This window comes from Bacteroidales bacterium, from assembly GCA_035299085.1.
Classification (GTDB): domain Bacteria; phylum Bacteroidota; class Bacteroidia; order Bacteroidales; family UBA10428; genus UBA5072.
Window position 1 is genome coordinate 1 of the sequence record DATGXG010000013.1, and the last position, 230,686, is coordinate 230,686.

Below are 230,686 nucleotides of genomic sequence, written 5' to 3' on the forward strand. Positions count from 1 at the left end.
AACACATTAGCACATTAGTACATTAACCAATGGGTCCCGCGATAACCCGTTTGGATTCATCCATAATTTCACGCATCGTTTCTTCGGAATAACTTCCGGCATTGATGGGTTTATGGATAATCATAGTAGCCCTTCCCGGCCGGAGGTCAACAGTTCCGGTGGGAAGAATGTTTTTCGTGCCCAAAATAGTGATAGGTAGCAGGGGTAAATCAAGATCGAGAGCCAGCTTAAAAGCGCCTTTTTTAAAGGTACCGGGAACGCCGGTCTTACTGCGGGTCCCTTCGGGAAAGATCACCACCGAAGTGCCGTTTACAAGCTTTTTCTTGGCATTGTTAAGGGATTCCAGGGCAACCCTGCTGTTGGACCGGTCAAGAAAGATATGACCTACCTTTTTGCTACCGAAACCAATTCCCGGGATTTTGGCCAGTTCTTTTTTCATGACCCATTTTATATCAAGTCCAAGCCAACCATATACCACAAAAATATCATACAAGCTCTGGTGATTGGAAATAATGACATAAGACTGGTTCTTGACAATATTTTCCCTTCCCTTTACCCTAACGAACATTGGAGTGAAGAATCCATTCACCCTCGACCATACTACTCCGCCAAAATAGCTTCCGACTCTCTGGTTAATCAGGGTGGATACTATAACTGCGATTATTCCGAAAATAACAGTATTAATCAACAGGAACGGGATGAAAAATAGCCACTTGTACGGCTGATAAAGAATGTATAATAACTTATTATTCACCTTTTTGCTTTTCGGGCAAAATTAAACTTTCCGATCTTTTTTTTAAACTCCGATATAATTAATTTATTAATTAGTTATACCTTTGGCAATAATATTTTTAATTTAATGCTATGAAAGAAGGTAAAGTAAAATTTTTTAATGAAAACAAAGGTTTTGGATTTATTAAAGATGCAGAATCAGGAAATGAATATTTCGTTCATGTTTCTGGCCTGATTGACAAAATCAAAGAAGATGACGCTGTTTCATTTGAATTGCAGCAAGGCAAAAAAGGATTGAATGCAGTCAATGTTAAACGAATATAATTTTCGAGTACTAAGAAGAAAATTTCTAATCCTTAACCCTTCCTCCCGGAAGGGTTTTTTTGTTCGAATACTTTGCTATATTTAAGCAACAGAAATTGTTCTTACAAAAAATTTCACAGATGGCAGATATAAGACCGGAATGGCTTGTAATCGTAAATCCCAATGCAGGTCATGAGAAAGGGAAAAAAGACTGGCAGATCATTTCCGACCTTTTGGAAAAATATAAAATCAAATTTACCTGTTATTTTACTGCTGCCCGGCATCATGCCATCGAACTCACAAAAAACGGAATAGCTGACAGCTACAGGAAAATTATCGCTGTAGGCGGCGATGGAACCATGAATGAAGTTGTGAATGGAATCTTTAGCCAGAGTATCTGTGATCCAGCCGGAATTTTGCTTGGCATGATAACGGTAGGCACGGGAAACGACTGGGGAAAAATGTTCGGCATTCCTCTCGATTATGAAGGTGCAGTCAGAATAATAAGTGAAGGCAAAGAAAGAAGACAGGACACGGGAATTGTTTATTATTACCACGGCACAAGGAGAGAAGCCAGGTATTTTATAAATATTGCCGGATTGGGATTTGATGCAGTCGTGGTGAAACGAACAAATCTACAAAAAGATAAAGGCCACAAAGGGAAAGCACTTTATTTCTACAACCTCATAAGAAACCTGCTCTTTTATCGCCATACAACCACTTCAATAGAAATCGACGGTAAAATTTTCCGCGATGATATTTTTACTATTAGTATAGGAATAGGCCGCTTCTCAGGCGGTGGTATGATGCAAACTCCGAATGCCATTCCGGATGACGGTCTGTTTGACATAACTGTAATTAAAAAAATCAGGAAAGGGGATGTCATCATAAGTCTTAAAATGCTTTATGACGGAACCATTCTCGATCATCCCAGGATTGAAGGTTTTACCGGAAAAGACATCCTTATTGATTCTGATCCTCTGATTCATCTTGAAGTTGATGGTGAATCACTCGGACACTCGCCAATTGAATTTAAAATTCTTCCCAAAAGCATTAACATCATTTACGGTCATTTCCCCGAATAATACCGTATTCAGTTGTTTTGTATATTAATAATCAAGGCCAATCACAATACTTAAATGATTGGTAACCTATATTTTATTTTAATTTCATAAAGTAAAGAATTAAGAATTGATCCGGTTTTAAAAGCATTTGCTCTTATTATTAACATTTGCATATTATATAATATTATAAACCAGTTATTTATCGCAAATTAAAAAACATTTACTTCAATATTTTATGTAGTCAGGAATTCACTATTTGTAACCTCATAAAAGGAATTATACAAACAATTTCCTTAATATTACAAATGTAAACATGTAAATTTACATATGTCAACTGAAATTAAATTACATTTGTAATATGAAAGACAGGATTCAACAATTTCTAAATCAAACGGGTTATACGGCAACAAAGCTTGCAGATGAGCTCAAGATACAGCGATCCGGAATATCGCATATATTGAGCGGGAGAAATCAGCCTTCATATGACTTCATGGTACGTTTACTTAATCGCTTTCCCGATGTCAGTGCTGACTGGCTTCTGACAGGAAAGGGTAATATGTACAAAAACAAAACAGAAAACAAGGATATTGATTTATTTCAACCTTCCTTAACTTCAATAAAGACTGAAGAAAAGAAACAGGAACCTAAACTCGCTACTGAAAGCAGTATAGTTACAAATGTAAACATTCAAAAAGTCATCGTCTTGAAATCGGATGGCACATTTGAAATCTATAAATCTTCTGACAACGATTAATTTTTATTATCTTTGTCGAAAATCCCATGTATAAAGGATTCATAAGACCTCTTCTGTTCCTTATTGACCCTGAAAAGGTTCACCATCTTGTGGTTTTTTTCGTCAGACTTTTATCAGGAGTTCCCGGGCTTAATAATCTTATTAAAAAGGCGCTGTTTATTAAGCATAAATCGCTTAAAACCACTGTTGCCGGCCTTCATTTTAATAATAAGGTAGGATTAGCCGCTGGTTTTGATAAAAATGCTGAATTTTTCGATGAATTTGCTGCTTTTGGTTTCTCTTTCATAGAGATCGGAACAGTTACTCCGTTACCTCAACCAGGTAACCCGAAGCCAAGGCTTTTCAGGTTACCTGAAGATAAAGCCCTGATCAATCGCATGGGCTTTAATAACAAAGGAGCCGATTATGCAGCAGCCAAATTAAGGAAACGAAGGACCAATATCATAATTGGGGGAAACATAGGCAAAAACACCGCTACGCCTAATGAAAAGGCGCCTCAGGACTATCTTACAGTTTTCAAAACCTTATATGATCAGGTTGATTATTTTACTGTAAATGTCAGCTGTCCCAATATCAAAGACCTTGATAAATTACAGGACTCAGATTCCCTTGCTGATATACTTGGCCCCCTGGTTAAATTTCGGTCCGAACAGGCCATCCGCAGGCCGGTGTTTCTTAAAATATCGCCGGATATCTCCTTCAGACAACTGGATGAAACTCTTGAAGTATATTCCCGGATGGGTCTGGATGGCATAATAGCCACGAATACTACAACCGACAGGAAATGCCTCAGTTATGATGCCGATTTCATTGTTAAAACCGGAGCCGGAGGATTAAGCGGTCTGCCCCTTAAACAAAGAGCCCTGGATATTGTACGTTACATATGTAAACAATCAGAAGGCCGTATTCCGGTGATTGGTGTCGGAGGTATTATGACCGCGGAAGATGCTGTAGACATGATTAAAGCGGGAGCTGTGCTTGTCCAGGTTTACACCGGATTTATCTATGAAGGACCGCTCATCGTTAAACGGTGCAATCAAGCTATTGCTGAATATCTTTCTTCGAGAATCGAACAACCTGAGGTGCACTATGTATCGTAAAATTATTCTCATTTTTTCCTGTTTATTTCTCATTGGGCTTATCATGGCGCAGGAAAAGAACCTTGTCCTGAATCCCGGGTTTGAGAAATATGAAATATGTCCCCAGGATTACACTCCTGAAAACCATTCGCATAAACTTATACCCGGGTGGTCTTATCCGACGGTTGCTACTCCTGACTACTTTAATCGTTGCAGTCCCCGCAATGTAAGCGTTCCTAAAAATTTCGCAGGTGAAAGCCAGCCTCATGGAGGTGATGGTTACGTAGGTGCAATTTTAAGCGGGACCGAAGAAAGCTACAGGGAATACATACAGGGCACTCTGTCAGTTCCGATGATAAAAGGCAACCAATACTGCGTGCGATTCTTTTACAAACTTGCGTCATATTCCCGATTTGCAGTTGATCAGATGAGCCTGTATTTCAGTGACATCGAAATCAAGAACGAAATCAACGTCAATCTTTCCTATGCACCCCAAATTACCAATAAAGTAGGGCTGTTCCTTGATAATATCGGTGAATGGGAACAATTCTGCACCGTATACACTGCGACCGGCAATGAAAGATTTTTTATTATCGGGAATTTTAAGAATTACGATAATACAAATTATGTTGTAACTGATAAAAACGTTGTGAATCTGAGGAATAAAGCTTATGCCTATTATTATTTCGATGACGTAAGTATTTCACCATTAGAAAATTGTCTGGATTGCCCTTGTGTTATGCATGACTTTGAAAGCCGGGTTATTGAAACCCGTTATACAGGAGGTCTCGATCCGATGACAGGCAAGGTAAATAAAATAGTCAACGATGGTCGTATCCGAATCGGGTTGTTAGGTGGAGTTCAGCCTTATTCTGTTAGCTGGAATAACAGGATGACAGGAACCGAGATAAAGAATCTCCCGGCAGGTAAATACATCTATGTGGCAAGAGACCGCAATAACTGCCTTTCATCCGACACGGTTGTTTTTACCGAGCCGGTAATTGTAAAGGATGATTTTGTTGAAGGATTGAAGGCTATTGAAGAGGGATCTTCAATTGTGCTTGAAAATATATTTTTCGATTTCAATAAAACCGAATTGCTTCCTGCTTCTTATCCTGAACTTGATAAGGTAGTTCAGTTTATGCTTGAACAGGATATCAAGCAAATTGAGATTTCCGGTAACACCGATAGTGACGGGAGCGACGCGTATAACAAAAAACTCTCTGAAGGAAGGGCAGCGGCTGTTGTTGCCTACCTGGCATCCCGGGGAATTAAGCCTGAAAGAATGGTAGCAGTCGGTTATGGTGAATCAAAACCCATTGACACGAACTCCACTGAAGCCGGAAAGGCACAAAACAGGAGAGTGGAATTTACACTGATCAGAAAATAATCAGGAAATGCGAAGCATTAACTCATTTCTAAGGTTTTCGTTTATTGCAGGGGTATTCATCCTGTTTGTAGGATCTTCAGGCTTATATGGCCAGAATACAAAAAGGGGATTTAAACTCCTCGAAAAAACCGATTATCTTAAAGCCGGGGAAGTATTTCAGGAATCACTTAAGGAGAATACGGATAACCCTGCTGCTTTACTTGGACTTATGCTGGTTTTGGCGGATGATTCCTCAGCTGGTTTTAACCTTGTAAAAGCGTGGGAGAATGCCAGCAAACTCACAGCCAACATCGAAAAACTCACTCCTGATGAACTTGAATACATCGGTGAGTATTTCTATAATACGGAAACCAGGCATATCAGCAGGCCTGTGAAAAAGAAAATCGAATATGCAATTGAAACCGTTGAAGCCAAATTAATCAAATATGTAAGGGAGGAGAATAACCTGGAACTGGTTTATAAAGTGCTTGATCAATTCCCTGATTTCCGGTATTACGATAATGTCATCCATATAAGAAATCAGCTCGAATTCAGAAAATATGAAAAACAGAATACTCTTGAAGGTTACCTTGAATTCATAAAAAAGTTTCCTGAGGCAGCCCAGGTTGAAAAAGCCGTTCGTTACCGTAACCAGATTGCTTTTGACAATGCATGCAAGATCAATACACCCGAAGCATTTGAGAAATATATAACTGACTACCCTGAATCGGAACAAATTAATCCTGCCATTAAGAAACTGCATGCAGTATCATTTGAACAGGCAAAGAAGGAAAACACCATTGCGGCTATGGAAAAGTTTATTAAAGCGTTTCCTGATGCCCTTGAGGTTTCTGATGCCGGGGTGATTTTAAAGCAACTGCTTTACGATTATGCGAAGAAAATAAAGACTCTTGATGCCTATAATGAGTTTATACGCAAGTACCCTGATGGACAGCAGTATATCGATATATTCAACCTCAAATCACTGGATAACGGTACCCGGTTTATAACAGCACATCCGTTGCCGGGAAACCAGATTCTGTGGGCACGCAGTTATGAAGAAGAAGTAAATGATGAACTGAATGCCTGCATTGCCATTGATTCAATGAATAACTATATAGTAGGAGGCACAGTTTTCAGAAGCGATACAGGGTACACCGACGCCTGGATCATAAAGGTCAATCCAGAGGGAAAAATGATATGGAATAAGTACGTCGGAGAAAGCTACAACGATGAAATCAATTACCTTGCCGTAAATAAAGAAAGTGAGATTTATGGTGCGGGCTATACATGGCTTGGACTTGATTCGGCATCCCGGGAATCATGGGTTTTTAAATTGGGGCCGGACGGGAAAAAACTGTGGAGCCGGAAGTTAGGTCATATGCACATCAAACAGTTTACAGTTGCTTCCGACGGAAATCTTTTTCTTGGCGGTTATGTAGTAAATGATTCACTTCAGAAGCTTTATTCAGTGCTTGTTTTGAATCCGATGGGAAAAAGACTATGGGGAAGAACATACACCGGAAGGGGTGAAGTTGTTAGGATTGAACAAATGCCTGATCAGAAGATATTCATATCCGGAACTCACTGGAGCGCAAAGACCGATACACGAGGATACCTGGTATGGGAAAAACAGTTCAATTCAAGGGACAGTGTGGTGGCTTCATGCGTTTTAAATAAGAACGAGATTTGTTATCTGGCGGTCAGAGATTCAAACAAACTTGTGCTTTTCAGAACCGGTACGGATAATAAACCTCTAACTGAAAAAGAACTCGGTTTACCTGAGTTGCAGAATAACATTAACGCGTTCATTCGTTCCGGATCCAATCAGATCGCTATACTCATGACTTACCCCGATCATCAGTCGATTAACTGGATCAGTGTTATAACCGGTGAGATAAAGTATTCCTCAAGATTACCCGAAGGAATTTACTATAATTCAATTATTTCAGATCGAAATAATAATCTTATCATTGAGGCCTGTAATCATGAAATTATTGTGATTAAAAATAAGGGCCTGAATTTCTGATATCAGAATTACATACTTCTTTCTGGCATGGATAATATCGTGTTTGGTATTTACGTTTTCAGAAATACCGGATTTATCCTAACAAAAGCCCTGCTTTTTAAGTATAATTGACTAAACAAACCGTTAATGAAACAACCTGAAGTGCAGGCAAAAGATATCAACCAGGAAAAGGAATTATCTGAAAGTATACGTTACGCCAGTTACATTCAGCAGGCCATTTTTCCGTCATCCGTTCAGCTTGACCGGGTAATCCCCGAACATTTCATTTTATATAAACCAAAGGATATAGTCAGCGGTGATTTTTATTATGTAAACCGGAAAAATGACAGGATTATCGTTGGTGTGGGCGATTGCACCGGCCATGGCGTGCCGGGCGCTCTCATGAGTATTTTAGGTATTACCTTTCTGAATGAAATAGTGATCAGGGGAACGTTTTCAGGGCCCGGTTCCATACTCAACCAGATGCGGGAGCATGTTATGGAAGCATTATGCCAGACAGGCCATGATAATGAAAGAAAGGACGGAATTGACCTTGCCATTTGCATACTTGATCCTGCCAAAAAGACACTCAGTTTTGCAGGCGCATTTAATCCGGTTTATATTGTAAGAGGCACCCAGCTTACTGAAATAGCCGGCGATATGATGCCGGTCGGTGTTGGTGCGGAAGAAGAATTATGTTTTACATCTCATCTTTTTGAACTTCAGCCCGGTGATGCTATTTATCTTTTCACTGACGGTTTTGCTGATCAATTCGGAGGACCTTCAAACAGTAAATTTAAATATAAGCCCTTCCGGGAATTGCTAACCGAAATAAGCCATTTGCCCATGCCTGAACAAAAAGTCAGGTTGGAAACTGCATTTAATGAGTGGAAAGGCAACCTGCAACAACTTGATGACGTATTAGTACTTGGTTTTCGTTACTCTGCACCGCTCTGAACCTGGTTTTGTTTATTCACTAATATATAAAGATGAAAATCAGTTCCTTTCAGATCAAGAATTACCGCTCAATTGTTGATTCTAAAAAATGCTATCTGTCTCCTGATTCCATTACAGCACTAATAGGACAGAATGAATCGGGTAAAACGTCAGTTCTTGAAGCTCTCAGGAGCTTTTATGAAGGTTTTATCACTGATGACGTACTCCGGAGTGATCTTACTTTTCCGGAAATATTTTGTACGTTTCTGCTCGATGATCAAAAAACTCTTGCCGATTATATCGACCTGAAAAGGCTTCCACCTGAATTACACCCGGTTGTTAAGGAAATGAAGGAAGTTAACCTTGTAAGAAGATGGCTGAATGCCCAAAAGAATATAGTATCAATTGATGAGCAAAGAATAGTTGATTATTTTAGAAAACAGGCTATTAATAAGTTAGCCATATCTGAAAAAATAAAAGCTTCAACTAGCGAACTGGAAACTGAAACGAGAGGCCTGGGGCCAGGGAACAACTCTGTCAAAAGGAATGAACCTGACAGTAATGCAGAAATAACTGAAAAGCTGAGAATCAGCAGAAAATATTTGGAAGTGGTGTCGTCCGTTCAAAATTTGAACGATGAGATAAAGATTAATACAGCCCGGTTACAAGAGGCAGAGTACCAGTACAAACTTGCCAGGAACGACAGAGAAGCACGGAATGCCGGCAAAAAGCTTGAGCAGGTTCGCGATAAACAGGACATGCTCAGGAACCAATTGGGTCTTGCTGTCAGAAATGAGTGCATTAATCTTAAAATAGCCGATAAGATTTTGTCCGGCATTCAGCCACAGTTGGCAGAAAAAGAGGCTATTGAGGAATATGAGGTCGAGAAAAGCTATTGGACCCCTGAAGAAATCGGAATGAGCATTTTCAAAAAGCTTCCTGTATTCGAATTCTTTGAAGACTTCAGCAGTCTATTACCTAACAAAATTGACCTGGACGATCTGCTGAACGAAAACATCCATGCTGAAGGTTATAAAGCTGCCAGGAATTTTCTATGCGTGGCCGGTTTAAATGCCGATTTTTTCAGGGAAGAAAACCACAGGATACTAAAACAAAAGATTGAAAACCTGAACACTGAAATTACCGTTGATTTCCAGGATTATTGGAGGCAAAGCGTTGGCAAAAGCGATAAAATAAGAATAAACTTCGAACTGGAACATTACGATAATTCAATGGCCGAAAAGAGCGGGAAACCCTATCTTGAATTCTGGGTTAAGGATAAACAGGAAAGGCTTTATCCAAAACAAAGAAGCAGGGGAGTCAGATGGTTTCTTTCTTTTTATCTTGAATTAAAGGCCATGGCAAAAGAAAACATGGTCGATCGGGTTATGCTGATTGATGAACCCGGTTTAAGTCTTCATGCCAGGGCACAGGAAGATGTACTTAAGGTTTTTGAGGACTTGCGGGAAAACCTGCAGATTATTTATTGCACACATTCACCCAATCTGATCGATTTAAAAAAACTATACCGCATAATTGCTGTTCAGCGGGCAAAGGAAAGCGATGAAAAGAGTGAAACGATTATCCTTGATTCCAGAAGCCTGAATGAAGCTTCATCCGATACGCTTTCACCAATTTATGCTTTAATGGGTACAAGGTTGAATGACAGGCAGTTCATTTTTCCTGAGAACAACTTTGTGGTCGAAGATTCTGTTACCTTTCACTATCTTGAAGCCATGACCAGGTTATATTCCAATTGTGAACCTGTTCATTATATTCCGGCCTCGGCACATGACCAGATCCTTGTTCTGACGAACCTTCTGTTCGGCTGGAAAGTCAACTTCGGAATCATCCTTTCGGATAACCCGGCTAATATAAAGCTTCTGCAGTATATGAAAGAAACTATATTCTGCAATCGTGAAGATGATATTCAGAGAAAATTACTGATCATGCCGGGAGTGAATTCGGTTGAAGATCTCTTTTCAACAATCGATTTTAAAAGATTCATCCTTAAACAGCGGGTGGGGATCACAGTCAGGAATTCCGAATTCATTGAGGTGAATAATATTTCGAGGCTGATTCTTGTAAGTGATTTCCTAACAAAGCTCAAAGAAGAAAAGGTTACATTTAAGGATTTCGATGAAGAAACCCGTGCAAACTTTGAAAAGTTGTTTTTATTGCTTCCTGTTAAACTGAAATCAATTTAAATGTATTATTAACTTTTAATTTCTCTTTGATTTAAAGTATTTTCAAAGGGTTATGAACAATTTTTTTGGCCTGATATGCAAAAAATATTGACGAACGTACCAACTTCTTTGACGAAATTACGTATATTTGATATGAACAACAGCAAATTTTTTGGATTATGGCTACTATACTTCTCGTTTTGATTCCGGCAATTTCATTGTTTGTTTTAGGCTATCTCGTTCTTACTGCTCCTGAATATCATGAGTTTTAAGGTTTAATTTGCTATTCTTTCTGCTGAACGAAAAATAGACTACAAGTCCAATTGTCAGCCAGATAAAGAATCTGAGCCAATTTGTATGTCCTAATTTGGTCATTAAAAACATACAACTCAGAAAACCCAATACCGGTATTAACGAATAGTTCCTCGTATAACTTTTCCAGGCCATAAACAGGCATGACAGGATAAATACTGCCATAGGAATTTTTTCTGCGATGGTATATAGAACGTTTGCTTCCCTGTTGCTGGCAAAATCAACCCAATAATTCCCGTTAAAAATTACATTTACAGCTGTAATACCAATGACCATTAAGGGAACAATATATTTACCATTAATATAAGGGACAGTATACAGGCCTTTTGATTCGGTCTTTTTTCCCTGAAGAACCAGTAATCCTCCACACACAACTATAAAGGCAAATAAAGTTCCGATACTTGTCAGGTCTGTTACCTCAGTCAGATTCATAAAAAGAGCAGGTACCGCAACCACAATACCGGTAACGATTGTTGCAAAGGAAGGAGTTTTATACTTCGGATGAATTTTTGAAAAAGCTTTCGGGAGAAGTCCGTCCCTGCTCATACTCATCCAGATGCGGGGTTGGCCGAGACCAAAAACAAGAATTACGCCAGCCATTGCTATCAGTGCGCTGAATGCGATTATTCCGCCGACCCAGTCCAAACCGATTTTTTTAAATACGAATGCCAACGGGTCGCCCACACCCAGTTCACTGTAATGAACCATGCCTGTAAGAACCAGGGAGATCAGCACATATAAAACAGTGCAGATGGCCAGGGCATAAAAAATCGACCGGGGAAGATCACGGCTTGGATTCCTACATTCCTCGGCTGTTGTTGAAATGGCATCAAAACCTATAAATGCAAAGAAGACAGCGCTTACACCTTTTAAAACTCCTGCAACGCCCTGTGGTGCAAAAGGGCTCCAATTTTCAGGATGAACGTAGAATGAACCCGTTACAATCACTCCGAATATTACAAGCAGTTTAAGGCCCACCATAATATTGTTGACAGTTCTAGATTCCTTGATTCCGATAAATGTAATATAGGTGATCAGGGCTACGATGAATAATGCAGGAATGTCGGCAATAATTTTTATCGGACCTATTGAAGGAGCTGCCAGCCAAGCCTTGTTGGCGTTAAGAACCTGGTCGGAAAAATGTGAAATGTCGGTTGAATGCATGATGAGCCGGTGTGCTCTTGATGCACTGAAATAATCCATAGATAAATAGTCGGGAAAATGCCAACCGAAACCTTTTATAAACTCAGTGAAGTAGTCGGACCATGAAATAGCACAGGCAATGTTTCCGATTGCATATTCGAGTAAGAGATCCCAACCGATGATCCATGCAATAATTTCTCCAAGAGAAAAATAGGCATAGGTATAAGCGCTTCCTGATACAGGAATCTTTGAAGCAAATTCAGCATAACAAAGGGCAGAAAATCCACAGGCGACGGCTGTGAAAATAAACAGGACACTTATTGCAGGGCCGCCGTTGGCTGCAGCATTACCAATTGTGGAGAAAATTCCGGCGCCTACTATGGCTGCAATTCCGAATGCTGTGAGATCCCTGACGCTTAAAGATCTTCTCAGATGTGTTCCGGTAACCTGAATATCTTTTTCCCGAAGTATGTTTTCAAGGGATTTTTTGCGCCATAGGGGTGAATCCATCCTTATCCTTTTATTAAGAATAAAGATAGTATAATGTTTTATTTATAGCCGGAATCTTATCCGTTTTCCGTTTGAAGCAACGTACATACCGGTTGCAGCATACACACCTGCTGTGCCGTCACATTGATTTCTGAATTCCAGAACGGTAGTACCCAGTTCAGGGAAGCCCTGGTCCTCAAGACCTGTAACACGTATCAGTGCCATACCGTCAATAGGATTGGATTGACAATCGGAAGAAATTAAAAGATTTACCATGGCCTCCTGGATGATTTCTACATCATTGCCTTCTATGTTAACAAGCTGTCCTCCGCCGGTAAGGATATAATCATCATCTTCCAGGTCATCAAAGGATCCTTTTGTATTGATATCAATAAAATATGCATTCTGCACAACGGCAACATAAACATCATCAGGAGGGCGAACATCGAGCCTGATTAATTCCGACTGAATTTGAAGAGTGTTCAGGTTTATGCTTAATAGCGCATCAACATCCGGGTTAAGACTGATATCCTGTTTTGCCAATGCAACATGTACCGAGTTGCCTTCACATAGTAATGGTATTGTTTCGATACCTAATATATCCAGAGTGGTGTTTTCTGAATGATAATCTGTATAGATAACCGATAAAACTGCTGTATTTTCATCAGCCCACAAACCCGCAACTGTAACGGCATTCACGTCTGCGGCGAACCTGTAATCATCGGGCGATATCTGAATCAGTGTAGTGCATGGAAAACCCGGATTGCTGCGGGTATAAGTGACATTGTCATTCGCATGTCCCTTGATTACCGAAACGGCAACATCGGCAGCATAAGCGGTCAAAGCAGCTGAATGTATGGTTTCAGTCAGTGCAGCGGTATCCGGATCCCTGAAGTATTCAGTGACCTTGTTGCATGAAAGGGCGGGCAGGAAAAGGAGAAATAGTAAACAGAGACCCTTCATTGGTTAACTTTTATAATGCATTATACTTGAAATGCATTATAAAAGTTACTGTATTTCAGTTAGTCACTCAGCATGACCTGCGTTACAGGTTCCCGAAGACTTTTTTAAGTAAATCGGTAGTCCTTGCTACCGGATCCTTCCTGATCTTAAGTTCTTCTTTTGCAATCATAACAAACAAACCTTCAACAGCCCTGTCGGTTACATAGGAAGCGAGGTCAGGATTCATTTTCTGAACAAACGGGATTTTATTATAGGTATTTATCAGGTCAGTCCAATACTTGGTTGCATTCACCTCATCCAGTGATTTCTGAATGGCAGGTTTGAACTGGGTCTTTAATGCAGGCGATGTTGAATTTTTCAGGTATTCGGTTGCAGCGTTGTCTTTTCCGCGGACAATATTAATGGCATCTTTAATGCTCATTCCCTTAACTGCAGATACAAAAATCGGCTGGGCATCCTTTGCTGCATTTTCTGCGGCCCTGTTGATGGAAAGGACAGCTTTATCCACCTGGTTTCCCAGTCCGGCAGAACGAAGTTTAGATTCCATTGCTGTTGCCTCAGGAGGAAACGGTATTTTTATTTCAGGGTTTTTAAAATAGCCATCAACAACCGAAACAATAGTAACGCTTTCACCCGTGCCTTTAACAAGGGCTTCCTTGATTGCCGAAGCGGCTTCATCTTCGCTGAACCCTGTTGATGTTGTTGTATTCAGGGCTTTTGATACTTTTTTAAGAAACTGCGCATTGCTGCAGGATGGAGCGAGAAAGAAAAGAATGATAACCAGTGCAAAAGATAATTTCGATTTCATAGTACGGTTTTTTGATTGTAAAAGTCAAATTGCATGCCAGATCATCGGTAAAGATTCAAAGCTTTCAATTGTTCAAAAACTGAATCCGATTCTTTCCTGATTTTTTCTGATATATCTTTCTGCATACCTGATAAAACCGATTCGACAGCAAGGGCATAATTATTTTTGAATGACTTATTCAAACTGTTCCAGGGGATTGATTTGAAATAAGGAATAATTTCCGGGTCAACCTTCAGCAAGTTCTTTATCATAAGAATAGCGATGATCGGATAGCCCGTATATCCCTGCCATCTGGAACCATTATCATCTGAAGTAATTTTTACTGAATCGCCATCTATTGTCCATTTCACCGTATAGTGCCTGGTATCGTCAGAAGAATGGACGTGTGCCGAGTTTTCACCTGTAAAAGAATAACGGTTATCAGCCAGTACGCTGAATGCTTCATAAATTTTCTCCTTAGGAGGATGTTTCCAGGGTGTCATAATAACTTCTTTTTTCCAAAGATAGGAATATCATGAAGGAGTTTCATCATTGGGCATATCAACCGGTTTTGATTCCGGTGACCCCTTTTCCCTGAACCACACGGTAAATAATACAATTGCGGCTATCGAAAGAAATTCACTTTGCCAGTTCTGGAATGACTCGAACCAGAATCGGGCCTGCCCAATATAGGACGTCCATGTATCGGGTTGCAGACCCTTTAGTACCTGGTCATGGTTATGGTCCTTCAGGCTCCCGTAAAGATGAAGAGTGAAGCTGATAATGAAAAGCATGAAAAGAGAAATGGAAAGAGAATGGCTGTAAAGTTTTAGCAATATGCCGCCCTTTCTCACCGGCCAGGGAGAGTTAGGTTCTGGTTCCGGCTCCTTATCAACGTCTGTTTTTTCGCCGATTGGTTTTGATTGAGAGGAACCTTTTTGTCGAAGGTAAACTGTAAGAAACACATAAAGGGCCATTTGAAGGAATTCGCTTTCCCAATTCTCAAATGTTGCCTGTATGAAATGGCCATTGGTGAAATATTGGGTAATCGGAATAGGGGAGAGTCCCTTTTCTTCAAGTTCGTCATTCTTTTCGTTCCAGCCTGTTAAAAACTGTCCTCCAAGTGTAAGGATCATCATAAGGAGGAACACAATGGAAAGGCTGTTCCGGTAAAGGAATGAACTTTTATAATTGCTCATAATCTGATTTTTAGGTGTATTAAGTAACCGGAATATTTTTTGAAAGTTCAATTGAGCGAATACTGGATACTGGATACTTGATAACGCTGACAGGTTTGCAACGATGTCAGGTTTTACTCGGTAAATAAATGTCCTATAATTAATATTATGTTAAATAGATTCTTTATAGAAAAAGGGAAGGTTGTCCTTCCCTTTTATATTTTGGCTATTACATGGCATTGATCTTATTGATCACTTCCTGGCGTTTGTCTTCCTGTTTCAGACGATAGTAAATACTACGAAGACTTTCCAATGCCATTCTCTTTGTATTAAACTGGTCCTGATTTTTTGGTTCCATTGAAGCAACTTTTTCCATATAAGGAACGGCTACTTTCAAAGCTTCATCACCTTCAGCCTGTTTCTTTTCGAATGCAGCATTATCAGAAATATTTGAAGCTTCTTCATAAATCTTCACGGCTACGTTATAGTATAAAACTCCAAGGTTATAATTGGCATCAATGTAGTCAGGATTCATCTGGATACACTGTTTATAAGCTCTTTCAGCCTCAGCAGTTTTGCCCATTTTATCATAAAGTGTGCCTTCGGTAAATACAAGAGAAATATTTGTAGGATCACCCTCTTTTGCCTTGTTGATCAGTTCAAGTGCTTTGTCACCCTGCTCAGTATCAAGATAATAGTTGATCATCTCATACATAACTGTCTGTTCTTCAGGATATTTATTGAAGGCCTGTGTGATAACTTCTACACCTTTTGCGGTATCACCCAGTGCAAATAAAGCCTGTTTGCGGAGAACCCAGAGCAGTGGATCATTATATCCGTAATTTCCGGCTTCTTCGAAAAGTCTGTTTGCTTCGGCATAATTTTTATCTTCAAATGCTGCTCTTCCGGCGAAATAAATCAGAACGGTGTCGATCTGATTGTTCATGAAAGGAAGCTTATTGAGATTCAGTAAGCTGATAAAATCATTGTAGGATTCCTTGTAATTGGTCTGTTCATAATCATTCACAGCTTCAGTCTGATAAGCTGATTTCAGGTTTATTGTTACTTTCTTTATATCAGCAGTGGCCTTTCCGTCCGTATCCAGCTGGATAGCCTTATCCAATGCTTTCTGTGCTTCGGGCAAAGGATCCGGATGAATTTTGTTCTTATCGGTCCAGCCTTCGAGTTTTCCGTTCACAAATTTAAGGTCTACCCTGTCATATACATAAGTTTCAACCTGGTTAGGACCTTCCTGTGAAGTCTGGATTTCTTTGGGCTCTTTCAAAAACAATTTTGCTCTTGTTGGTTCCATACCCCTGCTCAGAATATCATTATGGACATTGAATATGTCGATAAGTACCTGTGCCCTGCTGCTCCATGTTTTTGCTTTTGTATTCTTTTTTTCGTTCAGAATATCAGAATCACTTTTCTTTAATTTGGCTTCGAGACCTGCATAGTTAAGAACAGAAGTTCCCGTAGCAGCCGGTGCCTGAGCTTTCAAACCGGTGCCAGCCAATATCATCAATGAGATAAGAAACAGACTGATTCGCTTCATTTTAATCGATTTTAGAGTTTTATATTTAATTTGAAATACTATATTCAAAAATTTTGCCAAATATAATTTCTATTTATTGATTGTGCAAAAAAAGCCAGAATATTAAGCAGTTAAATTATCCTCTCCGTCATTGCCAATCTCCTTTTCGTCTGATTCTTCAGCAGAACCCACTACATCAGTGACAGCTGCAATCGAGTCTCCAGCCTTGATGTTGATCAGCCTTACACCCTGTGTCGCCCGTCCCATAAGCCTGAGATTCGAAACTGCAAGCCTGATTGTGATACCAGATTTATTGATGATCATGATATCATCTTTATCAGTAACTGATTTTATAGCAATAAGTTGACCGGTTTTATCGGTAATATTAATTGTTTTCACTCCCCTGCCACCCCTGTTGGTGATCCTGTAATCATCAAGCTCAGTGCGTTTGCCATAGCCTTTTTCGGATACCACAAGCACAGATTTTGAAGGATCATCAATGCAGATCATACCGATCACGATGTCATTCTTTTCAGCAAACCGTATGCCTGTTACACCCGATGCAGTTCGGCCCATAGGACGAACGGTCTTTTCATTAAACCGGATGGCTTTACCGGACCGCACGGCAATTAATATCTCATTATTTCCATTGGTAAGCTGTGCCTCTAGAAGACTGTCTCCTTCCCTTATATTAATAGCGTTTATTCCGTTCTGTCGTGGCCTGGAATAAGCTTCAAGGGAGGTTTTCTTGATGACACCGTGTTTTGTGCAAAGCACGATGTAATTATTCGAGATATACTCCTTATCTACTAGACTTTTTAAATTTATAAATGCCTTTACCTTATCATTCGGGTCAACATTCAGCAGATTCTGAATGGCGCGGCCTTTGGATGTCTTGGTACCTTCGGGAATCTCGTATACTTTTTGCCAGAAACACCTGCCATTCTCGGTAAAGAATAACATAGTGTTATGCATGGTGGCATGATACATATGCTCAAGGTAGTCCTCATCCCTTGTCTCAGAACCTTTGGACCCCTTTCCTCCCCTCGCCTGGGTTTTGAATTCGCTGAGAGGAGTCCTTTTAATATACCCAAGATGAGATACCGTAATGATCATGTCATCATCCGAATAGAAATCTTCAGGATTGAACTCTCCTTCATCAGGAATTATGGTTGTGAGACGCTCATCGCCATACTGTTCGATCATTGAATTAAGTTCATCCTTGATAACCTGCATTCTGAGGCTTTCATCTGCAAGCAGATTCCTGAGCCAGGCTATTAATTTCTGAAGTTCTTCATAATCAAGCTTTATCTTTTCACGCTCCAATCCGGTCAACCTCTGAAGCCTCATTTCAAGAATAGCTTTGGCCTGTACCTCGCTTAAACCAAAGGAATTCATAAGTCCTTCCCTGGCATCATCGGGAGTTTTGGATCCCCTGATCAATGTAATTACAGCATCGAGGTTATCGAGTGCAATGAGCAGTCCTTCAAGGATATGTGCTTTCTTTTCCGATTCTTCAAGATCAAATTTGGTGCGGCGAATTACCACTTCATGCCGGTGCTCAACAAAATATTTTATGATGTTTTTGAGTGACAGAAGTTTTGGCCGGCCATGTACAAGGGCAATATTGTTTACATTGAAAGTTGTCTGCAGCTGCGTGTGTTTATAAAGGTTATTCAGGACAACACTTGCCTGTGCTTCCTTTTTACAGATGATTACAACGCGGACACCTTTCCTGTCGGTTTCATCGTTGATATAAGAAATGCCTTCGATTTTCTTTTCGTTAATCAGTTCGGCAATTTTCTTAATCATTTCAGCCTTGTTAACCTGGTAAGGTACTTCCTTAACCACAATCACTTCACGGCCGCTGGCAGTATTCTCGATTTCTGTGCGGGCTCTAAGCACAATCCTTCCCCTGCCCGTTTCAAAGGCATCCTTAATTCCCTGGTATCCATATATGATTCCACCGGTCGGAAAATCGGGACCTTTAACAAAGGCCATCAATTGTTCGGTAGTGATTTCAGGATTTTCAATATAAGCAATTGTTGCTTTACAAACCTCGGTGAGATTATGAGGCGGCATATTGGTAGCCATTCCAACGGCAATACCAGAAGCCCCGTTAATCAGCAGATTAGGTATTTTTGAAGGAAGCACTGTAGGCTCCTGTAATGTGTCATCGAAGTTAAGCTGGAAGTCAACAGTATTTTTGTCGATATCCGCCAGCATTTCTTCAGCGATTTTACGTAACCGGGCCTCGGTATACCTCATAGCCGCCGGGTTATCTCCGTCCATCGATCCGAAATTACCCTGACCTTCAACAAGTGGATAACGCAATGACCAATCCTGCGCCATCCTCACCATAGCATCATATACCGACGTATCTCCGTGCGGATGGTATTTTCCAAGTACCTCTCCGACAATACGTGCGGATTTCTTATATGGACGGTTCGACAAAACACCGAGATCCTGCATTCCGAAAAGTACCCTGCGATGAACAGGCTTTAATCCGTCTCTTACATCAGGCAATGCACGTGAAACAATAACCGACATCGAATAATCGATGTAGGCTGCTTTCATTTCCTCTTCAATATTTATCTGAATGATCTTTTCTCCTTCAGCCATTATTATCTTCTAATTTTTAACTATTTATAACTATACAAGCCGTATGAGTTTAATTTGCTAAAGTATGCATTTAATGCGGTTTTACCGCGATTTTTTTCATTGTTATATTAACAAAGGCTGTTAAAAACGTTAAACAATAAATCGTATATTTGCGTTATAATTAAGTAAAAACGATTGGAGTATTATAAAATGGATGCAAAGTTTTCGCAACGAATAAAAGATGTACTTTCTTTCAGCAAGGAAGAAGCCATACGGTTAGGGAACAGTGAGATTGCTCCTGAACATATGCTTCTTGGCATTTTGCGTGAAGGCGAAGGCGTTGCTATTGATATTCTGGTCTCTCTTGGTGCCAACCTGTACCAGTTGAAGAAAGATATTGAAGCAATAGTTTCTCCCACCGGTCCGATAAAAGTTACGGACTCTGATAATGTACCGCTTTTAAAAACTTCCGAACGTATTTTAAAGCTGGTATACCTTGAAGCAAAATCACTGAAAAAAAGTACCATAGACACAGGACACCTGTTGCTGGCTATCATAAAAGATGAGAATACAACAGTATCCAGGGTCATGTTTGATCATAACATTGATTATGATAAAGTTCGCAAGGAATTGCTGAACGAGCATATGTCGGATTCAGAAGATAATGAGCCCAGGGCTGATTATCCTCATGAGGAAGATGAAACCATGGGGTCCTTCGGTTCTCAAAGCGGCAAAGGACAGAACCCTGAAGGTGCAAAATCGAATTCAGAGACACCTGTCCTTGATAATTTTGGCACGGACCTCACCAAAGCCGCCGAAGAAGACAGGCTGGATCCCATTGTGGGACGTGAGAAAGAAATTGAGCGTTTGGCCCAGATCCTGAGTCGCCGTAAAAAGAATAATCCCATCCTTATTGGGGAACCGGGCGTCGGAAAGTCGGCTATTGTTGAAGGACTGGCGCTGCGAATCATTCAGAAGAAAGTTTCAAGGGTATTATTCGGAAAGCGGGTTGTAACCCTTGATCTGGCTGCCATAGTGGCCGGAACAAAGTACAGGGGACAATTTGAGGAGCGAATGAAAGCCATCCTGAATGAGCTGTCGAAAACCTCAAACATCGTGCTTTTCATTGATGAAATCCATACGATTGTCGGCGCAGGCGGTGCCACCGGTTCTCTTGATGCGGCCAATATGCTGAAACCTGCACTTGCCAGGGGTGATATCCAGTGTATCGGTGCAACCACGCTTGATGAATACCGTCAGCACATTGAAAAGGACGGTGCATTGGAGCGCAGGTTCCAGAAAGTTATGGTTGAGCCCACATCACCTGAAGAAACGGCCGAAATCCTGAATAATATCAAGGAAAGATACGAGGATCATCACAATGTGATTTACACGCCCGAAGCTATTGATGCTTGTGTGAAACTCACCAACCGGTATATTTCCGACAGGCATCTGCCTGATAAAGCCATTGATGCGCTTGATGAATCCGGATCGCGTGTTCATATTTCAAATATTCATGTTCCGGAGCGGATTATTGAGCTTGAAAAGAAAATCGAGGAAACCAAAAAGGAAAAGATAAAGGCAGTCAAAAATCAGAATTTTGAAAAGGCTGCCAGTTTCAGGGATAAAGAGAAAGAGCTCCTTGAAATGCTCGATGATGAAAAGCTGAAATGGGAAAAAGAACTTACCCGTAACAGGCAGATTGTAGATGCTGAAAAAGTGGCTGAAGTAGTAGCCATGATGACCGGTGTTCCGGTTCAGCGTATTGCCCTTGAGGAAAGCCATCGCCTTCTGAAAATGGGTGAAGAACTCAAAGGCAGTGTTATCGGACAGGATGAAGCCATTGATAAGGTCGTCAAATCAATTCAACGTAACAGGGCCGGTTTGAAAGATCCCAACAAGCCTATCGGAACATTCATCTTTCTCGGTCCCACCGGTGTTGGTAAAACACAGCTTGCCAAAGTGCTTGCGCAATACCTGTTTGATTCCTTCAATAACCTCATCAGAATTGACATGAGCGAGTATATGGAGAAGTTCTCTGTATCGCGGCTTGTTGGTGCACCTCCGGGTTACATAGGGTATGAAGAAGGCGGACAGCTTACCGAGAAAGTAAGAAGACGTCCCTACAGCGTTGTTTTGCTTGATGAAATTGAGAAAGCTCATCCGGATGTATATAATATACTTCTACAGGTACTGGATGAAGGACAACTTACTGATAGTCTCGGCCGCAGGGTCGATTTCAGGAACACGATTGTCATCATGACATCGAATATCGGGACAAGGCAATTAAAGGATTTTGGCCAGGGTGTGGGATTCACTACCCGCTCAAAACAGGAAGCATCAAATGAATATGCCAAAAGCGTCATTCAGAATGCACTTAAAAAAGCTTTCTCGCCTGAGTTTCTGAATCGTATTGACGATGTAATCATCTTCAATACGCTATCACGTGAAGATATTCATAAGATCATTGATATTGAATTGCAGGGTCTTTATGCAAGGATACTCTCAATGGGCTACCAGATCAAAATGTCAGATGCAGCCAAAGATTTTATTGCTGAAAAGGGCTATGATATTCAGTTCGGTGCACGTCCATTAAAACGGGCAATACAGAAGTATCTTGAAGATCCCATGGCTGAAGTGATCATTAAATCAAATATGCGTGAAGGCGATACGATCGCTATATCTTTGAATAAAAAGAAGGAAGAAGTCAATATGAAAGTGTTGCATGCTGAAGAAGCTGCAAATGCTGCCGTTGATGATATAGAAGAAGCCGCTGAATAATTAGAGGGCTATTGACATTCAAGAAAACCAGGTGCGGGTTAATACAGCTCCTGGTTTTTTTTATTCCGGTCTGCCTAAAAGGTCAAATTCTTCGGCGCCTGTTACAATAACCGGGTAAAACCTTCCGGTGGCTAATTTCTTGTTTCCTGATGAAATCAATACTTCGTTGTCGATTTCGGGTGAATCACTTTCCGTTCTTCCGATGAAGTACTCTCCTTCCCATCTATCTACCATTACTTTAAATGACTTACCTATTTTATTATGATTCAAAGTGGTTGATATTTCCTGTTGTATTGACATGATTTCATCCGCACGATCCTTTTTTATTCTTTCAGGGATCGAGTCTTTATATTTTAGCGCAGCATAGGTATCTTCTTCTTCAGAGTAAGTAAAAACACCAAGACGGTCGAAACGGACATCCTCCACAAATTTTTTCAGTTTTTCGTATTCTTTTGCCGTCTCACCGGGATGACCAGTTATAAGTGTAGTTCGCAGCGTTATATCAGGGATCATTTTCCTGATGTAATCAATGAGTTCATAATTCTGCAGGCTTGTATGTCCCCTTCGCATTTTGGCCAGTACCTTGTCACTGCCGTGCTGGAAAGGAATATCAAGATAATTGCAAACATTCTGCCTTTCCTTCATAATACGGATAACCTTTTTGGGAAAACCCGCAGGATAAGCGTAATGCAGTCTGATCCATTCGATTCCCTTCACATCAGAAAGTTTTTCAAGCAAATCAGGCAATGCCTGGCGGTGATACAAATCAACGCCATACCGTGTAAGGTCCTGTGCTATCAGGATCAGCTCTTTAACTCCCTTAGCTGCCAGAAGGTTTGCCTCGTGCACAAGATGTTCCGGTGTTTTTGACAGATGCTTGCCCCTGATATTCGGAATGGCACAAAAAGAGCAGCGCCTGTCGCATCCTTCAGAGATTTTAAGATAGGCATAATGAGGAGGCGTAGTCAGGATGCGCTCTCCTATAAGATCATTCTTATAATTTAAACCAAAATGTTTAATGATTGCCTCCAGGTCATTGACACCAAAATATTTATCGACATCCGGTATTTCTTTTTCAAGATCCTTTTTGTACCGTTCTGAAAGACAACCCATGACCACAAGCTGATCGATCATCCCTTCCTGTTTGGCACGGATGAACTGAAGTATGGTGTCAATGGATTCCTGTTTGGCATCTTTTATAAAGCCGCATGTATTGATGACAACAATTCTTGCCGGATCGGTTTCTGAATCGGTTACGGCCAGATTTTCGGCATATAATTGTCCCATCAGTGTTTCCGAATCAACAAGATTTTTGGAACACCCAAGGGTAACCACACGGATCTTCTTGCTCTTAACGTTTTTTGTATGCATTGCTAACTTTACCTGGCCAGCCGGCTTTTTCTTTTGCTATAGGCGAAATAAATGATCAATCCGAGAGCCATCCAAATAATCAGTCGTTCCCACGTTTCCCAGGGTAAGCTAACCATCTGCAGCAGGCATATGGCAGCGCCCAGAATGGGTACAAGCGGAACAAGGGGGGTCTTAAACGGGCGTGGAACATCAGGCCTTTTCTTTCTGAGTATAATAATGCTTATACAAACAATTGTAAATGCGAGCAAAGTACCGATTGAAACCAGTTCGCTAAGAATATGGATAGGAAGTACACCGGCAAAGAAACATGAAACAATACCGGTGAGAATGGTTGTAACATAGGGCGTTCTGAACTTTGGATGAACTTTCGCAAAGCTTTTCGGGAGAAGACCGTCATTTGCCATTGTATAGAATATTCGCGGCTGGCCCATGAGCATCACAAGGATTACTGAGCTCAAGCCGGCAATCGCGCCTATTTTAATCAAAGGCCTCAGCCATATCAGGGCGGTGCCTGTGCGGTCGATTGCGAGAGCCAGGGGAGCCGGAACATTGAGTTCGCCAAAAGGTACGATACCTGTAAGGACCCCTGAGACTAACACGTAAAGAATGGTACAAACCGCCAAAGATCCCAGGATTCCCATCGGCATGTCCCTTTGAGGATTTCGTGCCTCCTGTGCAGCTGTGGAAACCGCGTCAAAGCCTATATAGGCAAAGAAAATTACAGCAGCTCCGCGCAGTACACCGGAAATTCCGAAATGTCCGTAATCGCCTGTGTTTGGTGGAATAAACGGTTTCCAGTTTGCCGTATTGATATAAGAAAGTCCGAATCCGATGAAAAGAAGGATAACAATAACCTTAATGGCGACAATTATGTTGTTCAGTCCTGCCGACTCCCTGATTCCGATAACAAGCAAAGTGGACAACAAAGCCACTATGAATACAGCCGGAAAATTCATCAGGCTGCCGGTAAAGTACCAGCCGAGCTCCTTTGAATAATCAAAAGGTGCATTGCTAAGAAATGCCGGGATGTTGATATTATAATCGTGCAGAAAGCTGACCATATAACCTGACCAGCCCACAGCAACTGTTGAAGAAGCAAACAAATATTCAAGGATAAGATCCCAGCCTATAATCCATGCTATGAACTCTCCCAAAGTGGCATATGCATAGGTATAGGCGCTGCCTGAGATAGGGATCATGGAAGCAAATTCAGCATAGCATAAACCTGCGAATACGCAACCCAGGGCTGAAATGATAAATGAAAGTACAAGGGCAGGTCCTGCGAAATTGGCGGCTACAGTTCCCGTGAGAACGAAAATGCCGGTTCCGATGATGGCGCCGATTCCCAGGGTAACCAGACTGACGCCTCCCAGTGCTCTTTTTAAACCGTGTTCCTTGTCACCTGCTTCCATGAGAAGCTGGTCAATTGGCTTTGTCCTGAATAGATTCATATTGAAATGTGTATTGTGTGAATTCGATATATCAAATATATCTTTTCTTACTAAAACAACGCTTCAATAAATGCATTTTTATCGAATACCTGCAGATCCTGAAGTTTTTCACCGATACCGATATAGCGGACCGGAATTTTAAACTGGTCGGAAATACCGATGACTACACCGCCTTTTGCAGTACCGTCAAGCTTTGTAATGGCGAGGGCATTAACCTGGGTGGCTTCAGTGAATTGTTTGGCCTGTTCGAAGGCATTCTGCCCCGTTGACCCGTCGAGCACAAGCAGCACTTCATGGGGAGCATCGGGAATAACTTTCTGAACCACCCGTTTTATCTTGGATAATTCGCTCATCAGGTTTGCTTTATTATGAAGTCTACCGGCCGTATCAATGATTACAATATCACTCTGGGATGATTTTGCTGAATTCACAGTATCAAAAGCAACAGATGCGGGATCACTGCCCATCTGCTGCTTAACAATGGGAACCCCTACTCTTTCAGCCCAAATGGTAAGCTGATCCACAGCTGCCGCACGGAAAGTATCTGAGGCACCTAACAGGACTTTCTTGCCTGCATTTTTATAATGCCATGCCAGTTTACCTATCGTAGTTGTTTTACCCACCCCGTTTACACCCACAACCATAATTACGTATGGTTTCACGGGTACGGGGTCATCAAAACCCATTGTTTGTCCTGCTTTATTTTCTTCAAGCAGATTGCTGATTTCTTCACGGAGAATAACATTGAGCTCACGGGTGTTCATGTATTTGTCGCGTTCCGCCCTGCTCTGCAGTCTTTCAATTATACGTAACGTTGTAGTCACTCCTACATCCGACGAAATCAGGGCTTCTTCAAGGTTATCCAGAACCTCGTCATCCACAGTAGATTTTCCCATGATGGCACGTGAGATGCGCTTAACTACACCTTCCTTGGTTTTTTCAAGGCCTTTATTAAGATCCTCTTTGTTTTGCTTGCCAAATAAACCAAATAATGCCATAGGGTTTCCCTTTATTTTGTATTGAAAAAAAAAGGCTTTCTTCATGCAAAGAAAGCCAAATTTTTATGTTTTGTTCGGTCAATTTATTTCTCGGTGAAGAAATCCTTTACATGGTCAACATGTACAATTTCTTCCTTAAACATATATGCATTTGTCTTAGGCGATTTGACCATCTTGATGCATTTTGCAAAAGTCTTGCCTGATCCGGTCTTTAATGTTGCGATTACTTTCTTTGCCATGGCTCGTTATTTTATTTCGCGATGTACTGTTACTTTTTTAAGAACAGGGTTGAATTTTTTCAGCTCCAGTCTTTCGGGAGTGTTTTTCCTGTTTTTTGTTGTGATATATCTCGACATGCCGGGAAGACCACTGTTCTTGTGTTCTGTGCACTCAAGAATTACCTGAATTCTGTTACCTTTTTTTGCCATATCCTGATGTGCTTATACGTTAGAAACTCTTTATAAATCCTTTGGTTTTTGCGTCCTCGAGGGCCTTCTTCAAACCTACTTTATTGATAACCCTCATTCCGGCGGCGGAGACGCGAATGCTAACCCAACGGTTTTCTTCAGGAAGAAAAATCTTCTTATCGAAAAGGTTAACATCAAAAGTTCTTTTGGTCCTGCGTTTGGAGTGCGAAACGTTATTTCCTACCATCGCAGTTTTTCCTGTAATCTGACAAATTCTTGACATTTCTAAATCAGTTTATTCGCTTTCTAAAAACAGGTTGCAAAGAACGATAAATTTTTTTAAAAATCCAACTGTGGGTACTAAAAATATTTATAAACAATTCATTATCTCTTCCCGAAGCATGAAAAGCGCAGCAATAGCGGCCTTTTGAATATTCCGTCCCCTGTCTTCCCCAAAGTTATGCACATTTGAGATAATTCTTTTTTTAGAAGCCACGGCAATCCAGGTTGTTCCGACCGGCTTTTCTTCGGTACCACCGTCTGGACCTGCTATACCGCTTACCGCAACCGCAAAATCAGTATTAAGCTTTGTTCTGGCCCCGTCGGCCATTTGTTCGACTACCTGTTGGCTGACAGCGCCGTTCATGATAAGGGAATACGGACTTACGCTCAACTCACTTGTCTTTACATCGTTTGAGTATGAAACAATACCTCCTTTGAAATAGGCTGATGATCCGGATATTGATGTTAGCATGGCGCTAATGGTTCCACCCGTACAACTTTCAGCCGTAGAAACCGTTAAATTGTTAGATTTTAAGATATTGCCAACTATTATCTCAAGTTTATCTTCACCCCTCCCAAATACAGGTTTGCCGATAATCTGTTCAAGCTTTAGCGCCTGTTCTTCCATTTTGTCTTTTAGTTCAACAGCGCTTCCTTCCGTTTTACCTGTTATCCTTAACCTGAGAATACCGGGTGAAGGAAGGTAGGCAAGTTTCATATTCTCCGGAAGGCTGTTTTCCCAATCGTTTATAATACCAGCCATAACTGACTCAGGCACACCATGCGTCAGAACAGTTATATGCTCTATGGCAGGCAAAGGAAACGTCGATTTTAATTTCGGAGCCAGTTCTTCCTGCCAGATGGCCTTCATTTCGTAAGGAACACCGGGAAGAGAAATAAAAACTTTATTGTTCCTGTTGAACCACATTCCCTGGGCTGTCCCGGCGCTGTTATGAAGAACTTCACAATTGTGAGGTAGTTCGGCCTGCTTCAGATTGCGTTCATTTAATTCTACTCCCCTCGATTCAAGAAGCAGCCTGATGCTGTCAACCGCATGCGGATTAATTACAAGTTTTGAACCGAAGTATTCTGCCAGGGCGGGTTTTGTAATATCATCGCTTGTAGGACCAAGACCACCGGTGCAAACGATCAGGTCAGCTCTTTCAGATGCAGAATCAAGTGCTTTAAGGATGTTTTCTTTTATATCAGGGACAGAAGTAATCTGAATAACAGGGATCCCAAGGAGGTTCAGTTGCGAAGCCAGATAAGCCGAATTGGTATCAATTACCTGTCCGATAAGAATTTCATCGCCAATGGTGATTATTTCTGCATTCATAAATCATTCCTGCCTATCTAACCTTAAAACCTAAAACCTTAAACCTTTAAACCTTTAAACCTTAAAACCTTAAAACCTTCAAACCTTGAACTTCTATCTGAGCGGCAAACGGGTCTCGAACCCGCGACCTTGAGCTTGGGAAGCTCACGCTCTACCAACTGAGCTACTGCCGCAATCTGAGCCTCTCAGGGGACTTGAACCCCCGACCTGCGGTTTACGAAACCGCTGCTCTACCAGCTGAGCTAAAGAGGCTTGTCTTTTCAATTCAAGGGTCACAAAATTATAAATATTAGCGATTTGAACAAGCACGATTTTCCACATTTATTCAGTCCGCTTTACTTTTAAGGGCCTTTACCCTTTGCAACAATGTGGGATGTGAATAGTGAAAAAACACATAAGCCGGATGGGGTGTCAGGTTGCTGAGATTTTTCGACGATAGTTTTTTCAGTGCGTTAACAAGTGCCTCAGGATTACTGTTCATTTTAACAAAATTATCGGCGGCATATTCGTTCCTGCGTGAAATGTGGTTCATAAGGAGCCCGGTAACAAGTGAAATGGGACTGTATAAAATTCCGAATGCGATCAATCCAAGATGAAAGGCAGGTTGTGAACCTCCGAGTGCTTCGGATAAAGCAGGATTAGCTATTAGGAGTGACAGGATATACAGTGTAAAACCGGTCTGAATTATTCCGGCAAGCAATCCGGCATAAACGTGATGCTTCTTATAATGCCCGATTTCATGGGCAAGAACAGCCACAATTTCTTCCGTAGTAAGGTCTTTTATAAGCGTATCGTAAAGTACAATCCTTTTTTTTGGTCCCAGTCCGGTAAAATAGGCATTGGCTTTTGAAGACCTTTTTGATCCGTCGATTACAAAGATATTGTTCAGTTTGAACCCTGCCTTAACACTGAAAGCCTGGATGGCATCCCGGAGTTCTCCGTCAGGCAATGGTTTTTGCTTATTGAACAACGGCACTATCAGCGATGAATAGAACATCGCCATAAATACAGTAAATACAACAGCAAGTATCCAGGCGTAGATCCAGAAGTCAGTGCCTGTTTTGCTGTAAAACCATACAATCAGTGCCAGCAGCCCGCCACCAATAACTGCACCGAGCAACCAGCCTTTTATTTTATCCAGCACATAAGTTTTCGGAGTGGTACGATTAAAACCGAATCTTTCTTCGATTACAAATATATCATACAAAGAAAAAGGAGTGGTTATCAGGTCTGAAGCGATGGCTAAAATGCCGAAGAAAACCAGGACAATAAATACAGGATTTTCGGTTACTCCCCTGGCCCAGGAATCAACCAGTTTAAATCCGCCAAGGAATAGCATGAGCAGAAGGATTATGAAACTAAATGAACTAGTCAGGGTTCCGAAACGATCGTTTGTTTTTTTGTAGGCCTGTTGTTTTTTATATTGTTCCGCATCGAATACATCTTTCAGTTCTTGTGGAAGATCACTTGTCATCCGTTTACGGTTGAGATATTCAAGAAAACGTTCAAGTGCAAAATCAATCACCAGTATGGCAATGATTACATAAAAAATGAGATTATAAGTCATCCGGAAAATTTTTGCAAAAATACAACAATCCTTATTGCATTTGCTGGTCAAGCAAGGTCCTCTTTTTAATTCTTTCCCCGAGAACAGACTGGTACGACTTTATTTTTTTGGAAGTCCGTAAACTGTCAGCCCGCTTAATCCAGAAAAGCGACCTGTCCAGATCATCCTCCCGTTCTGATTTAATAGCAAGATTATAGGAAGCCTTTGATTCCACCCTGCGCTTATGATTATAGGCAAGCTTTTGCCAAAAGTCCGCAGCATCATCCCAGTTATCATTCATTGCCATATAATTCGCTTCAGACAGGTATGGATTCAGATCTCTGAATAGGTACCGTTTCTGATTATCCTTCCAAAGAGGTGTAAGGCGATTGCCAACAAGGTTACCGGTAAAAAAACAAGAATTATACAATAATTCCTGTTGGGCTTTACTATTATGAAATTTATCGCACTCCCCTGGACGATACATATCGAATAATTCAGTTAGAACAATCAAATCAGGATACTCAAAATCCCATGGATTAAAAACACCAATTTTAAAGCTTGAAACAAGATGATAAACAAATACGCAGTTTTTCGGTGAATTACCAGAATTCACATAGAGAACCCATTCACCGTATCCGTTTTTTATATATTCTACGCCATCAATATTGCGCGTCACGTCGCTTTCAAGTTTCCCATTGTTCAGGCGATCCATAAAATCACGGGCTAAAACTTTTACTATAAGCAATACCGCATCTGTTGAATCATGCAGGCAAATCTGCCGGATGAGTTCTTTATCAATTCTCCCGATGCTTACCTGTTTAATGAAAGAGGTATCTGTTATTTTGACTTTTGTAAATCGCGGAGAATTAGAAAGAACATCGTGTATTCCATAGATGTATGCTGATTTGATTTTATTGTAATCGCAGGAAGTATCCGGTTTAAATGCTGAAAGGCTGTCGAACTGGCCTAATTTTGCCTGGTAACCGACAGCCGGGAAAAGGGATAATTTCTTAACACCGGGGGATATTGTAAATTCAGCCGGCTCAAGGACACTGAGATGAATAACTTGTGAGGCACATCCGGTAAGCAGGAAAAGGAATAAAACCAAATTCTTCATGCGAAAAGTCAAGATTTCAGATAGGAATTACGATTTTGATTAGAAATCGTAAATCGTAATCGTAAATCGTAAATCGTAAATCGTAAATTAACACTAAGGTAATTGTTTATCCAGTAACTTTTTCGTCTCCAACCGCTTTTCTAAAATATCCCTGTAAATTTTTATCCTCTTATTGTTTCCCAGGCTATCAGCGTAATCAATCCACTGCAGCGCCTGGTCAAGATCATCTCCGTGTTCCCAGGCAAGTGCCATATTAAAGGCTGCTTTTGAAGCAAGTGAGTGATTAGGACCATCTGACAGATCATTCCAGATTAATGATGCTGCCCGCCAGTTGTTTCTTTTGATTAACCTGGAGGCATGTTTCATATCAGATCCCGGCCCGTCGAAATACGTACGAAGGGTATCTTTCCAATACGGACAAATCTTCATGCCGGTTAAATAGCCGCTTGTATAACAGTTTCTGTACAAATGGTACTCTGTATCGCCGAATCCTCCAAACACACCATCTAATCTTAGACTGTCGGTTTCGGTAAACCTAAGTGCTATTGATTCAATGAATGGCTGAAGAAAAGCCCATTTGGTTAAATTAATCATTTTGTAAACACCATAATAGGTTGTATTTGATTCCCTTTCCAATTCAGTATCATAAACTGTAGAACCCTGTAAAAGAAGAATATATTCTGTTGTATCCTGCGTACAGATTTTTCGAAGGTCATCCCAGAACAACACGCTGTCTTTCATATAGAGCCCATATGATGTACAATTTAAAACAACTTTTGTGAATTTCGGTGATTCGGACATTACATTGTAAATACCGTCAAGGTAGCCAGTTTTTATCTGTGCCACATCAGTTTTGGCAGAGATCTGTATTTCATTGAGGCTGTCTAACCTGTTTTTAACAGGAGTATAGCCAGGCTTTGGATAAATCGTTATTTTTTTGATTTCTTTGGGAAGTACAACAGAAGACGGTTGCAGAACACTGATAGTTATCCTGTTAGTATAGCATGCAAGACAAAGAAGAGTTAAAACAAATGACAACAGCCTCATATGAAAAAAGGTTGGGTTGGAAAGGCAGTCCTTGTACTAGGTTCTCATACCGCCACAAACTCCGATAACCTGACCGTTAACATATGAAGAAAGATCACATGCAAGGAACAGGGCTACCTTAGCGACTTCTTCAGGAGTTCCGCCGCGTTTCAGGGGTATTTTTTCGGCCCATTGTTTTTTAACATCCTCAGGCAGCTTATTGGTCATTTCAGTGATTATAAATCCCGGGGCAATAGCGTTGCATCGAACATTGCGTGAGCCGAGTTCCATGGCGATTGACTTAGTAAAACCGATCATTCCGGCTTTTGATGCCGAATAGTTGGCCTGTCCTGCATTGCCACCCACACCCACAACCGAGCTCATATTTATTATGGAACCGCCCATATTCTTGATCATGATCCGTTGAACAGCCTTTGTAAAATTGAAAACCGATTTCAGGTTGACACTGATTACGGTGTCCCATTGTTGCTCGGTCATGCGCAGCAAGAGGGTGTCCATAGTGATTCCGGCATTGTTGACAAGCACGTCCACCGTTCCGAAATCACTTACGATTTGGTTAACAACCTTTTCGGTATCGGCAAAATTACTGGCATCAGAAGCGTAAACTTTGCATTTTACGCCCATGGCACTGATCTGTTTTTCAACTTCCTGTGCATTCTCATCGATCCTCAGGTCGGTTACAGCAACATTGGCTCCTTCAGATGCGAATGCAAGAGCTATTGCTTTCCCAATGCCGCGTGCAGCACCGGTAACAATAGCAGTTTTTCCTTCGAGTAACTTCATGATTTAAATTTTATGGATTTAAAGACAAAAATAAATGAAAAAATATAAGTAGCTAAATTAAATGTACTTCTCCACCCTGCTTACCTGGTAAACGCCTTTAATAGCGGAGAGTCGGCCAATTAAAGAATCAAGGTGAGCCGTGTCCCTTACAGTGATTTTGAGCCTGCCCTTAAACATCCCGCTGTCGGTCTCAAAGTTGACTGCTTTGAGTGAAACTTTAAGGTCTTTTGAGATGATGTCAGATATATTGTTCAGCATCCCCGGATCATTTTCACCGGTCACATTGATTTCAACAGAGAACAGGGGTTCCTTGCCGCCGGTGCTCCAATGCGCCTTGACAATGCGGTAACCGTATTTTGAGATAAGCTGTGCCGCATTGGGGCAATTCAACCGGTGTATTTTAATTCCCTCTCCCACGGTTACAAACCCGAAAACATCATCTCCGAAAATCGGGTTACAGCATTTTGCCAGCTTAAAATCTACATTATTCAATTTATCGTCAATGATCAGGTAATCCTCTTTCCTGATAAGGTTTTCCGGTTGTACCACAGGGACCGGTTCGGGTTCGGCATTCAATACTTTTTCAACAGGCAGGGGTTCCTGGAGCAGTTCCTTTATTTCAGCGAGGTCAATCTGTTCATTGGCTATCTGATAATACAGGTCCTGCGCCATTTTCAGCTTATAGGTCTTAAGCAGTTTGCGAATGGTTTCATCCGAAAATGGAATTTTCCAATTCTTAAGCCTCCTGACTAAAATTTCTTTACCGGTTTCAGCCAGGCGGACCTTTTCCTCATTCAGCTTAAACCTGATCTTGGTCTTGGCTTTGGAGGTTACTACAAAATTCAGCCAGTCGAGTTTAGGTGTCTGATTTTTTGAAGTCAGCACTTCCACCCGGTCGCCGTTTTGCATCACATGGCGAATGGGAACTATTTTTGCATTTACTTTCGCGCCTGTACATGTTGAACCTACTTCGGAATGGATGTCATAGGCAAAATCGAGAACTGTTGCCCCGGCAGGAAACTTTTTCAAATCCCCTTTCGGAGTAAAAACAAAAATTTCCTTCGAGTACAGGCTCAGCTTAAAATCATCCAGGAATTCCTTAGCATCGGGTTCAGGTGTTTCGAGCACTTCCCTGATCCGTTTCAGCCATTCTTCCAGTCCCTGCTCGGCTTCAAGACCTTTATATTTCCAGTGTGCGGCAAAACCCTTCTCAGCAATCTCATTCATACGGCGGGTCCTTATCTGCACTTCAACCCAACGTCCGTCAGGACCTATAACCGTTGTATGCAGCGACTCATACCCGTTTGTTTTGGGAATAGAAATCCAGTCGCGTAACCGTAAGGGATTCGGCTGGTAAAGGTCGGTAACCGTGCTGTAAACCTGCCAGCAATCAGCCTTCTCATTTTTTAATTCACTGTTGAGAATGATACGGATTGCAAAAAGGTCATATATATCCTCAAAAGCAGCCCCTTTATTGACCATTTTATTCCAAATGGAATGGATTGATTTAGGCCTCCCCTTTACTTCAAAATCAAATCCCTGGCTTCGCAATGACTTTTCAATAGGACCTATAAAATCCTCAATGAATTGTTTCCTGTCGCGCATCGTTTGCGCCAGTTTGCGGGCTATCGAATCGTATGTTTTCCTGTCGGTAAATTTCAGGGAAAGATCCTCCATCTCCGACTTGATGATGTAAAAACCGAGACGGTGGGCAAGCGGGGCATAAAGGTAGGAAGCCTCAGATGCAATGCGGATCTGGTCTTCCTGAGGCAGCAACTTCATGGAACGCATCTTATGCAAATGTTCTGCAATTTTTATCAGGATAACTCTTACATCTCCTGCCAGGTTAAGAAGAAAGTTGCGCAGATTTTCAGCCTGCGGTGCCAGCGGCTTATTTCCGAGCTCATGAATAGAATGAAGGCCTGTAGTGATAGTTGCCACAGCTTGTCCGAAATGAGCATGTATGTGAGAAATATCCGTCTTCCTATTTTTAAGGGCCTGCAGGAGAAAAATACTCTGGACTGAAGTCATTCCGAGACCAATTTCAGCAATGGCTATTTCAGCCACTTCCATGGAGGTCAGTACAGTCTTCTGCGCGTCAGTGTCATTCTCATCTTCAACTAAGGCAACCAGTATATCATATGCCTCCCTGATTTTGGAATAATCATGAATTTCCTTATTCTTCCTGATTAACCGGATAAGCTCATCATACTTATTCCTAAGTTTTTGTATGTATTCAGGATGCCTGGAAACCATGTCAGCGTAGTATTGGTTTTGCAAAAATAGTTAATTTTAGGCATCCGCTTTCTCATTTCAATTGCGCCATGATTGATCTTTCGAAAATAAAAGAGCATTTATCCGATTCAAGCCGAAAACTTGCCGATCTCACCGCTAATATGGTTTTTGATGAGCCTTCACTGGTTATTCCGCTTCTCGAGGTGGCCTGGATGGATGAATATCCATGGTGTCAGCGGGCTTCACGTGTTCTCTGGATTTGCAGTGAGCAGTACCCGCAATTGTTACAGCCGCATCTTTCAAAAATCATCCGCAACCTGGCAGATCAGAAATCGGAAAGTGTAAGGAGAAATTTCTTAAAACTCTTTGTTGATCATGATTTCAGGCTAAAAGAAAAAGACAGCACGATGCTGATGGATCTGTGCTTTGATTATCTCAACGGCTCCTATTCGGTGGGTGTAAAAGCATACAGCATGGTGGTTCTGTACAAACTTACAAAAGGAATTCCCGAAATTCAGCGTGAACTTTACGAAATCATTGAAAGCCAGATGGAAGAAGCTTCAGCCGGTTTCAAAAGCCAGGGAATGAAGATTATGAAAAAGATATCTTCCGGGCTTCGTTAGTTTTCATATAAAAGAAAACGGTACAGGTCACTTACTTTTCTGGCCAGGTAGTCAGGATTATAAGTAACAACTTCTTCTTCAGGAGTAAATCCATAGGCAACAGCAATCGAATCAATGGCAAGCTCAGTGGCTGCGTTGATATCGTAGTGAGTATCGCCTATTATAACCACATCAAGGGGATCCTGGATTCCGTTCCGTCTGAGTATCCCGGTAATTAATTCAACTTTTGATGATGCATAACCACTATAGTCAGCGCCTGCAATTTCCCTGAAATATTGCGAAATGCCGAAATGTTTTAAGACCTGGTTGGCATATACGATATACTTTGAAGTAGCTACATAGAGGGTAGCGCCAGACTGAAATAACTTTTCAATAAGGTCCTTCATTCCGTCGTAAAGTTGGTTTTCAAAAAGACCTTTTTCAGCATAGTATTCACGAAACACTTTAACGGCCATCTGATTGGCTTCACCCTGCAATCCAAAAACATCTGAAAATCCTTTCTGCAATGGAGGTCCTATCAGTGATTGAAGTTTTTCCTTTCCGGGATCAGAAATTCCAAGTTTTTCAAATGTATGATAATAGGCGTTAAAAATCCCTTCACGTGAATCAGACAGCGTGCCATCAAGGTCAAAAATGATATGTTGATACGAACTTCTCATTGGAATTTACTGCAAATGTGCTACTTTTATAATTCAGAAAGTGTCATGGATCAGGCGGCAAATTTATAAGTTTAATTTTAACCGCGAAACCAGTGACAATAAATCAAACCAAATAAAATGTAATTACCATGGGAAAAGGAGACAAAAAATCAAAAAGAGGAAAACTTTTTCAAGGTTCATACGGCGTAAGAAGACGTAAAAAAGGCGCTAAGAATGCTACATTCATTAAACCTAAAGATGTTAAAGAACCTGTAAAGGATGTTAAGGATGTAAAAGAAGTAAAAGACAGCAAAGAGGTGAAGGATATTAAGGAAGTAAAGGATACTCATACGGCAGCTACTGCAAAGCCCAAAGCACCCGCCGCAAAGAAAGAACCCAGGGCAAAAAAAACGGAAACAACCTGATTGAATGGCAGAAAAAGTAAAGAAAGAAACAGAAGCAATACGGATCCAGGCGAAAAGATCGGAATATCACGAGCACAGTGTGCCGGTTTTTGAAACTTCAAGCTTTATCTTCAGCAGTGCAGGTGAGGCGGAAGAAATTTTTAAAGACGAAACACTGGGTTACAGCTATACACGTTTTGCCAACCCGAACACGGATGAACTTATAAAAAAGCTTTGTGCACTTGAAAACGCCGAAGATGGCGTTGTTACTGCATCGGGAATGGCTGCGGTTTATGTGAGCATGGCATCCTTACTCAGGCCGGGTGATCATGTTCTTGCATCCAGACAGTTGTTTGGCTCCACGCATGTGCTGTTGACCCAGATCTTTGTGAAATGGGGAATATCGCATTCATATGTGGATATTAATAACAAGGATGAGTGGAAAGAAAATATAATGCCCAATACAAGGCTTCTTTATGTTGAAACGCCTTCAAATCCGGGACTGGATATTGCAGATCTTGCATTCCTCGGTCGCCTTGCCAGTAAGAATAACCTTTATTTCCTGGTTGATAATTGTTTTGCGACCCCGTTATTGCAGAATCCTTTGGATTTTGGCGCTGATCTTGTCATTCATTCAACAACCAAACTGATTGACGGCCAGGGTCGCACAATCGGAGGTGCCGTTGTTGGTAACAGGGATGTAATTCAGGATGTAAGACAATTTACAAAAGTTACCGGACCGGTAATGTCACCACATACCGCATGGTTGTTGTCAAAAAGTCTTGAAACGCTTTCCCCCAGGCTCGAACGTCATTGTTCAAATGCCCTTAAACTGGCTTCAATGCTTGAGGCCAACAAAGATGTCATGTGGGTGAAATATCCTTTTTTAAAGTCGCATCCACAGTATAAAACGGCGAGAAAGCAGATGAAAGCCGGTGGTGCGTTAATCTCTTTCGAGCTGAAAGGCGGGACCAAAAGGGCCCACCGGTTCATCGATGCATTAAAGCTGGTTTCCATATCTTCAAACCTGGGTGATTCAAGAACCATCATAACACACCCGGCTACCACTACTCATTCAAAACTCAGTGCTGAGGAGAGAAAACTTTCCGGCATAACCGAAGGTTTGCTCAGGGTATCGGTTGGTCTTGAACATATTGATGACCTGATGGCTGATTTTGCCCAGGCCATCCAAAAAACATGATTAATCTTCAAGGGTACTAAGGTCTCCTTCGGGAAGACCAAGTATCCTTGCTTTTAATACCCTCCGCATGATTTTCCCGCTTCTTGTTTTCGGAAGTGAATCAACAATCTTCACTGCCTCCGGCCGGGCAATCGAACCAAGATGATCCACTACGTGCTTGCCGAGTTCCTGTTCCAGTTCACGTGATGCCTCAAATCCTTTCTTTATAATTACAAACATGTGAATGGCGTTCCCTTTGATATCATGGGGAACAGCGACCGCGGCCGATTCTGCAACTGCAGGATGGCTGATCATAACACTTTCTATTTCTGCTGTTCCCAGCCTGTAACCGCTTACTTTAATTACATCGTCTACCCTTCCGATGATCCAGAAATACCCGTTCTCGTCTTTTTTTGCCGAATCGCCTGTAAGATACCACCCCTTATCTTTATACTTTGACCAATAGGTTTCAACAAACCGTTCCGGATCGCGGTATACTCCGGCTGTCATTCCCGGCCAGGGATTTTTAATTACGAGATTTCCTTCTTCACCGGCTCTTACTTCATTTCCCTTGTCATCAACAACAGCTACTTCATTTCCGAAAAATGGTTTTGTGGCTGATCCCGGTCTGAGGGGTGTAATGGGTAACGGGGTTATCATGAAGCCCCCGGTTTCGGTTTGCCACCATGTATCCATTACCGGACAGCGTTCCTGCCCGATGTATTTATAATACCACTTCCAGGCTTCAGGATTGATAGGCTCCCCCACCGACCCGAGTAACCGCAAAGAGCTCAGGTCATTTCTTTTTGGCCATGATTCGCCGAAGCGCATTAGTCCACGAATAGCCGTTGGTGAAGTATATAAAATATTAATACCGTATTTCTCAACCATTTTCCACCACCTGTCCGGATACGGATGGTTTGGCGCGCCTTCATAAAGCATAACTGTTGCCCCGTTGATTAACGGACCGTAAACAATATAACTATGCCCTGTAACCCAGCCCGGATCAGCAGCGCACCAGTAACGGTCTCCCGGTTTAAGGTCGAATACCATACGCAGTGTTGAGGCAATATAAACACTGTAACCCCCGTGAGTATGGACAAGTGCTTTGGGTTTACCTGTTGATCCGGAAGTATACAACAGGTAAAGCATGTCATCTGAATCCATCTGTTCTGTTTCGCATTTGTTTCCGGCTATGGGAAGCGACTTCAAATCGTGATACCAGTAATCCCTGTCGTTTTCCATGTATACATCCTGTCCTGTTCGTTTAACAGTGATACAGATTTCCATGGTAGGTGAAAGTTCCATTGCTTTGTTTACAATGCTTTTCAGTTCAATGATCTTTCCCCTTCGATAACCGCCGTCAGCTGTGATCACTACCCGGCTGTTTGCATCGTTAATTCGATCAGCAAGGGCTTCGTGACTGAATCCTCCGTATACCACACTGTGTGCGGCACCTATTTTGGCACAGGCAAGCATGGCAAAAATCTGTTCGGGTATCTGTGGCATATAAATGGTAACCACATCTCCTTTCTTCACACCCATGCTTTTCAGAATGTTGGCAAACTGGCAAACTTCCCGGTTCAGCGCATGATATGAGAAAGTGCGCAGGTCGCCCGGCTCACCTTCCCAAATTAAAGCCAGTTTGTTTCGGACTTCGGTGTGCTGGTGCCTGTCGATTGCATTATATACCACATTGGTTTTTCCGCCCGAAAACCATTTATAAAAAGGAGGATTTGAGGCGTCAAGTACTTTGTCCCATTTTTTAAACCAATGAAGTTTATCTGCCTCTTCGGCCCAGAATTTTTCCCTGTTTTTTACAGAATAGCGATACAGATTATCGTATTCAAGGACATTCGCCTGTTGCAGTATTTGTTCCGACGGGTAATACCAGTTATCAGCAGTTGGTTCCATAATATTGAAGATTAGGTTTTTGGAGCACTGCTAATGGTAACAATAAAGAGTGGGGATTGTTGAAAATGAAAAAAGGCAGGTTGTATTACCTGCCTTTGTCGGTCCGCAGGGATTCGAACCCTGGACCCATTGATTAAGAGTCAATTGCTCTACCAACTGAGCTACGGACCGCTGTGAAAATTCTTAAGCGGCTGCAAATTTAACAATATTTCGATAAATGCAAGGTTGGCCTGTTACAAAATTCAAATTTGCTTATTTTTGTGGCCAACACTGCGGTTTTGAAAGAATTTGACAATTGCGTCCTTTGTCCCCGCGAATGCAGGGCTAACCGAAATGCCGGGCAACTCGGATATTGCGGCTGTGATGCCAGTTACAACATTGCATCGGTATGCATCCACAAGGGCGAAGAGCCACCGGTTAACGGCAAAAACGGTATATGCAACTTGTTTTTCACAGGGTGTAATCTTCGTTGTTCGTTCTGTCAGAATTACCAGATAAGCCGGCGTAAAAGCGCCAATCAGAAAGAACAGAATTTACAGGATATCATGCAGGAAATAATCTCCTGCCTGGATTCGGGCATCGAAGCCATCGGTTTTGTCAGTCCTACCCATCATGTGCCCCATGTTAAAGAAATCATCCGCGAACTTCACAGACGCAACTTCCATCCGGTAACGGTATATAATACTAACGCCTATGATAAGGTAAGTGTACTCAAAGATCTCGAAGGATTGATTGATGTGTATCTCCCCGACTTCAAATACCTGGACAGTGAGGTGGCCAAATCATTTTCCGATGCTACCGGTTATCCCGAGATTGCAAAAGAGGCCATAAAAGAGATGTACAGGCAGAAGGGAAGCTCGGTTATCCTTAATGAAAACGGTCAGGCCATAACGGGCATGATTGTCAGACATCTGGTTTTACCAGGACAGTCCGATGATTCAGTAAAAATTATGCAATGGATTGCAGAGGAACTATCCTCTTCGGTACATGTTTCTTTAATGTCGCAATACTACCCCACCGCCTGTGTAGGCGGTCATCCGGTTCTTGGACGCAAAATAACCGAAGAAGAATACACACGTGTATTAAACGCAATGGAAGAATTTGGCTTTTACCGGGGATGGATCCAGGAATATGAAAGTTCAGTGACGTACCGGCCGGATTTTGATCGTTCAAACCCGTTTGAGGTTTAAGGTTTGTGGTTTGAAGTTTTTTGTTTGAGGTTGACCTGGAACATCAAACCTCAAACAAAAAACAATAAACTATTTTTCATCAATCTTCTCCAGATTCTGCATGCCTTCCACGTTCATGCTTTTGGCAAGTTTTGATATGTTTTTCATATCGATATCGCCCTGGATACTTATTAACACGCTTTCATCATTTCCTCCGATGACCATGAGCAGTTCGGCAACCTTATTGCCGTTTTCCTTAACAAAGAACTTTATGTTCTGATCTTTCTCACGCACTACCATTACTTCTTTATAAGGTGACGAAGGCAATACCTTCATGATCTCCTGGTAAAGATTTACAGGTGTGGGAGTGGCAGGGTCATCATCGGTGACAAGTATTTTTATACCGGTAAGTTTACTGATGACATGGTTCAGATCTTCCTGGTTCTTTGCATCCAGGTTCTCGTCGCTCCGGAACATATCAAACATATATTTTGAAATATATACGGAAGTGAAACCTTCTTTTCCCGAGTACTTATCAAACAGCTTGTCCATAATACTCTGTGCCTGTGAAACAACCGGTAAGGCAAGCAATCCCATAGCTAGAAGAAATGTTTTCATATGATTATTCATTATTTTTTCAAATTGGATGATTGATTAATAAAGGATACGAGGTTCAGCATTCCCATACTCTGATCGATTTTTTCAAGCTTTTTCAACTGGCTCGCTCCTGTATTCATTTTTGTTATATTGGAAAGAGGCTGCATGCTTTTATTCATTTTCTGCGAAATAAAAAGCAGCGTTTTCTGGGTTTCAAGATAAGCAAGCTGGGGATCGGTATAGGTATCCTTAAGTTCATTGTGTTCAAACCTGAAAACGATCACCGATGCGATGGTTATGAACAAGGCTATTGAAGCTGCGATCATCAAACGCGAAAGGTTAAGCTTCCGGCTTGGTATTTCAGGAACTGTTTCCGAGTCTTCAATTTTACTGATGATTCTTGCCTCGAGGGATGTCGTATCAATTGAAAATTCTTTTCCCTTTTTAAAAAGCATGAACTGATTTTTCAAAGGGATAAGGTCATCTTCGATGGTTTGGTTCCCTGAAAAATAATCTTCCAGGATCATCTCCTCTTCCCTGCTGGTCAGGCCCGAGAAGTATTTTTCAATTAGCTGATGGATCCGGTCGTTTTTCATTTGTATTCAAACTTAGTCATTTCTTCTCGTATCCTGTTTCGCGCCCTGGATAGGTTAACTCTTACGGCGTTCACATTCATATCCATTATTTCTGCAATTTCTTCAAATTCCCTGTTCTCAAGTTCCCTGAGTTGAATGATATGACGTTGCTGTTCAGGTAGTTTGTCCAGAATTTCAAACAGCAGGGACAATTCGTCGGTGTTTTCAAGTGTTTTGTAAGGATCTGTATCATCGCTCTTCCTGTCATACCAGGTATTGTAACTTTCAATATACACCGGTTTTCTTGCTTTTATCCGGTCGAGACACCAGTTTCGTGTCACCTTAAGCGAAAAAGCTTCAATGCTGTTATATTGATCAAGTGACTCTCTTATCTTCCATAATTTCAGGAAAACCTCCTGCACAGCATCTTCAGCTTCCGTTTTATTTTTCAACAGCAGGTAAGCATAGTGAAACAATCTGCCTGTAAGGGGCATTATTTGCTTCCTGAAATCGTTAATTTCCATGTTTACCTGCTGTGAGTGTTCGACTCCTGTAAGTTCCTTTTATTTTTCGAGCATTTTGAAATGGTCAAATCCTTTTCCCTGGTATTTTCCGGCCATCTTAGCTACTTCGCTGAGCAGCATATCGCCTTTAACCTGGATAAGGGCATTGTCATCCTTACCGCCTGCAATCAGAAGTACTTCCGAAATCCTTCCCTTAGCTTCCTTAATAAGTATTACAACATCTTCATCCTGTTCCTTCACGCTCATCATTTCCTTATAAACTGATTTGTCGAGTTTATCATACACTTCCGATTTCAGATTGATATCGGCCGGTTTATCACAATTTTTTTCAAGAGCCAGTATCCTGACTTCTGTAAGTTTGGATGTAAAAACTGTGTCCTGCATTTGCTGTTGAGCTTGTGTTATAAGGTTCAGCATATCACCAGTAATATTCACCGTTGTAACACCCTGGGCACCGGCATATTTTGAGAACACATCACTGATTATATCCTTTTGAGCAAACGTGCAGTTCGCGAGAAGCAGTGAAGCGGCAACGAGTATCAGCTTATTCATAATGTTTAGAATTAAATTGTTTGTACCTGAATTCAGCATTAAGACGAGGTGCCAAGGAATATATTACAATAAATATCAACAATTTTCAGGAAAAGTCTTCTAACAAGCTCGTAATTATTACCTTTGTTGCTTAATCCAAAACAACAACATCATGAAAAAATCAATAAGCGTATTATTATTTTCCTTTTTTGCATTGTCGATTTGGTCACAGACAGCTGATGATATAGTAAAGAAATATATTGAGAGCATCGGTGGCGAGGCAAAGTGGAAGGCTGTTCAGACAGTTAAATTACAGGGCACTGTTCCTACGCCACAAGGTGATTTTAATTTTGATATGATGCGCAAGGCACCCAACAAGTACATCCTTTCACTTGACATTATGGGTCAGAAATTTATTCCGCAGGCTTATGACGGAGAAACGGGCTGGACAATCAATCCTTTTATGGGAGATCCGAATCCCCAGAAACTTCCCGAAGACCAGGTGAAATCTTTAAAAGACGAAGCTGACTTCGAGGATCCTTTTATTGATTATGCTAAAAAAGGCAGCGAAGTTACATTGATCGGATCATCTGATGTTGACGGTGTAAAATGCTATGAAGTAAAACTGGTAAAGAATAAAGGCAAAGAAAATGAATCAGTGATGAATTATTTTTTCGATGCTGAAACATATCTTCCGGTGATGGTTAAGCAAACTGCCACAAGCGGTCAGATGGCAGGCCAGGAAATGAATGTATATTACAGCGATTACCAGGATGCCGGTAACGGTCTGATTATGCCATTTGCTCTTGACACAAAAGTTGGCGGACAAAGTGTACAGGCTGTTAAATTTACAAAGATCGAGTTCAACACCGAGATTGCAGATGATGTATTCAAATTTCCCGCACAGCAATAAATGTTAAAGAAGTTTATTGTTTGAAGTTTGACGTTTGATCAACATCAAACAAAAAAAAGGGTGACTCAGAAAAGTCACCCTTTTTTATTCAGAAATATTTCCTGACGGCCTCCAGGAAAAATTCAGGTGCTCTTTTAGGTCTTCTTGTTTTTACATCCACAAAAGCAAGAACCGTGTTGCCGGTGCAAACAAGTTGTTTTTTTTCGTTATAAATTTCATAGTCAATGTCGAGTTTAATTTCAGGCAGTGTTTTCAGACATGACTTAACCGTAAGCAATTCGTCGTACAGCGCCGGTGTCTTATAATCAACCTTAAGGCTTCTGACCGGCATAATAATCCCCGAATCTTCAATCTCGCGATAACTGAGTCCCAGTGACCGGATCATATCGGTCCTTGATACTTCGAAATATTCGGGATAATGACCGTAATACATATAGCCCATTCGGTCAGTTTCGCCATAACGAACCCGAATAATTGTTTCAGTACAATACATAGTTTAATTTTTCAGGGGAGAATCAGGCTCTTTGGCCATTTTAATATAAGCAGCATGTTCAAGGAAACGCGGTGCAATACGTTTAACCATTGCAGTCATCTTACCTTCAAGCGTGAGGATTACATAATTTCGACGGCGCCTGATCGCTTTAACGATTGCTTTTGCAACTTCCTCAGGTTGCATCATTTTTTCTTCCTCACGGGGTGTGAAGCCTTGTTGCGTTCCATCAGCAGTTAGGGCTTTTTTGCGTATATCAGATTTTGTAAAACCGGCACAGAGAATCAGAACATGCAATCCATTTTTAAGATTTTCAATACGCAGTGTTTCAAGAAAACCATGTAAGGCATATTTGGATGCTGAATACCCTGTCCTGCCTGGCAAGCCAACGAAACCTGCGACAGAGGACACACCTACGACTGAACCGTGTTGTTCAATCAGGTAAGGCAAGGCATACTTTGTGCAGATGACAGCCCCCCAGAAGTTAACATCAAAAAGCCTTTTCAGAACATTCAAATCCACGTCACGGAACAGGGCTCTCATGGATATACCGGCATTATTAATGAGTACATCAATTTTGCCGTATTCACGGATGGTAGTATTTATAAGATTAATACAGTCTTCTTCGCGGGTTACGTCGGTTTTCACGGCAATAGCGGAGTAACCTTTTTCCTGAAGTGAATTCATGATCTGGGTCAGTAATTCGAGTCTCCTGGCTGCAAGTACAACTTTTGCGCCCATTTGAGCAAACTCGGTAGCGGTTGCCAGTCCAATGCCTGATGATGCACCAGTGATTATAACAACTTTATCCTTCATGGATTTTATTGATATTCGGTTATAAAAATAGGTAATTAACCTGAAGTAAATCGGTTTAACTCATAAAATTGTCAGCAATTCTAAAACTAAGTGGTAATTTTACAAAGCAATTGACAATTATGATCGGCACCAATCAGCCACTGGCAGACAGAATGAGACCTGCAACACTTGAGGAATATGTGGGACAGGAGCATTTAGTTGGCGAAAATTCAATCTTAAGAAAGAGCATAGAAAACGGGAACATTCCGTCTTTTATATTATGGGGCCCTCCCGGAGTTGGCAAGACTACACTTGCCCGGATAATTGCCGGAAAACTCGACAGGCCTTTTTACCAGTTGAGTGCCGTTCATGCCGGTGTGAAGGATGTTCGTGAGACTATTGAAAAAGCCCGTCAACAGCTGTTCTTTAATAAGCCTTCGCCTATATTGTTCATTGATGAGATTCATCGTTTCAATAAATCACAACAGGATTCGCTGTTAGGTTCAGTTGAACAGGGAATTGTAACCCTGATAGGCGCTACCACTGAAAATCCATCCTTTGAAGTGATCTCCCCGTTGCTTTCACGATGCCAGGTTTACATCCTTAAACCGCTTGGCGTGCAGGAGCTCACCAGGATACTGAACAGGGCACTCGCTGAAGATTATTACCTAAAACAGATGGTTGTTGAAGTGGAGGAAAACCGTGCCCTCTTTAAACTTTCGGGGGGTGATGCCCGTAAGCTGATGAATATGCTTGAACTGATCGTCAGCACTCTCGCCACAAACAATACTGGCAGAATTGTGATCACTGACAAGGCTGTAATGGAAATTGTACAGGAGAAGATTGCCATATATGATAAAAGCGGCGATCAGCACTACGATATTATTTCCGCTTTCATAAAATCGCTTCGGGGAAGTGATCCGAATGCGGCTGTATATTGGCTGGCCCGAATGGTTGAAGGCGGCGAAGATCCAAAATTCATAGCCCGGAGGATGGCTATACTGGCCGCCGAAGATATCGGGCTTGCCAATCCGAACGCCCTGCTGCTGGCAACTGCATGTTTTGAGGCGATCAACCTGATCGGCTGGCCTGAATCAAGGATTATTCTTTCTGAAACAGCCATTTACCTTGCAACCTCTCCTAAAAGCAATTCATCATACATGGCCATTGATGAGGCAATAGCCCTTGTTAAAGAAACAGGCGATCTGCCGGTACCTTTAAATATAAGGAATGCCCCGACATCGTTGATGAAAGAACTCGGCTATGGTGCAGAATACAAATACGCTCATGAATATAAGGGTAACTTCACGCAGGAAGAGTTCCTTCCTGAAGCTATCCGCAACCGTATCCTTTACAGTCCCCAGGATAATCCGCGTGAAGCTGAAATCAGGAAAAGACTGGAATCTATCTGGAAACAAAAATATAACTATTAAATAGTACACTGAATGGAAAGTCTTTCATCCATACCTCAGATCAGGCACCTGAACAGCGGAAATTTTTTTCTCATTGCAGGTCCCTGTGTTGTGGAAAGTCGTGAGATCTGTTTTGACATTGCTGAAAAGGTAAAATCAATAACAGAGAAGCTGAAGATCCCTTATATATTTAAAAGTTCCTATAAAAAAGCCAACCGTTCCAAATCCGATTCTTTTACCGGAATCGGTGATAAGGAAGGACTTGAAGTGCTTAAGGATATCAGAAAGGAGCTGGCATTACCGGTTGTAACAGATATCCATTCACCTGAGGAAGCTTATTTTGCATCGCAATTTGTGGATGTGCTGCAGATCCCGGCTTTTTTGTGCAGGCAAACCGATTTACTGGTAGCTGCAGCAAAGACCGGAAAATATGTAAACATTAAAAAAGGGCAGTTTCTTTCCCCGGAATCCATGAAATTTGCCGCTGAAAAAGTGGTTCAGGCCGGGAATAAACATGTGATGCTGACAGACAGGGGTACGATGTTCGGTTACCAGGATCTTATTGTTGACTTCAGGGGAATACCGGAAATGAAACGATTCGGATTCCCTGTTATTCTGGATATTACCCATTCGCTTCAACAACCTAATCAGAATACAGGAGTTTCAGGCGGCAGGCCTGAAATGATCGAAACGCTTGCTAAGGCAGCCATTGCAGTGGGTGCCGACGGATTGTTTCTTGAAACTCATCCCGAGCCAATGCTTGCTAAATCGGATGGTGCCAACATGCTACGACTTGATCTCCTTGAACAAATGCTCGAAAAGCTTGTAAGGATAAGGGCTACAATAATTGAAAGCGATAAATATTAAGGATGTTCTTAATTTGTTTAAAAAAAAACGCAAAGATTTTTTGTTGTTTTGTTGGAACTATTAACATTTTTTATACTTTTACTACACTTTAACCCTAACGATTAACTCATATTTACCGAAGCCTTCACCAAATGAAGGCTTCTTTTTTTTTTGTTGCTACAGGTTTTCAGGGGTTTGGGTCATTGCAGGCAATGAAAAAAAGAAGACCGATCCACCCTGTTCATTCGGTTCAAACCAGAGCTGTCCGCCCATCATTTCCGCAATTTTTCGCGCATAATACAATCCGAGGCCTGTACCACCATATTTTCTTTTGGCCGATTCATCAAGCTGGCGGAACTTCTCAAAAACAATATCCTTGAATTCTTCAGGTATGCCGATTCCGGTATCCTTTACATAAAACAACACATTCTGATGATTTTGAATGCATCCGTAGTGAATTGCACCTTCACGGGTAAACTTTACGGCATTGTCAAGCAAATGCCACAAAACCTGTTGCAGCCGGATAGGATCGGCAACAAGTGAGCCTGATTCAGTCTCGAAATTATCCAGATGAACCTGTATAAAAGGCTTATTCTTGCGTGAAAGATTGTCGATAATGGGTTCATTAAGCCTGTAAAGGAACTGGCGAATATTGATAAGCGAAGGATGCAACTGAAGATTGCCTGATTCAATTTTGGAAGTGTCAATCAGGTCCTCAATCATATTGACAAGTACCTTGTTATTTTTTATTACGTGATCATTATATTCTTTTCTCTTTTCCGGGGTAATATCATCCCTCAATAAAAGACCGGAAAAACCTGTTATAGCATTTAGCGGGGTTCGGATTTCATGACTCATATTGGCGATAAAGGCTGACTTTAACCTGTCAGATTCTTCAGCCCTGAGTTTTGCCTTTTCGAGCTCGCGGGTGCGTTCAATAACCCGTTCCTCAAGATTCTCCTTAATGCTGATAAGTTCCTTCTCTGCCCTGATCCTTTCATCCACCTCTTCAGTGAGCCTGATATTTGCTTTTTTAAGGATACGACTGTAATAAAAGCTTACGCCAAAAATAATCAGGGTAAGGGTGATGATTGAAAACATCCCTATTGTCCGGCGAATCATATCTTTTACAGCCTCCTGTCTTTGATTCCTGAGATCTTCGATTTCCTTATCCTTCATTTCCATTTTCAGCCGCAATTCAACTTCGGCAATATTATCCTGAACTTTTTGACTATAAATAGAATCATTCAGAATATGATATTCGTTGAGCTCTTCATAAGCAGTCCGGTAATCTCCAAGGCTATTAAATACCTTGGAGAGTTCAAAATGACAATCACTCTCATTTTCAGCAAGAGAGATCATCTTAGATATCCGGAGGCTTTTTTGAAGATTTTCAAGGGCAAGCTGGTAATCCCCGGTTTTCCTGTAAACGCTGCCAATACTGTAAAAACTGTATGCAATTCCGTATTTATAATTCTTTTTAAGCGAAAAGTTCAGGGCCTTGTTATAATCCTGCAGACTCCTCGGAAAGTCACCCTGTTCTTCATAAGAAGTACCCAGGTTCAGGTACATTTCGGCCATTGAAATGGTATCGTTAAGTTCCTGGTAGGATTTCAAAGCCGACAAATAATAACCGAGAGCTTCCCTGTATTTTTTCTGATCTGCAAGGATGATCCCTATATTCTGGTTAATTGACGCTTCTCCGTCCTTGTCTTTTAATATGCGGTATAAATCAAGGGCTTTCCCATAATAAATCATTGCATCGGAACCCCTTTTAAGCTCGTCATACAATACACCCGTGTTCTGATAAGCCCTTGCCAGTAACTCGTTGTCTTTATAATTAAGTGCAATTCTTGTTGCCTGGTAGTATGAGCGGAAGGCAAGATCATAAATACCCGTGTTATAACAGGCATTGCCGTATAAATTATAAGTATACCCTTTCCTTAGTGAATCACCCGTCTGGTCATATAAATAGAGCAGTTTTTCAATATCTTTTATTGAATTCTGGTACTCTTCATTGTCATAATAATAACCGGCGGAAATTTCAAGAGCTTCTGCCTGCAGTTCCGGTGCATTGTTGGCCTGGGCAAGCCTGTATGCTTCTTCGGCAAATACCAGACAGGTGTCATTGTTTGCACGGGAATAAAAAGTAGCCTTTTTAATGAGGTTTTCGATCTTTTGCTTTTCGCTGGCAAGGATGGAACGTTCACCCGACTTGTCATTAATAGTCCATCCCCTTGATAATGGCAGAAATATCAAGCCAAATAAAAGAATAAAACCGGAGAATCGTTGCTTTAACTTATTCATATCAGTCATGGACTGAACTGAATACGAAATACAGTCAAAAGGGTTATAATTTGAACTTAATAACTGATCCCGGAAAAAAGCAGCTGACCTGTAAGCCGGATTCTGTTCCCGGTAAAACCGGGCCCCTGTCATTTATCTGGTCGATCTACCCCCCGGTATCGGACGAGCAGTCCTTAGCACCGGTATACATGATCTTTCAACCCGCAAGGCAGACAGCTTATGATGTTGCCACCATAACTGGCAGGCTCTTACCCTGCCTTCTCACCCTTACTCCGGATTAACCGGAGCGGTTATTTTCTTCTCCGCTACTATGCCCTCGCGAACATCTTCCCTTTCGGAAGTGCGGTGCTCTGTGTTGTCCGGACTTTCCTCCCTTCCAATTAAATGGAAAAGCGACAGAGCGGTCGGCTACTTTTTATCCAGTATCAGATGAACCATCGTGGCTCCAAATCCATATTCTTTAAACGAAGCATCCTGGTAAATAAAGTTAGGATACTTTTCCTGAATTTCTTTACGGATTTGCATTTTGAGTGTCCCCTGTCCCAACCCGTGAATAAAGACAATCCGCTTCAGATTTTTACTTATCGCTTCTTCAATTCCCGAATGAAACCTGCTCATTTGAAGGGCAAGAATGGCACCAGGGTTAAGATTTCCTCCTTCATAATGGAGATCGATCTCAAGGGTATCCGGCTGAGACTCTTTTTTCTTAGGTTTTGCAGGACTATCAACTTTGAGTTTCTCCTGAATGATCTCTTCAGGAACATCAATTTGTACCTCACCGATCGTTTCCTCTTTATCTGATATTCCAAAGAGGACGGCCTTTTCTTCGAAATAGTCGTTTTCGCGATAATAACTTTCCTTACTGAAATTAATCAGGTTAAGATCAAGTAATTTATCAACGGGACTTTTCCGTATATACCTGCCTTTGCTGACAAACAGAATTTGTATATGCAGGTGACTGATTTTGCTCAGCAATGTCTGATCAAACGAAGCCAGGTATGTTTTTGTGTCAGGTTCAATAGTTCCGGAGCTTACAAAATACATCGACCCGCCCTCTTTCTTACCTGCAAAATAATAAAGCATATAAGGAGAATCATTAATAAGGTAGCAGGCGATATTGCTGTTAAATACCGGCCCGTTATTTTCAGCAATAAAACCAATCCAAAGTTTGGTAACAGAATCAAATGATACATTAACCGGAATCTGTGGTTTGATTTCAACTGCCTGGCGGATAGGTTTAGGTTCAGCCGGAATTAACTTTTTCAAAGGCTTCTCCGGTTCCTCTTCTTCCTCCCTTTCGGTATAATTGAAATTCCGGGCTGGCACGAGCTCTTTTGCACTTACAGGTATTTCAAAACCGTCCCCGGTTAGAACAATAATTCTGCCATTCTCATCGATCCGGTTAATTGTGCCTCCCCCGGTATCATTTAGGAAACTTACTTTGTCACCTGGTTTAAACTTCATGGTTGCCTGCTTTCTGTAATGAAAGGCAAAAATAACTATTTTTGCGGGCACTATGTCTGAAACATTGCAGGGATTTGAACATATTAATCTTAAGGAATTTCAGTATGACCTGCCTGAAAGCAGGATTGCACTTTTCCCGACTGATGAAAGGGATCATTCCAAACTCCTGGTTTTCAATAAGGATGGTGAAATATGTGAAGATATATTTTTTAATATTGATACTCATATTCCGCCGGGAACTCATTTATTTTTTAATAATTCAAAAGTAATACCGGCCCGATTGATCTTCACAAAATCTACAGGAGCCTCCATTGAACTATTCTGTCTGAAACCGGCAGAGCCTTCTGATTATGCCCTGTCGCTTTCTTCACACAGCGGCTGCAGTTGGATTTGCTTGATCGGGAATACGAAAAAGTTTAAAAGTCCCTCACTTGAATTAAAAATTCAGAACAATAATTTTCAGTTGATACTTAATGCTGAAAAGGTCACGATGCAGGGTAACGTAGCTGAAATACGATTTACATGGAATTCCGACAAGGTTAGTTTTGCAGAGATTCTGTATATGGCGGGTGCAATACCCCTGCCACCTTATATTAAAAGGCAACTGCGACCACTGGATAAAGAGCGTTACCAGACGATTTATTCCAGCCGCGAAGGTTCAGTCGCTGCACCAACCGCCGGTTTGCATTTCACTGACCGGGTGTTTTCCAAGTTAAGAGAAAAAAGCATTTCATGCCATGAAATTACCCTGCATGTAGGTGCCGGCACATTTCAACCTGTTAAATCAAATACAATCGCGGATCATGAAATGCATCCGGAGCTTTTTGAAATAACCCTTCCGGTTGTTCAGCAAATTCAGCAAATCAATCATCCTGTGGGTTGTGTTGGAACCACATCGGTAAGAACACTTGAAAGTCTTTACTGGATCGGCGTTAAGCTGATGAATAATTTGAATTCCGAAAATCTCCCTGACCTTGATCAATGGGAACCTTATGCTCTTCCCCAGGATGTCACAATTAAAGAAGCCTTCACTGCTTTATATGAATGGTTTCAGATTAAGCACATCGAAAAAACGGTGGTTTCAACCCGTATGATCATTGTACCCGGTTACCGGTTCAGGATGACCAACCTGATCGTTACGAATTTTCATCAGCCGGGCAGTACGCTTTTATTATTGGTGGCGGCTTTTTTAGGTAGATCATGGGAAGACATTTACCATTACGCCCTTGATCACAACTTTCGTTTTCTGAGTTACGGTGATAGTTCGCTCCTGTTCAGCAGGCTGTAGAATAAAGACTTTAATGAAGACAGTAGACTGTAACTAATAACCTCCAAGGAGTTGGCGGAGATATAAGACGAATCCTTCAATGTCTTCAACAGTGGTATCAAATGAAGTCATCCACCGAACTTCATTTGTATGTTCATCCCAAACATAAAAGAAGTACTTTTTCTGCAGTTTTTCAGTGATTTCCGGCGGAATTATTGCAAATACAGCGTTTGCTTCCACCTTCTGGGTGATTTTTACCTGTTGAAACGATTTCACCTTTTCAGCAAGTAGCCTGGCCATCCGGTTTGCATGGGATGCATTATCTTTCCAAAGCCCGGTATTAAGATATGTACTGAATTGTGCACCAATAAACCTCATTTTTGAAACCAGCTGCATACTCTGTTTCCTGTTATATTTGAAGTCAGCCGCCAGTTCACCATTAAAGAAAATGACCGATTCGCCCGACATCATTCCGTTTTTTGTACCTCCGAAAGAAAGGACATCAACTCCGGCTTCGGAAGTGAAACCGGAAAATGGCAAATCAAGAGTCACAGCGGCATTGGCCAGGCGGGCTCCGTCCATGTGGAGAAACATGCCAAATTCTAATGCCAGCGCTGATAATTCTTTTATTTCCCCAGGTGAATAAACAGTTCCCATTTCAGTAGGCTGACTGATCGAAATCACCTTGCACTGAACATGGTGCTCAAACCCGAAACCAATAAGTTTAGGGCGGACAAGGGCTGGTGTTAATTTTCCATCCGGAGTGGGAATGGCAATGAGCTTACAGTTTGTGAATTTTTCCGGTGCCCCGCATTCATCAGTGTTGATGTGGGCTGTTTCAGCGCAAATAACCGCATTAAACGACCGCGTAAGCGATGTCAGGCTGAGAACGTTTGCTCCGGTTCCTGTTAGCACAAAATATGCTTCAATTTTCTCACCAAAATGTTTTTTCAGGGCATTTACGGCTTCGGTTGTATAAATATCATCACCGTATGCCACTACATGTCCTTTGTTTGCATTGGCTATGGATTCGAGCAGAAGTGGGTGGATTCCGGCATTATTATCACTTGCAAATCCGCGGGATGGTGTATCATTCATTGTGTTCAGAAATATGGACGGAAAAATAGAAAAAATTACGTAAAGCTGTACCAGTAAATGTAAACATAAAGATTATTGTGCGGTTTATTACTTTTGTCGTACATAATTACTTTAATTCCATATTTTTCTATAGTTTAGAAGACTTGTTTAAATACGCAAACAGCCGCAAAATGAGCAAACCCATTTTTCTTTTATTTATCCTTATTTCTGTTCCATCCCTGTTGCTTGCACAGAAATCCGAAGGAGGAAAACCCTATTCTTTCAAAATGTCTGTGCTTAAAAGCACAGAAATCCCTTCTGTAAGTCTGAAGGCGCTGGATATGGAAACTCTTACCAGTAATAATGCAGCTCAGACTGAACCTGTACCTTACGGTATTTTTACCGACACCCTGCTGGATGTAAAATCAGCTGGTAAAAAAGATATCATTACAGGACATGGAACAATCTGGAGGTTAGAAATCAGCAGTCCCAATGCCAGGTCACTTCAGGTTTACTTTTCGAAATATGTGATTCCTGAAGGAGCTTCACTTTTTATTTACAATAACCGGAATCAAAATATAAAGGGTGCGTTCACCAAAAAGAACATGCAACCCGGTTCGGTTTTGATGTTGGCTGATTTTGAAGGCAATAATGTCACAATTGAATATTTCGAACCTCAACAGACAGAATTTGAAGGAAAATTGGTGATAGGGTCAATTGGACAGGCCTTTGGGGATGTGCTCCAATCAGAGAGCGGAACTTCAGGATTCATTAACATTAATTGCCCGATTGGAAAGAATGTCCAGCTCGATAAACATTCGGTGGCCAAGATGTCTTTCCGTTCAGGGCAGTACCAGGTAACCTGCTCAGGAGGTCTGATTAACAATACACGCAACGATGGAATGCCTTATTTTATTACTGCCAATCATTGCATGACTACCCAGGACGAAGCATCCACACTAGTTACTTATTATAATTACGAGATAGCGGGTTGCAACGGTACACAGCTAAATTCTCCAAGCCTTTCAGGTGCATCCTTATTATATACCTATCAGCCATCCGATTTTACCCTTGTCAGGCTTAACGAAATTCCTACAGCCGAGTATCAGCCTTATTATGCCGGGTGGGATGCCAGGGATAATCCAACGGACAGCGTAACAGCAATTCATGTTCCATATGGAAACACTAAAAAAATATCACTCGATTATGACAGCATTATTTCGAATGATATTTCTGTTACATGGGATGACGACAGCCGTTCACCCCGGCTGAGCCACTGGGTTATTGGATTCGATGAAGGAAGCACGAGCCAGGGATCATCAGGATCTCCGCTATTTAATAAGAAACATCAGATCATTGGCCAGTTACACGGCGGTGATGATATTCAGGCGTACTATGGTAAATTCAGTTACAGTTATTCGCATAAAGCAACGGGGTTTCTTGCCGTTTCACATTACCTCGATCCTGACAGCAGCGGTATCCTGGCAATTAACGGGTATTACCCGTCAGAAAATATCCCGGATGCCTTTTTTACATCGGAATTTGAACAGGTTTGTCATAACACTCCCATACAACTTGATGATCATTCTGTATTTGAACCATATGATCGGCAATGGAAAATTACACCGGCTACCTTTAATTTTGTGGAGAGTACTTCAGAATCTTCAGAACATCCGATAATAGAATTTCTGCAGGATACCGTGTACAATGTAACACTTAATCTTAGTCGCAATGACTCGGTTCTTTCAGAGGAATCCCTTGACATAACTTCAGGCGATTCAATAAATGTTACTGTTAAGGCCAGTCAATCAGGGAATATCTGCGATTGTGACTTCAACAGTATTCAATTATCGGCTGAAGGCGCTGATGCTTATACATGGACTGTTGAAAATAACAGTCTGGACAAGGTGGAATTCACGAATTCAAACGGTAAATCCACCGTTTTAAAAAGGAAACCCGAATTTAAGGCAAGTTCAGATTATATTGTTGAGTTCCGAGTAACCGGTCAACAGGCTTCATGCCTTAATTCACAGGTTCTCAGTTATAAACTGATCAAACCCGATAATGATGATATAGAGAACGCTGCTTTGCTCATTTACGGCAAAAGTGAAAGTTTTGATAACATATGCGCCTCGGTGCAGTCTAATGAACCCATACCACCTCATACGGATTGCGTATCGCAGAAGTCATGGTGTGATGAATACGGCAACGGTGAAAATATTGTTGAGAACAGTGTGTGGTTTAAATTTATCGCCGGAACCACAGGAAGAGTGACAATTTCATCATCAGGTTTTGATAATGAGCTGGCACTTTATGCAGCAGATTCAGCAGCAGCTATATTGAACGGAAATTATACCCTCATTGGGGCAAGTGATGACAGGAGCGATTCGGATTATAGACCAATGCTCACTTCAGCAACAGTTGTTCCCGGTAAGACATACTGGGTTCAGGTTGACGGAAGTGGTGGCGGACTTGAAGATCTTTTTACTGTAACACTGACATCAGTCTTACCCACAGCAAGTGAACAGGTATCTTCAGAAGTGACAATAGTATATCCACAACCGGCATCGGATATGGTTTACATACAAAACAGCCGCTGGACTGAACACGAAGCCAGGGTTGTTGTTTATAACACTTCCGGAGCCTGTATTCAGGATGAACATAAGAGTGTGAATACAAATGGTATTACATTGAATACCTCAGCATGGCAACCCGGAATTTATATTGCCGCAATAACTGTGGGAGGTGAACAGTTTATTACAAGGATAGCTAAAAAGTAACCTAAAGGATGTCGGAAAAGGAGAATTTATTCGGGAAAACAATCGGGGAAATCAAAGAGATCACAGAAGCAGGCAATCTTCCCGGATATGCTGTAAAACAAATAACAGACTGGTTATATAAAAAAGGTGTTTCTTCTATCGAAGAAATGACCAATCTTCCCAAGGTTGTTCGTGAACACCTGGGTTCAAAGTATTATATCGGACTTAAGCCACCTGCAAAACACCAGTTGTCATCTGACGGTACAAAAAAATACCTGTTTGAAGTAAAGTCAAGAAAATTTGTTGAAGCTGTATTTATACCGGAACCGGACCGGGCGACACTTTGTCTTTCATCGCAGATTGGCTGCAAAATGGGTTGTGCCTTTTGCATGACTGCAAGACAGGGATTCCAGGGGAACCTGACTCCGGGTGATATCCTTAACCAGGTTATGGCATTGCCCGAAAGAGAACAGTTATCGAATTACGTTTTTATGGGTATGGGCGAACCCCTTGCCAATACTGAAAACCTGCTGAAAAGCCTTGAAATTATGACATCATCCTATGGCCTGGGATTGAGTCCTTCACGAATAACCGTTTCAACAATTGGTATTATACCCGGTCTTGAACAGGTTATTGATAACAGCAAATGTCATATTGCAATTAGTCTTCATTCTCCTTTTGACGAAGAAAGACAGCAACTGATGCCGGTTCAGAAGATATTTCCTGTAACCAGGGTAATTGATACCCTGAAAAGAAAGACTTTTGACCGGCAAAGGCGAATTTCTTTCGAATACATTATGTTTAAAGGTATAAATGACACGGCACGCCATATAAATGGTTTGACCCGGTTATTGAACGGTCTCAGGTGCAGGATCAACCTGATCCGGTATCATTCCATTCCCGATGCCCCGTTTGAAGCTTCGGATGAAAATACAATACAATGGTTTAAAGAGAGGCTTAATGAAAAGGGTATCCTTACAACAATACGGGCATCAAGGGGAAAAGACATTTTTGCTGCATGCGGCATGTTGTCCACCAGTCACCAGGCGGCTGAAAATCTATAATACTCCTGCTTCCTTCTTTTTCTTAACCAGTTCGGCAGCTTCTTTAACAGGAATTTTTTTACCTTCACAATAAGCTACAACGAATGCTTTTTTGATATTCATTTCGATCCGGGTGGCTTCAGCTTCTTCAAATGTATTATAGATACCTACAGAGTACTTATACCAATTTTCCTCATAGATCAGATCAATAGGAAGAGATCCCTTGTAAAAAAGGTTGAGGTATTCCTGGCTCAAGGGCTGTGTGTGGGCTGCAATCTGTACTTTAAAGAAAACCTTTTTCAGCAAAGAAGAGTCAACAGGAGCTGTTTTATCGACAGTTGCAAATATATCCTTGGCCGGTTCGTGAATGATGGGATTCTTCATGAGTTTTACAATCTCTTCCAATGATTTGTCATCATCCCAACCATAATTATATTCAACCGGGTAATCCATGCAAATCTGAAGCGATCTTCCCTGATCACGCACTGCGAGCATTTCACCTTCAAGCGCGTCTTCCATGATTTCCCGCGAATATTCATAAAGATCACTCTCCTGAACCTGTGTACGCCTGATAAGAGAACGGTTGTAATTTTTAAGCGCACTGCCTGCATAGTACCTGGCCTTGTCCATGCCGGATGCCCTGTGATTGTTGCGGCTCATTTTCTGCCAGAAAGCATCGTTCTTATACTTAAATACGGTAAATACAATCTCACAGGCTTCCTTTGAGGTTTCTGAGCTTTCATACAATTTTTTGAGTGAAGCTTTATAGGCATCGGAAAAACGGTCATTCTTTTCCTTCTCAGTAAGCTTATCATACATATCATTGGCCTGCTGTAACATAAGCTGCGCATCATTAACCAATTTTGCCGCTCTCTCCAGCTTTTTTATTTCGATACCGTCAAACTTAATATTAAGCTCCTTAGTGAACATGACTGAAGGACTCTGAGCTATGCCTGAAACCAGGAACATCAGGAATAGACCCATGAAACAAAAATATCTGACAATGAACATACTTTCTGATTATCGATTTAAATTGTTAAACTTGTCGGGTTCGATGTTGTATACGTGGTACCGACTGAAAAGTTAAAATGATTACTTTTACTATCACACACATTTCAATATGAAATATTCCATTTTAATTTCGTTTTTATTACTGAATTTCGCGGTTGTAAACGCACAGAAAATTTATTCTCTTTCAGGTGGCGAGATGATGTTTCAGTTTTCGGAGATTCAAACTGAACATGACAATATCAACAGCCGGTTACGTTTTACAACGGCATTCCATTTTGGAGAGTATCTGCATCTGGATATCACCAACAATTTCGGGTTATTTTCTGGTATTGGATTGCGAAATGTAGGTTTCATCACGGATGAAAATGATGTGAAAACGAAATACAGGTCCTACAACCTGGGAGTTCCACTAGCACTTAAAGCAGGATCTTTCAGGAAAGATGTGTATTTTTTCGGAGGTGCTGAATACGAATGGATGATCAATTTCAAGCAAAAAACTTTCCGGGATGGCGGAAAGTATAAGTTTTCAAGCTGGTTCAGCCGGCGTACCCCTTCCTTCGTCCCTTCGGTATTTGCAGGAATTCAGTTTCCCGGCGGCATTCAGCTTAAAGCAAAATATTACCTTAATGATTTTCTGAATCATGAATATAAAGGAAAGGACATATACAATGACTATACCCGTTTCAAAAAGACCCAGGTATGGTATATATCCATATCTTACCTTATTAAAAATAAAAAAGAATCCGGAAAGAACAGGGATTCCGGACCTGTAGAAATTGCATGTGCAGAAAACCTGTGAACGTTAGTCCTCCTGCTCAAGCAGCCATTTGATTGCCTCGTCGTTCTTAGCGAAAGCCTTACCTTTGCCTCCGCGGTTATATACAACCGTTTCAGTGAATTTATTCATTTCGAGCTGTTGAATTTGTTCATCCACAAAAGCAACCGAAATGTTTTTTGGAGCAAGTTCAATTAGTTTTTCACCAAGAATATACATATCAATAGCTGAGATATCATTTTTAAAATTCTCATTGATAAGTATTCTCTTGTACTTTTTTGCTTCACATTCGTCGAAAATATCCTGCCAGAACATCAGTGAAACTTCAAGTGAGTCTTTTTCACCTGAAACTAATGCAAACAGGTATTTTTCGTGATAGTCATAATGAATGTTGTAAGGTTTTTCCTGCACCATGATAGGTTTAATTATGTGGGATTAATCAAAATTATAAATAAATATTGAAATACTGCCGTGTTATTTGATGTTCCTTTGTACCAATGTATCTCATTTTCAGCTCGCATTTTTAATTACATTTGTATGCTGACTAAGATTCAGACTTATGAAGGTGGCGGTCATAATTTCTATTGTCTTTCAATTACTTGCTGCAATTTATGCGTTAAGCCTGACTCGTTATACGAAGTTTAACATCAGTTGGGTTCTTATTTCAGTTGCCTTTCTGCTGATTGCTGTGAGAGGAATTCTGGATCTTGTTCCTTTTTATTATAAGGATCTTCAGACGGAACTGTATCTTATCGATCGCCTGCTTGAAATTGCCATTGCCGTATTATTGCTCCTTGGTGTGATCTTTATAAGGAGGTTGTTCAAGTTTTTAAAAAGAATTGACGAATTCAGGCGTGATTCGGAAAACAAGGTCCTCCAGGCGATTATGCAGACTGAGGAAAAAGAAAGAAGGCAGTTGGCGAAGGACTTACACGACGGCATAGGGCCTTTGCTGTCGAATATTAAAATGTCCGTGTCGGCGCTTGATAAATCGCAAATGACACCTTTCAACCAGACGGTTGTTGATAATATCAGTAACCTGATCAACGAGTCAATTACTTCCTTAAAGCTTACGTCGAACAGCCTGAGCCCGCATATCCTTGACAGTTTCGGGTTAGCCAGCGCTGTAAATGCATTTGCTGAAAATTTCAAACACCTGGGAAAAATTGATATCAGCTTCAGTAATAACATTGAGGACTTCCGGTTTGAAACTCCTGTAGAGACGAATTTATACAGGATCATTTGCGAACTTATTCACAATACAATTAAACACGCCAGTGCCTGTAATGTATCTTTATTGATCCATTACCATGAAAGCAAACTCATCGTGCAGTATTTTGATGACGGTGTCGGATTTGACCCGGATGATTCCGGTAATGGTAATATTAATGGAATGGGAATTTCAAACATGCATTCACGGCTCAAAGCGCTGAACGGTGAAATTGAGATCCGCAGGATCCTTCCCAGGGGCATGATGACCAGTATAACCCTGAAAACAAAACCTAAAAATCCTCCGCATGCAAAAGCTTAACATCCTGATTGTAGATGATCATAAATTATTTCGTGAGGGACTGAAACTGTTATTATCAAATCTTGATGAAATCGGCGAAGTGTGGGAAGCTTCTGACGGGGATATCTTTCTGAATATGATCAGGAACTGTTCGCCTGACCTTGTTCTTATGGACATAGAAATGCCTAAGGTAAACGGCATTGAAGCAACTGCAAAGGCTTTGGAAATCAATCCTGATTTAAAAATTATGGCTTTGTCGATGTATGGCGATGAAGAGTATTTTCAGAAAATGATTGATGCGGGAGTATGCGGATTTTTACTAAAAAATTCCGAGTTTTCCGAAGTAAAAAGAGCCATAACCACGGCTGCACAGGGCAATAATTATTTTACGGAAGAGATTTTATACAGGCTTGTAAACCGGTTCAAATCAAAGGCCCCGCAAACTGAACCTACTGTTGCTCTTTCCGACAGGGAAATTGAGGTTCTTCAGCTTATCTGCAAAGGATTATCCAACCAGGAAATCGCTGAGAAGCTTTTCATAAGCAAAAGAACAGTGGATCATCACAGGGCAAGCCTTCTTACAAAAACTGAAACAAGGAACACAGCAAGTCTGGTCATTTATGCGATCAAGCATAAAATGATTGAGATCTGATCATTATTTCAAAGCTCTGTACAAAATCTCAGCCGGATGCAGTGCTTCAGTCCCCGTACCATCAATAATTTGCTGGCGGCAACTGGTTCCTGATGCGCAGATCAGTGTACCGGGTTCCGCATTTCTGACAGCAGGGAACAAAACAAGCTCCCCTATTTTCATTGAAACATCATAGTGTTTCTTTTCATAGCCAAAGGCGCCTGCCATACCGCAACAACCCGACTTGATCTCTTCCACACTGTAATTTTCAGGAATAGTCAGCATTGTTTTCAATGTCGCCGTTGTGGCAATTGCTTTTTGCTGGCAATGTCCGTGCAGTTTAATATGCTGTTTCTCTGATGTAAATAAGGACCGGTCAATTCTTCCTGCTTCAAATTCACGCGAAATGAATTCATCCAACGTGTAGCAGTTGGATGCTACCTGTCGTGCCCTGCTCCTGTAGTTTTCCCTGACAAGTTCAGGATACTCATCGCGGAATGCAAGAATTGCAGAAGGCTCAATACCTACCAGGACATGACCCGGATCAATGACCTTACTGTAAACATCTATATTATATTCCGCAATACGTCGGGCTTTCCTTAAAAGTCCCTTTGATAGAAATGTTCTTCCGCTTTCCCTTGATGATAATACGTTCACCCTGTAATTAAGCTTTTTCAGCAGTTTAATTGCAGCCATGCCGATTTCCGCATCGAGGTAATTGGTGAACTCATCCATGAACAGGTATAATTCAGGACTCCCCTCGGCCGGTGTCACTCCGTTTTTCAGATAGTTGTTTTCCTTCAGCCAATGTTCAAAACTCTTTGGCGACAAGAGCGGAACAGTGCGTTTCGCTGAAAATCCGAGAACTCCTTTCACCATGCCGCTGATAAGATTGCTTTTCAACAGGCTGTTATAGAGCCAGGGAAAGTTGCTGTTTATTTTATGAATCCTGGCGATGTTGGCAATCATCCAGGTTGTAAGTGATATGCCCCGTTTGTCGTGGTAATGCTGAAGGAATTCTGCCTTCAGTTTTGCCATGTCCACATTGGAAGGACATTCTGATTTGCAGCCCTTGCATGAAAGACAGAGATCAAGAACGTCATACACAGCGCCGAGAGACATCTTATTGTCGGATGAAGGATTAAGCAGGTATTCCCTAAGTGCATTGGCTCTTGCTCTTGTGGTGGTATCCTCATCACGTGTGGCCATGTAACTTGGACACATTGTACCGCCCATTAAATGTGATTTACGGCAATCCCCGGATCCATTGCACTGTTCTACATGACGGACAAATCCAAGCGTGGATGAATGGTCAAAAAATGTTTTGAAATGTACGGCGCTTTTGGCAACATCTCTTGTCCGAAGGAAAGAATCCATTTTCGGAGTGTCGGTAATTTTACCCTTGTTGAAAACGCCATTCGGATCCCAGGTTTTCTTAACCTGCTTCATCAGTTCAAAATTCGATTGTCCGACGATTACAGGGATAAATTCACCCCTCAGTCTTCCGTCGCCATGTTCACCGCTTAAAGAGCCCCTGTATTTTTTAACCAGGTGGGCTACATCGGATGCAACTTTGCGGAACATTTCAACTCCCTTCGGATCTTTCAGATCGATTACAGGGCGCATATGCAATTCCCCGGTGGCGGCATGAGCATGATAAACACAGCTGAGGCCGTACTTGGAAAGCAATCCCTTCATATCGCGGATATAGCCGGGAAGTGAATCAGGCCGAACAGCAGTATCTTCAACAAGAGACACCGGCTTGGCATCCCCCGGGATATTGGAAAGCACACCAAGGCCCGATTTTCTAAGAGCCCAAACCTTATTTATATCATCACCGGTAATAAGCGGGAAATGATAACCCAGGCCTGCCTTCTTCAATTCAGCCTCCAGGGCTGCCGCATGCTGTTTTATTTCATCAAGGGTTGGCCTGGCCCATTCAACAATAAGGATAGCACCCGGATCGCCCTGTACAAAAAACCTGTTCTTTCTTTGCGATATGTTTGATTTCGTGCATTCGAGTATGGTACTGTCCATTAACTCAATCGCACCCGGGTTGTGTTTCAGGCAAACCAGGTTGGCTTCGAGTGCTTCTTCAAGTGTATTGAAATGCACACAAAGCAATCCCTTAGTTTTGGGAGGTGCAGGAATAAGATTCAGTTTGATTTCGGTAACAAAAAGAAGCGTTCCTTCAGAACCGGCAATGAGCCTGGAGAAGTTAAAATCCGGGCCACCCGTGGTAAAGGGACTGCATTGAAGTAACAGGTCAAGGGCATAACCCGTGTTTCTGCGTTTTATAAGCGGATCGGGGTAGCCATTAATGATTTCAGTTTGATTTTTCGGGTTGCTTAATATATCATGAATATTACGGTACAGATCATTTTCAAGTCGCTTACCTGAAAGATGCTGGTTAAAAGCCGCGTCATTCATTGAATTGAACACCACTTCTTCACCATTACTCAGGAAACCTCTTACTTCAAGCAGGTGATCCCTTGTACTGCCATAAATCAGTGAATGAGCTCCGCAGGCGTTGTTGCCTACCATACCCCCGATCATGCATCGATTGGAAGTGGATGTTTCAGGTCCGAAAAAAAGATTATCGGATTGAAGTTTGAGGTTCAGTTCATCAAGCACAATGCCGGGTTGAAGCCTGACCCACGATTCACTTTTGTTAATTTCCCTTATTTCATTGAAATATCTCGAAACATCTACAACTATGCCGTTTCCTACCACCTGTCCTGCCAGTGAGGTTCCGGCTGTTCTTGGGATCAGGGTGGTTCTGTTTTCTGCAGCAAACAGGATCAGTTTTCTGATGTCTTCGTCGTTTGCAGGTCTGGCAACAGCCAGGGGCATTTCACGATAAGCAGAGGCATCGGTTGCATATAACAGTCTGTATTTTGTATCGGTGTAAAGGTCACCTTTAATATCTTTTCCGAAAGCGCTGAGATTTTTGCTTAAAGTAGCCATTGTAAACCGTTCTTTTTATGCGTTAAAAATACAAAACTAATGAAATACAATTCAATTTTAATGTGCCGGTAATCGGAACATATTGACATTTGTCAAAGTACTGATAAAAAAATAACAATATCTTGCCGCTAATTTTGTAGGATGCAACAAAATATCTTTCCTTTGCTGCAAAATCACGATTTTTAGTTAACTTTAGTCTGACCGGTTGAATACAATAATAACTGATTATATATGAAGCTTATAGATCAAATAAAGGAAAACGCCAAAAAGAATAAACAACGGATCGTTTTACCTGAAAGTTATGAAGAAAGGACCCTCAAAGCCGCTGACGAGATTCTCGGAAACGGAATAGCAGACATTATTTTAATTGGGACACGGGAATCCATTCAGGCAAGTTCCAAAAAGTATAATCTTGTCAACCTGGATAAGGCAACTATTATCGATGCAGACCGTTACGAGAAGATTGAGGCATATGCCAACATGATGGTCGAGTTACGCAAGTCAAAGGGATTAACAAAGGACGAAGCATTACAGTTACTGAAGAATCCTTTGTACCTGGCAACAGTAATGATTAAATACGGCGATGCAGACGGTGAAGTAGCCGGCGCTGACAATGCAACCGGTGATGTGTTGCGTCCTGCTTTTCAGTATGTTAAAACCCTTCCGGGAATCAGTGTTGTGTCCGGTGCGTTTCTTATGTTTTTGCAGGACAAAAACTATGGTGAGAACGGTCTTATGGTTTTTGCCGATTGTGCCGTACATCCGAACCCCACTGATAAAGAACTTGCTGAAATTGCTGTTGCCACTGCCAAAACAACAAGGGCAATTGCTCAGATAGAACCCCGTGTCGCCATGCTGAGCTTCTCAACAAAAGGCAGTGCCAAACATGAAATGGTTGATAAAGTTATAAGTGCCACAGCCATTGCAAAGCAGATGAATCCGTCACTTAAGATTGACGGTGAACTACAGGCAGATGCGGCCATTGTGGAATCTGTAGGTTTAAAAAAGGCCCCGGGAAGCGAAATAGCCGGTAAGGCCAATGTACTGATATTCCCCACTCTCGAAACAGGAAATATCTGTTATAAGCTTGTTCAGCGGCTTGGCCACGCTGAAGCCATTGGCCCCGTGCTTCAGGGTATGGCTGCCCCGATAAACGACCTTTCGAGAGGTTGTTCAGTAGGTGATATTGTTGATCTGATAGCTATTACGGCTAATCAGGCAATCGATTCAAAGTAAAAATATTATTTCAAAATCAGATATGGCAGAACTTATTGTTGAATCAATTGAGAATTTCGGGCTCAGGCAAAAGGCACCGTCACGCACACTTTTCTCAAAGGTTGGAATTGTAGGATGCGGATCAGTGGGACAGAGCATTGCATTGATGATCAGTCAGAAAGAGCTTGAAGTAGTTTTTATTGAGCTTTCGGAAGAAAAGGTCAGCCTCGCCTTCAGGATGATGGAAGAGGAGCTTGATAACATGATTGGCCGGTGGGGAATGACACCCAGCGAAAAAAGAGCCATCTTATCAAGAATTAGCGGATATGTGGGTTATGAAAATCTGAAGGGCTGTGACCTTGTTATCGAGGTCATCCGGTCGAAAATCCGTGAACAACGGGTTACATGCCGGAAAGAGGTTTTCAAGAACATTGAAAAGTACGTATCACCCGATACAATAATTGCAACGAATTCAACCACGATAGCCATTACAGAGCTTTCATCCGATCTCGAACATAAGGAAAGATGTGTAAGCCTTCATTTCATCACAAGCGCACCCGGGGCAAAAATGGCCGAGGTAGTCAGAAGCCTGTATACATCTGATGAAGTGTTTGATAAGGTGAGCAAGTTCATCACAATGATCGGCAAAACCATGGTGCAGGTTCAGGAATCCCCCGGGCTTATAAGCATAAGGCTTTTTGTTACCATGGTAAATGAAGCCTGTGAGATTATGATGGAAGGCGTTGGTAATCTTTCCGATATTGATGATACAATGAGAAACGGACTGGGTCTGTCAATGGGACCTTTTGAACTTGCCGATAAGATTGGTCTTGATAAGGTTGAGCGCTGGATGGATAATTTATACGGCGAATTCGGCGATATCAAATATAAGGCCTCACCTATTCTTAAGCGTCATGTACGGGCTCATCAATACGGACGGGCTACCGGTAAGGGTTTTTACAGCTATGATGCATCCGGTAAAAAAATTGGTTAATATTTCAGATCTCAATAAATAAACAGCATGAAGGTATTGGTTTTAAACTGTGGCAGCTCCTCAATAAAGTTCCAGCTTTTCGACATGAATAAGAAAACAATCATGGCGAAGGGGGTTGCTGAAAAAGTAGGTTTAAAGGGTTCGTTCGTTAAGCTTGAAAAAGAAAATGGCGACAAAGTGAGATTCGACGGCGAAATCCTCGATCACCAGGGTGGTATTGAATATATCCTGGGAATCATTACAAGCAAAAAGCATGGTTGCATTAAAAGCCTGGATGAAATTGATGCCGTTGGACACAGGGTGGTAAACGGAGGTGAAAAATTCAACAAGAGCGTTCTCATCGATGATGAAGTTCAGGCAGCTGTTGAAAAGTACATTGACCTTGCTCCGTTACATAATCCGGCCAACTTAAAAGGAGTGTATGCCATTAAACTCCTGATGCCCGGGAAACCGCAGGTAGGTGTTTTCGATACCGCTTTTCACCAGACGCTTCCTAAAAAAGCGTTCATGTATGCCATCCCTTATTCGCTTTATAAAAAATACGGCATCAGGAAATACGGGTATCATGGCACGAGTCATTATTATATAAGCAAACGTGCCTGTGAGATTCTGAATGTAGATATCAAAAAGCAGCGTATCATAACCATTCACCTTGGAAACGGGGCTTCGATGGCTGCAGTGAAATACGGAGAATCGGTTGATACATCGATGGGTTTCACTCCTGTAGAAGGACTGATTATGGGTACCCGCTCCGGGGACCTGGATATAGGTGTAATGACTTATATAATGGATAAAGAGGAAATAGGTATATCCCAGATTGGTACCCTTGTTAATAAACAAAGCGGTATGCTGGGAATTACAGGTATTTCATCGGATATGCGCGAAATTGAGGATGCTGCTTTCAAGGATAAGAACGAAAGAGCTATTCTGGGGCTCGACATGTATCATTACAGGGTAAAGAAATATATCGGTGCATTTGCTGCAGCAATGGGCGGTGTGGATATTGTTGTTTTAGCCGGAGGTATTGGTGAAAACGGTCCCGAGACCCGTGAAGCGGTTTGCGAGGATATGGAATTCCTGGGCATGGAGCTTGACCTTTCAAAGAATAATGGCCTCAGGTCAAAAGAAGCCGTTATCAGTAAGGATTCATCAAAGGTTACGATTATGGTTGTTCCTACAAATGAAGAGCTTGTTATTGCTGAAGACACAGTAAGGATCATCGGCGAACAGAAGAAGAAATAAGATTATGATTTTGAAAAATCTTGAGCAGTTGCTGGAGCAGGCTGAAAAAAAAGGCCGAAAAAGACTTGTTGTTGCTGCCGCTCAGGATGAGGATGTATTGCTGGCTGTGAAAGCAGCCGTTGAAAAAAAACTGGTAGAGCCCGTTTTAGTTGGCAACAGGGATGAAATTATTTCCATTTTGAAGGCAATCGGTCTGGATTCCTCTTCATTTCAGATCCTGCATGAACCCGACAAAAACCTGGCCTGCCAGTTGGCTGTTCAGTTAATAAGGCAGGGCAATGGAGATATCCTCATGAAAGGTATAGTGACGACCGGAATGCTGGTTAAAGCCATTCTTGATAAAGAAAAAGGATTACTGAAGGGAATGCTCCTGAGCCATGTAGCCTTCTTTCAATCGAAGTATTACCCGAAAGTGATTTGTGTTACTGACGCTGCATTGAACATTGCACCAAATGTAAATGAGAAAGCAGCGATAATCAGGAATGCCGTTTCCGTCTGCCATAAGATCGGTATCGAAAAACCACTCGTGGCTGTTCTGGCGGCTGTGGAAACTGTGAATCCAAAAATGGAGGCAACCGTTCATGCGGAGATCCTTACGGGTATGCAAAAACAAAGCCAGATCGAAGGATGTATAGTTGAGGGTCCGCTTGCACTTGACAATGCCGTATCCGAAGAAGCGGCACATCATAAAGGATTGACATCAGATGTGGCCGGACATGCCGACGTACTGCTGGTTCCGGATCTTAATTCGGGAAACATACTGTATAAATCACTTAATTTTCTCGGAGGTGCAGTTTGTGCAGCCGTTGTGGCAGGAGCTGCCGTTCCGGTTGTTCTTACCTCTAGGGCTGACGAAGACAGGAGTAAATTTTTGTCCATTGCCCTGGCAGTTGCTTTATCTTAAATTTATAGAATCTATCTGCTATGAATCATAAAATACTGGCCATCAACCCCGGATCAACATCCACAAAGATTGCTGTATACCACAATGCGAAGCCAATCTTCCTGAAAAGTATCATACACGATCCACAGCAACTAAAACAGTACAAAAGGATCAGTGACCAGTATGAATTCAGAAAATCAATTGTTCTTGATGAACTCAGGGCATCTCAACTGAATATTGACATGATTGAGGTCATTGTCGGTCGAGGCGGACTGGTAAGGCCGATTGAATCGGGCGTGTATTATGTAAATGAGAGGCTTCGGCAGGATTTGCTCGAAGGTGTCATGGGCGAACATGCCAGCAACCTTGGAGGTCTTATTGCTTATGATATAGCAAAGGACCTTCCGAAATGCAGGGCATTTATAGCTGACCCTGTCGTTGTTGACGAATTGCAGGATGTGGCAAGGATTGCCGGTCACCCGATGTTTCAGCGGTATTCCATTTTTCATGCGTTGAATCAGAAGGCAACTGCCCGGGCGTATTCACGGCTTATGAACCGTAAATACGAAGAGCTCAATATTGTAATTGCCCATTTAGGCGGGGGTATTTCAGTAGGCGCACACAGGAAAGGAAAAGTGATCGATGTAAACCAGGCGCTTGACGGGGAAGGTCCTTTTTCACCTGAACGCTCGGGAACTTTGCCATCCGGAGCACTTGCCAAACTATGCTTCAGCGGGAAATATAACCTGGAACAGATTAAAAAAATGATAACCGGTGAAGGCGGTTATGTGGCTTATATGGGTACCAACAGTGCTTATGAAGTTGAATTGCTCGCACAGGATGGTGATGATAAAGCAAGGCTCATACAGGATGCCATGTCTTACCAGATCGGAAAAGAAATTGCCTCGATGTGTGCCGTATTACACGGAGATGTAGACGCCATCATTCTTACAGGCGGTATTTCTCACAATCCGATGGTCGTGGAGTACATCAAAAAAATGGTTTCTTTCATAGCTCCGGTAGTGATTTACCCAGGAGAAGATGAAATGCATGCCCTTGCCATGAACGGGCTTATGGTGCTCAAAGGGGAAATAAAGCCAAGGGAATATGATGAATCAACCATGGTGAACGTTCAGCTTCCCTGCTGGGAACCCAGGGACCAGGAGAAGGATGAAATGATGAAGAGCATGGATGAATAATCACGGGTTAGTCAGTGAAACAGGAATTATTTTACCCCGCATAAACTTATGGGCAGTAAGGGCAAAATGGCCAACGAACTCTGCCATTTCGTTTGATTTCAAAGGTGCTTTATAACCGGGAAATGCCGCACTAAGCATTTCAGTCTGCACCGAACCCAGTGCCAGACAATTAAATACAATATTTTTTGAACCGAATTCCTCGTCGAGGCATTCAGTTAGATTGGCCAGTGCTGCTTTGGAGGCACTATACCACGATAGTCCTGCAAATTTTTTACTCCCCTGGTATCCGCCCATGCTACTGATATTCACCACATGAGTGGTTGATTTAATTCCCATGTACGGAAGGAAATACCTGATAAGCATTGCCGGAGCATAGCAATTTATGCGAAACATCTCCCCTGCCTCATCAAGTGAAATTTCCGAAAATGGTTTATTTATTAAAAATCCGGCATTGTTTATGAGGATATCCAGGTGAAAACCTGAAGCAGGTATTTTTCCTTTAAGGGTGGCCGGGTCATTTATAAATTGGTCAAGATCAATGGCAACCGGATGAACCACCGATGTTTTATTCAGTCCTGCGCATTCAGTGGCCAGACGGCCGAGTGCGGCCTTATTGCGTGAAAGCGCAAATACATTCATATCGGGCTGTCGGGCAAAATATTTAACTGTTTCAAAGCCTATACCCCGGCTGGCCCCGGTAATCATAACATTCATGTGCAGATGTGTATATGAATTTGTAATTTTAGCCGTTTTATTATTTCTAAATATAGAAAAGATTATGATCAAGAAACAACTGGTTTTTATTTTCAGTTTCATTTTGCTTTCACTTACAGCTTTCTCACAGGTAGAAGAAAGGGTTATTCCTGATGAAAATGAGAACAGGGAAACGATTCCTTTTAGTAAGAGGTTAGTCGCGGATATTGATTTTGGATTAAGCTTTGGAAGCATAACTTATATCAAACTGGCACCTGACATCGGTTACCGATTTACCGACAGGTTTAAGGCCGGACTGGGACCCATTTATATATATGAAAGACAGAAACTTTATGATCAGTTTAATAATTACTATAAATGGGAGACTTCAATTTATGGAGGAAAGATTTTTGGTTCGTTTACTTTTTATAAAGGGGCCGAAAGAGGGAACAGATTTGGAATCGGAGATCTGATGGTGCATGCCGAAAATGAAGTTGTAAATGTTGAGAGATGGGATAAGTATAACAACCGGATTTGGATTGACAATATATTGCTTGGCCCGGGAATGTATCAGCCTCTTGGTGAGCGATTCGGCGTATCGATTCTCGTATTATGGGATGTGACGCAAAATAAGTACTCGCCTTATTATATGAATAATCCCACTTTCAAATTCGTTTTGAACTTTAACTTTTAATCTTTAGCCTGACAGGGTCCGAAGACCTGTCAGAGTTGAAATATTTATAATCAGAAGCCCTGTATAAGCTAAAATATGTAGCTTTTACAGGGCTTCTTTAAACTATTCTTTTCTAAAACTCTAAACCTCTGAACTTCTAAACAGCTTACTATCTGAACGAAATTCCCAGCCCTCCTGTCAAAACACTGTAATTTGCCCAGCTGTAATCAAAATGAATGGTGACAACAGCAAGTTTAAACCGAATTCCTGCATTAAATCTGGGTTTTGTAATGCTTCCGTCCTGGTTTTTTATTTCCATTGAAAGAGGGTTAGGGGTCGAAATAACGACTGGTTGAAATTCGCCTTCAGGGACCGTTATAATGGGGAAATTTCCTTCAAATTTCAGGTTCGTTTTTGTTGTAACCCAACCGATTCCTCCATAAAATGTAACAACTTTTAAGTCGGCTGCCAATAAAAGATTTGCTGTATGGCTTTTTACCCATAGTTTCATATACTGGTCTTCCCAGTTATTTTCACCGCGCACCTCAAGGGATTCAGCATTTACAGTACCCGGATCGATGTTCATGGAAACAAACGTATGAAGTTTTGTATAGCCATACATGACCGACATTTTGAAAACCGGAATTCTTTTAACACCCGGTATCCATTGTTTAATATCATGTCTTCCTCCGATGCCCCATAAGCCAATTTCATTTCCTTTCATTTGAATGTCAGGAAAATATCGGAACATAACATCAGTCCCTTTTATTAAACCGACACCGGCCTGAATCATGGGGCCTGGCACAACACCTACATTAAGTCCCTGTGGCATTCTAAATGCATCCACACTATATACGACATTGCCATCTCCATCTTTAACATTATAAACAAGCATGGGCCCATTTTCATTATCACCTGAAACAGATTGGGAAACATTACTTTCAGATGGTCCCAGTTTCAAAACATTCAGGGCATTATTATCAATAGTAAATGTCTTATCGGAACTTGGGATAAATGCTACGTTTCCGGTAAAGGTGATGTCAAATCCTCCTAATTTATGAGGCTCTGCCGTGTTATACCATCCACCGCTAAGTGCAGCCCCGAAGCCATTAATAGCGGGAGTTATATATGGCTGCAGCAGGGTTTTTGCATCCATTGTTCCTCCGGCGACCAGGTTTCCGATTTCTTCAATCTGGGCAAAGGTTGGGGTAATTATGACTGAAGCAAGGACAATTACCAGTAACCACGCTGGTTTTTGAAATTTTTTCATTTTGCTCAAGTTTTAGTTTCGTTAGTCGTTTTTACGGTCAAAACAGATTATGGTTACTGCCAAAACTGTTAAAATATTTCATATACCGGTAATTAGATACTGTTTATAAAATAAAACCGATTTTTTTTTCTTGTTAAAAATTAGATAGTATATTTGCAACTCTTTAAAACAAAACGGCAGATTATTAGAAACGCTTTGTTTAAAGGGTGTTTAGATCTAGTAGCTCAGTAGGTAGAGCACATCCCTTTTAAGGATGGGGTCCTGGGTTCGAATCCCAGCTGGATCACAAAAGAATACAGGTCCCGCCCCTGGCGGGCTTTTTTATTATATAAAACCCTGCCAAGCTCGCTTGTGTAGGGTTTTATATAATAAAAAAGTAAGCAGCGATAGCTGCGGCCTGTATTCTTTTGTGCAAAGCCCCCTAAAAGCGGATCACGCAGTAATCCCAGCCCCTACCCTGGTCATCAATTCTTTTGTGCAAAGCCCCCTAAAAGCGGATCACGCAGTAATCCCAGCTTCCCTAAATGTACCTTGCCAACAATTGCTGAGTCTTTCTCACACCTGTGTCCTCACTCTGAGAATTTCCTTCAAACTCAACTCCTATGTACCCCTTAAAACCTGAATTTTTTACAATATCCAGCAACTTCTTATAATCAAGTTTCGGCTGTTCACCTTTTTCATCGAAATCATACGTTTTAGCACTTACACCTTTGGCATACTGAAGCAAAAGTTCAACTCCCTTATAAATATCATACATGTCCTTGCATCCATCCTGTATGGTTCCCCAGGGATCAGATATACAGAAATTGCCGAAGTCAGGCAAAGTGCCGACATTTTCTTTTCCTACCTGTTTCATCACATCACAAAGCCATTCTGCATCCGAAGTAACGCTTCCGTGATTTTCAACCACGACATTTATGTTCATAGGCGCTGCAAATTCGCCCAGTTTCCCAAGGGCATTGACTGCAGCAGTTTTTCTTCCTTCGGGACTCCCCTTCCCGTGCAGGTTCACCCTTACAGTTGCACAACCCAGTACTTTGGCGGCTTCAATCCACTTTTTATGATTCTCTACCGATTGCATTAATGTTTTTTCATTGGGAACTGAAAGATCGCCTTCATCATCACACATCAGCAAGTGATTATATACACCGGCATCCTGGCTTCTTTTCAGCATTTCATTTAAATAGGTTTTGTCGGTGGCAGCCTTCTTAAAATTCATTTTTGAACCTCCGAAGAACCCGTTTACATATTCAACCGCATTAATGCCGTAATCTCTTTTTGCAATCATTGCAAAATCAAGGTGGTCCATTTTCTTTGCCTTTATTGCCCGGTGAAATGACCATTCTGCTAACGAGATTTTAATACCGGAATCACCGGATGCTTGAATGGCAAGATTTGGCAATACCATTAGAGCACCGGCTCCCATCAGGGATCGTTTTATGAAGGTCCTTCGTGTATTCATTTTGTATGTGTATTTATAGGTTCAGGTTTCTTAGCGGTAAAAGCATATTATATATAAATATAAGAAAAATGCGTGCACACATGTGATTGACGGGAAAAGAAATCTGTCGTATTGAGATTTAATCATCTTTTAATCCTTTTTTAAGGTTCTTTTAATAAGGCTGGTGTTATCTTAATCCAACTATGACATACTATGCCTTACATTCCAGTAGAAGAGCATTTGCCGGGCATAACCGGTCTGCTTGAATACAGCCCTGAAACCTCGGGACCACTACGCGATCTAACACAGATTCTGCTTCGCGGACCGTCTTCGCTTTCCTTTGGTGAGCGCGAACTTATTGCTTCCCTGATATCATACAAAAATAACTGTCGTTTTTGTTACAGTGCACATTCTGCTGTAGCCCGGATTCTTACTGACGATAAGGATTTAATAAGCTCCATTCTCACGGATATAGAAACTTCCCCTGTAAGTGAGAAAATGAAAGCGTTGTTGCAGATCGCTTCGCTGGTGCAAATCAGCGGGAAAAGTGTTACTGCCTCATCCATTGAAAGAGCAAAATCTGCGGGGGCAACCGACCAGGAAATTCATGATACCGTATTAATTGCGGCTCTTTTTTGCCTGTATAATCGGTATGTGGATGGCCTGAATACGGTAACCCCGTTAAACCCGGTATTCTATGAAAACCTTGCTGCCCGCATATCAAAAGGATACACCCGGCTACCTGGGGGATATGATCACTTAAAAAGTCAACCGATTTAACATAAACCTTTAAACCGATTTTATGAGAAAAATTTTCCTATTAGCCGATTTGTTTGTTCCCCTCTTGCTGTTTTCCCAGCAGCCGGAAAGCAATACATCTGCATCAGATTCAGCATCCCGTGTCTTCATGAATGAAGTGGTTGTATCCGCTTCCCGGGTACCCGAAAGTATATTGCGATCACCGGTGAGTGTTGAGAAACTCGATGCCACGGCAATCCATGAAACCCCTTCGTTCAGTTTCTATGAAGGGCTCCAGAATTTGAAATCACTTGAAATGGTAACCAGCGGCCTCACTTATAAACAGGTAAATACAAGGGGATTCAATGATACAGGTAATTCACGTTTCCTTCAGCTTGTTGATGGCGTTGATAATCAAACGCCGGGACTGAGTTTTGCCGTTGGCAATTTGTTTGGTCTCAGTGAGCTGGATGTGGAGAGTGTTGAGCTTATCCCGGGCTCCGCTTCAGCTCTCTATGGTCCGGTTGCTTTCAACGGTGTTTTATTAATGCGGTCGAAGGATCCGTTTAAATACCAGGGACTCAGCGCCCAGGTAAGGGCCGGGATGAACCATTTTGGTGAGAAATATGCAAATCCAACCGGTTTGTATGATTTTTCAATCCGTTATGCCAGGGCATTCAACAACAAACTGGCTTTCAAATTCAATGCTGCCTATTTTAGCGGATTAGACTGGTATGCAACCAACTATACCGATGTGGATCCGGGAACCCCGGCAAACCAGAGAGGTATCAATAACCCCGCCAGGAATGCGCTTAATATTTATGGCGATGATGAAGCTCGCACCCTTGAAGGAATTGGCCGCGTATCACGTACAGGATACGAAGAACGATACTTACTCGATTATGATGTATACAGCCTTAAACTAAGCGGTGCCGTTCATTACCGGATCACTGACAATATGGAACTCGCCTACCAGTATAATTTCAACCAGGGACGTGCTGCATACACCGGAAGCAATCGTTTCCAGCTCAATAACTTTGTATTTGAACAGCACAAGGTTGAATTAAAAGGCAGCAACTATTTTATAAGAGCTTATGCCAATATTGAAAATTCAAAAGATTCATATAATGGCAAAGGCCTCGGACAACTTATAAACAAAACATGGGTAAGGGATCTGGATGGCAATATCGTTCCTGATAACCAGGCTGATGACATGTGGTTTAATCGTTATGCTGCTGCTTATAATGGAACCATTGAAGGTGTTGCGGCAGGCAGCCATTCGGCGGCAAGGGCATTTGCCGATGAAGGAAGGTATTTACCCGGTTCAAAAGCTTTCAATAGCAAAAAGGATTCCCTTATAGGAGTTCAGGGTATCCAGGGGGCAGGAATACTGAGCCAGAGCAAATTTTATCATGTTGAAGGCCAGTATGACCTGAGCCAAAAAGTTCAGTTTGTTGAACTCCTTGTGGGAGGCAACTTCAGAATGTACGATATGTTTACCAACGGCACCCTCTTCGACGATATCAATAATAAAATCACAATTAAAGAAGGCGGTGCATTTGTACAGGTCGGAAAAGAGCTCCTGGATGAAAAACTTAAAATTACCGGTTCGTTAAGGTATGATAAGAACCAGAATTTTGAAGGAAGACTGACACCAAGGGCTACTCTTGTTTATACAGTGGCGCAAAATCATAATTTCAGGGCATCGTACCAGACTGGTTTTCGGAATCCTACGCCCGGAGATCAGTATATAAAACTGAATGCAGGTCCGATTACCATTCTGGGCGGCGTTCCTGATAACAGCAAAGGTATGAATGTGTATGAAAATACATTCACGGCCGCTTCGCTGGGCCCCTTCTTTGGTGCATTCGGAGAGGCCGTTCAGGGGGGAGCATCACCCGAGGAAGCCGTTATGCTGGCAAAAGATCTTTTGGTAAAATCAAACGTTCCCTATATCAAGCCGGAAAGGGTTCAGACTTTTGAAATAGGTTACAAAGCGATTATTACAAAAAAAGTACTTGTTGATTTAAATTTCTATTTCAGCAGCTATCATGATTTCATCCTGAACCAGGTGGTGATGCAACCACAGAGCCCTGTTCTAGGCGATGATGGTAAAATAAACCCGTTGGCGGCCATGGACTTGCTGAACGGAAACAGTCATTTATTCCAGCTTTATACAAATGCCAATGACAAGGTGACCTCAGAAGGTGCTACACTCGGATTAACCTGGCTGTTACCCCATCGGTATACGCTGGGTGGCAATGTTACATGGGCAAAATTTAATTTGCTTAACGCAGATCCAAATGACATACCGGCATTCAATACGCCGGCCAACAGAACGAATTTGACATTCGGGAACAATGCATTAAATGATCATATCGGATTCAGCTTAGCCTGGAGATGGCAGGATTCGTTCGACTGGTATGGCACATTCAACCAGTTGAGACCGGGCAGAATCAATGCGTATTCCATTATTGATGCCCAGGTCAGCTACAGCTTTTCAAAAGTCCTGCTCCGGGTTGGTGCCAATAACCTGTTGAATAACCATATTTACCAGGCTTATGGTTCACCTTCAATAGGCGGGGTTTATTATGTTTCATTATTATTTGACGGACTTCTGAAATGACACATACAACGCAAACAATTACAGTCGCCTACCGGTCAGAATCCTATGTGAGCTTCGGGTTATGGATCATGTTTGCGATTTGTCTTGTCGGAAATATTATGGCAGGAAGTGTATCAACGATCATGCCGGTTTACCTTCCTGCGATTTCAGGGGATTTAATTAAAGAATTTTCAGATGGACGAATTAGTGATATCAGCTCTTTTCTGAATGCTTTTTATCTTGCAGGCTGGACAATCGGCGGTCTTACCTGGGGGTTAATAGCCGATAAAATCGGGAGGACACGTTCACTGGCTCTTTCTGTAAGTATGTTCGGCCTTTTCACCCTTTTAATCTCTTCTGCTCAGTCCTGGGAACTGCTTATGCTTTTCAGGTTTCTGAGTGGTTTCGGCGTAGGCGGAACCCTTGTAATGAACACCACATTTCTCACAGAAGTATGGCCTGAAAAGACCAGGGAAGTTTTTGTGGGTATCCTTTCAATCGGATTTCCGATAGGGATCGTTTCATCAGGAACCCTGAATTATATGATACCCCAGTGGAGAACAGGATTTTTGATCGGAACCATCCCGCTGATCATTGGTATTCTATCTTTCGGCCTGCTCAGGGAATCGGAAAAATGGAAAGTCTCCAGGAGTGAGCGCACCTCGCAACCGAATGTCATCCTCCTGAAGCAAAACAGGGCAAACCTGATCAATGGGGCTATCATTTACGGTTCCATGCTGATCGGACTTTGGGCTGTTTTTTCATGGTTGCCGACCTGGATACAGAACCTGCAGAATGTTCATACCGAGGGACAGGAAAGGAGCCTGGGAATAATGCTTCTTGGCATGGGAGGCCTCGCCGGTGGTTTCTTTTCGGGATGGATAGCGAAATCCCTTGGGACCCGAAAGACTATGCTTCTTTGTTTTGGAGGCTCTTTTCTGATTGCTGTAATATTATTTAAGACAAACACCTCCTTTTCAAACCTTGTGCTTGTTGAAATTGGCCTCCTTGCATTTCTTTTCGGGATCAGCCAGGGCATGCTGGGATATTACATTCCTTTATTATTCCCTGTTTCAATAAGGGCTACTTCAACTGGTTTTTGCTATAACATTGGCCGCATATTCACAACTGCTGCTGTTTTCTTTATCGGATGGCTCGTAAATGTCCTTGGCGGTTACGGTAACTCCCTGTTGCTTTTTTCTTTAGTATTTCTTATTGGATTCATTGTATTGTTTTATTCAAAAAAAATAACAAATTAATATGGCTTACATACTGGTTCCGGAAGGACTTCCGGGTATAAGGGGATTGATGGCCTTCAGGCCTGAAACATCTGCACCGCTTAATGATCTGGCTGAAGCCCTGCTTCGCGGTGATAACACACTTTCCAAAGGCGAGAGAGAGCTTATCGCAACCTTTGTTTCGGCTTTAAACGACTGCTATTTTTGTCAGAATTCACATGGCGGATATGCGCAGCATTTTCTGAATTGCAGCACTGATTATATTGACCAGGTGAAAAAAGACTATTTGTCAGCACCCATGTCTGATAAAATGCGTGCCCTGCTTGCAATTGCTGAAAAAGTTCAAAAAGGCGGAAAAAATGTAACTGAAGAAATTGTAACAAATGCAAAAGATAAAGGCGCGACAGATCATGAAATACATGATACTGTGCTTATTGCCGCGGCATTCTGCATGTTTAACAGGTATGTTGACGGGCTGGGCACCTGGGCGCCTGAAGACCGCCAGTATTATATCGAAAGGGCTGCTGAACGTGCCCACCTGGGGTATTCAAACTACGATCCGAAACAATAGTATTTTTTTATGCAAAAATATTTTGATTGAAATACTTTTCATAACTTTATATGACATTTGAGTTTTAGGTAGTTTGTCTCAACAGATGTGAGTGATATTCTTCCCCTTAAAGGGCTCCTATTCGGGAGCCCTTTTATATTGCTGTCATACTTTTATGTATTTTTGAAAAAAGATCACAATGAAACTTACCAGTCTGATCCTTATCGGGTTAATCCTTATATGTCTGCAAAACAGTAACGCTCAGAGTGTACTTCCTGTTGAGTACCAGGCGCTTTCCAGGGAAATTTTTAAAGAACTTATCGAAATCAATACCATACCGGAAAAGGGATGCACAAAAGCCGTCCTGGCAATGGCTGTCAGGCTGAAAAATGCAGGTTTTAAAGATCAGGATATGGTAATTGCCGGTCCGCATCCCGACCATAAGAATCTTGTTATAAGATACCAAGGTAAGGACCATTCGCATGCCATATTATTTATCTGCCATCTGGATGTGGTGCAGGCTTTACTAAGTGACTGGTCAACCGATCCATTCACCTTTACAGAAAAGGACGGATATTTTTATGGGCGTGGAACCACAGACATTAAAAGTGAGGATGCTGATTTAATTGTAAATCTTATTCGTCTGAAAAAGGAAAATTTTTTTCCCTCTTGTGATATCATTGTTGCTCTTACGGATGATGAAGAAGGTGGTGACTACAACGGTGTTGACTGGCTGCTTGTCAACCGGCCTGAACTGATAAAGGCGGATTATGCCATAAATCCTGATGGCGGCGGAGGTGATCTGAAGAATGGTATTCCATTCCTGCAGGCGGTGCAAACCAGTGAAAAGATATACATCAGTTATGATCTTGAAACCAGGAATAAAGGAGGTCACAGTTCAATTCCCGTTAAAGACAATGCCATATATGAATTGTCAGCAGCACTCACCAATTTAAGTAATTACCAGTTTCCACTGAATCTGAATGAAACGACACAATTCTTTTTTCAATCCATGGCTGAGACTGAGAATGGCCAAACTAAAATCGATATGCTGGCATTAGCACAAAATCCGGATGATACGTTGGCAGCAAACCGTCTTGCTTCTTCCAGGCCATATTACAATGCCATGATGAGAACTACCTGTGTAGCTACCCTTATCAGCGGCGGACATGCTGAAAATGCGCTGCCTCAAAGTGCACATGCTACAATCAATTGCAGGATGCTTCCAGATGAGAAACCTGCCGATGTGTTTGTTGCGTTAACAAGAGTGGTTGATGACAGCCTTATCAGAATAATACCGATTAATGAACCCTTTGTTGCACCACTGTCTCCCCTGAATAAGCAGGTAATGGTCAGTATGAAGAAAACTACAGATTCCATGTGGCCGAGAGTGATTATCACGCCTGTAATGATGACTGGTGCTTCAGACGGACGATTTTTAAGAAAAGCAGGAATCCCGGTTTACGGAATATCCGGAATGTTTGGTGATCCCGACGATGTGAGAGCCCATGGAATGGACGAAAGGATTAATGCAAGATCCTTTTATGAAGGTGTCGAGTTTATGTATCGGTTCATCAGGAACTTAACTGAATAAATTTTGATATTTTTAACACATTTTCAGAATATATTAAGAAACCAACCTTGTGAAATGCATGATATTTGAGGAATGCAGATGGATTTTCTAAAATTATTTTGGTTTTTCACGCAACCGTTTTGCTTAGATATATATCTATAAAGCGGAACTTGTAAATTAATAATTAATTAAACAATACGGATTATGAAACAATATCGCTTTTTCTATTTCTTACTTTTAATTACACTGGTTTTCACCTCCTGTACAAAGGATGAGAACAAGCAATATTACCAGGTGTTGGGAACAGTTTCAAAGACTGAAGACAGTACCATTATTATTGCTGATGACAACATGAGGTTACTTGTGCAAAATCCAAATTCTTTAAGCAGTCTTGACAGCAGTGACCGTATTATAGCTTATTTTTCAATCAATGAACAAACCCTTCCGGCCGGAATCGATTACGTGGTTGAAATCTATAATTACTCAAAAGTGCTTTACAAACCAGTAGTGGATTTGACGGAAGCTAATGCTGACTCCATAGGGAATGATGCTCTTGAAATAAGAGAAATGTGGGTTGCCAAGAACTTTATGAATCTGAATTTCGATTATTATGGCAACAATCAGATACACCGTATCAACCTGGTACGTATGCCCGGCAATACCTCATCTGATACCATACAGCTTGAAGTTCGTCATAACGACTATAATGATGCCCAGCTTTCCTTAATGAACGGTTTTGTTTGTTTCAACCTCGAAGGGTTGAAAAAGGAAGCAGCCGATTCAGTTGTGCTTCATGTAAGAGCGCAGGAATACAACAGCAGGGTGTACGACAAGTACTTTACTTATAAATATTAAAATACGGAATTGATCTTAAGGCAGGGGTATTCAACATGAATACCCCTATTTTTTTGGTTTGAATATAGGAAGTGAAAAAGTAAAGCTCGATCCTTTTCCTGGAGCACTTTCGACTGAAAGTTTTCCGTTATGTCTTTTCACAAATTCATGGCAAATAAGCAATCCCAGGGCACTTCCTTTTTCTCCCCTTGTACCGTCGGTTGATTTGATGGCATCTGCTTCGAATAATCTTTCAATACGGTTTTCCGGTATTCCAATTCCTGAATCACTAATACAAGTAATTATATAATCAGCGTTTTTTCCTGACCGGATTTGAATCTCGCCGTTTTCGGTATATTTTACGGCATTACCGAGTAAGTTTCGTATTATCGTCTGTACCATATTCTGATCGGCGAAAACTATCAGTTCATTATCCAGTTCAAGTTTTAGCTTATTATTCTTCATCTCGACCTGATCTGTAAAAAGCTCGGTATTTACCCGAATTATTTCCTTTAAATCAAACAGTTCAGGATGATATTGAATATTACCGGTTTGAGTTCCTGCCCATTCAAGCAGATTTTCAAGAAGTCTGTAGATCCTGGAGGAAGATTCTTCAATTATTCGGACCATCTGGTGTTTTCGGTCATCCGGTAATTGATCATAATCCGAATTCAACATCTTGGAAAAACCTAAAAGGCTATTAAAAGGATTCTTTAAATCATGGGCTATAATAGAAAAGAATTTGTCTTTTGCTGCATTCGATGCTGTTAACAGTGAATTTTTAATTTCCACTTCTTTGGTCCTTTCATGGACCTGTTTCTCAAGTTGGCGATTATATTTCCGGAAGGTTTTAATCTTATAGAAATAAAAACCAGCTGATATTCCGGCTATTAAAAGAATTAAAATAATTTTGGACCACCATGTTTTCCACCAGGGAGGCAGGATAACCAATTTCAGCACAACATCCTTGTCGTTCCATATGCCGTCGTTGTTTGCTGCTTTAACTCTGAAAGTGTATCTACCGGGATTCAGGTTAGTATAGGTTACTTCGTTTTTATTGCCTATCAGTTGCCATGTCTTATCGAAACCTTCGAGTTGATAGGCATAACTATTCTCTCCTGAATTAATGAAATTAAAAGCATTGAATTCAATGGTGATTACATTCTGCCTGTATGGCAGCTTAAGTTGTTTCAGGCAGATAATTTCAGATGGGAGAATTTCAGGATGATCAAACGAACTGACCCGTTTATTGAAAAGTTTCAACCCGGTGAATCTTACCGGAGGGCTGTAAGGATTATACTCTATTTCTTCAGGTTTGAATTCCACAACTCCCCCGTTACCACCAAAATACAGGAAACCATTCTGATCCCTCAAACAGGTATTTCTGGAAAACTGTAAAAAATGTAATCCGTCATTCCTGTCGTAGGAGCAAGGGATGAAATCTTCAAAGGGTATTTTTACTATACCTTTACTCGTGCTGATCCATATATTGCCTCGGGAATCCTCTGTTATGGCATTAATAATATTATCAGGCAATCCGCTGGATTTATTGAAATGCCTGAACGATTTTGACTGTGGCTGGTATAAATTTAGTCCGTTATAGGTGCCTATCCAGATTCGATCATGTGAATCTTCATACATGCAATAGATCCAGTTATGGCTCAAAGAATTCACTGATTGATAATCCGGAAGAATCGACTCAAATTTACCTGAAACCGGGTCATAAATGCTCAATCCATTATATGTACCGATCCAGATCTTTCCGGTATGATCTTTCAGCAATGAGATACAGTAATCGTTAACCAGTCCTGAACTTTTTTGGTTGAAACCGGTAACTTTTCCTGTTACCAGGTCAAGAACTTTAATACCACCGCCATTTGTTGCCATCCAAACAGTAGTGGTATCATACAGAAGCATATCATAGATATGCTCATCTTTTAATAACTGGCTGGATACAGGGTTCTTATCGGCATAACTGATCAGGTTGTCTTTATCTTCATCATAGTAAAACAGACCACGGTACGTTGCAATGAGAAATTTATCCTTACCTGTCTCCAGTATTCTTAGAACTGAACATGATTTAAACCCCGTTCTTTCAAAAATGTCTATTTTCCGGGGAATTTCATTAACGGTGGTTTTCCATATAAACAAGGTGCCTGTATAGGAACCTGCAAGTATTTTCTTTGCTGAGCTTTCAGTAAGGCTTGTTATCAGAGCAGATTCCAAAATATCATTACTATGAGAGAAACGCTTGTATGTTCTTGCAAGCTGGTACACTCCTTTATTCCCGGCAAACCAGAAATTATTCTGATTGTCAGTAAATAGGCATCCGACTGGCATATCAATCGGAAGATGTAAGTAATCCGGTTCTTTCCTTAAATTGTAAAAGGAATCCGACTTCGGATCGTAAACAGTTATTCCATCGGTTCCGGCCAACCAAAACAAACCATTATCTCTTTTGGTGACATAGTTTATAAAGTGTGCCGGTCTTTTACCGTACCGGATTACTTCAAATGTATTTCCGTTTTTTACCAGTTTGGTGAGCTGGCTTTCATGAGCAAATACAATAAGATTACCGCTATTGTCTTTGGAGATAAAAGAAATGAAACCGTTGTTTGTCCCGAATTCATTGATTACATCGCAATGGCCGGTAGACACTTTAAAACGCATCAGTTTTCCATCGAGAGTTCCAATCCATATGAAGTCATCATCGGCATAAAGGCTCCAGATATAATTACCTATCGGTGCTGATGAATCCGTTTTTCCGGAGTGATATCTGACTTTCAAATCACGGGATAGCTTAATCAAACCACTGCCCTCTGTGGCAATCCAAATATTCCCGTGCTGATCTTCAGTTAAATCACGAACAGAAAATCGTCCTTCGGAAACAGCCACCGGTTTGAAATTATCTTTTGTCACATCATATAGACAAAGGCCTCCTGATGTGGCAATGAATATTCTTTTCCCTGAATCGATAAAGATTTTACGGATATTATTTTCAGGCAATGAACCATACTCACCAGGAACGCTGACATAATTTCTGAAAGTTGTTCCGTTAAAACGGCATAAACCATTTTCAGTCCCTATCCATATATACTGAAATGTATCCTCGTTGATTGACTGGATGCTATTATTCGGCAGATTGTTTTCTATATCAAAAAAAGTGGTTTGCCATCCACCCGACTGAGAGCTGGCAATTGAACAGGTAAGAAACAGGGTAAAGAACAGGAATCCCTTCTTCACTAAAACCATCCGCGAGTCTGTGATCTGTTTAGATATCGATTATAAAAATAATCGATTCTTTAAATAATCCATTAAAATGGGTCAAGAAATTTTTATAAAATACAGTATACCACTTACATCACCTGGCAAACAGTTTAAGAAATTCAGCAGGTATTTTTGATTCGAATTTAAGGCTTTCGCCGGTAACCGGATGCTTAAGCGCCAGTACTGTCGCATGAAGGCATAACCTCCCGACCGGATTCGATCTGGCCCCATATTTTCGGTCACCGGCAACACTGTGCCCGATATCCTGCATATGCACACGGATCTGGTTTTTCCTGCCGGTTTCAAGCTGAAGCTGCACTAAAGAATACCGCTGATTTTTCTCAAGTACATTGTACTTCGTTATGGCCAGCTTGCCTTTAGACGGATCTTTTCCTGAAATCATTACAAGGGCTTTGTTTTCGGAAAGATATGAGGAGATGGTTCCCTGGTTTCTCCTTACTTCACCCTCGACTACTGCAGTATACACCCTCTCGTTTATATAGGATTTCCAGTTCTCGCGGAAAATATTCTGTACTTCTTCAGTCTTTGTAAACATTAACAGGCCGGAGGTATATTGATCAAGCCTGTGGACTATATAAACCCGGGCAGACTCGTTTGTTTTTTTCACCCAATCCGTAAGAATGGCGTGTGCCGTAATATGTTCATGTCCATCAGAAACAGATAACAATCCGGGCTTTTTTTCAATCACAATCAGGTAATCATCTTCAAAAACAATATTCAGGTATTTGTCTGGCGGCAAATCCGATTCTCTTGCCCAGCGGATAACGACCTCCTGGTCCTTAACCAGCTTGTGATTGAATTGCGATACCGATTTATTGTTTATCCAAACCTGCTTATTACGGAGAAGGGATTTTATATTGTCCCTGTTTTTTCCGGGAAATTTCAGGAACAAAAAGGGCATGAGTTCAATATTCTCATCTACCTTTAATATGGTATCATTCTTGTGCATACTTAAAAAGCTGGCTGCAAAGTTGCATAAAAAAGTACTTGAAATTAAATTATAAATGAAGTATATTTAGTTTGAATGCATTAGGAAAATGAAACATTCAATTCAGATCATTGCCTTGCTTTTCCTCATCCTGCCTGCTGCAAACTGCGGTAAAAGCAGTTCAGTCCATTTACAAACAGATGAAAAAAATCAACAGGTTATGCAACATGATTCACTCAAAAACCGACAGCCTGCCGTTGCCGGAACTTTTTACCCTGGTTCCGCAAGAGAATTAACACAAGAATTACAGGCGTATTTCAACAAAGCTACGCCCACCAAGCATTTGAACCATATCGTTGCATTGATTGCGCCTCATGCCGGGTACGTTTATTCAGGCGAAGTGGCGGCCTCCTCATTCAGGCAGCTTTCTCCTGATCATGCCTATGAAAACATTTTCATAATCGGTTCAAGCCATCATACAAGCTTTGACGGAGCCTCGGTATACAATATCGGCAATTTTATTACACCCCTGGGTGAAGCCAAAGTAAATATTGATCTTGCCAACCGGCTGGTGACAGCCCATCCCGATGTGATGAAATCATTGCCCGACGTTCACAGGGAAGAGCATAGCCTTGAAGTTGAAATTCCATTTCTTCAGTATATTTATAAGGAAAATCTTCAGATTGTCCCGGTATTGCTGGGAACAAACAGGATTGCAACGATAAGAAAAATTGCGGATGCGCTGCAGCCCTATTTTGGTGGTAATAATCTTTTTGTAATCAGTACCGATTTCTCACATTATCCCGATTATAATTCGGCAGTCACCGTAGATAAAATTACCGCAGATGCTATTACAAAGAATTCACCGGATTACTTTATCCAAACTCTTGAAAACAATGAAAGTAAGAATATACCGAATCTGGCGACCAGTATCTGCGGATGGACATCGGTAATGACCCTGCTGGATATCACTTCTGAAATGAAAGGTATCCGGTATCATGAGATCAAGTATACGAATTCTGGTGACGTTTCTTACGGGGATAAGAGCCGGGTGGTCGGATATAATGCCATAGCCGTAACAGGTGAGCAAAAACAGGAAACCGCGTACCTGAATGAAAAAGAAAAGAAAGTACTGCTTCATATAGCAAGAGTAACAATTGAAGAATATCTCAAAAACGGTAAAATTCCGGAAGTTACCACCCCGGATATTACGGATAAGCTCCGGACACCGGCAGGAGCTTTTGTAACGCTTAACAAGGATAATCAGCTGAGAGGATGCATAGGACAATTCAGTCCTGATCAGCCTCTGTATAAAGTGGTGCAGGAAATGGCCGTTTCATCAGCTACAAGAGATTACCGGTTTCCAAAAGTCAAATCTGATGAATTAAGCCTTATAAAAATCGAGATATCGGTTCTGACACCCATGCGCAAAATACAATCGGTAAATGAAATTGAGCTTGGTAAGCATGGGATATACATTAAAAAAGGCAATTCGGGAGGAACCTTTCTTCCCCAGGTAGCTACCCAGACCGGGTGGTCTCTGGATGAATTCCTGGGACATTGTGCCAGGGACAAAGCCGGCTTAGGCTGGGACGGCTGGAAAGATGCCGAAATATATATTTATGAGGCATATGTTTTTGGTGAAGAGTAAAGCATGGTTTCGGGAATTAAATACCCTTCGACTCCCTTCGACAAGCTCAGAGTGACAAGGATCCTTATTGCTGCCGGATTTATTTCTCTCATTTCACAGCTTGTGCTTTTCAGGGAATTTCTGAATGTCTTTGACGGAAATGAATTACTGATTGGTCTTTTACTTTTCCTGTGGATGATATTCACTGCCCTGGGTTCTTTTTCGGGCATAGCGGTTGCAAGGTTTAAAAATGCCTGGAATATAACGGGGTTGCTTATGTTACTGGCAGGAATTCTTCCTGTTATTGCTGTTGTTTCACTGTATCTTCTTAAATCAGTTTTTATACTTCCAGGCATCAGTGGTGGATTCACAACCGCCATTATTTTTGCCTCATTCCTGTTCTTACCTGTTTGCCTGGTTAACGGAATGCTATTTTCAGTGCCTTCAGTTTTAAATTCGTTTATATCCGGAAAAAATCAAACTGCAACGGCATACGGTTTTGACACCCTGGGTAGCGTTATTGGCGGCATACTTTTTACGATATTACTTTCACACAGGCTTTCTGCGATGCAGTTGCTGTCCCTTCTTAGTTCGATAACCTTTATATTGTTTACCTTTGAATTTTCACCCACTTTATCCGGAAAAATCATTACAGGCCTGTTTGGTGTTATCATTCTGACAGCTGGTTTTTCAGAATATCCCGACAAAAAACTTCGCTCTTTTCAGTTTCCGGGCCAGGATATAAGGTATTCAAAAGATACGCCTTATGGCAATTTGTGCATTACTGAAAGTTCAGGGCAATTCAATATTTTTGAGAATGGAATCCTGTTTTACAGCACGAACAACGATCCGGTATATGAGGAATCAGTTCATTTTGCCATGCTTCAGCTTCCTGATCCCGCCAATGTGCTTGTAGTTTCGGGAGGTGTCAACGGCGTTTTTAAACAGGTTGAAAAATACAAGACTGTTATGCGGCTGGATTACGCCGAAAGCAACCCATGGCTCCTGAAGGCTGAAACCACCTTATTTCCGGTTAATGAAAAAAGTATACTTCACATTCTGAATACGGATGCCCGCGACCAAATCAGGCAAAGCAGCAATCAATATGACGCCATCATTCTTAACCTCCCTGAACCCGTTAATGCCCGGATAAACAGGTATTACACTTTTGAATTCTTCAGGGAAGCAAGAAAGGCCCTGAAACAGGGAGGAATTTTTGAGACATCGCTGGCTGCTACATCTAATTATGTAAGTGAGGAAGCAGCTGCATTGAATGCAAGTATCTTCAATACACTCAAACGTGTTTTCAAATATGTTAACCTGGTGGTGGGTCAGAAAAATTACTACCTGGCTTCAGACAGCCATATTTCAGTTTCTTTTGACAGTTTGCTCAGTATACGTCCGGTTTCAAATGACTATGTCAATCCATTCTATTTTGATGATGAGTTAACTATTCAACGCAGCAACATAGTCACCGCAAATCTCGAACCAGTTACAATATCCATTAACAGGGACATTCATCCGGTTACCTACGTATACCAGATCAGGGAATGGATTACAAAATCAGGGTTTCATCATGAATCTATCGTGATCCTGCTGATCCTATCCGTTCTGACAGGTGTTGCCCTTTTTATCGCAGTAAAAAACTTTTCAGATTCCGCTTTTACCGTTTTTTCAGCGGCATTTGCCGGTGCTTCGGCTGAGTTTTTACTCCTTATTATTTTCCAGGTACTGTTCGGACAGTTATACCGTATGATCGGACTGTTGTTCGCCTTTTATATGGCTGGTCTTTCAGGTGGAATTTTTATAGCCGGCCGGTCACATTCCCGTGAAAGCGGGAAAAGTGTATTGCGTTTACAGTTCGTTTTGCTGACCCTTATTTTACTGCTTCCGTTTCTGATTTATTTTGAACCGGCGGCAGTTATGAGCCGGATTCTGGTCAAGTCTTTCATCATGATTTATACCATTCTTGTTGCTTTTGCGGTGGGATTTTTATTCAGAAAGTCCGCTTCGACTTCGCCCCCTTCGATTATACTCAGGGATCGGGCGACAAACAGGTTTTATGGAATTGACCTGCTGGCATCGGCGACGGGAACTTTGCTGACTTCGGTATTTTTGTTTCCGGTGGCAGGAATCTGGATCACAGCAGGTTTTTCTTCTGTTTTCCTGATGGCTTCTTTTATTATAAACCTGAGAAGATGACTGGTTAACAAATGCTCCGCTTGTTAATAAATCTGGTCTTAAACAGGAAACATATTATTACCTTTACTCCGAAACTCACTGGAAATGCATCAATACAGCAAACGAAGGTTCCTGAAGCAGGCCGGTATCTCATTCGCCGGGCTCTCTTTAGCCAGGTATAATGCATTTGCCCGTTCTCCTGCTTTTTTCGACCAGAAGTTATGGAAATGGAGTAAGGAATGCATGTTTTATGAATCCACTCCCCGTGGTTTGAAATGTCTTATCTGTCCCAACGAATGCATTCTTTCCGAAGGTGATGAAAGTTTCTGCAGAAATCGTGTAAATTATCACAATAAACTGTATTCCATAGCTTATGGAAATCCTTGTGCGATGAATGTTGATCCGGTTGAAAAAAAACCTTTCTATCATTTTCTTCCGGGTTCAAGAGCTTTCTCGATTGCCACAGCAGGTTGCAATTTTGCCTGTCTGAACTGTCAGAACTGGACGATTTCACAAACCAGTCCCAGGAAAACAAAAAACGCCGATCTCATGCCAATCGTGGTGACTGACCAGGCATCAGCCTCCAATTGCCGGTCAATTGCCTACACCTACTCTGAGCCTGTTACTTTCTATGAATATGTGTATGACACCTCCGCAGTTTCAAGGGAAAGGGGAATTAAAAATATCCTTGTCAGCAATGGGTTTATTAATGAAAAACCCTTACGACATCTTTGCAAAGTAATTGATGCAGCTACAATCGACCTGAAGTCTTTTGATAACAATACCTATATACGTCTGAATGCGGGAGCGTTGCAGCCGGTGCTGAATTCACTTAAGATTTATAAGGAAGAAGGCGTATGGCTTGAAATCTCCAACCTGGTTATACCACAATGGAGTGATAATGCCGATATGATAAAGAAAATGTGCGACTGGCTTTACGATAACGGGTTTGATCAGACGCCTCTTCATTTTCTCAGGTTTCAGCCTATGTACAAACTTACTCAGCTGCCTCCCACCCCTGTTGCCGTTATTCAGAAATCAGCTGAAATTGCCCGGCAAGCCGGAATAAAGTATGTTTATACCGGAAATGTGCCGGGTTCAGAAGAATCGAATACGAAATGCCCCCGTTGCAAGAAAACAGTTATTGAACGTATGGGTTATACTATAATCAGTAATCTCGTTAAGAAAGGATCATGTGAATACTGCGGAGAAAAAATTGCAGGAAAATGGGAATAAAACAAAAGATTTTCAACTTAATAATAATATTTGCATCATTCATGATTGCGATCAACCCGGCAAAGGGACAGGTTCTCAAGGATACTGCCACGTTCCGGATGATGTGTAAAGGCGTGGATTATATTTACAATATGCAGTTTGCACAGGCCCGTGAAGTTTTCAGGGAGGTTGCCAGAATTTATCCTGATCATCCGATTATCTATGTTTACAAAGGGTTGATTACTTATTGGGAAAATTATCCGCTTACTCCCGCTTCACCCCAGAAAGAAGTGTTTGAAAAGGATATGGAAAAGGCGATATCAATTTGTGATAAATATCCCAACCTTGAAAATGATCCGGAATACCTTCTTGCCAATATTGGTGCACGAGGCCTGCTCCTTTTATTTTATGCGGATAACGATCTTACCAAGGAAGTGATCCCGCTGGCTTCCAGTACGTACCAGTATGTAAAATTGTCATTTAACTACACCAAAACGTACGCTGATTTTTATTTTATAACCGGATTATACAATTATTACAGGGAAGCCTATCCGGATGCTCACCCTGTTTATAAATCCATTGCTTTCCTGTTTCCCAAAGGAGACAAAGCCAGGGGACTGAAAGAAATGCAATATGCCTCAAAAAATGCTGTTGTTCTAAAAGCCGAATCTTTTTCATTTCTTTCCGGGATATACATCAGTTTTGAAAATAACTTTGATAAAGCGTATCAATACAGCAAAGCATTATATGATTTGTATCCGAGGAACCTGCAATATATTTCGATGTATATTAAAAACCTGTTGCTTGTGAAACGGTACGACGAAGCGGAGAATCTTGTAAAAAAATACACTGACAAAAACGATAATAACTTTTTCAACGGCCAGCTTTTAATTTATAATGGTATTCTGTGCGAAAAAAAATACAAAGATTTCAGGCAGGCACAGCTGTTTTATAACAAGGGTATCAAAGAACTGGAATCGTACGGTGAAATAGGTACGGAACCGGTAGCTTACGGGTACTTTGGATTAAGCCGGATAACAGCGGACAAGCATTTGCGGAAAGAATACCGGAAAAAAGCGGTTGATCTTGCGGCATTTAAGAATGTGAATTTCGATAGGTGATTAGCGGTAAGACGAAGTCAGAGACTTCGTCTGGCATAGAGTGATTAGCGGTAAGAGGCGAAGTCAGAGACTTCGCCTGGTTCCTACTTCACCTGAACTTACTCTATCTTTTCCTTACTATAAAACTTGCAGCAGCAGCAAATGCTAAGAGACCGGTCACAATGAAAGCCCAGAAATTTACCTTTCTTGATTCAGCAGCAAGCACATAGTCGTTAAAACTGAACCTGTCGCTGTTAACTTTCCATGTGAGTGTATCATTATCGAGAAAAGGCGCATTGGTTTCAATAATTTTCCCCGGCATGGATAATTTATAATCCAACTCCATCCCTGATAATTTCATGATATCGGGGAATTCCTTCTCCAGTTTCTTTTGGATCGAATCATTCAAAGATTTACTGAATGATTTGGTCCTGAAATAACTGTCAAGAATGTCGTTGAAATCGCCTTTCAACAGGCTGTCGCTTTTACCATATCGCTTATAAATGCTGTCCTTTGCCGATTCAAATGTTTTCTTGTCAACAGGCGGATTCCTGACTTCATCATAATGTTTTACATAGAGCACATAAATTTCTTCATACAGACTCCGGTTGAGCCACTCATCAGCTTTTTTCTGAAGGTCGTCTAGCATCGATTTTACTTCCAGTCCGTTCTTGCCTGTATACAATTCCCTGCTTTCGCCATAAAGTGTCTGTAGCTCAGGCTGAGTAAGGTAATCCGAAACCGGTACTCTTTTAAAAACATTTGAATACGGGTAAACTTCCCGGTATTTGTAATAGGTATAAAACCAGCGGAATTTCTTTTTAAAATCAATTTGGGTTTTTATTGAATCCCATGAAGACTGATCGAGTGAGAAAGCCGACATGCTTTGTACAGTCGGAAATTTTTTAGTGGCTACTGCAAACCATGAGTAAGTAGTTGAATCTCCTGACGTTTTATATTCAATAGCTTTCATATGGGCAAACCTGGAACTGTCGTTCTGCAGTCTCTTATAAAATTGGATCTTCCATGTGGTATCCAATTTAAAGGGGAACGGGTTTTTTGATGTATCTCCGGCAACGAAGGCTGAGTCGGCAGAACGGACAAATTCACGTGTGCAGGAACCATCAGGGTAAACTTTTGTAAACATATAGTAAGGGCCCAGACCGCTATTGCATGACAATACGGTTAATAAAATAGCAAGCATTAAACCTTTGATAAATACGGTTTTTGTATTCATGTCTGTTAATTTTTAATTTCAATTTGATTTGCTTCAAGAAATCGTTGCTGGAGGCTTTTATTTTCATCCTCAAGCGACTTAATTCTTCCGAGAAGATAGTTCAGGGATCGGCGGGGTATCAAAAGGTTTTTTAACAGGCTGTCGGTTCCACCCGATACTATTCCGGAATACTCATAACCGGCTTTGATACTTACAGCGTCCGCTGTGTTCAGGATATTACCGGAAGCTACCTGTTTTTCGAGACGGGCAAGCTTTGACTCAATGTGTCTTTGCTGCCATATGAAGAAAATAATAAGAAACATGGCAGCGGTTGATGTCACCATTCTGAAAATAACCAGGATCTCGGATGACCTGCCACCTTTCAAAAATGAAAGATTGTTTTTTCTGTCAGGAAGGTTCGCAAGTATCCTGCCTGTCAGGTTTTCGGCAGACTCTGGCTTTGGACCGGTACCGGCCAGTTTGCCGATTACTTTAGTATACATTTTATCTGACATGGTTCATCTCCTTTTCTTCAATTAAACTCAACAACTTTTTAATATTCTGCCGGGCACAATACAGGTTGCTTTTTATTTTTTCATGCGAAAGCCCGGTAATTTCTGCCACTTCCTCAACCGGCAGGCATTCAAGCTCGATCAACGTGAAAACCACCTTTTGTTTGGGTGTAAGATCCTGTGTAAGCACCCGGATAACCAGGGCAGTATCCTTATTAATCAGAGTGGTTTCAGGATCTTCAGAGCCGGCATAATTCAGGATTAAAGAACCATAATCATTAATTGAATGGTTGCCTGACAACCGTTTTACCGCCCTGATCCTGTCATAACAAAGGTTAACCGCTATTTTATACAGCCACGTGCGAAACTGCATTCCCGTATCAAAACGTTCCAGGGTTTTCCAGACCCGGATAAACGTTTCCTGGACTATTTCCTCTGTTTCATAATCATTGCAGAGCATACGGAAAGCAACAGCATACACAAACGGCTGGTGGTGTTCAATCAGCTTGCGGAATGAATTCTGATTGCCGTTTATCGACTGTGAAATAAGGGAATTAACCGTTTGCTGATCCATTTTGTACTTATTACATCAATGATACGACCAAAACGGACGAAAGTCGAATCAAAAATTAAAGCTACATGAATTTTTCGCGATACTGCAGGTTCATGAGTCCCCATAACAAGGAAATAACTGAGCCTATACCGAGGATAAGGCGGTTCTGATGCACAATATTCATCCAAACCGAGATATTCATTTCAGTCGGGAGATTATATGGATTCAGAAATAAATTCCATTTGCTTTTAGCCAGCGGTTCACTCATTATGAAAAATATCAATCCGATGATAACCATAATCACAGCTGCACCATTGCCATTTTTCACAAGGGTTGTGAACATAAAGGTAAGGCAGGCAATGAAGAACAATGGGCTCAGGATTTGGAAAACTAGCTTGAAAACAGGTACCTTAACAATTGAAAACCAGGCAAACGATGTCATCAGGATCATCATGAAAACAAGAAGGACAATGGCCATGAGAAACCGCAACAGGTAAACCTTATACCGGTAATCAGGAACGCCGAAGACAATTTCAAGCATTCGTGTGTCCTTGTCATTCTGAATATTATAAACAACAGGATAGAAAAGGATCAGAATACCCGGGAAAAGCATCAGGTCATAGACATCTGAGACATCCAGGCTGTTGTCTGAAAAGAGCATAAGCCCGTCAATTACAAGGAAAAACAACCATGCGGCTATCAAAAAATATACAAAACGGCCCGAAAACACAATCTTAAGATTAAACCGGGCAATGCTGATCAACAGCCTTATTCTTTCGGTTAATTTCATATTACAGCATTACAGGTTGATGTTCAGAAACTGCATCAGATTGAAGCAGGTAGAGGTAGGCATCTTCGAGGTTTGCCTTTACAGAACGGGCTCCTTCGGCGGGACACACATCCGACATACACCTTACCCTGATGATATCACCATCGCGCATATGATGAATGATTACATGATCTTCCTTGAATTTCTCAAAGGAATCAATGTCCATATCGGCCATCCAGACTTTACCCTGTGCTTTACCGGCCATGTTAACCGGTTCGCCAAGATATACAAGCTCGCCTTTTCGCACTACGGCCACCTGGTTGCATGAACTGGCGACGTCTTCAATGATATGTGTTGAAAAAATGACAATACGGTCACGGCTCAATTCCACAAGCAGGTTACGGAACCGTATCCTCTCCCGTGGATCAAGCCCTGCAGTAGGTTCGTCAACAACCAGTATCCTGGGCAGGTGAAGCAGGATCTGGGCAATACCTATCCTCTGTTTCATACCGCCTGAATAGGAACCCAGCTTTTCATCCTTATGACTTGTCATATGAACCGCATTCAGTACATATTCAATTCTCTCTTCCCTTTCATGGCGGTTATAAATCTTCTTCAGAATTCCCATATAATTAAGAAATTCCCATGCTGTGAGGTTCTCATATACTCCGAATTCCTGGGGCAGGTAACCGATCAATCCCTGCAGTTCCTCACGCTTCTTTTTGGTATCAATACCATTAATTGTTATCTGACCGTAACTGGGTTCGAGTATTCCGCAGATAATTCTCATCAAAGTTGATTTTCCGGCTCCATTGGGACCAAGAAGTCCGAACATACCATTTTCAATGTTGAACGAAACGCCTTTAAGTGCTTTAAATGGAATTTTCTTTTTGCCAATAAAAGGAATAACAAGGACAAACTTGTAAAACGCCTTCCTGATGCCTTTAAACCGGCCCTGAAGCCTGTTTACATTTACGTTTTCACGATAAATTTTATCCGATGTCACCTTAATCATCAGGACGAGATACCAGATCAGTCCGGTTGGTATCAGTAATCCGATCAATTTGTATTTTCCGTAGAATAATGCCATGAAAAATATTGGAAGTACCCAGTATAACAGGCGGCTTGTTCCCCTGATCAACCTGTAAAATCTTTTACCCTTCCCTGAAGTTTCCCTGTTTTTGGCAAAGATTTCAAGCGGATGATATAATGAAAGGATCATCATATAAAGCAAAATCGGTAGGACAAAGTACCAGAATCCGCTTTCAAGATAGAAGTAGATGAAATAAATGAAAAAGCCGATTATGGGAAGTTGCCATACCATACTGTCGAAATCGCGCCAGCTTGTGTAAGTTTTTTGAAGGCCCAATCTCTTTCGTATGTTCAGACCTGATTTCCATTCCCGCACAAACCGGTTATCCCTGTCATAAATTTTAACCAGGTTGCGAACATGGATATGCAGGGATTCGGATTCATCAATTACTTTTTCATTTGCTTTGCGCAGGCTGTTCATTATAAAATAAAGGCTGGCAGGTGTCAGAATGATAAGGAGCAGCACATCGATAATCTTCCAGACAAGGCTGTCGACTTTAGTGAAAACCAGGAATCCAAAAGCTACATAAACAATGCCTATAGTTGTCAGTAGTTTCCAGTTTAAACCGAAAATCCATTTGAGTGAAGTCTGTATCCCTGTATTTAATGTAGGTATAAAAACAAGCGTTAGTAAGGTGCTAAGGCCGAGTCCGCCTATTATTGTAACGGCAAAAGGCGCCCCGACTTCAGTCACATATTCCGCCTTGCCCATTGCCAGGGGAATAAGGGCAATAATCGTTGTAAGAGATGTGATCAAAATCGGTCTCACTCGAGCCAGTCCGGCCATCATCAATGACCTGGAAGGTCTGTAGCCGCGACTAACCAAGATCCCTGAGTAATCGAGTAAAATAATGCCATTGTTGACTACTATACCTATAAGAATGACAAATCCGGTAAGCGTATTGGCATTAAGGAGCGAATTACCAGTCAGAATCAGGGCAATTAATGAACCGATGGCTGCCAGCGGTATGGCAAACATAATAACAACCGGTTTGCTGAATGATTCGAACACTGCTGCCAGGATCATATATATGAGGATGATGGCAGCAAGGATCAGAAATTTAAAATCAGCCAGGTCCTGTTTTTCATGAATTACTTCTGCAGTAATACCAGAAGGCATTGCTATGCTGCGCAGGGTGTTTTCGACTTCAAAACGGGCATTTTCAAGAAGATCCTTATCATCCTGGACCTGCGTTATGAAGGAATATTCAATTTCAAGCTGCTTCGACTGGTTAACCCGTTTAATAATCGGTTTGCCCTGGTCAAAACTGAGAGCGCTAATCTGGGCCAGGTCGAACTGTGCATTATTGGAACCTTTGACAGGTAATTTTTTCAGATCATCAAGGTTTCTCTCAGTCTGGTCCTGGGGAACCTCCGTTTTAACCTGTATATCGTATTCATCGATTCCCTGCTTAAATTTCACACCCGTGCTGAATTCATTCGGGAATGACGCAAGCTCTGACAGAACAGTGGCAGGCGGTATGTCATACAGTGACATGATCTGTTTGTCGAAGTTCAGTTGAATTTCAGGCCTTGAAGAAGGGATATTGACGTTCGCCCACTCAACCGATTGCAGCTGCGAGAGGTAATATTTTACAAGGTTAGCTTGTGCTACAAGCTGGTCATAATCTTCGCCTTTAATAACCACCTTTTCCGATTTACTTCCTATGCCCAGGATATCTTCCATACCGGCATCTCCCTCATTGCCTTGCCCGCCGAACCGGCGATTAGACGGAGGAGGATCCCAGCTGAAATTAGCCGGTTCAAGTCCAGACAGGCTGTTCATGATTTCCTGCTTGATCTTCGGAATGGAATAATTCCTGAACTTTTTATAATTCTTATCCAGCACAATAGTAAGTTGTGCTTCTTCCTCATATACCTGGCTAATTATATCCTTTTTTTCTTTTAATTTTTCAAGCCGCTTTTCCGCATCGGCAACCATCAAATCGGTATTGTCGAGTGTGGTTCCTCCGGGCATGGTGACATACAGGCTTAGTTCGACAATTTCAGGCTCCTGCACCTTTATGAAACTTATTCCAAGGCTTATTAAAAGGGTAATAAAAAATAAAGCGAGTGCGCCAAGAGCTGTAGCTGCCGGATTTCGCATACAGGTTTTCAGGATCACCCTGTAAACCTGGATCAGCCGGTTGTGGAAAGAAATGGAACTGAACATGGCTGCCTGGCTTTCCTTTGTCCTCTTCAAGATAACATGAGTAAGCATTGGAACCAGCATCATAGCCACAATCAGTGAAATCATCAACGTTGATACTATGGAAACGCCGACATGTTTGCCAAGAATGGCAATCATAAAGTTTTTAGAAAAAGCAAACGGAAGGAAAACCATCACTGTCGTCAGGGTACCGGCCAGTATGGATCGCCATACTTCGGTGGTTCCCTGAATAACTGCCTTGTCGGTGTTCACATTGCGTGATGCCAGCCGGTAAATGTTTTCCATTACAACAACGCTGTTATCAAGGAGCATTCCAATGGAAAGAGCCATTCCCAACAGTGTAAGACTGTTAATTGAAATGCCTGCAGCATAAAAGAAATTGAAAGCCGTGTAAACTGAAATAGGCATGGCAAAAGCCATGGCAACCACAAGCCGTATATTTTTAAGGAATATCCAAAGGATGAAAATCGCCAGTAATCCGCCTACAAGAGCAAGGTGTATGATCTGGTTAATATTCCTCTCCATCCTGTCGGCCGAATTATTCTGAATGACAATGGCTACATCTTTATATTTAAGATCCTTGTTCAGCGCCGCAATTTCATCCTTAACCCGGCCTGAAAGTTCAATCATATTCGACTGGGTGTCACGGGTGAGCTGTATGGTAACCGCTTCCTTGCCGTTAACCCTGCTATAGGAATCTTCATTCTTAAACCCGAAACGGATATCGGCCACATCGCTGAGTTTAATCGATCCCTGTGATTTTACAACCAGGTTACTTATGTCTTCCAGGTTATTGTATTCAGCTGTCACGTTAACAAAGTACATTCTGTCGCTCTGTATGACACGACCTGAAAATACCCTGGAGCGACTGTTCTGGCTGATCACATTGCGAATGGTGGCTGCCGTTATTCCATAAGCCCTGCATATTTCATCCTTAAGCTTGATTTCTACTGTTCTTTCCCTACCTCCAAACACAGCTACATTGGCTATTCCGTTGATGTGCTGAAGCCTGTTGTATATATCGCGGTTTACCACTTCACGAACCCTGTCGACCCCGCCTCCTCCCCGCACCTGCAGCGTCATCAGGTTATTGTTGAGCATTTCCATATCAAACCGGAGGGCCTGGACATAGAAATCAGAAGGCAGGTTTTTCTTTACTTCTTCAATTTTTTCGAGGAGTTTCAGATACGCAAATTTGAGGTCGGTGTTTTGCCTGTAGGATATTTGAATAAATGCCTGCTGTTGGTCGATTGTGGATTCAATTTTTTCAACACCTTTCAGGGTTCCTATTGCGCCTTCAATGGGAATTATAGCCTGGTTTTCGATATAATCAGGGTCCATTTCCATTGAAGTGGCAACCGATACAAATAAATATGGTATCTGTGTATTCGGGAAAAGTTCCACAGGCAACTGACGGTAAGAAAAAACGCCAAGCATCGTCACCCCTGTAAAGAGCATGGCAATTAATATCCTGCGTTTTATTATAAAATCCATATGGCTTAGCTGGCAGGTTGATTTTTCTTACGATCGAATATATAGTAAACACAAGGTATTACAACCAGTGACATTACTGTGGATGCTGTTAATCCGGCGATCAAGGCAATTGCAAGCGGTGAGCGCAGTGATGCACTCTCTCCAAGGCCCAATGTTAAAGGAACCAGCCCGAGTATGGACGACAAACTCGTCATAAGGATCGGCCTGACCCTGTTTTGTCCGGCTTTAATGATAGCTTCCTTCAGAGGATACCCTTCTTCCCTGAACTGGTTAATGGCATCAACAAGTATGATCGAGTTGTTCACGGCGATGCCTCCAAGCATGATGATTCCGATGTAAGCCATGATATTGAGCGATTTTCCGAGCAGGAAAAAAGCCCAAATTGAACCGGCGCCTGCAAGAGGAATGGTGAGCAACACCGTAAAGGGATGTATTAGTGATTCAAATTGAGAAGCCATTACCATATAAACAAGTACAATCGATAAAATGAGGGCAAATCCAAGACTTGACATGGCATCCTGTCGCTTTTCCTCTTCTCCTGTTATGGAAATTGTGTATTCATTGGGTGCTCCAATCCCTGAAATACTTGCCCTGGCTTTGCCTATCACCTTGTCAAACGCTGCCGTTCTGTCGATGTCCGCTGTTACGGTGGCAATCCTGTTCTGGTTATCCCTGAGCAATTGTTTCGGGGAAACCGACTTTTCTATTTTAGCCACCTCGTAAAGGGGAACATCAGCTGATCCGCTCTTTAATGTGATTGAATTAAATTCAGCAAGGCTGATATCCGGCATACGCACTGTGATATCGCTTAATTCACCGGAGTTTTCATATTTCCCGGCCTGCTTGCCCATGAGTTTATCTTTCAGCTGCCCGGCAATGCCATCTGCAGTGAGATTATACATCGAAGCCATGTACCTGTCGATTATGACATTCACTTCAGGGGCACCCTGCTCAATGCTTGTTTTGAGATTATAAATCTCAGGAACACTGCCCAGCTTTTCCTTGATTTGTGAAGTGAGATCTTCAAGCACCGAAATATCCCTTCCCTGCACCTCAATGGTTAACGGAGACTCGTCTGTTCCCAGCGTGGATTCCAGTGCTGATTCGTCTCTTATAAGAGAAACTTCGGCGTCGGGTATGTTCTCGGTGAGTTTACTAATCTGTGCTATCAGAGACGAAGACTGTTTCATCGCCTCCTTTTTCAGCCTTATTTTTATTGTGGCAGTATTTTCATTTTGAAATACCGATTTCTCAGAAGATGAAGTTTCCGATGGTCCGGCCTGGCTGTAAATCATCTCAGCTTTGTCGCCAAGCACTTCCGAAAGCATTCCCTCCAGATTTTCAATTAATCCCTGTGTTCTCACAAGTTGAGTACCTTCAGGCAGTTTGATTTCAATTGAAAATTCATTGATCTCACTCTGGGGGATGTATTCACTACCCACCTTAGGCAGGATGAGCACAGTACCGGCAATTATTATTGCTGCTGCAAGCACCACTTTTCCGCGGTTATCGATCATCCGGCCAATAAACGACGAATACCAGCTGAATCGGAGGGCTTTAGTTTCAGTGAATTTGAACTGCTTTGTATACAGTGAATTAAATAACATTGGGATGATCAGGATGGCCACAATAAGTGAGATCACCTGGGTAAAAGCCACCGTCCATGCCTGGTCTTTGAATAAAGCCCCTGAAGCCCCGTGAAGGTATACGATGGGAAGAAAGACAACTATGGTTGTTATTGTGGATGAGATGATAGCCCCACCCACCTGTGAAGTGCCGTTGATGCAGGATTCACGGATAGATAATCCCGTTTCGCGGTTCCTGAAAATATTTTCCACGATAACAATGGCATTATCCACAAGCATTCCGGCACCAAGTGCAAGACCACCGATGGTCATTATGTTTAATGAAAGTCCTGCGAAATATAAAACCACGAATGTGGCTATGATCGAAATAGGCAGAACTACCACAACAATTAGAGTCAATAAAAATCTCCGTAAGAACCAGAAAAGGACAATGATTGAAAAAATAGCCCCTATCAAAGCCGTATCGCGCAGTTCACCAATTGCATTCTGAATAAATGAAGCCTGGTCCTGCACGATTGTGAAATTGTATCCCGGCAATGATTTTTCAATGGTTTCAAACTGTTTGCGTATTTCTTTAACCGCTTTAACAGTGTTGTAGCTGGTTTCTTTATATATTGAAAGACCTACGCACCTTTTGCCATTAACCCTGACAATATTCTCAGGGTCCTTATTGGTAAAACTTACCCTGGCAACGTCTTTCAGGAATACAGGAATTTTGGATGTAACTCCTGTCGCAGTTGCAGCGGCAGGTAATGACGTGGATGCTGATGATTTATAGGTAACCACAAGGCTGCTGAGATCATTTTCACTGGCAACCATTGATGTACCTTTAATAATATATCGTTTCCCCATTTCAACAATACTGCCACCGGATACATTGCGGTTCATGCTCATGATCTGCTGCACCAGGTTGTCGGTAGTAAGGCCGTATGCACTCAGCCGGTAAGGATCAGTCTCTACAATGATTTCCTTTTCTTCAGTTCCCGATAATACCACATCAGCTACTCCCTCAAGCCTGATCAGCTCGTTCCTTATATAGTTCTCACCGGTTTTCCGGAGTTCATTCATGTCGGCGATCTCCGGATGCGACATGGCTAAGATCATAACCGGGGATGCGTTGGGATCGTGCTGGGTGATCACAAAATTATCGATGTCCTGGTTCTGGCTGAAATTGGTGAGCGACTTCTGCAAGTCAAGGAATGCTTCATCCATGTCGGTTCCCCAGTTGTATTCCACCTTAACCCTTGCAGCGCCTACCATACATGTTGAAGAAACCCTGGATACACCTTTCAGTCGCATCACCTGCGATTCGATGCCTTCCACAAACTGCTTTTCAATTTGTTCAGGAGGTCTTTCCCCTGATTTCAGCTCAACGAAAATACGGGGCGCACTGATTTCAGGAAATAAGTCAATACTAAGCTTTCCCAGTGAAATATATCCCAGCAGTATGATTCCCAGGATCAGCATGGATATGCTTACCGGGTAATCCACAGCAAATTGAACTATTTTTTTCATGTCGGCTATTTCATTTCCTTTACTTTCGAACGATCTCTCAACGTCTCGAAACCTTTAACAACAATCCGTTCATCCAATTTAAGACCTGATTTGATTTCCACTTCCTTTGGATTCTCAAGTCCGAATTCCACTACCCTTTCATAAGCGATGCCTTTATCCACAACAAAAACACTGTTACCCCTCTGCTTTGAAACAACAATTTCTTTGGGAACAACAATTGTGTTTTTGGCTGATGCCACAACTATTTCGCCTTTCACAAACATTCCCGGCCTCAGTTTGAGACCTGGATTATTAATAAGCACAAGCCCTTTGAATGACCTTGTTTCCGCATCAATTGCAGGCGACAACTGTTCCACCAAACCTGTGAGGGTGTCATTCGGCAGGGTATAATTGGTCACGCGGATTGACTGGCCTGTTTTGATCTCACTCATGCTTTTCTCAGGAAGATTGACATCCATATGAAGCTTGCTGTAATCCATGATTTTTACGAGAATGGCAGCGGCATCTATCTTTACACCGGGAGTGAAATAAGGCAGGTCGATTATAACACCCGTGAAGGGCGCTTTTACATGCATTTTTTCAAGGCGGATCAACGCATCGTTGTAATTGTAGTTGGCATTGATATAATTGATCTCTGCATTTTTCAGTTCACTCAGCGTAACTCCTCCCATATCGTAAAGCGATTGCTGTTTGTCGAAGACCTGTTTTGTAATCTCCAGGTTGAGCTTCAGTGAGCTTATTTTAACGTTATTCTCATATTCTTTGTCGCTGATCTCAATAATTTCGCTTCCCTCATTCACTTTGTCACCCAGGGCATACTGCCTCCCGGTAGCCGGATTAGTTTTCAACTGGTAGTTCCCTGAAACCTCCGATTTCAATGTAACTTCCTTAGCAGGTTTCACTGCACCGTTGATTTCGATGAATTCCTCAATTGACTTGGGCTTTAATTCAGATACGGTAACAGGAATAGTGATATCCTTACCCAGGTTATCCTGGTTTTTATTGCAGGATGCAAGAAGCAAAAGCGTAAGCGTAATAATTAGCAGATTTTTCATGGCAGATGTTTTCAATTGACTGAGTGTTAAAGTTTTCTATATTATTCAGACTGCAGGTTTTGCTGTAATTCCTGTGGAACAAAACTTCTGTTGTTTTCAAAATCCCATAGTGACTGAATTTTCATGTTTAGTAATTCAAGTTTATAGCTTATAAGACTGTTAGAAAGATCGATTTTTTTCTGTGAAAGCTGATTCTGAAAGAGGTTCAGGTCCATCCCTGTCAGATCACCGTTTTTATATCGTTCAAGATTGATGTCGTATGTGAGCTGAGCGTTTTTTTCGTTTTGCCGTGCAATTTCAATTTGCAGGACCAGGTTTTCAAGGTTCCGGTATACCTCGCGGATGCCCATTTCGACCTGAGTACGCTCTACTTCCTTATTGATTTCATTGATACGGACAGCGGCCTCGGCAGCCTTGATTCTCGATTTTCTTTCACCCCAGTCATATAAAGGGATGTTAAATCCCAGGGTTACCTGGGGTGTGCGAGTCGGTTTATCGTAAATCCTTGCAAAATCTTCGTTTTCACCAATAATACCGATTGACAGGTCGACATTGCCGGCAAATTCATTTGTAGCTTTTGCCACTACCAACTGTTGTTTGCTGTTTTCGATGTCAATTTCGCGTTGCCTTAATTCCATGCGGGCTTCAAGGCCATTTTGCATGGCTTTCTCAAGATCAACCATAACCGCTTTGAATTCAATATTCGCAGTTACGGTGAAATCAGTATTCAGGGGTAAACCCACATATTGTTTGAAGTCGTCCTTGGCATTTTCAAGATTTACTTTTGCAGTCTGCAGGTTCGACTTGCTTGTTGTAAGGTTCAGTTCAGCCTGGTAAAGTTCTTCCATAGCCGATAATCCGCCTTCTACCTTACTTTTTATGATGTCATAGCTTGTCTGGCGATTCTTGAGATCTTCCTCGGCAATTCCCAGTGCCATGATCCGCTGGTATACCACATAAAAATACTGACTTACGGCCCTTTCCATGTAAAGGCGCTGGATCGAATAGCTAAGGGTGGCATTTTCAAGTGCCAGGCGCAGTTGTTCGAGTTGCATCCGAAGCCTGTTGTATGTAAATAAGGGCTGAGAATAGCTCAGGTACAGGTTATTACTGAATCCTTTAAACTCTTCGGCACCTTGCAGGTCACTGGTTTCATTCTGATACGATAGTGTATTAAGCAGCCTGATACTTCCATCCGTGATTTTTATGGGTTGCGAAACAACAAAATCTCCGGATACTTTCTTGCTTTCAGTCGTGATCCATTTGCCAAGAGGACTATAAAAAGTTCTGTTCTGGTTATAGTCAAATGGTGTCAATTGAAATTTAAACAAGGATTTTGTCGAGGCTTCCTGGGCCTTTAAATTCTCCCGGCTTATTGTCATCTGAAGTTCCGACTTCTGTATTTCGGGACTGTTTTTGGCGGCTATGTCCATCGCCTGTTCAAGAGTTATGATTTCCTGGTTAAAGGCGAAAGGAGTAATAATGAAACAGAAGAAAACTAAAAAAAGTAGCTTCATATAAGTTGTTCGTTTTAGTTACTTGGTTAATACCCATTTAATGGCATCGGCAAACACCAGTTCACCGTTGCTCCGGTTTGTGACCAATACTTTGCCGGTATCGGCCGAAATATACCAGCTTCCCAGGTAGTTCCATCCCTGGTCCACATCTTTGGTTGACTCGTTTATTTTTTCTTCACCATTGTCGTGGTAAACGGTGAGGTTATAATTCGTGGATTTGTTATTGTTTCTCCAGCCTTCATCCACTTTATCCACATAAAAATATACATCATACATTCCATCCTCCGGAAGCACCGTCTTCCATAAAGCCGATCGTTCTCCTGTGCCGGATCTTGTGTAAAAAGCCGACCGCACGTAGGTTCCGTAAAACTCCGACCTGAGCACGGCTTTCCACTCCCTGGGCGGATTCCACCACCAGATGGAGGAATACTTAAAGCGGTCATCTTTCTTTTTATTCACAAGTGATTTAAGAAAAGCTTCATTTTTCGTTTGCAGGTATTTGAAATAGTTATCCTCATTATCTGCCACAAACTCGTTCTTCTCTGTAATGTTATCAAAGAAAGGTATAGGAATAATTGTATCAAGAGCAGCAGTACTGCGGGTTTCAGTAAATCCTGAAAATCCGTAAATGAGGTTATTCGGAAGATTTCGTGAAATGTTGGTCACAACCGACATACGGGCCGGTTCGGAATTAAATACATAACCGATCTCAAAGGAAGATTTGGCCGGGAGGAATATTTTCTTTGAAAAATCAACTTTAAAACTGTTATCCCATTCATTTTCCCTTGTGCGGTTCGGATCATTGAATTCCACATTCAGGGTGATCATTCCGTCGCTGTTTTCAGGATTTGAAATGAAAAATCTGACCTGGTATTTGGTTGATTCGCCCTGTATGATTTTATATGATCGTAGATTTTTTACTATAAATCCCGGCAATTGTTTCTGAACGTACCAGTCGCTTATTTTCTGTGCCAGATCAGTGTGAAATCTCTTTGTAAACTCACTATTCAGATCTTCAAACCGAATCGGTTTATGTGCATGACTTTTAACCAGGAAATTGATAAGGGAATCGATTTTTTCCGATCCATATTCAGCACTGAGCATATTAAAAAGCGACAATCCCTTTACCTGGATAAGATCACCCAGGTTAACCGCATTTCTTTCCTCTTCTTCTACAGGGATTCCTTTCTGAAGAATCTCCTCAAGCGTCGAATTTTGCAATAACAGGTTTATTTTTTCTGCGGCGCTCAGATCCTCGTACCATTCAAGTGTGGCAGCTGCCGTATTGTTCCTTTCACTTACATAGGTTTCTGTGGCAATTGAAATCACCGGCCATTTGTCGCTCTGAACCCTTGTAAAACAGCTGAAATATTGAGGGAAAAGTGAATAGGTATGCCAGTTAACGATATTATCATAATTGAAATGCTGACCTCTTTTAGCCATGAAATTATCCTTAATGAATTCCCTGAAAAGATCAGTCTGAACAACCACAGGCAAAGCTTCTTCATTATTGTTCTTCATGTTCTTTTCAATCCTGTACTTTCGCCCCCTGAAATCGGAAGAATTGAAAAGCACTCCCTTTTCAGGGCACAGGATCATTTCAGGTTGAATGGCATCGCTGGCATAAGAATAAATGTGACTGTACAAGGCAAAATGAACAGGCACTTCAGCCAGCATTAAGCGTTTGAACGGATAACTGAATCCCAGACCGGCTTCATATTCCTTTTTAAGATCCCGGATCAGGTAAGGAATGGTGTCATGTGCCTCAGTGAAATACTCTTTGAAATAGTCATGTCCTTTAATAGCATAGAGCGCATATTCAACCGAATCCACAATGGTATCGTATTTAACGTAATCTCCAGCAAGCAGTGAAATCCCGGTTAGCGGAAATTCGGGTCTGAACTGAACCTCTCCCTGCTTATCTTCTATCCTCCTGCCCTGCGAAATAACCGTCAATGCCGGAGATGTTTTAACATTCAATGAATACCCGGTAAAATCAGGTGAATAATGCATCGGCCTTTTTGTTGCATATCCTGTACCGGCGAGAGGGTACCAGATCACTTCAGGCGTAAGGCAGACATAATTATCGGTTAAAAAGCTGAATCGTTTATGGAGCCGGAATACTTCGAATGTAATATCTTTTTCAAATGTTTTCTGATCCATATCGAGAAAGGCTACAGCTTCATTTATTGAGCCATTGTAAAGAACCGACAGGTTAATCGAATCGCCTGGTAAAACGGGTGATTCAGGAATTACTCTCAGAATCTGCAAATCGCGCAGATAACGTGTATTTTGACTGTTTGTTTTCACATCGGTAACAGACAGACCAGGATTCAGGCTGAAAATAAGGGTATCCAGCGGAACAGAATCCGCATTGTGAATTAATAAATCAGCTCTGACCTGTATTGTTTTACCCTTATGTTCCAGTTGAATTTTACATGAATCGACTACCGGCCTGATGCGATCCACGTACCTGTTATTGAGAGAAATAATATCCCTGCGGTAATCCCTCAATAAATATTTATTATCGAGGTATTTGTATGCCATAAATCCGCTGATGGCAAGGAAACCAATTCCCGCAAGCAACGGCAGATGCATGAACCTGTTTGATTGGGGCAAGCGCTGAAGTTTATATATGGTAAGAAAAATGAAGCCTAGTCCCGCTACAAAATAAATACTCCTGTGCAATATGATTTCACCCGTACTGGCAAATCCGGTTATGGATGAATACAACATGGGCACCTGGTAAGCTATGTAATCGAAAAGATGAAACGCCTTTTTATTCAGATAGAAAACAGTGAGAGCAATGTAACCGGTAAGCAGAATGAAAGTAATAGCCTGGTTATTGACCAGTACCATTATAAAAAAAGTAAGGCCGAGAATAAACACCAGGGTCGGAATGCTTATGAGCAGAGGGTAGGTAAAATAGGCAAGTATGCTTTGGGAAGTGGTATTGCTGATAAAGGTGAATCCGATTCCCATGAGCAGAATGAAAATATTGAGAAGAAGGAATACGGCAAGTACTCCCAGCGTTTTACCAAGGATGTACTGAGAATTCGACATCGACCTGGCGTAGATCACCTCGACGGAGTCGTTTTTCTTATCCTGTTTCAGGAATTCAGAACCGAGGAAAACGGCGACAATTGCCTGACCCAGGTTAAGGATAATCATATTCGTATAAGGAACCGAGCATGAAAGTGCCTTATAAATCCAGGGAGCACCGCTTGCAGCAAGGTTCATAGCCAGGTTGAATATTCCGAGTCCGAGAATGGCACCTCCGGTAAAGATTCTGAAGAACCAGCTGCGTAAAAGGGTCCGCATTTCGTACGCAGCAATGATGCGGGTAGTATAAAATGACATATCAGGCCGCTAAAATGGTTTCCATAAAATAAACATAGGCATGTTCAAGGTTCGGCTCAATCTCAATTGCAGTGGCAATACCCGGGTTATCGCCGACAAGCTGAATCTCCCAACCATCTTCCGAAGGGATAGTAGAAGTCACAGCATACTTCTGTTTCAGCATATCATATTCAACACCGGCAGTCTGCACCTGCCATACATGACCCCTGGCCATATCAATCAGTTTCTGCGGTGATCCGCTGAACTGTATGGTTCCTTCATTCAGTAGGGCCAGCTCACGGCATACGCTGGATATATCACCCACAATATGAGTTGATAACAAGATAATGATATCCTGGTGGCTGAGTTCGGAAAGAATATTTCTGAAGCGGATTCTCTCTTCAGGATCGAGACCTGTTGTGGGTTCGTCTACAATGATGATCTGTGGATTGCCAATAAGTGCCTGCGCAATTCCGAGCCTCCTTTTCATTCCGCCGGAGAGGTTGTTGGCCTGCCGGTCTCTTGCATCAAACAAACCGACTTTTTCAAGCCATTCATCCACTTTTGCGTTTCTTTCCTTTGTTGAGGTAATGCCGGCGAGTCCGGCAGCATAATCCAGGAACTCCCAAGTTTTCAGTTTGCTGAAAAACCTGAAATCCTGCGGAAGATAACCCAGCATTTTCCTGATTTTTCCCCTGTCATTCAACAGATCCAGCCCGTTAACTTTTACATTGCCGGATGAGGGTGTGAGAAGGGTTACAAGGATGCGGATGAGGCTGGATTTCCCTGCACCGTTTGGACCCAGCAAACCAAACATGCCATTACCAATGGTCAGGTTTATATCTGAAAGGGCGCATTTGCCGTTCGGATATATTTTATTTAAATGATCGATTTCGATTTTCACAGATAAAGCTTACACAGATATGACGCATGAAGGTATGAAAAAATTACATCTGCATAGAAAATCATTAGACAACCTTCCTTTTAAAATTTTGTTAAACTCACCTGAATATTTTAAAAAGAGCATTATAACTTCTAAATTTACAGTCAACTAACATTAATCCATCATTATGAAAATTAAAAGTATCCTCATTACGGTTATAGTAACTGCTATGACAGTATTTTTCATTGCATCGTGCAATAAAGCACCCCAGACGAAAGTGGAATATTACAGGAATCTCCTGTTCAGTGAAACAAATTTCGACACTGAAAAAGGCAGTCATCCGTTAACACCCGAGCAAGCCAAAGACATTAACAGTTACAAATTCACCTATAATGAAACCGGCCGTCTTGTTTCTGTAGAATTTGTAAGGAATGACAGCCTTCTTGGATATTCTAACATGGATGGAGCTGCAAAAGTGATTTACACCTATGAAAACGGTAAACAGATCAAACGTTTTTATGATAAGTCGAACAAGCAGATTGCTGTTAACGGTAATGTTTATACTTACGAATTCACACTGGATTCAACCGGAATGAGGACGGGACTAAAATTCCTTGATTCTGCCGGCGCCGCCGTGGAAAGCAGGAATAAGATTCATTCTTATGTTTGGACAAAACTTCCTGACGGCATGATAAAAGAAAACAGGTATAACCTGGCCAACCAGGAAACCATTATGAGCGAGTTCTGTCCTTTTTATGAGCTCCGCTTTTCATATAATGATAAAGGTTTTGTAACCCGCATGGCTAATTACCAGGGTGACAGCTTGTACAATTGCACGGCTGAAAATTGCGGTGACATTGGTGTTTCCTATTTCTTCTTTGAAAATTCAGATGCCGGTGACCAGTTATCATTTTCGGTTCACAACACTACAGGCAGATTATCGAATTTATACTGGGGATGGGCAAAAAGAGTAAACACAGTGGATGAAAACGGTTATGTAACCGAAACCAAAGTATTTGACCAGGACGATGAACCGGTTGGCGGCACCCAGATCCCTGTTACCCGCAATACATATGATGAACATGGAGCACTTGTTAAAACAGAGCACTTCGATAAAGACGGAAACCTGTTAGAAAACGGAAATGGTGTTGCATACACCCAATTCAAATATGATGAAAAAGGCGAGCGTACAGAAACTCTCGATTTCAACAAGAACAATGAACCGGTAGCTCCGAAACAGGCTGCTATCTAATAGCGAAAAAATGAAATGTATTAATTGCCAGATACTATTAACGGCAATACTGTTTACCGGATTCTGGGGCTGTAATTCAAAAACACCTGAAACAGCCCCAAAATCCGATACAATAGCTGCTGTAACGAATGTGAACATCGGACAGGAAACGCAATTGCTTATGGATGATCTGAAAACCAACGGCAATTATGTGAATACGCGTGAGTTTCCTTCTTTAATTAAAGCTTCTGTTGTAAAAGAGGCTGTTGACCAGAATAAGAAGGTTCAGATTATTGATCTGAGAAAACCTGCTGTTTTTGCCCAGGGTCATATAAAAGGGGCTGTGAATAAGAAATTCAGTGATTTGCCCTCGTATTTTGAATCAGGCATCAAGCCCTTTGAATATGACAAGATAGTTCTTGTTTGCGACGATGGCCAGATATCAAGCTACGCCACTTCGCTGCTAAGACTCATGGGATACGGAAATGTTTACGCCATGCGCTGGGGCATGAGTTCATGGAACACTCAGTTTGCTGAAAAGTCCTGGCTTAGCGGACTCTCCGGCAAATATGAACCGCAGCTGGACACGAGTGAAAATCCAAAGCCGGTTGCCACTACGATGCCTGAATTAAAAACTGGACTTACAACGGGACAGGAGATTTCATCTGCCCGGTTTAAAGATTTGTTTGCTGAAGGAACCGACAGCGTGCTTGTTTCTGCCGATGAAGTCTTCAAAAATCCCGGCAGGTATTATGTGATCAATTACGAACGCAAGGATAAGTACGATGACGGACACATTCCGGGCGCTGTAAGGTACAAGCCTAATGCGACTTTAAGTTTTGTGAATGAAATGGCTACCATCCCTGTAGATAAACCGGTTGTTGTTTATTGCGGTACGGGGCATAATTCCGGATTTGCCACCGCCTACCTGAGACTTATGGGCTATAATGCCAAAACATTAAGATATGGCAATAACGGGTTTATGCACGACAGAATGGTTAAAGATCCGGCGAAACTATCATGGCTGCCTTTCTCAAAGGCTGATATCAATGATTTTCCGGTTGTGAAATAATATTTGTGGCGTTCCTGTAGAGACGCACAATTGTGCGTCTCTACGAAATGTCCTATTGTAAAATAAAGAGGTTTTTGATTCCCACCTGAGCCAGGAGCATCCAGGTACGTGCAACTTTAGCCTGGTCATTTGATATGAGGATAATGTTTCCTTTGTGTTTATTAAGAATTTTAAGGTTCTCCTTATCCATTAAATTTTCAGCTGATACAACAATTTGATTATCATAAGAAGGATACTTCTCTTTATCTAAATTTACAAACAGGTTACTGCCTTTCAGCTGGCCAAGTGTTGCAGTGGTAACCAGGTTGGAGCCGGTGAATGAAAGTTCAGCCATCTTGCGTGCATCATTCCGGAAATGATTGCGGGATAGTGATTTAAAAGCAACACCGGATAAAAGTCCGGCAATTATAATAATAGGTATAATTCTGGTTTTCATAATATGCAATTTATTCACATCCGCCATCAAGTTTCTTTCTTTCAATTTCTTTTGAAGCCATGTACTTTTCCTTCAGGCTGTCGGGAAGGCTATTGATTTCATCAAACATTGTTCTTGCCTTGAAACGAACCTCAAACAGGGCATTTTCCCTTGCGCTGATCGTCTCACCTTTGAATACCGATTTCATTATATCTTTATTCCATCCTGAAAGACCGCCCTTCATCACATAGCAGTTTGAAAAACCGATGCCTGTTGCCAGCAGCCAGGCGTAATTGGATTCGAGATCATTATCACAATAGAAAATCTTTTTCATGTCAGAGCCCAGGAGACTTTCAAGATCCGATGACAGGAATTCGGAGTAAGGGATATTCACAGAACCGGGAATGTTTGATCTTTTATACTCATCCCTGCTTCGCAGATCAATCAATCTGACAGAATTATCCTCACTCACAACAGCCCGGGCTACTTCGTCCGGAGTAATATACGATGATTGATCCATTGCGGCCTTCATTACATTCTCAGGCTTGCCGTGAAGTGAATACCTGCCTGAAAGGGGAAGAAAGGCAAGTATTAAAGAAAGTACAATCAGCGTTATGGAAAAGGGAATGCGATTCGTTTTCATAGCAGTTTAAATATTATTTACAGGCCTTGCAAATTTCTTCTCGGCTGCTTCAGCAAGCCAGAACATAGCAGCAGCAATGACAACCATTAAGAAAATAAATAGTCCGGGTGATATCCCGAACACTTCATTGATTTTTACAGGTCCTTTGTATCCGGCATCTGCCAAAGGCTGAACCCAGGGATAAGTCTCAGCAAATAAAAATGCACCGGTGAGTCCGCCCAGGACATAAAACAGTCCGTCAATTTTTCCTATTGAAAGAGCAGTAACCCCGGTTCCCGGACAAAACCCTCCCATTATAAAACCGGCGCCCATAATTATGCCGCCAACGATGGCTGAAGTAACATAATATTCATTGACATATACCCGGTTCAGATCAAGAAGTCCGAAATACCCGAGGAATTGTGAGCCGATCAGTGCAACAATGGCGGCTGTAAAAAACACTTTTAATACGGTGGTATCATAACCGTAAAACATACCGGCCAGTTTACGGCTTGATGAAAACCCGGCCTGTTCAAGCGAAAAACCAAAACCAATCCCGATCAACAGGGCGATCGGTAAGTTCAGCCAGGCTGGAAATGATGACATTGTGGATATTGGGGCCATGTTGTTTATTGTTTGAAGTTTGAGGTTTAATGTTTGATGTTTAATGTTTATCACCCTGAGCCAAGTCGAAGGGTGATCCCTGAGCTTGTCGAAGGGTCAAATCCAGTTTTTCCTGAAGAACCAGGCAAAGGCGTAGGCGGATCCAAAAATCGCCATCATGGTTACAAAACCTGCCACGCTGAGCACAGCCATACCGGACAGTGCCGCACCGCTTGTGCACCCTCGTGCCAGCTGGGCCCCGTATACGAAAAACATTCCCCCGATATAAGCGAAAATCAGTCGTTTTGCATTTGAAACCCGTGGTCCCTTTTCGATTTTAAATTTCAATCTTCGTGACAAAGCGCCTGATATAAAGCCGCCCGCCAACACCCCCAGGATAACGAATGTGAGCCAGTTGGTAAAAGGTTTTTCACCGTTTTCAAAATATTTGCTGTAGAAAGCCGATTTTTCAGCGTGCGGCTTGTCCACCGCTCCTACAATAGAAACAACACAATATTTCAGACCTCCGCTGGCACCAAGTCCCCTGCCTGCAAGAAACATGGAGGTAAGAAGGACAAGCCCAAGCAAGGTGCCGGCCAGGTAAGGATTCATGTAATTCGTTTTCATGCGGTTAAGATTTGATGTTAAAGATAAATCATAAGAAACTATTACAGTCACGCTTAACAGAAAATTAACAAGGTGTATATCGTACCCGGTAATTTTTTACATTTGATATAATAAACCCTTTTTTCACATGCGCTTTTTAGGAAATATTATCTGGCTTATTTTTGGCGGACTTGCTACTGCCATTGAATATATAATGGCCAGTGTTGCCTTAATGATTACTATCATAGGGATCCCGTTTGCCTTACAAACCCTGAAGCTGGCAGTTCTCGAAATCTGGCCATTCGGGGCAGAAATCAGAATACGGGAAAATCAACCCGGTTGTATTTCAACACTCATGAATTTCATATGGCTGTTTGTGGGTGGCATACCCATTTTTCTCACCCACCTGTTTTTCGGAATATTACTTGGAATCACCATCATCGGAATTCCATGGGCGAAACAGCATTTTAAACTGGCAGGTCTTGCCCTTACACCTTTTGGGAGAGAAGTTATTTACAGGTAATATACCCTGTTATAATTCGATGTTAAAGGTTGTGTAATCGTTTTCCTTTGATATAACAGACAATGAACCATTATGAAGTTTGATTACTTCCTGGCATATGGATAGTCCGATACCTGATCCATCTTTTTTGGTTGTGAAAAAGGGAACAAAGATTTTGTCCTGAATCGATTGAGGAATATAAGGACCATTGTTTGAAACACTGATCTTTACACGGTTTTTCTGAAAAACTCGCATTTCAATCCGGATCAGCCGGTCACCTTCTGTTTCACTGACTGCGTCAATGGCGTTATTTAAAAGGTTGATCATTACCTGGTTCATCAGGTTCTTGTCAATGGCTACATTTTTGATCCTGTTATCTTTGATGATCTCGAAAAGGATACGGTTCTCCTTCATTTTCTCACTGAAGGCAATTCGCACCTGGTCCATCCATTCACCTGTATCAACGCTATGGATTACCGGTTTCGGCAGTTTTGAAATCTTCCTGTAGTTTTCAATAAATGTTTTCAGGCCGGTACTGTGTTCATCAATCAGATTCACCCCTTTTTGTGTTATTTCAAGAGATGATGCATCAAGATCACTTAAGGTGACCGGGTTACCGTCTTTAAACAGGAATGACTGCAAAGTCTTTGAAGCTGATGTGATGGGTGAAATAACATTCATAATTTCATGGGTCATCACGCTGATCAGTTTGCGGTATGACTCAATTTCCCGTGTTTCCATTTCATACCGGATGTCCTGAACCGAAATAAGCTTTAAGACCTGGTTATCCTTTTTAAGCAGTGTTGCTTTAAAGTTGAGAAGCATAAGTTCATTTCCTATGACCTGTTTGTAAATCATATCATGTCCTGCATTCAGAAGACAAAGCGCATCAAAGAACTCAGGATTCCGGTTTTTCAATTGCATGGGATTCGTGCTTTCTGCCGAAATTCCGGCATAATGGCAGGCTGAATCATTGATCAGTTCGATGTGATTTTGTTCATTCAAAACAACAAAACCCGTAGCTGAATTCTTTATCAGGGCTTTATAGTAATTTTCATTGTATTCAAGTTGCATGCGGATTGATTGGAAATGGCGGTTGGCTTCATTCATTTTTTCATGCAGCCTCGAAAGGGTGCGGTTTTTTATATTTACCGGAAACTGCTGGGTTGTATCATTGTTTTTGAGTGATGTAAAAAAGAAAGCCACCTGCCTGTTCGTTCTTTCTGTGCTCTGTAAAAAGTTATACAATGCAAAAACCGCCGGTATGAATAATCCGGCAGAAACTCCGGGCAAAGATTTGCCCCACAGATAACCGGAAGCGATGAACAACAAAACAGCAACCGATAATAAAGGCAACCGGTGCTCAAAATAGATTATTCTCTCAGAGGCCATATTTTTTGATTTTGTTGTAAAGCGTTTGACGTGTGATTCCCAGTTGCTCTGCAGCAGCTGTCTGGTTCCAGGCATTGCGGACCAGGGCATTTTGTATCATTTTTTTCTCCATGTCATCCAGGGTGACGGCCGTTACCGGAGATGATGTTTCATCATTTCCGGGGAAGAAATCAGATGCCCGGAGAACTGGATTTTCGGCAAGGATGACCGCTTTTTCAATAGTGTGCTGTAATTGCCGGATATTTCCCGGCCAGGGATTGGACCTGAGCCTCTCAAGGGCATCCTCCCCTATTTTTAAACCGGTTTTATCATACCGGTTTTCATATATCTTCAGGAAATGGTTGGCCAGGTCTTCAATGTCTTCCGGCCTTTCACGTAAGGGCGGTATATGTATCTGTATTGTATTCAGCCTGTACAGGAGGTCCTGCCTGAATTGTCCCGCAGAAACCATTTGGCTGAGGCCTTTATTCGTTGCACTTACCAACCGGATGTCAATCGGAATATCTGAAGTTGAGCCTACCGGTGATATTTTTCGTGTTTGTAAAACAGTCAAAAGCTTCGATTGCATGTGCAGCGGAATGTTGCCTATCTCATCCAGGAACAAAGTGCCTTTGTCTGCAACCAGGAACCTGCCTGTTTTATCCTCAAATGCATTGGTGAAAGAGCCCTTCTTATGCCCGAAAAGTTCGCTTTCAAAAAGAGTTTCAGTTAACGCTGAGAGATCAACAAGGACAAACATTTCAGAAGAACGGCCCGATATGCGGTGAATCTCTTTTGCTATGACCTCTTTGCCCGTCCCGTTTTCACCTGTGATCAGCACATTGGCCTCAGTGGCAGCTACTTTTGAAACCACCTGCATGATGCTTTTCATTGCCTGTGACTTGCCTGTAACAACGGGATCATAGCGAACCGCTTCGCTTTTGATCTGATTCTCCCTTGATTTAAGCCGTGCAATTTCTCTGCCCGATTTCCGAAGCCTGTAAACAGACTGGATTGTTGCCATGAGTTTATTGTTATCCCATGGTTTCAGAACAAAATCTGCAGCTCCCTCTTTAAGTGCTTTAACGGCAAGTTCAATGTCGCCATAGGCTGTAATCATTATAACTTCAAGGTTAGGATGCTTCTTCTTGACTTCCCTCAGCCAGTAAATCCCTTCATTTCCTGTATTTATACCGGCTTTAAAATTCATATCGAGCAGAAGAATGTCATAATCCTTCTTTTCGAGTTCCTGCAAAAGAAGATTAGGATTCGGAAGAAGTCCGATATGCGAAAAACTTTTATTGAGTAACAATTGCAACGCATTCAGAATTCCCTTGTTGTCGTCTGCTATAAGGATGTTTCCTTCCATTGTCAGGTTAAGAGGTTTAAAGGTTCAGAGGTTCAGAAAGAATAGATAAATGTAAAAAAAATTCACGATTAACTGTAAAAATATTTTACAGCGGATGAAAAGGTATTCTTTTAACATACTATGATACAGCGTATTAAAATCATGGCATGGAAGTAGCATATGATTTTTCAAACCTAACATAAAATGATTAAAACTGTCAATCTTACAAAAATCTTCAGAACCGAACTGATCGAAACCACCGCATTGCTGAACGTGAATTTCGAGGTCAGGCCCGGAGAATTTGTAGCTATAATGGGACCATCGGGATGCGGTAAGTCAACACTGCTTAATATTCTTGGTCTGCTGGATAAACCCGATAAAGGCGAATACTATTTTAACGGAACCGGCATTGCAGGGATGAATGAACGACAGCTGACCAATCTGAGAAAAGGTAATATTGGCTTTGTTTTCCAGAGTTTTAACCTGATTGATGAACTGACAGTGTTTGAAAATATTGAACTTCCCCTGATAGCGTTGAATCATTCAAGGTCAAGACGGAGAAAAACAGTAGATGAGATACTTGAAAAAATGCAGATCGGTCACCGGAGGGATCATTTTCCGAGGCAGCTATCAGGTGGACAGCAACAGCGTGTAGCGGTATCCCGGGCATTGATTACCAGGCCTGCATTGATCCTGGCGGATGAGCCCACAGGAAATCTGGATTCCCAAAACGGTGAGCAGGTAATGGCATTGCTTGAGCAGTTGAATATGGAAGGAACCACTGTTGTAATGGTCACCCACTCCATCAGTCATGCCGAAAGAGCGCACAGGATCGTTAACCTGTTCGACGGACATATTATAGCAGAAAGGCTTGACAGGAGTTTTGAACCACAGACACACTTCAATAATTAAGAATATGTTCAGGCAATCATTTTACATCATATTCAGGAGGTTTTTCAAAGACCCTGTATTCTCTGTGATAACCCTGTCGAATCTGGCCCTTGGCTTCGCCACCTTTATAATTCTGGTTCAGTTTCTGAATACAATGCGGAATTGGGACAAGCATAATGTGAATTATGACCGGATATACAGGGTTCAGTTATTCCAGGATCAGAAAGAAAACGTTGTTTCTCACTCGAGCAGCATAACAGCCGCCTTGAGCCGTAATGATCTTCCACGTCTTGCGGCTGTTGAAAAGATAGTCCTTATGCATGATGTAGGAGATAATAACAAAGATGGCGTTTTTCTTTCTGTTGACCGGAAAAACGAAATCATGGTCCGGTATGGTTTTTACGCTGATCAGACTGTTTTTGATGTATTTACATTTCATTTTCTTGAAGGAGATCCCACACAAGCCCTTATCCGTCCGAATACGATTGTGCTCTCAAAATCGGTGGCAGACAAACTTTTCCCGGACGGGCAGGCGGCTGGAAAACAAATGTATGCCGAGAATAAGGTGGTATTGACGGTGACGGGTGTTTACGAGGATATTCCGCAAACTTCGACATGGCAACCACGGTTCTTACTGCCCATGCTTTCTTTTACTGAATTTACGGGCTGGAAAGACTATGAAAATAATTATTGGGCTTATAGTTTCTATACCTATGTTTTATTAAAGCCGAATGCTGACCCGGCAGATGTGGATAACAAAATTCATGATGCCCTTAAAAATTACAATAAAGATCACTATCCGTATTTAAGGCCTATGTCGCAGTTATATTTAAGGCCGTATTTTGATAGAGATTTTATGGTAGCTGTAGCACTGTTTCTTTTCACGGCCATACTGATTCTTACCCTTTCATCCATTAACTATATCAATCTTCAGACTGCCAATTCATCGACGCGGTTCCGGGAAATCGGCATAAAAAAGGCAGTAGGTTTTTCAAGGAAACAACTTTGGTACCAGTTTATGCTTGAATCGGTTGGCCTTGCCTTTCTAGGCGGGTTAATCGGTATTCTCCTGGCCCATCTGTCATACAATGCTTTCAACCAGATGATCCAGGCCAAAATTATTACTTCGATCTTTGGTGACTGGAAATTACTGGGATTTGTTTTATTAGTATCCGTTGCAACCGGATTTTTATCGGGGCTCTATCCGGCGTATGCCATTTCAAAATTCAATCCTGTTTCCGCATTGAAACAGAAACTTGTCCAGGCTGAAACCAATGGAATAAGCCTTAAAAAAGTTCTTGTAACCTTACAATTCAGCATTTCAATCTTCCTCCTTGCTTCAGGCTTTATCATCTACAGGCAAACCTATCATATGGTCCATTTCAATATGGGTTTTAATTCCGAACAGGTAATGTTTGCCAATATCATTACTGAAAAGAAAGGTTCATTTAGTGCACTCAGGGAACAGTTGCTTAAACATCCGGAAATCGCAGACGCCTCGGTTTCCGATTATATTCCTTTCGTACTTCCTGGTGGTGATGAACTTAACTGGGAAGGTGCCAGCAGTCCGGACGAGCAGGTATTTGTGAGGTTTTACAATGTGAGTTATGATTATGTAAATACCTGGGATATGAAAATAGTGAAGGGACGAAATTTCTCCAGGGATTACCCCGGTGATGCCGAAAAATGTATTCTGAATGAGACTGCAGTGAAAGTCTTTGGCTGGAAAGATCCGATCGGGCGCAGGATTAAGATTTGGGAAAAGAATTATGAAGTAATAGGCGTAGTAAAGGATTATGTCGCTTTTTCGGTTCATAACAAACTTGAACCTCACCTGCTGAAGCTTTTACCGGACAGTATTCATTCGGATAATATTTATGCCGTTCGTTTTATGCCCGGGCAGGAGAAAAAGGCAAGAGAAATAGTAAAGCAGGAATTCAACAATTTTTTTCCAGATGATGCGTATGAGTTCAAAAACATTCAATATAGGATCCGTACTGAAAATGCAGTGAAAGAATGGAGCCGGTTAATGAAAATCAGCGTATTCTTTGCCTTCTGTTCAATAATCATTTCTTCAATAGGATTGTTCGGATTGATGCTTTTCTACACCCGTCATAGACTTAAAGAGATCGGAATCCGCAAAGTGCTCGGGTTTTCTTACGGACACCTGTATTTCAACATGAGTTCTGAATTCCTGAAACTTCTGTTGATATCAATATTAGTGGCGTGGCCGGCAGCCTATTATGTTTACATTAAGTTGCCGGGGGCCCATAAATATCACCTGCAGGCATGGGAATTCATAATAGCCACGGCAATTACGCTTACGGTTGCCATGCTTACAATCAGCTATCAAATCATGAAAGCTCTCAAAACAAGACCGGTTGAAATATTGAAGGATGAGTAATCAACGATAGAGAAAATATTTTAGGTTTGTACTCCAAATCTGAGATATGCATAATTATACGCAACATGTATGGCTTCTTGTAAAAAGGTTCATACTGTTAATCCTCTTGTATTTCATTTCACGCCTGTTCTTTTATATTCTGAACGCATCGTATTTCAATGATATCAGTTTTCTGAGACTTAGCAAAGATTTTATCTATGGAACCCGGTTTGACATCGCGGCAATTGTTTTCACGAATTTTTTTATGCTAGCCTTCCTGGTTCCGGGTACTTACAAAAATCATAAAATTGCGCTCGTTACAGCGGATATCCTGTTTTTCACAATCAACTCGGTAGCTATTCTTTCAAACCTGGTCGATTCCAAATTCTTTGATTTCATTAATAAAAGATCCACAACAGCCATTTTCTCGCTCATGAGCGGTGATACCGGGGTGTGGAAGCTTATTCCCCGGTTTATGCGGGATTACTGGTATATAGCTTTGTCATGGGTATTTTTGTTGGTTGTGATGTGGAAATTAAGGCCTGTGCTGCCAACCGTGAAACTTGTACGTGAAAAGATGACTCTGAAATCACTTGGCAAGCAATCTGCTATTTTTATTTTTGTAGCTCTTCTTATGGTGTTGGGGGCAAGAGGGACCAAATTGAAACCTATCGGTATGGCAGATGCGGCAAGTTATACCGAACTGAAGTGTGTTCCCCTGCTGATCAATACGCCATTCTCACTGATTAAAACGGTTGAAAACGAAAATCTTTCAGAGGTTAATTATTATACACCGGAAGAGCTGAAGAAGATTTACTCCCCCATTCATAACAATCCTGTGCATGGTAAATTCAGAAAAATGAATGTGGTCATTTTCATTCTTGAAAGCTTTTCTAAGGAGTATTGCGGTTATCTGGGAGGATTGAAAGGATTCACGCCGAACCTTGATTCAATACTGGACCAATCGCTTGTTTTTACGAATGCCTATGCCAACGGTACGCAATCCTATGAAGCAATGCCGGCAATTATAGCGGGCATACCCAGTCTGATGGACCGCCCCTACAGCGGTTCAAATTATGCCGATAACATCATCGAAAGTCTGCCGGGTTTGCTTAAATCCAGGGGATACCAGGCATCTTTTTTTCATGGGGGAAACAATGGCACCATGAATTTTGAAAATTTTGCGCATATAGCCGGTATCGAAAACTACTATGGAAGGAAAGAATATAATGATGACCGCGATTACGACGGGCACTGGGGTATCTGGGACGAACCTTTCCTCGGGTATTATGCCCGCAAACTGGATAGTTTTCGCGAGCCGTTCTTTTCTGCTGTTTTTACTTTGTCATCACACCATCCTTATTCAATTCCTGATAAATATGCAGGCAAATTCAGAAAAGGCGATTTACCTGTTTTGCAGACGATAGCCTATGCCGATTTTGCGCTGGGTGAATTCTTTAAAACAGCCTGTAAGATGGACTGGTATAACAATACGCTGTTTGTTTTCACGGCCGATCATGCTGCCCAGGCTATAAATCAGACCTACAACAGCACAACCGGTATGTTTGCGATTCCCATTGCATTTTTCAGTCCCTCAGATTCATCCTTAAGGGGCAGAAATAGTGAAACGGCGCAACAAATTGATATCATGCCTTCGGTTTTGGATTACCTGCATTATGAGGGTGAGTACTTTGCATTTGGTGAAAGCTTGTTAAACAATACCATAACCCACCGGAGCATCAGCTATGTAAACGGCGTTTATCAGCTGATCGAAGATGAGAATGTAATGCAGTTTGATGGCAAAAACGTAATTGCTTTTTATAAAAAAAGTCAGGAAGGAAAGGTGAATTTAGCCGTTGATCCAGGCGGAAATAGTAAAGAATTCGGTGTAATGGAATCGCATCTGAAGGCGATTTTGCAGACTTATAAGAGTTGTTTAATTCATAACCGGATGAGCGTTGAGCAAAATATGAAGGCAACAGGGGAAAATTCCTTTTGAATTTCGTTCAAAAAAACTACCTTGATCTCAAATTTTAACTACTCATAAAACACTGGAACTATGGAAAAATCTGTTAGTAAAGCCATTGAAAACGCATCCGGAAACAGCAAGAGCTACTGGCTGCCGATGCTGATCATTGGTGCTTTATTCTTCATTTTCGGGTTTGTTACCTGGCTCAATGGTACACTTATACAGTTTCTGCAAACTGCATGTGAACTCACACCTTTTGAAGCGAGTTTAGTGACCCTGGCATTTTACATTGCTTACTTCTTCATGGCTTTGCCGTCTTCATTTGTATTACGCAGAACAGGATATAAAAATGGAATGGCATTGGGATTAATCATTATGGCCATAGGATCAGTAATTTTCATTCCGGCGGCTTACAGCAGAATGTTTGGTGTTTTTCTTACCGGACTCTTTGTCATGGGTACCGGTCTCGCTTTACTTCAAACCGCTGTTAACCCATATGTTACAATCATTGGTCCCAATGAAAGTGCAGCTGCAAGAATTTCAATAATGGGAATTTGTAATAAACTTGCCGGTTTTATTAGTCCGTTAGTGCTTACGGCGCTTGTAATGCATGGAATGGATAAATACACTGAAGATAAATTGAGTCTGCTTGATCAAATACAAAAAAATGCAGCATTAAACGAACTAGCTGCCCGTTTAGTTGGTCCGTATATTATAATGGCAATAGCCCTTGTACTTTTAGGTGTAATGATAAAATTTTCCGCGCTGCCAAACAAGCTTGATATAGATGAGGATCCGGATGACAGTCTGGCAGGTTTCATTAAAGAAATACCACAGGCTTTGAAAATCCCTCATTTGACTTTAGGTTTTATCGGTCTTTTCTTATATGTAGGTATTGAAGTTATAGCAGGTGATAGTATAGGACAGTATGGAAAAAACCTCGGTTTAGAGTTTGCTCCTAAATTGACCTCCTTTACTATGGCCTTTATGGTAATTGGTTATATAATAGGCATAGTATTGATCCCCAAATATGTAAAACAGGCTACAGCGTTAAGGTTTTCTGCCATTTTTGGCTTGATTTTTTCAGCAGGTGCTATCTTCTCTGACGAAGTAAAAACAAACGTTTTTAATAGCCTTTTTGGTTGGTTGAATTCAATTGGACTGAACATTCCTGTTCTTCCGAATTCGATATTCTTTGTTGCACTTTTAGGTTTGGCAAATGCTTTGATGTGGCCTTCCTTCTGGCCCTTGATACTTAATGATCTGGGCAAGTTCACTAAAATGGCTTCTGCTCTTTTAGTTATGGGCATTATTGGTGGTGCCTTAATACCACCAGCTTATGTTGCTCTGTCTCAAAAGATAGGTTTCCAGCCATCATTATGGATCGCTATTCCTATTTATCTTTATATATTGTATTATGCTGTCCAGGGATATAAAACTGGATTAAAAGGAAATCATCTTCGGTAATTCAAAAATTCTATTATCTTTGTAGACCCCTAACTACTTATTATATTTTGTTTCAGGCCCCGGTGTTTTAATGAATACCGGGGTTTGTGTTTTTAAAATATGCTAATATGCCAATTTGCTAATGTGCTAATTTGAAATCAGAAATAAAAGAATGTGCTACTATGCCAATGTGGCTAATGTGTGGAATCGGGGTCGGACCAAAATAAATATCTATATAACAATATATTAAATAAAAAAAACAGACGTTTTTTATGCTTAGAGGCCTGTTTTTAAGGGCAAAAATGAGCCTCTAAGAATAGGCGTTATTTTCATGTATTCCTTAGACCTATGTTTTTGGGGTCAAAAATGAGCCTCTAAGGGTTAAAAACAGGCAAAAAATCAAACTAAAATAAAGAAAAAGAAGCACTTGCTTTGGTCCGACCCCGTATACAATCAGCCCTTCGACTTCGCTCAGGATGAACGCTCAGGGTGACAACAGGAATTGCGATTGGGGATTATTTTTTAACTGGAGTATAGTCTTCGCATAAAATGATTAAGGGACAGGCCCGTTTCCGGAACCTGTCCCTACCATCAAACGTGATTCAAAAAAAGCTATCTTGAATGTCTATAATTCGATTACAACCTGATGGGTTTTGCCATCATTGAATACCGGAGCAATATTTCCGGAGATTTTTTTACCATCCACAGTCATTTCATTTACACCGCAACTTTTGCCATGGGGATTATGAATGCTGATTTCGTATGTGGCATTTCTGAATTTACGGGTAATTTTCAGTTCTTTCCAGGCTGCCGGAATGCACGGATCAATGCAGAGGCCGTTAAAATCAGGCCTGATGCCAAGAATATGCTGACTGGCTGCAACAAACGTCCATGCCGCTGCACCGGTCAACCATGAATTCTTTGCTTCACCCGGTTTGAACGCTTCTTTACCTGCAATCATCTGGGCAAATACATACGGTTCCGTTTTATGTAATTCGCTCTTGTCTTCGGTATGTGCCGGTGAAATGCGTGTGAAATAATCATAAGCCCTGTCACCATTCCCGTTCATGGTTTCAGCAATAATCACCCAGGGATTGTTATGGCAGAATACACCTGCATTTTCTTTGTAACCCTGCGGATAGCTTGATATTTCACCGTATTCGATATGGTATTTGGTAAATGCCGGGTAGTTGAGCACAATTCCATGATCACAGGCAAGGTACTTGTTAACCGATTCGAGTGTCTTTGCTGCTCTTCCGTCTTCGAGTCCTATTCCGGCCATAATACAAAAGCCCTGCGGTTCGATGAATATCTTTGATTCTTCACAGCTATTGCTGCCGACCTTATTTCCAAAGTAATCATATGCCCTGAGGAACCACTCTCCATCCCAACCATGCTTATTAACAGCATCCGTCATTTCGGCAACGAGCTTGTCAGCACGGCCTGATTCGGGGTTGTTACCGATCAGTTTACAGATATCGGAATACTCCTTACCATACTTCACGAACATACCGCCGATGAAAACGGACTCGGCCACTCCGCCGCTTTTGTTTTCGGTAACCTGGAATGATTCGTCGGGGTTGTTTGAAAAACAGTTCAGGTTCAGGCAGTCATTCCAGTCGGCACGTCCGATAAGCGGAAGCTTATGGGGTCCCAGGTTATTCACTACATGGTCAAACGAACGCTTGAGGTGTTCAAACAGGCTTGCTTTGTTGTTTTCATTATTATCAAACGGAACCTGCTCATCAAGAATAGCCGTGTCACCGGTTTCCCTGATATAAGCAGCAACGGCTGCAATAAGCCAAAGCGGGTCATCATTGAAGTTTCCTCCGATATCGCTGTTGCCGCGTTTTGTGAGAGGCTGATACTGATGGTAAGCTCCACCGTCTTCAAACTGCGTGGATGCTATATCAATTATTCGCTGCTTGGCCAGGTGAGGCATCAGATGCACAAAACCCAGCAAATCCTGGTTCGAATCGCGGAATCCCATACCACGACCAATACCTGATTCAAAGTATGAAGCACTTCTTGAGAAAAAGTAGGTAATGACGCACTGGTACTGGTTCCAGATATTGACAACCCGGTCAAACTTCTCGTCGGGAGTTTTAGCCTGGTAGGTGTCAAGCAGCACGTTCCATTTATCAGTTACTTTTTTAAGTGAAGCAAAAGCCTTTTCGGGTTTGTCAAACTGTGCAATAATTTCTTTCGCCGGCTTTTTATTGATCACCTGGTTTGTAATGAACTTATCCTTATCAGCCAATTCAACATAACCAAGTACAAATACGAGTTGTTTTTCTTCTCCCGGCTTCAGGTCAATCTCAATAAAATGTGAGGCTATGGGACTCCATCCGTGTGCTTCGGTATTGTAGGCTGTCTGATTCATTACCGCATCAGGAGCCTCAAGACCATTGTAAAGGCCAAGGAATTTTTCCCTGTCGGTGTCAAAGCCTTTCAATTCCCTGTTTACATGATAAAATGCATAATGATTTCTGCGCTCCCTGAATTCGGTCTTATGATACAGGGTGCTGCCTTCGATTTCTACCTGGCCTGTCGAAAAATTCCTCTGAAAATTAGTCGTATCTTCCTGCGCATTCCAAAGACACCATTCCACAAATGAATGGATCTTAAGATTTTTAGTTTTGTCAGAAAGGTTCTTTAATTCGAGAATCTGAATTTCAGCATTTACCTCATCCGGCACAAATGAGGTTACCTGTGCCCTCACCTGGTTCTTTTCGCCCGTGAACTTTGAATACCCGAGTCCATGACGGCATTCATATTTGTCAAGGTCTGTCTTAGCCGGCTTCCAGGAAGGTGACCAGACTGTTTTTTCATCACGGATATAAAAATACTTACCGTTTGAATCAAGGGGTATATTATTATACCTGTACCGTGTCAACCGGCGGAGGCGTGCATCCCTGTAGAAGCTGTAACCTCCCATTGTATTTGAAATGATTGAAAAGAAATCTCCGTTACCAAGGTAATTAATCCATGGATAAGGTGTCTGTGGTGTTGTAATTACATACTCCCTGTGCTGATCATCAAAATATCCGAATTTCATTTTCCTTACAATTTGAATTAATTAATCTTTGAGTTTATTCCACCATGAGAACTTGAGAATTACCGAAGTAATAACCACAATAACCAGGGCTCCGAAGAATCCTTTCCATTCGCGGATCACCAGGAATACAGGGAAAGCAACCAATGCAGACTGCCAGCAGATTCCGATCACCACATTGAACATGTCGCGTTTGAAATCTTTATTGCCCTTGAAAGAAGGATCCTCCTGAACAACGAGTTTATGAATCGGTTTCCAGAATCCCCAGGGACGAACTGATTTGTAAAATTTCTTAAGTACCTCAGTATCTTCAGGCTTTGAAAGAAGTGTTCCAAGAACACAACCGATTATCGAAACCAGGAAGATAATGGGAAAAGCATTCATATTGAAGTTATTTGTAATCGGGAACTGGCTTAAACCCGAGTGACTGAAAGCCGGCATAACAAGCGCAGCACCCAATCCTGCCACCATACCCCAGAAATAACCGAATCCATTGAAACGCCACCAGTACCATTTCAGCACGTTGGAAGCAGTGTAGCCGCCCCATAAGGCAGCGGTGATCCAAAGCACTACGTTGTTAATTGAAGTGATCAGAAAACCAACACCAACACCTACAACTACAACAGCCATGGACGAAATATAACTCAGCTTTACATATTTCTTTTCACTGGCATGGGGATTAATGTACCTTTTATAGATATCGTTTACAATATAAGCAGGTGCGGCATTGACAGTGGCTGCAAAATTGCTCATAAAGGCAGCAAGCAATCCGGCCATCAGAAAACCAAGGAGACCCACTGGCACATAGGTAGCGAGAACCTGTGGCAGGATACTCTCAAAGTCGGGACTTGTAAGTGATCCGGTATATAATTTGTCGAAATTAACAAGAGCCAGCACTGTTAGACCGGCAACCATGAAATACCTAGAAGGGTTAAGCACAACGCTTACAAGTGAACTCATTTTTGAAGCTTCACTGGGGCTTTTAGTCGACAGCACACGTTGCATATCATAGTTAGGAGCAGGTCCTGCAGCAGAAAGGAAAATTCCCTTGAAAAGCATCATCATAAAGAAAAGGCCGAACATTTCATAGCCATCCTTGGCAATCCAGTCGCTGAAAGCATTTAGCTTTGGTGAAGCCGCAGGTGATAAGTGACTCCAGTCGAGTCCCACATGCCATCCAAACCAAACGCTCTTCCAACCAGCAGGTATAACTGCATTCAGGGCATCAGGAGAAACATGGTTGATGGCTATGATTCCGATCGCGACAGCCGCAATGGTGAGAATTCCGTATTGGATAACCTCAGTGATAACCACGCTGAACATACCTCCTTTCACCACATAGAAGGTTGTAACCGCCATAAGTATGAGCGCATAGAGGTTTTCATTGATCTGTGGATGTTTGGCAATTGTTTCCAGATTGGTAACCAGTGGGGGTAAAAAGGCAGTCGTAAACTTTCCGATTCCTTTGAAACCATAGGATAAAAAGCCGATAACACTTACAAGGGCAAAAATGACGACTACTATATGTGAAAGGGTGGCACCCGTACCGGTTCCGAAACGGGTTTTTATCCATTCGGCCCCTGTCATTACATTCGATCTTCGCAACCAGGCCGAGAGGTAGACCATAAGGAATATCTGGTTGAAAACAGGCCATACCCACGGAATCCAGATACTCTTTAAACCGTAGAGTGATAACCAGTAGACAAGGAGCATGGTTCCGGCGATATCAAACATACCGGAAGCATTCGAAACGCCGAGAAAATACCATGGCAGACTGTTACCACCCAGAAAATACGATTGCAGGTTCTTCGATGCACGCTTGGATACCCAGTATCCAATGATGATCGTGGCAATCAGGTACAGGATGATTATGCCGAGATCAATGTAATGAAGCTTCATAGTAGTTATTTTAAGTAGTTAGGGATCTTTTTAAACCAGAAAACTATATTTTTCTTTTCTTGTCCTTTCATATACATCACGGCTGTAAATATAAAGCTGTGCCGGTTTATGCCTTACAGCTTTCTGCTTTTCATTCAGTGGTATGATGTATTTCATCTGCGATAATTTCTTTCTGAAGTTCCTGGGATCAAAACGAGTTCCCAGAATGGCTTCATAAAGCCGCTGAACCTGCGTAAGAGTGAATTTCTCCGATAACAGTTCGAACCCTATCGGCTCCTGTTTTAGCTTTTGCTGAAGCCTTTCAAGTGCTTTTTTCAGTATGATTTCATGGTCAAAACCAAGCTCTGGATGATTTCTGACAGGAAACCATTTCACATTGTATTCTTTGTGTTTTCCTATTGAAAAAGTAGTACTGTCAATTAGTGAAAAATAGCCGACCGTTATTACATGATCGGAAATATTAAGGCCCAGGCTATGTATCCACATCTGGTCTTTCCTGCCTTTAAGACGGTCGGGATTGCCGAAAGCATAGAACTGCTCAAGATAGATGTCATGATAACCAATGAGGTTGCTCAGAATTCTCACGGCAGCCACATCGGTATCCTCACCTTCCTGAACATGATTACCTGTTAATGTATAATCCGAAAATATGACCGAATTTGTCTTCTTATCAGTTAATGTTCTTTCTACAAGAAGCACATTCAATTCTTCTGAATCGAAGCCAAAGATGACACAGTCAACGGAAAGATTAGGAATTATCGGCTTATTCATTTATTGTATTTTATACAATAAGTAGATACGAATATATGAAAAAAAATAACACATTGATCACCTCAGGTTAATAATTCTTATACTAAAAGTCATGCTGAACGTTTACCTTCTCGAAGGAAGTAGAAGCATACCAGGAACTAATTACCCTTCGACTCCATTCGACAAAGCTCACGGTAAACGCTCAGGGTGACAAAAAAATGGTTAATTTTCACCATGAAATCTGACATGCCTTTGTTAAGGGTTATTCGCGCTTCTGCCGGTTCCGGTAAAACGTTTAATCTCACCCTGGAATATCTCAGGCTTTTGTTTGCCGAAAGCGATTCGTTTCTTCACATTCTCGCCGTTACGTTTACTAATAAGGCTACTGAAGAAATGAAAAGCCGTATTTTGTCAGAACTATTCCTGCTTTCATCCGGACAGCCATCGGGTCAGCTTGCCGGTCTTGCAGAAACCACAGGATTAAACGAAAAACAAATCCGCACAAAAGCCCTGGTTATTCTGAAAAAAATCCTTCACCGGTATTCCGGATTTTCTGTGACAACTATTGATTCGTTTTTTCAGCGGATTATACGTGGATTTACCCGGGAGCTAGGCATACAGGAAGGGTATTCGATTGAACTCGACACAGAAGTAGTTCTTGAAGAAGCTATTGACAGGCTTTTATTGCAGGCTGAAAATGACAAAGTGCTGCTTTCATGGCTTACCCAGTTTGCCGAGTACCTGATTGAAAAAGGAGAAAGCTGGAATATCAGGAACGGGATCTCCGATCTTGGCGGAGAAATATTCCGTGAAGAATTCAAAAGTTTAAATGACACATCGCTCAAAACTTTCAGTGATAAGGAAGTTTTAACCCATTACCGTACTCATCTGCATTCGATCATTTCATCTGCTGAAAAGCATTTCAAAGATTCCGGTGTAAAGGCAGAAAAGATAATTCAATCGTGTAATCTTACAGTTTCTGATTTTTGCAATAAAAACAGGGGGCCTGCAGGCTTCCTTTTAAAACTCAAAACTGCAGGATTCACAGAGCCAACAGCTACTGCCAGGGAGGCAGTTACCTGTGCCGATAAATGGCATACAGCCAGTTCACCAAACAAACATGCAATTCAAAAAGCCGCCGCTGAACTCATACCCATAATGCAGGAGGTGATTGACTACTATGACGAACAGGCAAGATATTATTTTACATCGAAGGTTATTCTGAAAAACCTGTATACACTGGGGATCCTTATCGATCTTTCAAACCTGGCCGATACCTGGTGCGCTGAAAACAACACGTTTCTGTTACCGGAAGCCCCGGTTTTTCTGAACCGTATCATTGACGGCAATGATACACCTTTTATATATGAAAAAGCCGGATGCTGGTATCATCACTTCATGATCGATGAATTCCAGGATACATCCGAAATGCAATGGCTCAACTTCAAACCTTTAATCAGCAACAGCCTTTCACAGAATTTTCAAAACCTGGCGGTTGGTGATTCCAAACAATCAATTTACAGGTGGAGAAACAGCAACTGGGACATCCTTCAGACACGCGTAAAAAGTGAGTTTTCAGATGATGTAATTGAAGAAATAACCTTAAAGGAGAACTGGAGATCGGGTAAAACCATCATTGAATTCAACAATCACTTTTTCAGCGAGGCAGCCGGAATTCTGCAGAAATATTTTGAGCAGGAAATGGAAGGTTCAGGTTTTAACAGGAATCTAAGTTCAATCGACAGCTTGTATGACGGACTTCTTCAAAAACCTGGAAAGCCGGGTTCTCCGGGATATGTTCAGATTGACCACATAGAAGAAACCGGGGAAGATTCATATAACGACACTGTTAATCAGTTTACAGTAAACCTTATTCATGAATTAACCCGGAAAGGATACCACTACAGAGACATTGCCGTCCTTACACGAAAGAATTCCGAAGCAAGAGATCTTACCGATTATATATTAATGAATTCGGGAAATAACGGAGAACCGGCTATCCGTGTAATTTCAGATGAGGCATTGCAGCTAGGCAGCTCGGTAGTTGTAAATACGATTATTGCTGTATTCCATTACCTTTCTGATCCCACGGAAAAAACAAACCGTTATTACCTGGGATCTTTATTACAGAATTACACTGCGAGTGATGTTCAATCAGAACAATGGATAATTCCGGATGAAATTTCAACCCTTAAATGGCTGTCTGCAGAGGAATTATCGCATAAGGAAAGTGTCTATTCGCAGTCCCTTGTTGAATTGACAGAAAAGATAATAAAGACACTGGGACTTGAAAAGCATTCAGGCGAACGCGCCTACCTGATGGCATTCAGGGATATCATTATTGATTATTCATCGAAAAAAGGAAGCGACCTTGTCCGTTTTCTCGAATACTGGAATGAGAAAGGCTATAAAAATTCAGTCTCGGCTCCTTCAGAACAGGACGCAGTAAGGATCATGACCCTGCATAAAGCAAAAGGTCTTGAATTTGCGGTTACGATCATCCCATACTGTAACTGGGAACTGAACTCCTTTAATAAATCCTTTCTCTGGTGTCAGCCGGAAGTCGAACCGTTTAACCGGTTGCCACTCTTACCATTGAATTTTACAAAAGAGTTAAAAAACACCATTTTTGAGCAGGATTATTTTGAGGAAATCCATAACCAGCTAATTGATAACCTGAATTTGTTGTATGTGGCATTTACGCGCGCAAAGGAAGCACTATACATATGCTGTAAACCCTGTGAAACAGAGCAGATGAAGACCGTGTCTGACCTTGTGAGGAAAATTGCGGGAAACAAAAACTTTAAAACAGGTGAGCTTAAAGGGTATGAATCGTCCGATAAACAGGAACGGTCAAAAGAAATCGATGATATACCCAAAGCCCCGGTTTCTGAAATACAGACGAGGATAAAAATTGCCTTCCAGGGTGACCTGCTTATTGATCCCGAAGTGAAAAAACCATTCAGGCCGTTAAATGAAGGAAAGATCCTGCATGATATTTTTAAACAGATAAACATTCGTGAGGATATAATCACCGCTGTAAACAAGCTCCATATGCAAGGTACAATTGCATCGGATGAGATTCAGAAATACATCCAGTTAATACAGCATGCCATGAATGACATCCAGGTTGCAGGTTGGTTCAGCGGCGACTGGCATATCATGAACGAAGCGGAGATTATCCTGCCTGAAGGAAAAACAAAGCGGCCTGACCGTGTGATGATTAAAAATAATCAAACCCTGATCATTGATTATAAGTTTGGCATGAAAACCGATGCTGTTTATGAAACCCAGCTCAGGGAATATGCTTCATTATTGAAAAGTATGGGATACAGCCATATAGAATCATACATCTGGTACGTTAAACTCGGTAAGATTATAACAGTTAATTGAAATTTTGCGAATTTCGCAGCATTATGGAATATTTATGGGGTAATAACAGGCGGTTTAATGCCTATTCTGATTATATGAAACGGACATTCGGCGGTCGGGTTCAGAAACTTACCGTTGATGCCGGATTTACATGTCCCAACCGTGATGGAACCCGTGGAACAGGAGGCTGCACCTTTTGCCTGAACGATGCCTTTAATCCATCCTATTGTGACAATCAGAAGAGTGTAAAACAACAACTTGATGAAGGAATTACATTTCATGAAACACGATACAAACGTGCGATCCATTACCTGGCTTATTTCCAGGCTTATTCAAACACACACGGTTCTTTGGAAAAAATGGCATCGCTGTATGAGGAAGCCTTACAAACCAATGGTGTCATAGGACTTGTGATCGGAACCCGCCCGGATTGCGTGGATGGTGAAAAGCTGGATTACCTGGCCAGGCTTGCTGAACGCTATCATATCATAATTGAATACGGTATCGAATCGGTATATGACAGCACCCTGAATCGGGTTAACCGATGCCATACATTTGAAGAAGCAGTTAAAGCCATAGAAATGACTGCTGAAAGAGGCTTGCATGCGGGTGGTCATATTATTTTCGGTTTGCCGGGTGAAAGTCATGAAGATATGATGGCAAGTGCCCCGATCCTGTCTTCTTTACCATTAACCAGCATTAAATTTCACCAGTTGCAGGTTTTCAGGGGGACACGGATGGAACAGGAGTATATAGATCATCCGCAGGAATTCAATTTTTTCAGCCAGGAAGAGTATCTCAGCTTTATAGCTGATTATATTGAAAAGTTCAACCCCCGGATTGTAATTGAAAGAATTGCAGGTGAAACTCCTCCCCGTTATGCTGTCATAAGGCCATGGGGGCCCAGGTATGACCAGATTCTTGCAGAATTTGAAAAACTACTGGAAGCAAGGGATACATGGCAGGGAATATATTTTAAATAATAGGCCAGGAACATCAGGTGCCCGATCAACGTATACATTTCGGGCAAACATTAAACAAACTGGCTATGAAATACAGAAAATTCGTTACAGGAAGCCTTGCTGTACTCATTTTGGTATCTTCGGTAATAGCTTGCAGTTCCGCTAAAGATGTAGAAGAACGGCGTAATTTCATGATGCCTAAGAAATCGGAAATGTCGCGCAATTCAAGATACAAGGAACCCGGTAAAAGAAAAACGAATAACAGCAAGTCACACCGAAGCAAAAGCAAAAGCCTTTTTTAATCAGGTATTAATCAGCATATACCTGATCATATAATATATTATCAGAATTATTATAAGGAATACAAAAAGGGAAATCAGGATGTACATAGGCATAACTGATTTATGCGAACTTCTTCCTGAATACCTTCTCTTTATTTTCACAGAAAGAAAATCAAGATCATTCTGAATAATGCCGGTCCGTGGATGTCTCTTGTAGCCTTCAAGCGCCTCGGAACAAATGAGGCAATGGCGAAGGTGATCTTCCACCTTTGCTTTTTCGGCAGGACGCAGCGAGTTCTCCAGGTACCTGCTGAAGGTTTGGGAATTAAGACATCCGCCTGGATTGAAAAGTCCTCTATATTTCCGCGTTTCCATCCTGTTTGAGTAAATAGTTTTTCAGATTCCTCTTGCCGTTTTGTATATGGCTTTTCACCTCATTCATTGTAAAGCCTGTAATACCCGAGATATCCCGGTAGCTCTTATCATCCAGGTACATCAGCCTGATACAGGTGGCCTGTTCATTGTTGAGCTGGTCAACTGCAGATAGAATAATCGACTTGCTATATTCAAGTTCGTCCTCTTCGGAACCGTATTCAGGAAATTCGATATCATCACCTCCGGCATGTAATCCCGTTTTAGCCCGCTCAAATGACCCGGTTTTACGGATATTCATAAGGCAATGATTACGGGCCACTGTGTATAACCAGTTTCTGAAATTCGTAACCCTATGAACGGTGAGTTTATGGAACAGGCTTTCAAAAATTTCCATAACCGCATCTTTGCACTGGTCAGAGCCCTGAAGGTAGTTCAGACAGATACCATATACAAGGTGAGTATACCTGTCAAAAAGAATAGCTATGAGTTCTTTATTTCCGTCATCAAGGTAGGCGGAAACCAGTTGCTCATCCGTCATTTGCTCCCAGGACGGGGAAGCAGACCGTTTTTTAAGTTTAAGAAACATGAGAAAATGGCAAATCATTCAAATTTAATTGCAAAAAGAAAAAATCGGGCTGATTTATGGAATTTATTTCAACAAGGCATCTATTAATTGAAAACAAACTCAATTATTTCACTAACAACCGCAATTATGAAAACACAACCCGACAACAGAAAGCCGGAAACCCTCGAGGACATAGTCTTCGAAGGCCGGAACAAGTCCTACGGGGCTTACGACATGAACCTGAAAAAGAGAAAAAGCCTCGTTTTTGCTTTTCTTGTATCGCTGACAGGAGTATCCACCGCTGTTGCAATTCCTTTTATCAATCAGCTCAAAAATCCATCAGAATTTCTTAAAGGACTGGAGCACAATACTCCTGTTGAGATAGCCAATATTGACGATAAACAACCTGATATTCCCAAGCCACCCGAACCTCCTCCAATTGAGAATATGGAAAAAACAGTAGTCTATTCAATTCCTGATGTAGTTGAAAAAATAGAAGATCCCGACTTTGAATTTACGACTGAAACCATTGATAAGGCCACATTTAATCCCCCTCCTGATATTGAAATTCCTGTAAATCCCAATCCAGGGAATGACGGGATTGAAGAACCTGTTGAAACTGTGGAACTTTTTCCCCAGGAACCGGCAACGTTTATGGGTGGTGACCTGAACGAATTCAGCAAATGGGTTCTTCAAAATGTTCAATATCCCCAGGAAGCAGTAGAGGCTTCGATAAGTGGTAAAGTTATTATTGAGTTTTGTGTTAATTCGAAAGGAAAGGTTGTTGATATAAAACTTCTGAGAAGTCTCTTCCCAGGTCTTGACAATGAAACAATCAGGGTTATTGAAAGTTCTCCGGTGTGGACCCCTGCCAAACAAGGCGGAAGACCGGTTAAACAGCGATTCACCATTCCGGTATTCTTTAAATTATTATAACACTGCAGCAAGGGCTGCGTTTTTCCCCAATTATTCACTTCTGGGACCCGGCTCAAACCGGGTCTTTTTTTGTATTTTTGAAATAACAAACACTTTTCATCATGAAAAAATCAGGCCTTCTCCTGTCATTATTATTTGCCGGAATCAGTTTGTTCAGCCAGCAACACCGCAGTGTAACTGAATTACTGGGTTACCCGGCCGACACTAAGCTTCTCATTATACACGCCGATGATATCGGGCTGTCGCATTCAACCAACATGGCTGTAATCAACGCTTTTGAGAATCAAAGTATCACATCGGGCGCTGTTATGGTGCCCTGTCCCTGGTTTCCTGAATTTGCAGCATATTTCAGGGAACATAATTCTCTCGATATCGGAATTCATTTTACATTGAATTCTGAATGGAAGTATTACAGGACAGGGGGCGTATTGCCTTCAACTGAAATCCCGAATCTGCTTGACAAAGACGGTTATTTGTTTCCGACAGTAGAACAAGTTGCCCTGTTTGCCAGACCGGAACAGGTTGAAAAGGAGCTGCGCGCCCAGATCGACAGGGCGATTGCAATGGGCGTGAAGCCAAGTCATCTCGACAGCCATATGGGAAGCATGTATGTGAACCCTGTTATTTTCAGAATAGCTGTAAAGGTTGCGAAGGAATACGGACTTCCAATCTCCCTTCCTTTTAACCTGCTGGGTCCGGTTGCTCCTTTCCTGAAAAGCGAAGTCACACCGGATATGGTTGGCGTTGATAATTTTTTCATGCTTGATGGAAATGCAGTGAACGGCGACTGGATGAAAATGTATACCGATATTGTAAAATCGCTCAAGCCCGGTTTAAATGAAATTGTTGTCCACCTGTCGTACGATAACGATGAAATGAAAGCGGTGGCGATCGGACAGGAGGCTTATGGTTCAGCTTGGCGCCAGAAAGATCTTAACCTGGTAAACAGCCCGGAGTTTAAGCAACTGTTAAAAGACAACCAAGTTGTTCTTATGACTTGGAGGCAAATTCAGAAAGCGTTGTATCCGGAAAAATAGTAATAAGAATATAGTATTTTACGCCTGCGGCGTTTTGTTTCTCGCAGAGGCGCAGACGAGAGACTGCCTCACATAACAGAATGGTTCTACTTATTTAATAGTTCCCGGACAATAACAAAGCGGTATCCCCTGCCCTTCAGATCGGTGATTAGTTGATCGAGACGGTTATAGAATTTATCCTTGCGGCGTTTGTCAGTTCCGAAATGAGAAAGAAGTATAAAGCCATTGAGGCCATTGGCATCGGTTTGTTCCTTGCGGAGGATCCTTGCATAGATGGAATCGGATGAAATGTAGTTTATATCCTTGTCGGGATAGGTCCAGTCCTGGTTCGATGATGTGCCCGGCGTAAAATTGATCAGTGTAAGTCCATACTGGTTGCACCATTCAGCTATTGAATCATTATACCATTCATAGGGAGGCAGAAACAGCGATGTATGGGAAGGATCAATTCCGAATGCTGACATAGCATTGTAATTTGCCTGCAGGTCCTTAACAAATGCAGATTTATTCACAAGCAGGGAATCCCTGTTGGTCCAGTCGCAATACAGAAGGTGCTTGTTCGAATGACCGCCAAGGTAGTGTCCCTTTGCCTTCATAATTTTAATATCAGAAGAGAAAGCTTTGTTCCTGTAAAAATCGCCGGTGAGGAAAAATGATGCTTTAACCTGTTGTTTATTAAGGGTTCTGAGAACTGTCTTAAGTCCCTCAGCCTGGTCATGACCTGTAAAAACAAGCGCTATCTGTTTCTTGTTCTGGTCTCCCCTTGTAATAGCTCCAAAACTCTTTTCGAACGAGGATTTTGAACTATCGGCGGAATGAGCCTCCTGTTCTTTGGCTGATAAGTAATATGTGAAATCGGCAGTTCCGTCCATTGTAGGTTCATTGGTGGAGTAATCCGCATAATCGTCGTGGTAGACTCTCAGGGTTGATTGAAATTCATTGTATTCATCAGGATGGACCATTGCCAGGCCCTTCAGATTCCTGAAAATCGAAGTGTATACCGGCCCGTCAACCAAACCGCCGTCAAGCTTATATCCTTTAAGTACTGAAAGGGATGAATGGGGATCTGAGGGAGTGTCGCCATAACCAGGCAACCCGACAACCATGCTTGTTCCCCAGGGATTGCAACCGAACAGCCAGTCGCGCAACGCAGCTTCCATTCTCACATATGTACTGTCGCCGGATATTCCGGCATACAAGTGACATTGGGTGATCATGGCAACAGTCAGGTTGTTTGAGCACCATATACCCGGGATGCCATTTAAAAACGGATTTTTCACTGCTTTTTCATATACCCTTTCTATTCCTGCTTTCCAGTTGTTTTTGAATTCTTCAGAATATGATTCATCCGCTGATTTTCCGATAACCCAGTGACCCACATTTAAAAAGGGATACCATTGGTAATGCCTTGCAGTGTCAGCACCCATCCACGGTGTAATTGCTTCCTGCCGGCCATACTTTACCGCATCATCAAGATAGCGTCGTTCATGAGTCAATTCAAATAATGCTGCCCCAGCCAGTTCCATATCATCAACCCAGTTGTCTTCCTCATAGAAATAAGGAGAAACACATGGTGCAGTCTGACAGGCACCAGGATTTGACTTGCCGTATTCCCATGCCTGAATTGCTTTCTTTTTTAGCAAGGAAGCCAGTTCCGGATCAAATTTCTCTAAAACTATGGCGCCGGTGGCAAATGCAGAAGCAAACTTACCTGCTGTGGAAGCTATACCCGTTGCCCGGTTCTTATAATCAAAAATACCCTGAACCTGTCCCGTACACAAATACACAGGCCTTTCGAGTCCTTTTCCATAGCTTGCCCTGTCTTCATTGGGCAGTCTGAATCCCTGGTGGTCCCTGTCATCCGCAACCTGGTTATACATTTCACCGCTGTCGGGATTCATTTTAACAAGCCATTGCATTCCCCATAAAATCTCGTTGATGATATCGGGCACATGGTCGGCACCCGGCTCACCGTTCGCCTTAAACCGGTCGCCAAAGGCATCCGGATTCTGCCGGTAAGCCAGCAGCATCTGGTATACCGCATTGGCCGATGTGGCTGTATATTGAAGGTAATCCGTAGCATCATGCCATCCTCCGGTAACGTCAATATGTGCTGAATCCTTTTGCGGGTTGTATATTACATAGCCATCATGGGTATGACATGAATCATGCAGGAAAGGATTATACCCGCATCGCTGCTGGCGCATATAGTTCAGAATAAAATCTGCGGTGCCGTCATAGACATGATCTGAAATATTGAACACGGGAGAAACACAGTTACCTGCCCTGATATAAACGGAACCCTGCTTTGTAAAATCGCTAAAATCAAGACGGAAACTACTACTGAACGATCCGTATTTTCCATAAGATCTGATTTTATCGGAAGAATACACAAGTTTTCCGCTTAACGCCTCATGGATTTCAAAATTTACGGGTTGAATAATATCCTTGCTCACCAGCACGGCTTCCTTAATATCTTTCGGGAGATAACCAAGCTGATTAACTCTTATCCATGTCTGTGCCCGAATAACGGTACACAACAAAAATATCAGTAATAAGGAAGCACTAAATTTTCTCATGAGCAGAGATGTTTTTAGAACGATTGTACTCGAGAATCAGGGCTGATAGTATGATCACCTCGCCGATAACAAACAATATCCAGTTAAATTTTGAGGGAACGTAAGATTGAAGTGCCTGCTGGTTTATATCATATTTCAATAAGGATGAAAACGAATAATTCCTTGTCATATAAGAGCCAAAATCCCAGACAAACGAAAGAAACATAATGAAGGCACCTCCGAAGACAAGCCAATAGCTCTTTAGTGAAGGTCTTAAAAGATCTGTAAAAATAATCAGCAGTGCCATTAGGATCATAGTAATTGACGCAATGACAGGAGTAAGGACAGGACCCGTCCATACCATCGGTATCAGGAAAAGTATATCCCATGTTAGCAATGATTCAGGCCAGTTAACAAGAAGTTTAAGAAACACATAATAAAATATATCCCAGATTGCAAAGCAATAGATAAACCAGGCAATTCTTTTTATAAATGTGTTCCCTGACAGCCATGCTATGGTGAAAAGCATGATCATTGTGCATGCTTCTCTCAGGATTTCGGTTATTGCAATACTGCCCGGCATGGATACCATTGGAAAACGGAATCCCGACGGGTAATAGATCTCCCTGAGATAAACCACCACAGCGCTTTCGAAGTAACCCATGGCGATGCTGAAAACCGTAAGCCATGCAAGTGTTTTAAATTTTTCCTTTACAGTCATTTCTGGCCCTTTCACTTCAAAAATAAGAAGAATTCGTTGTTTTATTTATTGCATACTTTAACTTTGAACAGCAATATAGTCATATGGTTAATCGTTTGAGATGATAAAAATCCTGATGAGATTCACGGCAACAATTATTATCTGGCTGATGGTTTCAACTGCTTTGCAGCTGCAGGCACAAATTGTTGCCCAGCCTGAAGCGCCGGTATTGTATTCAGTGAGCATAGATCCTGAAACGGGATTCATAATACTTAGATGGATTCCACCCGGAAAAGGCCCCGTAATTGATTATTACAAAGTTGAAGAAATACGTGAAAATGGAGCCTCCACAGTTTTAATGACAAGAATATATGACACAATGGCTGTACTCACATATGATCTTCCGTTATTTCAATCTGTGGGATTATTAATTGTCGGTGCACAGGATGATGGAGGCGACGGATATGACGGAGACTGGAGCAACATTGACAGTACCATTTTTTTAAAAACCACCTATGATACCTGTCAATCCATGATATCGCTGGCCTGGAACGATTACAATAGCTGGAGAGGCTCTATCGCACAATATAACATATACAGGTATATGTCTCCCGGAATGTACGAGCTGATCAGTACAATCCCTGGAGGAACAAATACCCTTGAGCTTCGCAATCTTTTGCCAAATGTTACGTATGATCTGTTTGTTGAAGCAGTGAACAACGACGGAAGAACATCCACTTCAAACCGAAGAGTTGTAGAAACGCGTATGCCTGATATGCCGGTTGCTGTAAATGCGGATTATGCCACGATCAGTCCCGGTAATTCAATCCAATTATCCTTCTCGGTTCAGGGACCAACAGGCATGACAAATTACGATTTGTTGCGCAGCAGCACTTTCGACGGAAATTATTCAAAGATAGGCACGATCAATACAGCAGATGCTCAGTTCGGGTACACGGATGATGTTCGGTTTACTTCCAATGTACAATACTATAAAATTCAGATCATCAATGATTGTGGCGTGGCTGCCATTGAATCAAACCGGGCGAATAATATCATACTCAAAGGATCATTCATCAATATGCTCTCATCGCTGGAATGGAATGAGTATCGCGACTGGAGTGGCGGAGTTGAAGCCTACAGGGTTACCCGGACAATAGGACGCACTAACCCGGACACAGTTATAGTATATACCGGTGGCAATACATTTCTGAGTGATGATGTTGGTAGTCTGATAAATTACACAGATCCGGCTGAAGGACTGATTTGTTATAGTGTGGAAGCCACCGAAAATATGAATTCGCTGGGAATAAAGGGACACAGTATATCGAACAAGGTATGTTTTTCAGTCACACCAGAAATCAGAATGCCTAACGCGTTTATTCCGAATGACCAGGAACAGTTAAACCAGGAGTTCGCACCTGTATTTTCATTTTTACCGGAACATTATGAAATGACCATTTATAACAGGTTAGGATTGAAAATATGGGAAGGAACGGGACCCTGGGATGGACGGGCAAACGGAAATTACGTACCTGAAGGGGTTTACCTTTATTATCTGAAGGTTTTCAGTTACACATCCGAAATCACTGAGTTGAACGGGAAAGTAACGGTTCTGTACCGCTAATCAGGCATAATCACAACATTACAAAAAGCTTGATTTTTTTGCTAATTTTGTGATCCTACAACTGTGTACATGAGTTCCACTTTATCATCAGAAGAAATTCAGATTAAAAGGGAGTTTAACGAACTGCTTGAAAGCTGTGTCCGCTGCAATAAACGCAGTGATAAGGCACTTATCCGCAAAGCTTTTAAAATGGCATACACGGCACACAACGGAGCTCAGCGTGTATCTGGCGAACCCTATATATTGCATCCCATAGCCGTTGCCAAAATTGTTACCCAGGAAATGGGACTGGGTGTAAAATCGATTGTAGCTGCATTGTTGCATGACGTTGTTGAGGACACAGAGTATTCTCTTGAAGAAATCGAAGATCATTTCGGATCAAAAATTGCTTCCATAGTTGAAGGGTTAACTAAAATTTCCGGAGTTTTCGATAAGAATTCAACCCTTCAGGCAGAAAATTTCAGGAAGCTCCTTCTTACGCTTTCGGAGGATGTGCGGGTGATTCTCATTAAGCTTGCCGACAGGTTGCATAATATGCGGACACTCGGCTCGCTGCCGGTTGCCAAGCAAATGAAAATATCGGCAGAAACTCTTTACCTGTATGCTCCCCTTGCCCACAGGATGGGATTCTATTCAATTAAAAATGAACTTGAGGATCTTAGCCTGAAATACAGGTATCCGAAAATATTCCAGGAACTTTCGGAAAAAATCAGAAACCAGGAAAAAAGCCACCAGGTATTTATTGAAGAATTTGCCCGGCCTATTAAGGAACAGCTTGAAAAAAACGGAATATCGTATGAAATAAGCGGCCGTTATAAGTCGATTTATTCCATATGGCATAAAATGCAAAGCAAGAACATCCCTTTTGAAGAGGTTTATGACCTGATGGCCATTCGTATTGTTTTTGACCCTCTTCACAATATTCCTGAAAAGACTCAGTGCTGGAATATCTATTCCATGATCACCGATATTTACATGCCAAAACCTGAGCGCATCAGGGATTGGGTAAGCACACCAAAGGCAAACGGTTATGAAGCGCTCCATGCCACCGTTATGGGTCCGAAAGGAAACTGGATGGAAGTTCAAATCCGGTCAAGGCGTATGGATGATATTGCTGAACGCGGGTTTGCCGCTCACTGGAAATATAAAACCGAAAACTCCCAGGAAAGTGAACTTGACAAATGGCTGAAGCGGATCAGAGATATGCTGGCCAACCCGAATTCAGATGCGCTTGAATTTCTTGATGATTTTAAGCTGAATTTGTTTGCTTCAGAGATTTTTATTTTCACTCCCAAAGGAGATACCCGCACATTGCCCGTTAACAGTACTGTTTTGGACTTCGCATATGAAATTCACAGTGAGATAGGTCATAAAGCAATCGGAGCCAAGGTGAATCACAGGCTCGTGCCCCTATCCTATATTCTTAAAAGCGGCGACCAGGTTGAAATCATCACTTCCGATACTTACAGACCCAGGCTCGAATGGCTTGATCATGTAATTACGCTGAAAGCAAAGGCCGCCATTAAGGATGCACTGAAATCTGAAAATAAAGGAAGGATTGAAAAGGGTAAAAGAATCCTTGAAGATAAGTTAATGGAAGTGAAGCTCAGGCCCAATGCACGAATACTTCAGAAAATGCTGCTGGCCTATGAAATTACAAGCAAGGATGAGCTTTACAGTAAAATAGGAACCGGAATTATTCAGCTTGATGACCTGGAACAGGTATTAAAGCAGAATACAAAAAATAAGTGGGTTAATTACTGGAGCCTCCAATTAGGCAAATCAGAGAACAAGCTTCCTAAAAAAGTGCAGGCCCATCCGCATCACAGGCAGAAACCGGTTTTACTCAGGGAAAATATCTACAGTGCAACAGCTGATTATTCGGTTGCAAAATGCTGTAATCCCATTCCGGGTGATAATGTGATAGGTTTTAAAAATGATGTGGATGACAACAATATCACCATTCACCAGGCCAAGTGTTCCACAGCAATAAAACTTCTTTCAAGCCACGGTGATTTACTGGTTCCGGTTAAATGGACAACCCATAAACTGTTGTCCTTTCTCGTTAAAATTGCAATGAACGGCATTGACCGCTTCGGTATTTATAATGACATTACAACCGTAATCAGCAAGGAACTGAATGTAAATATCCGTACGATCAATCTTTCAAGTCATGACGGCGTATGGGACGGAACTATCGACATTTACGTTCATGACGCCAAAGACCTTAACAACCTGTTGATGAGTCTGAACAAAATCAAAGGCGTAAATGCTGTAAAACGGGTTGAGGCACTTACCTGATCAATTTAAAATAATTCTAAATAATAAGATGCCTGATTGATATTTTAATTAATTTAGCTTCTTAAAATATCATTGGGAATATGGTTTCCACAGAAACAAAAGAGACTGTTAAAAAGATCTTCATTAATTATCTTGAAAAAAAAGGTCACCGGAAGACTCCGGAACGTTATGCTATCCTTGATGAAATTTATTCGAGGGAAGGACATTTTGATATTGAGACCCTGTATTTGTTTATGAAGAACAAGAACTACCGGGTAAGTCGTGCCACACTATACAATACGATTGAATTGCTGCTCGACTGTAACCTTGTAATCAAGCACCAGTTCGGAAAGAATATTGCACAGTTTGAAAAGGCTTACCAGTGCATGCAACATGATCATCTGATCGACATGGATAACGGAAAAGTGATTGAATTCTGTGATCCCAGGATGCAGGAGATCATTAACACTGCCTGTGAACTGAACGGATTTATACCATCGCATCATTCACTGTATATTTACGGAAGAAAAAAAGACGTTTCCGAGAAACGGAGTAAAAATTCAGATTAAAAAAAATCACTACCTTCGGAATCGTTTTTTAATTCCCTTTGACAGCATGAAAGCAGACGTTTTATTAGGCCTTCAGTGGGGCGACGAAGGCAAAGGAAAGATTGTGGATGTACTTACTCCTAAGTACGATGTTATAACCCGTTTCCAGGGTGGCCCTAACGCAGGGCATACTCTTGAATTCAACCAGATCAAACACGTTCTGCACACGATACCATCTGGTATTTTTCATGAAAACCAGGTTAATATAATTGGAAATGGTGTGGTGATGGATCCTGTCATTTTTAAGAAGGAAACGGATGCCATTTATAAACTGGGTGTGAACCTGGTTCCGAAACTGCTTATTTCAAAGAAAGCCCACCTGATCCTGCCTTCACACCGCATATTGGATGCCGCTTCAGAAGCAGCAAAAGGATTGACGAAAATCGGCAGCACGCTTAAGGGAATCGGTCCTACCTATATGGATAAAACAGGAAGGAACGGACTCCGTGTAGGTGATATTCTGAGTGATGATTTCCGGAAAAAATATAATGCACTGAAGCAGAAACACATTGATTTGCTCAGGCTGTATAATTATACATACAACATTGAAGAACAGGAGGATGCCTGGTTTGAAGGAATTGAGGAAATCCGTAAATACAGGATCATAAATTCCGAATATGAGATCAACCACCTGCTGGCATCAGGCAAGAAGGTGCTTGCAGAAGGTGCACAGGGAACCATGCTCGATATTGATTTCGGATCATACCCGTTTGTCACTTCATCCAATACAATAAGTGCAGGTGCCTGCACAGGACTTGGTATTGCCCCCAACCGCATTGGTGATGTTTTCGGAGTATTCAAAGCGTATTGCACACGCGTTGGCAGCGGTCCTTTCCCTACCGAATTAAATGACGAAACAGGAAATCTCATACGTGAGAAAGGGCATGAATATGGCGCAACTACAGGCAGGCCGCGCCGTTGTGGTTGGCTTGATCTCGTAGCTCTTAAATACTCCATAATGATCAATGGCGTAACCGAGCTTTATATGACTAAGGCCGATGTTCTTTCCGGCTTTGATGTGATAAAGGTATGCACGGGTTATAAATGCAAAGGACATATCACCGAGAAACTGCCGGACGATCTTTATGATGTTGATTCAGCAGAATATGTTGAATTCAAAGGCTGGAGCCAGGATTTATCACAGGTTGAGAATGACAGGGACATTCCGGAAAACCTTCAGGATTACATTAAGTTTATTGAAAAAGAAACCGGTGTTCCGGTAACCATTATTTCACTGGGACCGGACAGGAAACAGATTATATTCAGGTAGACGAACACCTGACATCGTCCGAAGGACCTGTCAGGTTGGATTATTTCTTCACCGGCAATTCCAACCCGTATCCCGAAGTCTTGTCGTCTTTCTTCAACATGAAGGCAAAGAACAGGGCTATAAATCCAAGGCTTGAGAAAAGGATCATAGCATACGTATAGTTGAGCGGGCCCGTATTTCCCTTATTCGTGACATCAAGCACATAACCGGCCAGGATAGGAATAGCAAACAACCCCAGATTTTGTGTACTGAACATAATTCCATAGGCAGTTCCAAGCTTCTTTTCCTCGACAATCCGGGCAACACTTGGCCACATGGCAGCGGGAACCAGTGAGAAGGCTATACCCAGCAATGCACACAGGAAATAAGGATTTGTGTGAGTGAAGGCAAATGTAAGATGTGCCCCGATAAGGATCAGCGATCCGAGGATCATCAGGCTTGCAGCCCTTCCTTTCTTATCAACCAATGCACCAAAGATGGGTGTGAACAGTACGGTTCCCATCGGTAGCCAGAATGTAATATCGCCGCTTGTCCTCTCAGAAACTCCGTATTTATTAAGGAAGAAATCCGGTGCATATTTAAGGAAAGGGAAAAAGGCAGCGTAAAAAGTAATGCAAAGCAGTGTTATAAATATGAATGACCTGATTTTCAAAATACCGGTAACATCAGATATTTTAAATTCTTCAGTCGGATCCATTTTCGGATTGGCATCCTTTATTTGTTTGTCGAGCCTGTAGTCATTAAACAGGTATATCAGGAAAGTCAGGAAGGTAATAGACAACAGCAAAACACCAAACCAAATGGGCATCAGCCAGTCGATTTCTTTAAAACGGGGTCCGAGCTTAATGGCCAACGCTGTGCCAAAACGGGCAATGCTAAGGTTTACAGCAAAAGCCAGGGCTATTTCACGGCCTTTAAACCACTTCACAATAATTTTATTGAATACAACTATGCTGGTTTCTGCGCCAAGTCCGAAGAACAGCATTCCGAGAGCCATCATCTTAACGGAAGGTGAAACTGAAGTAAGAAAAGATGACATGAGTGCATAACCGGGACCGCCGTTATTGTAATAATTTGAAGCTCCATACAGTGTAAGCCACGCGCCAATAAGCATAAAAATAGCGAATACGGTTCCTGTAATTCTTATTCCGATACGGTCAAGGATTATTCCACCCAGTATAGCCATTAGCAGGAATGTGTTCGGAAAGGCATAAAAGCCCTGAACAAGTCCGTAATCAGTTGAACTAAAACCAAGCTTTTCTGTAAGAAGGTGTTTTATGGGAGTCAGCGCATCATAGAAATAGTAATTGGAAGCCATTAATAAACTCACCAGAAGCAGCATGCTCCAGCGAAACCATGTTTTGTCGCGTAAATACATTGTATCAAAAATAATTGAGGCATCAAATATAACAGATTTATTGGATTATCTTTTACTCAATCCATACAGATACCCGTATAAAGCCATCTTTCCGCGCATGGTTTGCTGTGGGGTGAATTCGGAATGAGACCACACATAGCGGGTGTTGAAATAACCTTCTGATTTAGGCCATTTGGCATAGTCAGGGTAGCATTTTGATGTCAGCCAGCTCGGCATGTGCATCACCATTCCTTTTCCCCAGTCGTTTGTGTTCAGATAGGGTGTGTGACCCGGGTGCATACCAGGTGTGCCATCGTCACGACCGGATGTGTAGGCATTCTCAACAGATCTTTTCCCTTCAAAAGCAGTTGTGGCCGTTGTCATCTGGATCATATTCAGGGGATTTCTTCCAAGGCCCCAGTCAGCTTCAAGATACAATGCCTTTTCAAATTCCTGTTTCTGTTGCATGTTATCGGTGATGGCATGAGCGATCATCGTTCTGTCCACGTTTTGTTCAGTTTTGAAATGACCTGTGGCTTCATCGGTGGCTCGCCTGGAAGGCCTGATTGATATATAACCTGCTTCGGCTTTTTCCGCTTCTCGAATAACCGAGCTTTTCATAAAGCCATACAATTTCGGAAAATGGATTTTCTGATCGGTCACCAGGTAAACTGCGGTTGACCATAATTCGTTCATATGTTTGCCAAGAATCTCCGCTTCATCCGATTTGATCCGCGAGTTGTTGTTCAGATCATTTTCAAACGATCTGTCTCCTGTAACAGTGTAGAGGCATGCATCGGCCAGCAGGCGAAGCTCCATGCCTGTTATATCGATATCTCCTACATTCTGTGATTTGTCAAGCATTTTATCGGGCAACTTCATGGCATAACTGTAGGCGTTCAGTGCCGAATCCCTGTATTGCTGCATCAGCCGGTTTAAACCGGCGTTTTTGAAAGCCACTGCCAGCATCGAACTGTTGGCTGCATTGGCCCAAGCGGCCATAGCGGTATTTGCAGCCTGGTAAAAACGGTTTTGTTTATCCAGACAGCTTATGCCATGACTGTATCCCTTTCCGTCCCTTAACATGAGCCAGAAGTCCACTTCATTGCAGGCTTCATCAAGCAAGTCAGGAATTCCGTTACCGCTTTCCGCAATTCCGAGGTTGTCATCAGAAAGCTTGCCTTTTGTAAGGATGTAAGGTAACAGCATATCATAAATGATTGAAACATGTCCGAGGTGACGGTCCCAGTCCAGCGCATCGGAATGCCCGCCGTGTACAACCCGGTTCATCTTATCACTTACCGTATAGCGTGCCCAGTCTTCTGGTCTGTCCCACACGTCGCCTCTTGAAAATGTTCTCCATTCCGGATGATAAGGGTTCATGGAAGTGATATAAACGCTTGTATTTTCAGGTGATTTGCCGGGGATGTAAAGCGGCCGCCGGGGAATGGGCCTGATCTTGGGTGTGCTGTCCTGCCCGATCCGCATGTAAAAAAAACCAAGAGTTGAAATACGGAAAGGTTCAAAATAGACATCGGGATTTATTCTGAACTCCTGGCTGCACCCTACTCCGTCAACCACTATCCTGTAATTCCCCGGTTCAAAGTTACCTGTAACATCCGCATTCCACACATCAGCTGCCGTTTGATCATAATATCCCTGTTCAATTGCAGCTTTTTTCCAAAAAGTCACATGACCGGCTTCAAATTTCTTTTTTGTACCTGTATTGTAAAGCCATACTTTGTTGTTTTCATATGCGGAAAAATCACATGAGCCACCATCACCAAGCCATTGATACAAATCGCAGGCTTTAATTTCACTGCCCGCTGTATACCCGGCAAGATTCACATGAATTGCTTCGGAGGTCAGGTTGAAAACATCAAATGTAAATGTCTCTGATGAAAGATGGGTGTTCGTAGCCGGGTTTATATGGAGTGTATAAGTTTTATGATCCTGAAGCGGCCGTGGCAACCGGATATAAATGGTATGTTCCATTGTGACTTCGTAGTGAAAATCCGTTTTATTCCATTCAAATTGGGCCAGCCCGTTAGGCTTTGATTTCCGGAAACAGGAAAGAGCATTTAATCCCCCTTCACCATACTCATTGTCATCCGATGATGTGATTTTCCAGTTGGCGGAATCACTGCACGCAGCAAGATTTAGCGGCACACCATAAGTGATCAGAATGTTGTTCTGTGGATCATTAATAGTTTCAAAGGCGCCTTCACCTTTACCATCATCAACAAATTTAACTTCGCCATCTATAAATTTAACACACAGGAAATCCTTGTTCACAATGCTCACACTGACCAATTGAGAGGCTTTTACAGAAAAGTGGAAAAAAAAGCAAAGAGCGACGGGTAAAAAAGCTAATTTATTCATAGGTTTACAATTATCATTTATCAGGAAATCAGTTGAGGGAATGGCAGAAACACGACAGGAAAATACAGCATTTAAGTCGATATTTGTTTACTTTTCTAAAATATATTTACATCTTTGCAAACCTTTTAATGTCTTTTTAAACTTAAATATTTAAGCATTAATATCATATGAAAGAATCAGTTGCTATTTTATGTGCAGGTGGTCCGGCACCCGGAATCAACACGGTAATCGGATCAGTTGCAAAAGTGTTTCTCAATGCAGGTTATGATGTACTGGGAATTCATGAGGGATATAAAACCCTGTTCACCGATTCTCCGAATTTTGAGCATCTCGATTTCGCCTTTGCCGACAGTATATACAGTCGCGGGGGTTCAGCACTGAAGATGAGCCGCTATAAACCCAAAGATGACGAGTTTAAAACCGATTTCTTTACAAAGAATAATGTGAAATTGCTTGTGACCATCGGTGGTGATGATACTGCTTCAACAGCCAACCGGATAAGCAAGTTCCTGGCAAACAATAAGGTTAAGATGTCGAACATCCACGTTCCGAAGACAATCGACAATGACCTTCCGCTTCCTGAAGGCACCCCTACTTTCGGATATCATACAGCAAAAGAAGAAGGTGTAAGAATTGGTACCACTTTATATGAAGATGCCCGCACAAGCGGCAACTGGTTTGTAGTTTCAGCTATGGGCCGTGAGGCAGGCCACCTTGCCTTCGGTATCGGCACTGCCTGTCATTACCCGATGATTGTGATTCCTGAAATGTTCAATAAAACCAAGATCACTTTCGATGCCATCACCAAGATGATCATTTCTTCGATGATCAAGAGAAAGATCCTGGGAATTGAATACGGTGTTGCAATTGTCAGCGAAGGTGTTTTTCATTTCATGAGCGACGAGGAAATTGAAGGCACAGGTATCAATTTCACCTATGATGACCATGGCCATCCTGAGCTGGGCAATGTAAGTAAGGCTCATATCTTCAATATGCTTGTTCAGCGGAAGCTTAAAAAACTGAACATTTCAGTGAAAAGCCGTCCGAACGAAATCGGCTATGAGCTGCGCTGTGTAAGGCCGATTGCATTCGACCTGAGTTATGCAACCATCCTGGGAACCGGTGTTATGAAGTTATTCCAGGACGGTGTTTCCGGCTGTATGGTAACCCAGACACCTGCAGGCGATATCCTTCCGCTTTACATGAAAGATGTAGAAGATGAGAATGGGAAAGTAAAACCGCGACTGGTTAACATGAATTCTGAAAAAGTAAAGCTTGTTTTTGAAAACAACCTGCATTACATCACTCAGAATGACTATAAGGCAGCGAAAAAATATCTGCCCGATCCCGAAGAATATAACTTCAAAAAGATTCTGAACTGGTAGTTCAAATAAAAGCAGGGCCTCAAACCCTGCTTTTTGTTTAAATTTACATATCTTTATGTATATGAAATTCATAAATCCGTAAAGCATTTTTCATGACTGCTTCAGCTAAAAAGAAAGGTTCGATAGCCATTCTTACAGGTGGCGGAGATGTTCCGGGCCTTAACCCGGCCATACGTGCAATTACAATAAGAGCATTGAGGGAAGGGTACCAGGTGATCGGCCTGCGCAGAGGATGGGCCGGAATCATGGAGCTCGTTCGGGACAAGAAGGCAGATAACAGCGAAAAATACATGGTGCTTACTGAAGAAATAGTGAATAAGGCCGGGAGAACGGGCGGTACTTTTCTTCATACATCGCGTACCCGTCCCAGCCATGTACCCAAAGCCATGGTTCCCCCACACTACCAGGCCAGGTACAACAACGAGATGAATGATCTCACAGAAGAGGTAATTAAAAACCTTGAATATCTCAATGTGGAGTACCTTATTCCCATTGGCGGTGATGATACGCTCAGTTATGGTGTCAGATTGTATTCCGAAGGAGTTAAGGTAGTTGCTATCCCGAAAACAATGGATAATGATGTTCCGGGAACCGATTATTGCATCGGTTTCAGCACGTGTGTCACACGCACCATCCAGATGTGTAACACGCTTCGTACATCAGCGGGTTCACATGAAAGGATACTGGTTATTGAAGTATTTGGCCGGTATGCGGGTTTTACGGCTATGCTGCCTACAATGGCAGGAGCTGCAAACCGTTGCGTGATCCCTGAACACCGGTTCGATCCTGATTTATTGACGAAGCTTTTAATTGAGGACCGTGAAAAAAACCCAAGCCATTATTCGGTTGTACTGGTATCTGAAGGAGCCAAAATGAACGGGATCAATGAGACTTCACATTTGTCTGTTTCTTCCCAGGATGTATACGGACACAGCCTGAGCGGTGGAATCGGAGAACTTGTGTCAGAAAAAATAAGGGAACTTTCACCTTCTCATTGCGGTGGAAAGAAGGTGAATACAATTTATCAGCAACTGGGGTACCTTGTCAGAGGCGGAGATCCGGATGCCATTGATTCTATCGTTCCTATGGCATATGGAAACCTTGCACTCGACCTTATTTTAAAGGGTATTCACGGACGGCTTGTTGTTTTACGGAACGGCCGCTATGATAATGCGCCTATTGATGTGGTTACAAGCACAAACAAAGTGATTGACATTAAAAGGTATTATAATGTGGAACGATACCGCCCGCATTATAAAAGCTTTGAATTCCAGCCTTTATTTATAATGGCCTGAATTTATTTTTGCCTGTAAACCCAAGCCTCAGGCTGAAGGTCTGTACGGAATTTATCAATGGCAGCAACACTTTCACGATAATTATCATATGATCTTGCCGATACCATACGGAATTCACCGGGACCGGGAAGAATCTCAGCTTCATAACCCATTCCTTTAAGTTTCTGGGCATAGTTATCAGCATTGGCACTCACTTTAAAACAGCCCACTATCATATAATACCTGCCTGTAACGGCAGAAGACGTCTGAATGGATTGCTCAACAGGAGTTGCTGCCTGGGTGCTTCCCGGCGCATAATTAGCTGTTGAATCGTAAGTTTGGGCTATTGAATCGGAATCCGAAGAAACAATTTGAACGGGTTTGGGAGACGACTTCCTGAAATATTTGCATCCGCTGCAAAACAGCACTGTTAAAATCAGAACGTAAGCCAGGTTTTTCATGATGTAATTATTGGATGTAACAATGGTATTCAATACATTATAAACAAATTTACCAAAATAAGTTTGTTGTTATGTTATTCCGCCGAAGTTTTCTAAATTTACTGATACTGTATACTAAATAATTTATAAAAAGTTGCATATGACTGATCTATCCACTGTTTTTGCCGGTATTAAACTTAAAAATCCCATTATAATTGGCAGTTCAGGTTTATCCGATTCTGTCGAAAACATTGTTGAACTTGAAAAATCAGGTGCTGCAGCCATTGTCCTTAAATCGCTTTTCGAAGAGGAAATCCTGAAGGAATTAAATGCCAGTATGCAGCGGATGAGTTCTGAAGGATTTTTGTATCCTGAGACAGTTGATTATTATGAGCAGCTTGAATCGCCCGCCGAAGCTACAGTCACTTACCTTGACCAGATACGTCGTGCAAAACAGGCAGTCAGTATTCCAGTCATTGCAAGTATCAATTGCATTACCGCATCGCAATGGACTTATTTTCCTCTTCAGATTCAACAAGCCGGAGCCGATGCCATTGAACTGAATATTTTTGTTCTACCCAGCGATTTTAACCGTCGGCCCGAAGATAACGAAAGAGTGTACTTTAATATCATTGAGCAGGTTAAGAAACAGGTCAGCATACCAATTATTGTTAAACTGAGTTATTATTTTTCAAACCTCGCCGCTTTCCTGCAAAAAGTTTCGTTCTCCGGTATCAAAGGACTTGTATTATTCAACCGGTTCTATAATCCCGACATTGATATCGAAAACATGGAATTTACATCAGGCGGTGTTCTGAGCAGCCCCAGCGATTTTTATATGTCACTGCGTTGGGTAGGAATTCTCTCGGGTAGAATGGGATGCAACCTGGCTGCATCCACCGGTGTACACGACGGTTCCTCACTCATAAAAGTGATGCTTGCAGGCGCAAATGCCGTTGAAATTGCATCTACCGTATATATAAACGGGTACAACCAGGTTCAGATCATGCTGGACGAACTTGAAAACTGGATGAACTCGAAATCATTCAGTTCGGTCGAAAGCTTCAGGGGAACTATGAGCCAGTCGAAAACAACGAATCCCGCAGCTTTTGAAAGAGTTCAGTTCATGAAGTATTTTAGGGGATTCAGGAATTCCTGATTATACAAGGTCCCTGGCTTCCTCAGGCATCCAGTGCTTGTCTTTTCCTTCCCATTTAATAGTGCATCCTATGGGATTGGTGAGTTTTACACTGATTTCACTGCCACTTGTGAGTTCGGTTAGAACACGGTCAAGGTCATTCACCGTTGATTGTGCTGCGTCACGCGGATTATCGAGTGCCCTGCCTGTGTAGACCAGTTTTCTTTCCTGGTCAAATACAAAAAAGTGAGGAGTCCTCAAAGCACCGTATTGAATTGCCGTTTCCTGGCTCTCGTCATGCAGATATGCCCAGGGAAACCGGTATTGCTGCATACGCCGGATCATATGATCAAAATCATCCTCGCGGTATGTGTTGGCACTGTTTGAATTAATGGCTACAAATCCGACGCCCTGCGGATTGAATTTTTCTGCGGTCTGCCGTGTAATCTCATCGGAACCCAACACATAGGGACAATGATTGCATGTGAAGAAAACCACAAGGTATTTATAAGTACTGAAGTGTTTAAGTTCATATAATTTCCCGTCAGTACCCTTTAACCTGAAATCGGGAGCAGTCTGTCCAAGTTGCAGTGTGAAACTCATAATTTTAAAAATTTCACGGTATAACAATTTTTTGTATCCAAATGTTTATGAAGCATCTAAATGATCCTGAGATCAGACATACATGATTTTATTTTCTCAAAAGACCGTTCAATGTTGTTGTCAAGTCCGATTGAAAACCGGATTAAGCCTTCACAAAGTCCCATCTCACGCTGCAATTCTTCGGGAACTTCGGAAGAAGTGCTCTTACCCGAGTTACTGAATAACGTTTTAAAGTATCCAAGGCTCACAGCAAGGTATCCTACGCCCTGGAGCTGGAGGTTTTTCATGAGTTCATTGGCAATATGGGATGTCTCGAGTTCAAGAACAACCATTCCGCCATAACCATATCCCTTATTCAGCATGCTGTTAAACAAATTATACTGAGGATGACCCGGTAAACCGGGATATCCGACCTTCAGACCCAGCTTTTTCATTTCGGTAGCCACATACATGGCATTGTGCCCGTGCTGCCTGATTCTTACATGCAATGTGTGCAGGTTTTTCCAGATAGATGAGGAGCGCATCGGATCAAGCACCGGTCCGAGCAACATGGCAGTTCCGTCATTCACATTTGAAAGGCTGTCAATGAACTCCCGGCTTCCGCAAATAGCCCCGGCAACACAATCGTTTTTGCCGTTTATGAATTTAGTCATACTGTACACGGTGATATCCGCACCAAGCCTTGCCGGGGTAAGCATCATCGGACAGAATGTATTATCAACCATAAGAAGTACATTGCTGTCATGGGCAATCTGCGCCAGAGAAGGAATGTCTGAAATCTGCAAAAGCGGATTTGTCATGGATTCAGTATAAATCAGACGTGTATTCGGACGAATTGCCTTTCTCACACTGTCGAGATTGGTAATATCCACAAAGGTGACCTGTATGTTAAAACGTGGCAGGTAGTTTTTCAGAAAGGCATATGTACCGCCATAGGTTGTAACGCTTGTAATGATATGATCTCCGGCTTTGCAACATTGCAGGATCGAGCAGGTAATTGCCGCCATTCCTGAAGAAGTAACCCATGCAGATTCGGTGTCTTCCATGGAGGCCAGCGCATCAGCCAGATATTTGTTGCTGGGATTCCAGTGCCTTGAATAAAGAAAGCAACCTTCGGTATGACCCAGAAAGGTTTCGGTCATAGTTTCAGGATCCATGAAAGTAAACGTGGATGAATCGGTAATACCCGGATTTACACCTCCGAATTCATCAAACTGAAGCATGTCCTGTATGCGCGTTGCCGGATCAAAAGTGTTTTTCATAACCAACTTATTTTTAAAAAAATTACTCCTTTCTGCCTGCTATAACAATGATTTATTACCATAGCAGAGGCATAAATTTTTATCCCCTGATATCAGACATTAGCCATTCGGTTTTCACCTTTCATCAAGTAAGTTTTACTCACGTCTCAAACTGTCGTATATCCATTCAAAACAAAACAACAAAACAATGTTAACCGACTTAAGTAGCAAAACCATACTGATCGCTGAAGATGACGAAATCAACTATAAATACCTGAATTTACTGTTATCCAGAAAAACGGGTATAAACATTTTATGGGCTATCAATGGCCAGATAGCCATTGATTTTTGTCACCAATACAAACATATCGACATCGTACTTATGGATCTTCAGTTGCCGGTTATCGACGGACTGGAAGCCATAAGGCAGATTAAATCATTCAGGCCGAATCTTCCCATCATCGTTCATACGGCCAATGCCTATGGAGATGAATGTGAAAAGTGTTATGAAGCTGGTTGTGACGAATATATAACAAAACCAGCCAGTTTTGACCAGTTGTTGTATAAAATTGAAAATCTGCTGACGCCTGTTCACGCTGCGAAAGAATAATTTATCTGATATTTTTTTTATATTGCAGGTAAAACACCTGCACCATGAAAACTTTGATAAGTCTGTTTGAGGATTGTGTAAAAAAATACAATGACAGTGTTTTCCTCCTTGAAAAAAAGAATAATAAATATATCGGTTCCACTTTCAGAGAAGTTCACGAAAAAGTATGCCATTTTGGTGCCGGTTTGGTTGCCATGGGTGTTGAAAAGGGCGACCGGCTTGCTCTCCTGGCTGAAGGCAGGAACGACTGGGTTGTTGCCGAGCTCGGTATATTTTACGCCGGTGCCATTAATGTGCCACTCTCACAGAAGCTTACAGAACCGTCTGAAATAAAATTCAGGCTTCAGCATTCAGGTACCCGTTTCGTTATCGTATCAAAAACGCAGGCAAAAAAAGTTCTGCCTTTAATGGATTCATTGCCTGAGGTTGAAAAAGCGATTCTCCTTGATCAGCAGCCATCCTACGAAAAAAACGAAATTTCATTTTCCGAAATCATGAACCGGGGAAAGGAATTACTTGCCGCGGATCCTGAAAAATTCAATGAAAGATGGATGTCTGTTAAAGAAAGCGATTATGCCAATATCTGTTATACTTCCGGAACCACGGCTGATCCGAAAGGAATTATCTTAAGTCACCGGAATTACACGGCTAACATTGAACAGTCATTAAGCCTTTTCGTCATACCCAAATACTGGACTACCCTTCTGTACCTGCCATGGGACCATGCTTTTGCGCACACTTGCGGAATCTATACCCTTATGTCGTGCGGTGCCAGCGCTGCATCGCTGCAGACTGGGGACACTCCGATGGAAACCCTTCGGAATATACCCATTAATATAAAAGAAAACAGGCCCTATTTTTTAATGAGTGTCCCTGCCATCGCAAAGAATTTCAGGAGTAACATTGAAAAAGCCATAAAGGATAAAGGAGAAACAACCGAAAAGCTGTTCAACACAGCCATGAATATGGCTTATGTATATAACGGGAATGGATGGAATAAAGGGAAAGGTCTGAGATTTCTGCTAAAGCCATTGGTTGTGTTATTCGATAAAATACTTTTCAGTAAAGTCAGGGAGGCTTTCGGAGGCCGGCTTGAATATTTTATAGGAGGTGGAGCAATCCTGGACATGGATCTTCAAAAGTTTTTCTATGCCTTAGGGTTTCCGATGTACCAGGGATATGGCCTGACTGAAGCATCCCCGGTGATTTCTTCCAATAATCCGGATAAACACAAACTCGGTTCATCAGGCACCCTGGTAAAATATATGGATCTCAAAATTTGTGACGACAAGGGAAACTCTTTACCTGCAGGAGAGGAAGGCGAAATCGTGATCAGGGGTGAAAATGTGATGGTGGGCTACTGGAAAAATCCTGAGGCCACTGCTGACGCCATAAGAGACGGATGGCTTTATACCGGTGACCGGGGTCATATTGACAAGGATGGTTTCCTTTATGTACTGGGCCGTTTTAAAAGCCTGCTGATCGGTGATGACGGTGAAAAATACAGCCCCGAGAATATTGAAGAGTCACTCGTTTACCATTCAAAATATATTGACCAGGTATTGTTATATAACAATCAGAACGCTTACACTACGGCACTCATTTATCCCAACGCGGCAGCGCTTAAAAGTTTTATTGCCGAAAGGAATCTTAAACCGGGAGATGAAAATACCTTCACTGAAATCGTCAAACTGATTAAGGGTCAGATTGACATGTTCCAGTCGGGCGGTAAACATGGCAATATGTTTCCTTCGAGATGGCTACCCTCGACTTTTTCAATCATCTCAGAAGGTTTTACCGAGGATAATCATTTTCTGAACAGCATGCTGAAAACGGTAAGACCGAAAATCCATGAACATTTTAGGGAAAGATTCAATTATATGTATACGCCCGAAGGAAAAAATATAGTGAACCTTCAAAACCTGAATGCCGTAAAGGCAATATTGAAGTGATTTGTAGTTGACTTCTTTTTGGGGTAAATTTGCAGGATATTCCTGGTCATTAAATCTTTTATATCTGAATGGATAAACCATCTGTTATTGAATTACTCAAGGATAGAATATTGCTCCTTGACGGTGCCATGGGCGTGCTTGTTCAGGGCTATCACCTGAAAGAGGAAGATTTCCGCGGTGAGCGCTTTAAGGATTACCGGTATGATGTTAAAGGGAACATCGATCTGTTATCGATTACCAAACCTGACCTGATTCAGGGTATACATGAACAATATCTTGAGGCCGGAGCTGATATTATTGAAACCAATACATTCAGTTCCACCTCGGTTTCACAGGCTGACTATCACCTGGAGGAACTTGTATATGAACTAAATTTTGAATCGGCCAGGATTGCAGTAGCTGCTGCAAATAAATACACGCGGCAGAATCCGGGGAAACCCAGATATGTTGCCGGTTCGCTCGGACCTACAAATAAAACAGCATCCATGTCGCCTGATGTGAATGATCCCGGATACAGGGCTGTATCTTTTGATGATCTTGTTGGTGCCTATGCAGAGCAGATCAGGGGATTATCAGATGGCGGTGCAGATTTGCTACTGATCGAAACAATTTTTGATACACTGAATGCTAAGGCCGCCCTTTTTGCCTGTGAAAACTTTTTTAAGGCTACAGGGAAAAGACTTCCTGTAATGATATCAGGAACAATAACGGATGCAAGCGGAAGAACCTTATCAGGACAGACCATCAGGGCTTTCCTTACATCTATGTCACATGTCAGGCCTTTGAGTATAGGAATAAACTGTGCACTGGGAGCAAAAGAGATGATGCCCTATGTTGCAGAACTGGCGAAATATGCACCTTTTTTTGTAAGTGCGCATCCCAATGCCGGGTTGCCGAATCAGTTCGGAACCTATGATGATACGCCGGAGATTATGACCCATCAGCTCCGTCAATACCTCGACGGGGGTTATATAAATATTATCGGCGGTTGTTGCGGAACAACTCCAGAGCATATCAAAGCGTTTTCAAAACTTGCAGCCGGATATAAGCCGCGTCAAGTGCCCGAAAACACCCATGTAACAAGCCTGAGTGGACTGGAACCTCTTTTTATCACACGTGAAAGTAATTTTGTAAATATAGGAGAAAGAACCAATGTGGCCGGGTCGATCAAATTTGCAAAGATGATCCGTGAGGAGCAATTTGAAGAGGCCCTCTCAGTTGCCCGTGAACAGGTTGAAGGAGGCGCACAGGTTCTTGATATCTGCATGGATGACGCCATGCTTGACGGAGAAAAATGTATGGTAAGATATCTCCATTTGCTGATGTCTGAACCGGAAATTGCGAAACTTCCCGTGATGATTGACTCCTCGAAATGGAAGATCATTGAAGCCGGTTTAAAATGTGTCCAGGGCAAATCGATTGTGAATTCGATAAGCCTTAAAGAAGGCGAAGAAGCTTTTGTTGAACAGGCATCCAAAGTAAAACAATATGGTGCTGCAGTTGTCGTAATGGCCTTTGACGAGAAAGGCCAGGCGGATACATTCGAGAGGCGCATTGAAGTTTGCAGCCGGGCCTATCGCATTCTTACCGAAAAAGTGGGATTCGACGCTGAAAATATCATTTTTGACCCCAACGTACTAGCTATCGGAACCGGGATTGAAGAGCACAATAATTATGCTGTCGACTTTATTAAAACGGTAGAATGGATTAAAAAGAACCTGCCGTATGCCAAAGTCAGCGGTGGAATCAGCAACCTTTCCTTCGCATTCCGCGGCAACAACGCCATTCGTGAGGCCATTCATTCCGTTTTTCTTTACTATGCTATAAAAGCCGGCCTCGATATGGGTATTGTCAACCCGGGTATGCTTGCCGTTTACGATGATCTTCCGGCTGACATGCTTGAGATGGTTGAGGATGTGGTTCTGAATCGCCGTCCCGATGCAACAGAAAGACTGATTGCTTTTGCAGAAACGTTGAAAAAGCAGGATAAAAAAGAAGAAAAAGCTGATGAATGGAGATCTGCACCTGTTGAAGAAAGAATCAATCATGCTCTTGTGCGTGGTATTATTGACTTTATCGAACAGGATGTACTTGAAGCCAGGCAAAATTACCCGAAAACCCTGCAGGTAATTGAAGGACCTCTTATGGATGGCATGTCCAAAGTCGGCGATCTCTTCGGCGCCGGAAAGATGTTCCTTCCACAGGTTGTCAAAAGCGCCAGGGTCATGAAAAAAGCGGTTGCCGTTTTGCAACCGTTCATTGAGCAGGAAAAAGATCCAAATGCCCTGTCATCTCATCGAAATGCCGGTAAAATCGTACTTGCCACCGTTAAGGGCGATGTTCATGATATAGGTAAAAACATAGTGGGTGTAGTATTAAGCTGCAACAACTACGATGTGGTTGACCTGGGTGTAATGGTTCCCACTGAAAAAATTGTGGAAGCCGCTCAGGCCGAAGATGTGGATATTGTTGGTTTAAGCGGACTCATAACACCTTCGCTTGAGATCATGAGCGAGATCGCGAAGCAATTTGAAAAGAACGGGTTGAAAAAGCCGCTGCTGATTGGTGGTGCTACTACTTCGAAAATACATACCGCTGTAAAGATCACTCCCAATTACAGTTCACCTGTCATTCATGTCAAAGATGCATCCAAGAGTGTGGGTGTGGTGAGTAATCTTTTGTCCGACACACTGAGGGATAATTTTGTTGCACAATCTATGAAGGAATACGGCGAACTCCGTGAGAGTTATAAAACAGCGCGTGAAAAGGTAGCATATGTTTCGCTTGAGGATGCCCGCAAAAATAAATTCAGGATTGACTGGGATAAAACAGAGATAAAAGTTCCGAATTTCACCGGGTTAAAATATTATATCGATTATCCCATTACCGAGATCCGGGAATACATAAGCTGGGTATTTTATTTTGTGATCTGGCAGCTCAGAGGCAAGTTCCCTGACATCCTCGACGACCCCAAGCAGGGTGAGGAAGCGCGTAAACTGTTTACCGAAGCCAACAAAATGCTTGACAGGATTGAAAAAGAAAAAAGCCTTTCAGCCAATGGCGTGCTGGGCATATTCCCGGCCAATTCAATCGGTGATGACATAGAAGTATATAGTGATATTAACCGGAGTAAGGTTTTGAAGGTATTCAAAAACCTGAGAAACCAGGAGCTTAAGCAGGACGGGCCGAACCTTTGTCTTTCAGATTTCATTGCGCCTAAGGAATCCGGTAAAATCGATTATCTCGGGGCATTTGCTGTAACCGGAGGACTTGGAATTGACCGGTTGCTTGAAGAATTCGCAGCCCAACTCGACGATTACCAGGGTATTATGATCAAGGCACTGGCTGACAGGCTTGCAGAAGCGTTTACAGAACTGCTTCACCTGAAAGTGAGAAAAGAAATATGGGGTTATGCGCCGGATGAAAACCTGTCGCTTGATGACCTGTTGCTTGAAAAATATAAAGGAATACGTCCTGCCCATGGTTATCCTGCCTGTCCCGAACATTCAGAAAAAGAGACCCTGTTTGAACTTCTTGATCCGGAGAGGAAAACAGGCATTTCATTAAGTGAAAACTTTATGATGATGCCTGCCGCTTCTGTCAGCGGACTGATTTTTGCCAATCCGTTGTCGAAGTATTTCTTTGTCGGAAATATTTCCCCTGACCAGGTCAGTGATTATGCCATGAGAAAAGGGATGACCGTTGACCGGGTTGAATCATTGCTTGCCTCAAACCTTAATTATAAATAGCATCCTGTTACATGAAGATAATTGAAATCTTTACCAATTCGCCCAGAACCTTTTCATTTGAATTCTTTCCGCCCAGGGACGAAATCGCTGCGGTGGATTTCGGTATCAATGTAGGGCAACTTTTGTATCTGAATCCTTCATTTGTATCGGTGACTTATGGAGCAGGCGGTTCAACACGTGAGCGTACATTTTCGCTTGTGAATTATTTGCAGAATAAAATTGGCCTGAATACAATGGCTCATTACACCTGTGTGGGTGCATCCAGGGAAAAGGTGGCTACCGACATGGAATATTTGCTTGAAATCGGAATTGAGAATGTAATGCTTCTCAGAGGCGATCCGCCAAAAGGAAATGTAAATTTCGTTCCAGAACCCAACGGATTCAGCTATGCCAACGAGCTGATTGAGTTTGTCACTCAGAAGAAATATGGGTTTTCCGTCGGTGCCGGTGCCAATCCTGAAAAACACCCTGAGGCTGCCACAATGGACAGTTACCTTAAAAACCTGAAAGAGAAATGCGGCGCAGGTGCCCATTTCCTGGTAACCCAGCTATTTTTCGATAATAATGCCTATTATGAATTCGTAAAAATGGCCCGTGCTGCAGGAATTACATGCAGAATCATACCGGGGATCATACCGCTTACCAGTTACAAACAAATCAGCCGGTTTGTCAATATGGCTTCTACATCATTCCCTGCTGAGCTTCTTGAGAAAATGGAACGTTTTAAGGATGACGATGAGAAAGCTTACCAGACGGGCATTGAGCATGCCATCAACCAGTGCGTGGATTTGCTGAACCATGATGCTCCCGGAATTCACTTTTATACACTGAATAAATCCCGTGCGGCTGTTGAAGTATTTGAATCCCTGCCTGCAGGACTTCGTCATTAAATAATTTTGCATTATCCATCGGTATTTGAACATAAATTTGTAAACTTATACCTGTTTTAACCCATTTGTTTAACCTAATTAATTAACGATGACACAGCAGAAAAATACGCAGGCCGTTGGTATGGCCTTTATGGGGATGATCTTCTTCATCTTCGGATTTGTAACGACATTTAACATTACACTGGCTGATAAGTTTAAGGCCGTATTTGATCTCAGTAATTTTGAAGCACAGCTGGTAAACGGCGCATTTTTCTTTACTTATTTTTTACTTTCGTTCGCAAGTGGCAGTATAATCAAGAAGATTGGTTATAAAACCGGTGTGATACTCGGACTGGTGCTAGTTGCAGCAGGAAGTTTTCTTTTCTTCCCGGCCGCCAAGGTACCGTCTTTCCCGTTTTTCCTTTTTGCCATTTTCATTATGGCCAGCGGTGTTGTATTCCTGCAGGTTGCTGCTAACCCCTATGTTACAGCTCTCGGACCTTCAGAAACAGCATCAGGTCGGTTAAATCTTACACAGGCTCTCAATTCAATCGCTACTACGATTGCCCCTATTATTGCCAGCGTTTTTGTTTTCAAAACCGTTGCTGAAAGCGCTCTGGATTCCGCTCTGACACCTGCACAGCAGGCTGCACAGTCGGTTCCCCTGCCCTTCCTGATTATTGGTATCCTTGTACTGATCATTGCAGTGGTTATCTTTGCACTGAAACTCCCTGTAATTCCTACTGCAGGTGAGCAGCGTAAAAGCGTATGGAAATATCCCCACGTTATTATGGGTGCATTGGGTATTTTCTTTTATGTAGGTGCTGAAGTTGGTAGTGCAGCTCTTATTCAGCGCTATGTGCAGGAAGCAGATCCCACCCTGGATATTGCCAATGCCGCAAAAATGATTGCCCTTTACTGGGGTGGCGCTATGGTAGGCCGTTTCTATGGTTCATTCATGCTTTCAAATGTTGAAAAAAGTAAAAAATACCTGTATACCGTATTTGTACTGATTCTTGCCTTTGTTGTAGGATGGTATGTACGCAGAGAAGTAACTGACGGACTGATCTTTGCTGGTATAGCTCTTGTAAATTACCTTGCCATGCAGCTTGGAAGCGGTAAAGCCAATAAGACACTTGCCGTTTTTGCCGGTATTGCAGCCATTCTTGCTGTTGCCACTATGCTTGTGCCTGCCAATATGATTCTCTGGGTAGGTTGTTCAATCGGCTTCTTCAATTCAGTGATGTTCCCGAATATCTTTGCTCTGGGTGTAGACGGTCTTGACAAAGGTGAACTCAGCATGGCTTCAGGGATCATCAATACACTGATTGTCGGCGGTGCCATTATACCCGTGTTAATGGGTGCAGTTGCTGATAACTATGGTGTGAAATTCGCATTTGTTCTCCCGATCATCTGCTACGCATACATAGCGTTCTTTGCATTGGTTGGAAGCAAGCATAAATAATACGATAATGTACAGACGCAAAATTGTGCGTCTCTGCCTATTAAAAAAGAGCCCGGTCTTAAAAGCCGGGCTCTTTAGATTTAAATAAATTTCTGAATATTATAACACTACGGTGATACCAACCTGAAATTGAACTCCTGCATTGATATCTTTACGGTTATTGTCATTGTCTTCCTTGGCTTTTGTGCTCATCGATGTATAGCCAATACCGAGTTCCAGAGCCACATTATCATTCATAAACATTGCTGCGCCGATACCTCCTCCAAAGCCGAAAATTCCGGTTTTGTCGGTAGTGGTTGTTTCGCCGTTTTTGTCTTTGTCAACCTGGCTTCCAAAACCAATGGATGCTGTAGCAAAAGGTTTAACCTTACCTGTTCCATAATAGTATTTAACAAAAGGAGCAGCTACAATCATTGTTGAGGATGACTTATAATCTGAATCATCCTGTTTAAAGGAGGAAAGACCCATATTTAGCTGAAGTCCCACAGCCAGTCCATCGATTACAAAATAACCTGCGTCAGGAGCAAGTGAAAATGAGGTACTTTTACCCCATGTGCCATCTGCATCATCTGATTTATATTTTTCAGTCATTGCACTGAAAGAAAGAGAGCTGGATCCACCGACAAGGATTTTACCGGCCTCGGTCTGTGCATTCAACGATAAAACAAAAAAGCTTAATACTAATACAATCAGGGCGTTTTTAAGATTTTTCATAATTTTGTTTAATTTGATATGGCCTACTCTAAGGTTTTCGGCATCCCCAAGGGCTGAGTTAAATTTCGGTTTTTTACGGAAACTGATGAAAAAAAGTTATAACGAACTGTTCATATCGTATGTGTCGGATGAAAAACATGTGGTTTAAGATGGTTCCAATTTGTTTCAGAGTTGTTCCAAATGGTTCCATATTGTTCCAAATTGTTCGAATACTGAAACAATCTTGGAACTACTTTGAAACCACTTTGAAACAATCCTGGAACTACTTTGAAACAAGCTGAAATCAATGCAGATTGATGCCGATCATATGCACGAATTCCTCACGGGTCCTGTTATCTTTGAGGAAACATCCTGTGAATGCCGATGTGGTAGTTATTGAATTCTGTTTTTGTACTCCACGCATAACCATGCAGAGATGTTTAGCCTCAATCACAACTGCAACGCCAAGCGGATTCAGTGTATCCTGAATGCAATCCCTTATCTGCATGGTGAGGCGTTCCTGTACCTGGAGCCTTCGGGCGAAGGCATCTACAACCCGGGCTATTTTGCTTAAACCGGTGATGTATTCATTGGGAATATAAGCTACATGTGCTTTGCCGAAAAAAGGAACAAGATGATGCTCGCATAAGGAATATAATTCAATGTCCTTTACAATTACCATTTCCTTGTAATCCTCATGAAATTTTGAAGCAGCCAGAATTTCATCAGGTTTTATATAATATCCGTGGGTGAAATACTGCATAGCCTTTGCCACCCGTTCCGGAGTGTCTAAAAGGCCTTCCCGGCAAGGATCTTCACCCAGGTTCAATAATACTTTACGGTATAAACCGGCGAGGGATTTCGTTTTTCTGCCGTTGAATTTTTCAATCTTTTCAAAACCGGTTTCTGAAATACCTTCTACAATTATCTTCTTTTCATCATCCATGGTGTAAGTATTAAAAAGTAACCGATACCAGATTTAACAGCCAAATAAAATTTAAAAAGTCTTATCTTTATTGGCTGGTGTCTAGACAAAATTAGAAACTTTTTGTTAAGCTTCCTGATAAATTGAACTGACGATGAAAATACTTCTTGTAGCATCCTCCAACAGTGAAGTTAAGCTCTTAAGGGATAAGCTCAATTTCGTATCCAGGATTTCAAACAATCTGATGAATTACAAGCTCGGCAATCTTGATATAGACGTACTTGTTACCGGTCATGGAAGTGTTTTTATGGCCTATCACCTTACAAAAACGCTGAATACCTATAGTTATGACCTGGCCATCAACATGGGCATTGCCGGTAGTTTCGACTATTTTCTCGAACTGGGTTTTGTGGTGAATGTGATCCAGGAGCAATTCGCCGACCTTGGATTCGAGGAAAAGGATTCCTTTTTCACCCTTGGCGAAAAAGAGCTTCTGAATGAAGATTCATTCCCTTTTACAGGTGAATTGCTGCGGAGTCTTGGTAATTTCGAAATAGATGTTGTGGATTCACTGATTCCTGTTAAAGGAATCACTGTTAATACTCTCCATGGCCGCCAGGAGAGCATACAGAAGGTCAAATCGAGATTTAAATGTGAAATTGAAACCATGTCGGGTGCCGCATTTTTTTATACCTGCCTGATGGAAAAGATACCTTTTCTGCAGATCCGTTCCATTTCCTATTTTATTGAAATCAGGAAAGTGGATAACTGGCATCACCCGCTGGCGCTCGGAAACTTAACAACCACTGTGCTTGAGATCCTTGAAGAACTCAGGCTGGATAAATGATTTAATTCTTTCAAAATGATTGTAATCACCGGGGCAGCCGGATTCATTGGCAGCAATATGGTTGCATATATGAACCGGCTCGGAAATACAGATATTGTCATTGTCGATGACTTCTCAAATGAGGCCAAGTCAGCTAATTTCTGCAACCTTACATTCACTGAAAAGATCCATCGCGATGATTTTTTCACCTGGCTGAATGTCCATAGAGACAACGTTGAATTTATCTTTCACCTGGGAGCAAGAACCAATACGGCCGAATTTGATGTTTCTGTTTTCGAAAAGCTTAATCTTGGCTATTCAAAACAAATATGGAATACCTGTTCATTTTATAAAATTCCCCTGATCTATGCATCTTCAGCGGCCACCTATGGGGACGGATCACTCGGATACAACGACGATCATGATATCATTTACAGGCTAAATCCTTTGAACCCTTACGGTGAATCAAAGAATGATTTCGATAAATGGGCGCTTGAGCAGAAAAGCATACCTCCTTTCTGGGCAGGATTGAAGTTTTTCAATGTATATGGTCCGAATGAATACCATAAAGGAAGGATGGCTTCGGTGATCTTTCATGCTTACAACCAGATAAGAGAAACGGGCAAAATGAGGTTATTCAGGTCACACCGTGAAGGGATACCGGATGGCGGACAAAGCCGGGATTTCGTGTATGTAAAAGATGTGGTATCAGTAATTCACTGGTTATTTATAAATCAGCCGTCATCAGGCCTGTATAACCTGGGTACGGGTAAAGCCAGGTCATTCCTTGATCTTACGAAATCAACCTTCCGTGCAATGGGCATAAAACCGGATATTGAATTCATTGATACGCCGATTGACATCCGTGATAAATACCAGTATTTCACAGAGGCCAATATGCAAAAACTCAGGAAGGCCGGATATGAAGAAACATTTTATTGTCTTGAAGACGGCGTCAGTGATTATGTAACAAACTACCTGGTACCCGGGCAGATTATCGAACAGTAAATACTTATTTAAAGAATCCAGATATTCAGTTATGAAGCGAACCTCAATATTAACTCTGTTAGCCTTACTCATAACTTTTTCTTGTACATTCTGCCAGGAAGATGACCGCGGCTATATTGTAGAAACAGGCCAGATGGCTCCCGATTTCACACTGACAACCACTGATGGCAAAGTTTTCAAACTTTCAGAACAACGTGGAAAAATTGTTATGCTGCAATTTACAGCCAGTTGGTGCGGGGTATGCAGAAAGGAAATGCCGCATATCGAAAGTGAAATCTGGCAGCCATTAAAAGCTAAGGACTTCGTGCTTGTCGGTCTTGACAGGGATGAAGCTCCTGAGGTTGTTTCGAAGTTTGCATCCACAATGAAAATTACTTATCCTCTTGCGCCGGATCCGAATGCAGATGTCTTTGGACTTTATGCCCTCAAGGAAGCCGGAGTCACACGAAATGTAATTATCGACCGTGAAGGTAAGATAGTTTTTCTTACAAGACTCTATGAAGAAAAGGAGTTTAATAACATGAAGGAGGTTATATTTAAACTGGTTAACCCATAACCGGTTATTCCATGGCTTTAAGCTCGGCTATCAGTTTTTGAAGAACATCTTTTGCATTGCCGAAGAGCATACGGGTTTTATCGTTGAAGAAAAGATTATTCTCGATCGCTGCATAACCTTTACCCATTCCGCGCTTTACAACAATTATATTTTTAGCTTCATGGGCGCGGATGATAGGCATTCCGTATATCGGACTCGACGGATCATCCATTGCGGCAGGATTCACCACATCATTTGCCCCGATCACAAGCACCACATCCACATTGGGCATATCGGGGTTAATCTGGTCCATTTCAATGAGCTTCTCATAGGGAACATTGGCTTCTGCCAGCAGCACATTCATATGCCCGGGCATACGGCCTGCCACAGGGTGAATGGCGTACAGTACACTCACATCCCGGTCGGTAAGCAAATGATCCAGTTCGCTGCACAAGTGCTGAGCCTGTGCCGCGGCCAGTCCGTATCCGGGTATAATTACCACTTTCTGACTGAACCGCAGCAAAACGGCTGTATCGCTATAGGATATTTCTTTTATGGCGCCCTGAACCTGATGTGAAGAACCGGTAACATTCGCGCCGAAGGCGCCTACTATTACATTCAGAAGAGACCGGTTCATAGCCTTGCACATGATAATTGTTAGAATTGTACCCGTGGCGCCAACCAGGATACCTCCCAGGATCATTGCCTGGTTCGAATAGATAAAACCTGCCATGGCAACGGCAATGCCAGTAAATGAATTCAGAAGGGATATCACAACAGGCATGTCAGCTCCGCCAATGGGCATTACTAAAAATACGCCGTAAATGAGTGATATGGCAAATAACGAATAAACAAGGGTATTTCTGGCCTGATCTGCAGGTTGAGCAATGACGACATAAAAGATCACTAAAACAATCAGCAATACAATGAACAGGTTTATATACTTCATCATCCTGTTATACCAGTCACTGATCTTTCCATCCAGTTTTCCGTATGCAATCAGGCTTCCGATAAACGAGATATTTCCCACTACCATACCCAGAACCGTAACCAAAATTCTCGTATTGGAAGGATCACTGTATTCAGTCAGCGCAATAATGCTCGAAGCAGCGCCGCCCGTGGCATTAAACAAGGATACCATTTGAGGCATTGAAGTCATTTTGACCCTCCTGGCAATTACCGAACCGATTACAGTGGAGGCCGCGATGATTACTAAAACAAGGATTGCGTTGGCCACTGGTATTGTATGTCCGCTGCCGTCCTTATGAAACAGGAGGGTTGTAATGATCGCGAAAATCATGCCCGATGCAGCCCACAGGTTCCCCTTTCTGGCAGATGAAGGCTTGCTGAGCATTTTTAATCCGATAATAAAAAGTATTGAAGCTACAAGATAGCTTAAATCAAGTATGGCAATTTTGTAATCGATTTCGGTTCCGGCCATTTATTGGTTATTTTGCTTTTTCTGTGTTTTCCTTTTAAACATTTCAAGCATCCTGTCAGTGACAACAAAACCTCCGGCTACATTTAACGTGGCCAGGAACACTGCAGCGATACCCATAACGGCCTTAAAAGAAAGGGGCGATAAGGGTGCATGTCCGAGCAACATTATACCTCCAATGATGATGATCCCATGGATTGCATTTGCCCCAGACATTAATGGAGTATGAAGAACCGACGGAACATTGGAAATCACTTCAATTCCGAGGAAAATAGACAGAACAACAATAAATATTTCCTGTCGGAACGTATAGATGAATTCAAAGAATTGTTGCATGAGTCGAAGGTTCGTTATTTATTCTTTAAAAGCAGCAATCATTTTTTCATTCACAATTTTGCCTTCATGGGTCAGGCAGGTATATTTAACAATTTCATCATTCCAGTCGGGTGCCGGGTTGCCTTCTGTATCAATCAGAAGTCGCGCAAAATTTGTAAGATTAGTACTGAACATGCGGCTTGCATCCATTGAAATCCAGGATGGATAATTTACCTTTCCAATAATAACAACCTCATTATGCGTAATAATAGAGTTATTAACAGTTAATGCGCAGTTGCCTCCGTTAGGTGCAGACAGGTCCACTATTACAGAACCCGGCAACATCGATTCAACAGTTTCTTCAGTTATCAGAACCGGGGCTTTCTTGCCTGGAACCTGCGCTGTGCATATTATAACATCAGCTTTTATCGCATAGTTATGGATCATTTTGCTCTGGAGTTTACGGTATTCCTCCTGCTGCTCAACAGCGTAACCACCAGCTTCTCTTTTTTCCACAGCGCCCGGAACCTCAATAAACCTTCCTCCGAGGCTCTGAACCTCCTCTTTCACCGCCGATCTTACGTCAAATACATCTACCACTGCGCCAAGTCTTCGTGAGGTGGCAAGTGCCTGTAGACCTGCAACGCCGGCACCAAGGATTAAAACCCTTGCCGGTTTTATTGTTCCTGAAGCTGTCATAAACATCGGGAAGAACCTCGGAAGGTGCATGGCGGCATCGAGAACAGCCTTATAACCTGAAACAGTGGCCATACTTGAAAGCACATCCATGGATTGGGCAATTGTTGTCCGGGGGAGCAAATCAAGACTGAACGATGTGGTTTTATATGTGATAAGCTTATCAAGTAAAGGCAGATTACCAAGGATGTTAAGGTGCCCGACAAGAATTTTACCATTTCCCCAGATATCAAATTCACCGGGTAATATTCCGTGCACAGATAAGATGCAGTCTGAAGATGCAAGAACCTCTGACCGGGTTGCAATTTTCACTCCGGCCTTTACATAATCATTATCAAACATGCATGCTTCTTCACCTGCGCCAGACTCCATGTAGATTTGCGTTTTCATTGCCAGCAGGCTTTTTGCTGTTTCGGGACTAACTGCCACTCTTCGCTCCGGTGCCTTTTCTTTAAGAAATCCTATTATCATGGCTGAAACCAATATTTTTTTGAACTGAAGCTGTTGTTGATTGTTGTTCAATTCTATAAGCTAGTGACTAAACAAAAACTGTATCAAAATGTTCGTAATTTTGGAATACAGGAAATCTTGAATCAAACAAATACTGGGTTTATCTCATGGATCAATTTTCTTTTTTGGGGAATAGTGAAATAGAAACTATTGACCAGCTTTATAACCAATATCTGAATAATCCCGAATCTCTGGACAGCAGTTGGAGGACTTTTTTTGCCGGTTTTGATTTCGCCAGGAAGTTTCAGACCGGATCAGAAGGAGGCAATGAACAGTTAGATAAAGAATTCAGAGTTCTAAGCCTGATTGACAGTTACAGGAAAAGAGGACACCTTTTTACAAAAACCAACCCGGTTCGAACCCGGAGGAAATATTATCCCACACTCGACCTTGAAAATTACAACCTGGGTGAAGCGGATCTGAACACTACGTTTCATGCAGGAACTGAAATCGGCCTGGGAAACACCACACTTAAAAACATTGTCGATCACCTTCAGCAGACATATTGCCAATCGGTAGGAGCGGAATATATGTTTATCCGCGACCAGGAAAAAACCGAATGGCTTCAAAACAGGCTGGAATCAGGCAAGAATATGACTGATTTCGATGAACCGGATAAGAAGCGGATTTATGATCTTCTCAAAAAGGCAGTAGGATTCGAAAGTTTTATCCATAAGAGGTTTGTAGGTCAGAAACGGTTTTCACTCGAAGGAACCGAAACTCTTATCCCGGCTTTGCATTATTTGATCGAAAAGGGATCCTCCCTTGGAATCGAGGCGTTTTTCTTCAGTATGGCTCACCGTGGCAGGTTGAACGTTCTTGCCAATGTGATTCAGAAGCCGTATGAATATATTTTCCAGGAATTTATCGGTGAGGAATATGATGAGCAAATTGCACTCGGGGATGTGAAATATCACCTGGGCTATTGCAACAAGATAACCCTGCCGAACGGCAAACAGGTAAGTCTTAACCTTGTTCCCAATCCTTCTCATCTTGAAAGCGCTTCTCCTGTAATTCAGGGTGTCACACGGGCACATATCGATCAGAAATACCATGGCGATTATTCAAAGGCGGCGCCGGTGATTATTCATGGTGATGCTGCCATAGCCGGCCAGGGCGTGGTATATGAAGTCATTCAGATGTCTGAGCTTCCGGGTTATAAAACGGGCGGTACTGTTCATATTGTGATAAACAACCAGGTAGGGTTTACAACCAACTACCTTGATGCACGGTCAAGCACTTATTGCACCGATATTGCCAAAGTAATCAAAGTACCGATATTCCATGTAAACGGCGATGATGCCGAAGCCCTTGTACATACGATTCTCATGGCCATGGACTTCAGGCATAAATTTTCCTCGGATGTATTTATCGACATTCTTTCATATCGCAAATACGGGCACAGTGAAAGTGATGAACCGCGGTATACCCAGCCTACGCTTTACAAGGCAATAGCCGTGCATCCGAATCCCCGTGATATTTATGCACAGGAAATCCTTTCCAAAGAAATATACACGGAAGAAGAAATTAAAAAACAACAACAGGAATTTGATGCTTACCTCGATGAAAAATTCAATCTTTCAAAGGGGTTGGGCAAAGTACATATTCAGAGGTTCCTTAATGAAGAGTGGAAAGGATTTAAACACGCCAAAAGGGTTGATTTTGAAAAGCGGCAATCGAATGAAATTACGATTGACCTGCTGAAATTCCTGGGGGATAAAATAACTTACCTGCCTTCCAACGAAAAATTCATCGACAAAACGATCAAGCTTAACGAGGACCGAAAAAAGATGATAACCGACAATAAGCTTGACTGGGCTATGAGTGAGCTTCTGGCCTACGGAACCTTACTTTACGAAGGTCACCCGGTAAGGGTCTCAGGCCAGGATTCGGTAAGAGGAACATTCGCACAGCGCCATGCAGCCCATGTGATTGAGGAAACTGACAGCATTTTTGTTCCGCTCAAGCATGTGGCACCCGGACAGGCGTCTTTCTCTATTTATAACTCCCCGCTTAATGAATATGGTGTTCTCGGTTTTGAATACGGGTATGCCATGGCTTCACCAAAAGGACTTACCATCTGGGAAGCCCAGTATGGCGATTTTGCCAATGTGGCACAGGTGATAGTGGATCAGTATATCAGTTCTGCAGAAGAAAAGTGGGGACTGATGAACGGTATAGTATTGTTCCTGCCGCATGGATATGAGGGACAAGGACCGGAACATTCAAGTGCCAGGATTGAAAGGTATTTGATGCTGGCCGCCAATAACAACATGCAGGTTGTGAACCCTACAACGCCTGCCAATTTCTTTCACCTGCTCAGGCAGAGTATAAACAGAAACTTCAGGGTTCCGCTTATCGTTTTCACACCGAAGAGCCTGTTGAGGCATCCGTTGTGTACTTCATCACTGGATGAGCTTGCTTCCGGAACATTCCAGGAAGTAATTGACGATGATGATGTGGACATACAGGAAGTAAGGCGTCTTGTTTTCTGTTCAGGAAAAATTTACTACGATCTGCTTGCCAGGAAGAAGGAATTTAACGCACGCGACGTAGCCATTGTGCGTATAGAGCAGCTTCACCCCTTTCCGAATGCCCAGGTTGAAAAGATTACAAATAAATATCCCAACGTGATGCTTACGCTTTGGGTACAGGAAGAACCCGGAAACATGGGACCCTGGAGGCATATCCATCATGAATTCAGGGGCGAAATTATCCCCGTATACCGTCAGCCGAGCGGAAGTCCGGCAGTGGGGCTCCTGAGGCTTCACCAGGTAAGCCAGGAAGAAATTATCGGCAAGGTATTCCGTAAATGTGAATGTGACCTTAACCGCAAGTATTGCGGATTGCAGTGTTCAAGCGGAAGTTTGCGGCAACAGATCCTGAAACAGTACAGTTATTTCGCTGAAAAAATTTAATATATGATTCTCGAAATTAAAATACCGGCAGCAGGTGAATCGGTTACCGAAGCTGCAATCGGAAACTGGCTTGCTGAAGACGGAAGCTTTGTTGAAAAGGACCAGGAAATAGCCGAAGTGGAAACTGATAAGGCAACCCTTCCGCTTATTGCGCCCACTTCGGGTTTGCTGAAAATTGTAGCTGAAACAGGCAAAAAAGTAAAGGTGGGCGACCTGGCATGCACAATTGATACAGAAGGGAAAGGCAAGTCAACCACTAAAGCGGCATCGGCTGAAGAACATAAAACGATTACAACCACTCCGTCGGCAGCGGCAGCAACATCGGAAGAACATATGACACATGAACCGACAGAGCCGATCCCATCAGGAGATTCGGAATCTAAAGCTCATTCGACTCCGCCCACGGTGACAAAAGAAAACCCTTCGACTCAAAAAAACCAAGATCAGGACGCTGACAAATCTGCGACGTTGTCAGGTCTTGACCAGCCGTTGAAGGTAACACCATTGGCACAGCGAATCATGGAAGAGAATGATCTTGACCTGGAAGATGTGATCAATGGTTTGAAGAAAATCACAAGGCACGAGGTGGAACAGGTGCTTCAACAAAAAAATACGCAGAACATGCAGGCAGGTGGCAGCGAAAAGACTGCTGCCGCTCAGACACCTGAACGAACTCCCATGTCGCCCCTCAGGAGAAAACTGAGCAAAAGGCTTGTAGCCGTTAAAAATGAAACAGCCATGCTCACCACTTTCAATGAAGTGGACATGAGCAGCCTCATGAATTTACGAAAGAAACATCAGGATACTTTTAAGGAAAAATTCGGTCAGAAGCCAGGATTGGTATCTTTTTTTGCCATGGCCTGCAGCAAAGCATTACAAGAATTTCCGAGAGTCAACTCGTATATTGACGGTGATGATATCGTAACACCGCACCAGGTTGATATAGCCATTGCCGTTCAGACGGATAAAGGTCTGATGGTTCCCGTGATCAGGAATACAGCTTCGATGAATATTTCGCAGCTTGAACTGGCCATTACGGAAATGGCAAATAAAGCCAGGGCTGCCAAACTATCGATTGATGAAATGACAGGCGGAACATTTACAATTACAAACGGGGGTGTTTTTGGCTCCATGCTTTCCACACCTATTTTGAATCCGCCACAATCGGCCATCCTGGGTATGCATAACATCGTCGACCGTCCTGTTGCCATCAACGGGAAAGTTGAAATACGACCTATCATGTACGTTGCCCTGTCATATGATCACCGGCTCATTGACGGAAGGGATTCCGTGAGCTTCCTTGTGAAAGTGAAACAGTTGATTGAATCACCGGTCACCATGTTGTTGCAAGGACGGGATCCCGAGAAAATGCTCCTGGGTTTATAGAAACCGTTGAAGAATTAAGCCATTCACTTTGAACAAAAAGTAGTATTTTAGCCTTATGAAAAAGAACCGGTTGAATTTCAGGATAAATCACGCCTTATTCGCGCTGGTTGCAGGTATTGCTTTTTTCAGTTATTCCTGTACAAAAGATTCGGACAATGAACCGATACGCGAATACGTGGTTCAGCAAACCAAGATTCTCAACTACCCGTTAGCTTCAATCCAGGTGCTTGTTGCCGGCCAGATGGCATCCTATCCTGAAGCCGCAGAAATTGTAAATCATATAAATTACGGTGTTGACGTTTACAGGGTCAATTATAAAACGCATTACGGAGATTCCTTAGTAACAGCAAGCGGGTTGGTTTGCATACCCGATGTTAAGGGTTCTTTTCCTGTTATGAGCTTTCAGAATGGCACGAATGCATCCCATGCAGATGCTCCCACTGTTAATCCAACTGATCCGGGTTATGTTATCATGCAGTTTATGGCGAGTAATGGATACGCTGTCCTGATGACGGATTACATTGGTTTTGATGCTTCAGCCAATATTGTGCACCCTTACTATCAAAGAGAGTGTACTAACAATGCAGTGATCGACCTGATACATGCCTACAATGAGCTGAGTGAAGCTGGTGATATAAAATCAACACCAAACGACAGTCTTTTTCTCCTTGGTTATTCGCAGGGTGGCGAAGCAACTATTTCAGCCACTGAGAAAATTGAACATGATTCCCCTCTCAATATGGATGTTATCGCGGTTTCAGCAGGTGCAGGGGCTTATGATCTGATGGCTTTCACCGATTATGTGCTTGCACAGGAAAGTTTTCCTGCTCCTATGTATTTTCCGTATTTTATTTATTCGCATCAGCAGTTCGGAACCATTACAAGCCCACTGAGCCTGTTTTTTAAAGAACCCTATTCAACCCAGATACCGGGCCTTTTTGACGGATCACACACGAATGGCGACATTAATGAAAGTCTGCCCAATCCTATTGCTGATTTGCTCACACCGGAACTGATTCAAAATTTCGAAACCGGTGATGCATTTGAAGAATTGAGGAATGAATTGACTTCATCCAGCATCCATGGCTGGAAAACAAATTTACGCATACAGTTATACCATGGAACAGCCGATGATAATGTACCCCCCGATCAGTCGCTTAACCTTTATAATGAATTCATTACAGCAGGTTCAAACACTGAAGATGTAAAGCACTTTACATTGGAAGGTCTCGGGCATGGAGCCGGTCTGATGCCATGGGGAATAGGCACGGTGAACTGGTTTAATTCTTTACGATAATTTTTCAGGTATATGGAAATGCTTCAGCAATATACTCACCGAAGGTACAATGCCCTTACAGGTGACTGGGTACTTGTAGCGCCACACCGTACAAAAAGGCCCTGGCAGGGACAACAGGAAGAAAACCAGCAGAAACAACCTGTTCAGTATGATCCTCAGTGTTACCTGTGCCCAGGAAACACGAGGGCAAACGGCGAGAAAAATCCGGACTACAGATCAACTTATACCTTCGTAAACGACTTCAGTTCCCTCATCGACAGTGTTCCAGATTTTGAAACTAACACTGAAGAATTACTTGTCGCCCGCTCGGAAAAAGGTATCTGTAAAGTGGTATGTTTCTCACCACGCCATGATCTTACACTGGCTGAAATGTCCGTTTCAGAAATTGAACCGGTTATCAGGATATGGCGTGAGGAATATAAAAACCTTGGAGAACTCCCTTTCATCAATTACGTCCAGATTTTTGAAAACCGTGGTGAGATCATGGGCGCCAGCAACCCCCACCCTCACGGCCAAATATGGTCACAGACCACCATACCTGTTGAACCCGCTAAAGAGCAGGAGCAACAAAGAAAATACCTTGCAAAGAATCAATCGGTTCTTTTATTGGATTACCTGAATATTGAGTTGGAAAAGAAGGAACGGATCATTCATGAGAATGCGGGATTTGTTGTTCTGGTTCCTTTCTGGGCAGTTTGGCCGTATGAAACCATGATCCTTCCGAAAAGAAAAATCAGGAGCCTTCTCGATTTTACACCCGCAGAAGTAAGCCAACTTGCCGATGCACTGAAAATACTGACAGTTAAATACGATAATCTCTTCAAAATATCATTTCCTTATTCAGCCGGAATTCACCAGTCGCCCACCGACGGTGTGGAACATCCCGAATGGCAGTTCCATATGCATTTCTATCCGCCTCTGCTCAGGTCGGCTACTATTAAAAAATTTATGGTAGGATATGAAATGCTTGGCAATCCCCAGCGCGATATCACTGCAGAAACCAGTGCACAGATATTGAGGGATTTGCCGGTTGTGCATTGGAAGGCTTGAAAAAACCTGACAGCGTCCGGAGGACCTGTCAGCGTTATTTCTTCAGTTGATTAACGTTTAAAAAAACGCTGACAGGTCTTCGACGCTGTCAGGTTTTTTACAAAAAATTCTTATTCAGAAACTCCTGGAATTTATCTTTAAATTGATCACTTACCGGAATGTAGGTTTTACCGAATATGATCCGGCTGCGTTCAATTGTATCAATTTTTCCGAGGTTTACTATAAATGACCTGTGGACTCGCATGAACTTTGATTCCGGTAGCTTGGTTTCAAGAAGTTTCAAGGAGGTCAACGACAACACAGGCTTCGGATCACCTGAAACATAAACCTTCACATAGTCTTTCAATCCTTCGATATATAAAATGTCTGAGAAATTAATCCTCCGGATTTTGTATTCCGATTTAAGAAAAAGGAATTCATTGTTGGCTTCGACCTGCGTCATTTCTCCTTTCTGCTCAAGACCAATCAACCGCAAAGCTTTTTGAGCAGCTTTAAAGAATTCCTCATAGCTGAAAGGCTTCAGAAGGTAATCGATAACGTCGAGTTTAAAACCTTCGAGCGCATATTTTTCATAGGCCGTTGTAAAAATTACCTTGGGCCCTTTCGATATAGCTTTCGTGAATTCGATTCCCGTCAGGTCAGGCATCTGTATATCAAGGAAAATCAGGTCAACCTGTTCATTGTTCATAAACTCGAACGCATCAAGCGGATTGTCAAATTTTCCGATCAGTTCAAGTCCCGGAGTTTTTTCAATATAACCGGCAACCAGCTGAAGGGCCAGGGGTTCATCATCTATAGCAATAGTCCTGATCATCATTTCAAGCCAGGTTAATTAAAACGCTTACCCTGAAAACAGATTGTTGTTTTTCTATTTTAAGTTCGTGCCTGCCAGGAAAAAGAAGTCCCAGCCTCTTTTTGAGATTATCAAGTCCTATTCCTGTAGCTCCGTTAATATCCGTTTCGGGACGGGCAACCAGGCTGTTCTCACATATGAAGGTAATCATTTCCTTTGATACATCCATTTTAATGTCGATGAAAGATTTTTCCCTGTAACTGATGCCGTGCTTGAACGCATTTTCAATGATCGAGATAAAGAGCAAAGGAGGAATTGAAATGTTTTCGTAGGTCTCAGGAAATGAGATATTCAGCGATACTTTCTCCGACAACCTGAGCCGCATAAGGGCAACATAGTTATTCATGAACTCGATCTCATTGCTGAGTCGGGTTTCTCCCTGCTCCGATTCATACAGAAGGTAGCGCATCATTTTAGAAAGTTTCAGCACTGCCTCCTGTGAATCTTCGGTATTGATACTGATTAATGAGTAAATATTGTTAAGGGTATTGAAAAAGAAATGGGGACTGATCTGGTTCTTTAAAAAGGCAAGCTCTGAATTCAGCTTTTCTTTCTCAAGTTCCTTCTGTCTTTTCTCAATTTCTGAATTTCTCTCAAGCGCTTTTAATCCGAATGCAAAGACAGTAAAAACAAGGGCATTGAACGCAAAATTATAGATACCCATAGGTCCGAACGGTAGCCGGAGAATTCTCCTTTTTCCGTCAGGCATATGATCCTCGCGCTGCTCAATCCTGTCCTCCCTTGCTTCACGATCCGGTTCGTTACGCCGCATTTTTTCAAATATGAGATTGCTTGAAACAAGAGATAAAAAGAATATTGCGGCAACAAGAAGAAAAGCAGATGAATAATATTTAACCCGCTTATTTTTCAGGAAAAATTTCGGAATGAGCACAAGGTAATTCACATAGAAGATCATGCCATTGACTGCAATGATCAGATAAAAGGTCCATATAAATTCTTTGGGAAGATTCCACCTGAAGAAATTATAGAAAGGAAGACCTATCATTATTGCCCATGCTGCAAAGTGCAGCAGCAACTTCATGCCTTTACCCTGCATTCTCTTTTTCATACTCTAAATATAATTATTCATAACGTAATGCATCAATCGGATTCAAATTCGATGCTTTTTTGGCGGGATACCACCCAAAGAACACCCCGATTGCAAAACAAACAACAAATGCGAGTATCACGGACTGTGTTTGAACATATGATTTAATTGACATTAGTGATCCGCCGCCTTTTGCCAGCAGGTAGCCGAAAAGGATTCCTATTATGCCTCCCAGGATGCTGAGTATAATGGATTCAACAAGGAACTGCATCAGGATATCCCGGCTACGTCCACCGATCGACATACGAAGTCCTATTTCACGTGTTCTTTCAGTCACTGAAACAAACATAATGTTCATGATGCCGATTCCGCCAACCAGCAGGGAAATGCAGGCGATAGCCCCAAGAAGGTAAGTCATGCTGTCCATTATGGACGAAAAGGTATTCATCAGTTCGCTCTGAGACATGACACGAAAATCGTTTTCATCAGAATCCTTTAATTTATGGGTCCTGCGTAAGATTTCCTCTACTTCAGCCTTTGCATCTGCTGATTTTTCCTCACTCACCGCAGATGCATTGATACCATTAATATAATCAATGGCTGCCAGCCGGCGTTGAACCGTTGTATAAGGCGCAACGATCAGGTCATCCTGATCTTGTCCCATCCCGCTCTCGCCTTTATCCTCGAAAAGCCCGATGACCTGGAAAGGAATGTTTTTAATCCTTAAGGAAAGTCCGATGGGATCGGCATTTACACCAAAAAGATTTTCCTTCACGGTTTGTCCGATAATACAAACCTTCGCCATACTTTTAACTTCCTGTTCACTAAAACTCCTGCCTGATTCAATAATCAGTTTCTTAATACCCATGTATTCCTGACTGACACCGTAAACAGTGGTTTGTGTATTCTGATTACCATAAATCACCTGTCCATTTGCCCTGATCTCGGGAGATACAGCTGAAACGGAGGTTGCTTCATTGCGGATGGCGATTACATCTGCCATTTTCATAACGTTGGAACTGGACGCTCCGAGGCTTACTCCGGCTCTTCGCTGGAAGTTTGGCATTACCATAATCATATTGGTTCCCATTTTCGACATCTCTTCACGCATATTTCGCTTGGAACCCTCTCCCAAAGCGAGCATGGCTATAACAGAAGCAATGCCGATTATGATACCGAGCATAGTCAGTATAGCCCTGAGCTTATTGCGGATCAGGGCTCTGATTGCCACTATAAATAAATTGGTTAAGTGCATTTGAATGTACTTTTAATTGTCTGATTCGTCAAAATTTTCAACCGGAAGGCTTTTAAGCACTTCTTTTGCGTAAGACCTTTCGGTCACCATGTTCTCTTTTACTATGTGACCGTCACGAAAAACCACATTCCGTGTGGCAAATTTTGCTATATCCGGCTCATGGGTTACATAAACTATTGTTCTTCCCCTTTCATTAAGATCCTGGAATAACTCCATGATTTCAAACGAGGTGTGTGTATCCAGGTTTCCGGTGGGTTCGTCCGCCAGTATCATTACCGGGTCATTAACAAGTGACCGTGCAATGGCAACCCTTTGTTGTTGTCCGCCGGACAACTGGTTAGGCATGTGATGCATACGGGAAGAAAGTCCGACTGCTTCAAGTGCGGCAATAGCCCGTTCTCTTCTTTCCTTTGATTTTACTTTAGGATTATAGAAAAGCGGAAGCTCAACATTTTCAAGGGCTGTAGTCCTGGGAAGCAGGTTGTACGCCTGGAAAACAAATCCGAGCTTCTGATTTCTCAGTCTTGCCAGGTCATCGCGGTTCAACGTTTTTATATTTACGCCATCAAGGAAATAATCGCCTTTTGTGGGGATGTCAAGACAGCCCAGGATATTCAGCATAGTTGACTTACCCGATCCACTTACACCCATTACAGCAACAAATTCACCTTCCTCAATCTTCATGTCAACGCCCCTGAGTGCATGAACAGTCACCTCACCCACAATATAATCTTTCCTGAGGCCCTTAATTTCTATGATTGTTTTATTCATACTTTTTATTTTATAAAATCAGGATCAGAACGGGAATGGTCCCCTGTTTTGGTTCTGAGTTGATTTTGTTGTGATACCGGGGCCACTCATGGATGTAATCACTTCGTCGCCTTCTTTCAGTCCGGATAGAATTTCAACAAACGTTCCGTTATCAATTCCGGTTTTTATAGGATTGGGCCTGATACCGCCTTTGCCGTCTTTTATCCATACCATCTTTGAACCATCGGGCATTTTTCCGCCAAAACCACCCTGTGGCATAGCAGGCATGTTGCCTGAACCGGCTTGCATGGCACCCGAACCCATAGGAGCCTGCACGGGACCATTTGAGGGTGATGCACCCGGCGCACCCGGGAATGCGCCTTTCGGCATATTTTTAGCCATTTTGGCAAACTGTTTTTGCATATAAGCCTGATCTGGTGTAAAACGAGTGGCTTTTCCTGAAATCATAAGGGTGCTGTCTTTCTCTTCGACATAAATAGTTGCATTGGCTGTCATTCCCGGCATGAGCTTTTTTTCAGGATTTGGTGCGCTCAGAATAACTGCATAGGTAACCACATTATTCGTTGTGGTAGGTTGTAACCTGACTTCAGATACGCTGCCTTCAAATTTCCGGTCGGGGTAGGCATCAACTGTAAATTCCACCCTTTGTCCCTTCAGTACATTTCCGATGTCAGCCTCGCTTACACTGGTTTCAACTTCCATCTGGGTAAGGTCGTTCACAATGGTAAAAAGGGTTGGTGTATTGAAGCTTGCTGCCACTGTCTGGCCTTCTTCAATGGCACGGTTCAGAACCACGCCGTCAATAGGTGAGTAAATTTCAGCGTAATTCAGGTTAACCTTTGTGCGTTCGAATGCTGATGTGGCATTCTTCACGGCAGCCTGGGCATTCTGGTAATTATACAGCGCCTGGTCATAATCGGACTGGGCAACAAGCTGTTTTTCATAAAGGGCCTTCAGGCGGTTGAATGTAGCTTCCTCGTAAGTTAACTGCGCCCTGGCCTGGTCGAGTGTGGCCCTGCTCTGGTCGAGCTGTGCCTGCAATTGTTTTTTATCGATTAACGCCATGATCTGGCCTTTTTTTACGTGATCATTGAAGTCGACAAATACTTTGTCAATGATTCCGGAAACCTGTGTACCTACATCAACCGAAGTGACTGCTTCAATGGTTCCGGTAGCCGTAACCACATTGGATATCTTTCCTTTTTCAACTTTAACTGTATCAAAAGTATATTCGGCGTCTTTCTTGCCCGGTTTTATAATCAGAAAGACAACCACCGCCAGGATCACTATGATACTTATGATCAACACTTTCTTTTTCATGGTATATTTATTTAAATGCAATTATTTTTCTATTTACAGGGTTAATGGAATGCCAAGATAAAAATCAAGGATCTTGTAACTGAAGATCAGGTTGTATTTCGACTGCAACAGCTGGCTTTCAGCTACAATCAGGTTGGTTTTCGACACCAGGTAATCAACTGAATTGATCAGTCCCTGCTTGAACTTTTCATCTGACAATAATGAAGATTCACTTGTGGCATTGTAATTTTCAACATTAGCCTGGTATTGAGTCTGCGCTGAAAGTACGTCCTGGCAGGCCTGTTCAATGTTTTTTCGCAACTGGTTGCGGGTGTCTATTTCGTTTAATTCAGCAGTCTGGTATCCGATTTTTGCCAGGGCAACACTTGTTTTTACCTGTTTTTTCTGGTAAATAGGTATTGCCAGGGTGAGTCCGGCCGAAGGTGAAAAATCATCCTTTAGCTGGCTGAAATAGGCATCGCTTGTATTTCCGTCATTTGCCAGGCTATAAGCGGCATTTGATCCGAAACCCGCACTGGCCGACAAACTGGGCATGTAACCGGCTTTTGCGATTTTTTCATCAAGCAAGGCCAGTTCTTTATTAATGGCAGCACTTTTGATCTGGGGCTTAATAGCCAGGGCTGTGTCATAAACTGACTGAACAATGGGAGCACGTTGCTGATCGAGTGAGGCTGCAAGATCTGGCTGTGCCACTTCGAAGTTTTCGGTAACAGGAAGCTCCATAAGCTGCATCAGATTTACTTTTGCAATTGCCAACTGGCTGATGGCATTAGCGAGATTCAGCTTTTCACTGGCAAGCTGTGATTTAACCTGGGCATAATCAGCCTGGGAAATGATCTTCACTCTTAACCTCTCCTGCGCGAGGTTAACCTGGCTTGTAGTTGATTCGATCTGCTTTTCTGAATTCTTCACCTGTTCTTCGGCATACAGTACCTGCAGGAAGGCGTTCAGAATATTCAGACTGATCGATTCCTTAGTTGTCTCCAGGGTATATTTTCCATTTTCAATATCAAGTTGAGACTGCTTGATCTGGTTGGTTATCCTGGAACCATTAAAAACAGTGACACCCGAATTCACAGAATAACTCGAAGAAGTGTTACCGCTCAATCCGGTGCCGGCCAATGGTTTGTTCCAGTTAAAATTCTGGCTGAATGATGCATTCAGATTTGGCATCCTTTGAGCTCTTGCCTGTTCGGCCTGAAACTCAAGCGACTGATTATTCAGATTCGTTTTTCTTACTGTAATGTTCTGTTCGAGAGCATAATTAATGCAATCTTCCAGCGTCCATACTTTGTCCTGTCCCATTATCATGGACGGAAATCCCAGGAGAGCGATCCAGATAATGATGATGTAATTCTTCATAATTTTAATATTTTGTGATAAAAGTACGTACAGAAAATACCGTTGTTAATATGAAATAGAAGAACTGCCCTTTTTCCCCGATTAAGGACCTTATTTCCGATACTAATCGGCAGCCGATAACTTAAGTATTGATATTTTTCTTAAACTTGCATTATGAAGTGGGTTGATAATTTCAAAACATCAGTAGGGCAACGCATTCTCAATGGTTATCAGAAGACTTCAGATCGTTTGCCTTCCTTTTGCAACATCAGTGATGCAAACAATATCGGGATCATTTACAATGCAACCGAATATGTAAGTTTTGAAATTATCCGCAATCTGGTTAAAGACCTGGTGCATGATTCAAAGAAAATTTCGGTTCTTGGATATGTAGACAGCAAGGACCTGATTGACAATTATCTTTACAGGAAAGGCTTTGATTTCTTCTCAAGAAATGAGTTGAACTGGTACAGAAAACCGGAGTCTCCCGCTGTAGCCGAATTTATCAAAGAGCCTTTTGATTTACTGATTAATCTTAGCCTCGAAGATCATTACCCCATTCAATATATAACCACACTTTCACCTGCAAAATTTAAAGCGGGAAGATACAGCCCTTCCGATACCTGTCTTGACCTGATGATCGATATTGAGAAAGAAAAACAGGCTATGCGAAATATTCAAAAAGAGATTGACAGTGTTCGGGATCATAAAGATGAAGACAATGAACTGGAGGCGGATATTGAAAAGAAAACCGAAACTGAGATCCAGTTAAATTTCCTGATCAACCAGCTTTTACATTACCTTTCGATTTTAAAAAAGTAAATAACTAATGGACCCGAAGAAGTTTTTAGGTACAGGTGTAGCCATAGTCACGCCTTTCAGAAAAGATGGCAGCGTTGATTTCAAATCATTGGGCAAGTTGCTGGATCATATTATAAAAGGCGGGGTCAATTATGTTGTTGCGTTAGGCTCAACAGGTGAATCCGTTACTCTATCCAAAGATGAAAAAAAGGCTGTTGTTAATTTTGTAATTGATTCCGCAGCAGGAAAAATTCCTGTTGTAGTGGGTATTGGCGGTAACAATACAAACGAAGTGCTCGATACGATTAATCACACCGATTTTACAGGAGTTGATGCCATACTATCGGTTTCACCTTACTATAACAAACCGTCACAACAAGGATTATACCTGCATTTCAAGGCCATCGCAAATTGCAGTCCTGTTCCTGTAATCGTTTACAACGTACCGGGACGAACAGGCTCGAATATTTCGGCAGAGACCACTGTAAAGCTGGCTTCAGAATGTAAATCGATCATTGCGACCAAAGAGGCTTCCGGTAACCTTTCACAGGTCATGCAGATTATCCATACCAAACCGAAGGGATTCCTTGTAATTTCAGGGGATGACGCTCTTGCCCTTCCTATTATGGCGGTGGGTGGTTCAGGTGTGATTTCGGTATCCGCAAATGCTTATCCGGCTGAAATGTCAGCTATGATTCAGCATGCGTTAAAAGGAGACTACAATAAAGCCTGTGCCATTCATTATAAATTGCTGGAGATTACCAATGCATTGTTTGAAGAAGGAAATCCATCAGGTATAAAGGCATTGCTCGAAACCATGAAAATTTGCCAGAATAACCTGAGGCTACCGTTGGCTCCTGTTAGCGAGAAGCTTTTCAGCAAGATTGAATTATTGGCGAAGAAAGTCAGGTAGATTCCTTAATTGCCCCGGCCTTCAGGCCGGGGGAAAACAATACACACAGTTACTTACCGGGCTTTAGCCCATTCCGGCCTGTGGTCGCACGCTACAGATGCAGGTATTAATAATAGTCCCCGGCCTGAAGGCCGGGGCAATTCAATTATGTTCTCTCCGCTACCTGTGCACCGTGGCAATGCTTATATTTCTTTCCGCTGCCGCAGGGACAGGGATCATTTCTCCCGACTTTCTTTTCTACCCTTACCGGTTGCACATGTTCTTCTTTTTTGGCACCATCAGGCTGTCCGCTGCCATCGGGTTTATACTCCTGCTTATTGGCAGCAAGCTGGCTGAAATCGGTTCTGCGCGGAGCCTGTGCTTTCTGAACTTCACTGGCATCGCGGATTGGCAGCTGTCCACGGAGCAATATGCTTGATACTTCACGGTTGATCTTGTCGATCATTGTGCGGAAAAGTTCGAAAGATTCAAATTTATAAATCAGCAACGGATCTTTCTGCTCATATGTGGCCGTACGAACAGATTGCCTTAAGTCATCAAGTTCCCGCAGGTGTTCTTTCCAGGCTTCATCGATTGTTGTGAGAATAATTGATTTTTCAAACGACCTGCTTAACTCTTCGGCATTTGATTTATTTGCTTTTTCAAGATTGGTAAGAACGTTGTAAACCCTTGTTCCGTCGGTTATCGGGACCACGATATTTTCATACACTTTGCCCTGTTTCTCATACACATCGCGGATAACAGGCAATGCCTGCCTTACGATATTGGCCTGTTTGCGCTGGTATGTTTCACGGACAGTCTTATATATCCGTTCGGTAAGTTCTTCAGGGGATAACTGGGAGTATTCTTTGGGAGTTACAGGTGGTTCAACAGACAACTGTCGAAGCACGCTGATCTTGAACTCATCAAAATCACCATTACCCTGCATCTGAGTCACAACACTTTCACAAACATCATACATCATATTGGCCACATCAACCTGGATGCGTTCCCCGTACAACGCATGCCTGCGCTTGGTGTAAATTACCTCGCGCTGCGAATTCATCACATCGTCATATTCAAGAAGGTGCTTACGGATTCCGAAGTTGTTTTCTTCAACCTTCTTTTGGGCTCTTTCGATAGACTGCGTAATCAGCTTTGCCTGTATGGGTTCGTTTTCGTTCCATCCCATTTTGGCCATCCATCCGGCAATTCGGTCGGATGCAAAGAGTCGCATCAGGTCATCCTCTAACGAAACATAGAATTGAGACGATCCCGGGTCGCCCTGTCGTCCTGCTCGACCTCTCAACTGCCTGTCAACGCGGCGTGATTCATGTCTTTCCGTACCAATGATGGCAAGTCCCCCTGCTTTTCTCACTTCCTCGCTCAGCTTGATATCCGTACCACGGCCGGCCATGTTGGTGGCTATTGTAACGGTACCTGATTTACCGGCTTCAGCAACAATTTCTGCTTCACGCTGGTGCAGTTTTGCATTCAGCACATTATGCTTTATACCTTTCATGCGGAGCATCTTGCTCAGCAATTCAGATATTTCAACTGAGGTTGTACCTACAAGGGATGGACGTCCCTGGTTGTGCAGGTTTACGATCTCGTCAATAACGGCATTGTATTTTTCACGTTTGGTGCGGTAAATCAAATCCTCACGATCTTCACGGACTACAGGCCGGTGGGTTGGAATAACCACCACATCAAGCTTATAAATATTCCATAACTCGCCTGCTTCCGTTTCAGCTGTACCAGTCATACCGGCAAGCTTGTGATACATTCTGAAATAATTCTGAAGTGTAATGGTTGCAAATGTCTGGGTCGCAGCTTCCACCTTCACCTTTTCTTTGGCTTCGATAGCCTGGTGAAGACCCTCGGAATACCTTCTTCCTTCAAGGATACGGCCGGTTTGCTCATCCACTATCTTAACCTTGTTATCCATCACCACGTAGTCGACATCGCGTTCAAACATGGTGTAGGCTTTCAGAAGCTGGTTTACTGTATGAATACGGTCTGATTTAATAGCATAATCGGCAAGAAGTTTATCCTTGAAAGTCAGCTTTTCCTCAGCATTGAGGTTTCCTTTTTCAAGTTCTGCAATTTCGCTGCCTATATCAGGCATTACAAAAAAGTTGGGATCAGCAGCCGTTCCTGTAATCAGGTCAGTTCCCTTTTCAGTAAGTTCAACTGTATTTTGTTTTTCATCAATTATGAAGAACAGATCATCAGTAACTACATGCATGTTTTTGCTGTTTTCCTGCATGTAGTAATTTTCGGTTTTAAGAACAAGGGCTTTATTTCCCTGTTCACTCATGAACTTAATAAGGGGCTTGTATTTGGGAAGACCTTTGAACGACTGTAAAAGTTTATATCCGCCTTCATCATTTTTTCCTTCAGCAAGCAATTTTTTTCCCTCTGCCAAAAGATTAGTAACAAGGTTCCTCTGGGCAGTTACCAGTTTTTCAACCTGCGGTTTGAACTCATCAAACGACTGATCATCACCTTTAGGAATCGGACCTGATATAATTAACGGTGTACGGGCATCGTCAATCAACACAGAGTCAACCTCATCCACGATGGCATAATGATGCTTGCGCTGTACCAGATCATTGGGAGTGTTGGCCATGTTATCACGCAGGTAGTCGAAACCGAATTCATTATTGGTTCCGTAAGTAATATCAGCCAGGTAAGCCTTTCTCCTGCTGTCAGAATTCGGCGTATGCTTGTCAATGCAATCAACAGACAGCCCGTGGAATTCGAAGATAGGGCCCATCCATTCGGAGTCGCGCTTGGACAGGTAATCGTTCACTGTAACAATATGAACGCCCCTGCCGGCAAGGGCATTAAGAAATACAGGCAAGGTAGCTACAAGAGTTTTTCCTTCACCTGTAGCCATTTCAGAGATCTTTCCCTGGTGAAGAACCACCCCGCCGATCAGCTGCTGGTCATAATGAACCATATCCCATGTTATTGGGTTACCTCCTGCCAGCCAGGTATTCATGTACCGTGCCTTATCCCCTTCTATTTTAACGCTGTTTCGCTGAGAGGCCAGCAGTTTATCCATATCAGTGGCCGTAACTTCAAGGTACTGGTTTTCCTTAAACCTCCTGGCCGTTTCCTTCACAATGGAAAAGGCGACTGGCAGAACTTCATTTAAGGAATTCTCTATATCGCTAATAATCTCTTTTTCTATTTTATCTATTTCATGGTAAGCATCTTCCATTTTCTCCACATCCAGGTCACCTGCTTCGATCTGGTCCCGTAGATCCCGGATCTGTTCTTCCTGCTCTTTAACCGAATTCCTGACATAATCTTTTATTTCAAGGGTTTTGGACCTCAATTCGTCATTCGATAATTTTTCAATTCCGGCATAGGCTTCACGAATCTTATCCAGCACAGGCAATATTTCTTTAATATCCCTTTGTGATTTACTTCCGAAGAACTTACTAAGAAAACTGTTTAAAGCCATTTTTGTAATTTTATAAATCAATATATACACCTGTGAAAGCCATCCGTTCACAACGGAAAATAAGCGACAGGCTGCCTTTATTTTTCAGGCAACAAAATTATGAAAATACTTTGGATTGATTAATTCGTTTATTCACATATTCCTTACGATCTCTTCGCCGAACTCAGAACACTTCAATTTTGTAGCTCCTTCCATCAGCCTTTCGAAATCATAAGTAACCCGTTTGCGCTGTATCGCCCCTTTCAGTCCCTTATATATAAGGTCAGCGGCTTCGTTCCAGCCCATGTATTCGAACATCATGGCACCTGACAGGATAACCGATCCCGGATTCACCATATCCTTTCCGGCATATTTAGGAGCTGTTCCGTGTGTGGCTTCAAATACAGCATGCCCTGTGACATAATTGATGTTGGCGCCGGGCGCGATTCCTATTCCTCCCACTATGGCAGCCAGTGCATCTGAAATATAATCGCCGTTAAGGTTCAGTGTGGCAATTACCGAATATTCGGCAGGCCTGGTCAGTATCTGCTGCAGAAAAGCATCCGCTATTACATCTTTAATTGTGATTACTTTGTTTGTATGCGGATTTTTAAATGAGCACCACGGTCCGCCGTCAATTTCAACAGCACCAAATTCTCTTTTAGCAAGCTGATACCCCCAGTCGCGGAAACCCCCTTCGGTGAACTTCATAATATTTCCTTTATGAACGAGGGTCACAGAAGGTAAATCATGCTGAATGGCGTATTCAATGGCAGCCCTGATAAGTCTTTCAGAGCCCTCACTTGAAACAGGCTTAATGCCAATGGATGAAGATTCGGGAAACCTGATTTTGGTAACTTTCATCTCATTCCGAAGAAATTCAATCACCTTTTTCACTTCCGGAGAACCGTCCATCCATTCGATTCCTGCATAAATATCTTCTGCATTTTCCCTGAAAATAACCATATCGGTTGTTGAAGGGTCTTTAACCGGAGATGGAACACCCTGGTAATAGCGTACGGGACGCAGACAAACATATAAGTCAAGGATCTGGCGGAGAGCGACGTTAAGCGAACGTATTCCGCCACCAACAGGTGTTGTAAGAGGACCTTTTATTGCTACCAGGCACTCCCTTATTGTATTGAGTGTTTCATCAGGTAACCAGTTGCCGGTTTGATCAAATGCTTTTTGCCCGGCAAGGACTTCAAGCCATTCGATTTTCCGTTTACCGCTATAGGCGTTTTTTATCGCCGCATCAAACACATTTACAGATGCCGACCAAATGTCGGGTCCGGTACCGTCACCCTCAATAAAGGGGATAACGGGGTTATCTGGTACAATAAGTTTACCGTTCGATAGCGTTATTTTTTTTCCGTTCATACTGTTGGGCTTTTATTCGAGTTCAAGGTTTAATTTCTGACGGAATGCGACCAGTGCCGGGTTTTTCTCACTCAGGTATCTGAATTTTTCTTCACTGGTATAGAGCTTCTGCTGTTCGTTCTGAGGTGACTCAACGATACCGGCTTCAATCCGTATATCACCATTATGCATTTCACTCCTCAGGTATTTTTCAAGCTCATTTTTTGTATTGTTGTTGAAATCCTCAAGCTGAACCCTGTTGTTCATTTCGACAACAATAAGGCAATTTTCCGCAATTCTTGGTTCAACCTTCCTGAGGGTCACGGACATCCTGGGGCGTTCTTCCCTTAGTTTTTCCGAAAAAGCCATCCAGGCTATACGAAGCGTATCCATGTTGAGATCCTGTTTTTCAGTAATCACTGCTTCATCAAGCATATCAGGATCTTCAGAAATGGATTCGGTTTCCTCTACCTGTATCTTCGGTTTATTTACAACTGATTCGAGCGCCTGTTTAATGGATATTGTATGAGGAGCTGCGTCAGTAACCGCCTTTTTAGCTTCAGGAGGAGGAACTGATTTGTTTTGAATTTCAGGCACAGGATCCGGCTTTTTCAAAGTCGGTTTCTGAACAACTTCAACCTTTTGTGTGACTGTATTACCACCGGCTCCGGGCTTTGCCAGTTCAGGAATAGCTATTCCGGTTGGTTCACTAACCGGCTTTTTTTTTTCGCTAACTATGTTGGATAGTCTGATTAAAGCCAGTTCAACGTGCAATCGTTGGTTTCTGCTAGCTTTGAATGTAAGCTCGCATTGGCTGCAGATTTCAAGCGCCGAAAACAGGAAATCGGCTTCACATTGCCGTGATTGATCACGATATCTTTTCTTCAGTACATCACTTACTTCAAGCAGTGAAAGCGTCGATTCATCACGGCTTACAAGTAGTTCCCTGAAATGTGATGAAAGTCCCCCGATAAAATTCTGTCCGTCAAATCCCTTTTGCAGAATTTCGTTAAAAAGCAACAGGGCTTGTGTGGCAGAACCTTCAAGAAAATATGAGGTCAGTTTGAAGTAGTATTCATAATCCAGCACATTCAGGTTATCCAGAACTTCATGGTACGTGATGTTGCGGTTCGAAAAGCTGGCGACCTGGTCAAATATCGACAACGCATCACGCATGGCTCCGTCTGCCTTGAGTGCAATAACATTCAGGGCTTCTTCTTCATAAACGATATTTTCTTTTTTGGCAACACCAGCCAGGGATGCAACTATATCATCGACCCTGATTCGTTGAAAGTCAAAAATCTGGCAACGTGAAAGAATTGTAGGAATTATTTTGTGCTTTTCGGTTGTTGCGAGTATAAAAATGGCATGCTCGGGTGGTTCTTCAAGCGTTTTGAGGAATGCGTTAAAAGCCTGCTGTGAAAGCATGTGCACCTCGTCGATTATATATATGCTGTATTTTCCAACCTGCGGAATGATCCTGACTTTATCGATCAGGCTGCGGATATCATCAACCGAGTTATTGGATGCCGCATCAAGTTCATGTATATTGTATGAACGGGATTCGTTAAACGATTTGCAGGATTCGCATTGACCGCAGGCTTCGGTTTCCTCTGTAAGATTGAAGCAGTTGAGGGTGCGGGCAAAAATTCGTGCACAGGTGGTTTTGCCGACGCCCCGGGGTCCGCAGAATAAATAGGCATGGGCTATATGACCTGACCGAATGGCATTCTTGAGCGTGTTGGTAACTGAAGGTTGCCCCACAACAGTATCAAAATGGTCAGGTCTGTATTTGCGTGCTGAAACAACGAAGTTACTCATGAGGCCATGAAATCATAAGCAGCAAAGATACTGAATTCTGATTATTGAATAAGGGGTGTTGATAAAAACTGATACCGGATACTGGATGCGCGTCATTGCGAGGAGCCAGACAAATCATTGATTATATCAGAGACATATGCGACGAAGCAATCTGCCCGAACAGGAAGAGCCTTGCCAAGACATAATATTGGCCAGAATGTCTTTGCGTCGTACTTCCTGTGCGGGCAGATTGCTTCGTCGACAAAAATTTTTACTATAATCGGTTGTTATTTCCCGCTCCTCGCAATGACGCACGAGTTACTCCACCAGCCTGATATTCCCGTAATGAGAAGTAACCGACACGTCAGCTTTGGCAGCCTGGTCGGAGCCGACGAGACCGTTCAGCTTGGTTTCGTTGTTTTCATTTATCCGGTTCAGACGGGATTTACCTTCGGGATACGTGATATTGCAATACTTGGCATAAGCATCCAGGTGGTATGATGCGGCAGGATCAATAGCCAGTTTGTACGTGCCGTAGCTGTTGTTTACTTTAATTCCTTCAAATGTCGGCGCAATGTGGTCAACTATAACATCGGTATATTTGGTGTCAACCTGAAGTTTCCCGGTTAGGGAGCCTATGTTAAAATGCCCGTAGGCAGCTGTGGTAACGAAATTTGAAAGTTTTTCAACTTCATAGGTGTCATACTTGCTTTCACTTACAACTGAACTGCCGTTAGTGATGTACAGTTTCGAATATTTGCTGACGATGGCAAGTGCTTTGCTTTCGGTAATATTAAGCTTTGAGTACTTGATATCAGCTTCAATCCATTTGGTTTCCTGAATAGTACCGTTTGAATACGACAGGTATATTTTGGTGAGAGGCTGCTTTGAATCATGAAGTATCTTATTGGCCGTAAGTTTGCCGTATTTCACATCGATTGTGGAAGTGGAAACAAGCTGATCAATAAATACATTGCCGTACTTGTTTGACAAGTAAAGAGGAAGCGTTTTAGGCATGGTGACCGTGTAATTTATCTGCAAATCCCTTCCCGACCCGGGGCCTCTGAAGAACTTACTCAAATCATCGCTGAAATCGGTCACTGCCTTTATTACATCATCTTCCTGTGATATATTGATATCGATCATATTAAGCAGCTCGTCTGCTCTTTCTTTTGAGCGCTCATGTACATTAATCACAATATTGATTATTACCTGTGGATTTTCGCTGTTAACTATGTCGACGTTACCATACTTATTGAACAATTCAATACGAGTATTGGGATTCACCTGGAATTCCTTCTTGATTTCTTTAGTGAAATCACCATCCTGTGCCGCTAATGAAACTGTGATTACAGCTGCGATAATGAAAGCGGTCGTTCCCTTGTATTTTGCTAAGTTTCTCATGACTGTGCGTGTTAAAGAATTGTTTTTCCCGTTTCCTGTACCCGGCTGATCATCATATCAATGAATTCGATCTTAACCTGGTAATAATTAATGATGGCGCTCTGAACACGTTCATCATCAGGATTCTGTATAAAATCTTTTTTTATCGTGACTGCCTGTTTATCCATGCTTGACAATTCATCCATGATTTGCTGCTTCTGAGCTTTATCGGAGAATTTCAGGTCATTGAGTTTTGAGTAATACTCGTCAAGCTGTTTCGAATAATAACTTTCAGCTTCGCGAAGCTCCGGATTGCTAGTGGCAGTAATGTAGTTGTCCAGGCTTTTACTGAAGAAATTCAACTCACTGAAGGCGGCATAGGTAATCAAAAGGCCGGCAATCACAGCAGCAGCAATTCTGATAATATAATAATTTCTACCATGCAAAGGCCGAACCCCGGATTGAGCGAGCCTTTCTTCGAACCGGTCAAAATGACCGGCCAGGGGTTCCTCGGAATTGAAGTTTTCCTGGTTCCTGTAAATGTAATCATCCAAAGGCTTCATTACTATCTGGTTTTTAAAATTTCTGCCAATTTTTTCTTTGCCCTCGTAAGTTGTGACCTTGAAGTGGATTCATTTATTTTCAGAATCATTGCTATCTCTTCATGGTCATAACCTTCAAAAAGCGAAAGTGAAAGAACGATCCGGAAACCATCAGGAAGGCTCTTCATTGCATTCCTTATCCGCTCAATCTGAAGGAATTCATCCGGTATTTCAGGTTCTGGCTCATAATAATCAACTGCGCCGGCATTCTTTTCATTGATTTCTTCGAATTTTACTTTTCTGCTCCGAAGGACATCAATTGTTTTGTTGATTACAATTTTCTTCAGCCAGGAACCGAAACTCATCTCACCCTTGAAGGAATTGATTTTAAGGAATGCAGCAAGAAACGACTCCTGCATAATATCCTCAGCTTCAACCTGGTCATTGATCATGCGGTAGCAGGTACTATACATGGCTTTATAGTAAAGCCTGTAAATCTCACGTTGAGCAACTCTGTCACCGGCACGACAACGATCAATGAGTTCCTGATGAATCTGGTTACCTTTTTGTTCAATCATTTACTCATTCTAAGAGACGAAAGATTTTTAAACACGCTGCAAATTTTACTGAAAAATAATCATTTTCCTTTTCACGGGAACTTTCATTGATTAATCTTTTTCAACGATTCGTAACATTGGAAGTTCTGAACAACGTAAAGGGTGGGCATCTGGTTAAAGTCTGAATTTTCAAATTCAGCAGCTCCGCAGCCAAACTGCAGAGCGTCTTTTGAGAGGATATTCTTCCGGTGTTCTTTTGAATTCATCCAGCGTTTAATTTGGACATCGCAAAAAGAAAGGTAAGTATGAGGCTTAATGTAATTCCCTTCCTTTGTGCGGCTGAATTTTCCCTGTCCCCGCAGGTAAACCGGTTCATCTGAGTTATATTTCAGTCCGAATCCTTCAATCAGGTTCTCTGCAAGGTAAGGATTGGCAATGTTACAGAGTTTTGCCCTGTCATTGGGAGTCTTCTTGCGGGGATCTTTTTCATTGATATGACTGAAAAATTTTCCTTTTACCATATCATGGGCGTGCATTTCGGCTGTTTTTTCAAGTTCTGCAGAATATGTAAGAGGTTTAAGCCCGTATTTTACCCTTGTCTCGTTGGTCAAATAAAAGATCAGTTCATTAATCTTACCATAATCGATATTGTCAAAATCAATTTCAACATTGAATTCCGGAACTTTCCTGAAATTCGTATAATCAATTCCCTTCTCATCATAATGAACAGTTTGTGAATTAGCCTGTTGAAAGCTGAATATCATAAACAGGGCGATAGTATACCGGATCATATTAGCTGGAATATTGCACATAAAAGTATTTCCTTTTTTCGTTAAGTACTACAAACAACGTGCTTAAGCAGTGAAAAGTATAGCTTAAAATACTAAATTGCATGTATGAAACACATGGCTATAAAATTGCTCATTGCTGAACAAACCCCAGGGAACTGGAGTGAATTTGAAAGCGGTTTCAGCATAAAGCAGGTTAGTTCAATAGCCGAAGTCAGAAGCAAAGTTAAAAGCGTTGATTACGAAATAGTTATAACCGATTATTTTTTGAAAGACGGCGTTTGTATCGATTTCTTCAAAGAGCTTGAGAATATACCTGTGATCGTTATGGTGCCTGAAGGGGATGCCGAAGCGGCTTTGATATCCGTGAAGACAGGGGCCTCTGATTTTCTGGTTAAAGACAAAGGATGTTATTATATGAAATTTCTCCCTTTGAGGATAAACCGGTCGCTCGAGATGAAAAACCAGGCAGATGAGCTCAAAAAGTACCGATACCAGCTTGAAAATATAGTTGAGGAAAGAACAATTGAGCTGATTGACATGTACACCAAACTCCAGGAAAGCGAAACTAATTTCAGAAACATTTTTAACAGTTCAAGCGAAGGAATTATCATTACCGATAGTGAAATGAAATTCATAGAGGCCAATGATGCCGTCCTGAATCAGATGGGCGTCAGTAAGCAGTTCCTGGCCACTCATGAACTTAGTAATTATGTTGTGCCTGAGTACCATAAGGTTTTATATGAAAAGCTGGAGATCGTTAAATCCGGTAACCCGACCGGGAGTTTTGAACTTGAAATTATATCCCCCTCCAATGGATCATTAATGCCTTATGAATTCAGTTGTGTACCAATAATATTCAACCAGGGTAATGCTATATTGGCTATTATGCATGATATAACCGAGCGAAAGAATCATGCAAGAAAACTGTTTGAAACCATTATCCAGACTGAAGAGGAAGAAAGGAAAAGAATCGCGAGTGATCTTCATGATGAGATCGGTCCGCTGATTTCTGCCCTTAAAATATTCACCACTTCGTTTATTGAGGCCACCAATTCAGATAAAAAAGACAAACTGGCCCAAAAAATGGGTACAATAGTCAGGGAGGTGATTGATTCAATTAAAACCATTTCGAATGACATGAGCCCGCATGTTTTAATGAATTTCGGTCTTCATGCGGCTATTGTAAATTTTATTGATCTGTTTACACGCAGCATCAAAATTAAGTTTAAATCGAATATTGAAAGCATCAGGTTTCCGGAAACCATTGAATCCCTGATATACCGTATTTATAAGGAACTGCTTAATAATACTGTAAAACATGCCCATGCCCGTGAAGTAGATATTCATATTGAATATGTCAATGATCACCTTATTTGCAGTTATCGGGACGATGGGATAGGATTCGACTGGAATCAACAGACTCAGATGCCGGCAAAAGGTATGGGTATTAATAATATTATTACGAGAATCCGCTCACTTGGCGGAGATTTTACAGTAAAATCCGAACCAGATAAAGGATTTGCTATTATTTTTGAATTACAAACGATACATAAATGACTTCAGACAGGAAATCAAAAGTTATTATAGCCGACGATCACACCTTATTCAGGCAGGGATTAAAATTGATTCTCGAAGATTTAGATAATATTGAAGTTGTCGCTGATGTCGCGAACGGAAAGGAATTGGTTGAGATTACGCATCAGCTTAATCCCGATCTCATCATAATGGATATTAATATGCCGCAGGTGAACGGCATAGAAGCCAGCAGGATTTTGCTACATGAAAATCCCGAACTTAAAATACTCGTTGTTTCGATGTATGGCGATGAGCAATACTATAACAGCGTAATCGAAAATGGTGTAAAGGGATTTATCCTGAAGGATGCTGAAAACACCGAATTACGTGCTGCGGTTAATCTTATACTCAGTGGCAAAACCTATTTTTCACAGGAATTACTTTTGAAACTGATAAGAAACAGAAAAAACAGCAACCAGATTGTTCTCACGCAACGTGAACGGCAAATCCTGGAACTGATTTGCCAGGGAATGAATTCGTCCGAGATAGCGGGCAAACTGTTTTTAAGTGAACGTACTATTGAAAATCATCGTGCAAACCTGCTCGACAAGACCGGGTGCAGAAATTCGCTTTCGCTTGTATTGTACGCATTCAGGAACAACCTGGTTGACCCAGGAAACAGTTAAATAGTTTGAGGTTTGAGGTTTGAAGTTTAAAACAATATAAACAACATCAAACTTCAAACTTCAAACCTTAAACATCAAACCAATGGATTATTTGCTAGCGATTTTAGCCCTAATCTGCATACTGGCCGGAATTGCGGGAAGCATTCTGCCGGGTCTTCCGGGTCCGCCGGTGAGTTACCTGGGACTTCTTCTGATACACTGGTCACGCTTTGCTCAATTCTCAACCCGTACACTGATCATATGGGCCGTTGTGATAGCGGTCGTTGCCGTGCTTGATTATGTGGTGCCTGTATGGGGAACCAAAATGTACGGCGGCACCAAAGCCGGCCTTCGCGGAAGCACTGTGGGTCTCATCATTGGCATGATTCTCTTGCCTTTGCTGGGTATAACACTCGGACCTTTAGGCATCCTGGGAATTATCGGAGGTCCGTTTGCAGGAGCGTGGATCGGCGAGCTACTTGCAGGCAAGGACTCACAAAAGGCATTGCGCTCAGCATTCGGATCTTTTATTGGTTTCCTTGCTGGCACAATGATGAAAGTGGCTGTGAGCCTGGTGCTGGCTGTGATGTATTTCAAAGCCATTTTCCAGGCTATTTTCTGACTAAGCGCCCAGTGTGGCTACCATTACGGCCTTGATTGTATGTACACGGTTTTCAGCCTGGTCGAAAACAATGGATGCCGGTGATTCAAACACATCATCTGTAACCTCAAGAGCTTCCAGACCGAATTTCTGGTACATCTCCTCCCCTACTTTTGTATTCCGGTCATGAAATGCAGGCAAACAATGCAGGAATTTCACTTTTTTGTTTCCGGTAAGATTTAGAACTTTCTGGTTGACCTGGTAAGGAAGAAGGAGTTTTACCCTTTCAGCCCATACAGAAGCAGGTTCTCCCATGGATACCCATACATCGGTATAAAGAAAATCAACATCTTTCACAGCTGTGGCGATATCTTCGGTAATTGTTATTATAGCTCCGGTTGCTGAAGCAATTTCTCTGCATGTTTTAACAAGATCTTCAGAAGGATGGCATAGTTTGGGCGCTGCGGCACGAAAATCAATACCCATTTTGGCACAACCCACCATCAATGAATTGCCCATATTATTACGGGCATCCCCAAGATAACAGAACTTAATTTTATTCAAGGGTTTATCACTGTATTCAATCATCGTCATGAGATCGGCCAGTATCTGTGTCGGATGAAATTCATTTGTCAATCCGTTCCACACAGGAACACCCGAATAACGGGCGAGCTGATCAACAATATCCTGTCCGTGTCCCCTGTATTCAATACCGTCAAACATTCTACCCAGCACACGGGCAGTATCCTTTACCGACTCCTTATGCCCTATCTGAGAGCTTACAGGATCGAGATAGGTCACATGAGCACCCTGGTCGTGTGCGGCCACTTCGAAGGCACAACGTGTACGGGTGGATGTTTTTTCGAATATAAGGGCAATATTTTTGCCCTGCAACCTTGGTTGTTCAGTACCACTGTACTTGGCTTTTTTAAGTTCGAACGATAGATCAAGTAAAAAACGAATTTCTTCCGGTGTGAAATCAAGCAATTTCAGGAAATTCCGGTTACGAAGATTAAAGGGCATAATTAATAATTTTATAGGTTTTTCAGCCAAAGTATAGAAGACAAATGTAGTGAAACCCGGCCAATAATGGCTATGATATTTATCATAGAATGTATTTATATACTTTTTTATTTAATAATTATTCCATTCAATATTTCATTCGGATTATTTCACAAGTCAATTAAAAATAGCAGTTCAGCAAATAAACTAAGGTGATTTATCAATCGGGGCAAACCTGAAGATGTAAATACCGTACATAGATAAAAGTCACTTACTCAAAATTACATGACCAAACAACTTGCGACCTTTTTATCTGCACTGATCATCTTGTCAGTTTCATCGTGTCGCATGGAATCCGCAAAGAGTGGCATTACTTCAGGCAGAATTGACTACAGGATTACTTATCTGAACAATGATCTTGATAAAAGGATGCAGAATATTCTCCCCTCCCGTATGCGGCTGTTATTTAATGAAAAGCAAGCGTCGAATAATATTGAAGGGTTTATGGGAATGTATAAACTGAATGCATTTACAAACTTTAATACCCGGAAATGTTCTACAATCCTGAAGGTACTGGATAAACACTATTTCTTTAAAGGAAGCAGGGATGAATCGATGTGCTGTTTTGACCCTATGGATGGCATGATTATTAAGGAAACGGAGGAAACCAAACAAATTGCCGGTTTCTTATGTAAAAGAGCGCTTGTCACATTGCCCTCTTCTGGGGATACTTTTTCCATTTATTACACAAATGAAATTACACTCAGGCATCCTAATGCCACCAATCCATACAAAGAAATAAAAGGTGTTCTGATGGAATTTGAATTGCAGTTGTTGCATCTTAAAATGCGATTTGTGGCCGACAAGTATACAAAGCTTGAAGGTGAAATTGAATGCAAACCTGAAAAGACCAGCAAGGAAGTCAGCAGAAACCAGATGACACAGATACTTAATAAGCTAATGGATTAAACCTACCTGTAGGGTACAATTTCAGGTTTATCAGGCAGAAAGTCATTCAGTTTAAGTCCCGGCTCATAATCAATAACAAAATACCTGGCCGTTCCCCCGCTTGGTTTGCCGGGATAAAAAGAAAAACGGATAACAAACGTATCAAAAATCAGTTGTTCGTTTTTAATTCTCAATCCGAAGTTTAGTCCAGAAAACAACCTTGAATCGGAGAACCGTTCATAATCCCTCTTAAGATAACCCAGATCGAGTCCGCCGAAAATACCGAAATGAAAGCCGAATAAAACATAAGGCGTAAATACAACCGATTCAAGGTTAAGTACAATTTTGTCATTACCTCTGAGGGAAGTATTAATAAGACCCAGGATACCATATTCATCACTGATACTGATAAACTCTCCGGGGTATCTGTTGATACCGCTGACATAGTTAAAGTTGATAAAATTCCTGTATTTGAAACGATGATATTCATGAAGCTTTGTGAAATACCGGACAGCAAACTTGAAAACTCCCTGTTCGTATATCCCGTTGTTTAGGAAGGTACCTGCCCTGACCTGGCCGTATAAATAGGAATTATCTTTTAAATACATACCGTATGATGCACCAAATGAAAGGTAAGGCATGTAAGTACTTTTTAGCCGTGTAATTCCGGGCGTTATATCGAAAAGGAATCCGAAAGGCACATCCTCAGGCCTGCCGAAGGTATAGATCAACCGGTCCTTTTTAAAGCCCTGTCCCGTTATACCGGCGGAAAAGAGGAGTGTAGTCCTGTCAATGAATGGGTAAAGATATTTTGATTCAATATCAGGAGGAACAATATTCTGGTACATGTTCATCCGCGCTGACAGGTAGAATCCGGACCGGATACTATGTGAACGCATATTAAAAGGAATCACTATCCGGCCTGCCCAGAGATCGGTGCTGTTGTATTTAACCGAAGTATCTTTAAACAGGGTATCCACCATATCGACATTGCGTGTGATACTTGTTTGTTCAAACGATATACCACCTGCATTGCGTATTACAAGAGCTTTAAAATCGCGGCTCAGACTCAGCTGGTAAGTCTCCTGGTTCCACCTGCGAATATATTCCACTTTACCTGTAGTGAACGTCCTTCTTATATTGGGAGATATATATGAAAGCCGGTATCCCAGGAGTGGTGAGTGTGCCGGATCCACATAGGTTGTTAAATCAAGATGATGGCCCATACCCAGCACATTGTGATGTGAAAGATCTAGTGAAACAACACCCGGATTGATAAGGTCAGCCTGTATTCCAAAAGGAAATTTATCCTGTGTGAGCAAAATCAAGTCAATTGAATCGGAATTACCGGGTACCGGTTTGGGTATAAATCGGGCATCCATTAGAAAGGACAATTCCCTCAGTATCCTTTCATTTTCGGCCGCCTGAAAAACATCGAGTATATCACCCGGATGAATGATCAGGTAACGTTTCAGCAGGTTTTCTTTTGTATCTTTATGCCAGGCATTTACGGTCCTTTCAATCCATGTTCCGGCTTTATACATAGTGTCGGTAACATCCGGGGAGAACATATCAATATGGCGAAATTCAATATTCCTGATAATTTTGCCATCCATGGCTGCAAGGCCTGTGTTGGTCGTGGGAATTTTTTGTTTTTCAGGAGTGCTTTTGATGATCAGGTTATACAATTCTTTTTTTAGCCGTGTATTGTTGTTTTTGAAAAGAACACTGTCAATTGGCTTGTTTGACCATTTTTCAAGAGTCGTATCCGGAATTGCCGTGCGAACAACCGTATCGATTTTTTCAACAATTTTTTCAATGATGCCGGTAGTATCGGTATCGGCTTTTTGAGCGGATACACCCATAAAGCAGCATGCCAGGGCAAAACATGCTGCAAGACGGAGAAACCGTAATTCTGATCCTGTCATTCTCTTATATATCAGCCTCAATTTGAAAAGGTATCCGGGTAAAATTAATATTTTTTAACGCTCAGGATTTTAATAATGTCAAAGGCTTTTATCGCACCAAAACATAAATGATTAAATTTGTGCCGTTGGAAAAAAACGTGGTCACGTTCATAATGTTTAAGAAAGCCCTTAATATTTTAAAATACCTCGCGTTCCTCGGTGTAGGAGTATTCGTATTTTGGTGGGTTTATAAAGATGAACCTGTTTCAATTTACAAAGAGGCGTTTAAAAATCTTAATTACTGGTGGATTGCAGTGTCTGTGCTGTTGAATATTTTCTCACAGATTTCCAGAGCCATGCGCTGGAATATGCTGATCCGGCCAATGGGTTATAAACCGAAGCTTTACAATTCATATTTTGCCGTTGTTCTGTTATATTTCGTTAACCTCATCCTGCCGAGGGCCGGGGAAGTCTTCCGCTGTACCATCCTTACTCGATACGAAAAAATTCCGTTTGCCAAACTGGCCGGTACCGTATTTGTTGAAAGAATGGCCGATTTCATCACCCTGATGATCCTCGCTTTCATTATCATTCTGAGCCAGTTCGGGGTTTTTGTTTCTTTCTTTAACAGCCATGAAGATGTTAAGCAGAATCTATTATCGTTGTTTTCGGCCCGGAATATCATTATTGGTTTTGCTGTTCTTTTTTCATTAATCCTTATTCTGATTTTGTTCAACCGTTATTTCAGAAAGAAAGATTCAGGCGGAAATTCGTTTTTAAAACGATTCAGGTTAATCCGGCAGAATTTCGTTACCGGTATAAAATCGGTTGCCATGCTTGAAAACAAATGGCTTTTTATAGGCCATACAGCTTTCATATTTATTATGTGGCTTTTTATGCTTTACGTGATTTTCCTTGCTTTCGGACCCACATCTCAGCTTTCCATACTAACAGGGATGATTACTTTCCTGATGGGCGGACTTGCCATGCTCGCTCCTGTACAGGGCGGAATTGGGCCATGGCATTTCATGGTATACGAAACCCTTTTTATTTATGGAATTGATAAAGCAGATGGAAAGATATTTGCACTAATAGCCCATTCTTCAACCAATTTGATTTACCTATTCCTTGGTATTGCTGCATTTGCAATACTTCCCATAATTAACAGACCTGTAAAAGAGCCAACCACCGAAAAGGCTGAGTAACTTTATTCCACTTCAAAACTGAAAGAACCTTCCACCGGATTGCCCTGGTCGTCGATTCCTGCCACATGGCCAAAAAACAACCCTTTGATATCCGACGTATAGAAAGTTACAAGCATAGAATTTCCCTGGTATTGAATTTTCGGATTCCAGTAAAGCGTGCGACGGTTATCAGCTGAATAAGAAGTCTCTATTGAATAATCAGGCGAATAAAACTGTTTTTCTGCAGCACTGATAATGCCGGGTGCAGCCGGTGATGATGACTGCCTGTAACGGCCGGTTCCCTGGATAGTTGTAATCTCAATCACTCCTTTAAAATTTAAAGGGGTGTACTTATGAACGTCTATCGCTGAAGTTGAAATATTAATATTAGTAATGTCAGAAGGAAGAATATTCTTAAGCGCACCTATTTTATTACCTTTCAACGACCCGTTAATTACAATAATGGCTTCATCAATCATCACTGTCGTGTCGGTGTTTGAGCGCAGCGGTTCCGTAAAAATAATCCTGTCTTCTGATAGCCTGTATGGTTTGATATCCTGAATGATATCCATTATATCAGTATACTTGGAATACTGGTAGGGATCATATTTTTTGTGGGTATCGGTTTTTTTCTCCCTGAATTTCCCCGGACCATATCGCAAAAAGTAAACCAGATCCGGTTCCCCGTATCGAACCAGGTCTTTAATCTTTGACATTTCGCTGTTTTCAGGCTGGTTTTCAGTGAAGTCTGCCAGCTTCTGCACATAACTGTAATCAATTTTTGTATTCAGGTTTACTTTGCCTGTGGCATCATAGGCATCAATATTCAAAAACCTGTAATCGATAATATCGGAACCGAAAGAGACCCTGAATGATCCGTTCTCATCTGTCTGGGTTTCATATAATCTGAAATTAGGGAAATGGGTAATTCTTACCTTGGCGTGAGGCGAGATATTTTCTTTCTTGTCGTAAACCACTCCGCTAAGGCCATCCAATTGTACATAAGGAGTTTTTACGGGCGTCTGGTCTAGTACTTCAGCCCAATCAAGTTCGCTGAAGCCCGATGTAAGAAGAGCCAGGTCATCGCTGTCAGGTTGAACACCGGTTTGATCGCAACCTGTTACTTGCACAATGGAATTTAAATCACGATCAAACGCATTGTGTGCTAATTTGCTAAGTGAAACCGAAAGTGTCAGATCTTTATTCATCAGTGTTTTGGGACAATCCACAAGCACACTCACCCTTTGACGGGTTTTATATACATGCCTTTCCATGCTTACATTCAGAATACCGTATTGCGATTCATAGGCGAAGCTGCGTTCTGCAACAACATGATGTTGTTCATCAAAAACATTTACCTGGATGATTCCTGATTTCTGATTGATCAATGGAATTTTTACAGTGGATGATTCCCTGAAAGAAACCTGTTTAGCCCATATCATTTTTTGGTTCTTCACTGCAGTCCAGTATGTTGATATTTGCCGGTTGTAATTTGAACGTACTTCAAAAAGGGCTTCATTACCTGAAAGTCCATTGAACCGGATTATAATTCCGGAATCCATTGCCGGTGGAAAAGCAATTACATTTTCTAAAGCTTCAGGTGAAACAATCTTTAATAAGCTGCTCTCAGAAAGTGGGGTAAATTCGATATATCCCATTCCGTTATCCCCGGTTTTGAGGCTGTCAATAAACTCTCCGTCCATATCAGTAATAATACCTTTTATCCTTTCAGGCAAATTGTACCTGTCTACCGATCTGAACGCCACTTTTGATCTGATCCCCTTTACCAGTCTGCCACCTTCGGGAAAAACACTCACGGATATATTTTTAGTAATTACCGGTATAACATGTGCATAAGTACCCGGCGTCTTCCTGTTTTTTATATCAAATGAAAGCATAAGAAGATCATCATTTGCAGGTATGATGCAATTGATCCTGCACTTGCCCTTAACATCCGTAATCCCCTCGCCTTTGACCTCCGATTTATTCAATGTGCCTAACACATAATCAAATTCAGTCTGGGCCATAGGTTTACCCTGCGCATCAGCAATCTTTACAAGGGCATTCATCGTATCGGAAGGGGAATAAAACGACCTGTCATAATTCACTTCTACCTGGTACCTTCTTTCAAAATATTTACTAATCAGTATTTCTTTACGGAAAGCTTCCTGGGGGCACTGGTTTTTCATCCAGCCAGTATAAGCGATAAGCCAGTATTTTCCGGGAACGCATGAACGGGGAATTATCATATGACCGGAAGTCTCATTATCAACAAGAGGATATCTCCTGTAAATTATAGGCTCTCCTTTGCTGTTGATGAGCCTGATGAAAAAATCATTGGTTATATTCTCAGCGGGTATAACAGAAGACACAAATCCCTTAAACCACAGGTCCTCTCCCGGCCTATAAACGAAACGGTCGGTCATCAGAAAAGCTTTTTCAGAATTGAAATTCTGATTATATTTCTCAAGTTGTTGTTGTAAATATTCAATAAACGGGTCATCAGGACTTCTTCCCGACAGGACAAGCATTCCTGCAAGAAAAAGTGCAATGAAAACTGGTCTGGTTTTAAGTTTTATCATATTTACGAATTATTCCTGGTTACTATCGTTTGATTTATCATCAGGTGATGTGCTGATCTCTTCTTTTTCTTCTTCTATCCTGATGGCCTTGATTTCCTGGTCAGTCAGGTTATTATTTCTTCGTCCAAGCCTCAATACGGCCTTTTCAATGGGTTCCTCAGGAATGATAATATTTTCATTTCCCCAGAAATCATAATCAGTCTCGCCTATCTGCTGCTGAAGTATGTCGCGCGGTCTTGAGATTTCATTTGTCTTAAACCTTACAACATTTGTAGTATCCTTTGCTGTAATCACAAACTCCGAAACCGATGAGAACACCGAGTTAAAACGGTCCTGTTTTTTATCTTTTTTCCTTCGGACCCGTACAAGCACTTCACTACGCATGTTGCTCAGATTCCATTTCCGGTTATAGTTCCTGTAAAACACGTTGTATTCGGCACTTATCGGTTTAACACCGGTATGTCGCGGCATTTTTTTGATATAAATGCCTGCGGCATAAGTCATACCAGTTTCAGGCATTTCAAACGTTGCTCCGACTATAGCAAGCGATTCAACATCAATATATAATCTGCCTTTGTAACAGGGATACTTAACACCCTCCTGCTGCTGAAAGCTTATTACATAGGTCAGCCTTTCAAAGTGCATCACGGTCCTTTCCACCCTGTACTGGTAAAGTGCAAAATAATCCGCATCAAGAAAGCTCGGCAGGTTTTTAACTATATCCAGTTGCAGTGTATTGAACAAGCCTCCCTGGACAATGAAATCAACGAATTCCATTTCGTCGGTATTGGTACCTTTTCGGCCTTTAAAGATCTTGATCTGGTCACCACGGAAGGAATTGTAGGGTTCTTTGAAAACATTGATAATGGCTTCAGAAAGTGATACGTTTTTATTATCCTGTTTTGTGGTTTCCCTGAAAAATCCAGTATAAACAGCAGGTTTGCAATCATAGTTTTCCGGAATTTTCTCTATCGCTTTTGTAATAATATAGATCGGATCAAGCGGCTTAACCACTATCGGCGCAATCTGTATTTTTTCCTGAATAAGGCGGAATACAAGTATTCCGGAATCAATTGATGCCACAGGAAGAGAAACTATCTTATAACCGATATGGGAAATAACAAGGGTATCCCTGAAATCGGATACCGGAATCTTGAATTCAAATCTCCCGGAAGCATTTGTAATTGTACCTATACTTTTATTATTAAGAAAAATCCCAGAGAATGGGAGTGGTTTATATGTTTTCGAATCGATCACCAGTCCTCTTGCCAGCCGGATTTCGCTTGTGACTGAAACCTTTTTGAAAAGGGGGATGAGCAATATTTTATCATTTTGTTCAACCACGCGGATGCTGTCAAACCTGAAAATATCAGCAAGGTGATTTCTTACTGTCTGGTTCCGGTTCAAAACCGAAGCCATACGCTGGGTTTGAATTTGAGAGGTATATGTAAATGAAAATTTACCTTTACGGGCTATCTCTTTCAAAAGAAGGTTAATGGGTCCTGATGATCTTGACAGGTTCACTTCACGGTCAAGCACGCTCTGTGAATGAGCGGGTCTTCCCGTAAGAAAAAGAAGTAAGAGGAAAAATACGGGAATTCGGTGGTATATTTCCCGCAGCTTCATGATCAGTCCTTACTTTCTGACTATGAGTGCGGTACCGGTAGTATCAAATTTCAAACCGGCCACCATATTGATTTCATCCAGGATTTCATTCAGTGGCTGATCCTGGAACTCTGCTGTTATCCGGTCAGTGACAGCTGTCTCAATTGAAAGATCCCTTCTGAAATAGCGGGCTATGTCAATAAGTGCAGAATCAATGGGAGTATCGTCAAAGAAAAGATGGCCTGTTTTCCATGAGAGCGCATTGACAGGAATGCCTTCTTCCAGTTTAACTTCATTTTTTTCAGAAACAAAACCTGAATTGTTGGCCGGGATGTTTATGCTCTGACTGTTTGCGACAGTTGATGAAAGAATAACCTTGCCGGTAATAACCGATACATGCACCTCACCATCAACCTGATAAACGGAAAAGCTTGTACCGGTAACGCGAACAACAGATCCGCCGCTAAAAACCCTGAAAGGAAGGGTAAGACCGGGAATAACATTAAAATAGGCTTCCCCTTTAAGTTTCACATCCCTTGATGAAGAACCAAAACCCGGAGCGTATGATAATTCAGAACCTGCATTGAGAACAACAGTTGAACCATCGGGAAGGATAATCTGCCGCTTCTGGTTTTCAGCTGTATAATTCGTGTAGTTTTCCTTTTCAGAATGCTGGTTAACAATAATCTTATAGAATCCGGCCGACAAACCTGCTGTAAGAATCATAATAGCAGCTATCCTGAGAAGATAGCCCTTCCAGGACAGAGCATCCCCGGAATCAAGGATCTGATTCTTCAGGTTCTTCCAGTCGGCTTTTGTGTCAATTTGCTCAAATATCTTTGAGGATTCTGACCTGTGCCATATACCTTCCGTAAATTTAAATTCTCCGGCCACATCTGGATGTTCGTCCATAAGCCGTTGAAGTTCTTTTTCTTCAACCGGATCAATAATCCCGAGCAATTTTTTTACAAAAAGTTTATCAGGCATTTTATGTAATTCCATACTAAATCTTTTATAAGACATTTAAGTTTTGAAATTCACTTATTCTTACCTGTGTTTAATCGGGCATTTATTTTATATTTAATTGATTTACTGCATTTTATAAATCACCATCAATCTTCATGAATATTCTGAAAATCAGAAATATAGTTGGTAAGCTTCTTTCTCAAAACTTTAAGTGCTTTACTGATCTGGGTTTCAATCGTTCGTTTGGACAGATTCAGTTTAGCTGCAATTTCATCGTTCTTCAGGCCCTCAAAGCGGTTCATTTTAAAAATCTTACGGCACTGTGAAGGCAAATCGTCAATGATCTCATATATACGATGCTGCAATTCAACCGAGTTAATTTCATCTTCAAGGTTCTCTTCATCCGATTTTTCCATCTGGATGTTTTTCAGATGCCGTTCCTGAATATTTTTCTGATTCAGATAATTAATACAACAATTATAAACCGAACGGTACAGGTAAGATTTTACCGAGACATCGATTGACAATGTGTTTTTCTTTTCATAGAAGCGGACAAAAAAGTCCTGCACGATCTCCCTTGCGGTTTCCACATCCGAAACATACCGGTTGGCATAGGCCACGAGAGGGGCATAGAAAGACTTGAACAGTTTTTCAAAAGCCTCCAGATTCCCCGGCATTTCAGGCGCTATGTTATCACTATGTTTGATAATTAATGCAGATTCAGGTTTAAGGGAATCAAATCTACAAAAAATTGAGGGATAACTTCAATCCCTGTTTTATAAACATCAAACAATTAACATCATTACTATCTTTGTAGCCATCAAGTCATATACAATGAATACTTCAAAACTACTTATGCTGGCATTGTTTCCTGTGTTGTTGGTATGCTGTAAGGAGCAAAAAAATCAACCTGTGAAAGAAAGAGAAATTATTGTTTATATCGGAACATATACCGAATCGGAACCCCATTTGCAGGGAAAGTCAAAAGGAATATATATTTATTCCTTTAACTCTGATTCCGGAAAACTTACTTATAAAAACGTATCTCCGGCAACAGTTAATCCTTCGTACCTGGCAATAAGCCCGGATAAAAAGTACCTGTATGCCGTGAACGAAACCGGCACTGGTATGATAAGCGCATTCCGGTTAACGGCAGGCGGTGATAGTCTTCATTTTATTAATAAGGTATCATCAGAAGGAGATTCACCATGTTTTATCGAAACGGATAAAGATGGCAGGTATGTATTCACTGCCAATTATGGCAGCGGCAACATAGCCCTTTTCCCTGTTAACGATGATGGTTCATTGCAACCCGCTAATCAGGTGGAACAGCATAAAGGAAGAGGTTTGACTGACAGGCAGGAATCACCGCATGCCCATTGCATCAGGCTGTGGCATAACGACCGTTTTGTTTATTCCTGTGATTTGGGAACAGATAAGGTTTATGTGTATACTCTTGATAAAACCAATGGAAAACTGCTTCCCGGAACGGATTATTCAACAATGGCCGGCGCCGGTCCCAGGCACATGGCATTTCATCCGCTAAAGAATATCGCTTATGTGATCAACGAACTGAACGGTACCATTGAGTGCCTGAAAACCGATACGGTTTCGGGTGAACTGGTTCACTTTCAAACCGTATCCACTTCAGGGGACAGTGCAGGAGTATCAGCAGGATGTGCCGATATTCATATCACTCCGGATGGGGAATTTTTGTATGCCTCAAACAGAGGTACCCTCAACAGCATTGCCATGTATACAATCGATAGGGAAAACGGAACGCTTGCATTTACGGGACTTATGCCGGTTAAAGGTAAAACCCCGCGTAATTTTGCCATTGATCCGACAGGAAACTGGTTATTGGTTGCCAATCAGAATTCAGATCAGATTGTTAGTTTCAGAATTGATCACAAAACAGGGCGACTGGTTGATACTGGAATTATTGCCGATGTTCCAAGCCCGGTTTGCATCCAGTTTCTGCAACCATGACAGATATACTCAAAGGCCGGAATTTTGAAAACGAATTTCTGTTTCAGGCCAGCCGCAGCAGTGGTCCCGGCGGTCAGAATGTAAATAAGGTCAGCACCCGTATTGAATTACGGTTTGATATCTTCAGTTCCGCACTACTAAACGAAGAAGAGAAATCAAGAGTAGCTGAAAAATTAAAGACAAGAATTACAAAAGAAGGTATATTACTGCTAGTTTCACAAACCGGCAGAACGCAAATGGAGAACCGGGAAAGCGTTATTCAAAAATTCTACGATCTGCTTATAAAGGCTCTGACCCCTGTCAAAAAGCGAAAAAAAACGGTTCCTACCTTTCAGTCAAAAATCAAACGATTGGAAAGCAAACAGTTGCACTCAATTAAAAAAGGAAGAAGAAAAGTTGATTTTGAGGAATAATACCCTAATATTGCGGGAAATATGTTTGATTTTGTGAAGGATGAATAACAAGAAGATTTCAAGGTATCAAAGAATATATCAGCAGATAAAAGAACTGATCTCAGATTGTGATGATCTGCAATCGAAGATGGCTACTGTGAATGCAGTTTTGCATCATAAAATGGAAGGATTTTTCTGGACCGGTTTCTATATGCATAAAGATGGGAACCTGCTTGTTGGTCCTTACCAGGGCCCCCTTGCCTGTCTAAAATTAACACCCGGCAAGGGAGTGTGCTGGGCTGCTGTGAACAGTGGCAAATCAATCATTGTCCCCGATGTTCACCTGTTTGAAGGACATATAGCATGTGATTCAAGGTCCAAATCAGAAATAGCCATTCCGGTAAGCGATAATAGCGGAAAAATAATAGCCGTTCTGGATATTGACAGCAACAGGCTGGCTAATTTCGACGAAAGTGATCGCGAAGAGCTTGAGAAGATAGTGTCGTTACTTTAGGTTACGAATTGTAATACTCGAGCACTTCAGCAATTTTGTCAATTGAATAAGGTTTCCCCATTAATTTGTTGAATCCCGATTCCTGGCCCTCCTGTATGTACATCCCCGGGTTATGTGCGGTGAGTGCAATAATAGGGATGTTGCTTTTCGGGTATACCAGTCTGTCACGTATATAGCGCATGGCTTCTATCCCGTTCATAACCGGCATTTCAAGGTCCATTAAAACAAGATCAACATCATTGTTATTCTCAAGAGCTTCAAGAGCCTGTTTGCCATTCTCAGCTATTATATAATCGTGACCAAGGCTCTTAAGGATTTCCGAAACCAGTAAGCGGTTTGTGTAATAGTCATCTGCGATAATAATTTTCATGTCAAGGTAATTTATGACTCCTTTATCCTAATTCACTCAATGTTCTGATAATCTTCATACTATTTATCATTACCCTGGAACCTTCAAGGCTTATAATTTTATCATTTTTGAATTCTGACAGGGTTCGTATAAAACTTTCCTTTGTTGTTCCAGCCAATTCAGCAAGTTCTCTCCGGGTAAGAGGAAATTCAAATTCCTCTTTCTTGAATATGGTATCTGAAAAATATAGGATAACATCTGCAATACGGCCTGGAAGTTGCTTGTGCGACTGTCCGATAAGCCTCTCAAAAATGAAGAGACCTTCTTCACTCAGGTATTTGGCTACACCGTTGGCAAACTCGCCGTTTTTTTGCATAATCGAGTTGAAGGCGCTTTTTTCAATATAGCCGATTTGAGAGGAATCAACTGCTGATGCAGAAAACTGATTCATAGAACCGCCAAAAACCGACATAAGTCCTATGAATTCACCGGCTGACGCAATTTTAAGTATAAAGTTGCGCTTATTGCGGCCTTCCTTGTAGATTTTAACAAGACCGGATTTAACGAAAAGTATATGGGATGCCGGAGTATGCTGCCTGAAAATTACCTCTCTTTTGTGAAATGACACATAATTGGTATGTGCATGTATATTCTCCAGTTCATCAGAAAGAAGGCAGTATTCCAGGGGTATTCCGGTCGGATTGACTGATATATGCTGATTTGCCATGTATTAACCATGAAAAACCAAAATTAAGTAAAAAAAAACTGCCCGACACACCTTTTTATGAACAATGGTTGAGGTTTTATCAGGGTTTATGCAGTAATTCCAGCATATTACCTACAGAACTGATTTCAATAAATGATGCACTCTGCGTCCACTCGAAGTTTCCACCGACAACCACTACCTTATCCGATTTCTGAAGTTCCTTTCTTTCAATCAGCATGTTAAGGGCATGAATAATAAAATTGTAAGTTTTCCCTTCGGGGAGGTGATCCGCATAAACACCAAATGAAAGTGCCAATTCTCTTACAACACGTTTGTCATAACATTGTGCAAAAATTATTTTGCGGCCCCTGTAGCATGCCATATTCCGGATGGTTCGCCCGGTTGAAGTATCCGCAATGATGGCTTTGCAGTCGAGTTCAATGGATGCCTGGACGGCTGATTTGGAAAGGTATGCGGAAGTTCTTGTGCTCATCACGAGCATGGGTGTTTCATGAAGATCGCTCCTGCTTTTTTCAACCTCAGTGGCAATGCGTGTCATCGTGCTCACTGATTCAACCGGATAGTTGCCATTTGCTGTTTCACCGCTGAGCATTATGGCGTCAGCTTTGGAATAAATGGCATTAGCCACATCGGACACCTCTGCCCTGGTGGGCCTGGGATTTTCAATCATCGAATGAAGCATCTGAGTGGCCACAATTACAGGCTTTCGGGCATCTATACATTTATTGATGATCATTTTCTGGATTCCGGGGATCTTCTCATAGGGTATTTCAATGGCGAGATCGCCACGGGCTACCATAACTCCATAAACATAAGGCAGTATTTCATCAAGGTTGTCAACACCTTCCTGGTTTTCAATTTTGGCGATAATCTTTATCCTTGACTTATGTTCGTCGAGTATATGCTGAATGGCCATTACATCCTGCTTGTTTCGGACAAAGGAATGGGCAATGAAATCAATATCCTGTTCAATGGCCATATCAATGTATGCCCTGTCTTTTTCGTTAAGAGCAGGCAGGTTGAATTTACCGTCGGGCACATTTACGCTTTTCTTGCCTTTTACATTTCCGTCATTAGTAGCGAGACAGACAAGGGCATCATCCTGTTTTGAAACCACTACAAATTCAATATCCCCATCGTCGACAAGAATTTTTCTGCCGATTTCAATTTCATTTACGAAATTGTTGTAATTCACATATATGCAATCAGGTGCCGAAGCTTTTGCGGCATTGCCTCTTATGAGTATGCGGTCACCTTTTTTAACTGAAACTTTATAATCAGATGCGGTTGTTCTGATCTCAGGCCCTTTGGTATCGAGCATCAGGGCTATTTTATCCGATACTTCGCGTACATTATGGATAATCTTAATTGTATCTTCGATGGATTGGTGAGCGGTATTCATTCTTACCACATTCATCCCGTTATCAAACAATTCGCGGATAAATTCAACATCACAATGTAAATCGGAGACAGTGGCGACAATCTTGGTTTTCTTGTACATAGCGTAATAATTCGTGTAAAAAACCGTGCAAAAGTATGAATTAACTTCAAATAAACTAAATTCACCTGAAAAAATGGGCTGCCGGTGGACTGGTCAAAGGATATAAAAGGATATTCTGCATTTCTGAAACTTGAAAAATCGTTGTCGCCTAATACGGTCAGCGCATATCTTGCAGACCTCGAAAGGCTGAAATCTTTTCTGCAGCTTTCCACAGAAAAAATAAAACCTCATGATGTTACTTATCTGCAACTAAAGGATTTTCTTGTTTGGGTCGCTGAACTTGGCATGAGTCCCAGGAGCCAGTCGCGAATGGTTTCAGGAATCAAGTCGTTTTACAAATACCTTCTTATTGATGAACAGATTCAGGCTAGTCCTGCAGAACTACTTGAGCCTCCCCGGCTTGGAAGAAAACTGCCTGTTGTGCTTACGGTAGAGGAAATCGACCGGATTGTCTCCTCCATTGATTTAAGTAAACCTGAAGGCCACCGGAACAAAGCCATAATTGAAACCTTGTATGGTTGCGGATTACGAGTATCAGAACTGGTAAATCTTAAACTTTCTAATTTATACCTGGAACAGGGTTATATTGTAGTCACCGGTAAGGGAAGTAAGGAAAGGCTTGTTCCGGTTGGTACAACTGCCATCCGTGAGATTCGGAATTATTTTGACCAGGCAAGAAATCAAATTCAACCGGCAAAGGATTCTGAAAATGTTGTTTTCCTGAATAGGCGGGGACATAAGCTGACAAGAGTGATGATCTTTACAATTATAAAGGAGCTGTCTCTTAAGGCCGGTATTAAGAAAACAATAAGTCCGCATACCTTCAGGCATTCTTTTGCATCACACCTCATTGAAGGTGGTGCTGATCTGAGGGCCGTCCAGGAAATGCTCGGGCATGAATCCATTCTAACCACTGAGATTTACACGCACCTGGACAGGGATTTCCTGAGACAATCCATTATTGAGTTTCATCCGAGGAGCAGAAGGAGGTGATTCGTCATTGCGAGGAGCCAGACCTCTGTATCAAGTTTGTAAGATGTAACCGCGACGAAGCAATCTGCCGGAACAGGCAGGGCCTGGCAAAGACTTTTTAGAATTTACGATTTACGATAGCTTTCATGGTGATGGACTTCCTGTGCGGGCAGATTGCTTCGTCGCGATAAAATCTACTATAATCAAAATATTGTGCCGCTCCTCGCAATGACGGGTGGCTCCTTATCCGGCATCTAATATCTAATTTTCAGCCTTTTCAAAACTTTTTCCGAAACTAAATTTCCTTGGCAGCCGATTTTTTTATTAAGTTTGTGCTTTTTAAAATCAGAACAATCTTAAATTAATAAATTGAAAACTAAATAATTAATAAAATGTCGAACATTAAACGCGTTTACACATTTGGGGCTAAACATGCCGAAGGTAAAGCAGACATGAAAAATCTGCTTGGAGGTAAAGGGGCAAATCTTGCTGAAATGTGTTTGTTAGGTTTACCGGTTCCGGCTGGTTTTACGATCACCACCGATGTTTGTACCGAATATTACACTAACAATCATCAGCTTCCTGCTGAATTAATGCCTGAGGTATGGGCCGCTATGAAAAAAACAGAAGACATCATGGGTATGAAATACGGAGACCCTGACAATGCTCTTCTCGTATCATGCCGTTCAGGAGCCCGCAGTTCAATGCCCGGTATGATGGATACCGTTTTAAACGTAGGCCTTTGCAGTGCTACTATCCCCGGTGTCATTAAGAAAACCAATAATCCGCGTTTTGTTTGGGACTCCTACCGTCGTTTGATCATGATGTATGCTGATGTGGTTATGGAAAAGGCAGAAGGTCTTGAGCCTTCAGATGGAAAAGGCATCCGCAAGCAGCTGGATGACATGCTGGACGAATATAAACATAAGAAAGGTGTTAAATCTGATACGGATTTGTCAGCTGACGATCTGAAGTTTCTGGCCGAAGAATTCAAGAAAAGGGTTCTGCAGTCGCTCGGTCAGCCTTTCCCTGATGATGCAAAAGCTCAGCTCGAAGGCGGTATCAAAGCCGTATTTAAAAGCTGGAACGGAAAAAAAGCTATTTCCTACCGTCGTATCGAGGGTATTCCTGATGATTGGGGAACAGCAGTGAATGTTCAGGCCATGGTATTCGGAAATATGGGTGACTCATCGGCTACCGGTGTGGCATTTACCCGTAACCCGGCTACTGGTGAAAACCTGTTCTATGGTGAATGGCTTATCAATGCCCAGGGTGAAGACGTTGTTGCCGGTATCCGCACTCCAAATCCCCTGAACAATGCTACTAAAAACGATCAGAACATGCACCTGAAGAGCATGCAGGAAGCCATGCCAGGAACCTATAAAGAACTCAGCGACATCCGCGATATCCTGGAGACCTCCTTCAAAGACATGCTTGACATCGAATTTACCATACAGGAAGGCAAACTTTATATGCTTCAGTGTCGCGCCGGAAAAAGAACCGGAACCGCTGCCCTTAACATGGCGATGGACATGCTGCATGAAGGCCTGATTGATGAAAAGAAAGCCGTGATGCGCGTTGACCCCGCGCAGCTTGATGAATTACTGCATCCTATATGCGATCCTGCAGCTGAAAAGAAAGTTAATCCTATTGTTAAAGGATTACCTGCTGGTCCCGGTGCTGCTGTCGGTAAAATTGTATTTACTGCCGAAGACGCTGTTGCCTGGAATCGCAAAGGAAATAAGGTTATCCTTGTTCGCGAGGAAACCAACCCCGAGGATGTTGAAGGTATGAGAGCTGCCGAAGGTATTCTTACAGCCCGCGGAGGTATGACATCCCATGCAGCCCTTGTTGCACGTGGCTGGGGAAAATGCTGTATAGTTGGTGCCGGTCAGCTTCATGTTGATGTGGCATCCAAAACTGCCAAAGTAACCGGCAGCGACATCGTATTAAAAGAAGGTGATGTGGTTACTCTCAACGGTACAAAAGGTAATGTATACACCGGAGCAATTAGCCTCATGGATGCGACAGAGAACCCAAGGTTCCAGGAGTTCATGAAACTGGTTGACAAGAGCCGTAAGATGGGTGTTCGCACAAATGCTGACACTCCTGCAGATGCTAAGATTGCAAGGGAATTTGGTGCCGAAGGTATTGGTCTTTTCCGCACTGAACACATGTTCTATGGTGAAGGTTCAGATCAGCCCCTTTTCCTCCTTCGCAAAATGATTCTCAGCAATACACTCGAGGAGCGCAAGGTTGCCCTGAATGAACTTTTCCCGTTTGTAAAGAAAAGTATCAAAGGAACCCTCGATGCCATGAACGGTCTGCCCGTAACTTTCCGTCTGCTTGATCCCCCTCTGCATGAATTTGTTCCGCAGGGCCAGGAAAAACAGGCAGAACTTGCAAAAGCTCTTGGCGTTACTGTGGAAGCCATTGCAAAACGCGGCGAATCACTGCATGAGTCCAACCCGATGATGGGTCACCGTGGAGTTCGTCTCGGTGTTACCTACCCTGAAGTTTCAGAAATGCAAATCCGTGCTATTTTCGAATCGTATGCCGAACTGAAACAGGAAGGCAAAGATCCGCATCCTGAAATCATGGTTCCGGTAACATGTGATGTTTCCGAGCTTGATTTCACCAAGAAAATTGCTGACAGAGTTTATGCTGAAGTTTGTGAAAAATTCAAACTGAAATCAATAGAATACAAATACGGCACGATGATTGAAATTCCGCGTGCTTGTCTTCTGGCCGACCGTATGGCCAAGTCAGCCGAATTCTTCTCATTCGGAACCAATGACCTCACACAGATGTCATTCGGATTCAGCCGCGATGATATCGGTGGTTTCATTCACCACTACCTGGACTACAAGATGCTGTCTGCCGATCCTTTCCAGACTATTGACCAGGATGGCGTTGGCCAGCTGATTAAGATGGCTGTTGAAAAAGGTCGTGGCACCCGTCAGGATCTTAAAGTTGGTATCTGCGGCGAACAGGGCGGCGATCCTGCATCTGTTGAATTCTGCTTCAAGGCAGGTTTAACTTATGTAAGCTGTTCACCTTTCAGGGTTCCGATTGCCCGATTGGCTGCGGCACAGGCATCAATCAAGTCAGGTAAATAATTGTACCGATGATGTAATTTTAAAAAAAGCCGCCGGTTTTTAACCAGCGGCTTTTTTTTATAACAAAAAATATATCTTTGTCTGGTTTATACTTATATTATTAACATTTAAATAATTGACCACATGAGCTTTATCAGCCCGGAATCATTGGCCAAGTATGGCATTTCAAACGTGAAGGAGATCATCTACAATCCCACCTACCAGGAACTATATGAATATGAAACGAATCCCGCCCTTGAGGGATTTGAAAAAGGAGTTGAAACCAAAACCGGAGCAATTGCTGTAAAAACCGGTATTTTTACCGGGCGTTCGCCGAAAGATAAATACTTTGTTAAAGATTCGGTCACAGAGAATACAATCTGGTGGGATGGGGTGATTAACCGCCCTATTAACCAGGATGTCTGGAAACATTGCAAAAATCTTGTCCTCAATCAGCTTTCAGCAAAAAAGCTTTTTGTTGTCGACGCATTTTGCGGCACCAATGTAAATACAAGGCTGAAAGTCCGATTCATCGTGGAAGTTGCATGGCAGGCGCATTTTGTAACCAACATGTTTATCAGGCCTTCAAACTATGAACTGGCTAATTTCGGTGAACCCGACTTTGTTGTGTTCAACGGATCAAAAGTTACAAATCCCAACTGGAAAGAACAGGGTCTCAATTCAGAGGTTTTCGTTCTTTTCAACCTCACTGAAAAGCTTGCCGTTATTGGCGGAACATGGTACGGTGGTGAAATGAAGAAAGGTATCTTCAGCCTGATGAACTATTATCTGCCCTTGCGCGGTATGGCTTCCATGCATTGCTCAGCCAATGTAGGAGAAAAAGGTGATGTAGCCCTGTTTTTCGGCTTATCCGGAACGGGTAAGACTACTTTGTCCGCTGATCCGAAACGTTACCTGATCGGCGATGATGAACACGGCTGGGATGATAACGGTATTTTTAATTTCGAAGGTGGTTGTTATGCTAAAACAATTAACCTGAGCAAGGAAAATGAACCGGACATCTATAATGCCATTCAGAGGGATGCGCTTCTTGAAAACGTAACTGTCAGGGAAGACGGTTCTGTTGACTACTGCGATTATTCGATCACAGAAAACACGAGGGTATCCTACCCCATTTACCATATTAATAAGATTGTGTTGCCGTCCAAAGCAGGCCATGCAACCAAAATTATTTATTTATCAGCCGACGCATTCGGCGTTTTGCCCCCGGTTTCAATACTTGACCGCAACTCGGCACAGTACCATTTCCTTTGCGGGTATACATCAAAGCTGGCCGGCACAGAAAGAGGCATAACCGAACCGGTACCTTCATTTTCACCGGCATTCGGCGAAGCATTTCTGACCCTCCACCCCACCTATTATGCGCGTGAACTGGTGAGGAAAATGGATGAACACAAAGCCAAGGCTTATCTTGTTAACACCGGTTGGAACGGAACAGGAAAAAGGATTTCAATAAAGGAAACCCGCGCGATAATTGATGCCATTATTGACGGATCAATTGAAAAAGCCCCAACAGCACACGTTCCGCTGCTCAATCTGACAATACCGGTAAGCCTGCCTAATGTTTCTGAAGGCATTCTCGATCCCCGCGATACATATTCCGACAAGTCTGTTTGGGAAAAGAAAGCCCGTGACCTGGCCGGTAGGTATATTAAGTATTTCGAACAATATGTAACCACACCTGAAGGCAAGGCGCTCGTTAGTTCAGGCCCTCAGATTTAATCTGAACATTCATATTGTTTTTTCAACCTTGTTGAGACGCGCAATTTGCGCGTCTCTTCATGTTTTTAAATATCTGATTATCAAATATTTGTCGGTAATCCACATTCAAAATAGGTATAAATACCCTTGACGGTTGAATAAATATATCTATATTTGCACCCTTGTTTTATTAAAGTTCTTTAATGCAGATAGTTTATAATATTGGCATCCTGGTGATCGCCTATTTAATCGGTTCAGTTCCGACTTCCGTGTGGATGGGAAAGTCATTGTTCGGAATTGATTTAAGAGAAAAAGGTAGTAAAAACGCCGGGGCTACCAATGCTATGAGAATCTTTGGATGGAAGGCCGGATTAGCCGTTTTGATCATTGATATGTTCAAAGGCTGGCTGGCTGTAAACCTGATCCATCTTACCAATTTTTACATACCTGAAACAGGTGATTTCATTGAATTTCAGCTTTTACTTGGTATAGCGGCCATTATCGGTCATATATTCCCTGTATATGTCGGTTTTCGCGGTGGCAAAGGGGTTGCCACGTTGTTCGGCCTTGTATTGGCTATCAATCCGGAACCCACACTCCTCTGCATCGGTGTTTTTGTGATCACGCTTATCCTTACCAAATATGTATCATTAAGTTCAATGATAGCAGGATTTGCTTTCCCCGTAATGGTCATTTTTGTATTTAAAACCGCTACACCTTCACTCGTAATTTTCTCGCTTATTATATCAGTATTGTTACTATTTACCCATCAGAAGAATATTGAAAGACTCCTGAGAAGAGAGGAAAAGAAGGTTTTGTTCCTGATGAGCAAAAGACGCCGTGAACTTGAGCGTTTAAAACAATCGGCCTGATCTATTTTTTCTGTATAAATTCTTCCTCCAGTCGTTTATGAAGTGCTTTAATATCGACTGGTATTAATTGGCCCCCTTCAGCAAGCGATATTCCACCCGTTTCTTCCGATACAATAATTACAAGGCTGTCGGTTTGTTCAGAAACCCCTACCCCTGCACGGTGACGCAATCCATAATGTTCAGGAATCTCAAAGTTGTCTGAAACAGGAAGAATGCAGCATGCCGCCCTTATTTTATCCTTATTGATAATAACAGCTCCGTCATGTAGCGGACCCCATTTATTGAAAATCGATTCGAGCAGGCGGCTTGTAGTGCGGGCATCAATTACATCACCCGTGCCGACATACGCATCCAGGAGGGAATTGCGCTGAAGTACGATCAGTGCACCTATACGATCCTTTGACATATTCACACAGGCTTTGATAATTCCGTTAATGTTCATGATAGGTAAACCCGGACCGATTTTCGAAAAGAAATTATCAATTGAAATACCTGCACGGGGAAGATACCTTACGCTGAAAAGAATCAGGAAACGACGTAATTCCTGCTGGAAGACGACGATAAGAGCGATGGCGCCTACACCGATAATCTGCCCCAGGATGCTGCCAAGCAAAAGCATATTGTCTTTTACAAGTAACCATGCTATATAAAAGGTAATGATGGTGACAAAAATATAGGTGGCTATTGTACCTTTAATAAGCATATAAACCTGGTACATCAGGAATGCCACCAGCAGGATATCGATGATGTCAATGATTCTTACATGAATAAAGGCAGTGATCATAGAACTGCTATTTATTTTTAAAATTACGATAAAATCAATTAATTAAAGCTAAGCATAGTTTGTAACTACGCTTTGCTACGGTACAATGATACCAGTTTAACAGCTTCAATTGCCTGCTTTACATCATGAACTCTTAAAAAGGATGCCCCGTTATTAAGGGCAAGCGTTTCAAGGACGACAGTTCCGTTAAGTGCTTCATCCGGTGTTTTTCCAATGGATCTGTATACCATCGACTTTCGTGAAAGACCTGCCATTACAGGGAATCCTGATAACCTGAATATGCCCAGCTGGTTCAGAATTCTGAAATTATCGGTGGGAGATTTTCCAAAACCAAAACCGGGATCAATGATTATATCGTTTACTCCGGCAGTCTTCAGCATTTCCGTTTTCTCTGAAAAAAAGGCAGTTATTTCTTTAACCACATCATCATACACCGGGTTGACCTGCATATTCTGAGGTGTACCCTTCATATGCATCAGGACATAAGGGACATTCAGCTTACCGACAGTTGAGAACATATTCTCATCAAGGGTTCCGGCAGAGATATCATTGATCATCCCTGCTCCAAACTCTTTGACAGTATATTCTGCAATTTCCGACCTGTAAGTATCTATAGAAATAACGGCAGAATGAAACCGGCTTCTGACAGGAACAAGAGCTGATTTCAGGCGTTGCATTTCTTCTTCTATGGTGATACCTGCTGAACCCGGACGTGTGGAACACGCCCCGATATCGATTATATCGGCACCTTCTGATAACATTTGTTCAACGCGATCCAGAATGTCTTTCTCGTTTTTATACCGGCCACCGTCATAAAATGAATCAGGAGTGATGTTCAGGATACCCATTACACGGGGAATACTTAAATCAATCAGCACTCCGCCGCAGTTAATCGTTTGTTTAACTGAAAATAATGTATCTTTAAGACTCATTAAATACAACCTTTGGATAAAAGTAATAAAAAGTTCGGTATGAAGTTTCTTGTCGTTGAAGGCGTTGACGGATCAGGGAAATCGACCCAGATCAGGTTGTTAAGGAACTTTCTTGAGCAAACCGGTATCACTTATCAGTACCTTCATTTTCCAAGGACCGAGGAAGGTATCTATGGCGACCTTGTAGCCCGTTTCCTAAGGGGTGACCTGGGCAGGCTTGATTCCGTAGATCCGTACCTGGTGGCTTTGATCTATGCCGGCGACCGCAATGATGCTGCAACAAAAATCAGGGAATGGCTTGACAACAATGTACTTGTGCTGCTTGATCGCTATGTATATTCAAACATTGCGTTCCAATGCGCCAAAATTCAGGATAAGCAAAAACAGGAGGAATTGCGTAACTGGATTTTAAACCTTGAGTATAATTACAACAGGATTCCAAAACCGGAAATGAATATTTTGCTGAATGTTCCTTTTTCATTCACCCGTAAACAACTCACAGGAAACCGGCAGGGGAATGAAAGAGATTACCTTCAGGGCACTAAAGACATTCATGAAGACGATCTTGATTTTCAGCAAAGGGTAAGAGATATGTACATCTGGCAGGCTGAAACCTGTGATGACCTCAAAATAATTGAGTGCGCTGATGATAAAGGAGTTATGTTGCCTCCTGAAGTCATCTTTAATAAGATCCTGGATTATACAGGTTTGAAAAAATAATAACCATGAAGTTCATTATTAATCTTTCACGCATACTGGCCGGACTTGTTTTCGTTTTCAGCGGGTTCGTGAAAGCCATTGATCCGATGGGGTCGGCCATAAAATTTGAAGAATATTTTATGGCTTTTCATACTGAGTTTTTTGTATTCCTGGCTCTTCCCCTTGCCATTCTTCTAAGTGCTTTTGAATTAATGATAGGGTTAAATCTGCTGGCACGAATAAGAATGAGGTTTACCGCCTGGCTCCTGCTTCTGTTCATGACCTTTTTCCTCGTGCTTACATTTATTCTGGCCCTTGGAAACCCGGTAAGCGACTGCGGATGCTTCGGCGATGCCATTAAATTAACCAACTGGCAGACTTTCGGTAAAAATGTTATTATCTATATTCCGGCACTGATCGTGTTTTTTAACCGGAAAAACTACAAAACAGTCGCAATACCCTTTACAGAATGGTACCTCACCGGTGTGAATTTTATATTTCCTGTTCTGATTTCGATTTTCTCGCTGATCCATCAGCCGGTTATCGATTTTCGGCCATACAAGCCCGGTGTGAATATAACTGAAAGTATGACTTTGCCTGAGAATGCCCCTGTTGATCAATACAAGACCATTTTTATCTATGAACGTAATGGCGAAAAGAAAGAGTTTGGTGAAAACAATATACCCTGGCAGGATTCAACCTGGAAATGGGTCGAAACTCGCCAAACGTTGATAAGCAAAGGAGCCGTTGCTCCCATCCATGATTTTTCAATTACACGCCTGAGAGGCGAAGATATAACTGACAGTGTCCTTAACGATGAGGGATATACCTTTCTTATTATATCCCATGAAATTGAAAAAGCAGGGAATAAGCCCATGCTCACGTTGAACAACCTTGCCTCAAGGGCTAAAGAACTGGGGTATAAAACATTTTGTCTTACTGCCTCAACAACCGATCATGTCGAACAGTTTACGCAGGAATTTAATCCCGCATTTGAGATTTGTACAACCGACGGAACTACATTAAAAACAATAATCAGGTCGAATCCTGGTTTAATGGTGCTTCATAAAGGAACCATACTTGCAAAATGGAATTATAGGGATGCACCTGAACCGCATGAACTGGATAAGGATTTCATGAAAACCCTCCTGCGTCATCAGAATGTTTCATCTGAAACTGCTTCTGTTATGTTCATTATCCTGATCGCCGGATTGTTTTATTCACTGTTTTTTATGGTATTTATCCGACGCGAATAAATGACCCGGTGATATTCCTCACCTTTCCCTAACTTTTAACATTATTGATTTTTTGGTTTCGAAAAAATACCTCAATTTTATCCTACTTATTATATAGGATATATATGATTAAAAAGGATTTATTATTTGTAGTGATTTCATTTGTATTTATGCTGACATGCAATGAATTAGTCATGTCGCAGAAGAAAGTGGAATTAATCCCCTCGCAAAGCCAGATCACTCTGAAAGGGTCTTCAAACCTGCATGAGTGGGAAGAAAGTGTCGGGAAATTCAATGTAGTGATGAATCTCCGGTTTAAGGAAAAGGAGGTTGATGGCATTGATAAGGTAAGCGTTAACATGGATTCGAAATCAATTGTAAGTGAGAATTCGATCATGACGAATAAAACGCACGATGCCTTAAATGTTGAAAAGTATCCGCGAATTGACTTTCAGCTGGTTTCAGTTAACAACTTGTCTTCAGGAAACGGTAAATTTTCAGGTACCATAACAGGAGATATTACGCTGAGCGGAGTTACAAAGAGAATTTCACTGCCCTTTACAGGTTCACACTCAGGAGACCGTATTTCGGTGAAAGGAACGAAACAGCTGAACATGACTGATTTCAATATCAAGCCTCCGACAGCCATGATGGGAACATTGAAAACAGCCAATGAAGTAACCGTTTCGTTTGATCTGAATTTCCAGGTTTCCTGATTTATCGATTATGAAAATGCAGACTATTAATAATTAAAATGACGACAATGAAAAACAGAGTAATACTATTATTTATGGCCATGGCTTTATCAGTGGCGGCTTTCGGACAATTTGAACAGGATCAGTTGAAGAAAGAGGATTTCCAGGATCTTAAAGTCAAGGTTGGAGGTGATTTTGCCATGCAATACCAGATGTTGAATCATCATGCGGATTCAACCTTAATTCCTCTTGGTAAAGGTTTTAACCTTCCTACAGCCAACTTTAATATTGATGCCTTTCTCGCACCCGGTATCCAGGTTAATCTTGCAACCTACCTGTCATCACGTCACCATAACGAAGCATGGGTAAAAGGCGGTTACCTCGTTCTGGATGAACTTCCTTTTCTCAACTCTCCTGCAATCGACCGTTTGATGGAGCATCTTACCCTGAAGGTCGGTGATATGGAAATTAACTACGGCGATGCTCATTTCAGGCGTACGGATAATGGACATGCCATTTCGAACCCTTTTGTAGGCAACTATATTCTCGATGCATTCAGCACCCAGGTTGCTGTTGAAGCCATGTACAGGAACAACGGCTGGTTATTAATGGGCGCTGTATCAAATGGCGCTTTGAAACCATCGCTTGTGGGGTACAATGCAGCTACTAAAACGTACACACCTTATGATACCCACAAGGAACTTGCATTCTACTGGAAAGCAGGATACGACAAACAGCTTAGTGATGACCTGAGATTGCGTCTGACGCTTTCGGGTTACCACAGTCCCAAAAACCACTCAGGAGCTCTATACAACAGCGACAGGGCTGGTTCAAGATACTACCTTGTAATGAACACTGCCAATAATGATCCGGGTGATGTGGATATTACCAAAAATCATCTTTCAGGTAATTTCGGACCGGGCACCGTAACAAAAGACAATTCGTATATGGCAAACCTCTTTACAAAATATAAAGGTCTTGAAGTTTTCGGAACCTGGGAATCGTTCAAAGGAAACCTGATGAACAAATCCAACAGTGAATTCAATCAGTTTGCCATTGAAGGACTCTACAGATTCGGTAAAGAAGAACAGTTTTATGCAGGAGCAAGATATAATACGGTTAACAACAATCTTGACCAGTCGGTTAACCGTGTTCAGGTAGCAGCAGGATGGTACATGCTCAAGCAGGTTATGATGAAGCTTGAATATGTAAAGCAGGATTATAACAAATTTACGGCACTTTACGGTGAAGATGCCGGTTTTGACGGCTTCATGTTTGAAGCAGCAATTTCTTTCTGATAAACTATAAAATGTTTGGTTTTACCTTTCATAGCAAATTGGTGTTGTTGACAGGGCTGCTTATGTTTACTGCAACTGGGGCTTACAACCAGCCCCTTGCAGTAAACAGGGCAGCCAACTGCCAAAACTACCTGTTTATTAGCGGTGAATCGAACGTAAATCAGTTTACCTTTTCATATAATGCTTCAGAGAATAATGAAAAGGAAAAAGTAAAGCAGGCAAACGAAAGCATCCAGATTCACATACCCATCAGACAGTTTGAAGCAAGCAATCCAATGATGTATAAAGATTTTCTTGAGCTGATGCATGAGTCTGAATTTCCAATAATTACTGTATCCTTCCCTGTTAAAACCCTTCAGAATCTCTCAGATACTCAGCGGGGATGTCCCGAAGTGAGCATTTCAATTGCCGGAGTAACCCGCAAATACAATATCAACTGTTCAGCCGCCCGATGCGATCAGAATATTTTTCTCCGTGGCAACCAGGTTATCAGGCTTAGTGATTTTAAACTGAAACCTCCCGCAAAATTATTGGGATTAGTTAAGGTTAATAATGAGATCAATGTAGACTTTGGTTTTATTATTACATTTACCGATGAAAATTCAATCTCAGCAAAGCTGTGAAAATCGGCACCCGAACCCGCTACGGACTCAGAACCATTCTTGAAATTGCCATGAGTGATGACTCCGGCGGTGTTTTCCAGAAAGACATCTCGGTTAACCAGGAGATTTCAAATAAATACCTGGATCACATTATTCATGCATTAAAAACAGCAGGGCTGATTACCAATGTTAAAGGCAAGAAAAGTGGTTACAGGTTGCTTAAAAATCCTTCAGATATTACTGTCTATGATGTTCACCAGGCTTTTGAGCCCACCATATGCCTTGTTGAATGCCTGAATGCAAATTACAGCTGTGAACGAAGTAAAAAGTGTCTTGTGCAGGGTGTTTGGAAAGATCTGAACCATGTAATAATATCTTATTTAAGATCGATCACTATTCAGGACCTTGTTACCAAACATGTTTCTTCCGAAGAAATTAGGGCGCTTACCTGATGGTTAACCCGTTCATATACTGCGTGAGTTCTCGGAGATCGCCTTCGTTACTAAAATCAGTTCTTTTTTCTTTAATAAATGAGGCAATCTGAGACTTTAACGCTGGGTAAAGGTTTTCAATCGATTTTTTACGATATATGACAAAGCCGTCGGTGCTGTTACCAAGGTAATATTCAGTATTTCGAGTGAGAATCAGGTCTTCATTCAAAGTAAGTTTATATGACCGACCGGCTCCGCCAATGATATTCGAGTATGAATGAATGGCGCTTGTCGAACTTTTGGTTCCATAGCCGCTCTCCTTACCCGAATCCACAAATTTTATGTATTGTTTTACAGCCATTAACGGATCAGCTCCGGCAAGTACCTTCAGATAACCCTTGTCATAATAAAAAGTATCTGTCCCGATCACCACATTTTTTAACGACTCCGGATTTCCTACAGAAAGAGTATCATTTTTATAAATAAACTGTACTTCACCCAGAAGAATATTATAATTGAAGCGTGCTGCCGTGTATGTATTGGTTTTAAAAACAGCTTTGCCATCAAGGAATTCAGAGTATAAATACCTTTTCTGAGGCGGAAAGTAATCAATGATCCTTGTACCGGCTTTTACGGTAATCACTTCTTTCGTTTGAGAAAACAAAACAGCACTGAAGAAAGTCAGTAGGAAAAGCAGACAGGATTTCATGGCGTCAGATTTTGAAAGAAAAGCGAACAGGCAAACAAATAATAAAATTAACAATAAATCGTAAAATGATTAAATTTGAAAGAATTTAAAACCCTGCTTATATGGATCCTGAAACTTCGGGCGTAACAATAAAGCCTGGCAAAACCAAATGGATGATAATGAAACGAAAAATCAGAAAGATTTTTTACTGGTTTTTATTCGTGTTTATCCTGTTCCTGGGAATATTTTTCTACTGGAAATATTTTTACACATACAGTGATGGTTACCGTGCCGGCTTATTGCAGAAGTTTTCGCATAAAGGAAGTGTATTTAAAACATACGAAGGAGAATTAATTCTCAGCAGTGTTACCGGAAGAAGCGACATTGTTATTGCTTCTGAGAAATTCTTTTTTTCGGTAACCGATAAGAAACTGGCGAACCAGCTGGATACTCTGCAGGGAAGAAATGTAATCGTTCATTATAAACAAAAGAACGCCGCACTGATCTGGAAGGGCGATACGCCTTATTATGTGGATAGTGTGAAACTCAGATAACCGGCGTTGGATCGTTTTCCTTGATACGTTGACGGCATATTTTTTCAACATTAAAAACATCCTGTATTTCAGAAATATATAATGTATCCGGAACGTACCTGTCTCCGCCTTTACGGCTTACCATTCTGCCGGTCCGCATACCAAGTGTTATGCTTCCTTTTGCGGGATTGCCGCTTACTTCTATATCGCCCGAAAACTGTTCCCAGTCAATTGATCTGATTGTACCCCTGAAAAAGTGAACGATTCGTTTCGGTGTACCAACAAAGTATCCTCCCTTTTTAAACATGCCGACTAATCCTCCAACCATCATTAAAACACCTACAAGGACAAATATTCCAAGAATAATTGAGGGCATTGTTACCGGCTTGAGATTATCGGGACTGGCCACTACTGGCACGTGATTTGCTTCAAAATGAACTTCCCTTCCCTGGAACAATGGTCCAAGGAAGGCAATTACAAACAGCGATGTAAAGGCAAGCCAGACAATACCAAATATAAGCAGGCCGAGGGAGTTTCTTAAAGGTTGAGCCCGCCGGGCTTTCACAGAGAAATCAATTGGTTCATTGCCGATATTGCTGACAAGTGAATCAGGTAGAATGGGATCTCCGATCATATGTGTAAGTTTTTTATTTATAAATAAATATACTACTTTTTACAGACGAAGCAACTGAGTCATGCTGAGCGGAGTGTGACTGTTGGTTACTCTTTATTGGCCCGATATATACACTGGTCCATTTCACAATACGTACAGGCATACCTTTTAAATTCGGCATCCGTGCCGATTCCAATGATACCGCTTACCGATTTTATGGGAATCATCAGTGAGGATTCGGTTAGCGAAACTCCCGAAGTATTTCCTGCCATCAACCTGAACAGCTTTTGTTGTTCATTCACAGGCCATTTGCAATAACCGGGACTGAATCGGTTTGTAACTTTCAGATTATCCAGGGCAACGCTGTTTTCGAGTTTCCTGTGCAGGAATTCAGTAATACCCTCCGCCATTTCAGAGGCAATGATATCAATAATGTAGCCTTCAAGTGAGTTCCCTTTACCAAGGTGTTTTTTTGAAAATAACTCAGGTTTGTCTCCACATGTCGCAATAAAAATAGCAATAGAATCGCACCTTTTGAGAGAGGATGCAATGATATGGTCAATTAAAAGAGTTTCGTTTTCGACTATAATACTATCACCGGTAGCCAGCATACCATTATCAGAGAGTCCGACTGAAAAACAGGGCATTGCCATGTCTTTGCATTCCCGTATTAATCGGGTGACAAGATCGGTCA

189 protein-coding genes, 4 tRNA genes and 1 other RNA gene (1 of these 194 cut by a window edge) are annotated in these 230,686 nt (G+C 41.9%); 91 read left to right on the top strand and 103 right to left on the bottom strand.

Going from position 1 to position 230,686, the window contains the following annotated elements:
• Window positions 1-22: 22 nt before the first annotated feature.
• Window positions 23-688: a lysophospholipid acyltransferase family protein gene (locus tag VK179_02390; protein ID HLO57562.1), complete on the bottom strand. Its 666-nt coding sequence runs from the start codon at window positions 686-688 to the stop codon at window positions 23-25.
• Between the two features lie 176 nt (window positions 689-864).
• Here VK179_02390 and VK179_02395 point away from each other — a divergent pair, with 176 nt between their 5' ends.
• From VK179_02395 to VK179_02430, 8 genes are all read left to right on the top strand, one after another.
• Window positions 865-1,056 carry a cold shock domain-containing protein gene (locus VK179_02395; protein ID HLO57563.1) on the top strand — a complete coding sequence of 64 codons (192 nt, stop codon included), beginning with the start codon at window positions 865-867 and terminating at the stop codon, window positions 1,054-1,056.
• A 119-nt stretch (window positions 1,057-1,175) separates the two neighbouring features.
• Entirely contained in the window at window positions 1,176-2,120 is a 945-nt protein-coding gene (locus VK179_02400) for a diacylglycerol kinase family protein (GenBank protein HLO57564.1), read from the top strand.
• A gap of 337 nt (window positions 2,121-2,457) precedes the next feature.
• Complete coding sequence (locus VK179_02405) at window positions 2,458-2,853, top strand: helix-turn-helix transcriptional regulator (GenBank protein HLO57565.1); 396 nt, start codon at window positions 2,458-2,460, stop codon at window positions 2,851-2,853.
• 26 nt (window positions 2,854-2,879) lie between these two features.
• The gene (locus VK179_02410; GenBank protein HLO57566.1) at window positions 2,880-3,953 is read left to right on the top strand and encodes a quinone-dependent dihydroorotate dehydrogenase; all 1,074 of its coding nucleotides are present in this window, start codon (window positions 2,880-2,882) and stop codon (window positions 3,951-3,953) included.
• Window positions 3,943-5,322: an OmpA family protein gene (locus tag VK179_02415; protein HLO57567.1), complete on the top strand. Its 1,380-nt coding sequence runs from the start codon at window positions 3,943-3,945 to the stop codon at window positions 5,320-5,322. Before VK179_02410 ends, VK179_02415 begins: the two co-directional genes overlap by 11 nt.
• A 7-nt stretch (window positions 5,323-5,329) precedes the next feature.
• Window positions 5,330-7,330 (top strand): hypothetical protein, encoded by a 2,001-nt coding sequence (locus VK179_02420; protein HLO57568.1) that lies wholly within the window; start codon window positions 5,330-5,332, stop codon window positions 7,328-7,330.
• Between the two features lie 126 nt (window positions 7,331-7,456).
• Window positions 7,457-8,266, top strand: coding sequence for a SpoIIE family protein phosphatase (locus VK179_02425; protein HLO57569.1), 810 nt, complete (start codon window positions 7,457-7,459; stop codon window positions 8,264-8,266).
• 32 nt (window positions 8,267-8,298) lie between these two features.
• A complete protein-coding gene (locus tag VK179_02430) occupies window positions 8,299-10,452 on the top strand; it encodes an AAA family ATPase (GenBank protein ID HLO57570.1) in 2,154 nt (717 codons plus the stop codon).
• Between the two features lie 222 nt (window positions 10,453-10,674).
• Here VK179_02430 and VK179_02435 read toward each other — a convergent pair whose 3' ends face one another.
• From VK179_02435 to gyrA, 7 genes are all read right to left on the bottom strand, one after another.
• On the bottom strand, window positions 10,675-12,396 hold the full coding sequence (locus tag VK179_02435; GenBank protein HLO57571.1) for an amino acid permease: 1,722 nt from the start codon (window positions 12,394-12,396) through the stop codon (window positions 10,675-10,677).
• Window positions 12,397-12,438: 42 nt separating this feature from the next.
• Entirely contained in the window at window positions 12,439-13,338 is a 900-nt protein-coding gene (locus VK179_02440; GenBank protein HLO57572.1) for a hypothetical protein, read from the bottom strand.
• A gap of 82 nt (window positions 13,339-13,420) precedes the next feature.
• Complete coding sequence (locus tag VK179_02445; protein ID HLO57573.1) at window positions 13,421-14,146, bottom strand: DUF4197 domain-containing protein; 726 nt, start codon at window positions 14,144-14,146, stop codon at window positions 13,421-13,423.
• Window positions 14,147-14,187: 41 nt separating this feature from the next.
• Complete coding sequence (locus tag VK179_02450; protein ID HLO57574.1) at window positions 14,188-14,628, bottom strand: hypothetical protein; 441 nt, start codon at window positions 14,626-14,628, stop codon at window positions 14,188-14,190.
• 30 nt (window positions 14,629-14,658) lie between these two features.
• Window positions 14,659-15,324: a DUF6766 family protein gene (locus VK179_02455; protein HLO57575.1), complete on the bottom strand. Its 666-nt coding sequence runs from the start codon at window positions 15,322-15,324 to the stop codon at window positions 14,659-14,661.
• A gap of 208 nt (window positions 15,325-15,532) precedes the next feature.
• Entirely contained in the window at window positions 15,533-16,858 is a 1,326-nt protein-coding gene (locus VK179_02460; GenBank protein HLO57576.1) for a tetratricopeptide repeat protein, read from the bottom strand.
• 102 nt (window positions 16,859-16,960) lie between these two features.
• Window positions 16,961-19,459 (bottom strand): DNA gyrase subunit A, encoded by a 2,499-nt coding sequence (gyrA, locus tag VK179_02465; GenBank protein HLO57577.1) that lies wholly within the window; start codon window positions 19,457-19,459, stop codon window positions 16,961-16,963.
• Between the two features lie 189 nt (window positions 19,460-19,648).
• Between gyrA and VK179_02470 the strand changes: the two genes are divergently transcribed.
• Window positions 19,649-22,219, top strand: coding sequence for an ATP-dependent Clp protease ATP-binding subunit (locus VK179_02470; protein HLO57578.1), 2,571 nt, complete (start codon window positions 19,649-19,651; stop codon window positions 22,217-22,219).
• A gap of 60 nt (window positions 22,220-22,279) precedes the next feature.
• Here the strand turns inward: VK179_02470 and rimO are convergent, their stop codons facing one another.
• The 14 genes from rimO to VK179_02540 form a co-directional block, all read right to left on the bottom strand.
• Entirely contained in the window at window positions 22,280-23,590 is a 1,311-nt protein-coding gene (rimO, locus tag VK179_02475) for a 30S ribosomal protein S12 methylthiotransferase RimO (protein ID HLO57579.1), read from the bottom strand.
• An 8-nt stretch (window positions 23,591-23,598) separates the two neighbouring features.
• On the bottom strand, window positions 23,599-25,041 hold the full coding sequence (locus tag VK179_02480; GenBank protein ID HLO57580.1) for an amino acid permease: 1,443 nt from the start codon (window positions 25,039-25,041) through the stop codon (window positions 23,599-23,601).
• A 50-nt stretch (window positions 25,042-25,091) separates the two neighbouring features.
• Window positions 25,092-26,084, bottom strand: a complete 993-nt coding sequence (gene ftsY / locus VK179_02485; protein HLO57581.1) for a signal recognition particle-docking protein FtsY — start codon at window positions 26,082-26,084, stop codon at window positions 25,092-25,094.
• Window positions 26,085-26,122: 38 nt separating this feature from the next.
• Window positions 26,123-26,278, bottom strand: coding sequence for a DUF4295 domain-containing protein (locus VK179_02490; GenBank protein HLO57582.1), 156 nt, complete (start codon window positions 26,276-26,278; stop codon window positions 26,123-26,125).
• 6 nt (window positions 26,279-26,284) lie between these two features.
• Entirely contained in the window at window positions 26,285-26,467 is a 183-nt protein-coding gene (gene rpmG / locus VK179_02495) for a 50S ribosomal protein L33 (protein ID HLO57583.1), read from the bottom strand.
• Between the two features lie 19 nt (window positions 26,468-26,486).
• Window positions 26,487-26,729, bottom strand: coding sequence for a 50S ribosomal protein L28 (gene rpmB / locus VK179_02500; GenBank protein ID HLO57584.1), 243 nt, complete (start codon window positions 26,727-26,729; stop codon window positions 26,487-26,489).
• 87 nt (window positions 26,730-26,816) lie between these two features.
• Window positions 26,817-28,064, bottom strand: coding sequence for a competence/damage-inducible protein A (locus VK179_02505; GenBank protein ID HLO57585.1), 1,248 nt, complete (start codon window positions 28,062-28,064; stop codon window positions 26,817-26,819).
• 100 nt (window positions 28,065-28,164) lie between these two features.
• Window positions 28,165-28,237 (bottom strand) — tRNA-Gly (locus VK179_02510).
• 6 nt (window positions 28,238-28,243) lie between these two features.
• Window positions 28,244-28,316 (bottom strand) — tRNA-Thr (locus VK179_02515).
• A gap of 73 nt (window positions 28,317-28,389) precedes the next feature.
• Window positions 28,390-29,631 carry a M48 family metallopeptidase gene (locus tag VK179_02520; protein HLO57586.1) on the bottom strand — a complete coding sequence of 414 codons (1,242 nt, stop codon included), beginning with the start codon at window positions 29,629-29,631 and terminating at the stop codon, window positions 28,390-28,392.
• 31 nt (window positions 29,632-29,662) lie between these two features.
• Entirely contained in the window at window positions 29,663-30,730 is a 1,068-nt protein-coding gene (locus tag VK179_02525) for a DUF6340 family protein (protein ID HLO57587.1), read from the bottom strand.
• Window positions 30,731-30,823: 93 nt separating this feature from the next.
• Window positions 30,824-31,777, bottom strand: a complete 954-nt coding sequence (locus VK179_02530; protein ID HLO57588.1) for a DUF6340 family protein — start codon at window positions 31,775-31,777, stop codon at window positions 30,824-30,826.
• Window positions 31,778-31,813: 36 nt separating this feature from the next.
• Window positions 31,814-32,560, bottom strand: coding sequence for a 3-oxoacyl-[acyl-carrier-protein] reductase (gene fabG, locus VK179_02535; protein ID HLO57589.1), 747 nt, complete (start codon window positions 32,558-32,560; stop codon window positions 31,814-31,816).
• A 57-nt stretch (window positions 32,561-32,617) separates the two neighbouring features.
• Window positions 32,618-34,840 (bottom strand): RelA/SpoT family protein, encoded by a 2,223-nt coding sequence (locus VK179_02540; protein ID HLO57590.1) that lies wholly within the window; start codon window positions 34,838-34,840, stop codon window positions 32,618-32,620.
• A 44-nt stretch (window positions 34,841-34,884) separates the two neighbouring features.
• Between VK179_02540 and VK179_02545 the strand changes: the two genes are divergently transcribed.
• Window positions 34,885-35,418 (top strand): hypothetical protein, encoded by a 534-nt coding sequence (locus VK179_02545; GenBank protein HLO57591.1) that lies wholly within the window; start codon window positions 34,885-34,887, stop codon window positions 35,416-35,418.
• Here the strand turns inward: VK179_02545 and VK179_02550 are convergent.
• Entirely contained in the window at window positions 35,415-36,077 is a 663-nt protein-coding gene (locus VK179_02550; protein ID HLO57592.1) for an HAD hydrolase-like protein, read from the bottom strand. The genes VK179_02545 and VK179_02550 overlap by 4 nt on opposite strands.
• A 128-nt stretch (window positions 36,078-36,205) precedes the next feature.
• Between VK179_02550 and VK179_02555 the strand changes: the two genes are divergently transcribed.
• Window positions 36,206-36,481: a 30S ribosomal protein THX gene (locus VK179_02555; protein HLO57593.1), complete on the top strand. Its 276-nt coding sequence runs from the start codon at window positions 36,206-36,208 to the stop codon at window positions 36,479-36,481.
• A gap of 4 nt (window positions 36,482-36,485) precedes the next feature.
• The gene (locus VK179_02560; protein ID HLO57594.1) at window positions 36,486-37,661 is read left to right on the top strand and encodes a PLP-dependent transferase; all 1,176 of its coding nucleotides are present in this window, start codon (window positions 36,486-36,488) and stop codon (window positions 37,659-37,661) included.
• On the opposite strand, the gene acs is transcribed toward VK179_02560, so the two are convergent.
• Together acs and VK179_02570 are read right to left on the bottom strand one after the other, a co-directional pair.
• Window positions 37,662-39,554: an acetate--CoA ligase gene (gene acs / locus VK179_02565; protein ID HLO57595.1), complete on the bottom strand. Its 1,893-nt coding sequence runs from the start codon at window positions 39,552-39,554 to the stop codon at window positions 37,662-37,664.
• Window positions 39,555-39,652: 98 nt separating this feature from the next.
• Window positions 39,653-39,725 (bottom strand) — tRNA-Lys (locus tag VK179_02570).
• Window positions 39,726-39,814: 89 nt separating this feature from the next.
• Here VK179_02570 and VK179_02575 point away from each other — a divergent pair.
• Entirely contained in the window at window positions 39,815-40,744 is a 930-nt protein-coding gene (locus VK179_02575; GenBank protein HLO57596.1) for a radical SAM protein, read from the top strand.
• Between the two features lie 69 nt (window positions 40,745-40,813).
• On the opposite strand, the gene VK179_02580 is transcribed toward VK179_02575, so the two are convergent.
• From VK179_02580 to VK179_02595, 4 genes are read right to left on the bottom strand one after another with little or no spacing between them, the layout of a single operon-like run.
• Entirely contained in the window at window positions 40,814-41,341 is a 528-nt protein-coding gene (locus VK179_02580; protein HLO57597.1) for a DUF4252 domain-containing protein, read from the bottom strand.
• A gap of 11 nt (window positions 41,342-41,352) precedes the next feature.
• Window positions 41,353-41,916: a hypothetical protein gene (locus tag VK179_02585; protein HLO57598.1), complete on the bottom strand. Its 564-nt coding sequence runs from the start codon at window positions 41,914-41,916 to the stop codon at window positions 41,353-41,355.
• Window positions 41,913-42,419 carry a sigma-70 family RNA polymerase sigma factor gene (locus VK179_02590; protein HLO57599.1) on the bottom strand — a complete coding sequence of 169 codons (507 nt, stop codon included), beginning with the start codon at window positions 42,417-42,419 and terminating at the stop codon, window positions 41,913-41,915. Before VK179_02590 ends, VK179_02585 begins: the two co-directional genes overlap by 4 nt.
• A gap of 39 nt (window positions 42,420-42,458) precedes the next feature.
• Window positions 42,459-42,971 (bottom strand): DUF4252 domain-containing protein, encoded by a 513-nt coding sequence (locus VK179_02595; GenBank protein HLO57600.1) that lies wholly within the window; start codon window positions 42,969-42,971, stop codon window positions 42,459-42,461.
• A 151-nt stretch (window positions 42,972-43,122) separates the two neighbouring features.
• On the opposite strand from VK179_02595, the gene VK179_02600 reads away from it, so the two are divergent.
• Complete coding sequence (locus VK179_02600) at window positions 43,123-43,863, top strand: hypothetical protein (protein HLO57601.1); 741 nt, start codon at window positions 43,123-43,125, stop codon at window positions 43,861-43,863.
• Window positions 43,864-43,951: 88 nt separating this feature from the next.
• Here the strand turns inward: VK179_02600 and VK179_02605 are convergent, their stop codons facing one another.
• Together VK179_02605 and VK179_02610 are read right to left on the bottom strand one after the other, a co-directional pair.
• Window positions 43,952-44,356 carry a thioesterase family protein gene (locus VK179_02605; GenBank protein HLO57602.1) on the bottom strand — a complete coding sequence of 135 codons (405 nt, stop codon included), beginning with the start codon at window positions 44,354-44,356 and terminating at the stop codon, window positions 43,952-43,954.
• Between the two features lie 3 nt (window positions 44,357-44,359).
• Window positions 44,360-45,169: an SDR family oxidoreductase gene (locus VK179_02610; GenBank protein HLO57603.1), complete on the bottom strand. Its 810-nt coding sequence runs from the start codon at window positions 45,167-45,169 to the stop codon at window positions 44,360-44,362.
• Window positions 45,170-45,237: 68 nt separating this feature from the next.
• Between VK179_02610 and VK179_02615 the strand changes: the two genes are divergently transcribed.
• Both VK179_02615 and kdsA read left to right on the top strand, forming a co-directional pair.
• The gene (locus tag VK179_02615) at window positions 45,238-46,581 is read left to right on the top strand and encodes a replication-associated recombination protein A (GenBank protein HLO57604.1); all 1,344 of its coding nucleotides are present in this window, start codon (window positions 45,238-45,240) and stop codon (window positions 46,579-46,581) included.
• 12 nt (window positions 46,582-46,593) lie between these two features.
• Window positions 46,594-47,427, top strand: a complete 834-nt coding sequence (kdsA, locus tag VK179_02620; protein ID HLO57605.1) for a 3-deoxy-8-phosphooctulonate synthase — start codon at window positions 46,594-46,596, stop codon at window positions 47,425-47,427.
• A 156-nt stretch (window positions 47,428-47,583) separates the two neighbouring features.
• On the opposite strand, the gene VK179_02625 is transcribed toward kdsA, so the two are convergent.
• The 3 genes from VK179_02625 to VK179_02635 form a co-directional block, all read right to left on the bottom strand.
• Entirely contained in the window at window positions 47,584-49,713 is a 2,130-nt protein-coding gene (locus VK179_02625) for a tetratricopeptide repeat protein (protein HLO57606.1), read from the bottom strand.
• A gap of 75 nt (window positions 49,714-49,788) precedes the next feature.
• Window positions 49,789-50,125, bottom strand: an RNA gene (gene rnpB / locus VK179_02630) — RNase P RNA component class A.
• Entirely contained in the window at window positions 50,122-51,177 is a 1,056-nt protein-coding gene (locus VK179_02635; GenBank protein ID HLO57607.1) for a DUF2027 domain-containing protein, read from the bottom strand. Before VK179_02635 ends, rnpB begins: the two co-directional genes overlap by 4 nt.
• A 52-nt stretch (window positions 51,178-51,229) precedes the next feature.
• On the opposite strand from VK179_02635, the gene VK179_02640 reads away from it, so the two are divergent.
• A complete protein-coding gene (locus tag VK179_02640; protein HLO57608.1) occupies window positions 51,230-52,465 on the top strand; it encodes an S-adenosylmethionine:tRNA ribosyltransferase-isomerase in 1,236 nt (411 codons plus the stop codon).
• Window positions 52,466-52,498: 33 nt separating this feature from the next.
• On the opposite strand, the gene VK179_02645 is transcribed toward VK179_02640, so the two are convergent.
• Complete coding sequence (locus tag VK179_02645) at window positions 52,499-53,542, bottom strand: low specificity L-threonine aldolase (GenBank protein ID HLO57609.1); 1,044 nt, start codon at window positions 53,540-53,542, stop codon at window positions 52,499-52,501.
• 170 nt (window positions 53,543-53,712) lie between these two features.
• Here VK179_02645 and VK179_02650 point away from each other — a divergent pair, with 170 nt between their 5' ends.
• Both VK179_02650 and rlmN read left to right on the top strand, forming a co-directional pair.
• Window positions 53,713-56,301, top strand: coding sequence for a T9SS type A sorting domain-containing protein (locus VK179_02650; GenBank protein ID HLO57610.1), 2,589 nt, complete (start codon window positions 53,713-53,715; stop codon window positions 56,299-56,301).
• Between the two features lie 8 nt (window positions 56,302-56,309).
• Window positions 56,310-57,344 carry a 23S rRNA (adenine(2503)-C(2))-methyltransferase RlmN gene (gene rlmN / locus VK179_02655; protein HLO57611.1) on the top strand — a complete coding sequence of 345 codons (1,035 nt, stop codon included), beginning with the start codon at window positions 56,310-56,312 and terminating at the stop codon, window positions 57,342-57,344.
• Here rlmN and VK179_02660 read toward each other — a convergent pair.
• A complete protein-coding gene (locus VK179_02660) occupies window positions 57,339-58,307 on the bottom strand; it encodes a hypothetical protein (protein ID HLO57612.1) in 969 nt (322 codons plus the stop codon). The genes rlmN and VK179_02660 overlap by 6 nt on opposite strands.
• A gap of 136 nt (window positions 58,308-58,443) precedes the next feature.
• Here VK179_02660 and VK179_02665 point away from each other — a divergent pair, with 136 nt between their 5' ends.
• Window positions 58,444-59,133, top strand: a complete 690-nt coding sequence (locus VK179_02665) for a hypothetical protein (protein HLO57613.1) — start codon at window positions 58,444-58,446, stop codon at window positions 59,131-59,133.
• Window positions 59,134-59,136: 3 nt separating this feature from the next.
• Here VK179_02665 and VK179_02670 read toward each other — a convergent pair whose 3' ends face one another.
• Window positions 59,137-59,523: a hypothetical protein gene (locus VK179_02670; protein HLO57614.1), complete on the bottom strand. Its 387-nt coding sequence runs from the start codon at window positions 59,521-59,523 to the stop codon at window positions 59,137-59,139.
• 145 nt (window positions 59,524-59,668) lie between these two features.
• Between VK179_02670 and VK179_02675 the strand changes: the two genes are divergently transcribed.
• Window positions 59,669-60,640 carry an ATP-binding protein gene (locus VK179_02675; protein HLO57615.1) on the top strand — a complete coding sequence of 324 codons (972 nt, stop codon included), beginning with the start codon at window positions 59,669-59,671 and terminating at the stop codon, window positions 60,638-60,640.
• Window positions 60,627-61,271, top strand: coding sequence for a response regulator transcription factor (locus VK179_02680; GenBank protein ID HLO57616.1), 645 nt, complete (start codon window positions 60,627-60,629; stop codon window positions 61,269-61,271). The genes VK179_02675 and VK179_02680 overlap by 14 nt, the downstream gene beginning before the upstream one ends.
• Window positions 61,272-61,274: 3 nt before the next feature.
• Here VK179_02680 and VK179_02685 read toward each other — a convergent pair whose 3' ends face one another.
• Window positions 61,275-64,217, bottom strand: coding sequence for an FAD-linked oxidase C-terminal domain-containing protein (locus VK179_02685; protein ID HLO57617.1), 2,943 nt, complete (start codon window positions 64,215-64,217; stop codon window positions 61,275-61,277).
• 231 nt (window positions 64,218-64,448) lie between these two features.
• On the opposite strand from VK179_02685, the gene pta reads away from it, so the two are divergent.
• From pta to buk, 5 genes are read left to right on the top strand one after another with little or no spacing between them, the layout of a single operon-like run.
• Complete coding sequence (pta, locus tag VK179_02690; GenBank protein HLO57618.1) at window positions 64,449-65,453, top strand: phosphate acetyltransferase; 1,005 nt, start codon at window positions 64,449-64,451, stop codon at window positions 65,451-65,453.
• Window positions 65,454-65,475: 22 nt separating this feature from the next.
• A complete protein-coding gene (locus VK179_02695) occupies window positions 65,476-66,426 on the top strand; it encodes a 3-hydroxyacyl-CoA dehydrogenase family protein (protein ID HLO57619.1) in 951 nt (316 codons plus the stop codon).
• A gap of 27 nt (window positions 66,427-66,453) precedes the next feature.
• Window positions 66,454-67,668 carry an acetate kinase gene (locus VK179_02700; protein ID HLO57620.1) on the top strand — a complete coding sequence of 405 codons (1,215 nt, stop codon included), beginning with the start codon at window positions 66,454-66,456 and terminating at the stop codon, window positions 67,666-67,668.
• Between the two features lie 4 nt (window positions 67,669-67,672).
• The gene (locus tag VK179_02705) at window positions 67,673-68,572 is read left to right on the top strand and encodes a bifunctional enoyl-CoA hydratase/phosphate acetyltransferase (protein ID HLO57621.1); all 900 of its coding nucleotides are present in this window, start codon (window positions 67,673-67,675) and stop codon (window positions 68,570-68,572) included.
• Window positions 68,573-68,592: 20 nt separating this feature from the next.
• Window positions 68,593-69,750, top strand: a complete 1,158-nt coding sequence (buk, locus tag VK179_02710; GenBank protein ID HLO57622.1) for a butyrate kinase — start codon at window positions 68,593-68,595, stop codon at window positions 69,748-69,750.
• Here the strand turns inward: buk and VK179_02715 are convergent, their stop codons facing one another.
• Window positions 69,751-70,464, bottom strand: a complete 714-nt coding sequence (locus VK179_02715) for an SDR family oxidoreductase (GenBank protein HLO57623.1) — start codon at window positions 70,462-70,464, stop codon at window positions 69,751-69,753.
• 64 nt (window positions 70,465-70,528) lie between these two features.
• On the opposite strand from VK179_02715, the gene VK179_02720 reads away from it, so the two are divergent.
• On the top strand, window positions 70,529-71,137 hold the full coding sequence (locus VK179_02720; protein ID HLO57624.1) for a hypothetical protein: 609 nt from the start codon (window positions 70,529-70,531) through the stop codon (window positions 71,135-71,137).
• Between the two features lie 148 nt (window positions 71,138-71,285).
• On the opposite strand, the gene VK179_02725 is transcribed toward VK179_02720, so the two are convergent.
• On the bottom strand, window positions 71,286-72,386 hold the full coding sequence (locus VK179_02725) for a DUF6588 family protein (protein HLO57625.1): 1,101 nt from the start codon (window positions 72,384-72,386) through the stop codon (window positions 71,286-71,288).
• Between the two features lie 213 nt (window positions 72,387-72,599).
• Here VK179_02725 and VK179_02730 point away from each other — a divergent pair.
• Window positions 72,600-72,672: transfer RNA gene (locus tag VK179_02730), tRNA-Lys, on the top strand.
• 234 nt (window positions 72,673-72,906) lie between these two features.
• On the opposite strand, the gene VK179_02735 is transcribed toward VK179_02730, so the two are convergent.
• Window positions 72,907-73,848 (bottom strand): TIM barrel protein, encoded by a 942-nt coding sequence (locus tag VK179_02735; GenBank protein ID HLO57626.1) that lies wholly within the window; start codon window positions 73,846-73,848, stop codon window positions 72,907-72,909.
• Window positions 73,849-74,040: 192 nt separating this feature from the next.
• On the opposite strand from VK179_02735, the gene VK179_02740 reads away from it, so the two are divergent.
• The 6 genes from VK179_02740 to VK179_02765 all read left to right on the top strand — a co-directional run bounded on the left by VK179_02740 (window position 74,041) and on the right by VK179_02765 (window position 81,386).
• Window positions 74,041-74,607 carry a carboxymuconolactone decarboxylase family protein gene (locus VK179_02740; protein HLO57627.1) on the top strand — a complete coding sequence of 189 codons (567 nt, stop codon included), beginning with the start codon at window positions 74,041-74,043 and terminating at the stop codon, window positions 74,605-74,607.
• A 22-nt stretch (window positions 74,608-74,629) separates the two neighbouring features.
• Complete coding sequence (locus tag VK179_02745; protein ID HLO57628.1) at window positions 74,630-77,191, top strand: TonB-dependent receptor; 2,562 nt, start codon at window positions 74,630-74,632, stop codon at window positions 77,189-77,191.
• Window positions 77,188-78,429: an MFS transporter gene (locus VK179_02750; GenBank protein ID HLO57629.1), complete on the top strand. Its 1,242-nt coding sequence runs from the start codon at window positions 77,188-77,190 to the stop codon at window positions 78,427-78,429. The genes VK179_02745 and VK179_02750 overlap by 4 nt, the downstream gene beginning before the upstream one ends.
• Window position 78,430: 1 nt before the next feature.
• Complete coding sequence (locus tag VK179_02755) at window positions 78,431-78,979, top strand: peroxidase-related enzyme (GenBank protein ID HLO57630.1); 549 nt, start codon at window positions 78,431-78,433, stop codon at window positions 78,977-78,979.
• 178 nt (window positions 78,980-79,157) lie between these two features.
• On the top strand, window positions 79,158-80,552 hold the full coding sequence (locus VK179_02760) for a M20/M25/M40 family metallo-hydrolase (protein ID HLO57631.1): 1,395 nt from the start codon (window positions 79,158-79,160) through the stop codon (window positions 80,550-80,552).
• Window positions 80,553-80,735: 183 nt separating this feature from the next.
• Window positions 80,736-81,386 (top strand): NigD-like C-terminal domain-containing protein, encoded by a 651-nt coding sequence (locus VK179_02765; protein HLO57632.1) that lies wholly within the window; start codon window positions 80,736-80,738, stop codon window positions 81,384-81,386.
• Window positions 81,387-81,431: 45 nt separating this feature from the next.
• Here the strand turns inward: VK179_02765 and VK179_02770 are convergent, their stop codons facing one another.
• Together VK179_02770 and VK179_02775 are read right to left on the bottom strand one after the other, a co-directional pair.
• On the bottom strand, window positions 81,432-84,617 hold the full coding sequence (locus VK179_02770; GenBank protein ID HLO57633.1) for a two-component regulator propeller domain-containing protein: 3,186 nt from the start codon (window positions 84,615-84,617) through the stop codon (window positions 81,432-81,434).
• A gap of 109 nt (window positions 84,618-84,726) precedes the next feature.
• Entirely contained in the window at window positions 84,727-85,602 is an 876-nt protein-coding gene (locus VK179_02775) for an RluA family pseudouridine synthase (GenBank protein HLO57634.1), read from the bottom strand.
• 88 nt (window positions 85,603-85,690) lie between these two features.
• Here VK179_02775 and amrB point away from each other — a divergent pair, with 88 nt between their 5' ends.
• The 4 genes from amrB (at window position 85,691) to VK179_02795 (ending at window position 91,728) form a co-directional block, all read left to right on the top strand.
• Window positions 85,691-87,232: an AmmeMemoRadiSam system protein B gene (gene amrB / locus VK179_02780; protein ID HLO57635.1), complete on the top strand. Its 1,542-nt coding sequence runs from the start codon at window positions 85,691-85,693 to the stop codon at window positions 87,230-87,232.
• A gap of 3 nt (window positions 87,233-87,235) precedes the next feature.
• Window positions 87,236-89,413, top strand: a complete 2,178-nt coding sequence (locus VK179_02785; GenBank protein HLO57636.1) for a hypothetical protein — start codon at window positions 87,236-87,238, stop codon at window positions 89,411-89,413.
• An 84-nt stretch (window positions 89,414-89,497) separates the two neighbouring features.
• Window positions 89,498-90,628 (top strand): AmmeMemoRadiSam system radical SAM enzyme, encoded by a 1,131-nt coding sequence (gene amrS / locus VK179_02790; protein ID HLO57637.1) that lies wholly within the window; start codon window positions 89,498-89,500, stop codon window positions 90,626-90,628.
• A gap of 41 nt (window positions 90,629-90,669) precedes the next feature.
• Window positions 90,670-91,728: a hypothetical protein gene (locus tag VK179_02795; protein ID HLO57638.1), complete on the top strand. Its 1,059-nt coding sequence runs from the start codon at window positions 90,670-90,672 to the stop codon at window positions 91,726-91,728.
• A 103-nt stretch (window positions 91,729-91,831) separates the two neighbouring features.
• Here the strand turns inward: VK179_02795 and VK179_02800 are convergent, their stop codons facing one another.
• From VK179_02800 to VK179_02845, 10 genes are all read right to left on the bottom strand, one after another.
• A complete protein-coding gene (locus VK179_02800) occupies window positions 91,832-92,944 on the bottom strand; it encodes a hypothetical protein (GenBank protein ID HLO57639.1) in 1,113 nt (370 codons plus the stop codon).
• A 5-nt stretch (window positions 92,945-92,949) separates the two neighbouring features.
• Window positions 92,950-93,426, bottom strand: coding sequence for a hypothetical protein (locus VK179_02805; GenBank protein HLO57640.1), 477 nt, complete (start codon window positions 93,424-93,426; stop codon window positions 92,950-92,952).
• Between the two features lies 1 nt (window position 93,427).
• Window positions 93,428-94,009, bottom strand: a complete 582-nt coding sequence (locus VK179_02810; protein HLO57641.1) for an RNA polymerase sigma factor — start codon at window positions 94,007-94,009, stop codon at window positions 93,428-93,430.
• A 61-nt stretch (window positions 94,010-94,070) separates the two neighbouring features.
• On the bottom strand, window positions 94,071-94,778 hold the full coding sequence (locus VK179_02815; protein HLO57642.1) for a hypothetical protein: 708 nt from the start codon (window positions 94,776-94,778) through the stop codon (window positions 94,071-94,073).
• 1 nt (window position 94,779) lies between these two features.
• Complete coding sequence (locus tag VK179_02820) at window positions 94,780-99,513, bottom strand: efflux RND transporter permease subunit (protein ID HLO57643.1); 4,734 nt, start codon at window positions 99,511-99,513, stop codon at window positions 94,780-94,782.
• Between the two features lie 5 nt (window positions 99,514-99,518).
• Entirely contained in the window at window positions 99,519-102,614 is a 3,096-nt protein-coding gene (locus tag VK179_02825) for an efflux RND transporter permease subunit (GenBank protein HLO57644.1), read from the bottom strand.
• A gap of 5 nt (window positions 102,615-102,619) precedes the next feature.
• A complete protein-coding gene (locus VK179_02830; protein ID HLO57645.1) occupies window positions 102,620-103,669 on the bottom strand; it encodes an efflux RND transporter periplasmic adaptor subunit in 1,050 nt (349 codons plus the stop codon).
• 41 nt (window positions 103,670-103,710) lie between these two features.
• Window positions 103,711-105,186: a TolC family protein gene (locus tag VK179_02835; protein HLO57646.1), complete on the bottom strand. Its 1,476-nt coding sequence runs from the start codon at window positions 105,184-105,186 to the stop codon at window positions 103,711-103,713.
• 18 nt (window positions 105,187-105,204) lie between these two features.
• Window positions 105,205-108,546 (bottom strand): hypothetical protein, encoded by a 3,342-nt coding sequence (locus VK179_02840; protein HLO57647.1) that lies wholly within the window; start codon window positions 108,544-108,546, stop codon window positions 105,205-105,207.
• 1 nt (window position 108,547) lies between these two features.
• Window positions 108,548-109,429, bottom strand: a complete 882-nt coding sequence (locus VK179_02845; protein HLO57648.1) for an ABC transporter ATP-binding protein — start codon at window positions 109,427-109,429, stop codon at window positions 108,548-108,550.
• A gap of 166 nt (window positions 109,430-109,595) precedes the next feature.
• On the opposite strand from VK179_02845, the gene VK179_02850 reads away from it, so the two are divergent.
• Together VK179_02850 and VK179_02855 are read left to right on the top strand one after the other, a co-directional pair.
• Window positions 109,596-110,660: a hypothetical protein gene (locus VK179_02850; protein HLO57649.1), complete on the top strand. Its 1,065-nt coding sequence runs from the start codon at window positions 109,596-109,598 to the stop codon at window positions 110,658-110,660.
• A 10-nt stretch (window positions 110,661-110,670) separates the two neighbouring features.
• Window positions 110,671-111,711 (top strand): rhodanese-like domain-containing protein, encoded by a 1,041-nt coding sequence (locus VK179_02855; GenBank protein HLO57650.1) that lies wholly within the window; start codon window positions 110,671-110,673, stop codon window positions 111,709-111,711.
• A 52-nt stretch (window positions 111,712-111,763) separates the two neighbouring features.
• On the opposite strand, the gene VK179_02860 is transcribed toward VK179_02855, so the two are convergent.
• The 4 genes from VK179_02860 to VK179_02875 all read right to left on the bottom strand — a co-directional run bounded on the left by VK179_02860 (window position 111,764) and on the right by VK179_02875 (window position 114,029).
• Window positions 111,764-112,147, bottom strand: coding sequence for a hypothetical protein (locus VK179_02860; GenBank protein ID HLO57651.1), 384 nt, complete (start codon window positions 112,145-112,147; stop codon window positions 111,764-111,766).
• Between the two features lie 10 nt (window positions 112,148-112,157).
• Complete coding sequence (locus VK179_02865; GenBank protein HLO57652.1) at window positions 112,158-112,769, bottom strand: rhodanese-like domain-containing protein; 612 nt, start codon at window positions 112,767-112,769, stop codon at window positions 112,158-112,160.
• Between the two features lie 6 nt (window positions 112,770-112,775).
• On the bottom strand, window positions 112,776-113,372 hold the full coding sequence (locus tag VK179_02870) for a YeeE/YedE thiosulfate transporter family protein (GenBank protein HLO57653.1): 597 nt from the start codon (window positions 113,370-113,372) through the stop codon (window positions 112,776-112,778).
• 96 nt (window positions 113,373-113,468) lie between these two features.
• Window positions 113,469-114,029: a YeeE/YedE thiosulfate transporter family protein gene (locus tag VK179_02875; GenBank protein HLO57654.1), complete on the bottom strand. Its 561-nt coding sequence runs from the start codon at window positions 114,027-114,029 to the stop codon at window positions 113,469-113,471.
• Between the two features lie 76 nt (window positions 114,030-114,105).
• Between VK179_02875 and VK179_02880 the strand changes: the two genes are divergently transcribed.
• Entirely contained in the window at window positions 114,106-114,480 is a 375-nt protein-coding gene (locus VK179_02880; GenBank protein HLO57655.1) for a YccF domain-containing protein, read from the top strand.
• Window positions 114,481-114,489: 9 nt separating this feature from the next.
• On the opposite strand, the gene VK179_02885 is transcribed toward VK179_02880, so the two are convergent.
• Window positions 114,490-115,851, bottom strand: a complete 1,362-nt coding sequence (locus tag VK179_02885) for an ATP-binding protein (protein HLO57656.1) — start codon at window positions 115,849-115,851, stop codon at window positions 114,490-114,492.
• Window positions 115,841-117,199: a sigma-54 dependent transcriptional regulator gene (locus tag VK179_02890; GenBank protein ID HLO57657.1), complete on the bottom strand. Its 1,359-nt coding sequence runs from the start codon at window positions 117,197-117,199 to the stop codon at window positions 115,841-115,843. Before VK179_02890 ends, VK179_02885 begins: the two co-directional genes overlap by 11 nt.
• A 183-nt stretch (window positions 117,200-117,382) precedes the next feature.
• On the opposite strand from VK179_02890, the gene VK179_02895 reads away from it, so the two are divergent.
• Genes VK179_02895 through VK179_02910 form a run of 4 tightly spaced genes read left to right on the top strand, consistent with a single transcriptional unit; the run spans window position 117,383 to window position 123,888 of the window.
• Window positions 117,383-118,090, top strand: coding sequence for an ABC transporter ATP-binding protein (locus tag VK179_02895; protein HLO57658.1), 708 nt, complete (start codon window positions 117,383-117,385; stop codon window positions 118,088-118,090).
• A 4-nt stretch (window positions 118,091-118,094) separates the two neighbouring features.
• Complete coding sequence (locus tag VK179_02900; GenBank protein HLO57659.1) at window positions 118,095-120,473, top strand: ABC transporter permease; 2,379 nt, start codon at window positions 118,095-118,097, stop codon at window positions 120,471-120,473.
• Window positions 120,474-120,519: 46 nt separating this feature from the next.
• Complete coding sequence (locus tag VK179_02905; protein ID HLO57660.1) at window positions 120,520-122,451, top strand: sulfatase-like hydrolase/transferase; 1,932 nt, start codon at window positions 120,520-120,522, stop codon at window positions 122,449-122,451.
• Window positions 122,452-122,511: 60 nt separating this feature from the next.
• A complete protein-coding gene (locus VK179_02910) occupies window positions 122,512-123,888 on the top strand; it encodes a sugar MFS transporter (protein HLO57661.1) in 1,377 nt (458 codons plus the stop codon).
• Window positions 123,889-124,492: 604 nt separating this feature from the next.
• Here VK179_02910 and VK179_02915 read toward each other — a convergent pair.
• Genes VK179_02915 through VK179_02925 form a run of 3 tightly spaced genes read right to left on the bottom strand, consistent with a single transcriptional unit; the run spans window position 124,493 to window position 129,592 of the window.
• Window positions 124,493-126,925, bottom strand: coding sequence for a hypothetical protein (locus VK179_02915; protein ID HLO57662.1), 2,433 nt, complete (start codon window positions 126,923-126,925; stop codon window positions 124,493-124,495).
• Window positions 126,926-126,946: 21 nt separating this feature from the next.
• Complete coding sequence (locus tag VK179_02920; GenBank protein ID HLO57663.1) at window positions 126,947-128,821, bottom strand: sodium:solute symporter family protein; 1,875 nt, start codon at window positions 128,819-128,821, stop codon at window positions 126,947-126,949.
• Window positions 128,822-128,851: 30 nt separating this feature from the next.
• Window positions 128,852-129,592, bottom strand: coding sequence for an NUDIX domain-containing protein (locus VK179_02925; GenBank protein HLO57664.1), 741 nt, complete (start codon window positions 129,590-129,592; stop codon window positions 128,852-128,854).
• A gap of 213 nt (window positions 129,593-129,805) precedes the next feature.
• On the opposite strand from VK179_02925, the gene VK179_02930 reads away from it, so the two are divergent.
• The 3 genes from VK179_02930 to VK179_02940 all read left to right on the top strand — a co-directional run bounded on the left by VK179_02930 (window position 129,806) and on the right by VK179_02940 (window position 134,207).
• The gene (locus VK179_02930) at window positions 129,806-132,964 is read left to right on the top strand and encodes a UvrD-helicase domain-containing protein (GenBank protein ID HLO57665.1); all 3,159 of its coding nucleotides are present in this window, start codon (window positions 129,806-129,808) and stop codon (window positions 132,962-132,964) included.
• Between the two features lie 23 nt (window positions 132,965-132,987).
• The gene (locus VK179_02935) at window positions 132,988-133,926 is read left to right on the top strand and encodes a TIGR01212 family radical SAM protein (protein ID HLO57666.1); all 939 of its coding nucleotides are present in this window, start codon (window positions 132,988-132,990) and stop codon (window positions 133,924-133,926) included.
• A 65-nt stretch (window positions 133,927-133,991) separates the two neighbouring features.
• Window positions 133,992-134,207 (top strand): hypothetical protein, encoded by a 216-nt coding sequence (locus tag VK179_02940; protein HLO57667.1) that lies wholly within the window; start codon window positions 133,992-133,994, stop codon window positions 134,205-134,207.
• Here VK179_02940 and VK179_02945 read toward each other — a convergent pair whose 3' ends face one another.
• The gene (locus VK179_02945; GenBank protein HLO57668.1) at window positions 134,208-134,561 is read right to left on the bottom strand and encodes a hypothetical protein; all 354 of its coding nucleotides are present in this window, start codon (window positions 134,559-134,561) and stop codon (window positions 134,208-134,210) included. It lies immediately after the preceding gene.
• On the bottom strand, window positions 134,542-135,165 hold the full coding sequence (locus VK179_02950; GenBank protein HLO57669.1) for a sigma-70 family RNA polymerase sigma factor: 624 nt from the start codon (window positions 135,163-135,165) through the stop codon (window positions 134,542-134,544). Before VK179_02950 ends, VK179_02945 begins: the two co-directional genes overlap by 20 nt.
• 108 nt (window positions 135,166-135,273) lie before the next feature.
• On the opposite strand from VK179_02950, the gene VK179_02955 reads away from it, so the two are divergent.
• Entirely contained in the window at window positions 135,274-136,062 is a 789-nt protein-coding gene (locus tag VK179_02955; protein HLO57670.1) for an energy transducer TonB, read from the top strand.
• A 101-nt stretch (window positions 136,063-136,163) separates the two neighbouring features.
• Window positions 136,164-137,099, top strand: coding sequence for a polysaccharide deacetylase family protein (locus VK179_02960; GenBank protein ID HLO57671.1), 936 nt, complete (start codon window positions 136,164-136,166; stop codon window positions 137,097-137,099).
• An 86-nt stretch (window positions 137,100-137,185) separates the two neighbouring features.
• Here the strand turns inward: VK179_02960 and VK179_02965 are convergent, their stop codons facing one another.
• Both VK179_02965 and VK179_02970 read right to left on the bottom strand, forming a co-directional pair.
• Window positions 137,186-139,678, bottom strand: coding sequence for a glycoside hydrolase family 9 protein (locus VK179_02965; GenBank protein ID HLO57672.1), 2,493 nt, complete (start codon window positions 139,676-139,678; stop codon window positions 137,186-137,188).
• Complete coding sequence (locus VK179_02970) at window positions 139,665-140,378, bottom strand: hypothetical protein (protein HLO57673.1); 714 nt, start codon at window positions 140,376-140,378, stop codon at window positions 139,665-139,667. The genes VK179_02965 and VK179_02970 overlap by 14 nt, the downstream gene beginning before the upstream one ends.
• Window positions 140,379-140,478: 100 nt before the next feature.
• Between VK179_02970 and VK179_02975 the strand changes: the two genes are divergently transcribed.
• The 4 genes from VK179_02975 to VK179_02990 all read left to right on the top strand — a co-directional run bounded on the left by VK179_02975 (window position 140,479) and on the right by VK179_02990 (window position 146,142).
• Window positions 140,479-141,984 carry a gliding motility-associated C-terminal domain-containing protein gene (locus VK179_02975; GenBank protein HLO57674.1) on the top strand — a complete coding sequence of 502 codons (1,506 nt, stop codon included), beginning with the start codon at window positions 140,479-140,481 and terminating at the stop codon, window positions 141,982-141,984.
• A gap of 69 nt (window positions 141,985-142,053) precedes the next feature.
• Window positions 142,054-144,285 carry a RelA/SpoT family protein gene (locus tag VK179_02980; protein HLO57675.1) on the top strand — a complete coding sequence of 744 codons (2,232 nt, stop codon included), beginning with the start codon at window positions 142,054-142,056 and terminating at the stop codon, window positions 144,283-144,285.
• A gap of 80 nt (window positions 144,286-144,365) precedes the next feature.
• Window positions 144,366-144,833, top strand: a complete 468-nt coding sequence (locus VK179_02985; GenBank protein HLO57676.1) for a transcriptional repressor — start codon at window positions 144,366-144,368, stop codon at window positions 144,831-144,833.
• Window positions 144,834-144,879: 46 nt separating this feature from the next.
• A complete protein-coding gene (locus tag VK179_02990) occupies window positions 144,880-146,142 on the top strand; it encodes an adenylosuccinate synthase (protein ID HLO57677.1) in 1,263 nt (420 codons plus the stop codon).
• A gap of 40 nt (window positions 146,143-146,182) precedes the next feature.
• On the opposite strand, the gene VK179_02995 is transcribed toward VK179_02990, so the two are convergent.
• Window positions 146,183-147,520, bottom strand: a complete 1,338-nt coding sequence (locus VK179_02995; GenBank protein HLO57678.1) for an MFS transporter — start codon at window positions 147,518-147,520, stop codon at window positions 146,183-146,185.
• A gap of 45 nt (window positions 147,521-147,565) precedes the next feature.
• Window positions 147,566-149,881, bottom strand: coding sequence for a hypothetical protein (locus tag VK179_03000; protein HLO57679.1), 2,316 nt, complete (start codon window positions 149,879-149,881; stop codon window positions 147,566-147,568).
• Between the two features lie 167 nt (window positions 149,882-150,048).
• On the opposite strand from VK179_03000, the gene VK179_03005 reads away from it, so the two are divergent.
• Both VK179_03005 and VK179_03010 read left to right on the top strand, forming a co-directional pair.
• Window positions 150,049-151,266: a 6-phosphofructokinase gene (locus VK179_03005; protein ID HLO57680.1), complete on the top strand. Its 1,218-nt coding sequence runs from the start codon at window positions 150,049-150,051 to the stop codon at window positions 151,264-151,266.
• A gap of 92 nt (window positions 151,267-151,358) precedes the next feature.
• Window positions 151,359-152,561: a 6-phosphofructokinase gene (locus tag VK179_03010; protein ID HLO57681.1), complete on the top strand. Its 1,203-nt coding sequence runs from the start codon at window positions 151,359-151,361 to the stop codon at window positions 152,559-152,561.
• A gap of 2 nt (window positions 152,562-152,563) precedes the next feature.
• Here the strand turns inward: VK179_03010 and VK179_03015 are convergent, their stop codons facing one another.
• Window positions 152,564-153,001: an SPOR domain-containing protein gene (locus VK179_03015; GenBank protein ID HLO57682.1), complete on the bottom strand. Its 438-nt coding sequence runs from the start codon at window positions 152,999-153,001 to the stop codon at window positions 152,564-152,566.
• Between the two features lie 139 nt (window positions 153,002-153,140).
• On the opposite strand from VK179_03015, the gene VK179_03020 reads away from it, so the two are divergent.
• Window positions 153,141-154,139 carry a dihydroorotate dehydrogenase-like protein gene (locus tag VK179_03020; GenBank protein HLO57683.1) on the top strand — a complete coding sequence of 333 codons (999 nt, stop codon included), beginning with the start codon at window positions 153,141-153,143 and terminating at the stop codon, window positions 154,137-154,139.
• Here the strand turns inward: VK179_03020 and VK179_03025 are convergent, their stop codons facing one another.
• Together VK179_03025 and VK179_03030 are read right to left on the bottom strand one after the other, a co-directional pair.
• Entirely contained in the window at window positions 154,140-154,721 is a 582-nt protein-coding gene (locus tag VK179_03025) for a thioredoxin family protein (GenBank protein HLO57684.1), read from the bottom strand. It abuts the gene before it with no gap.
• Between the two features lie 56 nt (window positions 154,722-154,777).
• Window positions 154,778-155,983, bottom strand: a complete 1,206-nt coding sequence (locus tag VK179_03030) for an aminotransferase class V-fold PLP-dependent enzyme (protein HLO57685.1) — start codon at window positions 155,981-155,983, stop codon at window positions 154,778-154,780.
• 187 nt (window positions 155,984-156,170) lie between these two features.
• On the opposite strand from VK179_03030, the gene VK179_03035 reads away from it, so the two are divergent.
• The 5 genes from VK179_03035 to VK179_03055 all read left to right on the top strand — a co-directional run bounded on the left by VK179_03035 (window position 156,171) and on the right by VK179_03055 (window position 164,607).
• Window positions 156,171-156,572 carry a response regulator gene (locus VK179_03035; GenBank protein ID HLO57686.1) on the top strand — a complete coding sequence of 134 codons (402 nt, stop codon included), beginning with the start codon at window positions 156,171-156,173 and terminating at the stop codon, window positions 156,570-156,572.
• A gap of 44 nt (window positions 156,573-156,616) precedes the next feature.
• On the top strand, window positions 156,617-158,524 hold the full coding sequence (locus tag VK179_03040) for an AMP-binding protein (GenBank protein HLO57687.1): 1,908 nt from the start codon (window positions 156,617-156,619) through the stop codon (window positions 158,522-158,524).
• Between the two features lie 68 nt (window positions 158,525-158,592).
• Window positions 158,593-162,273 carry a methionine synthase gene (gene metH, locus VK179_03045; GenBank protein ID HLO57688.1) on the top strand — a complete coding sequence of 1,227 codons (3,681 nt, stop codon included), beginning with the start codon at window positions 158,593-158,595 and terminating at the stop codon, window positions 162,271-162,273.
• 11 nt (window positions 162,274-162,284) lie between these two features.
• Window positions 162,285-163,163: a methylenetetrahydrofolate reductase [NAD(P)H] gene (metF, locus tag VK179_03050; protein HLO57689.1), complete on the top strand. Its 879-nt coding sequence runs from the start codon at window positions 162,285-162,287 to the stop codon at window positions 163,161-163,163.
• Between the two features lie 88 nt (window positions 163,164-163,251).
• Window positions 163,252-164,607 carry a sugar MFS transporter gene (locus VK179_03055; protein ID HLO57690.1) on the top strand — a complete coding sequence of 452 codons (1,356 nt, stop codon included), beginning with the start codon at window positions 163,252-163,254 and terminating at the stop codon, window positions 164,605-164,607.
• A gap of 99 nt (window positions 164,608-164,706) precedes the next feature.
• On the opposite strand, the gene VK179_03060 is transcribed toward VK179_03055, so the two are convergent.
• Window positions 164,707-165,321 carry an outer membrane beta-barrel protein gene (locus VK179_03060; protein ID HLO57691.1) on the bottom strand — a complete coding sequence of 205 codons (615 nt, stop codon included), beginning with the start codon at window positions 165,319-165,321 and terminating at the stop codon, window positions 164,707-164,709.
• A 283-nt stretch (window positions 165,322-165,604) separates the two neighbouring features.
• The gene (gene folE / locus VK179_03065) at window positions 165,605-166,246 is read right to left on the bottom strand and encodes a GTP cyclohydrolase I FolE (protein HLO57692.1); all 642 of its coding nucleotides are present in this window, start codon (window positions 166,244-166,246) and stop codon (window positions 165,605-165,607) included.
• Between the two features lie 133 nt (window positions 166,247-166,379).
• On the opposite strand from folE, the gene VK179_03070 reads away from it, so the two are divergent.
• The 3 genes from VK179_03070 to VK179_03080 are packed head-to-tail and all read left to right on the top strand — an operon-like array spanning window position 166,380 to window position 168,615.
• Window positions 166,380-167,072: a hypothetical protein gene (locus VK179_03070; protein HLO57693.1), complete on the top strand. Its 693-nt coding sequence runs from the start codon at window positions 166,380-166,382 to the stop codon at window positions 167,070-167,072.
• Window positions 167,073-167,087: 15 nt separating this feature from the next.
• Window positions 167,088-168,059, top strand: coding sequence for an ADP-glyceromanno-heptose 6-epimerase (gene rfaD / locus VK179_03075; protein HLO57694.1), 972 nt, complete (start codon window positions 167,088-167,090; stop codon window positions 168,057-168,059).
• 31 nt (window positions 168,060-168,090) lie between these two features.
• The gene (locus VK179_03080) at window positions 168,091-168,615 is read left to right on the top strand and encodes a TlpA disulfide reductase family protein (GenBank protein HLO57695.1); all 525 of its coding nucleotides are present in this window, start codon (window positions 168,091-168,093) and stop codon (window positions 168,613-168,615) included.
• 4 nt (window positions 168,616-168,619) lie between these two features.
• Here VK179_03080 and VK179_03085 read toward each other — a convergent pair whose 3' ends face one another.
• From VK179_03085 to VK179_03095, 3 genes are read right to left on the bottom strand one after another with little or no spacing between them, the layout of a single operon-like run.
• The gene (locus VK179_03085) at window positions 168,620-170,035 is read right to left on the bottom strand and encodes an NAD(P)(+) transhydrogenase (Re/Si-specific) subunit beta (GenBank protein HLO57696.1); all 1,416 of its coding nucleotides are present in this window, start codon (window positions 170,033-170,035) and stop codon (window positions 168,620-168,622) included.
• On the bottom strand, window positions 170,036-170,368 hold the full coding sequence (locus VK179_03090; GenBank protein ID HLO57697.1) for an NAD(P) transhydrogenase subunit alpha: 333 nt from the start codon (window positions 170,366-170,368) through the stop codon (window positions 170,036-170,038).
• Window positions 170,369-170,386: 18 nt separating this feature from the next.
• A complete protein-coding gene (locus VK179_03095; protein HLO57698.1) occupies window positions 170,387-171,514 on the bottom strand; it encodes an NAD(P) transhydrogenase subunit alpha in 1,128 nt (375 codons plus the stop codon).
• Between the two features lie 146 nt (window positions 171,515-171,660).
• Here VK179_03095 and VK179_03100 point away from each other — a divergent pair, with 146 nt between their 5' ends.
• Genes VK179_03100 through VK179_03115 form a run of 4 tightly spaced genes read left to right on the top strand, consistent with a single transcriptional unit; the run spans window position 171,661 to window position 178,204 of the window.
• Window positions 171,661-174,471, top strand: a complete 2,811-nt coding sequence (locus VK179_03100; protein HLO57699.1) for a 2-oxoglutarate dehydrogenase E1 component — start codon at window positions 171,661-171,663, stop codon at window positions 174,469-174,471.
• Window positions 174,472-174,474: 3 nt separating this feature from the next.
• Window positions 174,475-175,857, top strand: a complete 1,383-nt coding sequence (gene odhB, locus VK179_03105) for a 2-oxoglutarate dehydrogenase complex dihydrolipoyllysine-residue succinyltransferase (GenBank protein ID HLO57700.1) — start codon at window positions 174,475-174,477, stop codon at window positions 175,855-175,857.
• A 55-nt stretch (window positions 175,858-175,912) separates the two neighbouring features.
• Window positions 175,913-177,154: a lipase family protein gene (locus VK179_03110; GenBank protein HLO57701.1), complete on the top strand. Its 1,242-nt coding sequence runs from the start codon at window positions 175,913-175,915 to the stop codon at window positions 177,152-177,154.
• A 12-nt stretch (window positions 177,155-177,166) separates the two neighbouring features.
• The gene (locus VK179_03115) at window positions 177,167-178,204 is read left to right on the top strand and encodes a UDP-glucose--hexose-1-phosphate uridylyltransferase (GenBank protein HLO57702.1); all 1,038 of its coding nucleotides are present in this window, start codon (window positions 177,167-177,169) and stop codon (window positions 178,202-178,204) included.
• 97 nt (window positions 178,205-178,301) lie between these two features.
• On the opposite strand, the gene VK179_03120 is transcribed toward VK179_03115, so the two are convergent.
• Genes VK179_03120 through VK179_03145 form a run of 6 tightly spaced genes read right to left on the bottom strand, consistent with a single transcriptional unit; the run spans window position 178,302 to window position 184,813 of the window.
• Window positions 178,302-179,021 (bottom strand): LytTR family DNA-binding domain-containing protein, encoded by a 720-nt coding sequence (locus VK179_03120; protein ID HLO57703.1) that lies wholly within the window; start codon window positions 179,019-179,021, stop codon window positions 178,302-178,304.
• Window position 179,022: 1 nt separating this feature from the next.
• Window positions 179,023-180,126 carry a histidine kinase gene (locus tag VK179_03125; protein ID HLO57704.1) on the bottom strand — a complete coding sequence of 368 codons (1,104 nt, stop codon included), beginning with the start codon at window positions 180,124-180,126 and terminating at the stop codon, window positions 179,023-179,025.
• A 13-nt stretch (window positions 180,127-180,139) separates the two neighbouring features.
• Complete coding sequence (locus VK179_03130; protein HLO57705.1) at window positions 180,140-181,360, bottom strand: ABC transporter permease; 1,221 nt, start codon at window positions 181,358-181,360, stop codon at window positions 180,140-180,142.
• Window positions 181,361-181,372: 12 nt separating this feature from the next.
• The gene (locus tag VK179_03135) at window positions 181,373-182,131 is read right to left on the bottom strand and encodes an ABC transporter ATP-binding protein (GenBank protein HLO57706.1); all 759 of its coding nucleotides are present in this window, start codon (window positions 182,129-182,131) and stop codon (window positions 181,373-181,375) included.
• Between the two features lie 24 nt (window positions 182,132-182,155).
• Window positions 182,156-183,451 carry an efflux RND transporter periplasmic adaptor subunit gene (locus VK179_03140; protein HLO57707.1) on the bottom strand — a complete coding sequence of 432 codons (1,296 nt, stop codon included), beginning with the start codon at window positions 183,449-183,451 and terminating at the stop codon, window positions 182,156-182,158.
• A gap of 33 nt (window positions 183,452-183,484) precedes the next feature.
• Window positions 183,485-184,813: a TolC family protein gene (locus VK179_03145; GenBank protein HLO57708.1), complete on the bottom strand. Its 1,329-nt coding sequence runs from the start codon at window positions 184,811-184,813 to the stop codon at window positions 183,485-183,487.
• Between the two features lie 153 nt (window positions 184,814-184,966).
• On the opposite strand from VK179_03145, the gene VK179_03150 reads away from it, so the two are divergent.
• Both VK179_03150 and dapA read left to right on the top strand, forming a co-directional pair.
• A complete protein-coding gene (locus tag VK179_03150; protein ID HLO57709.1) occupies window positions 184,967-185,614 on the top strand; it encodes a hypothetical protein in 648 nt (215 codons plus the stop codon).
• Window positions 185,615-185,621: 7 nt separating this feature from the next.
• Window positions 185,622-186,506 (top strand): 4-hydroxy-tetrahydrodipicolinate synthase, encoded by an 885-nt coding sequence (gene dapA / locus VK179_03155; protein ID HLO57710.1) that lies wholly within the window; start codon window positions 185,622-185,624, stop codon window positions 186,504-186,506.
• 145 nt (window positions 186,507-186,651) lie between these two features.
• Here dapA and secA read toward each other — a convergent pair whose 3' ends face one another.
• The 7 genes from secA to VK179_03190 all read right to left on the bottom strand — a co-directional run bounded on the left by secA (window position 186,652) and on the right by VK179_03190 (window position 196,371).
• Window positions 186,652-189,960, bottom strand: a complete 3,309-nt coding sequence (gene secA / locus VK179_03160) for a preprotein translocase subunit SecA (GenBank protein HLO57711.1) — start codon at window positions 189,958-189,960, stop codon at window positions 186,652-186,654.
• Between the two features lie 132 nt (window positions 189,961-190,092).
• On the bottom strand, window positions 190,093-191,319 hold the full coding sequence (gene icd, locus VK179_03165) for an NADP-dependent isocitrate dehydrogenase (GenBank protein HLO57712.1): 1,227 nt from the start codon (window positions 191,317-191,319) through the stop codon (window positions 190,093-190,095).
• Between the two features lie 12 nt (window positions 191,320-191,331).
• Window positions 191,332-193,119, bottom strand: coding sequence for a DNA polymerase III subunit gamma/tau (locus VK179_03170; GenBank protein ID HLO57713.1), 1,788 nt, complete (start codon window positions 193,117-193,119; stop codon window positions 191,332-191,334).
• A gap of 297 nt (window positions 193,120-193,416) precedes the next feature.
• Window positions 193,417-194,502: a hypothetical protein gene (locus VK179_03175; protein ID HLO57714.1), complete on the bottom strand. Its 1,086-nt coding sequence runs from the start codon at window positions 194,500-194,502 to the stop codon at window positions 193,417-193,419.
• 11 nt (window positions 194,503-194,513) lie between these two features.
• The gene (locus VK179_03180; GenBank protein ID HLO57715.1) at window positions 194,514-195,044 is read right to left on the bottom strand and encodes a hypothetical protein; all 531 of its coding nucleotides are present in this window, start codon (window positions 195,042-195,044) and stop codon (window positions 194,514-194,516) included.
• A 2-nt stretch (window positions 195,045-195,046) separates the two neighbouring features.
• Entirely contained in the window at window positions 195,047-195,601 is a 555-nt protein-coding gene (locus VK179_03185; GenBank protein ID HLO57716.1) for an RNA polymerase sigma factor, read from the bottom strand.
• A gap of 83 nt (window positions 195,602-195,684) precedes the next feature.
• A complete protein-coding gene (locus tag VK179_03190; protein HLO57717.1) occupies window positions 195,685-196,371 on the bottom strand; it encodes a CAP domain-containing protein in 687 nt (228 codons plus the stop codon).
• Window positions 196,372-196,476: 105 nt separating this feature from the next.
• Between VK179_03190 and VK179_03195 the strand changes: the two genes are divergently transcribed.
• The 3 genes from VK179_03195 to VK179_03205 all read left to right on the top strand — a co-directional run bounded on the left by VK179_03195 (window position 196,477) and on the right by VK179_03205 (window position 199,173).
• The gene (locus tag VK179_03195; GenBank protein HLO57718.1) at window positions 196,477-197,928 is read left to right on the top strand and encodes a PAS domain S-box protein; all 1,452 of its coding nucleotides are present in this window, start codon (window positions 196,477-196,479) and stop codon (window positions 197,926-197,928) included.
• Window positions 197,925-198,572 carry a response regulator transcription factor gene (locus VK179_03200; GenBank protein HLO57719.1) on the top strand — a complete coding sequence of 216 codons (648 nt, stop codon included), beginning with the start codon at window positions 197,925-197,927 and terminating at the stop codon, window positions 198,570-198,572. Before VK179_03195 ends, VK179_03200 begins: the two co-directional genes overlap by 4 nt.
• An 82-nt stretch (window positions 198,573-198,654) precedes the next feature.
• Window positions 198,655-199,173: a DUF456 domain-containing protein gene (locus VK179_03205; GenBank protein ID HLO57720.1), complete on the top strand. Its 519-nt coding sequence runs from the start codon at window positions 198,655-198,657 to the stop codon at window positions 199,171-199,173.
• Here VK179_03205 and argF read toward each other — a convergent pair whose 3' ends face one another.
• Window positions 199,174-200,175: an ornithine carbamoyltransferase gene (gene argF, locus VK179_03210; GenBank protein ID HLO57721.1), complete on the bottom strand. Its 1,002-nt coding sequence runs from the start codon at window positions 200,173-200,175 to the stop codon at window positions 199,174-199,176. It abuts the gene before it with no gap.
• 327 nt (window positions 200,176-200,502) lie between these two features.
• Here argF and VK179_03215 point away from each other — a divergent pair, with 327 nt between their 5' ends.
• Entirely contained in the window at window positions 200,503-201,123 is a 621-nt protein-coding gene (locus VK179_03215; GenBank protein HLO57722.1) for a hypothetical protein, read from the top strand.
• 2 nt (window positions 201,124-201,125) lie between these two features.
• Here the strand turns inward: VK179_03215 and VK179_03220 are convergent, their stop codons facing one another.
• Window positions 201,126-203,030 carry a hypothetical protein gene (locus VK179_03220; GenBank protein HLO57723.1) on the bottom strand — a complete coding sequence of 635 codons (1,905 nt, stop codon included), beginning with the start codon at window positions 203,028-203,030 and terminating at the stop codon, window positions 201,126-201,128.
• Window positions 203,031-203,137: 107 nt separating this feature from the next.
• Between VK179_03220 and VK179_03225 the strand changes: the two genes are divergently transcribed.
• Complete coding sequence (locus VK179_03225; protein HLO57724.1) at window positions 203,138-204,214, top strand: lysylphosphatidylglycerol synthase transmembrane domain-containing protein; 1,077 nt, start codon at window positions 203,138-203,140, stop codon at window positions 204,212-204,214.
• 2 nt (window positions 204,215-204,216) lie between these two features.
• Here VK179_03225 and VK179_03230 read toward each other — a convergent pair whose 3' ends face one another.
• The 4 genes from VK179_03230 to VK179_03245 all read right to left on the bottom strand — a co-directional run bounded on the left by VK179_03230 (window position 204,217) and on the right by VK179_03245 (window position 210,023).
• Window positions 204,217-206,775 carry a hypothetical protein gene (locus VK179_03230; protein HLO57725.1) on the bottom strand — a complete coding sequence of 853 codons (2,559 nt, stop codon included), beginning with the start codon at window positions 206,773-206,775 and terminating at the stop codon, window positions 204,217-204,219.
• A gap of 9 nt (window positions 206,776-206,784) precedes the next feature.
• Window positions 206,785-208,401 carry a carboxypeptidase-like regulatory domain-containing protein gene (locus VK179_03235; protein HLO57726.1) on the bottom strand — a complete coding sequence of 539 codons (1,617 nt, stop codon included), beginning with the start codon at window positions 208,399-208,401 and terminating at the stop codon, window positions 206,785-206,787.
• Window positions 208,402-208,410: 9 nt separating this feature from the next.
• On the bottom strand, window positions 208,411-209,382 hold the full coding sequence (locus tag VK179_03240; GenBank protein ID HLO57727.1) for a FecR domain-containing protein: 972 nt from the start codon (window positions 209,380-209,382) through the stop codon (window positions 208,411-208,413).
• A 110-nt stretch (window positions 209,383-209,492) separates the two neighbouring features.
• Window positions 209,493-210,023, bottom strand: coding sequence for an RNA polymerase sigma-70 factor (locus VK179_03245; GenBank protein ID HLO57728.1), 531 nt, complete (start codon window positions 210,021-210,023; stop codon window positions 209,493-209,495).
• Between the two features lie 235 nt (window positions 210,024-210,258).
• Here VK179_03245 and VK179_03250 point away from each other — a divergent pair, with 235 nt between their 5' ends.
• The 3 genes from VK179_03250 to VK179_03260 are packed head-to-tail and all read left to right on the top strand — an operon-like array spanning window position 210,259 to window position 212,241.
• A complete protein-coding gene (locus tag VK179_03250; GenBank protein HLO57729.1) occupies window positions 210,259-211,335 on the top strand; it encodes a lactonase family protein in 1,077 nt (358 codons plus the stop codon).
• Window positions 211,332-211,748 carry an alternative ribosome rescue aminoacyl-tRNA hydrolase ArfB gene (gene arfB, locus VK179_03255; GenBank protein ID HLO57730.1) on the top strand — a complete coding sequence of 139 codons (417 nt, stop codon included), beginning with the start codon at window positions 211,332-211,334 and terminating at the stop codon, window positions 211,746-211,748. The genes VK179_03250 and arfB overlap by 4 nt, the downstream gene beginning before the upstream one ends.
• Window positions 211,749-211,788: 40 nt before the next feature.
• Window positions 211,789-212,241 carry a GAF domain-containing protein gene (locus VK179_03260; protein HLO57731.1) on the top strand — a complete coding sequence of 151 codons (453 nt, stop codon included), beginning with the start codon at window positions 211,789-211,791 and terminating at the stop codon, window positions 212,239-212,241.
• Window position 212,242: 1 nt separating this feature from the next.
• On the opposite strand, the gene VK179_03265 is transcribed toward VK179_03260, so the two are convergent.
• From VK179_03265 to pyk, 3 genes are all read right to left on the bottom strand, one after another.
• On the bottom strand, window positions 212,243-212,611 hold the full coding sequence (locus tag VK179_03265) for a response regulator (GenBank protein ID HLO57732.1): 369 nt from the start codon (window positions 212,609-212,611) through the stop codon (window positions 212,243-212,245).
• Between the two features lie 22 nt (window positions 212,612-212,633).
• Window positions 212,634-213,317: a Crp/Fnr family transcriptional regulator gene (locus VK179_03270; protein ID HLO57733.1), complete on the bottom strand. Its 684-nt coding sequence runs from the start codon at window positions 213,315-213,317 to the stop codon at window positions 212,634-212,636.
• Window positions 213,318-213,396: 79 nt separating this feature from the next.
• The gene (gene pyk / locus VK179_03275; protein HLO57734.1) at window positions 213,397-214,818 is read right to left on the bottom strand and encodes a pyruvate kinase; all 1,422 of its coding nucleotides are present in this window, start codon (window positions 214,816-214,818) and stop codon (window positions 213,397-213,399) included.
• 84 nt (window positions 214,819-214,902) lie between these two features.
• On the opposite strand from pyk, the gene xerD reads away from it, so the two are divergent.
• The 4 genes from xerD to plsY all read left to right on the top strand — a co-directional run bounded on the left by xerD (window position 214,903) and on the right by plsY (window position 221,482).
• Complete coding sequence (gene xerD, locus VK179_03280; GenBank protein ID HLO57735.1) at window positions 214,903-215,811, top strand: site-specific tyrosine recombinase XerD; 909 nt, start codon at window positions 214,903-214,905, stop codon at window positions 215,809-215,811.
• A 371-nt stretch (window positions 215,812-216,182) separates the two neighbouring features.
• Window positions 216,183-218,909 (top strand): pyruvate, phosphate dikinase, encoded by a 2,727-nt coding sequence (ppdK, locus tag VK179_03285; protein ID HLO57736.1) that lies wholly within the window; start codon window positions 216,183-216,185, stop codon window positions 218,907-218,909.
• Between the two features lie 123 nt (window positions 218,910-219,032).
• Entirely contained in the window at window positions 219,033-220,631 is a 1,599-nt protein-coding gene (gene pckA, locus VK179_03290) for a phosphoenolpyruvate carboxykinase (ATP) (protein HLO57737.1), read from the top strand.
• 182 nt (window positions 220,632-220,813) lie between these two features.
• Window positions 220,814-221,482 (top strand): glycerol-3-phosphate 1-O-acyltransferase PlsY, encoded by a 669-nt coding sequence (plsY, locus tag VK179_03295; GenBank protein ID HLO57738.1) that lies wholly within the window; start codon window positions 220,814-220,816, stop codon window positions 221,480-221,482.
• A gap of 1 nt (window position 221,483) precedes the next feature.
• Here plsY and VK179_03300 read toward each other — a convergent pair whose 3' ends face one another.
• Entirely contained in the window at window positions 221,484-222,266 is a 783-nt protein-coding gene (locus tag VK179_03300) for a diadenylate cyclase (protein ID HLO57739.1), read from the bottom strand.
• Window positions 222,267-222,331: 65 nt separating this feature from the next.
• Window positions 222,332-223,198 carry a dihydropteroate synthase gene (gene folP, locus VK179_03305; GenBank protein ID HLO57740.1) on the bottom strand — a complete coding sequence of 289 codons (867 nt, stop codon included), beginning with the start codon at window positions 223,196-223,198 and terminating at the stop codon, window positions 222,332-222,334.
• Between the two features lie 39 nt (window positions 223,199-223,237).
• Here folP and VK179_03310 point away from each other — a divergent pair, with 39 nt between their 5' ends.
• The 6 genes from VK179_03310 (at window position 223,238) to VK179_03335 (ending at window position 228,179) form a co-directional block, all read left to right on the top strand.
• Window positions 223,238-223,918 carry a hypothetical protein gene (locus tag VK179_03310; protein HLO57741.1) on the top strand — a complete coding sequence of 227 codons (681 nt, stop codon included), beginning with the start codon at window positions 223,238-223,240 and terminating at the stop codon, window positions 223,916-223,918.
• Between the two features lie 5 nt (window positions 223,919-223,923).
• Window positions 223,924-225,153, top strand: a complete 1,230-nt coding sequence (locus VK179_03315) for a BT_3928 family protein (protein ID HLO57742.1) — start codon at window positions 223,924-223,926, stop codon at window positions 225,151-225,153.
• Between the two features lie 104 nt (window positions 225,154-225,257).
• The gene (locus tag VK179_03320) at window positions 225,258-225,848 is read left to right on the top strand and encodes a YceI family protein (protein ID HLO57743.1); all 591 of its coding nucleotides are present in this window, start codon (window positions 225,258-225,260) and stop codon (window positions 225,846-225,848) included.
• A gap of 47 nt (window positions 225,849-225,895) precedes the next feature.
• On the top strand, window positions 225,896-227,125 hold the full coding sequence (locus tag VK179_03325) for a hypothetical protein (GenBank protein ID HLO57744.1): 1,230 nt from the start codon (window positions 225,896-225,898) through the stop codon (window positions 227,123-227,125).
• 62 nt (window positions 227,126-227,187) lie between these two features.
• The gene (locus VK179_03330; GenBank protein HLO57745.1) at window positions 227,188-227,748 is read left to right on the top strand and encodes a hypothetical protein; all 561 of its coding nucleotides are present in this window, start codon (window positions 227,188-227,190) and stop codon (window positions 227,746-227,748) included.
• The gene (locus VK179_03335) at window positions 227,745-228,179 is read left to right on the top strand and encodes an Rrf2 family transcriptional regulator (protein HLO57746.1); all 435 of its coding nucleotides are present in this window, start codon (window positions 227,745-227,747) and stop codon (window positions 228,177-228,179) included. Before VK179_03330 ends, VK179_03335 begins: the two co-directional genes overlap by 4 nt.
• Here the strand turns inward: VK179_03335 and VK179_03340 are convergent.
• Window positions 228,172-228,867, bottom strand: coding sequence for a hypothetical protein (locus VK179_03340; protein ID HLO57747.1), 696 nt, complete (start codon window positions 228,865-228,867; stop codon window positions 228,172-228,174). The genes VK179_03335 and VK179_03340 overlap by 8 nt on opposite strands.
• Window positions 228,868-228,968: 101 nt before the next feature.
• Here VK179_03340 and VK179_03345 point away from each other — a divergent pair, with 101 nt between their 5' ends.
• Entirely contained in the window at window positions 228,969-229,400 is a 432-nt protein-coding gene (locus VK179_03345) for a hypothetical protein (protein ID HLO57748.1), read from the top strand.
• Here the strand turns inward: VK179_03345 and VK179_03350 are convergent.
• Together VK179_03350 and VK179_03355 are read right to left on the bottom strand one after the other, a co-directional pair.
• The gene (locus tag VK179_03350) at window positions 229,393-230,013 is read right to left on the bottom strand and encodes a hypothetical protein (protein ID HLO57749.1); all 621 of its coding nucleotides are present in this window, start codon (window positions 230,011-230,013) and stop codon (window positions 229,393-229,395) included. The genes VK179_03345 and VK179_03350 overlap by 8 nt on opposite strands.
• An 86-nt stretch (window positions 230,014-230,099) precedes the next feature.
• A protein-coding gene (locus tag VK179_03355) for a vitamin B12 dependent-methionine synthase activation domain-containing protein (protein ID HLO57750.1) crosses the window boundary here: on the bottom strand, window positions 230,100-230,686 show its 3' portion. 109 nt of this gene lie beyond the right edge of the window; the window shows 587 of its 696 coding nt (coding positions 110-696); its start codon lies off the right edge, out of view; it ends in the stop codon at window positions 230,100-230,102.

Coding starts and splice junctions, on each gene's coding strand:
- fabG (HLO57589.1), bottom strand. CDS start 32,560: ATGAAGTTACTCGAAGGAAAAACTGCTATTGTTACCGGTGCTGCACGC.
- VK179_03100 (HLO57699.1), top strand. CDS start 171,661: ATGGATCAATTTTCTTTTTTGGGGAATAGTGAAATAGAAACTATTGAC.
- VK179_03010 (HLO57681.1), top strand. CDS start 151,359: ATGACTGCTTCAGCTAAAAAGAAAGGTTCGATAGCCATTCTTACAGGT.
- folP (HLO57740.1), bottom strand. CDS start 223,198: ATGAGTCTTAAAGATACATTATTTTCAGTTAAACAAACGATTAACTGC.
- VK179_02420 (HLO57568.1), top strand. CDS start 5,330: ATGCGAAGCATTAACTCATTTCTAAGGTTTTCGTTTATTGCAGGGGTA.
- VK179_02970 (HLO57673.1), bottom strand. CDS start 140,378: ATGACTGTAAAGGAAAAATTTAAAACACTTGCATGGCTTACGGTTTTC.
- VK179_02905 (HLO57660.1), top strand. CDS start 120,520: ATGCATAATTATACGCAACATGTATGGCTTCTTGTAAAAAGGTTCATA.
- VK179_02640 (HLO57608.1), top strand. CDS start 51,230: ATGTCTGAAACATTGCAGGGATTTGAACATATTAATCTTAAGGAATTT.
- VK179_02720 (HLO57624.1), top strand. CDS start 70,529: ATGATCAAGAAACAACTGGTTTTTATTTTCAGTTTCATTTTGCTTTCA.
- VK179_03220 (HLO57723.1), bottom strand. CDS start 203,030: ATGACAGGATCAGAATTACGGTTTCTCCGTCTTGCAGCATGTTTTGCC.
- VK179_03090 (HLO57697.1), bottom strand. CDS start 170,368: ATGCAACAATTCTTTGAATTCATCTATACGTTCCGACAGGAAATATTT.
- VK179_02530 (HLO57588.1), bottom strand. CDS start 31,777: ATGAGGCTGTTGTCATTTGTTTTAACTCTTCTTTGTCTTGCATGCTAT.
- VK179_03020 (HLO57683.1), top strand. CDS start 153,141: ATGACTGATCTATCCACTGTTTTTGCCGGTATTAAACTTAAAAATCCC.
- VK179_02940 (HLO57667.1), top strand. CDS start 133,992: ATGAAATACAGAAAATTCGTTACAGGAAGCCTTGCTGTACTCATTTTG.
- VK179_02915 (HLO57662.1), bottom strand. CDS start 126,925: ATGAAATTCGGATATTTTGATGATCAGCACAGGGAGTATGTAATTACA.
- VK179_02410 (HLO57566.1), top strand. CDS start 2,880: ATGTATAAAGGATTCATAAGACCTCTTCTGTTCCTTATTGACCCTGAA.
- VK179_03170 (HLO57713.1), bottom strand. CDS start 193,119: ATGAGTAACTTCGTTGTTTCAGCACGCAAATACAGACCTGACCATTTT.
- VK179_03240 (HLO57727.1), bottom strand. CDS start 209,382: ATGGAATTACATAAAATGCCTGATAAACTTTTTGTAAAAAAATTGCTC.
- secA (HLO57711.1), bottom strand. CDS start 189,960: ATGGCTTTAAACAGTTTTCTTAGTAAGTTCTTCGGAAGTAAATCACAA.
- acs (HLO57595.1), bottom strand. CDS start 39,554: ATGGAACCAACTGCTGATAACTGGTATTACCCGTCGGAACAAATACTG.
- VK179_02685 (HLO57617.1), bottom strand. CDS start 64,217: ATGGCTACTTTAAGCAAAAATCTCAGCGCTTTCGGAAAAGATATTAAA.
- VK179_02930 (HLO57665.1), top strand. CDS start 129,806: ATGAAATCTGACATGCCTTTGTTAAGGGTTATTCGCGCTTCTGCCGGT.
- VK179_03320 (HLO57743.1), top strand. CDS start 225,258: ATGATTAAAAAGGATTTATTATTTGTAGTGATTTCATTTGTATTTATG.
- VK179_02555 (HLO57593.1), top strand. CDS start 36,206: ATGGGAAAAGGAGACAAAAAATCAAAAAGAGGAAAACTTTTTCAAGGT.
- VK179_02605 (HLO57602.1), bottom strand. CDS start 44,356: ATGTATTGTACTGAAACAATTATTCGGGTTCGTTATGGCGAAACTGAC.
- VK179_02855 (HLO57650.1), top strand. CDS start 110,671: ATGAAATGTATTAATTGCCAGATACTATTAACGGCAATACTGTTTACC.
- pta (HLO57618.1), top strand. CDS start 64,449: ATGAAGCTTATAGATCAAATAAAGGAAAACGCCAAAAAGAATAAACAA.
- VK179_03225 (HLO57724.1), top strand. CDS start 203,138: ATGATTAAATTTGTGCCGTTGGAAAAAAACGTGGTCACGTTCATAATG.
- metF (HLO57689.1), top strand. CDS start 162,285: ATGAAGATAATTGAAATCTTTACCAATTCGCCCAGAACCTTTTCATTT.
- VK179_02405 (HLO57565.1), top strand. CDS start 2,458: ATGAAAGACAGGATTCAACAATTTCTAAATCAAACGGGTTATACGGCA.
- VK179_03230 (HLO57725.1), bottom strand. CDS start 206,775: ATGATAAAACTTAAAACCAGACCAGTTTTCATTGCACTTTTTCTTGCA.
- VK179_03300 (HLO57739.1), bottom strand. CDS start 222,266: ATGATCACTGCCTTTATTCATGTAAGAATCATTGACATCATCGATATC.
- VK179_02795 (HLO57638.1), top strand. CDS start 90,670: ATGATTGCGATCAACCCGGCAAAGGGACAGGTTCTCAAGGATACTGCC.
- metH (HLO57688.1), top strand. CDS start 158,593: ATGGATAAACCATCTGTTATTGAATTACTCAAGGATAGAATATTGCTC.
- VK179_02995 (HLO57678.1), bottom strand. CDS start 147,520: ATGTATTTACGCGACAAAACATGGTTTCGCTGGAGCATGCTGCTTCTG.
- icd (HLO57712.1), bottom strand. CDS start 191,319: ATGAACGGAAAAAAAATAACGCTATCGAACGGTAAACTTATTGTACCA.
- VK179_03070 (HLO57693.1), top strand. CDS start 166,380: ATGAAAATACTTCTTGTAGCATCCTCCAACAGTGAAGTTAAGCTCTTA.
- VK179_03060 (HLO57691.1), bottom strand. CDS start 165,321: ATGAAAAATCTTAAAAACGCCCTGATTGTATTAGTATTAAGCTTTTTT.
- VK179_03040 (HLO57687.1), top strand. CDS start 156,617: ATGAAAACTTTGATAAGTCTGTTTGAGGATTGTGTAAAAAAATACAAT.
- VK179_02980 (HLO57675.1), top strand. CDS start 142,054: ATGAGTTCCACTTTATCATCAGAAGAAATTCAGATTAAAAGGGAGTTT.
- VK179_02700 (HLO57620.1), top strand. CDS start 66,454: ATGAAGGTATTGGTTTTAAACTGTGGCAGCTCCTCAATAAAGTTCCAG.
- VK179_02670 (HLO57614.1), bottom strand. CDS start 59,523: ATGGTGCAGGAAAAACCTTACAACATTCATTATGACTATCACGAAAAA.
- VK179_02760 (HLO57631.1), top strand. CDS start 79,158: ATGAAACTTACCAGTCTGATCCTTATCGGGTTAATCCTTATATGTCTG.
- amrB (HLO57635.1), top strand. CDS start 85,691: ATGAAACATTCAATTCAGATCATTGCCTTGCTTTTCCTCATCCTGCCT.
- VK179_02695 (HLO57619.1), top strand. CDS start 65,476: ATGGCAGAACTTATTGTTGAATCAATTGAGAATTTCGGGCTCAGGCAA.
- VK179_02610 (HLO57603.1), bottom strand. CDS start 45,169: ATGAAGGATAAAGTTGTTATAATCACTGGTGCATCATCAGGCATTGGA.
- VK179_03270 (HLO57733.1), bottom strand. CDS start 213,317: ATGGCAAATCAGCATATATCAGTCAATCCGACCGGAATACCCCTGGAA.
- VK179_02880 (HLO57655.1), top strand. CDS start 114,106: ATGCGCTTTTTAGGAAATATTATCTGGCTTATTTTTGGCGGACTTGCT.
- VK179_02835 (HLO57646.1), bottom strand. CDS start 105,186: ATGAAGCTACTTTTTTTAGTTTTCTTCTGTTTCATTATTACTCCTTTC.
- VK179_03265 (HLO57732.1), bottom strand. CDS start 212,611: ATGAAAATTATTATCGCAGATGACTATTACACAAACCGCTTACTGGTT.
- VK179_02590 (HLO57599.1), bottom strand. CDS start 42,419: ATGGAAATTAACGATTTCAGGAAGCAAATAATGCCCCTTACAGGCAGA.
- ftsY (HLO57581.1), bottom strand. CDS start 26,084: ATGAAGAAAGCCTTTTTTTTTCAATACAAAATAAAGGGAAACCCTATG.
- VK179_03130 (HLO57705.1), bottom strand. CDS start 181,360: ATGCACTTAACCAATTTATTTATAGTGGCAATCAGAGCCCTGATCCGC.
- VK179_03205 (HLO57720.1), top strand. CDS start 198,655: ATGGATTATTTGCTAGCGATTTTAGCCCTAATCTGCATACTGGCCGGA.
- odhB (HLO57700.1), top strand. CDS start 174,475: ATGATTCTCGAAATTAAAATACCGGCAGCAGGTGAATCGGTTACCGAA.
- VK179_02900 (HLO57659.1), top strand. CDS start 118,095: ATGTTCAGGCAATCATTTTACATCATATTCAGGAGGTTTTTCAAAGAC.
- VK179_03055 (HLO57690.1), top strand. CDS start 163,252: ATGACACAGCAGAAAAATACGCAGGCCGTTGGTATGGCCTTTATGGGG.
- VK179_03340 (HLO57747.1), bottom strand. CDS start 228,867: ATGAAATCCTGTCTGCTTTTCCTACTGACTTTCTTCAGTGCTGTTTTG.
- VK179_02505 (HLO57585.1), bottom strand. CDS start 28,064: ATGAATGCAGAAATAATCACCATTGGCGATGAAATTCTTATCGGACAG.
- VK179_02585 (HLO57598.1), bottom strand. CDS start 41,916: ATGAAAAACGACCGGATCCATCAGCTAATTGAAAAATACTTCTCGGGC.
- VK179_02755 (HLO57630.1), top strand. CDS start 78,431: ATGGCTTACATACTGGTTCCGGAAGGACTTCCGGGTATAAGGGGATTG.
- pckA (HLO57737.1), top strand. CDS start 219,033: ATGAGCTTTATCAGCCCGGAATCATTGGCCAAGTATGGCATTTCAAAC.
- VK179_02490 (HLO57582.1), bottom strand. CDS start 26,278: ATGGCAAAGAAAGTAATCGCAACATTAAAGACCGGATCAGGCAAGACT.
- VK179_03175 (HLO57714.1), bottom strand. CDS start 194,502: ATGAGAAACTTAGCAAAATACAAGGGAACGACCGCTTTCATTATCGCA.
- VK179_02960 (HLO57671.1), top strand. CDS start 136,164: ATGAAAAAATCAGGCCTTCTCCTGTCATTATTATTTGCCGGAATCAGT.
- VK179_02400 (HLO57564.1), top strand. CDS start 1,176: ATGGCAGATATAAGACCGGAATGGCTTGTAATCGTAAATCCCAATGCA.
- VK179_02735 (HLO57626.1), bottom strand. CDS start 73,848: ATGAATACACGAAGGACCTTCATAAAACGATCCCTGATGGGAGCCGGT.
- VK179_03110 (HLO57701.1), top strand. CDS start 175,913: ATGAAAAAGAACCGGTTGAATTTCAGGATAAATCACGCCTTATTCGCG.
- VK179_02935 (HLO57666.1), top strand. CDS start 132,988: ATGGAATATTTATGGGGTAATAACAGGCGGTTTAATGCCTATTCTGAT.
- VK179_02460 (HLO57576.1), bottom strand. CDS start 16,858: ATGAAGCGAATCAGTCTGTTTCTTATCTCATTGATGATATTGGCTGGC.
- VK179_02885 (HLO57656.1), bottom strand. CDS start 115,851: ATGGCCTCTGAGAGAATAATCTATTTTGAGCACCGGTTGCCTTTATTA.
- VK179_02430 (HLO57570.1), top strand. CDS start 8,299: ATGAAAATCAGTTCCTTTCAGATCAAGAATTACCGCTCAATTGTTGAT.
- arfB (HLO57730.1), top strand. CDS start 211,332: ATGACAGATATACTCAAAGGCCGGAATTTTGAAAACGAATTTCTGTTT.
- VK179_03085 (HLO57696.1), bottom strand. CDS start 170,035: ATGGCCGGAACCGAAATCGATTACAAAATTGCCATACTTGATTTAAGC.
- VK179_03260 (HLO57731.1), top strand. CDS start 211,789: ATGAATAACAAGAAGATTTCAAGGTATCAAAGAATATATCAGCAGATA.
- VK179_02635 (HLO57607.1), bottom strand. CDS start 51,177: ATGAAGTTTAAACCAGGTGACAAAGTAAGTTTCCTAAATGATACCGGG.
- VK179_02825 (HLO57644.1), bottom strand. CDS start 102,614: ATGAAAAAAATAGTTCAATTTGCTGTGGATTACCCGGTAAGCATATCC.
- VK179_02920 (HLO57663.1), bottom strand. CDS start 128,821: ATGAAGCTTCATTACATTGATCTCGGCATAATCATCCTGTACCTGATT.
- VK179_02450 (HLO57574.1), bottom strand. CDS start 14,628: ATGACACCCTGGAAACATCCTCCTAAGGAGAAAATTTATGAAGCATTC.
- VK179_03030 (HLO57685.1), bottom strand. CDS start 155,983: ATGAAAAACACTTTTGATCCGGCAACGCGCATACAGGACATGCTTCAG.
- rlmN (HLO57611.1), top strand. CDS start 56,310: ATGTCGGAAAAGGAGAATTTATTCGGGAAAACAATCGGGGAAATCAAA.
- VK179_02675 (HLO57615.1), top strand. CDS start 59,669: ATGAAGGTGGCGGTCATAATTTCTATTGTCTTTCAATTACTTGCTGCA.
- VK179_03350 (HLO57749.1), bottom strand. CDS start 230,013: ATGATCGGAGATCCCATTCTACCTGATTCACTTGTCAGCAATATCGGC.
- VK179_03200 (HLO57719.1), top strand. CDS start 197,925: ATGACTTCAGACAGGAAATCAAAAGTTATTATAGCCGACGATCACACC.
- VK179_02470 (HLO57578.1), top strand. CDS start 19,649: ATGGATGCAAAGTTTTCGCAACGAATAAAAGATGTACTTTCTTTCAGC.
- VK179_02925 (HLO57664.1), bottom strand. CDS start 129,592: ATGAATAAGCCGATAATTCCTAATCTTTCCGTTGACTGTGTCATCTTT.
- VK179_02600 (HLO57601.1), top strand. CDS start 43,123: ATGAAAAAATCAATAAGCGTATTATTATTTTCCTTTTTTGCATTGTCG.
- VK179_03215 (HLO57722.1), top strand. CDS start 200,503: ATGGAATCCGCAAAGAGTGGCATTACTTCAGGCAGAATTGACTACAGG.
- VK179_02650 (HLO57610.1), top strand. CDS start 53,713: ATGAGCAAACCCATTTTTCTTTTATTTATCCTTATTTCTGTTCCATCC.
- VK179_03035 (HLO57686.1), top strand. CDS start 156,171: ATGTTAACCGACTTAAGTAGCAAAACCATACTGATCGCTGAAGATGAC.
- VK179_02750 (HLO57629.1), top strand. CDS start 77,188: ATGACACATACAACGCAAACAATTACAGTCGCCTACCGGTCAGAATCC.
- VK179_02775 (HLO57634.1), bottom strand. CDS start 85,602: ATGCACAAGAATGATACCATATTAAAGGTAGATGAGAATATTGAACTC.
- VK179_03185 (HLO57716.1), bottom strand. CDS start 195,601: ATGATTGAACAAAAAGGTAACCAGATTCATCAGGAACTCATTGATCGT.
- VK179_02545 (HLO57591.1), top strand. CDS start 34,885: ATGATTGATCTTTCGAAAATAAAAGAGCATTTATCCGATTCAAGCCGA.
- argF (HLO57721.1), bottom strand. CDS start 200,175: ATGCCCTTTAATCTTCGTAACCGGAATTTCCTGAAATTGCTTGATTTC.
- VK179_02820 (HLO57643.1), bottom strand. CDS start 99,513: ATGGATTTTATAATAAAACGCAGGATATTAATTGCCATGCTCTTTACA.
- VK179_03245 (HLO57728.1), bottom strand. CDS start 210,023: ATGCCGGGGAATCTGGAGGCTTTTGAAAAACTGTTCAAGTCTTTCTAT.
- VK179_02785 (HLO57636.1), top strand. CDS start 87,236: ATGGTTTCGGGAATTAAATACCCTTCGACTCCCTTCGACAAGCTCAGA.
- VK179_03195 (HLO57718.1), top strand. CDS start 196,477: ATGAAACACATGGCTATAAAATTGCTCATTGCTGAACAAACCCCAGGG.
- VK179_02830 (HLO57645.1), bottom strand. CDS start 103,669: ATGAAAAATCTGCTAATTATTACGCTTACGCTTTTGCTTCTTGCATCC.
- VK179_03025 (HLO57684.1), bottom strand. CDS start 154,721: ATGAGTTTCACACTGCAACTTGGACAGACTGCTCCCGATTTCAGGTTA.
- folE (HLO57692.1), bottom strand. CDS start 166,246: ATGGATGATGAAAAGAAGATAATTGTAGAAGGTATTTCAGAAACCGGT.
- VK179_02425 (HLO57569.1), top strand. CDS start 7,457: ATGAAACAACCTGAAGTGCAGGCAAAAGATATCAACCAGGAAAAGGAA.
- VK179_02705 (HLO57621.1), top strand. CDS start 67,673: ATGATTTTGAAAAATCTTGAGCAGTTGCTGGAGCAGGCTGAAAAAAAA.
- plsY (HLO57738.1), top strand. CDS start 220,814: ATGCAGATAGTTTATAATATTGGCATCCTGGTGATCGCCTATTTAATC.
- VK179_02985 (HLO57676.1), top strand. CDS start 144,366: ATGGTTTCCACAGAAACAAAAGAGACTGTTAAAAAGATCTTCATTAAT.
- VK179_03310 (HLO57741.1), top strand. CDS start 223,238: ATGAAGTTTCTTGTCGTTGAAGGCGTTGACGGATCAGGGAAATCGACC.
- VK179_02560 (HLO57594.1), top strand. CDS start 36,486: ATGGCAGAAAAAGTAAAGAAAGAAACAGAAGCAATACGGATCCAGGCG.
- VK179_02965 (HLO57672.1), bottom strand. CDS start 139,678: ATGAGAAAATTTAGTGCTTCCTTATTACTGATATTTTTGTTGTGTACC.
- VK179_02580 (HLO57597.1), bottom strand. CDS start 41,341: ATGAAAACATTTCTTCTAGCTATGGGATTGCTTGCCTTACCGGTTGTT.
- amrS (HLO57637.1), top strand. CDS start 89,498: ATGCATCAATACAGCAAACGAAGGTTCCTGAAGCAGGCCGGTATCTCA.
- VK179_02680 (HLO57616.1), top strand. CDS start 60,627: ATGCAAAAGCTTAACATCCTGATTGTAGATGATCATAAATTATTTCGT.
- VK179_03145 (HLO57708.1), bottom strand. CDS start 184,813: ATGAAGAATTACATCATCATTATCTGGATCGCTCTCCTGGGATTTCCG.
- gyrA (HLO57577.1), bottom strand. CDS start 19,459: ATGGCTGAAGGAGAAAAGATCATTCAGATAAATATTGAAGAGGAAATG.
- VK179_02895 (HLO57658.1), top strand. CDS start 117,383: ATGATTAAAACTGTCAATCTTACAAAAATCTTCAGAACCGAACTGATC.
- rfaD (HLO57694.1), top strand. CDS start 167,088: ATGATTGTAATCACCGGGGCAGCCGGATTCATTGGCAGCAATATGGTT.
- VK179_03120 (HLO57703.1), bottom strand. CDS start 179,021: ATGATGATCAGGACTATTGCTATAGATGATGAACCCCTGGCCCTTCAG.
- VK179_03235 (HLO57726.1), bottom strand. CDS start 208,401: ATGAAGCTGCGGGAAATATACCACCGAATTCCCGTATTTTTCCTCTTA.
- VK179_02810 (HLO57641.1), bottom strand. CDS start 94,009: ATGGATCAGCAAACGGTTAATTCCCTTATTTCACAGTCGATAAACGGC.
- VK179_03115 (HLO57702.1), top strand. CDS start 177,167: ATGGAAATGCTTCAGCAATATACTCACCGAAGGTACAATGCCCTTACA.
- VK179_02815 (HLO57642.1), bottom strand. CDS start 94,778: ATGAAATTAACCGAAAGAATAAGGCTGTTGATCAGCATTGCCCGGTTT.
- rpmG (HLO57583.1), bottom strand. CDS start 26,467: ATGGCAAAAAAAGGTAACAGAATTCAGGTAATTCTTGAGTGCACAGAA.
- VK179_02480 (HLO57580.1), bottom strand. CDS start 25,041: ATGAATCTATTCAGGACAAAGCCAATTGACCAGCTTCTCATGGAAGCA.
- VK179_02850 (HLO57649.1), top strand. CDS start 109,596: ATGAAAATTAAAAGTATCCTCATTACGGTTATAGTAACTGCTATGACA.
- VK179_03080 (HLO57695.1), top strand. CDS start 168,091: ATGAAGCGAACCTCAATATTAACTCTGTTAGCCTTACTCATAACTTTT.
- VK179_02660 (HLO57612.1), bottom strand. CDS start 58,307: ATGGGTCTATTCCTGATGTTCCTGGTTTCAGGCATAGCTCAGAGTCCT.
- VK179_02840 (HLO57647.1), bottom strand. CDS start 108,546: ATGTCATTTTATACTACCCGCATCATTGCTGCGTACGAAATGCGGACC.
- VK179_03005 (HLO57680.1), top strand. CDS start 150,049: ATGAAAGAATCAGTTGCTATTTTATGTGCAGGTGGTCCGGCACCCGGA.
- VK179_02725 (HLO57625.1), bottom strand. CDS start 72,386: ATGAAAAAATTTCAAAAACCAGCGTGGTTACTGGTAATTGTCCTTGCT.
- VK179_02770 (HLO57633.1), bottom strand. CDS start 84,617: ATGGTTTTAGTGAAGAAGGGATTCCTGTTCTTTACCCTGTTTCTTACC.
- VK179_03140 (HLO57707.1), bottom strand. CDS start 183,451: ATGAAAAAGAAAGTGTTGATCATAAGTATCATAGTGATCCTGGCGGTG.
- VK179_02805 (HLO57640.1), bottom strand. CDS start 93,426: ATGTATACTAAAGTAATCGGCAAACTGGCCGGTACCGGTCCAAAGCCA.
- ppdK (HLO57736.1), top strand. CDS start 216,183: ATGTCGAACATTAAACGCGTTTACACATTTGGGGCTAAACATGCCGAA.
- VK179_02595 (HLO57600.1), bottom strand. CDS start 42,971: ATGAATAAGCTGATACTCGTTGCCGCTTCACTGCTTCTCGCGAACTGC.
- VK179_02665 (HLO57613.1), top strand. CDS start 58,444: ATGAAATATTCCATTTTAATTTCGTTTTTATTACTGAATTTCGCGGTT.
- VK179_03150 (HLO57709.1), top strand. CDS start 184,967: ATGAAGTGGGTTGATAATTTCAAAACATCAGTAGGGCAACGCATTCTC.
- VK179_02550 (HLO57592.1), bottom strand. CDS start 36,077: ATGAGAAGTTCGTATCAACATATCATTTTTGACCTTGATGGCACGCTG.
- VK179_02745 (HLO57628.1), top strand. CDS start 74,630: ATGAGAAAAATTTTCCTATTAGCCGATTTGTTTGTTCCCCTCTTGCTG.
- VK179_02955 (HLO57670.1), top strand. CDS start 135,274: ATGAAAACACAACCCGACAACAGAAAGCCGGAAACCCTCGAGGACATA.
- VK179_03190 (HLO57717.1), bottom strand. CDS start 196,371: ATGATCCGGTATACTATCGCCCTGTTTATGATATTCAGCTTTCAACAG.
- VK179_03125 (HLO57704.1), bottom strand. CDS start 180,126: ATGAAAAAGAGAATGCAGGGTAAAGGCATGAAGTTGCTGCTGCACTTT.
- VK179_03180 (HLO57715.1), bottom strand. CDS start 195,044: ATGAAGCCTTTGGATGATTACATTTACAGGAACCAGGAAAACTTCAAT.
- rimO (HLO57579.1), bottom strand. CDS start 23,590: ATGCATACAAAAAACGTTAAGAGCAAGAAGATCCGTGTGGTTACCCTT.
- buk (HLO57622.1), top strand. CDS start 68,593: ATGAATCATAAAATACTGGCCATCAACCCCGGATCAACATCCACAAAG.
- VK179_02765 (HLO57632.1), top strand. CDS start 80,736: ATGAAACAATATCGCTTTTTCTATTTCTTACTTTTAATTACACTGGTT.
- VK179_02890 (HLO57657.1), bottom strand. CDS start 117,199: ATGGAAGGAAACATCCTTATAGCAGACGACAACAAGGGAATTCTGAAT.
- VK179_03330 (HLO57745.1), top strand. CDS start 227,188: ATGTTTACTGCAACTGGGGCTTACAACCAGCCCCTTGCAGTAAACAGG.
- pyk (HLO57734.1), bottom strand. CDS start 214,818: ATGTACAAGAAAACCAAGATTGTCGCCACTGTCTCCGATTTACATTGT.
- VK179_02910 (HLO57661.1), top strand. CDS start 122,512: ATGGAAAAATCTGTTAGTAAAGCCATTGAAAACGCATCCGGAAACAGC.
- VK179_02870 (HLO57653.1), bottom strand. CDS start 113,372: ATGGCCCCAATATCCACAATGTCATCATTTCCAGCCTGGCTGAACTTA.
- VK179_02990 (HLO57677.1), top strand. CDS start 144,880: ATGAAAGCAGACGTTTTATTAGGCCTTCAGTGGGGCGACGAAGGCAAA.
- VK179_02645 (HLO57609.1), bottom strand. CDS start 53,542: ATGAATGATACACCATCCCGCGGATTTGCAAGTGATAATAATGCCGGA.
- VK179_02520 (HLO57586.1), bottom strand. CDS start 29,631: ATGACTTATAATCTCATTTTTTATGTAATCATTGCCATACTGGTGATT.
- VK179_03015 (HLO57682.1), bottom strand. CDS start 153,001: ATGAAAAACCTGGCTTACGTTCTGATTTTAACAGTGCTGTTTTGCAGC.
- VK179_03325 (HLO57744.1), top strand. CDS start 225,896: ATGAAAAACAGAGTAATACTATTATTTATGGCCATGGCTTTATCAGTG.
- VK179_03135 (HLO57706.1), bottom strand. CDS start 182,131: ATGAATAAAACAATCATAGAAATTAAGGGCCTCAGGAAAGATTATATT.
- dapA (HLO57710.1), top strand. CDS start 185,622: ATGGACCCGAAGAAGTTTTTAGGTACAGGTGTAGCCATAGTCACGCCT.
- VK179_02865 (HLO57652.1), bottom strand. CDS start 112,769: ATGAAAACGAATCGCATTCCCTTTTCCATAACGCTGATTGTACTTTCT.
- VK179_02455 (HLO57575.1), bottom strand. CDS start 15,324: ATGAGCAATTATAAAAGTTCATTCCTTTACCGGAACAGCCTTTCCATT.
- VK179_02445 (HLO57573.1), bottom strand. CDS start 14,146: ATGAAATCGAAATTATCTTTTGCACTGGTTATCATTCTTTTCTTTCTC.
- VK179_02525 (HLO57587.1), bottom strand. CDS start 30,730: ATGAAGAATTTGGTTTTATTCCTTTTCCTGCTTACCGGATGTGCCTCA.
- rpmB (HLO57584.1), bottom strand. CDS start 26,729: ATGTCAAGAATTTGTCAGATTACAGGAAAAACTGCGATGGTAGGAAAT.
- VK179_02440 (HLO57572.1), bottom strand. CDS start 13,338: ATGAAGGGTCTCTGTTTACTATTTCTCCTTTTCCTGCCCGCCCTTTCA.
- VK179_02950 (HLO57669.1), bottom strand. CDS start 135,165: ATGATTTGCCATTTTCTCATGTTTCTTAAACTTAAAAAACGGTCTGCT.
- VK179_02860 (HLO57651.1), bottom strand. CDS start 112,147: ATGAAAACCAGAATTATACCTATTATTATAATTGCCGGACTTTTATCC.
- VK179_02395 (HLO57563.1), top strand. CDS start 865: ATGAAAGAAGGTAAAGTAAAATTTTTTAATGAAAACAAAGGTTTTGGA.
- VK179_03315 (HLO57742.1), top strand. CDS start 223,924: ATGAAGTTCATTATTAATCTTTCACGCATACTGGCCGGACTTGTTTTC.
- VK179_02800 (HLO57639.1), bottom strand. CDS start 92,944: ATGAATACAAAAACCGTATTTATCAAAGGTTTAATGCTTGCTATTTTA.
- VK179_02415 (HLO57567.1), top strand. CDS start 3,943: ATGTATCGTAAAATTATTCTCATTTTTTCCTGTTTATTTCTCATTGGG.
- VK179_02435 (HLO57571.1), bottom strand. CDS start 12,396: ATGGATTCACCCCTATGGCGCAAAAAATCCCTTGAAAACATACTTCGG.
- VK179_03000 (HLO57679.1), bottom strand. CDS start 149,881: ATGAATAAATTAGCTTTTTTACCCGTCGCTCTTTGCTTTTTTTTCCAC.
- VK179_02740 (HLO57627.1), top strand. CDS start 74,041: ATGCCTTACATTCCAGTAGAAGAGCATTTGCCGGGCATAACCGGTCTG.
- VK179_02975 (HLO57674.1), top strand. CDS start 140,479: ATGATAAAAATCCTGATGAGATTCACGGCAACAATTATTATCTGGCTG.
- VK179_02945 (HLO57668.1), bottom strand. CDS start 134,561: ATGGAAACGCGGAAATATAGAGGACTTTTCAATCCAGGCGGATGTCTT.
- VK179_03345 (HLO57748.1), top strand. CDS start 228,969: ATGGATCCTGAAACTTCGGGCGTAACAATAAAGCCTGGCAAAACCAAA.
- VK179_03095 (HLO57698.1), bottom strand. CDS start 171,514: ATGATAATAGGATTTCTTAAAGAAAAGGCACCGGAGCGAAGAGTGGCA.
- VK179_02715 (HLO57623.1), bottom strand. CDS start 70,464: ATGAATGTTATGATTACCGGGGCCAGCCGGGGTATAGGCTTTGAAACA.
- kdsA (HLO57605.1), top strand. CDS start 46,594: ATGGAAAGTCTTTCATCCATACCTCAGATCAGGCACCTGAACAGCGGA.
- VK179_02625 (HLO57606.1), bottom strand. CDS start 49,713: ATGAATAAGTTAAAGCAACGATTCTCCGGTTTTATTCTTTTATTTGGC.